194 protein-coding genes, 2 pseudogenes and 1 other annotated feature (2 of these 197 cut by a window edge) are annotated in these 230,686 nt (G+C 47.7%); of the genes and pseudogenes, 130 read left to right on the plus strand and 66 right to left on the minus strand.

Annotated elements, in window-relative coordinates; translation table 11 throughout:
- Nucleotides 1-822: the 3' end of a helix-turn-helix domain-containing protein gene (locus AAIH57_RS16015; protein ID WP_430022344.1), read on the plus strand. It extends 1,248 nt beyond the left edge of the window; the window shows 822 of its 2,070 coding nt (coding positions 1,249-2,070); its start codon lies beyond the left edge, outside the window; the stop codon is at nucleotides 820-822.
- Between the two features lie 257 nt (nucleotides 823-1,079).
- Nucleotides 1,080-2,240, plus strand: a complete 1,161-nt coding sequence (locus AAIH57_RS16020; RefSeq protein WP_175397599.1) for an MFS transporter — start codon at nucleotides 1,080-1,082, stop codon at nucleotides 2,238-2,240.
- 16 nt (nucleotides 2,241-2,256) lie between these two features.
- Here the strand turns inward: AAIH57_RS16020 and AAIH57_RS16025 are convergent, their stop codons facing one another.
- The gene (locus AAIH57_RS16025) at nucleotides 2,257-2,697 is read right to left on the minus strand and encodes an Lrp/AsnC family transcriptional regulator (RefSeq protein WP_175397290.1); all 441 of its coding nucleotides are present in this window, start codon (nucleotides 2,695-2,697) and stop codon (nucleotides 2,257-2,259) included.
- A 184-nt stretch (nucleotides 2,698-2,881) separates the two neighbouring features.
- Between AAIH57_RS16025 and AAIH57_RS16030 the strand changes: the two genes are divergently transcribed.
- From AAIH57_RS16030 to AAIH57_RS16060, 7 genes are all read left to right on the plus strand, one after another.
- Nucleotides 2,882-4,042, plus strand: a complete 1,161-nt coding sequence (locus tag AAIH57_RS16030) for a serine hydrolase domain-containing protein (protein WP_430022345.1) — start codon at nucleotides 2,882-2,884, stop codon at nucleotides 4,040-4,042.
- Nucleotides 4,043-4,393: 351 nt separating this feature from the next.
- On the plus strand, nucleotides 4,394-4,657 hold the full coding sequence (locus AAIH57_RS16035) for a hypothetical protein (protein ID WP_430022346.1): 264 nt from the start codon (nucleotides 4,394-4,396) through the stop codon (nucleotides 4,655-4,657).
- Nucleotides 4,658-4,704: 47 nt separating this feature from the next.
- Nucleotides 4,705-5,523, plus strand: coding sequence for a purine-nucleoside phosphorylase (locus tag AAIH57_RS16040; protein ID WP_430022347.1), 819 nt, complete (start codon nucleotides 4,705-4,707; stop codon nucleotides 5,521-5,523).
- A gap of 195 nt (nucleotides 5,524-5,718) precedes the next feature.
- Complete coding sequence (locus AAIH57_RS16045) at nucleotides 5,719-6,048, plus strand: GRAM domain-containing protein (protein WP_175397294.1); 330 nt, start codon at nucleotides 5,719-5,721, stop codon at nucleotides 6,046-6,048.
- A 70-nt stretch (nucleotides 6,049-6,118) separates the two neighbouring features.
- On the plus strand, nucleotides 6,119-6,562 hold the full coding sequence (locus tag AAIH57_RS16050) for a GNAT family N-acetyltransferase (RefSeq protein ID WP_430022348.1): 444 nt from the start codon (nucleotides 6,119-6,121) through the stop codon (nucleotides 6,560-6,562).
- 163 nt (nucleotides 6,563-6,725) lie between these two features.
- On the plus strand, nucleotides 6,726-7,943 hold the full coding sequence (locus tag AAIH57_RS16055; protein WP_430022349.1) for an MFS transporter: 1,218 nt from the start codon (nucleotides 6,726-6,728) through the stop codon (nucleotides 7,941-7,943).
- A 2-nt stretch (nucleotides 7,944-7,945) separates the two neighbouring features.
- Entirely contained in the window at nucleotides 7,946-9,268 is a 1,323-nt protein-coding gene (locus AAIH57_RS16060; RefSeq protein WP_430022350.1) for an LLM class flavin-dependent oxidoreductase, read from the plus strand.
- Between the two features lie 691 nt (nucleotides 9,269-9,959).
- Here the strand turns inward: AAIH57_RS16060 and AAIH57_RS16065 are convergent.
- From AAIH57_RS16065 to AAIH57_RS16095, 7 genes are all read right to left on the minus strand, one after another.
- A complete protein-coding gene (locus AAIH57_RS16065) occupies nucleotides 9,960-10,916 on the minus strand; it encodes a hypothetical protein (RefSeq protein ID WP_430022351.1) in 957 nt (318 codons plus the stop codon).
- 474 nt (nucleotides 10,917-11,390) lie between these two features.
- Nucleotides 11,391-11,828, minus strand: coding sequence for a hypothetical protein (locus AAIH57_RS16070; RefSeq protein WP_430022352.1), 438 nt, complete (start codon nucleotides 11,826-11,828; stop codon nucleotides 11,391-11,393).
- On the minus strand, nucleotides 11,812-12,285 hold the full coding sequence (locus tag AAIH57_RS16075) for a MerR family transcriptional regulator (protein WP_430022353.1): 474 nt from the start codon (nucleotides 12,283-12,285) through the stop codon (nucleotides 11,812-11,814). Before AAIH57_RS16075 ends, AAIH57_RS16070 begins: the two co-directional genes overlap by 17 nt.
- A 369-nt stretch (nucleotides 12,286-12,654) precedes the next feature.
- Entirely contained in the window at nucleotides 12,655-12,831 is a 177-nt protein-coding gene (locus AAIH57_RS16080) for a hypothetical protein (protein WP_430022354.1), read from the minus strand.
- Between the two features lie 38 nt (nucleotides 12,832-12,869).
- Nucleotides 12,870-13,187, minus strand: a complete 318-nt coding sequence (locus AAIH57_RS16085) for a phosphotransferase (RefSeq protein ID WP_430022355.1) — start codon at nucleotides 13,185-13,187, stop codon at nucleotides 12,870-12,872.
- Nucleotides 13,184-13,618 (minus strand): phosphotransferase enzyme family protein, encoded by a 435-nt coding sequence (locus AAIH57_RS16090; RefSeq protein ID WP_430022356.1) that lies wholly within the window; start codon nucleotides 13,616-13,618, stop codon nucleotides 13,184-13,186. The genes AAIH57_RS16085 and AAIH57_RS16090 overlap by 4 nt, the downstream gene beginning before the upstream one ends.
- Before the next feature lie 54 nt (nucleotides 13,619-13,672).
- Complete coding sequence (locus AAIH57_RS16095; protein ID WP_430022357.1) at nucleotides 13,673-14,377, minus strand: DUF6199 family natural product biosynthesis protein; 705 nt, start codon at nucleotides 14,375-14,377, stop codon at nucleotides 13,673-13,675.
- Nucleotides 14,378-14,584: 207 nt separating this feature from the next.
- Between AAIH57_RS16095 and AAIH57_RS16100 the strand changes: the two genes are divergently transcribed.
- Both AAIH57_RS16100 and AAIH57_RS16105 read left to right on the plus strand, forming a co-directional pair.
- Nucleotides 14,585-15,412 (plus strand): sugar phosphate isomerase/epimerase family protein, encoded by an 828-nt coding sequence (locus AAIH57_RS16100; RefSeq protein WP_430022358.1) that lies wholly within the window; start codon nucleotides 14,585-14,587, stop codon nucleotides 15,410-15,412.
- Between the two features lie 156 nt (nucleotides 15,413-15,568).
- Entirely contained in the window at nucleotides 15,569-16,102 is a 534-nt protein-coding gene (locus tag AAIH57_RS16105) for a hypothetical protein (protein WP_430022359.1), read from the plus strand.
- Nucleotides 16,103-16,191: 89 nt separating this feature from the next.
- Here AAIH57_RS16105 and AAIH57_RS16110 read toward each other — a convergent pair whose 3' ends face one another.
- Nucleotides 16,192-17,070 (minus strand): SDR family NAD(P)-dependent oxidoreductase, encoded by an 879-nt coding sequence (locus AAIH57_RS16110; protein WP_430022360.1) that lies wholly within the window; start codon nucleotides 17,068-17,070, stop codon nucleotides 16,192-16,194.
- 134 nt (nucleotides 17,071-17,204) lie between these two features.
- Here AAIH57_RS16110 and AAIH57_RS16115 point away from each other — a divergent pair, with 134 nt between their 5' ends.
- Together AAIH57_RS16115 and AAIH57_RS16120 are read left to right on the plus strand one after the other, a co-directional pair.
- On the plus strand, nucleotides 17,205-17,663 hold the full coding sequence (locus AAIH57_RS16115) for a MarR family winged helix-turn-helix transcriptional regulator (RefSeq protein WP_430022361.1): 459 nt from the start codon (nucleotides 17,205-17,207) through the stop codon (nucleotides 17,661-17,663).
- A 545-nt stretch (nucleotides 17,664-18,208) separates the two neighbouring features.
- A complete protein-coding gene (locus tag AAIH57_RS16120; RefSeq protein WP_430022362.1) occupies nucleotides 18,209-21,745 on the plus strand; it encodes an S-layer homology domain-containing protein in 3,537 nt (1,178 codons plus the stop codon).
- Between the two features lie 338 nt (nucleotides 21,746-22,083).
- Here the strand turns inward: AAIH57_RS16120 and AAIH57_RS16125 are convergent, their stop codons facing one another.
- From AAIH57_RS16125 to AAIH57_RS16140, 4 genes are all read right to left on the minus strand, one after another.
- Complete coding sequence (locus tag AAIH57_RS16125; protein WP_430022363.1) at nucleotides 22,084-22,743, minus strand: DUF554 domain-containing protein; 660 nt, start codon at nucleotides 22,741-22,743, stop codon at nucleotides 22,084-22,086.
- Between the two features lie 16 nt (nucleotides 22,744-22,759).
- On the minus strand, nucleotides 22,760-24,082 hold the full coding sequence (locus AAIH57_RS16130) for an amidohydrolase family protein (RefSeq protein WP_430022364.1): 1,323 nt from the start codon (nucleotides 24,080-24,082) through the stop codon (nucleotides 22,760-22,762).
- A gap of 158 nt (nucleotides 24,083-24,240) precedes the next feature.
- Entirely contained in the window at nucleotides 24,241-24,855 is a 615-nt protein-coding gene (locus tag AAIH57_RS16135) for a TetR/AcrR family transcriptional regulator (protein WP_430022365.1), read from the minus strand.
- Nucleotides 24,856-24,978: 123 nt separating this feature from the next.
- Nucleotides 24,979-25,323 carry a hypothetical protein gene (locus AAIH57_RS16140; RefSeq protein WP_175397307.1) on the minus strand — a complete coding sequence of 115 codons (345 nt, stop codon included), beginning with the start codon at nucleotides 25,321-25,323 and terminating at the stop codon, nucleotides 24,979-24,981.
- Nucleotides 25,324-25,513: 190 nt separating this feature from the next.
- On the opposite strand from AAIH57_RS16140, the gene AAIH57_RS16145 reads away from it, so the two are divergent.
- The 3 genes from AAIH57_RS16145 (at nucleotide 25,514) to AAIH57_RS16155 (ending at nucleotide 28,747) form a co-directional block, all read left to right on the plus strand.
- The gene (locus AAIH57_RS16145) at nucleotides 25,514-26,548 is read left to right on the plus strand and encodes an ROK family protein (protein ID WP_430022366.1); all 1,035 of its coding nucleotides are present in this window, start codon (nucleotides 25,514-25,516) and stop codon (nucleotides 26,546-26,548) included.
- 146 nt (nucleotides 26,549-26,694) lie between these two features.
- A complete protein-coding gene (locus AAIH57_RS16150; RefSeq protein WP_430022707.1) occupies nucleotides 26,695-27,903 on the plus strand; it encodes an MFS transporter in 1,209 nt (402 codons plus the stop codon).
- 229 nt (nucleotides 27,904-28,132) lie between these two features.
- Complete coding sequence (locus AAIH57_RS16155; RefSeq protein ID WP_430022367.1) at nucleotides 28,133-28,747, plus strand: TetR/AcrR family transcriptional regulator; 615 nt, start codon at nucleotides 28,133-28,135, stop codon at nucleotides 28,745-28,747.
- 308 nt (nucleotides 28,748-29,055) lie between these two features.
- Here AAIH57_RS16155 and AAIH57_RS16160 read toward each other — a convergent pair whose 3' ends face one another.
- Complete coding sequence (locus AAIH57_RS16160; RefSeq protein ID WP_175397310.1) at nucleotides 29,056-29,997, minus strand: alpha/beta hydrolase family protein; 942 nt, start codon at nucleotides 29,995-29,997, stop codon at nucleotides 29,056-29,058.
- 202 nt (nucleotides 29,998-30,199) lie between these two features.
- A complete protein-coding gene (locus tag AAIH57_RS16165) occupies nucleotides 30,200-31,120 on the minus strand; it encodes an alpha/beta hydrolase family protein (protein WP_430022708.1) in 921 nt (306 codons plus the stop codon).
- A 273-nt stretch (nucleotides 31,121-31,393) separates the two neighbouring features.
- Between AAIH57_RS16165 and AAIH57_RS16170 the strand changes: the two genes are divergently transcribed.
- The 5 genes from AAIH57_RS16170 to AAIH57_RS16190 all read left to right on the plus strand — a co-directional run bounded on the left by AAIH57_RS16170 (nucleotide 31,394) and on the right by AAIH57_RS16190 (nucleotide 37,264).
- A complete protein-coding gene (locus AAIH57_RS16170) occupies nucleotides 31,394-31,972 on the plus strand; it encodes a hypothetical protein (RefSeq protein WP_430022368.1) in 579 nt (192 codons plus the stop codon).
- A 401-nt stretch (nucleotides 31,973-32,373) separates the two neighbouring features.
- Nucleotides 32,374-35,544 (plus strand): N-acetyltransferase family protein, encoded by a 3,171-nt coding sequence (locus AAIH57_RS16175; RefSeq protein ID WP_430022369.1) that lies wholly within the window; start codon nucleotides 32,374-32,376, stop codon nucleotides 35,542-35,544.
- Nucleotides 35,531-36,409 (plus strand): amidohydrolase family protein, encoded by an 879-nt coding sequence (locus AAIH57_RS16180; protein ID WP_430022370.1) that lies wholly within the window; start codon nucleotides 35,531-35,533, stop codon nucleotides 36,407-36,409. The genes AAIH57_RS16175 and AAIH57_RS16180 overlap by 14 nt, the downstream gene beginning before the upstream one ends.
- A 256-nt stretch (nucleotides 36,410-36,665) precedes the next feature.
- Entirely contained in the window at nucleotides 36,666-36,932 is a 267-nt protein-coding gene (locus AAIH57_RS16185; protein WP_246310988.1) for an AbrB/MazE/SpoVT family DNA-binding domain-containing protein, read from the plus strand.
- Nucleotides 36,929-37,264 (plus strand): type II toxin-antitoxin system PemK/MazF family toxin, encoded by a 336-nt coding sequence (locus tag AAIH57_RS16190; protein ID WP_430022371.1) that lies wholly within the window; start codon nucleotides 36,929-36,931, stop codon nucleotides 37,262-37,264. Before AAIH57_RS16185 ends, AAIH57_RS16190 begins: the two co-directional genes overlap by 4 nt.
- Nucleotides 37,265-37,434: 170 nt before the next feature.
- On the opposite strand, the gene AAIH57_RS16195 is transcribed toward AAIH57_RS16190, so the two are convergent.
- Nucleotides 37,435-37,869: a hypothetical protein gene (locus tag AAIH57_RS16195; RefSeq protein ID WP_430022372.1), complete on the minus strand. Its 435-nt coding sequence runs from the start codon at nucleotides 37,867-37,869 to the stop codon at nucleotides 37,435-37,437.
- Between the two features lie 31 nt (nucleotides 37,870-37,900).
- Complete coding sequence (locus tag AAIH57_RS16200) at nucleotides 37,901-38,317, minus strand: hypothetical protein (RefSeq protein WP_430022373.1); 417 nt, start codon at nucleotides 38,315-38,317, stop codon at nucleotides 37,901-37,903.
- Between the two features lie 363 nt (nucleotides 38,318-38,680).
- Here AAIH57_RS16200 and AAIH57_RS16205 point away from each other — a divergent pair, with 363 nt between their 5' ends.
- Complete coding sequence (locus tag AAIH57_RS16205; protein WP_430022374.1) at nucleotides 38,681-40,711, plus strand: methyl-accepting chemotaxis protein; 2,031 nt, start codon at nucleotides 38,681-38,683, stop codon at nucleotides 40,709-40,711.
- Between the two features lie 149 nt (nucleotides 40,712-40,860).
- On the opposite strand, the gene solA is transcribed toward AAIH57_RS16205, so the two are convergent.
- Nucleotides 40,861-42,018 carry an N-methyl-L-tryptophan oxidase gene (gene solA / locus AAIH57_RS16210; protein WP_312884330.1) on the minus strand — a complete coding sequence of 386 codons (1,158 nt, stop codon included), beginning with the start codon at nucleotides 42,016-42,018 and terminating at the stop codon, nucleotides 40,861-40,863.
- A gap of 219 nt (nucleotides 42,019-42,237) precedes the next feature.
- The gene (locus AAIH57_RS16215; RefSeq protein ID WP_312884322.1) at nucleotides 42,238-42,612 is read right to left on the minus strand and encodes an iron-sulfur cluster biosynthesis family protein; all 375 of its coding nucleotides are present in this window, start codon (nucleotides 42,610-42,612) and stop codon (nucleotides 42,238-42,240) included.
- 500 nt (nucleotides 42,613-43,112) lie between these two features.
- Here AAIH57_RS16215 and AAIH57_RS16220 point away from each other — a divergent pair, with 500 nt between their 5' ends.
- The 12 genes from AAIH57_RS16220 (at nucleotide 43,113) to AAIH57_RS16275 (ending at nucleotide 56,850) form a co-directional block, all read left to right on the plus strand.
- Entirely contained in the window at nucleotides 43,113-44,141 is a 1,029-nt protein-coding gene (locus tag AAIH57_RS16220; protein WP_175397324.1) for a LacI family DNA-binding transcriptional regulator, read from the plus strand.
- Nucleotides 44,142-44,322: 181 nt separating this feature from the next.
- A complete protein-coding gene (locus AAIH57_RS16225; RefSeq protein ID WP_175397325.1) occupies nucleotides 44,323-45,594 on the plus strand; it encodes an ABC transporter substrate-binding protein in 1,272 nt (423 codons plus the stop codon).
- A gap of 83 nt (nucleotides 45,595-45,677) precedes the next feature.
- Nucleotides 45,678-46,565 carry a carbohydrate ABC transporter permease gene (locus AAIH57_RS16230; RefSeq protein ID WP_095289650.1) on the plus strand — a complete coding sequence of 296 codons (888 nt, stop codon included), beginning with the start codon at nucleotides 45,678-45,680 and terminating at the stop codon, nucleotides 46,563-46,565.
- On the plus strand, nucleotides 46,558-47,403 hold the full coding sequence (locus tag AAIH57_RS16235) for a carbohydrate ABC transporter permease (protein ID WP_175397326.1): 846 nt from the start codon (nucleotides 46,558-46,560) through the stop codon (nucleotides 47,401-47,403). The genes AAIH57_RS16230 and AAIH57_RS16235 overlap by 8 nt, the downstream gene beginning before the upstream one ends.
- Nucleotides 47,404-47,460: 57 nt before the next feature.
- Entirely contained in the window at nucleotides 47,461-48,987 is a 1,527-nt protein-coding gene (locus AAIH57_RS16240) for a glycoside hydrolase family 30 protein (protein WP_430022375.1), read from the plus strand.
- 89 nt (nucleotides 48,988-49,076) lie between these two features.
- A complete protein-coding gene (locus AAIH57_RS16245; protein WP_430022376.1) occupies nucleotides 49,077-52,070 on the plus strand; it encodes a beta-galactosidase in 2,994 nt (997 codons plus the stop codon).
- A 200-nt stretch (nucleotides 52,071-52,270) separates the two neighbouring features.
- Nucleotides 52,271-52,828 (plus strand): GNAT family N-acetyltransferase, encoded by a 558-nt coding sequence (locus AAIH57_RS16250; RefSeq protein WP_175397328.1) that lies wholly within the window; start codon nucleotides 52,271-52,273, stop codon nucleotides 52,826-52,828.
- A 205-nt stretch (nucleotides 52,829-53,033) separates the two neighbouring features.
- Nucleotides 53,034-53,348 carry a hypothetical protein gene (locus AAIH57_RS16255; RefSeq protein ID WP_430022377.1) on the plus strand — a complete coding sequence of 105 codons (315 nt, stop codon included), beginning with the start codon at nucleotides 53,034-53,036 and terminating at the stop codon, nucleotides 53,346-53,348.
- 104 nt (nucleotides 53,349-53,452) lie between these two features.
- The gene (locus AAIH57_RS16260; protein WP_430022378.1) at nucleotides 53,453-54,208 is read left to right on the plus strand and encodes an exodeoxyribonuclease III; all 756 of its coding nucleotides are present in this window, start codon (nucleotides 53,453-53,455) and stop codon (nucleotides 54,206-54,208) included.
- Between the two features lie 287 nt (nucleotides 54,209-54,495).
- Nucleotides 54,496-55,479, plus strand: coding sequence for an alpha/beta fold hydrolase (locus tag AAIH57_RS16265; RefSeq protein ID WP_430022379.1), 984 nt, complete (start codon nucleotides 54,496-54,498; stop codon nucleotides 55,477-55,479).
- Between the two features lie 44 nt (nucleotides 55,480-55,523).
- Nucleotides 55,524-55,703: a hypothetical protein gene (locus tag AAIH57_RS16270; protein WP_430022380.1), complete on the plus strand. Its 180-nt coding sequence runs from the start codon at nucleotides 55,524-55,526 to the stop codon at nucleotides 55,701-55,703.
- A gap of 169 nt (nucleotides 55,704-55,872) precedes the next feature.
- Nucleotides 55,873-56,850, plus strand: coding sequence for a diaminopimelate dehydrogenase (locus AAIH57_RS16275; RefSeq protein ID WP_175397333.1), 978 nt, complete (start codon nucleotides 55,873-55,875; stop codon nucleotides 56,848-56,850).
- 113 nt (nucleotides 56,851-56,963) lie between these two features.
- Here the strand turns inward: AAIH57_RS16275 and AAIH57_RS16280 are convergent, their stop codons facing one another.
- Nucleotides 56,964-57,788 carry a pentapeptide repeat-containing protein gene (locus tag AAIH57_RS16280; protein WP_430022709.1) on the minus strand — a complete coding sequence of 275 codons (825 nt, stop codon included), beginning with the start codon at nucleotides 57,786-57,788 and terminating at the stop codon, nucleotides 56,964-56,966.
- Between the two features lie 351 nt (nucleotides 57,789-58,139).
- Between AAIH57_RS16280 and AAIH57_RS16285 the strand changes: the two genes are divergently transcribed.
- Complete coding sequence (locus tag AAIH57_RS16285) at nucleotides 58,140-58,679, plus strand: NADPH-dependent FMN reductase (protein WP_175397334.1); 540 nt, start codon at nucleotides 58,140-58,142, stop codon at nucleotides 58,677-58,679.
- A gap of 229 nt (nucleotides 58,680-58,908) precedes the next feature.
- Here the strand turns inward: AAIH57_RS16285 and gdhA are convergent, their stop codons facing one another.
- A complete protein-coding gene (gene gdhA / locus AAIH57_RS16290) occupies nucleotides 58,909-60,285 on the minus strand; it encodes an NADP-specific glutamate dehydrogenase (RefSeq protein WP_175397335.1) in 1,377 nt (458 codons plus the stop codon).
- 386 nt (nucleotides 60,286-60,671) lie between these two features.
- Between gdhA and AAIH57_RS16295 the strand changes: the two genes are divergently transcribed.
- Genes AAIH57_RS16295 through AAIH57_RS16305 form a run of 3 tightly spaced genes read left to right on the plus strand, consistent with a single transcriptional unit; the run spans nucleotide 60,672 to nucleotide 62,850 of the window.
- Nucleotides 60,672-61,145, plus strand: a complete 474-nt coding sequence (locus tag AAIH57_RS16295; RefSeq protein WP_430022381.1) for a GreA/GreB family elongation factor — start codon at nucleotides 60,672-60,674, stop codon at nucleotides 61,143-61,145.
- Nucleotides 61,135-61,641 (plus strand): cation:proton antiporter regulatory subunit, encoded by a 507-nt coding sequence (locus AAIH57_RS16300; RefSeq protein ID WP_430022382.1) that lies wholly within the window; start codon nucleotides 61,135-61,137, stop codon nucleotides 61,639-61,641. The genes AAIH57_RS16295 and AAIH57_RS16300 overlap by 11 nt, the downstream gene beginning before the upstream one ends.
- A gap of 3 nt (nucleotides 61,642-61,644) precedes the next feature.
- Nucleotides 61,645-62,850: a cation:proton antiporter gene (locus AAIH57_RS16305; RefSeq protein ID WP_175397338.1), complete on the plus strand. Its 1,206-nt coding sequence runs from the start codon at nucleotides 61,645-61,647 to the stop codon at nucleotides 62,848-62,850.
- A gap of 77 nt (nucleotides 62,851-62,927) precedes the next feature.
- On the opposite strand, the gene AAIH57_RS16310 is transcribed toward AAIH57_RS16305, so the two are convergent.
- Nucleotides 62,928-63,806, minus strand: a complete 879-nt coding sequence (locus AAIH57_RS16310) for a PhzF family phenazine biosynthesis protein (RefSeq protein WP_430022383.1) — start codon at nucleotides 63,804-63,806, stop codon at nucleotides 62,928-62,930.
- A gap of 191 nt (nucleotides 63,807-63,997) precedes the next feature.
- On the opposite strand from AAIH57_RS16310, the gene AAIH57_RS16315 reads away from it, so the two are divergent.
- Both AAIH57_RS16315 and AAIH57_RS16320 read left to right on the plus strand, forming a co-directional pair.
- Nucleotides 63,998-64,924, plus strand: coding sequence for an NADP-dependent oxidoreductase (locus tag AAIH57_RS16315; RefSeq protein ID WP_175397340.1), 927 nt, complete (start codon nucleotides 63,998-64,000; stop codon nucleotides 64,922-64,924).
- A gap of 183 nt (nucleotides 64,925-65,107) precedes the next feature.
- Nucleotides 65,108-65,845: a cyclase family protein gene (locus AAIH57_RS16320; protein ID WP_430022384.1), complete on the plus strand. Its 738-nt coding sequence runs from the start codon at nucleotides 65,108-65,110 to the stop codon at nucleotides 65,843-65,845.
- A gap of 134 nt (nucleotides 65,846-65,979) precedes the next feature.
- Here the strand turns inward: AAIH57_RS16320 and AAIH57_RS16325 are convergent, their stop codons facing one another.
- On the minus strand, nucleotides 65,980-66,180 hold the full coding sequence (locus AAIH57_RS16325; RefSeq protein ID WP_175397342.1) for a hypothetical protein: 201 nt from the start codon (nucleotides 66,178-66,180) through the stop codon (nucleotides 65,980-65,982).
- A gap of 186 nt (nucleotides 66,181-66,366) precedes the next feature.
- Here AAIH57_RS16325 and AAIH57_RS16330 point away from each other — a divergent pair, with 186 nt between their 5' ends.
- Entirely contained in the window at nucleotides 66,367-66,849 is a 483-nt protein-coding gene (locus AAIH57_RS16330) for a hypothetical protein (protein ID WP_430022385.1), read from the plus strand.
- Between the two features lie 97 nt (nucleotides 66,850-66,946).
- Here the strand turns inward: AAIH57_RS16330 and AAIH57_RS16335 are convergent, their stop codons facing one another.
- The 3 genes from AAIH57_RS16335 to AAIH57_RS16345 are packed head-to-tail and all read right to left on the minus strand — an operon-like array spanning nucleotide 66,947 to nucleotide 71,796.
- Complete coding sequence (locus AAIH57_RS16335) at nucleotides 66,947-68,773, minus strand: ABC transporter substrate-binding protein (protein ID WP_430022386.1); 1,827 nt, start codon at nucleotides 68,771-68,773, stop codon at nucleotides 66,947-66,949.
- Nucleotides 68,774-68,826: 53 nt separating this feature from the next.
- Nucleotides 68,827-70,341 carry an ABC transporter permease gene (locus tag AAIH57_RS16340; RefSeq protein ID WP_175397345.1) on the minus strand — a complete coding sequence of 505 codons (1,515 nt, stop codon included), beginning with the start codon at nucleotides 70,339-70,341 and terminating at the stop codon, nucleotides 68,827-68,829.
- 12 nt (nucleotides 70,342-70,353) lie between these two features.
- On the minus strand, nucleotides 70,354-71,796 hold the full coding sequence (locus AAIH57_RS16345) for an ABC transporter permease subunit (protein ID WP_430022387.1): 1,443 nt from the start codon (nucleotides 71,794-71,796) through the stop codon (nucleotides 70,354-70,356).
- 147 nt (nucleotides 71,797-71,943) lie between these two features.
- On the opposite strand from AAIH57_RS16345, the gene AAIH57_RS16350 reads away from it, so the two are divergent.
- Nucleotides 71,944-73,689 (plus strand): dipeptide ABC transporter ATP-binding protein, encoded by a 1,746-nt coding sequence (locus AAIH57_RS16350; protein WP_430022388.1) that lies wholly within the window; start codon nucleotides 71,944-71,946, stop codon nucleotides 73,687-73,689.
- A 117-nt stretch (nucleotides 73,690-73,806) separates the two neighbouring features.
- Here AAIH57_RS16350 and AAIH57_RS16355 read toward each other — a convergent pair whose 3' ends face one another.
- The 3 genes from AAIH57_RS16355 to AAIH57_RS16365 form a co-directional block, all read right to left on the minus strand.
- Entirely contained in the window at nucleotides 73,807-74,589 is a 783-nt protein-coding gene (locus tag AAIH57_RS16355) for a hypothetical protein (protein WP_175397348.1), read from the minus strand.
- A 112-nt stretch (nucleotides 74,590-74,701) separates the two neighbouring features.
- Nucleotides 74,702-75,463: a LuxR C-terminal-related transcriptional regulator gene (locus tag AAIH57_RS16360; protein WP_175397349.1), complete on the minus strand. Its 762-nt coding sequence runs from the start codon at nucleotides 75,461-75,463 to the stop codon at nucleotides 74,702-74,704.
- Between the two features lie 18 nt (nucleotides 75,464-75,481).
- The gene (locus tag AAIH57_RS16365) at nucleotides 75,482-76,546 is read right to left on the minus strand and encodes a suppressor of fused domain protein (protein ID WP_430022389.1); all 1,065 of its coding nucleotides are present in this window, start codon (nucleotides 76,544-76,546) and stop codon (nucleotides 75,482-75,484) included.
- A gap of 147 nt (nucleotides 76,547-76,693) precedes the next feature.
- On the opposite strand from AAIH57_RS16365, the gene AAIH57_RS16370 reads away from it, so the two are divergent.
- The 5 genes from AAIH57_RS16370 to AAIH57_RS16390 all read left to right on the plus strand — a co-directional run bounded on the left by AAIH57_RS16370 (nucleotide 76,694) and on the right by AAIH57_RS16390 (nucleotide 83,413).
- Entirely contained in the window at nucleotides 76,694-76,987 is a 294-nt protein-coding gene (locus AAIH57_RS16370) for a hypothetical protein (RefSeq protein ID WP_430022390.1), read from the plus strand.
- 350 nt (nucleotides 76,988-77,337) lie between these two features.
- A complete protein-coding gene (locus AAIH57_RS16375; RefSeq protein ID WP_430022391.1) occupies nucleotides 77,338-78,795 on the plus strand; it encodes a glycoside hydrolase family 1 protein in 1,458 nt (485 codons plus the stop codon).
- A 75-nt stretch (nucleotides 78,796-78,870) separates the two neighbouring features.
- A complete protein-coding gene (locus tag AAIH57_RS16380) occupies nucleotides 78,871-80,295 on the plus strand; it encodes a glycoside hydrolase family 1 protein (protein ID WP_430022392.1) in 1,425 nt (474 codons plus the stop codon).
- A gap of 232 nt (nucleotides 80,296-80,527) precedes the next feature.
- Complete coding sequence (gene licT / locus AAIH57_RS16385) at nucleotides 80,528-81,379, plus strand: BglG family transcription antiterminator LicT (protein WP_175397353.1); 852 nt, start codon at nucleotides 80,528-80,530, stop codon at nucleotides 81,377-81,379.
- A 129-nt stretch (nucleotides 81,380-81,508) separates the two neighbouring features.
- Nucleotides 81,509-83,413 carry a beta-glucoside-specific PTS transporter subunit IIABC gene (locus AAIH57_RS16390; protein WP_430022393.1) on the plus strand — a complete coding sequence of 635 codons (1,905 nt, stop codon included), beginning with the start codon at nucleotides 81,509-81,511 and terminating at the stop codon, nucleotides 83,411-83,413.
- 120 nt (nucleotides 83,414-83,533) lie between these two features.
- On the opposite strand, the gene AAIH57_RS16395 is transcribed toward AAIH57_RS16390, so the two are convergent.
- The gene (locus tag AAIH57_RS16395; protein WP_430022394.1) at nucleotides 83,534-84,415 is read right to left on the minus strand and encodes a LysR family transcriptional regulator; all 882 of its coding nucleotides are present in this window, start codon (nucleotides 84,413-84,415) and stop codon (nucleotides 83,534-83,536) included.
- Between the two features lie 188 nt (nucleotides 84,416-84,603).
- Between AAIH57_RS16395 and AAIH57_RS16400 the strand changes: the two genes are divergently transcribed.
- Together AAIH57_RS16400 and AAIH57_RS16405 are read left to right on the plus strand one after the other, a co-directional pair.
- Complete coding sequence (locus AAIH57_RS16400) at nucleotides 84,604-85,188, plus strand: ankyrin repeat domain-containing protein (protein WP_430022710.1); 585 nt, start codon at nucleotides 84,604-84,606, stop codon at nucleotides 85,186-85,188.
- Nucleotides 85,189-85,237: 49 nt separating this feature from the next.
- Nucleotides 85,238-86,593, plus strand: coding sequence for a uracil/xanthine transporter (locus tag AAIH57_RS16405; protein ID WP_430022395.1), 1,356 nt, complete (start codon nucleotides 85,238-85,240; stop codon nucleotides 86,591-86,593).
- Here the strand turns inward: AAIH57_RS16405 and AAIH57_RS16410 are convergent.
- Together AAIH57_RS16410 and AAIH57_RS16415 are read right to left on the minus strand one after the other, a co-directional pair.
- Nucleotides 86,580-86,957 carry a PilZ domain-containing protein gene (locus tag AAIH57_RS16410; protein ID WP_175397356.1) on the minus strand — a complete coding sequence of 126 codons (378 nt, stop codon included), beginning with the start codon at nucleotides 86,955-86,957 and terminating at the stop codon, nucleotides 86,580-86,582. The genes AAIH57_RS16405 and AAIH57_RS16410 overlap by 14 nt on opposite strands.
- Before the next feature lie 106 nt (nucleotides 86,958-87,063).
- Nucleotides 87,064-87,528 (minus strand): hypothetical protein, encoded by a 465-nt coding sequence (locus AAIH57_RS16415; RefSeq protein WP_430022396.1) that lies wholly within the window; start codon nucleotides 87,526-87,528, stop codon nucleotides 87,064-87,066.
- Between the two features lie 151 nt (nucleotides 87,529-87,679).
- On the opposite strand from AAIH57_RS16415, the gene AAIH57_RS16420 reads away from it, so the two are divergent.
- From AAIH57_RS16420 to AAIH57_RS16455, 8 genes are all read left to right on the plus strand, one after another.
- Nucleotides 87,680-89,263, plus strand: a complete 1,584-nt coding sequence (locus AAIH57_RS16420) for a HEAT repeat domain-containing protein (protein WP_430022397.1) — start codon at nucleotides 87,680-87,682, stop codon at nucleotides 89,261-89,263.
- Between the two features lie 29 nt (nucleotides 89,264-89,292).
- Entirely contained in the window at nucleotides 89,293-89,757 is a 465-nt protein-coding gene (locus tag AAIH57_RS16425) for a DUF6386 family protein (protein WP_175397360.1), read from the plus strand.
- 72 nt (nucleotides 89,758-89,829) lie between these two features.
- Nucleotides 89,830-90,510 carry a hypothetical protein gene (locus tag AAIH57_RS16430; RefSeq protein ID WP_430022398.1) on the plus strand — a complete coding sequence of 227 codons (681 nt, stop codon included), beginning with the start codon at nucleotides 89,830-89,832 and terminating at the stop codon, nucleotides 90,508-90,510.
- Nucleotides 90,511-90,536: 26 nt separating this feature from the next.
- Nucleotides 90,537-91,157, plus strand: a complete 621-nt coding sequence (locus AAIH57_RS16435) for an SMI1/KNR4 family protein (protein ID WP_430022399.1) — start codon at nucleotides 90,537-90,539, stop codon at nucleotides 91,155-91,157.
- A gap of 10 nt (nucleotides 91,158-91,167) precedes the next feature.
- Complete coding sequence (locus AAIH57_RS16440; protein WP_430022400.1) at nucleotides 91,168-91,701, plus strand: DUF5412 family protein; 534 nt, start codon at nucleotides 91,168-91,170, stop codon at nucleotides 91,699-91,701.
- Nucleotides 91,702-91,938: 237 nt separating this feature from the next.
- Nucleotides 91,939-92,487: an RNA polymerase sigma factor gene (locus tag AAIH57_RS16445; RefSeq protein ID WP_430022401.1), complete on the plus strand. Its 549-nt coding sequence runs from the start codon at nucleotides 91,939-91,941 to the stop codon at nucleotides 92,485-92,487.
- Nucleotides 92,477-93,619 (plus strand): DUF4179 domain-containing protein, encoded by a 1,143-nt coding sequence (locus tag AAIH57_RS16450; RefSeq protein WP_430022402.1) that lies wholly within the window; start codon nucleotides 92,477-92,479, stop codon nucleotides 93,617-93,619. The genes AAIH57_RS16445 and AAIH57_RS16450 overlap by 11 nt, the downstream gene beginning before the upstream one ends.
- Before the next feature lie 311 nt (nucleotides 93,620-93,930).
- On the plus strand, nucleotides 93,931-95,463 hold the full coding sequence (locus tag AAIH57_RS16455; protein WP_430022403.1) for a methyl-accepting chemotaxis protein: 1,533 nt from the start codon (nucleotides 93,931-93,933) through the stop codon (nucleotides 95,461-95,463).
- A gap of 291 nt (nucleotides 95,464-95,754) precedes the next feature.
- Here AAIH57_RS16455 and AAIH57_RS16460 read toward each other — a convergent pair whose 3' ends face one another.
- The 3 genes from AAIH57_RS16460 to AAIH57_RS16470 all read right to left on the minus strand — a co-directional run bounded on the left by AAIH57_RS16460 (nucleotide 95,755) and on the right by AAIH57_RS16470 (nucleotide 98,859).
- On the minus strand, nucleotides 95,755-96,621 hold the full coding sequence (locus tag AAIH57_RS16460; protein ID WP_430022404.1) for a DUF4850 domain-containing protein: 867 nt from the start codon (nucleotides 96,619-96,621) through the stop codon (nucleotides 95,755-95,757).
- Between the two features lie 13 nt (nucleotides 96,622-96,634).
- Nucleotides 96,635-97,000, minus strand: a complete 366-nt coding sequence (locus AAIH57_RS16465) for a VOC family protein (RefSeq protein ID WP_430022405.1) — start codon at nucleotides 96,998-97,000, stop codon at nucleotides 96,635-96,637.
- A gap of 206 nt (nucleotides 97,001-97,206) precedes the next feature.
- Nucleotides 97,207-98,859, minus strand: coding sequence for an alkaline phosphatase (locus AAIH57_RS16470; protein WP_430022406.1), 1,653 nt, complete (start codon nucleotides 98,857-98,859; stop codon nucleotides 97,207-97,209).
- Nucleotides 98,860-99,085: 226 nt separating this feature from the next.
- On the opposite strand from AAIH57_RS16470, the gene AAIH57_RS16475 reads away from it, so the two are divergent.
- Both AAIH57_RS16475 and AAIH57_RS16480 read left to right on the plus strand, forming a co-directional pair.
- Nucleotides 99,086-99,508, plus strand: coding sequence for an AbgT family transporter (locus tag AAIH57_RS16475; protein ID WP_430022407.1), 423 nt, complete (start codon nucleotides 99,086-99,088; stop codon nucleotides 99,506-99,508).
- Between the two features lie 48 nt (nucleotides 99,509-99,556).
- Complete coding sequence (locus AAIH57_RS16480; RefSeq protein ID WP_430022408.1) at nucleotides 99,557-100,816, plus strand: amidohydrolase; 1,260 nt, start codon at nucleotides 99,557-99,559, stop codon at nucleotides 100,814-100,816.
- A gap of 142 nt (nucleotides 100,817-100,958) precedes the next feature.
- On the opposite strand, the gene AAIH57_RS16485 is transcribed toward AAIH57_RS16480, so the two are convergent.
- Complete coding sequence (locus AAIH57_RS16485; protein ID WP_430022409.1) at nucleotides 100,959-102,545, minus strand: choice-of-anchor I domain-containing protein; 1,587 nt, start codon at nucleotides 102,543-102,545, stop codon at nucleotides 100,959-100,961.
- Between the two features lie 219 nt (nucleotides 102,546-102,764).
- Nucleotides 102,765-103,547 carry an SDR family NAD(P)-dependent oxidoreductase gene (locus tag AAIH57_RS16490; protein ID WP_430022410.1) on the minus strand — a complete coding sequence of 261 codons (783 nt, stop codon included), beginning with the start codon at nucleotides 103,545-103,547 and terminating at the stop codon, nucleotides 102,765-102,767.
- 146 nt (nucleotides 103,548-103,693) lie between these two features.
- On the opposite strand from AAIH57_RS16490, the gene AAIH57_RS16495 reads away from it, so the two are divergent.
- Entirely contained in the window at nucleotides 103,694-104,587 is an 894-nt protein-coding gene (locus AAIH57_RS16495) for a LysR family transcriptional regulator (protein WP_430022411.1), read from the plus strand.
- Between the two features lie 204 nt (nucleotides 104,588-104,791).
- Entirely contained in the window at nucleotides 104,792-105,235 is a 444-nt protein-coding gene (locus AAIH57_RS16500; RefSeq protein ID WP_430022412.1) for an Hsp20/alpha crystallin family protein, read from the plus strand.
- Nucleotides 105,236-105,351: 116 nt separating this feature from the next.
- Here the strand turns inward: AAIH57_RS16500 and AAIH57_RS16505 are convergent, their stop codons facing one another.
- Together AAIH57_RS16505 and AAIH57_RS16510 are read right to left on the minus strand one after the other, a co-directional pair.
- The gene (locus AAIH57_RS16505; RefSeq protein WP_175397372.1) at nucleotides 105,352-105,912 is read right to left on the minus strand and encodes a DUF1697 domain-containing protein; all 561 of its coding nucleotides are present in this window, start codon (nucleotides 105,910-105,912) and stop codon (nucleotides 105,352-105,354) included.
- 104 nt (nucleotides 105,913-106,016) lie between these two features.
- Nucleotides 106,017-106,667, minus strand: coding sequence for a hypothetical protein (locus tag AAIH57_RS16510; protein WP_175397373.1), 651 nt, complete (start codon nucleotides 106,665-106,667; stop codon nucleotides 106,017-106,019).
- 161 nt (nucleotides 106,668-106,828) lie between these two features.
- Between AAIH57_RS16510 and AAIH57_RS16515 the strand changes: the two are divergent.
- A pseudogene (locus AAIH57_RS16515) lies at nucleotides 106,829-107,025 on the plus strand (nucleoside hydrolase-like domain-containing protein); the annotation flags it as partial.
- Nucleotides 107,026-107,123: 98 nt separating this feature from the next.
- Here AAIH57_RS16515 and AAIH57_RS16520 read toward each other — a convergent pair.
- Nucleotides 107,124-108,611 carry a DUF5123 domain-containing protein gene (locus AAIH57_RS16520; RefSeq protein ID WP_430022413.1) on the minus strand — a complete coding sequence of 496 codons (1,488 nt, stop codon included), beginning with the start codon at nucleotides 108,609-108,611 and terminating at the stop codon, nucleotides 107,124-107,126.
- 226 nt (nucleotides 108,612-108,837) lie between these two features.
- On the opposite strand from AAIH57_RS16520, the gene AAIH57_RS16525 reads away from it, so the two are divergent.
- Complete coding sequence (locus AAIH57_RS16525; protein ID WP_430022414.1) at nucleotides 108,838-109,023, plus strand: hypothetical protein; 186 nt, start codon at nucleotides 108,838-108,840, stop codon at nucleotides 109,021-109,023.
- On the plus strand, nucleotides 108,992-109,648 hold the full coding sequence (locus tag AAIH57_RS16530; RefSeq protein WP_430022415.1) for a DUF2625 family protein: 657 nt from the start codon (nucleotides 108,992-108,994) through the stop codon (nucleotides 109,646-109,648). The genes AAIH57_RS16525 and AAIH57_RS16530 overlap by 32 nt, the downstream gene beginning before the upstream one ends.
- 130 nt (nucleotides 109,649-109,778) lie before the next feature.
- Here the strand turns inward: AAIH57_RS16530 and AAIH57_RS16535 are convergent, their stop codons facing one another.
- Together AAIH57_RS16535 and AAIH57_RS16540 are read right to left on the minus strand one after the other, a co-directional pair.
- The gene (locus AAIH57_RS16535; RefSeq protein ID WP_430022416.1) at nucleotides 109,779-111,119 is read right to left on the minus strand and encodes an MFS transporter; all 1,341 of its coding nucleotides are present in this window, start codon (nucleotides 111,117-111,119) and stop codon (nucleotides 109,779-109,781) included.
- Between the two features lie 248 nt (nucleotides 111,120-111,367).
- Complete coding sequence (locus AAIH57_RS16540) at nucleotides 111,368-114,019, minus strand: cation-translocating P-type ATPase (RefSeq protein ID WP_175397377.1); 2,652 nt, start codon at nucleotides 114,017-114,019, stop codon at nucleotides 111,368-111,370.
- Nucleotides 114,020-114,391: 372 nt separating this feature from the next.
- On the opposite strand from AAIH57_RS16540, the gene hcp reads away from it, so the two are divergent.
- From hcp to AAIH57_RS16555, 3 genes are all read left to right on the plus strand, one after another.
- A complete protein-coding gene (hcp, locus tag AAIH57_RS16545; RefSeq protein WP_430022417.1) occupies nucleotides 114,392-115,684 on the plus strand; it encodes a hydroxylamine reductase in 1,293 nt (430 codons plus the stop codon).
- Between the two features lie 221 nt (nucleotides 115,685-115,905).
- Nucleotides 115,906-117,297, plus strand: coding sequence for a PTS transporter subunit EIIC (locus AAIH57_RS16550; protein ID WP_430022418.1), 1,392 nt, complete (start codon nucleotides 115,906-115,908; stop codon nucleotides 117,295-117,297).
- 337 nt (nucleotides 117,298-117,634) lie between these two features.
- Nucleotides 117,635-118,375, plus strand: coding sequence for a collagen-like protein (locus AAIH57_RS16555; protein ID WP_430022419.1), 741 nt, complete (start codon nucleotides 117,635-117,637; stop codon nucleotides 118,373-118,375).
- Between the two features lie 588 nt (nucleotides 118,376-118,963).
- Here the strand turns inward: AAIH57_RS16555 and AAIH57_RS16560 are convergent.
- Nucleotides 118,964-119,713, minus strand: coding sequence for an isoprenyl transferase (locus AAIH57_RS16560; protein ID WP_430022420.1), 750 nt, complete (start codon nucleotides 119,711-119,713; stop codon nucleotides 118,964-118,966).
- 441 nt (nucleotides 119,714-120,154) lie between these two features.
- Here AAIH57_RS16560 and AAIH57_RS16565 point away from each other — a divergent pair, with 441 nt between their 5' ends.
- Entirely contained in the window at nucleotides 120,155-120,925 is a 771-nt protein-coding gene (locus AAIH57_RS16565; protein WP_175397382.1) for an SDR family NAD(P)-dependent oxidoreductase, read from the plus strand.
- Between the two features lie 67 nt (nucleotides 120,926-120,992).
- Here AAIH57_RS16565 and AAIH57_RS16570 read toward each other — a convergent pair whose 3' ends face one another.
- Nucleotides 120,993-121,637 carry a TetR/AcrR family transcriptional regulator gene (locus tag AAIH57_RS16570; protein ID WP_175397383.1) on the minus strand — a complete coding sequence of 215 codons (645 nt, stop codon included), beginning with the start codon at nucleotides 121,635-121,637 and terminating at the stop codon, nucleotides 120,993-120,995.
- Between the two features lie 163 nt (nucleotides 121,638-121,800).
- Between AAIH57_RS16570 and AAIH57_RS16575 the strand changes: the two genes are divergently transcribed.
- From AAIH57_RS16575 to AAIH57_RS16585, 3 genes are all read left to right on the plus strand, one after another.
- Complete coding sequence (locus AAIH57_RS16575) at nucleotides 121,801-122,343, plus strand: CueP family metal-binding protein (protein WP_175397384.1); 543 nt, start codon at nucleotides 121,801-121,803, stop codon at nucleotides 122,341-122,343.
- 196 nt (nucleotides 122,344-122,539) lie between these two features.
- On the plus strand, nucleotides 122,540-123,556 hold the full coding sequence (locus AAIH57_RS16580) for an ABC transporter substrate-binding protein (protein ID WP_175397385.1): 1,017 nt from the start codon (nucleotides 122,540-122,542) through the stop codon (nucleotides 123,554-123,556).
- On the plus strand, nucleotides 123,553-125,601 hold the full coding sequence (locus tag AAIH57_RS16585; protein ID WP_430022421.1) for an iron ABC transporter permease: 2,049 nt from the start codon (nucleotides 123,553-123,555) through the stop codon (nucleotides 125,599-125,601). Before AAIH57_RS16580 ends, AAIH57_RS16585 begins: the two co-directional genes overlap by 4 nt.
- Nucleotides 125,602-125,678: 77 nt before the next feature.
- On the opposite strand, the gene AAIH57_RS16590 is transcribed toward AAIH57_RS16585, so the two are convergent.
- Nucleotides 125,679-129,134: an S-layer homology domain-containing protein gene (locus AAIH57_RS16590; RefSeq protein ID WP_430022422.1), complete on the minus strand. Its 3,456-nt coding sequence runs from the start codon at nucleotides 129,132-129,134 to the stop codon at nucleotides 125,679-125,681.
- A 163-nt stretch (nucleotides 129,135-129,297) separates the two neighbouring features.
- On the opposite strand from AAIH57_RS16590, the gene AAIH57_RS16595 reads away from it, so the two are divergent.
- Entirely contained in the window at nucleotides 129,298-131,391 is a 2,094-nt protein-coding gene (locus AAIH57_RS16595; RefSeq protein ID WP_430022423.1) for a bacterio-opsin activator, read from the plus strand.
- Between the two features lie 154 nt (nucleotides 131,392-131,545).
- Here the strand turns inward: AAIH57_RS16595 and AAIH57_RS16600 are convergent, their stop codons facing one another.
- Nucleotides 131,546-132,718, minus strand: a complete 1,173-nt coding sequence (locus tag AAIH57_RS16600) for an aminotransferase class I/II-fold pyridoxal phosphate-dependent enzyme (RefSeq protein WP_430022424.1) — start codon at nucleotides 132,716-132,718, stop codon at nucleotides 131,546-131,548.
- Between the two features lie 165 nt (nucleotides 132,719-132,883).
- Between AAIH57_RS16600 and AAIH57_RS16605 the strand changes: the two genes are divergently transcribed.
- Nucleotides 132,884-133,909, plus strand: a complete 1,026-nt coding sequence (locus AAIH57_RS16605; RefSeq protein WP_430022425.1) for a hypothetical protein — start codon at nucleotides 132,884-132,886, stop codon at nucleotides 133,907-133,909.
- A 79-nt stretch (nucleotides 133,910-133,988) separates the two neighbouring features.
- On the opposite strand, the gene AAIH57_RS16610 is transcribed toward AAIH57_RS16605, so the two are convergent.
- On the minus strand, nucleotides 133,989-136,277 hold the full coding sequence (locus AAIH57_RS16610; RefSeq protein WP_430022426.1) for a helix-turn-helix transcriptional regulator: 2,289 nt from the start codon (nucleotides 136,275-136,277) through the stop codon (nucleotides 133,989-133,991).
- A gap of 337 nt (nucleotides 136,278-136,614) precedes the next feature.
- Between AAIH57_RS16610 and AAIH57_RS16615 the strand changes: the two genes are divergently transcribed.
- From AAIH57_RS16615 to AAIH57_RS16645, 7 genes are all read left to right on the plus strand, one after another.
- Nucleotides 136,615-137,511 (plus strand): ABC transporter permease, encoded by an 897-nt coding sequence (locus AAIH57_RS16615; RefSeq protein WP_246311009.1) that lies wholly within the window; start codon nucleotides 136,615-136,617, stop codon nucleotides 137,509-137,511.
- Between the two features lie 13 nt (nucleotides 137,512-137,524).
- The gene (locus AAIH57_RS16620) at nucleotides 137,525-138,394 is read left to right on the plus strand and encodes a carbohydrate ABC transporter permease (protein WP_260871059.1); all 870 of its coding nucleotides are present in this window, start codon (nucleotides 137,525-137,527) and stop codon (nucleotides 138,392-138,394) included.
- Nucleotides 138,395-138,447: 53 nt separating this feature from the next.
- On the plus strand, nucleotides 138,448-140,007 hold the full coding sequence (locus AAIH57_RS16625) for an extracellular solute-binding protein (RefSeq protein ID WP_430022427.1): 1,560 nt from the start codon (nucleotides 138,448-138,450) through the stop codon (nucleotides 140,005-140,007).
- Nucleotides 140,008-140,070: 63 nt separating this feature from the next.
- Complete coding sequence (locus tag AAIH57_RS16630) at nucleotides 140,071-142,380, plus strand: Ig-like domain-containing protein (protein ID WP_430022428.1); 2,310 nt, start codon at nucleotides 140,071-140,073, stop codon at nucleotides 142,378-142,380.
- The gene (locus tag AAIH57_RS16635) at nucleotides 142,377-143,168 is read left to right on the plus strand and encodes a glucosamine-6-phosphate deaminase (RefSeq protein ID WP_430022429.1); all 792 of its coding nucleotides are present in this window, start codon (nucleotides 142,377-142,379) and stop codon (nucleotides 143,166-143,168) included. The genes AAIH57_RS16630 and AAIH57_RS16635 overlap by 4 nt, the downstream gene beginning before the upstream one ends.
- On the plus strand, nucleotides 143,165-144,328 hold the full coding sequence (locus AAIH57_RS16640; protein WP_430022430.1) for an N-acetylglucosamine-6-phosphate deacetylase: 1,164 nt from the start codon (nucleotides 143,165-143,167) through the stop codon (nucleotides 144,326-144,328). The genes AAIH57_RS16635 and AAIH57_RS16640 overlap by 4 nt, the downstream gene beginning before the upstream one ends.
- 10 nt (nucleotides 144,329-144,338) lie before the next feature.
- Entirely contained in the window at nucleotides 144,339-147,779 is a 3,441-nt protein-coding gene (locus AAIH57_RS16645) for a glycoside hydrolase family 3 N-terminal domain-containing protein (RefSeq protein ID WP_430022431.1), read from the plus strand.
- Between the two features lie 218 nt (nucleotides 147,780-147,997).
- On the opposite strand, the gene AAIH57_RS16650 is transcribed toward AAIH57_RS16645, so the two are convergent.
- Both AAIH57_RS16650 and AAIH57_RS16655 read right to left on the minus strand, forming a co-directional pair.
- Complete coding sequence (locus AAIH57_RS16650) at nucleotides 147,998-148,717, minus strand: SDR family NAD(P)-dependent oxidoreductase (RefSeq protein WP_430022432.1); 720 nt, start codon at nucleotides 148,715-148,717, stop codon at nucleotides 147,998-148,000.
- A gap of 48 nt (nucleotides 148,718-148,765) precedes the next feature.
- The gene (locus AAIH57_RS16655; protein WP_430022433.1) at nucleotides 148,766-149,128 is read right to left on the minus strand and encodes a winged helix-turn-helix transcriptional regulator; all 363 of its coding nucleotides are present in this window, start codon (nucleotides 149,126-149,128) and stop codon (nucleotides 148,766-148,768) included.
- Nucleotides 149,129-149,328: 200 nt separating this feature from the next.
- Here AAIH57_RS16655 and AAIH57_RS16660 point away from each other — a divergent pair, with 200 nt between their 5' ends.
- Nucleotides 149,329-149,883, plus strand: coding sequence for an NAD(P)H-dependent oxidoreductase (locus tag AAIH57_RS16660; protein ID WP_430022434.1), 555 nt, complete (start codon nucleotides 149,329-149,331; stop codon nucleotides 149,881-149,883).
- Between the two features lie 22 nt (nucleotides 149,884-149,905).
- Here AAIH57_RS16660 and AAIH57_RS16665 read toward each other — a convergent pair whose 3' ends face one another.
- Nucleotides 149,906-150,259, minus strand: coding sequence for a DoxX family protein (locus AAIH57_RS16665; RefSeq protein ID WP_175397399.1), 354 nt, complete (start codon nucleotides 150,257-150,259; stop codon nucleotides 149,906-149,908).
- 141 nt (nucleotides 150,260-150,400) lie between these two features.
- On the opposite strand from AAIH57_RS16665, the gene AAIH57_RS16670 reads away from it, so the two are divergent.
- Nucleotides 150,401-150,775 (plus strand): winged helix-turn-helix transcriptional regulator, encoded by a 375-nt coding sequence (locus tag AAIH57_RS16670; protein ID WP_175397400.1) that lies wholly within the window; start codon nucleotides 150,401-150,403, stop codon nucleotides 150,773-150,775.
- 85 nt (nucleotides 150,776-150,860) lie between these two features.
- Here the strand turns inward: AAIH57_RS16670 and AAIH57_RS16675 are convergent, their stop codons facing one another.
- Together AAIH57_RS16675 and AAIH57_RS16680 are read right to left on the minus strand one after the other, a co-directional pair.
- Nucleotides 150,861-151,700, minus strand: a complete 840-nt coding sequence (locus AAIH57_RS16675) for a sulfurtransferase (protein ID WP_430022435.1) — start codon at nucleotides 151,698-151,700, stop codon at nucleotides 150,861-150,863.
- Between the two features lie 100 nt (nucleotides 151,701-151,800).
- Nucleotides 151,801-152,745: a DMT family transporter gene (locus AAIH57_RS16680; RefSeq protein WP_430022436.1), complete on the minus strand. Its 945-nt coding sequence runs from the start codon at nucleotides 152,743-152,745 to the stop codon at nucleotides 151,801-151,803.
- A 222-nt stretch (nucleotides 152,746-152,967) separates the two neighbouring features.
- Between AAIH57_RS16680 and AAIH57_RS16685 the strand changes: the two genes are divergently transcribed.
- From AAIH57_RS16685 to AAIH57_RS16695, 3 genes are all read left to right on the plus strand, one after another.
- Nucleotides 152,968-153,870: a polysaccharide deacetylase family protein gene (locus tag AAIH57_RS16685; RefSeq protein WP_430022437.1), complete on the plus strand. Its 903-nt coding sequence runs from the start codon at nucleotides 152,968-152,970 to the stop codon at nucleotides 153,868-153,870.
- Nucleotides 153,871-153,909: 39 nt separating this feature from the next.
- The gene (locus AAIH57_RS16690) at nucleotides 153,910-154,563 is read left to right on the plus strand and encodes a YkyA family protein (protein ID WP_430022438.1); all 654 of its coding nucleotides are present in this window, start codon (nucleotides 153,910-153,912) and stop codon (nucleotides 154,561-154,563) included.
- A gap of 132 nt (nucleotides 154,564-154,695) precedes the next feature.
- A complete protein-coding gene (locus AAIH57_RS16695) occupies nucleotides 154,696-155,598 on the plus strand; it encodes a hypothetical protein (RefSeq protein ID WP_430022439.1) in 903 nt (300 codons plus the stop codon).
- 99 nt (nucleotides 155,599-155,697) lie between these two features.
- Here the strand turns inward: AAIH57_RS16695 and AAIH57_RS16700 are convergent, their stop codons facing one another.
- Complete coding sequence (locus AAIH57_RS16700) at nucleotides 155,698-156,870, minus strand: mannitol-1-phosphate 5-dehydrogenase (RefSeq protein WP_430022440.1); 1,173 nt, start codon at nucleotides 156,868-156,870, stop codon at nucleotides 155,698-155,700.
- 46 nt (nucleotides 156,871-156,916) lie between these two features.
- The gene (locus tag AAIH57_RS16705; RefSeq protein ID WP_175397406.1) at nucleotides 156,917-157,585 is read right to left on the minus strand and encodes an HAD family hydrolase; all 669 of its coding nucleotides are present in this window, start codon (nucleotides 157,583-157,585) and stop codon (nucleotides 156,917-156,919) included.
- A 518-nt stretch (nucleotides 157,586-158,103) separates the two neighbouring features.
- Here AAIH57_RS16705 and AAIH57_RS16710 point away from each other — a divergent pair.
- From AAIH57_RS16710 to AAIH57_RS16735, 6 genes are all read left to right on the plus strand, one after another.
- Complete coding sequence (locus AAIH57_RS16710) at nucleotides 158,104-159,036, plus strand: ADP-ribosylglycohydrolase family protein (protein ID WP_430022441.1); 933 nt, start codon at nucleotides 158,104-158,106, stop codon at nucleotides 159,034-159,036.
- A gap of 66 nt (nucleotides 159,037-159,102) precedes the next feature.
- Complete coding sequence (locus tag AAIH57_RS16715) at nucleotides 159,103-160,338, plus strand: MFS transporter (protein WP_175397408.1); 1,236 nt, start codon at nucleotides 159,103-159,105, stop codon at nucleotides 160,336-160,338.
- A gap of 343 nt (nucleotides 160,339-160,681) precedes the next feature.
- Nucleotides 160,682-160,894: a hypothetical protein gene (locus AAIH57_RS16720; protein WP_175397409.1), complete on the plus strand. Its 213-nt coding sequence runs from the start codon at nucleotides 160,682-160,684 to the stop codon at nucleotides 160,892-160,894.
- 119 nt (nucleotides 160,895-161,013) lie between these two features.
- On the plus strand, nucleotides 161,014-161,910 hold the full coding sequence (locus AAIH57_RS16725; RefSeq protein ID WP_430022442.1) for an RCC1 domain-containing protein: 897 nt from the start codon (nucleotides 161,014-161,016) through the stop codon (nucleotides 161,908-161,910).
- 549 nt (nucleotides 161,911-162,459) lie between these two features.
- Entirely contained in the window at nucleotides 162,460-165,759 is a 3,300-nt protein-coding gene (locus AAIH57_RS16730) for a hypothetical protein (RefSeq protein WP_430022443.1), read from the plus strand.
- Between the two features lie 31 nt (nucleotides 165,760-165,790).
- Nucleotides 165,791-170,551, plus strand: coding sequence for an RHS repeat-associated core domain-containing protein (locus AAIH57_RS16735; protein WP_430022444.1), 4,761 nt, complete (start codon nucleotides 165,791-165,793; stop codon nucleotides 170,549-170,551).
- A gap of 384 nt (nucleotides 170,552-170,935) precedes the next feature.
- Here AAIH57_RS16735 and AAIH57_RS16740 read toward each other — a convergent pair.
- Nucleotides 170,936-171,140 (minus strand): annotated as a pseudogene (locus tag AAIH57_RS16740) (integrase core domain-containing protein); the annotation flags it as partial.
- A 2,279-nt stretch (nucleotides 171,141-173,419) separates the two neighbouring features.
- Here AAIH57_RS16740 and AAIH57_RS16745 point away from each other — a divergent pair.
- Both AAIH57_RS16745 and AAIH57_RS16750 read left to right on the plus strand, forming a co-directional pair.
- Nucleotides 173,420-174,523 carry a polymorphic toxin type 47 domain-containing protein gene (locus AAIH57_RS16745; RefSeq protein ID WP_430022711.1) on the plus strand — a complete coding sequence of 368 codons (1,104 nt, stop codon included), beginning with the start codon at nucleotides 173,420-173,422 and terminating at the stop codon, nucleotides 174,521-174,523.
- A gap of 16 nt (nucleotides 174,524-174,539) precedes the next feature.
- Nucleotides 174,540-174,995 carry a DUF6756 family protein gene (locus AAIH57_RS16750; RefSeq protein ID WP_430022445.1) on the plus strand — a complete coding sequence of 152 codons (456 nt, stop codon included), beginning with the start codon at nucleotides 174,540-174,542 and terminating at the stop codon, nucleotides 174,993-174,995.
- Between the two features lie 302 nt (nucleotides 174,996-175,297).
- Here the strand turns inward: AAIH57_RS16750 and AAIH57_RS16755 are convergent, their stop codons facing one another.
- A complete protein-coding gene (locus tag AAIH57_RS16755; protein ID WP_430022446.1) occupies nucleotides 175,298-177,568 on the minus strand; it encodes an Ig-like domain repeat protein in 2,271 nt (756 codons plus the stop codon).
- A gap of 183 nt (nucleotides 177,569-177,751) precedes the next feature.
- Between AAIH57_RS16755 and AAIH57_RS16760 the strand changes: the two genes are divergently transcribed.
- From AAIH57_RS16760 to AAIH57_RS16775, 4 genes are all read left to right on the plus strand, one after another.
- Nucleotides 177,752-177,931 carry a hypothetical protein gene (locus AAIH57_RS16760; protein WP_175397417.1) on the plus strand — a complete coding sequence of 60 codons (180 nt, stop codon included), beginning with the start codon at nucleotides 177,752-177,754 and terminating at the stop codon, nucleotides 177,929-177,931.
- A gap of 203 nt (nucleotides 177,932-178,134) precedes the next feature.
- Nucleotides 178,135-178,833, plus strand: coding sequence for an RNA polymerase sporulation sigma factor SigK (gene sigK, locus AAIH57_RS16765; protein WP_095289757.1), 699 nt, complete (start codon nucleotides 178,135-178,137; stop codon nucleotides 178,831-178,833).
- Nucleotides 178,834-178,995: 162 nt separating this feature from the next.
- Nucleotides 178,996-180,357 carry an amino acid permease gene (locus tag AAIH57_RS16770; protein WP_430022447.1) on the plus strand — a complete coding sequence of 454 codons (1,362 nt, stop codon included), beginning with the start codon at nucleotides 178,996-178,998 and terminating at the stop codon, nucleotides 180,355-180,357.
- 279 nt (nucleotides 180,358-180,636) lie between these two features.
- Nucleotides 180,637-181,230 carry a GNAT family N-acetyltransferase gene (locus AAIH57_RS16775; RefSeq protein WP_430022448.1) on the plus strand — a complete coding sequence of 198 codons (594 nt, stop codon included), beginning with the start codon at nucleotides 180,637-180,639 and terminating at the stop codon, nucleotides 181,228-181,230.
- Between the two features lie 145 nt (nucleotides 181,231-181,375).
- Here AAIH57_RS16775 and AAIH57_RS16780 read toward each other — a convergent pair whose 3' ends face one another.
- Nucleotides 181,376-182,212: an alpha/beta fold hydrolase gene (locus AAIH57_RS16780; RefSeq protein WP_430022449.1), complete on the minus strand. Its 837-nt coding sequence runs from the start codon at nucleotides 182,210-182,212 to the stop codon at nucleotides 181,376-181,378.
- A gap of 53 nt (nucleotides 182,213-182,265) precedes the next feature.
- Nucleotides 182,266-182,688: a MarR family winged helix-turn-helix transcriptional regulator gene (locus AAIH57_RS16785; RefSeq protein WP_430022450.1), complete on the minus strand. Its 423-nt coding sequence runs from the start codon at nucleotides 182,686-182,688 to the stop codon at nucleotides 182,266-182,268.
- Between the two features lie 263 nt (nucleotides 182,689-182,951).
- On the opposite strand from AAIH57_RS16785, the gene AAIH57_RS16790 reads away from it, so the two are divergent.
- From AAIH57_RS16790 to AAIH57_RS16825, 8 genes are all read left to right on the plus strand, one after another.
- Nucleotides 182,952-183,440 carry a HEAT repeat domain-containing protein gene (locus tag AAIH57_RS16790; RefSeq protein WP_430022451.1) on the plus strand — a complete coding sequence of 163 codons (489 nt, stop codon included), beginning with the start codon at nucleotides 182,952-182,954 and terminating at the stop codon, nucleotides 183,438-183,440.
- A 104-nt stretch (nucleotides 183,441-183,544) separates the two neighbouring features.
- Complete coding sequence (gene rnhA / locus AAIH57_RS16795) at nucleotides 183,545-184,207, plus strand: ribonuclease H (RefSeq protein ID WP_430022452.1); 663 nt, start codon at nucleotides 183,545-183,547, stop codon at nucleotides 184,205-184,207.
- A 201-nt stretch (nucleotides 184,208-184,408) separates the two neighbouring features.
- On the plus strand, nucleotides 184,409-185,281 hold the full coding sequence (locus AAIH57_RS16800) for an alpha/beta fold hydrolase (RefSeq protein WP_430022453.1): 873 nt from the start codon (nucleotides 184,409-184,411) through the stop codon (nucleotides 185,279-185,281).
- Nucleotides 185,282-185,516: 235 nt separating this feature from the next.
- Nucleotides 185,517-186,506, plus strand: coding sequence for a serine/threonine protein kinase (locus AAIH57_RS16805; RefSeq protein ID WP_175397424.1), 990 nt, complete (start codon nucleotides 185,517-185,519; stop codon nucleotides 186,504-186,506).
- Between the two features lie 522 nt (nucleotides 186,507-187,028).
- On the plus strand, nucleotides 187,029-192,698 hold the full coding sequence (locus AAIH57_RS16810; RefSeq protein ID WP_430022454.1) for a S8 family serine peptidase: 5,670 nt from the start codon (nucleotides 187,029-187,031) through the stop codon (nucleotides 192,696-192,698).
- 180 nt (nucleotides 192,699-192,878) lie between these two features.
- Nucleotides 192,879-194,120 (plus strand): helix-turn-helix domain-containing protein, encoded by a 1,242-nt coding sequence (locus tag AAIH57_RS16815; RefSeq protein WP_430022455.1) that lies wholly within the window; start codon nucleotides 192,879-192,881, stop codon nucleotides 194,118-194,120.
- A 131-nt stretch (nucleotides 194,121-194,251) separates the two neighbouring features.
- Entirely contained in the window at nucleotides 194,252-194,692 is a 441-nt protein-coding gene (gene imm48 / locus AAIH57_RS16820) for an Imm48 family immunity protein (protein WP_175397426.1), read from the plus strand.
- A gap of 32 nt (nucleotides 194,693-194,724) precedes the next feature.
- Entirely contained in the window at nucleotides 194,725-195,261 is a 537-nt protein-coding gene (locus tag AAIH57_RS16825; protein WP_430022456.1) for an RNA 2'-phosphotransferase, read from the plus strand.
- Between the two features lie 228 nt (nucleotides 195,262-195,489).
- On the opposite strand, the gene AAIH57_RS16830 is transcribed toward AAIH57_RS16825, so the two are convergent.
- Nucleotides 195,490-196,347 (minus strand): SDR family oxidoreductase, encoded by an 858-nt coding sequence (locus tag AAIH57_RS16830; RefSeq protein ID WP_430022457.1) that lies wholly within the window; start codon nucleotides 196,345-196,347, stop codon nucleotides 195,490-195,492.
- A 114-nt stretch (nucleotides 196,348-196,461) separates the two neighbouring features.
- On the minus strand, nucleotides 196,462-196,887 hold the full coding sequence (locus tag AAIH57_RS16835; RefSeq protein ID WP_430022458.1) for an Rrf2 family transcriptional regulator: 426 nt from the start codon (nucleotides 196,885-196,887) through the stop codon (nucleotides 196,462-196,464).
- Nucleotides 196,888-197,287: 400 nt separating this feature from the next.
- On the opposite strand from AAIH57_RS16835, the gene AAIH57_RS16840 reads away from it, so the two are divergent.
- From AAIH57_RS16840 to AAIH57_RS16855, 4 genes are read left to right on the plus strand one after another with little or no spacing between them, the layout of a single operon-like run.
- A complete protein-coding gene (locus AAIH57_RS16840) occupies nucleotides 197,288-199,621 on the plus strand; it encodes an ABC transporter permease (protein ID WP_430022459.1) in 2,334 nt (777 codons plus the stop codon).
- 12 nt (nucleotides 199,622-199,633) lie between these two features.
- Nucleotides 199,634-200,401 (plus strand): ABC transporter ATP-binding protein, encoded by a 768-nt coding sequence (locus AAIH57_RS16845; protein ID WP_430022460.1) that lies wholly within the window; start codon nucleotides 199,634-199,636, stop codon nucleotides 200,399-200,401.
- A 60-nt stretch (nucleotides 200,402-200,461) separates the two neighbouring features.
- Entirely contained in the window at nucleotides 200,462-201,097 is a 636-nt protein-coding gene (locus tag AAIH57_RS16850; RefSeq protein WP_430022461.1) for a TetR/AcrR family transcriptional regulator, read from the plus strand.
- 21 nt (nucleotides 201,098-201,118) lie between these two features.
- A complete protein-coding gene (locus AAIH57_RS16855; protein WP_430022462.1) occupies nucleotides 201,119-202,444 on the plus strand; it encodes an MFS transporter in 1,326 nt (441 codons plus the stop codon).
- Between the two features lie 237 nt (nucleotides 202,445-202,681).
- Here the strand turns inward: AAIH57_RS16855 and AAIH57_RS16860 are convergent, their stop codons facing one another.
- The 4 genes from AAIH57_RS16860 to nirB all read right to left on the minus strand — a co-directional run bounded on the left by AAIH57_RS16860 (nucleotide 202,682) and on the right by nirB (nucleotide 207,251).
- Nucleotides 202,682-203,311 carry a YfbR-like 5'-deoxynucleotidase gene (locus AAIH57_RS16860; RefSeq protein WP_175397434.1) on the minus strand — a complete coding sequence of 210 codons (630 nt, stop codon included), beginning with the start codon at nucleotides 203,309-203,311 and terminating at the stop codon, nucleotides 202,682-202,684.
- A gap of 272 nt (nucleotides 203,312-203,583) precedes the next feature.
- A complete protein-coding gene (locus tag AAIH57_RS16865) occupies nucleotides 203,584-204,366 on the minus strand; it encodes a formate/nitrite transporter family protein (RefSeq protein WP_175397435.1) in 783 nt (260 codons plus the stop codon).
- A gap of 52 nt (nucleotides 204,367-204,418) precedes the next feature.
- Nucleotides 204,419-204,745 (minus strand): nitrite reductase small subunit NirD, encoded by a 327-nt coding sequence (gene nirD / locus AAIH57_RS16870; RefSeq protein WP_175397436.1) that lies wholly within the window; start codon nucleotides 204,743-204,745, stop codon nucleotides 204,419-204,421.
- Between the two features lie 76 nt (nucleotides 204,746-204,821).
- Nucleotides 204,822-207,251: a nitrite reductase large subunit NirB gene (gene nirB, locus AAIH57_RS16875; RefSeq protein ID WP_430022463.1), complete on the minus strand. Its 2,430-nt coding sequence runs from the start codon at nucleotides 207,249-207,251 to the stop codon at nucleotides 204,822-204,824.
- A 310-nt stretch (nucleotides 207,252-207,561) separates the two neighbouring features.
- Between nirB and AAIH57_RS16880 the strand changes: the two genes are divergently transcribed.
- On the plus strand, nucleotides 207,562-208,269 hold the full coding sequence (locus tag AAIH57_RS16880; RefSeq protein WP_175397438.1) for a metal-dependent hydrolase: 708 nt from the start codon (nucleotides 207,562-207,564) through the stop codon (nucleotides 208,267-208,269).
- A 545-nt stretch (nucleotides 208,270-208,814) separates the two neighbouring features.
- Here AAIH57_RS16880 and AAIH57_RS16885 read toward each other — a convergent pair.
- Nucleotides 208,815-209,888 carry a M42 family metallopeptidase gene (locus tag AAIH57_RS16885; RefSeq protein WP_175397439.1) on the minus strand — a complete coding sequence of 358 codons (1,074 nt, stop codon included), beginning with the start codon at nucleotides 209,886-209,888 and terminating at the stop codon, nucleotides 208,815-208,817.
- A gap of 669 nt (nucleotides 209,889-210,557) precedes the next feature.
- Between AAIH57_RS16885 and spoVAC the strand changes: the two genes are divergently transcribed.
- The 17 genes from spoVAC to leuS all read left to right on the plus strand — a co-directional run bounded on the left by spoVAC (nucleotide 210,558) and on the right by leuS (nucleotide 227,352).
- Nucleotides 210,558-211,016: a stage V sporulation protein AC gene (gene spoVAC, locus AAIH57_RS16890; RefSeq protein WP_376768974.1), complete on the plus strand. Its 459-nt coding sequence runs from the start codon at nucleotides 210,558-210,560 to the stop codon at nucleotides 211,014-211,016.
- Entirely contained in the window at nucleotides 211,013-212,029 is a 1,017-nt protein-coding gene (gene spoVAD / locus AAIH57_RS16895) for a stage V sporulation protein AD (RefSeq protein ID WP_175397441.1), read from the plus strand. The genes spoVAC and spoVAD overlap by 4 nt, the downstream gene beginning before the upstream one ends.
- A gap of 3 nt (nucleotides 212,030-212,032) precedes the next feature.
- The gene (gene spoVAE / locus AAIH57_RS16900; RefSeq protein ID WP_175397442.1) at nucleotides 212,033-212,383 is read left to right on the plus strand and encodes a stage V sporulation protein AE; all 351 of its coding nucleotides are present in this window, start codon (nucleotides 212,033-212,035) and stop codon (nucleotides 212,381-212,383) included.
- A gap of 207 nt (nucleotides 212,384-212,590) precedes the next feature.
- The gene (locus AAIH57_RS16905; RefSeq protein WP_175397443.1) at nucleotides 212,591-213,547 is read left to right on the plus strand and encodes an AAA family ATPase; all 957 of its coding nucleotides are present in this window, start codon (nucleotides 212,591-212,593) and stop codon (nucleotides 213,545-213,547) included.
- 3 nt (nucleotides 213,548-213,550) lie between these two features.
- Nucleotides 213,551-214,798: a DUF58 domain-containing protein gene (locus tag AAIH57_RS16910; RefSeq protein ID WP_430022464.1), complete on the plus strand. Its 1,248-nt coding sequence runs from the start codon at nucleotides 213,551-213,553 to the stop codon at nucleotides 214,796-214,798.
- Entirely contained in the window at nucleotides 214,795-217,008 is a 2,214-nt protein-coding gene (locus AAIH57_RS16915) for a transglutaminase TgpA family protein (protein WP_430022465.1), read from the plus strand. The genes AAIH57_RS16910 and AAIH57_RS16915 overlap by 4 nt, the downstream gene beginning before the upstream one ends.
- 109 nt (nucleotides 217,009-217,117) lie before the next feature.
- Complete coding sequence (locus AAIH57_RS16920) at nucleotides 217,118-217,645, plus strand: YqeG family HAD IIIA-type phosphatase (RefSeq protein ID WP_175397446.1); 528 nt, start codon at nucleotides 217,118-217,120, stop codon at nucleotides 217,643-217,645.
- On the plus strand, nucleotides 217,642-218,769 hold the full coding sequence (yqeH, locus tag AAIH57_RS16925; protein WP_430022466.1) for a ribosome biogenesis GTPase YqeH: 1,128 nt from the start codon (nucleotides 217,642-217,644) through the stop codon (nucleotides 218,767-218,769). Before AAIH57_RS16920 ends, yqeH begins: the two co-directional genes overlap by 4 nt.
- Before the next feature lie 42 nt (nucleotides 218,770-218,811).
- Nucleotides 218,812-219,681 (plus strand): shikimate dehydrogenase, encoded by an 870-nt coding sequence (gene aroE, locus AAIH57_RS16930; protein WP_430022467.1) that lies wholly within the window; start codon nucleotides 218,812-218,814, stop codon nucleotides 219,679-219,681.
- 84 nt (nucleotides 219,682-219,765) lie between these two features.
- Nucleotides 219,766-220,056, plus strand: a complete 291-nt coding sequence (gene yhbY / locus AAIH57_RS16935; protein WP_175397449.1) for a ribosome assembly RNA-binding protein YhbY — start codon at nucleotides 219,766-219,768, stop codon at nucleotides 220,054-220,056.
- Between the two features lie 12 nt (nucleotides 220,057-220,068).
- Entirely contained in the window at nucleotides 220,069-220,659 is a 591-nt protein-coding gene (locus AAIH57_RS16940) for a nicotinate-nucleotide adenylyltransferase (protein ID WP_430022468.1), read from the plus strand.
- On the plus strand, nucleotides 220,643-221,209 hold the full coding sequence (gene yqeK / locus AAIH57_RS16945; RefSeq protein WP_175397451.1) for a bis(5'-nucleosyl)-tetraphosphatase (symmetrical) YqeK: 567 nt from the start codon (nucleotides 220,643-220,645) through the stop codon (nucleotides 221,207-221,209). Before AAIH57_RS16940 ends, yqeK begins: the two co-directional genes overlap by 17 nt.
- Nucleotides 221,210-221,226: 17 nt before the next feature.
- Nucleotides 221,227-221,574 carry a ribosome silencing factor gene (gene rsfS / locus AAIH57_RS16950; protein ID WP_175397452.1) on the plus strand — a complete coding sequence of 116 codons (348 nt, stop codon included), beginning with the start codon at nucleotides 221,227-221,229 and terminating at the stop codon, nucleotides 221,572-221,574.
- On the plus strand, nucleotides 221,571-222,476 hold the full coding sequence (locus AAIH57_RS16955) for a CvfB family protein (protein WP_175397453.1): 906 nt from the start codon (nucleotides 221,571-221,573) through the stop codon (nucleotides 222,474-222,476). Before rsfS ends, AAIH57_RS16955 begins: the two co-directional genes overlap by 4 nt.
- 112 nt (nucleotides 222,477-222,588) lie before the next feature.
- On the plus strand, nucleotides 222,589-223,359 hold the full coding sequence (locus AAIH57_RS16960; RefSeq protein ID WP_175397454.1) for a class I SAM-dependent DNA methyltransferase: 771 nt from the start codon (nucleotides 222,589-222,591) through the stop codon (nucleotides 223,357-223,359).
- Between the two features lie 167 nt (nucleotides 223,360-223,526).
- On the plus strand, nucleotides 223,527-224,477 hold the full coding sequence (locus AAIH57_RS16965) for a phosphotransferase family protein (protein ID WP_430022471.1): 951 nt from the start codon (nucleotides 223,527-223,529) through the stop codon (nucleotides 224,475-224,477).
- A gap of 94 nt (nucleotides 224,478-224,571) precedes the next feature.
- Nucleotides 224,572-224,835 (plus strand) — a binding site (T-box leader).
- A 72-nt stretch (nucleotides 224,836-224,907) separates the two neighbouring features.
- Nucleotides 224,908-227,352 (plus strand): leucine--tRNA ligase, encoded by a 2,445-nt coding sequence (gene leuS / locus AAIH57_RS16970; RefSeq protein ID WP_430022472.1) that lies wholly within the window; start codon nucleotides 224,908-224,910, stop codon nucleotides 227,350-227,352.
- Here the strand turns inward: leuS and comER are convergent.
- On the minus strand, nucleotides 227,333-228,178 hold the full coding sequence (gene comER / locus AAIH57_RS16975; protein ID WP_175397457.1) for a late competence protein ComER: 846 nt from the start codon (nucleotides 228,176-228,178) through the stop codon (nucleotides 227,333-227,335). The genes leuS and comER overlap by 20 nt on opposite strands.
- 186 nt (nucleotides 228,179-228,364) lie before the next feature.
- Between comER and AAIH57_RS16980 the strand changes: the two genes are divergently transcribed.
- From AAIH57_RS16980 to AAIH57_RS16990, 3 genes are all read left to right on the plus strand, one after another.
- Nucleotides 228,365-228,946 carry a ComEA family DNA-binding protein gene (locus AAIH57_RS16980; RefSeq protein ID WP_430022473.1) on the plus strand — a complete coding sequence of 194 codons (582 nt, stop codon included), beginning with the start codon at nucleotides 228,365-228,367 and terminating at the stop codon, nucleotides 228,944-228,946.
- A 112-nt stretch (nucleotides 228,947-229,058) separates the two neighbouring features.
- Nucleotides 229,059-229,580 (plus strand): deoxycytidylate deaminase, encoded by a 522-nt coding sequence (locus tag AAIH57_RS16985; protein WP_175397458.1) that lies wholly within the window; start codon nucleotides 229,059-229,061, stop codon nucleotides 229,578-229,580.
- 165 nt (nucleotides 229,581-229,745) lie between these two features.
- Nucleotides 229,746-230,686: the beginning of a ComEC/Rec2 family competence protein gene (locus AAIH57_RS16990; RefSeq protein WP_430022474.1), read on the plus strand. The gene runs 1,876 nt beyond the window's last position; only the first 941 of its 2,817 coding nucleotides appear in the window; its start codon is at nucleotides 229,746-229,748; its stop codon lies off the right edge, out of view.

The following is a 230,686-nucleotide window of genomic DNA, read 5'->3' on the forward strand; positions in this document are numbered from 1 at the left end:
ATTCTTGCTCTGGAATTGATGCGCAAGCAGTCCCTTGCCGAATTTTATTTCAAAAAAACACAGCAATACTTCAACGACCTGAGGCTCAGTCAAGATTCGGAGGATTATTGGCAGAAGTCCGGAGAGATCGGAATCGGTCCTTCAACCTCAATCGTAGTGGGACTGCTGGAGTTCGCGGAACGGGTCAATCCGTCGACGCTTAGCGCGTTGTCGGTTCAATTGGTAGCGTATCTGAGAGAGAAAATGCCAACAGGAACCCTGCCCATTGCGTTCGGCAATGAAAGGCGAATAACGGTACTGCTTATGCTGAACGAGTCACACAAGCCTGGCAAACTGGAACAACAGTTCAGCGCATTGCTGCCCGAGTGGGAAAGTCGTAATCATGTGAAATTACTGGGGGGATTAAGCTCAGTACGCTCTGGAGTCGATGCCATTAATACGGGGTACCAGGAAGCGGACAAGGCGATTGCATACCAGAAGACAAGGGGCGAACAGGGAACGATCCGCTATACGGACATTGGAGTAAACCGTTTGTTCATCCGTCAGCCGGCCGAGGATCTGAATGCGTTTATGGCAGAGGTATTTGAGCCGCTGAGGCCTGCCAAAGGACAGACCGGAGGACTCGAGGAAACACTAATGACGTATATGGCTTGCGGAGGTTCTGCGGTCCAGGCTGCGGCAGCACTTCATATTCACATCAACACATTGTATCAGCGCATCCGTAAAATTGAAGAGATTCTGGGCATGTCCCTGAGTAATCAGGAGCACCTGCTCCATCTGCAGTTGGCCTGTTATCTACGACAGACGTATCGTTCATCGTAGAGCGCTATCCAAGATCTTCGATTTCCTCCCGCCCTCTTAAACCATCCAGCGTTTGATGAATACTGATTAATAGCGTTTACATTAAAATTCGAAGTGAAACACCGAAATAAAATGGATTATCATCCTAAAACGATCGATTTGCCGTTGATTAAGTATGCCAAATGTGGACCCGATTTTATAAGCTTATTGTTGTAGCCCAAAGGCTTTTGGACTACACAAATAAAGGATAAAGGAGAGTCTTCGTGAACGCGAACACAATGGCAAAAGAACGTCTTCCCTGGTCGGGTCTGCTGGCTTTGGCTATGGCTGGATTTATATGCATTCTTACCGAAAGTCTACCGGCGGGGCTGCTGCCGCAAATAGCAAAAGATCTGGAGATCAGGGAAGGTTTGGCTGGACAACTCGTCACATTATATGCAGTGGGATCTCTTCTGGCAGCGATCCCCTTGACGACAGCTACACGTGGATGGAGACGCAGGCCACTGCTGTTATTATGCATCTTCGGCTTTCTGATTTTTAACACGATTACGGCCGTATCTTCGGTATATGTACTGACCCTCATTGCCCGCTTCATGGCCGGGGTATCTGCTGGAGTGTTGTGGGGAATGACCGCAGGTTACGCACGCCGGATGGTTTCAAGCTCGTTAAAGGGAAAAGCGATGGCTGTCGCCATGGTGGGCACACCTTTGGCGCTTTCACTAGGCGTTCCCTTGGGTACCTTTTTGGGCAATTACGCAGGGTGGCGCCTTATCTTTGGGACAGTCTCATTATTAACGGTTGCACTTGTATTTTGGGTGCTATGGAAAGTACCTGATTATAAGGGGGAGCCTGCTCGCCATCAGCTTGGGCTTCATCGAATTTTTGTTATGCCGGGGATCCGTTCCATATTGTTTGTTGTTCTCGCCTGGGTACTCGCTCATAACATTCTATACACGTATATTTCACCTTATCTGGGCGAGACCGTATTGTCCGAACGGGTGGATCTGGTTCTTCTGATCTTCGGACTTACCTCAGTGATCGGTATATGGATTATTGGGCTGCTGATTGATCGTTACATGAGGTTATTGATTCTGATCAGTCTAGTTATATTCGCATTGGCCTCAATGGCAATGGGGGTCTTTATCCATCAACCGACTGTAATCATTATGGGGGTAGTCGCCTGGGGGCTTACATTTGGAGGGGCGGCTACGTTACTGCAGACTGCAATTGCGCAAGCTGGGGGCAAGAGTGCCGATATCGCCCAATCCATGCTGGTGACAGCATGGAATCTGGGAATCGGGGGAGGAGGGGTCGTTGGAGCCGTCCTTTTGGACCGGGTAGGAGCTCGTTCTCTGCCGATTTCCTTGATCCTGTTGATCGTTATGGCCTTGATTGTTGCCTGGTCTGCCAGAAAACATGGTTTTCCCAAGACGGGCTAAGAACGGAACCTGCTATTTATACCACATTCGTTCCTTCAATGAGATTTTTGGTTGCGATAGGTGATGATATGGCGATGAGGGTGGTGTAGGTACCGAATTGATCGCATCGGTCTCCAAACGCTTCGAGATCAGCAATCGAATCCGTCATGATCTTTAACAGGTAGTTATGCTCTCCGCTCACGCGATGACATTCAACTACTTCCGGTGACGAGCGGCAGAAATCTAGAAAGGCATGACAATCCCGTGTGCGAAAAAGAAGATAGGACGTGCTCGCCTTCCCTATTTTCTGTGGAGAAATGATGGTGCGGTACTCCTCAATTACACCGCATTCTTCCAATCGCTTCACGCGTTCCGTTACGGCGGGTTGAGATAAACCTACCAGCTTGCCGAGTTCCGTCATGGATAATCTTGCCTGGTTTTGCAGATGAAAGAGGATATTGTTATCGATTTGGTCCATGAGATGGCCCCCTTTTAAATTTTAGGAATTTCTGTATAAACACCTTTATATTCATTGTGTATTAATATTCATAACTTAATTGTCTTATGTAATACGGGTGAGATCATTTATATAATAAACGCACATACTTTAAATAATCAAGCGGTAGCATATGGAGAGGAAGAGTGAAATGGGAGACAGAGGTATGAAGTTTAATGCTGTATCTGTGGATGAAGTGATTCACCGTACGTTGGCAGAAAAAAGAATCGTGGGTTCTGTTGTTCAGATTGCCTGGAAAGGGGAGCTGGTCTATAACAGTGCTGCTGGCCTTGCTGATCGCGAGCAGAACATACGAATGCAAGAAAACGCACTGTTCAGGTATGCTTCTGTAACCAAGCCGATTGTATCTACCGCTGCCATGATATTGATATCCCAAGGAAAATTAAAGCTTGATGATCTGGTAGCCAAGTGGCTGCCTGAATTTCTTCCCAAACAGCCGAATGGGGAAGTGGCCTCGATGACGGTTCATCATCTGATGACACACACGGCAGGTTTGACGTATCGTTTTTTTCAGGAAAAAGGGGGGACGTACGAACTTGCCGGAGTATCGGATGGAATGGATATCGCTGGCATTACGCTGGAGGAAAATCTGTTGAGGATTGCTTCTGCTCCACTGTTGTATGAGCCCGGGAAGATGTGGAGATATTCGATTGCAACCGATGTGCTCGGTGCAGTCATTGAGAAAGTGACCGGGATGACACTGCGAGAGGCAGTACTACGGCTCGTAACTCATCCACTGGGCATGAAGGACACTGATTTTGTTGCTGTGGATCCGGAGAGAATGACTGCTGCCTATGCGGACAATTCCAACAGTTCTGGGCAACCTCGCCGCTTGGGTGAAGAGGAACATGTTCCTTTTATTGAAGGAACGGCGGGCTTCCGTCTTGCACCTGAAAGAGTTTTCGATCCATCGGCCTATTTCTCAGGTGGCGCGGGGATGATTGGAAGTGCAGGAGACTTTCTTCTTTTGCTTGAAACGCTGCGTCAAGGTGGAGGCTCCCTTCTTCCCGAAGCGCTGGTCACCGATATGACGACCAATCAGATTGGCGATCTTGCCATGCCTTATTGGCCGGGCAGAGGATTTGGCCTGGGATTCACGTTGCTGAAAGATCCGGTAGAGGCGGGTACTTCGGAATCTGCTGGAACGTGGCGTATGGGAGGAACCTATGGTCACTCGTGGTTTGTTGATCCGGCAGAAGAGCTGAGCGTTGTTGCGTTCACGAATACGGCTCTGGAGGGCATGTCGGGCAGGTTTACAACTGAACTGTGCGAGGCTGTCTATGAGGGGATTGGGCGAAAGAGATAACTTACATTATGGATTAAAATGGGAAAATATGATAGGGTGGAGCTGTAGGATAAGTGAGTCTGAATTTGATCCGGAAATGAGATGAGAAGATGGACCGCATACGGAATTACCTGTTTGTTTTTGCAGGCAATTTTGCAGCTGCCTATATGATCTTTCCTGAAAGAACTACTGGCAAATCCGTGCTGTTTGCTATACTGATGCTGTTGCTAATCGTCGGGATGGATTTCCTAAAAGGTAAAAGGGGCCATTCGTTGGAGCGGCAGTGAGGCAGCTTGCCATTACATGTTGGTGTGAGATACCTTGTCCGTTTTCAATGAATGAAACCGATTCTCGACAGAGGATCGGTTTTTTGTGTTAATGTTGAAGCATGGCGATGTGGATGTACAGCTCGTTCCTGATCCTTCCATCGGATTCGTTCATGAATCTGAGTACGCTTATGGAAGTATGTTGAAAAGGTTGACGATGATGAGAACCACGGTTTTGACGGGCTTTTGCAACCATATTTCCGGGTGCTGCAATCTGGGCTTAAACCTTAACCGGATCGAGCGGAAGCTGTCCAGAGGAGCTGCGTTTCCGGCTCCCATTTACATCATGTCCATTGTTCATTACACTTGAGATATAGTAATTGTATACCCAATACAGCTCATCAGGAGGAACCATTTATGCAGCAATCCGAACATATTCAGGAAGCCAGAGATTACATATTAAGCCGAATCAACACCAAACCTGCCGTAGGCATGATCCTAGGATCGGGGCTGGGAGCACTCGCGGACGAGATTGAAAATGCTACCGTTATTCCTTATACGGACATTCCGTATTTCGCTCAATCCGAGGCCATTGGTCATGCAAACGAGCTGGTTATTGGAGAACTGATGGGCAAAACGGTTGTAGCCATGAAGGGACGTCTTCATTATTATGAAGGTTTTACACTGGATGAGGTGACTTTCCCGGTTCGGATCATGAAGGCGCTTGGTGTCGAACAATTAATCATCACGAATGCCTGCGGGGCGATCAACACAAGCTTTGAACCAGGTCAGCTGATGCTTATTACCGATCATATTAATCTGGTAGGCAACAATCCGCTGATGGGACCGAATAACGCTGAACTCGGTGTTCGTTTCCCGGACGTGTCACAGGTATACAACCGCGAATTGCGCAGCATTGCCCTAAAGGTTGCAGAAGAGCAGAGTGTTAGCCTGCAGCAAGGTGTGTATGCATGGTGGAGTGGTCCGGCGTATGAAACCCCGGCGGAGATTCGCATGATTCGTACCATGGGTGCGGATGCTGTGGGCATGTCCACAGTACCTGAAGCGATTGTAGCGATTCATGGCGGCATGAAGGTACTGGGCATTTCCTGTCTGACGAACATGGCTTGTGGCATTTTGGATCAGCCGCTTAGTCATGATGAAGTGATTGAAGTAGCTGCCAAAGTGAAAACAACCTTCATCGGGCTGGTCAAAGGCATTCTGCAAGAGATGTAGTGGTGGGGCTTCTCCTTTTCAAATAGCACTAACGGAACAAGCATTGTCCATGACGGAATATATCCGGGGGACAGTGCTTTTTTTGGAGTGTAATCATGTGCAGAATTATTCCTAAATGGGTAGAAACGACCTATAATAAGAGAGATTCAAGTGCATGAAATCACCAATAGATAGGCTGAAAAGGAGATGACAGCGATGGAAGAGCTGGGTCCAACAGAATACGTCATTTTTGAACGGATTAATGCGAACTGGTTAAGGGGATTTGAAGGCGTAGGAGGGAAGCTGTTCCTTACCAATGAACGATTGATTTTTATTCCACATGGTCTGAATATTCAGACAGACTGGCTTCAACTTGAGATCTGGGGAATGACCAAGATTGAGAAACGAATGACGTGGGGGTTAATACCTAACGGCATTACAATTACGATGGAGGATGGACTTGTCTTCAAATTTGTCGTTTGGAACCGTTCAAAGATTATCCGGGAGATTATACGTGCCAAGAGAATGGATAATGAAATGATGTAGCCAAGGTTGAGCAGGAATACATACATGAAGAAATAAGTGATTGATTCATTTAAACGGAGGTAGTGCCCCGATGAACCGACTAACGATGCGTCAAGCTGTGCAGGCAGATCAGGAGCGATTGGCGGATTTGCGTGCCCTGGTTCTGTATGATGATCTAACCAGATTGGGAAGGTATGACGAGGTGAGGGTTCGGGAGCGTTTCCGGAATACATTTGACCCGGTCTATACGTGGATTATTGAGCTGGAGGGTTCGTCAGTCGGATGTGTGGCACTGAAGCCTAGGTCAGAGGGTGTTTTGCTGGAACATTTCTACATCCATCCGGATATTCAGGGCAGGAAGCTCGGGACCGAAGTATTACAGATGCTGCTGGAGCAGGAGGAAGTCAGAGGCAAACGTGTAACTTTAAATGTACTGCAGGGAAGCCGGGCGCAGCGTTTATATGAACGTTTCGGGTTTGTTGTAGATCGTGAAGATGAGGTAGATGTGTTCATGTCTGTCCAGGTGCCGCAATAATCAGATGCTCCGGTTTCGACTTTTCACTTAATTGACTGGCCCATTCATTTAAATCTTGAATGGGTCTATTGAACATTTCTATTATACTTTCCTGCAGCAGTATCCTAATATGGATAATAACCTACTTATTTTATAGGAATTATATACTATGGAGAATGCCGAGATGCCGCATTGGAAGCGTAATCTGTATATTCTGTGGTTGGGGCTATTTTTCAATCATATGGCGTACACCTTGTCCGTGCCGTTCTTTCCTCTGTTTCTGCAAAATAATCTCGGAATTCAAAGCGGACTGGAGGTCTGGTCCGGTGTCTCGATCTCGATCAGCTTTCTGATCAGCGGACTATGCGCACCCTTCTGGGGATCGCTGGCTGACCAATACGGCAGCAAACTGATGCTGATCCGATCAGGTGTGGGGCTGGCCATCGCCCATGCCGCCAACTATTTTGTTCATGATCCTTACACGTTTATTGCGGTACGGGTCTTCCAGGGACTCATGGCTGGATTCAACCCCGCATCCATCACATTGGTGGGCACGAACACGCCGGAGAAGCATGTCGGTTATGCGCTCGGCGTCATCTCCACATCGACTGCTGCAGGTGGTATCCTCGGACCTCTTGCTGGAGGAGTACTGAGCCATTGGATCGGGCTGCGTGGATGTTTCATAGCTTCCGGAATTATTACGCTGCTCTCGGCCCTGCTGGTCCTTGGAGTAAAAGAATCGCGCAAATCCCGTACGGTGGCTTCCACCAGCATCTTGGGTGATTTGAAGAGAGCGGCTTCCACCCCCGGATTAATGCGGATCTATGGTTTGATTCTACTCGTCTCGACGTCCGTGCTCATTATCGAACCTGTGCTGACGCTATATGTCGTTCAGATCGGCGGAGATGTAAGCCATGCAGCACTTAGTGCAGGTATCGTATTCTCGGCCATCGGGGTAGCAACGGTCATTATGGGACCGAGATGGGGGAAGATTGGCGGCAGGATCGGGTACGAGAAAACGTTGTTTATCGGGCTGATCGGTGGCGGGATTGGCAGTCTTTTGCAGCTGACCGCGTATAATCTCGTTTATTTTGGAAGTCTGCGATTTGTCTATGGTCTGTTCTTTGCCGCAGTCTACCCGGCGCTCAATGCATTAATTATCAAATATGCCGACCATGAGTTTCGGGGAAGGGCAGTTAGTCTGAGTCAGACTGCGAGTCAATTCGGCATTGTACTCGGTCCTTTGATCGGGGGTTTTCTTGGCGGATGGACCGGAATTCCTTTTATTTTTCTACTGACAGGGATTGTACTTCTTGGGGCTGCCTGGGTGGTAAGGGCTAGTGATATGAAGCAAACGAATAAAAGTGATCGGATTACCCACGAAAATATAGGGAGGACATGAACATGACGAAACGTCGATTGAAGTTGGGAGCCAATCTGAACGGAGTTGGGAACAGCATCTCCTTCTGGCGTCACCCGGACATTCCGATTAATGCCAGCGTGAACCTTGATTTTTACAAAAAACAGGCGCGTATAGCGGAGGAAGGCAAGTTCGATCTGCTGTTTATCGCCGACGGCCTCTTTATTAACGAGAAATCCAATCCTCATTTTCTGAATCGTTTCGAGCCTCTAACCCTTCTGTCTGCACTCGCGGGTGCAACATCAAACATCGGGCTGGTCGCAACGCTGTCGACTTCGTACAGCGAACCGTTCACGGTGGCGAGGCAATTTGCTTCATTGGACCATATCAGCGGAGGACGGACGGGATGGAATGTAGTCACTTCACCTCTGGAAGGATCGGCACTTAACTTCGGCAAAGGAGAGCACCCGAACCACGCGCTGCGCTACGAAATTGCTGAAGAACATCTGAATGTGGTCAGAGGCCTGTGGGATTCCTGGGAGGATGATGCCTTTGTCGGAGACAAGGAGAACGGCGTCTTCTTCGATCCTTCTAAGCTGCATACGCTGAATCATAAGGGTGATCATTTCTCGGTACAGGGACCGCTCAATGTAGCTCGCTCGAAGCAGGGATATCCGGTCATTTTCCAGGCAGGTTCGTCCGAATCCGGCAAGGACTTGGCAGCGAGGTCGGCAGATGCCGTATACACGGGGCATGAGACGTTGGAGGAAGCAAGGGAGTTTTACCGGGATGTCAAGGCAAGAGCGGTCGCATACGGGCGTCAGGCAGAAGAACTTCTGATCTTCCCGGGCATCGGTCCCATCGTGGGCAGAACGCAGGAGGAGGCTGAGCAAAAGTATCAGGAAATTGCCGAACTGGTCAGCATAGACCACGCACTGAATTATTTGGGACGTTATTTCGACCATTTTGATTTCTCCCCATTCCCGCTGGATGAGCCTTTCCCTGAGATTGGTGATCTGGGCAGCAACAGCTTCCGCAGTACAACGGACAAGATCAAGCTGCAGGCACGGGAAGAGGGGCTTAGCCTCCGTCAAGTTGCGCTAAGAGCGTCAACGCCACGAACATCGTTCATCGGTACACCGGAACAGATTGCGGACCAGATTCAGGAGTGGTTCGAAAAAGAAGCCGCAGACGGATTCAACATCCGCACGGTTGTGCCGAATGGACTGGCAGATTTCGTGGATTTGGTTGTCCCGGTTCTGCAAGAACGAGGGCTGTTCCGGACCGAATATGAACATGAGACGCTTCGGGAGAATCTGGGGCTTGAAATCCCGCGCAATCGGTATACGTTGGAAAGTGTGAAATAATCTACACTGACAGGGATTTAGGTTTAATGCTTATCGTGAATCACCTGTTAAGGCAGGGTAAAAAAAGAGGCGGTAAAATAACTTTATTTTTGGGTCCATTAGTTCTCCTTAGTTATAAAGATTAAATTATGGCCAAACTCGCTGTTGCCTAAATTTAACAAAATGAATGCCCGGTGACACGAGAAAGCCCCACTTTCAATATTTTCCCATTCCATAGCAATCATACTAATCCAACTTTTTACAGTCAACCAAAAAAGGTTGATCTATTGCGTTAACCTGCCCTTTAGTTGAACAAAAGCAGCCGATCACATGGATCAGCTGCTTTCTTGGTATTATTGAGCTATCGTGCTCAGTTAGCTTAATAGTGTTGGGTATTCAAGACAGACTGAATTTATTAAGTCTTCTAAGGAACCAATCCTCTGTTCAACTGAATCTACATGATAAAACGTACATGTCTTTCCGATCTCATTGAGTTCATTTGTTAATGGGTATAAATAAATCTTCTTTCCTGCCCCTCAGTTCAGCATAAATGCCTTGAGGAATGCTTGGTACTGCGTATCTCCCGTCCTTGACCAACTGTGCAATGACTTAGCTTAACGCCAATCAGTATATCTGTACAAAATCCATTACTTTGTACAGATGTAAAAGGAGCTACCGCGGCAGCTCCCTCATTCTAGTTAGCGTATACGCCTCAAATCGATATGTCGCGCAGAGCGCGCCGGCGGTCATGCAGCACTAGCAGGATGATCATCCCCATCATCACACCCAAGACGATGCCGGCCTCTGTGGTCAAAATTCGTGCCAGCGGGTACTCCGGGGAGTACTGTGAATCGGGGCGAATGGCGGAAAAGAGGTTATAAGAGAACAGCATTCCCGACGAAATCCATACCGCCGCCATGGGGGGGAGGAATCTCCGAGTCCCACGGCGGGAGGTCATCACCATCAGACCCCACGCCCCCGCGATGGCCCACACGCCAGTACTCAAAGTCAGGAGGTGCCACCATACATCACGGTGATTCAGCATGGCCTGGTCGATGCCGAGGGTGCCACCCGCCGCCCAGAACACCTTGATAACGCCGAGCAGGATACAGCCGGCAGCGACGAGCCTAGCCGAGGAAACTTGCAGTTGTCGGGTGTGTCCCGGCAGCTCCGCGTAGTCGATCGGTCCGCCCATCGCCTCGGGCCACCGCGCCTTGGCGTAACCTGCCAAGGCAAGTGGCAGGCAAATGCCGACCCCGGCCAGCGAGATCATGACGAAGATCTGCTCGTATGCCCAGAAGTCGGCGGCGCCAGCCTCCTTATCCCGGGTCATGGCGGCCGGTCCGAGCACTGGTGCCAACAACAGCATGGGTATGAGCAGACCGGTGCCCATCCATACGGGAAGAGCAATCAGCCACGCTGGCAGCCGCTCACCCCACGGCCTGCAGAACGCCATCGCCAGCAGGATACCCACCGCAGCGATCACCGCGGTTGCTGCGTTGATCGCTCGCCAACTGGAGTCGCCCATTTGCTCGGTTGGAAGAAAGAGACCAAAAGTCCAGACAATTTTTATAAGCAGATATGGCGTCACCGCTATGGCGGCGCCATAGCCGCAGATTCTACGCATCTTCCCTAATCGTGAGGCCGGCGGCTCTGTCATTACTTTCATGTCGTCATCACCTGCTTTCTTGTAACTTCGTCAATTGTAAAACCAGCATGAAAATACATCTATGCGGATCGAGTTGCTAATCAATAACGAAGCCTTAATTACTTCTACTCATCTTTTTCTGCATCCTGTAGTGCATCATTTTGTTCTCTAGTTTCATAATATCTTATGAGCTCAGAAGAGACATCTGATATTGGATGGAGAAGTCTCTAGACTTTAGTCCGGTTTTAACAATTTATCCATGCGTATTTCACGTGTACAGGTATTAGATAAGGTTTTATTATACATTAAACTGCGTTCCGCTATTTGGATAATGTTACCGACAGTTATGATTATACTAAACTGCCAGTTAGCTTAACAAAGAAAGGGAGCAGCTGACGCAGCAAAATACTCCATGTTTGTTAAACTATCGTCTCCCGTTAGCCTAATGATTACTATGTTGTTGAACATAGTAAAGCTTCATTGATTCACTCCCACCTATTTGACTGGTGGATACTGACCCATGGTCTCTTTTTTCTTCATTCTTATGCCGAGTATGATGAAGGCGATATAAATTACGATAGCAATTGAATCGATTAACGTATCCGTAAGTGCCGAAACGTCATGAAATGCCGTTATGCCAAGAATGACCATCAATCGAACGATCAGAAGTGACACGATCGTCCATGCGGCAGACCAGATCTTCGATCGCTCGCTTTGGAATGACATGAAAATGAATACGATGCCGAAGACCAGATTTTCCGCCGTGATGATATGCCAGACATACGTGAATACTGTCCGGGTATCCATAGCTATCGCACTCACGTGGAGTGTGGGCAGCACAGCGGATTGCCCGTTCCATGCGTGCGTAACGGCAAACAGTATCGCAAGAATGCCTGCAATAAAATAGTAAAAATTCCTAACTTTGATGTCCATGACATCCCTCCTCGAATATTTCCGTCTCCTTCTTTCGAATAGTCTGGTAAATCTCGTGAACGATCTCTGCCAGTCGCTGGTCTCTTTCATGATTAAAGTCCCTTAGCGTTTCGGATGCTACGTCGAGCAGTTGACTAACCTTTTGTAGATGGGCAATCTTCTTGCGTGTCTCTACATTCTTTTCATCGAGGAACGCAGCAACCTCCTGGCAATAAGCAGGGTCTACATTCTCCATCCTGTGGAACCCAAATTTCCCCTTGATTTCGTCAAGAGAAAAGTCTGCATACTGCATGATTTGAATATTCATTAAATCGATGAGGTCGTTCTTCGAATACCTGCGGTACTGATTTTCCTCCCGGAACGGCGATACGATGCCAATCCGATCATAATACCGAAGCGTATCCTTCGGGATCCCAAGCATCCGCGAAACCTCTTGTATAGAATAAATTTTTTCCATGAATTCAAATTAACATTTGAGTTCCCTCCAATGTCAAGTCATTTTTTATCTCGGTATCCGTTGTTCTTACATGGTTGTAGTGAAATTAACCTGCTTACAAAAAATAGAGGAATAATTAGTCCTACTCCACCAATTAACCCGGAAAAATAATTAATGTTCTTATTCACGTTCAATACCTCCTTAACACTCTATTAAATTGTATTCATTGATCCCAAGAATATATTACTGACTGAGGTTCAGTTGCAGTGCAATGTACCTTTAAATCAACACAACAAAAAACAGCAGCCGCTTACTTATTGACGGCTACTGTCGTGTTGTTTTGAACTATCGTTTCCCGTTAGCTTAATGAGTATCTTTCATCTTAGTGGTTCAAAGCTCATCGATCAACGAGATACAGTTAGTAATCCTCATTTTACTATCTTGCAACAAATTGCGGATCCAGTCATCTGCTTTGCTTAATTCCCAGCTTTGATGCATACCGACAACCACAAGGATTTCGCGAAGTCTAAGGAAGAGTTTCATCACATCCTTCCAGTTGTCTGGCATTCTTCGGCCATCCTCTGTATAGCCTAGCTCGAAATGTTTTATAAAAAGATCATACTGGACCTTTCGTTCGAATTTCGAATCTTCACCGAATACATATAGCAAGTATACAGCTGTATAGCAATATCCTCGACATACCAACTGTACTGGCACTCGTCGAAGTCAAAGAGAGTTATTCCCCCATCTTCATCGATCGTGAAGTTTCCCACATTAATATCTCCGTGGATCAAACCAAAATTATCTGCATTAACAGGCAGACTCGCCAATTGTACTTTAAGTTCATCAAGCGCAATAAGGATTGGTTGAAGTTCTGACGGTAAATAATCCTTGGCTCGTAAGAGGTATTCATTTGACTTCAAGTGTGCCTTTTGACAATCGTAGGGTTGTAAAGCTTCGCTAATTCATGAAGTCGGCCCGTAATACGACCACACTCTTCATAATGTATAGAATTGCCCAGACATTCTGGATATCCGATTTTACGGCCTGGTGCATGTTTAAAAGAGGTTACGTAAAAATTTATTTTATTTCCTTGAATTAGTTCGCAATACTCTCCATTAATTGAAGAAATCGGTTCTGATACTGCTATACCACTCTCTGAAAGATAATGAATCCAATCTATTTCTGCTACAAGTCCTTCCGATGTGCGAAGAGTACTCGGAGTGAAACGAAGAATATATTTTAATTCATCGCGACTATAGGAATAGATAAAGTTTTGAAAACCTCCAATGTAAGTGAGTTCCTCTTGGCTGACCCCATAACGCGCGGCGCCTTCTGCAGCATGTTCGTCCAAGAAATGACGTTAACTTCAACGTTGTTACCGCTCTTTTATGCCATTATGCATGGTTCAGAATGCTTTAAAGGCGACCCCGATCGCTCCGACCATGACTACAATCCCGCCAATCTTGGTCATGAAGTAATAAAAGTCACTAGGTTCGGGATCGTTTACCCAAATCCAACGAAGGGAGAGTAGAAAGAGGATATCCTGAAATTTCCGATAGTAGAAGCTGCACCATCCAAATATCAAACCGGCCAACGCGAGAAAAAGGTAGACAGGCTCACCTTGGGTGTAATGATATAACGGGTATGCAGCTGTTACGATTGTATCGGGTGAATATCGTTCTTCGCCCTCACTAATCACTCGTTGGTTATTAACGTAAAAGGAGACTGAGTTCACGATATTGCCCTGTTCATCGAAACTCAATAACAGTCCCGACTGATCCTTAACTTCATATTTGCGTTCGTTTGGATATGACACGCTATACGTTGGAATTGGTGTCGAACTGAGTTCCGTAATGATGTATTTCTGATCACTGATGGATACAGTGCGCTTTTGCTGCTCCACTTGCACCTGAATCGAATCAGCCGTTCCACTCCGGTATATCATCTGGTTTCCTTGCTTGTGATCGAATGAGTACTTATTATTGTCTGCATAGAATATGTGTTCTGTAAAATAAGGCTTGGATAGAAAGCCAATGATCACAGAAACTACCAAAAGGCATGAAAAGAAAATAAGGGTGGGGGACTGAATTTTTTTGAGCCATGTCGTCATGGTATCAACCTCCTTTCCACTTTTTTCTATTACGCTAATTCCGGGAAAGGGTTGCGGTTAAGGGTTTGTGCCATAAAAGAATGGAACTTACTGGTTTCTTTTTTTGAATCGGCTGTTATTATGAATTTATACCCTGAAATTGAGTTTGAGAGGGCGCAGCAGTGGTTGCAATATGCATTATTAGACGAGTCACAGGAGGAGATTGGGATGATTAGAGGATTAACGAAGGCAGGTTTGGGGAAGATCGAGTCTGATGAACAATATATTACGGATGCGGCCAAGTATGGATTCCAGTCTGTAGATTTGAATCCGCTCTCATTGGTTCAACAATACGGCAAGGAGCAAGCCGCACACCTATTGGAAAGCAATGATATCATCATCGGTTCAGCGGATTTCACGGTGGACTGGCGGAACTCAGAAGAGCAATTTCGTGAAGGACTCAAATCCCTGGTGGAAATGGCAGAAGCCTCTGCTTCGCTGAATTGTTTCAACTGCTGCACCTATGTTTTACCCTCGACGGATCAGCCTGCAGCATCATTCATGGCGGCGGCTACCAGACGATTGAGACTCTGCGCAGATATCTTGGGTGCTTACGGTATACGGCTCGGACTGGAGTTTGTTGGCTGCCATCATTTGCGGACTCAGTGGAAAAATCCGTTTATTTGGAGTGTGGAGGATACCTTGGACTGGATTGAGACCATTCATGCCCCCAATGTAGGCTTGTTGGTGGATTCCTATCATTGGCATACGCTCGGTTTACGGACCGAAGAGGTGCTGCAGTTGAAAAAGGAACAGATTGTTCACGTTCATATCAATGATGCATATAATCTGCCGATTGAAGAATTGCTTGATAATGAGCGTTTATATCCTGGCGAGGGAGTCATCGATCTGAGTGGTTTCCTGAAAAACCTGAAGGCCATTGGTTACACAGGTGTTGTAGCTCAGGAAGTCCTGGCGCCTGCACCGACCCTTAATTCAAGTGAGCTATTCGCCAAGTCAAAAGAGGGCTTTGATAGCGTGTTTGCGACGATATAACAGATAATAAAGAGTGGAAATATGAAAGAAGCTGGCGGGTGCACATTATGCTGTGTCAATGAACTCGCCGGCCCTTTTATTCTAGCTTTCAGTCCATAGAAATTAGAAATTAAAGTGAGTTATACAAGTATCCACAACAGACAAGGAGTACATAAAATGAAGTTTTTGTTTGAGTTGATGTTATCTATGTTAATGCTTACGAATGGTTCAAGTGGTGATCCTCTTACCAGAGAGGATATCCAGAGCTATCTCAAAACTCATCATCTGCAATATGCTGATGCAAAAATCGTAAATGACCGTTCTGCGCTCTTGGTTGATGTAAAGGGTGAACATGCCAAAGCATCGGTACTTACCAAATCAGCGGATAATAAGCTTGTAATGCAACCCAACGAGTATGTATGGGAAGAAGACGTAGAAGGCATATCCGTAGAAAGGGTGGGTCGATATTTATGTGTTGTCATTCACGACAAAGCACGGAGTCATGATATGGATTTCGTTAACATTGTCTATGTAGATGATAATGGGGATGAGCGAAAGGATCGTTATTATTTTAATGGAAAGCAAGCCATTATTATTCCAATGCCAACCCGAAAAGAATCCGTTGTCGTTGCTATTTACGGGAATGATGGCTTTATCCATGACATGGTTAAACGCTTCCCTGAGATCGTGTTACAGCAAAATCATCTATAGTGTTAATTCCAAAAATAACGGATAGGTAATTATCAAGGTAGAGAAAGGGAAGGGGCTGATCAGCCCCTTTCCATTAGCAGTAGTCACTTTTAATCAAGTAAGCCCCGTTCTTTCATCAATTGCTGAGTCACCTTCCACAGCTTGTTTTGCATTCCGGCATCTCCGCCAGGATATACAGGAGTGATCGCCGCTCCGCTGCCCACATTGAAATAGCCTCCCGAAACCTCACCAAATGTCGGTTCCACTGCCAAACGAGTCATGATGTCCGCTCCCCGGCGTGGGTCGCCAATGTGCAGAAACGTTAAAATGCGCTCAAGCACACTCGCAAACCATAGCTCCCGTCCGAGACCTGTAACATTGAAGCCTGGGTTTAAGGCATTTACACAAATTCCGGTTCCTTCCCATTGTCTGGCTAGTTCAGCAGTAAACATAATATTAAGCAGTTTGGTTTTGCCATAGATTGGAGAGGAACCGCGTGCAGTAAAGGGAGTGGTATCCGTCAAGTCATTTGGCAGCACAAGTTTGCCATGATTTCGCGAAGCTTCAGATGCAACATTAACGACACGGGCATGATCTGCCTGAATGAGAGAAGATTTCAATGTTTGCGTTAGCAGCCAAGGGGCCAAATAGTTCACGGCAATCATCTCGGCAAACCCTTCGGAAGTGACTCTCTGTTCAAAAGCATGAAGTCCCGCATTATTCAAAAGTACATCGATACGCGGATAAGCGGATGCAAGCTCAAGCCCGATACGTTTTACATCGCTCAGTAAGGACAAGTCTCCGAAGAAAAAGTTGACCTTGGCGGAAGGAACGATTTCCTTAATTTTCTTTCGGGTGGCTTCGGCACGTTCTTCGCTTCGGGCTGTGAGTACAAGGTGAGCCCCGCGCTTCGCAAGTTCCATGGCAGCAAGCTGCCCCAATCCGCTTGTTGCTCCGGTGATCACAATTATAGGATGTGTTGTTTTCATAGTTAAGCTCCTTTTGACACGATCTGGGTCGGTAGATATAATTGATATAAATCAACTATATAGATTAATTGATATTTGTCAACTATATATCCGGAAGCCTGCTTTGATGTATTGAGGAGAGGGGAACGACAATAATGACCGAAAATTCATTTCGAACCCAAGACAGAGAAACGCTGGAGCTGGGACTTGGTGAGCAGATTCATGCCCTGATTAGTGCTTCGCATGCGCTCAATGTCCGATCTGCCGAGCGTTTTGATGCGACCCTGCAGCCTGCTGCTTTTCATCTGGTACGGTGGCTGTACTCTTATGGCCCTACAAGCGCCGCAGCTTTGGCAGAAGCAACTGCGATGGACCGCAGCTCGGTAAGCCGTTTAATTAAACAACTTGAAAAGTCGGGATATGTGAGCAAGGAGCCGGATCCCAATGATCGGCGCGGCGTTTTGCTGTCTCTGACGGAGCTCGGTCAGCAATCGACGGTGAGTGCACTGAAGGAAAAGGAGTCTGTTTTTTATGACCGTATATCCAGATGGGATGATAAGGAGCTGGAGCGTTTCACCAGTATGCTTCGGCAGTTTAACGGGTTAGAAGGATAATGATAGGTTCTGTGGTGGGATTACTTTTCTATATCATTGATTATTCTTGATTTCACATTCCGTTCACTATCGCTTCACAAAAGTAAACATGTAAAGGCAAGGTCAAAATGACGACCGAGCTCATTGTACCCGCGGAGTCTAGGCGCAGAGCGCTAATGAATTCGGGGGTGCTCTTTTTCATGACCCGGTCAAGGCTAGCCTGATATGTTTACAAACTCCTTCAATTTCTCCCCTTCAACACATCTATTTCGCTGTATTCTTTTCCTGCCATCCACAGCAGTGGTGGAACTTTCCTGAATGGTGAACAATCTCTGAATTTTGCATCACCCACTAACGGGTGCTTCAACCTAGATTTTTCACCCCGTTAACTGAGCAATGTAGAGCATGACCCTGGTAGAGAAAGGAAGAGAAACGATCAACGGAATATGAAGAAATGTAGGGATATGTAAAATTTTCTATAGGCGCTTTCAACGCGTTGACCCTGCTCTCAAAGTCTCTTATATTTACTCCCGGCACAACAACACAGAACGGGTGGAGGGATCAGGTTGTTCAACAAAAAAGGAAAGAAAATGCTAGCTATGCTTACGCTGATACCGCTGGCTACAGGGATGGTCATGGGAGCTTTTCCTGCGGCTGTTACCTATGCAGATCCGGGAGATAACTCGCCGATCAACAGCACGGCAAGGGGTTCATGGCAAACGGGGGATTTGCATGTACATACTTTTGAGTCGGATGACGCACAGAATTCGCTGGAGACCGTCCTCGATGCGGGCCTAACGCAATATGGGCTGGACTGGATCGCGCTCACGGATCATTTGCGCTTATCCAAGCGGGATCACAACGGAAACGAAATTCAGGGCGGGCCCATTCCGATGTCCTTGGGGATGAATGAATATCAGGTACCACAGATCAAGGCGCTTCAGGAGCAAGGCAAATATGCAGGCAAGACGATCTTCTCCGGCTTTGAATGGGACATGCCGACACATGAACACGTTGGGGTGGGGATTCTCACAGATGAACCGAACTCAACCGAAGCATTGGAAGCTGCAAAAGAATTTGAATATCGTTTTACCAATCGTGATGCGAATCTGTTTGATCCAGCGGACGTCGCAGCCTGGAATGAGACTGGCGGACGTGCCTACACGACGCATCAGGATGCGCTCACTGCCATTGAATGGCTGAAAACCAACTATCCCACGACGAGTTATGCGATGATCAACCATCCTTCGCGTGGCAAAAACAAATATACGATTGCGGACTTCCGCGAGTTCAACGATCTGGCCCCACAAGTGGTATTTGGTATTGAAGGCATGCTGGGTAACCAGATGGAACCGGATCGCGGGGGATATAACACAAGCTACAACGTGTCTAATCCGACTGCAGATGATGGATACAAGTACCGTACATACGGCGGTGTGGACTACATGGTTGCCAAAGTGGGCGGACTGTGGGACGCACTGCTGGGAGAAGGACGCCACTTCTGGAACTATGGTAACTCGGATTACCATTTCAAGACGATTGGCACGAATTCCAGTGGTTACTTCCCGGGCGAATATGCCAAGACCTACTCCTGGGTTGAGGGCAGCGGAATGCAGGCGGTGCTGGATGGCCTTCGTTCCGGAAAATCATTTTCCGTGTTCGGCGATCTGATTAACGCACTGGATTTCACTGCAACCGGAGCGGGTGCTCAGGCTGAAATGGGTGGAGATCTCAATGTGACGCAAGGCGACGAAGTGGAGCTGAAAATCCGGTTCAAGAGCCCAGCGGGCAATAACTATGAAACACCAATCAACAGCGGTACTTCTGCTGGACAGGTGCCCGTGGTAGATCACGTCGACCTGATCGCAGGGGATGTGACAGGCAAGGCCGAGAAGGGAACAGCCGCCTATAACAAGGATACCAACGACTCCACCAGAGTGCTGGCTACCTTCACATCTGATGATTGGACGACAGATGCCGAAGGCTACAATGTCATCACGTACAAGATCAAAGCGACGGATCAAGATCAGTATTTCCGCCTGCGCGGGACGAACCTCGGTATGAATGTTCCGGGCGAGACGGTGAATGGTGAACCACAGCTTGATCCGAAGAACACGACAGCTGACGCAGAAACGCGTTTCAACGAAATTAATGACAGCAACTACCGGGATCTATGGTTCTACTCCAATCCGATCTTCGTGAGTGCGACACCTTACAGTGATGTACAGGCGGTAACCGATACGCTCCAAGCGATTGATCTGGGGGACCTGAACGCGGTCACTTCCGACCTCACCCTTCCTGTTGAAGGGAAACATGGTGCGACGATCAGCTGGTCCAGCTCCAAACCGGAACTGATCAATAATCAAGGCAAACTGCTGGCACAGCCGGATAACAATGAACGATTGGAACTGACGGCAACGGTACAACGCGGCAGCGAAATTCAAACGAAAATGTTCACCGTCATCGTAGAGGGCAGCAATAATCAGGTTCTGGTGCTGAAAAGCAATATGACCACCACGGACGGCCAGCCGTATCATACGGATACCTGGACGAATCAGTCCGTAAATGTTAGTGTAACCAGCGCGGTATATGCACCGGCCACTTCGGCGACCATTGAGCTGTCCCGTGATGGAGGCCAGACGTATGAACCCTATACAGAGAATACGCCTTTGGAGGTAACCGAGCCTGGAGAACACAGCCTGTTATTCCGAGCTACGGACGACCTGAGCGGGGAGTACACTCTACCCGTGGTTGTAAAGATAGACCGTGAAATTCCTGTCATTACGCTGCAAGGCAGCAGCCAGATGACACTGAATGTGGGAGACAACTACAACGAACCTGGAGCACAGGCATCCGACAATGTAGGCATCAGTGGTTCCGTGCAGATCGATGGCACAGTGAATACACAAGCGGCGGGAATCTATACCCTTCGTTATAACGTAAAAGATATCGCTGGCAATGCAGCAGAGGAGGTTACACGTACCATTACGGTACAAGCCAGTTCGAGCAATGGCGGTGGTGGATCAGGTGGCGGCAATGGGGGCAGCTCCGGTGGAAATACAGGCGGAAGTACGCCAAGCGTACCGACAACCCCTACCGTTCCAACAACACCAACCACTCCAGAAACAGGATCGGACTCATCCACTGAAGTGAAGGTAGAGGTAGAGGTGGAAGCGAATCAGCCTGTACAAACGGGTATTACAAACGTGGTGGAATTCAGCGTACCGGCTGGAGCCATTGGGGTAAAAGCTACCTTGCAGTTGTCCGTGGTTACTCAGGACAAACTGCAAAATGCAGCTTCGCTGAAGATACTGGGCCAAGCGGTACAAATTAGCCGCACAGGTGGACGGACACTGAACAATCCGGCTGAGTTGAGCCTGAATTATGATCCGGCAGATCTGACAAGTGGAACTAAGCCGGCCATCTACTATTACAATGAAGCCCGTCAGAGCTGGGTATTTGTCGGCGGGGAGACGAATGCTGCAGGAACCATAACGGCGAATGTGAATCACCTGGGTACCTTTGTTGTGTCCAGCTACACACCAGCGAACCTGATGGATCTGAATGGACACTGGGCATCCGATTATGCGGATCGTCTGATTGGCATGAATGTCATCCAAGGTTATGCCGATGGAACATTCCAACCGTCCAAGGAGATTACAAGAGCAGAGTTTGTTACATTGCTCAGCAAAGCGTTGGCACTTAAAACGGAAGCGTCCAATACTTCGTTTGCCGATGAGGAAACTGTACCCGCCTGGGCGAAGTCCGAGATTGCAGCAGCTGTGCAAGCCGGAATCGTGACCGGTTACGGGGACCATACATTCAAGCCGGATCGCACCATTACCCGTGCCGAGATGGCCGTGATGATGGCGAAGGCGCTGAAGTTGAGCGATGTGCAAGCAGGAACGAATGGAGAGGCTGTCAAACCAAGCTTCACCGATGCTGCACAAACTCCGGTTTGGGCGCAGGATGCTATGAATACAGCAGTTCAAGCCAATATTGTGAGCGGATATACGGACAATACGGTTCGTGCGGGGAATATGACGACCCGTGCGGAAGCAGCGGCGATGATTTACAAATTGCTGCTCGCGATGTACGTGTAAAGAATGCCAAATTAAAATGAAGGAGTACCACTTTCGTGGTACTCCTTCATTTTTTCTGTATTTTTAAAAGTAAAATCAAAATATAAACAAGCAGGGTGAGTATCAGGGCGGAACCCAAATACAGACCAACAGTACCTATGGCAATGAATATGTAAGTCACAATTAAACAAGCTACATACAATAAAAAAATCTTTAGTAGTTTTATTCAGATCTCCTCCTATATACAGTAAAAGACTTATCCAAATAGGATAAGCCTCTTAGCTGCTTCTGTCTACCAAATTTTACAAGTATAATTGTTTACTTCAGATCGTTGATCAACACTTGTTTTCCTTCTTACTCTATAACACAAATAGGGGGATAAATAGGGCCGGAAGTAAATTCAAAACTTTAATCTCCGTAATCTTCAGGACGTTCAACCCGGTGCAGAGCGCGAGAATACCGCCAATCAGGGTAATTTCGTTAATGATATTTGCGGTCATGTATACGGATATGAAATCAGCCGAGAAGAAGACCAGGGCTTCAATGACAAATAGAATGAACGCTGAATACATAATGCCAAAGCCAAAGGAGGAAGCCAGAATCAATGCCGTAATGCCCGAGAAAATGGTGTTGATTTGCAAGAACGTGTTATCTCCCTGCAGCGCACTTTGCAGCGGTCCCAGAATCGGTATCGACCCTAAGCATAACAAAGAGATCGCGACGGTTAATCCTTCATTCAGGCCGTTGGATGAGAAGCGGGTCATGATCTTGGACAGCATCTGATCGAAATTAATCAGTTGACCGATAATCCCGCCTACCGTAAGAAAGATAACAAACATGACCTGATACTGGCTGGTGGAGATGCTGTCCATGGTTGTACTGATGCCGATGATGACTGCACTTATCCCGATGATCTGATACAGGATGGCCTTATATCCGTCATTCACAAATTTTTTGGAAATAGCTCCAATGGTACTTCCGAATATAATGGAAAAGCAATTGACTAATATTCCTAACATGATTTCACTCCTGAATTCACCAAACCGAGTTTAGAACATCGTCTACTTCTTGTATGCTCGTCACAGATGGTGTTTGAATTAGATTTCCTTTGACCATGACCATGCGTACATCGGATAGTGCTTCAATGTTTTCCAATGGACTCTGGTCCAGCACGATCAGATCTGCCTGTTTTCCGATATCGACCGTACCTGTAACGTCCTCGATGCCCAAGATCTTCGCGTTGGTTCGGGTCACCATATCAATCAGCTGCTTGTTGTTAAGGCTGGTCTGTTTGATGTAGTAGTCCATCTCTCTCCACATGTCATAGTGAGTCACGTACGACATGGCGGCATCGGTACCAAGACCGATGGTAATGTCGTTCTCGATGGCCTGCTTCGCACCTTTTAACATGGATGTATACACGAGTCTGGAGTTTTCTTTCACGGTTGCGCTCACCTTCGTTACGCTGGTATCGAGTAAAGCAGAGGGATAAGCAGCTAGAAAGGTAGGAATAAGTGCAGTATAGCCATTCAGGGCACTTGGATTGTTTTTGAACAGGCTGATAATCTCGTCGTCCATCTCGGAGCCGTGCTCAATCGTATCGACGCCGCCTTTTAACGCGACTCTGACACCTTCCGTACTTTCCACGTGAGCTGCCACGCGCAATCCGATCTTATGGGCTTCATCGCAGATCGCTGCAACTTCCTCCACCGTCATCTGCAAACGGCCAGCTTCGCCGACCATTTTCGCATCTGTTACACCGCCAGTCACGCAGATTTTGATGAGATCCACGCCGTTCTTCACATTGATGCGTACATTTTTGCGTGCTTCCCAAGGGGAGTCTCCGACCAGAGCTAAAAAAGGAGCGCCATGTCCTCCCGTTACGCTTAGGAAAAATCCAGAGACAAGCAGATTGGGACCAACGAATTCACCGTTATTAATCTCATCCCGCAACTTGACATCGGTATAGAAGAATTCGCCGACACTGCGCATCGTGGTTACGCCCGCGTGGAGTGCGGTCAGCGCATTGCGTTTCATTCGTTTTTTCAAAACGTTTTTGCCAAATTTCGTGTTCAGGATCCGATCATATGCGAACTGCAGCATGCCTTCGCTGACAGAGAGACTGAATGGCTTACCATCCGCAAAGAGATGAACGTGGGCGTTGATCAGTCCTGGCATCACGTATTTGCCCGAGAGATCAATGACCTCATAGTGGTTCGGGATGGTCAGTTCGCTCGATTTTCCAATAGCCTGAATCTGTCCTTGTTCATTGACCAGAAGGGTCATGTTTTTCTCCATATTTCGTTGCTGGTCTCCATTAATGATGTGGCCGTTTACTAATGCGTAACCTGTTTTCATATCGTTTTTCCTCCTTTGGTATGTAACAAACGTTAATAATGAATAATCAATTCATTTTTGGGTCAAAAAAATAGGATTCGTATCTTAGACTTTTTTTGCGTGCGGACCAAGTTTGTTTTGACCTGATCTGCACGCTGTGCCGGCTATGCATACAACCATTATTCGCTCAAACTCTTCATGCCGTACAATCGGTATACATACAATGCTTCGAATATCTGCTTGCGGCTGTCCTCACTCATGTCCCGTTTCAATAAATCGAGGTTCATATCGATCACATTGTGAGCAAGGATATCGAGCAAGACCAGGTTTTCTTCCATTCCAATCTCGTAATGTTTGTACTGCTTTTTGAGATAGGCCTTCTTGGTTTCAATCATGATCTCGACGAGCTCGTTTTTGGCGTTGGTGTAGATCGTTCCTTTGTTCTTTTCGAAAATGATGATGATCTGGTTCCGGTATTTACGTAATACGTCGACCTGTTCCTGTAACAGCGCTGATTTCCTTTCGCTATCCGTTTCCGTCTCAAACAAGTTCTGGTTATCAAAATGGATCGTCTCGACCAGCACTTTTTTCAGGTAATCCACCAGATCGGGCGGCACAACCGCGTAGAACAGATCCTTTTTGTTTTTAAAATACGTATAGATATTGCCTACGGAAATATTGATTTCATTCGCGATGTCGCTCATCTTGGCATCCACAAAGCCCTTTTCATAGAACACCTTCAGCGCTGCGTATTCAATTTCTTTCCTGACTTCGTCTTTCTTGGCTTGCACCATTGAGAACGACTCCTTAATAGTGAATGAGTGATTCGGTATTAGGTTATTCCTATTTGAAGGGTTTGTCAACAGGGAGAAGAAGAATTTTAAGTGTAAGTTAGTTTTGGCAGTTGGTTTGAAAAGTCACATACGCCAAGGAATCTGCGGAATTTTGTATCGAAAAAAAGTGTTTCCATCTTTTTCAACATAAATCCATGGTGGCTGTACTGGTGTACCCGTTGCTTTGTACAGAACTTCACCATCATCACTTGATGCATATTTCTCAAGATGTTGATTATCTTCAAAACTCACTGTTCCTTGGTAAGATAATCTCTTGCCTTGTATTTCTATATCAGGTGCATTTGATATAATCCTACTCGTTGTATTAATCAATCCAATTCTCCCTGAGGACCATATGACTAATTCACTGAGCAATAATAAGCCAACCAAGATGACAATGCTTACAATAAGTAGCCGCTTTTTTCTCATAATCCATAATCTCCTTCGACAATCTAACAATATAATATGATGCAATAACCCTTGTAGCAATATATTGTCCCCTGCTTCCAATTTAGCATTGACTTTCCCTAGGAATCCCCCTAAACTTCAATTATTAAAATACTTTTAAAAACATTTAGCGAATTGTTCTAAACCAACGAAAGGAGGCGTACATCTCAAAATGCTACCTACATCACACAACACACAACAGGTGAAGCGAATTAATGTGGAGCTGGTGAAGAACACGCTTAGATCAACGGGCGTGGGAACGAAGTCTTCCATTGCGAACCTGACGAAACTCAGTGTTGCTACCTGTGGCACGATCCTGAACGAGCTGCTCCAAACGGGAGAGATCATTGATCTGGGACCGGATGAATCAAGCGGGGGAAGACCTGCAAGTCGATATCAATTCAATGCGGACTATGCCAGCGTGCTTTGTCTGATTATCCGAACAGAGGGCGGCGTTCACTCGATCACGCATCTTCAGGCCAATCTCAATGGCGAGATGAAGGATGAACAGACGCTCATTTTGGATGAGATTACCGTAGCGACTGTGGAGGGTTTGGTTGCAGCCTTGATTGAGCAGTACAACAATGTTCAGGCGATTGGGATCGGGATACCGGGTGTGGCACACAACGGAGTTATTGGCATTTGCGATGTGCCGGGACTGGCAGGTCAGCCGCTGGGACCGAAGCTCAAGGAGCGATTCGATGATGTTGAAGTCATCATTGATAACGACATGAATTTGACGGTGTACGGATTGTACAACGAGCAGCATTTTGAGGAAGAGAAGAACTTTGCGGTGGTCACTTTTCCGAAAAATCATTTTCCCGGGGCGGGTTTCATCATTGACGGCCACCCTTTGAAAGGGAATACACATTTTAGCGGTGAAGTGTCTTACCTGCCTTTTGGTGTGTCATCGGAAGAACAGCTTCGGCTGCTTCAAACTCCAGAGGGACTGCATCAGCTTGTAGTCAAAACGCTGGTATCCATCATTGTCATTATTAACCCGGCAGCAATCGTCATTACAGGGGATACGATGGACTCTGGTATGCAAAATGATCTGATGCAGGGCTGCCTGAAAACCATACCACAGGAGCACATGCCGAAGCTCATCATTCAGAATGACACACGGCGCGAATATGTTACCGGCTTGGTTGCTGTCACGTTGGAGAGCTTGACCTACCGTATCCAGTTAATCGAGAAAAAGTGGTAAAGACAGAAGTAAAGCTAGTCCATTTACACGTAAGAGCACTCGGAAGATCGTACTGCAATCGTAGTAGTAAAGTGTAATATTCCTTTCTGAAATCATTGGAGGTACTTATTTTGGATCAGCAAGCAAGTAAGAAAAAGTTCAATAAGATGTATGCCATGCAGCTGGCGACGATCTTTATTGGTTTTATCGTGTTTGGCATATCGGAAAACATTAAAGGGCCGGCGATTCCGCGCATTCAATTCGACTTCAATCTGGACGAGAAGCAGCTCGGGACGTTGTTGTCCCTGAACGCATTGGGGTACCTGATCGCCTGTTCGTTCACCGCTATCCTTGTCCGCAAATGGGGCATCAAGGCGGTTAGCGTTATCTCTTTTGCCTCGATGATTCTCTCAGGTGTGTTCATCTATTTATCCCATACATATCCACTCTTTGCTTCATCGTACTTCTTCATGTACATCGGCAACGGCATGTTGGAGATCGCGCTAGCGATTCTGGGAGCACGGATTTTTGTGAAAAATACAGGCATGATGATGAATCTGTCGCATTTCTTCTATGGTCTGAGTTCCACGGTAGCTCCGCTGCTGGCAACGGGCGTCATGTCACTGACGGTGTTTGGGCATGAACTGGACTGGCGCGGCATGTATCTGGTCATGTTGTCCCTCTGCCTGCTGCCGATCATTGCGGCGCTGCGCAGCACGTTTCCGGGGGATGATCTTCCCCATGAAGACCGGGTTTCCCTGAAGATGCTGACACGTGATCCGGCCATCTGGATGATGGTGCTGATACTTTCTTTTGGCGTGGTATCTGAACTGGCCGTGGGCGGCTGGCTTGTAAACTTCCTGGAGAAAGCTTATACATGGGACACGGTTAAGGCATCGGGGATGCTGTCTGCATTCTTCCTCAGCTTCTCGCTGGGACGTCTGCTGCTCGGTCCACTTACGGACCGGATCGGTTTCGTACTTTCATTGATTGTGTTTTCGGCGTTCTCTGGTGTATGTACGTTCGCGGCAATCGCAGGTGGTGAGGGGCTGGCTTTCCTGTTTGCCGTGTCGGGTGCGGGTATTGCAATGATCTATCCAACGGTGATGGCGTTTATTGCGAAAAGGTATCCAAATGGCAGTGACACGGCCATTACGTTTGCCGTTACTCTGATGGGGATTGGCAGCGTCATCGGCAACTATGCCATTGGCTGGGTCATTGAAGTGTTCAAGAATGCATATGGTGCGACAACTCAGCTGGGGCTGCTGCGCGGGCTGCAGGCGGGGTATGGATTTATCGGCTTATGCGCAGTGATCTGTGCGGCGTCGGGCGTGGTGTTGTTTGTATATTTGAAGCGGAAGCAGGAACTGATTTAGGCATTGATTGAATAGGGTGTTAGATTGATTGGGAATCCTCGTTCATATAGGACGAGGACTCTTTTCTCTGATTCTTGTAAACATGTTAAAAATCAATCCGTCTCACAAAGGTTTATAATCGGAAGATATGGTTGAGCCTTATTGGTGTTAATAGTATAATTCGGATAATTGGTAAGGGATGAATTCCGTGAGTGTAATTTGAGGATAAATGGATGGGGGGAACTAATGGATGAATGACAAGACGGAAAACCCCAGTGATGGCTTGAAAACTCGTGACCACACAGATCGACCTGTGCGCGCCGACGCACAGCGTAACATTAATGCTTTACTCCAGTCCGCGATGACCGTGTTCGCGGCCTCGGGAGTGGACGCTCCAGTGCGGGAGATTGCAGAGAAAGCCGGTGTCGGAGTTGGCACCGTATATCGTCATTTTCCACAGCGCTCGGATCTGATCGAGGCCGTATTCCGGCAGGAAGTCGATGCCTGTGCAGATGCGGCGGCTGAGCTGTCAACGCAGTACGAACCCGGTGAGGCACTGGCGCGATGGATGCAGCGATACGTGGACTTCATCGCAGCCAAGCGTGGACTTGCGGCGGCGCTGCATTCGGGCAACCCGGCATTTGAGACCCTGCCGGCTTACTTTGATAAGCGGCTGAATCCTGCACTTCGAACCTTGCTTGAAACTGCTGCCGCTGCTGGTGAGGTACGTGCGGATGTTGAACCGGATGACTTGCTCAGAGCAGTAGCAAGTCTATCTGCTGCGGGACATAAAGACAACCCCATGCAGGCTCGGCAGATGGTTGCTCTGCTCGTAGACGGACTGCGCTATCGTGCGACTCTGTAAACGAGTGCCTACTGCTGATATTTAAGGCTTCATTGCTATCAGCCATCTGCCAAGTAAAGATAAAGCTTGCGCATTGTGCCCATGCATCGAGCTTCTTTCCAGGCTCGTGGTCATTGTACGGATTGCACAGAAAGCAGAAAAATGGCAGCAGGAACGGGGCAAGTTCCTGCTGCCATAACAAGATATATACGATTGAACAGGGGAGCCATGGAGATGGCTCCTTTTTCTTTTTTTCGGAGGAATATGTTGAGCATGAGTGATATCCCCGCGGCAAGTTGATGCGATCCTTCAGTCAATCAGTCAGTTTCTTATTTGGTTTCGATACGACCCAGTGGGTTATCTTCTCTTGCCAAAGCCATACATGCTGAATCCCATGCGGAATCTTCCGGATAGAGTTCAGTACGGAGATAAGCCCAGGTGAGTTTCTGAATCGCAGCTACCCGTTCAGGATTCTCATCCGTCGTCTCGGCGACATCGTAGCCGGACACTCCACCGAGTCCATGCTCTGCACCGAACAGTGTGAGCAGAGATTTGGGTCCCGGGGAAAGGAAATACGGATCAGTGTGCCAATCTGCGCCCATAACCGTCAGATGACGGGAGTTGTCCTTGTCCCCAGCAACAACTAGTGCAGGTGTTTTCATTTTAGAAAAATCGGTAGTGGAGAAGAAGGAATAATTCTCGATCGTAAATGCACTGAGTGCATCGCCGCCTCTGCCGGGTGCTGCAAGTAGTACGCCCGCCTTGATCCGGGGCTCGGCCAAGTTCACTTCTGTTCCGTCATAAGGATCGGTGAGCCGCGCTCCCAGCAGCAGGCTTATGGTATGCCCGCCCATGGAGTGGCCAGCTGCCGCGACTCTGCTCCGGTCGAGGCGCCCGAGAAGCTGCGGAACAGCGGACTCGATTATGTCTAGATGATCAAGGATATGCGTCATATCCTGAGCCCGGGATCGCCAGTATAGCGGCGCCTCGGGGTGACCCGAACCGAGGTTCAGCGTTCTCGAACTCAGGTGGGTCGGCTGGATGACGACGAATCCATGTGCTGCCCAGAAATTGGCGAGTGGTGCATATCCGTTCAGTGAGGAGAGATGATTGGATGGACCATGCCCATGCGAGAGAAGAATGATCGGAAGTTCGCTTCCGGTCGCCGGTGCGGTTACCCGCATTTGCAGGTCTACAGCACGACCGGGAACTGAAAGGACTACCGGACTGAACGAAAGGGTTGGAGCAGGCGAGCTAATGTTAATTTCCATACGCGTGGTATCTCCTTTTATACAATTATTTGTGTTCAAGACTGCTATCACATACTTCAAGCTATACTCGTAAGCATTCCGAAACGACTATCGTCCCGGTTTGAACTATTTCGTCCGATCTACAAAATAATCGTCAATAAGTTGTTAAAAGATGCTTGATTGAGCTTTGTTATTTTTTCAAATTGATGCGATCACCAATTCCTTATTTGGACTCGATACGTCCGAGCGGACTGTCGCTCTTTGCCAGAGCTGAACATGCTGCTACCCAGCTGGAATCATCAATACCAAATGCATTGCATAGGTAAGCCAGTGTAAGCTGCTGGATTAAGGCAACTCGTTCAGGACTCTCGTCTGTTGTCTCCGCAACTCTGTAGCCGGAAATGCCGCCGAGCGAGTGCTCTGCCCCGAAGAGGGTGAGCAGGCTCTTGCTGCCTGGACTCAGGAAGTACGGGTCGGTGAACCAGTCTGGCCCCCGAGTAGTCAGTGGGGATTGGTCATGGTCTCCCGCGATCACTAGGGTTGGTGTGCTCATGTCCGCGAAGCTTGGGTTCATGAAGGGAAAGTGCTCAGCCGCGAACGGACTAAGGTCAGCTCCGCCCTTTCCAGTCGTAGCAAGCAACACGCCCGCCTTGATCCGCGAGTCGGACATGTTCTCTCCCGGTTCACCATGGGCATCGAGGACTCGTGCGCCGAGCAGCATCCCTACCGTCTGGCCGCCGAAGGAGTGTCCGGCTGCAGCGATACGGCTTCGATCAAGGCGTCCACTGAGCCCGGGAACGGACGCTTCAATGAGATCCAGTTGGTCGAGGATGCGCTTCAAGTCCTCGACTCGAAAACGCCAGATCAGTGGTGTACGGGGGTCGTCAGGAGGAAGGTTCAACGTCCTAGAGTCGAGATGGGTAGGTTGAATGACCACGAAGCCTTGAGCAGCCCAGAAGTCGACCAACGGACCGTAGCCATCCAATGACCAGCCAAAGCCGTGGGAAAATATAATAATAGGCAAGTCGCGACCAATTACCGGTGCAGACACTCTCACTTGCAAATCCTCACCACGGCCCGGGGCTGATAGCACTACCGGTTTCACCGAGAAGACGGGGGTGGGTGTATTAGTCTTGATTTCCATCATTATAATAATCTCCTTTTTTGCATCAATTTGTGACCTGCGCCGCCTTGTTATGTTAAAGGACGGAGTTAAACGGAACCACGTTCCGATTATATACGGAACATTGTTCCGTTTGCAACAACTATTTCAATTAAACATCCGTTTAGATTGAAATGTCAGGCCAAATCTATATCCAGATGACTATAATCAGTCGTGTTTTTTGGATTCAAGTGAAACATTCGGGAGAAAACAATCATTTAGTATATATATGGTTTTAAAGGGAGGTCAGAGAGGATGTACAACAAACCATTTATGTTCGTGGTGTTGATCATTGCCCTCATAGCAGGGGGGAGTTACATCATTGCAGATCAAACGATTGTAAATACGATTACGATTGATGCGGATCATCAAATCTTTAATAGCTATCAGGAACTATCCGAGGATGCTGATCTTATTGTGGAGGTTACGGCGACAGATGAGTCTGTCCATATCAATAAAGAAGAGAGTGAATCCGAAACGAGATATACGGTTACCCGTGTAGAAATCAATCAAGTTCTTGGGAATAAAGGTCACCAGGAATTAAAGGACTACATTCATGTCTTGGAGCCAACATATATTGTCAGAAACAAAGGAATTTACACAGGAGTCACCAGGTATACCTATGGGGATTACACGCCAATGCAGGCAGGATACCGATATGTTTTATTCCTGTCCTGGGACGAAAAACACAACGGTTATTGGATTACGTCTTTGGAGCAGGGCAAGTTCAATGTGGATCAGAAGGATTCAGCAGAGCGTGCTCCAGCGGAAAAAATTCTACAGGTGAAAGCGTTGAAGGAGGATGTGTTTGAACATTTAGGTTATTCAGACTAGGAAGGGTGGAGACGTGAGAACCCTCAGAAACATTTTAATTCTATGTGCCATATTGATTATCGCTTGCATTGCATGGTACGGCAATGATCGAAAGGATATGCGTGCGTTGGAAAAGGGCTTACGAACCCACCTGATCACGGATTTAGGGGTAGATGAGCTGTGTATCGTCAGTATTGAAGCCCGGTGCAGTAAAATGCCCCAATACCCAGGTCGTCCAATTCAAAGACACGCCGCAGAAAAAAGAAATATTTTTGATTATCTGAAAATGTTTCCATTTATAGTATGATAAGACTATCGATAGCTTCAGCAAACGGGGACTCTATCATCTTTGCGCTGTCGAACAAGCCCATTTCGTATGAGCAAGAAGACAATTCTATACATAAAGCAAAGGGGATAGAGACATGACAGTAACCTCAAATCTAGAACAAATCCGCATTATCGAATATGACCAATCCTATGCTGCCGCACTCGCTGATATGTGGAACCGCAGCAATGAAAGCTGGGGAGGCGGCACGAACCAGAGAACGGAAGATACCGTGCGCCGGGAGATGGAGAGTTCGTCCAATCTTCATGTGTTTCTTGCCGTTCATGAGAATGAGGTAATCGGCTTCTGCAGTTTCGCCCACTACCGCCATGACGAGAATGCCCTGTATGTACCGTTGTTGAATGTGCGCCCTGATTATCATGGTTACAAAGTCGGACGCAATCTGATCCTGAACGCCGTTCGCAAAACCGTGGAAGCGGGGTGGCCCCGTCTGGATCTGTTCACCTGGGCAGGCAACACGAAGGCTGTGCCGATGTACAAGAAATGCGGATTCTTCTGGGAGAAAAAAGATGACACTGTGCACCTGATGAATTTCATCCCCACCATCTTGCAGACCGAAGCGCTCGCTCCTTATTTTGCGGAGCTGGATTGGTACGCAGACAGCACGCGTGAACTCGCCATTGAGCCGGATGGCCGGCGGGAGCGTGGTTTCGATTTCTTTGACTACACTTGGAAAAAGGGAGATATCTCCTTGCGCGCCGAGTTCGAGAAGTCGGGTCGCGGGCTCAGCGCTCTCGAAACACCGGATTACGAAATCTTCACAGAGATCGACGATCATGACCTGGTCTTCGGCTCCACATACAAGGTTCGCTATCGGATCAAGAACCGTTCAGCGTCCGAGCTGAAGTTCGAGATCAAGGGACGGAATAACAAAAATATTCGTTTTGCTCTGAACGCTGCTGAAGCAGTTGCACCGGGAGAGACGATCATCGTGGAGGGCGAGTTCCAACTTGATCCCGTTACAGAGGAACAGAACCAGATGAAAACCCATCCTGTTGTCGCCAGCACATGGCTAATCGGTGGCAGGAAAGCCGAGTTCCGTATGGGCGTCGCCCCGAAATTCCCGGCCAAGATCAACGCGGCGTTGCCCGTGAAGGAGCTCTATACAAGTATTTCGGCCGAGCTGTATCTGAACGTGGAAAATAATTATGATTCCGAAGCGGAGTTCGTTTTTGACCTGCCGGAGGATGAATTCCTGGAGTGGGCAGAACGTTCGGTACGCTTCACCGTTCCTGCCAAAGGCAAAACATCTGTACCGGTGTCCTTCACCTTGCGTTCGTATGGTCTCTATTCGCAAGAAGTAAAGGTAACGGCGGTTCCGGCAGGCCAAGAGGCAGTATCATTCACAACCAAGTTGTCTGTTCTGATGAAGGGAACTCATGGAAGATATGGTGGAGAAAATGGAGAGCAGTGGGTGGCCGTGAACGGCGCATTCTCCCTCCATATGAGCAGGCAAGATAATACGATGTGGATCGAATATCCTGGATCACGTCACACGTTCTGGTGGACTTACCCGAAGCTGGGAAAGCCTTTTGCAGAAGAGTTATCCAAGAAAAAGGCGAAAGATGTGAACATCTATCCCGAAGGGGAACGTCAGGTTCTCGAAGCACTGTACGATTCGGAGGACTTCCCTGGTTTGCAGATCAAGTCCGTCGTCAAGCTGTCTGCAAATGGGATCGCAGAATTCTACCACGAAATTGGCAATACTCACAGTACAGAGCTGGAAGAGAACATGTTTTTGATGACCAACTTCGGTTTCTATGGGAGCAGGCTTATTCTTCCGTACCAAGGCCGTTATGTGGACATGGGAGATGATTACGCCGGTGACCCGAACCATTGGGATAGCGCACAGATCACGGAGAACTGGTTGTTCTGCAAGGAAGCGTATGGTGCATGCGGTATCTGCTGGGACCCTTCCCTGAAGCTGCTTCGTCCGGAATACACGCTGGGGTTGGAACATGATCTAGGCCGAATTCCGGCAGGAGCCGTCGTACGGACGAAGGCTACCGTATTTGCGTTGAACACCTTTGCCAAGTGGCAGGATTTCCGCTCTTTTGCCCGTAAACAGCGCGATCCGGTTGTGCCTGTTCTGGATGACCATCTTGAGCTGGTACTGGGCGGCGGTAATCCGTTTGTCTCGGGCACACTGCAAGCGGAACTGAACGAACGGAAGATGGTTCCACTCGCCGGAAACCTGGAACTGTACGTGCAGAATGGTGGTGCGCCGGAGTATTTAGCTGCTGATATGGCATTAAACCGCGAGCAGGATCTTCGCTCCGCACTGTTGGAGTTCTCCCCTGAGGAGAAGATTGCGACAGAAATATGTGAATTCGGCTGGAAGGTTCGGGCCGTTTATCGCGGAGAGGATCGCGTTCAGGAACGGACCGCCCTCTGGTTTCCACAAACGGGATCAGCCGTCGATCGGGTGATTGAAGAAGGACCAGCAGGCCCGGTATACACGGTGAGTAATGGGGTTCTCTCGATGGCAGCTGCACCTGGCTTCGGAAGTATCGTGCATTCCCTGAAGTACCAGGGCGAGGAATGGCTGGATAGTTCATATCCGGAAGCTGCTCCGCGTTCCTGGTGGAATCCATGGTACGGTGGACTTGGTGTGGGTATCCCTGGTATGAACGGTTTCAGCCGTCAGCTGGAGCAGAGAAGTGCGGCTTGGACGGAGCGGAGGGATCAGTACGGTAACATTTGGAGAGGAATTCGGATCACGACGTCCATTGAGAAGCATGAAGCGAATCGGGGAATCACCGTTCATCAGCATTACCTCATGCTGCCCGGCGTTCCTGTTCTCTGTTCGCTGCACTCAGTGACCAACAAGAGCGGCTTGGCGCTAACGGATTATTTGCTAACAGAGGAGAAGTTCTTAAAGACTTCGCTTGTTTTTGAAGAGGGCTGGCTGGATCACCCCGAGCAAGGGCATTTTCCTCTCGGGAAAGTGGATGCGGGTCTTCATTTGAATGGGCTCTTGCGGGTGGGAGCGGCTTCGCGTAAGAACATGCTGTACGCTGTAGATGGTTATCCCAATCAGAGCGCTTGGACATTTGCGAACAACCAGGTGCTCGGCCTAAATGTGAGTGAGCATCTGTCCATTCCCAATGGGGAAACAGTCTGGACGAAGCCGACCTATCTGATCTTGGGGCAGCTCACTCTGCATCCAGAGGATATGCGCAGCCTTCTACGACTAACCTTTGCGGCCTCTAACGACGATAAGGAGGCTTCCTATGCCAATCATTGATATTCACATTCATCTGTCGGACATCGACAGTTTCCATCGAACGGCGATCGATCTGTCGAAAGTGGACTACACTGCCGCTGGCCTCAAGGCGGAGTTTGATAAGAACGATGTCATTCTTGGTATTGGAATGGGGGTTACGGAGCAGACGAAGGGCGTGTTCCCGGATTCCAGTTCTCCCAATCCGATGGGCCTCAATTTGGAAGCAGCGGTGCCGCCATTCCTTATGGAATGTGTTGGTATCAACCCGAATCAGCTTGGCGGTGAACACGCTCAGGACGAACTTGACCGAATTGAAGCACGGTTGCAAGCTCCCGAGGTAGCCGGCATCAAGCTGTACGCAGGATACTACCATTACTACGTCCATGATAAGATCTATACTCCAATCTATGAGCTGGCAGCCAAGTACAATGTGCCCGTCGTCATTCATACAGGGGATACGTACTCAATGAATGGATTGCTGAAGTATGCACATCCGCTAACCGTGGATGAATTAGCCTTTCAACAGCGTGGGGTGAACTTCATGATCTGTCATTTGGGTGATCCCTGGGTGATGGATGCCGCCGAAGTGGTGGCAAAGAATCCTAATGTATACGCGGATTTGTCCGGCCTTGTGGTCGGTGATCGGCCGCATTTTGAACGGTTCATGAATGAGCCACTGTTCATGGATCATTTCCGCCGGGCCTTGGTGTATTCCGATCACTACGAGAAAATGCTGTTCGGAACCGACTGGCCGCTCGCGCCGATTGATCTGTATGCAGAATTTATCCGCAGACTCGTGCCGGAGCAGCATCATGAGAAGGTGTTTTATGAGAATGCCTTTGAATTGTTCCCGCGCATAGGGCAGCGGATTGCAGAGCTGGGTTAAGGAAAAGCTGACCGCCATGATGGTGGTACCCACTCCCATGACCTGTCCGGTAAGCTTCTGCCACTTGTGTTGGCAGGAGCTTTTTTTATCCGGGGAAACACTGAATTGAGCTACGTAACGATAGGCTGTACACTTCTCATTTTACAGATGAATACCATGTATCCTTCCATCATCTTATGTATATCATATGGATATACAATTACTGAAGGGTGAGATATAATTGGAGCATCTATCAAATGAAAGGCGTGGGATTGCGATGACAACAGCCACACTGAGTAAATGGGGAAATAGCAGTGCAATTCGTATTCCGAACCAATTGCTTAAACGCCTTAATCTGGAGGAAGGTACGGAAATCGAAATTTTGGTGACAGAAGATAATGAATTATTGTTGCGTCCAAAAACAAAGCCTACAGAATCCAACGAGGAGCTGCGTACCCATCTAAAGACGCTGCTCTCTAAAGTGAAACAGGATACGAGACATGAAGAGATCGACTTTGGCACAGAAGGGAAAGAGTTGCTGTGATCATTCCCAAGCGAGGAGATTTGATATGGCTTGATTTTGATCCCCAAGCGGGTCATGAACAGGCCGGGAGGCGACCAGCTGTTGTTTTATCCGAACATGAGTTTAATGAAGTAACGGGGTTTGCCGCTGTATGCCCCATAACTAGCCAGGCCAAGGACTATCCTTTTGAAGTAGCTCTACCAGAAGAACAGCCATTTACGGGTGTTGTTTTGACGGATCAGTTAAAGAGTCTGGATGTACGGCAGCGGCGTATCCACATTGCAGGGCATGTCGAACCGGACTCCGAATTCATGAAATCCGTTCTACGCAATGTTCGTTCAATCCTGGCATAATAGAAACTCATAAACAGAACACCCCTAAATCCACGTCGAACTGAGACATGGATTTTTTTGCTTACAATTTGTATACTCCTGCTGAGCTAGCTTTTGATAGACTTCTTTAAAATCATCTCCCTCTTACTTAGTAACAAAATCAATCAATATATAGAAGAAGAGCCTGACGATTAGGTCAGGCTCTTCTTGGCAACATACTTTGTGGCTGTAACATCTGAATCCTGTCGTTTCAAGAATTTTTTGCTTGGGCGATGCAGTAACACAACTAATAAAGCATAAAGTTGAATAAGTGCGGCTATTAGTCCCTCATTTAATACACCCATAAATAAAGCAATACTCAGGAACGTAACAGTGGATTTGAACTTTCGTTGGGTGATGGAAAAGACAGCAAGTAAACTGGGAATCACCCAAAACATTATTCTGGCGGTTAGTTCGGCAGAGACGTCACCAAGATCGCTTCCTGTAATCGGAGGATCAAGATAGGCTTCTGGATTTCGACTGAAAATAGAAACAAATACGATAAAGGTGATTATGTAGAAAATGATTTTGCAGCTCAACAAGATTCGAACTCCATTCAGCAATGCGGGTAACTTTGGTTTTAACATTCTATTCACAGACTCCATTCTACAACTAAATCTATACTTGCAGATCCCTCTTCGAGTACTGCCGCACATGAGCTTCCTGCTTGAGATACATCTTGCTCGGTTTGTGGAGCAGAAGGACCAGCAGCATAAACAGATGCAGCAGCACCAGGAAATTTTGGAGGAACGCAGCAGTAAACAAGAAGGTAAGGCTCATAAAGGTGATCGTCAGTTTATATCTCCGTTTAGCAATGAATACCATGGTCAGGATCGGTGGTCCCAGAATCAGCAGGGTACGGATGCCAGCATTCGTGAAATATGCGACCTGATCGGATAGTGGAAACGCGGCGTAATCATCGCCATGCAGCAGGATATCGTAGATTAAAAAGCCCATGGCAATCCCGATATAGATCGTCTGCACCCCCAATAAGGCGCGGATGACGTTTAATAATGTGGGCATTTTTGTATTCAATTCCTGTTCTCTCCCTAATAAATATGTATTTCTTTGATTATACGTAAGTGATGTCATAATTTGTATTAAACCAAAGTCTATATTTATCAATCGGTTGTCGCCCCCTTTGTCCTAGAAAGCATCTGGGAAAAAGCTACAGAGGAACTGCACGAATGTGAAAGGAAGCAAGGCACCATCCCCCCTGCCTGGGAGGTTTTAATGGTATACGTGTGCCCAGGCTCAAAATATTCTAAGCCAATGCTGTTTCCACTGAACAATTCAGAGATAAATTCCGATATAAAGAAAATACATAAAATTGGACTACATCATGATGAGAATGGAAGGTGTAATGGTTTGAAGTTATTCGGTAAGGTGAAGGGGAGCATGGCGAACATGTCTTTCAGGGTCAGATTGCCCCTGATGATCAGTTTGCTGGTATGTGTGGTGCTGGTGGCAACGGCAGTCTTGTGTTACAGAGTGGCAGAGAGTATCACGCTAGATAAAAGCAAGGACGAAATTAAGGCGACTTCCGACCGGATCGGTGCGGGATTGTTCACCTCGCTAACGTTGGAAGAACAGTCCACGTTCCTGATTACAACACATCGTACATTCCAGGACCTGTTGGAGATTCGAAATAGCGAAGGACAGAGTGATGATGAGTTTTTTACGGAAAATAGTGAGCTGATCGACAAAGCCAATGGCATATTGGCAGATAGTCTCGCAGGGATGGAAGGTAACAGCAATATTATTTTGCTGGACAAGGAAGGGACAATTGTTTCCGCGAACGATCCGTCGGCTCTCAAAGGGGAACGTGCAGATCGTGATTATTTCAAAAAGGCCATTCAAGGCCAAAATGTAATCAGCGACGGGATTATTTCGAAAACGCTCGGGACGTTGGGTACGGCGTTCGCCATGCCAATTTACAATGATAATAACCAAGTGGAAGGCGTGCTGGTGTCTACCGCAACCACGTCGTTCTTCGTTAACCAGCTGCAAGACATTGAGATTAATGAAGAGGGTAACGTCATCATTTTGGATCGTATAGGTACGGTCATGTTTAATTCATCCGATGAGAAGATGGCAGGCCAAAAGATGGAGTCCGGGGAATATCAGACATTGATCGATTTGCCTCCAAGCGAACAGCTGCAGCAGGGGGAAATCAGCTCGGAAGAAAAAGTGGTATTCTATTCGAAAATCCCACGCTCTGATTGGACCATAATTGTGGAGGATACATACGAGGATGTGCGCAAGCCGCTCGTATCCATGGCAACGAAAATGTATATCGTGCTGTTCAGTGCCATAGCGATTTCCATTGCAGCCGGAATTCTGATCTCACTTCTGGTAACGAGACCGATTACCAGACTGACTGGACTGTTCAGACAGCTCGCAGGCGGAGACCTGACTGTTCGGGCAGAAGGCAAATACAGCGGGGAGTTCAAGGAACTGGCTGACAGCTTCAACACGATGGCGGGAGCCAACAGACAGCTGATCTCCAGCATGAACAGCTCCATTCATACGTTGAATACAAGCACAACCGAGCTGGATCAATCCACGCAGCAGACTTCCGCATCCATTGCAGATACAACAACGACGGCAATGGAAATTTCGCGGGCGATGGAATCACAGGCGAGCGATACGGAATCCATCGTGGATAAATTCATGAATGTGGGAAGCAAAATTGCCAGCGTGAACGAGAAGTCGCAGGCGGTGAAACGTAAGGCGGATGAGATTACCGATGCATTCGAAAACAATCATGAGGTTGTCGATAAGCTCATAGCCGTGAACAATCAGAACGAGATCGAAGTCGGCAATATTTCAAAAATTACAGTGCAGCTTGCCGAGAGTTCCTCCGGCATTCATCAGATTACGGGTACGATTGCCGAAATTGCGAACCAGACGAAGCTGCTTGCACTCAATGCGTCCATTGAGGCTGCACGAGCGGGAGATCAGGGACGCGGCTTCGCCGTAGTTGCTTCGGAGATCCGCAAACTGGCAGAACAGACGACGGCACAATCGGAGGACATCAAACGAATTGTGATGCAGACGATCGAACATGTCGAGCAGAACAACCGCAGCGTACAAGCCATTGAGGCCATAGCGGAGCAGCATAAGAGCAGTGTGGACCAAACCAAGGAAACCTTCACTTTTGTTACGCAAAATATGCATGAGATCATGGACCAGATACAGGCCATAGCCTCCGAGATCGAATCCATTGAGCGGGACAAGGATGATGTCCTTGGGGCTGCGCAGAACTTGTCTGCTTCCGGTGAAGAAGTCTCAGCTTCGGTTGAGGAAGTGACTGCAACGATGCAGGAGCAAGCAGGCATGACGGAACATTTGGCAGAGATGGTGCAAACGATTGATGCTTTGACCAAACGGCTTGCTGAGGAAGCATTAAGGTTTAAAACGAATTAACAAATGATGTAAGCAAATGATGTAACCATCTGGCGCATTAAGTAGGCATCATAATGGTCATGTGCTTTAACTAAACGGTGTAAATGAAGAAGACGTGCAAGGGACCCCAATCGGTAATGATTGATGATGTCCCTGCACGTCTTTTAAATTTAGGGTGTTGAGGAGATGCCCGTCTTGGCGAATCGGGACAGGGCAAACCTCGAGATATCCTGGTCCGTATGTCCTGTCTGTACCAGATCGGACAGTATTTTGCCAATCGCACTAGCAAATTTGAAGCCGTGACCCGAAAATCCGCCTGCCAGCCAAACATGCTCATGCAGCGGGTGACGATCAATAATAAAGTCCTCATCAGGCGTCATTTCGTATTTGCATACGCTGCCACGTTTTAGCTTGCCGGCCGCCAGCGGCATCCGTTGCTCAAGCAATCTTCGAATATCACCCTCGTCTGTTTCTTCCGTACCGAATGGAGCCAGTGCGTTACTTGGTGTCCATTCTTGTCCAGTATCATGACGGCCAATCTTCACTCCGGCCCCACCAATGCTGGGAAATCCGTAATAAACACCTTCTGGTCCGGACAGCGTGAAACCAGGAAATTGTTCCTCGGCGAACAATGCTTCCGGTGCTTCAAACCACCCTACTGTTTTGCGTACGGCACGGATCGGGAGGTCCACGAACGGTTTCAACGTCTGAAACCAGGCACCTGGGCTGAGTATCAGCTGATTTGCGTGATATGTATCACCAGCAGACGTTTTTACCGCTACGGAATGTGGGCCACATTCGACATGCTCCACAAGAGTATGCGTTAACAGGGTGGCACCCTGTTGTTCTGCGGCTTGCCGATAAGCCAGAATGCAGCGTTCACTGAACAGATAACCAGCGTCCGGTTCATACATGCCCTCGTAATGTTCGGGTATGGTAATCCCTGGCCAGCGCTTCATAACTTCTCTTGCACGCATGACTTCATATGGCACACCCGCTGCATCTGCATGAGTCAACCGGTCGCGAAACGAATGGAAGTCTGGATCAACCATGTTGATGACCCCTGAACGAACAAGCAGATTACTTCCAGTGATATCCTCCAGCTCCTGCCATAAATTCTGGGCAAGAAGCGCCATGGTTATGTAATCAGGTCCCCCACTGTATACATGGCGAATCAATCGGGACTCTCCATGATGGCTGCCTTCGGTATGTGGGGGATCAAAGGCATCGATTAGCAGTGTTTTTAACCCGCTCCGTGCGAGATAATAACCTGCACTCATCCCCATGGAGCCCGCTCCAACGATAATAACGTCATAAGATTGTGTGATAAGAGCTCCTCCTCTTGTGAATCTTCAGGCTTGAATAGCTTACATGATAATGTAGACTTGAAAACCAGTTTGGTCAAGCGTGAACTTAGAGATGAAGGCATCACGATAAAAGGAAATTCGGAGTGATAAGATAATATTCCGTAACTTTCATAACAAAAGCCGGTCACTCCACCCTGGAGTACCGGCTTTTGCATATGTGTTTAGGCGTAGTAAAATAAATCAGCGGACGAACCAGCTGAGCGGCTCTGGTGAAGCGTTTGCCGTATCCCGAAGATCATGGACCTTGACATTGCTGCCATAGATCATGGAATCACTGCTCAGACGATAGGAAGGGAAGCTGTTTTCCGATTGCAGTCGCAGGTTGGATTCGAAGTAAATCTGCTGCTGTTTGTTGATGAGAAAAGGAAGCGTACCGGATTCAATCGGAATGTCGTCACTATCCGGTTCGTTAACGATCAGGAGGACCGCAGTGCCGTCGCATCCGCATCCATCGGTGTCATAAAACAGCTTTAAATAGCCTGGCCGATCTCCCAGCATCGCGTTAAGTCTTGATTCTGCCAGCGGGCTGACCTGAATGATCATAACGTCGTTCACACTCCTCTAATCACCTTATGAATTCGCTTACAATCTAATATATGGGCGAGTGGTGTAAAATAGAAGGGGAATCGACGCTAAAATAAAGGAAAATATCCGCTGATCCGGCAGGCCCTAGAGGCCGGGCCGGGGACGGTTGTCTTTTGTGGACATACGCACTGGGATACGCCCCTTGTGCAGCTGAAGAACGGCACACAGATCGTAAATGCCGACAGCAAGCTGTTTATTTTGACACGCTATATAAGTTGAACTAAACAATTACACAATAACGGAGAGGACAGAACCAATCTGTAGAAGCGGAGCGTTCGCCTTTATCCCCGGATTTTCCCCTTATATATAGGGAATCAGAAAAATCTGGGGATAACAGCGATCGAAGATGGTTCTGACTGCACAGTGATCCAGTGTAAAATGATTCGCTCACCTGAATGAAACCCATTTCATCGCCCATCCTTATCTGGTATGATAAGCAGGAAAATTAGAGACAAAGGAAGGTTCCTTTTATGACACCGATCACCATTTATGACATTGCCAAAGAAGCGAACGTATCTGTAGCGACCGTCTCCCGGGTGCTCAACGATACGGCACCCGTACGGGCAAGCACGAGAGAGAAGATCATGTCGATTATTGAAAAGCATCAATTCCAGCCCAATGCGCAGGCGCGCAGTCTAATCAAGAAAGAGACGGGCACGATTGCCATCATCCTTCCCGACATTACCAATCCGTTCTTCCCGGAAGTGTTCTGGGGTGCCGAGAATGAGGCACGCGGATTGGGGTACACGTTCTTTCTGTGCAATACGGCGGGAGACTACAACCGGGAGTCCGAGTACCTGTCCATTTTGCGAGAAAAACGGGTGGACGGCATTATATTTCTCGGGGGAAGAATCAACATGCAGCACTGTCCGGATGACATGGCCCAGGAATTGATCGATATGGGCAAACGCATGCCGATTGTACTGGTCAATGGCAATATTCCCAAAGGAGGTTTCCACCGGGTCTACACGGATGAAGCGGCAGGGGCTGTACTCGCTGCGGAGCATCTGCTGGAACTGGGACATCGGGATATCGCTTTTGTGGGCGGATTGAGAGAACTGTCCACAACGATGGTCAAGGTCAAGGCTGTGCAGAAAAAACTGCGGGAGCATGGGCTTGAAATTCCGAAGGACCGCCAGCTGCTCGGCAGTTTCTCCATCGATGACGGCAAACGGGAGATGACCAAGCTGCTGGAGCAGGACAACCCTCCGACAGGAGTGATCTGCGTGAACGATTATACGGCCATTGGTGCCATTAAGGCGACGATTGAGCATGGCTTGTCGATTCCGGAGGATATTTCCATCGTTGGATTCGATGATACGCCGCTGGCCAGTGCTGTTATTCCGGAACTGACGACTGTGTCCCAGAACACGTATCAGCTCGGCAAGCTGGCGGTGGATAAGCTGCATGAGCTGATTAATCAGGGACAGGTGAAGAAGCAGACCGTATTGCAACCGGAGCTGATCATCCGTCAGAGCACAGGGCCAGCGAAGCAATAAAGGGACGGACATCTGGAAAAGAAAGCGTTGACATTCCCTCGGAAGGTGAAATATAATGAGTCCGTAAATGAAACCCCTTTCATGAAGTGGAACGGGTTTTAGTTTTAAGCTTTATGAAACCCATTTCATGAAACGGGTTTCAGTGTGGTCATCCATTCATTATTTCGAGGGGGCGTACCGTATGAGAAGAAGTTTAAAGGTCATTTCGTTAGTGATGTTGGTTATGGTCGTGGTTCTGACAGCTTGCAGCAGCGGAGACAGCGGTGATTCCGCCGGCGGTGCCGGAGGCAAGGTTGATCTGAGCATGACGATCTGGGGCTCGGAGGATGAGAAGAAGATTTACCAGGAGAGACTCGACATTGTGAAACAGACATATCCCGATATTAACGTGAAGCTTAACGTGGTTGCCGGAGATTATGACCAGAAGGTACAGACCATGATCGCTGGGGGCACAGCACCCGACATCATGATGATTGCCGAGAACTATCAGGCGTACGCCTCTAAAAATCAGATCATTCCGCTGGATGAAATGATCCAGGCGAACAATGTAAATATGTCAGAGCGTTACTCCGATGACATCGCCAACCTCATGAAGTACGACGGCAAGCAGTTCGGTATGCCGGACCGCGCAGGTGCGATGGTACTCTTTTATAACAAGGATCTGTTCGACAAGGCTGGTGTGGAATACCCAACCAAGGATTGGACTCAGGAAGACCTGCTCGAAGCAGCCAAAAAGCTGACGGTGAAGGAGAACGGCAAGACGGTTCAATGGGGGTACTACCCGGGAAGCTGGTGGCCGCAATGGATGCAGCTGATCTACCAGAATGGCGGCTCGCTGTTTGACGAGAGTGGCAAGCCAACCTTCAATACTGAACCGGTACGTAATGCACTGCAGTTCATGAATGACCTGATCTTCACGCACGGTGCAGGTCCAACGCCAACAGAGATTGCCGACATGGGCAATATCGGTGCAGACCCACTGTTCGCTCAAGGCAAAATCGCGATGGAGACCACAGGGTTCTGGAACATCGGCTCACTTGCCAAGGTGGAAGGCATCAACTGGGATATCTCTCCGGTATGGGGTGAGACGAACGCGTTCTTTAACGGCTTCACCATTACGAATGCGTCCAAACACAAGGAGGAAGCGTTTAAGATCATTGAAGCACTGACGACGCCTGAGGCACAGATGCCGATGATCAAGGCGGGACAGGATGCACCGGCTACGAAGGCGGGACTGTCCAGCGATGAATTCCTGAATGCGGAATACGGTGGCAAGAAGATCAACATGGCTGCTTTCAGCGAATCGACCATTTATGCCGAACCGTTCAACCCGCAATGGAACGAAATGATGAAACTGATCAACGATAAGCTGGGTGTCTACTTCAACAACAAGGCTTCACTGGATGATACGGTAACCGAAATTCAGAGTGGACTGGAACGACTCTACAAATAGCATGGACAGCGGGACAGATGGAGCGCAGCACATAAACCTGTGCGAATCTCCATCTGCTCTCTACGTCATGGGGAGGGCTTAACGTGAGAAAAAAAGACGGGAAATGGTTTTATCTCTTCATCTCGCCTTGGCTGATTGGTTTCCTGGGACTTACCCTGGGTCCGATCCTGTTTTCCATCTATATGAGCTTCACCAATTGGGATCTGTTCCAGACCCCGGAATTTATCGGTATCGACAACTACAAAACGCTGCTCACCGATGATCCGCTGTTCTGGAAGTCCGTGGGCAATACGTTCTTCTACGCATTAATATCCATTCCGCTGGGAATGTCGATTTCCCTCTGGATTGCCTATTATCTGAACAAAAAAATCAAAGGCATTACCTTTTTCCGCATCTTGTTCTATCTGCCGTCGGTTGTGCCGGTCGTAGCAAGCTCGCTGCTTTTTATTCATTTGCTCGCACCGACCGAAGGGTTGATTAACAAGGCTCTGTCGATCTTCGGCATTCCGGGTCCTGCCTGGCTGCTCGATCCCAACTGGGTCAAACCTGCATTGATTCTTATGTCCCTCTGGGGCGTTGGGGGTGGCGTGGTACTGCTGCTGGCTGGTATGAAAGGCATTCCCCAGGAGCTGTACGAGGCTGCTGCCATTGACGGGGCGAAGAGCACGCAGTCATTCTTCCATATTACTTTCCCGATGCTCACGCCCGTCATTTTCTTCAACCTGGTCACCGGGATGATCGGAGCGCTGCAGACGTTTGCGCAGGTGTTCATTGTTACAGCAGGCGGACCTGACAATGCGAGCCAGATGGTCGTTCCCTACCTGTTCCAGAATGCTTTCCAGTTCTACAAAATGGGCTACGCCTCAGCCATAGCCTGGGTGCTGTTCATTATCATCATGGCGCTCACCCTGGTCGTGTTTCGTTCATCGGCACTATGGGTGCACTACGAGGAGGGAAAAGCCAATGAGTAATCCATCCACTGCGGAAAAAACGATATCCTACATTTTTCTGATTCTGGTCGGGGTGCTGCTTGCTTCGCCCTTCCTGTACATGATCTCGATCGCGCTGGCGAGTGACGCTACCACTGTGAAGTCAGCCTTTACTTTCGTGCCCATGGAGTTTCAATGGTCGAACTTCTACACGATCTTCACCAACAACAATCTGGGTACTTATCTGAAAAATTCAATCATTATTACCGTGTTCACCATCGTGGGATCGGTATTGTCGGCTTCCATCGTTTCTTACGGCTTCGCACGTATTAAGGCCAAAGGCAGCCGGTTTCTATTTATCGTCCTGCTGAGCACGATGATGATTCCAGGTGAGGTAACGATGGTGCCGCAGTTCATCATCTTCCGTCATCTGGACTGGATCAACACATTTTATCCACTTATCGTACCGAGCTTCTTTGCGGGAGCGTTCAACGTATTCCTGATCCGTCAGTTCGTGATGAGTATCCCGAAATCACTGGATGAAGCAGCGATGATCGACGGCATGGGACATCCGGGAATCTACTGGAAGATCATCATGCCGCTGACGTATCCCATTTTGGCGGCCATCGCTATATTCTCGTTTTCCTATAACTGGGGGAACTTCATGGGACCACTCATTTACATCAATGATCCGGAGAAAATGCCGCTTGCGCTCGGTGTTCAGCTCCTGACCACGGTAGGTGGTGGACAGATGCCGCCATGGAACCTGGTCATGATTGCCTCCCTGTTCCTGACCATCCCGATGGTTCTGGTCTATCTGTTTGGACAGCGTTATGTCTATGAAGCCAACATTAGCGGAGGCAGCAGCGGAATCAAGTAACGAGTGGTGGTCGTACAGTGATTGAACCGATCGTGAATCAGGGTGGATGTCATCAACGTGCATGGAGAAAGGGTTGAATCAGCCATGGCGGATAACAAACGACGCAGCAGCCGCAAACGGAGCTATATCCTGATGGGTGTGGCCCTGATTGCGCTGCTTGCGGGAGGAGGAATGATCATGAATCATTTTGCTAATGAACAGTCCAGGCCGCTTGCATTTGAGGGTGAGCCGGTACGTTTGCAGCTGGAACAGTCCTATGACCATTTTGAAGGATGGGGCACGTCGCTTGCGTGGTGGGCCAATGATTTGGGTGGTTGGAAGGATCAGGCGAAGGTTGATGAAGTCATGGACCTGGTCTTTGATGCGGAAAAAGGGCTGGGACTGAATATCGTTCGCTACAATATCGGCGGAGAGGAAAACCCGGAGATGAAGGCACTTCGCCCCGGCGGAGATGTTCCCGGTTTCCAGCCTGAACCCGGCGAGTGGGACTGGGAGGCGGACGCAGGGCAGCGGGCTGTACTGCAGGGATCGCTGGAACGCGGAGTGAACATTGCTGAAGCGTTCTCCAACTCTCCACCCTATTGGATGACGATCAGCGGATCGGTCACGGGTGCCGTAGATGGGGGGAATAATCTGCGTGAGGATCAGTATGATGCCTTTGCCGATTATTTGACCGAAGTGGTAAAGCATTACCGGGATGAGTGGGGCATTACGTTCCGGACGCTTGATCCGCTCAATGAACCTTCCTCGGACTGGTGGAAGAAAGGAAACATGCAGGAAGGCAGCCACTTCACTAATGACAAGCAGGCCGAGATCATTAAGAAGGTGGCTGCATCGCTGAAGAGCAAGGGATTGGATGGCACGGTCATTAGTGCTGCGGACGACAACAGCATTGACGAGACGGTGCACAATTTCAGCATCTATGATCAGGATACGCTGGATGTGATCGCCCAGATCAATACGCACTCTTATAATGGAAGCAAAATGGAGGAGCTGCGCACACTGGCTGAGCGGCATGGCAAGAAACTGTGGATGTCCGAGTATGGTACAGGAGGCAGTGAGCCGCACAATCATGAGGACATGACATCGGTACAGGAGCTGGCCGAGCGCATCATGTTTGATCTGAAAATCATGCAGCCTTCGGCCTGGGTCTACTGGCAGGCGGTTGAAGATGAAGGCGCGAATAACAACTGGGGCTTCATTCACGCCAATTTTAACGGGGAAGAAAAGTATGAGATGACCAAACAGTATTACGGCATGGCCCAGTTCACCAAGTTCATTCGTCCAGGCGCGAAGATGATTCCGACCGATGATGGCCGCACGCTGGCCGCCTATGACGCAGAGCGTCAGAGACTGGTGCTTGTCATCCGCAATGAGCTGTCTGGCGGGAAAAAGGCATTTGAGCTGCAGTCTTTTGATTACGCGAATTCATCCACGACACAGGTCTACCAAACCTCACCGGACCGAAATATGGAACAGCTTGATGACGTTCCGGTGTATGCCAATGGATTGGAAGTGTCTGTAGCAGACAATTCCGTAACAACGCTTGTCCTGGAAGGCGTAACGTTACAAGTGAACGAATAAATAGAAGAACAATCGTAGATAGATGCAGTTTGTTAGAACGCGAGCATACGACATATGAACTCAAACACAAAAGAAGGAGGGGAAACGTTTTGACAGAGAAACCATCCCTTTTGCTTCATGAGCAGGAGAAGAATACAGAGCCTGGGGCTGAGAACAAGATTTATTCAGAGCTGAGCTACGATGAGCGCAGCTTCATGTGGAATGGACAGCGTGTATTTCTGAACAGTGCAACGATTCATTACTTCCGGATGCCGAGGGAAGAGTGGCGGAAGGTACTGATTAAGGCCAAGCTGGCCGGCATGAACTGTATCGATACCTACTTTGCCTGGAACGTGCATGAACCTGAGGAAGGACAATGGGTACTTGATGGAGATCGCGATTGCGGAGCCTTCCTGGATCTGTGTGCAGAACTGGGCATGTGGGTCATCGCACGTCCCGGCCCGTTCATCTGTGCGGAATGGGATTTTGGCGGATTCCCTTACTGGCTGGAAACAAAGCCGAATATAAAATTCCGTGAAAACAACGAAACCTATCTGCACTATGTGGATCTGTATTTTGACCGGATCGTACCGATCATTCGCGAGCGCCAGATTTCCGCCGGAGGCAGCGTTATTCTCGTCCAGGTCGAGAACGAATACGGGTATCTAATGAATGACGCCGCAGCAAGCGATCATATGAATGTGCTTAGGGATGGGCTTCTGCGCCGCGGGATCGACGTTCCGCTTATCACCTGTGTAGGCGGGGCAGAGGGCACGATTGAAGGGGCCAACTTCTGGTCAGGCGCTGACGGTCATTATGCGAAGCTGCGTGCGAAACAGCCGGATACGCCGAAGATGGTTACGGAATTCTGGACCGGATGGTTTGAGAACTGGGGCGGGCCATCTGCCATTCAGAAAACAGCGCCATTGATGGAAAAGCGACTGATGGAAATTCTCCGTGCAGGGTATACAGGAATCAGCCATTACATGTTTTACGGCGGCACCAATTTCGGTGGATATGGTGGAAGGACCGTGGGCAGCAGCGATATTTTCATGGTCACTTCCTATGACTATGATGCGCCGCTGAACGAATACGGGCGTGTAACACCCAAGTATGCCGTAACCAAGAAGTGGTCTTATTTCGTGAATACTTTCGGAGCGTTTCTAATGGAGAGCGAAGAGGTTCCCGAAGCAGGGATTAACGTACACCTTCCGCAAGGTGTTTCCTTAAGAGGCAGGCGTGCTGGTAACCAGAATATCTGGTTCTTGGAGAGTTTTCGAGAGGAACGTGAGACGCTGCCCATTACGCTGGAAGAAGGACGGACGCTTCCTGTTGTCTTGAACCCGGGTCAGATTGTCCCGGTTTTCCACCGGGTCCGGATCGCGGACGATGTCTTTTTGACCAGTGGTGCACTGATTACAGGCAATGAGATCGTGAATGGAGAACGGACGTTATTCATTGTAGGAGACACGGGCCAGCGTTCGGTTGTTGAACTGGAGGCACCCTCACTTCGAGTCATAAGCAGCAGCATGCAGCTGCTTCTTGATCATGATCCGGTAAGCGATGTTCGGCGTCTTGATCTGTTCCATTTCCGGGAACCAGGAACGGTTCGTCTGGAGGCGGGCGGCGTTCCTCTCCGCATCATTGTGCTGGACAGTAAAGCGATGGACCGCACCTGGAGAATCGAAGGTACGAATCCGGAGCAGCTGCGTTATGCCATTGGGTTGGATGAGGTTGTCCTTCTGCCATCCGGTCAGGTCAGGGGCATGATCTCCGATATGGATCGCACAATTCTACTCCTTGGTGGCTGGACCGACGGGGAACAGTCGCTGACTGGACGTGATCTTATTGATTGGGATGCAGTGGCTGAGTTCAGCGGCGCGGGGGATGCAGGTGATCACAAGTCGGTGACAGGAACTCACCAGCTTCAGCTGACCATGCCCCCAATGCCTCCGAAGTTATCCGATTCCCCGGACGTATCGCGTGTGACGTTGGAAGCGGAAGGGCGATCGCCAAGCGGACAGCCGGAACACTTTGCGCAATATGGACAGGATTACGGATATCTGCTCTATGAATGCGACTTCCACAGTGATGCGGGCGGTTCGAGCCATCTCATTCTGCCGGGTCTTCAGGATACGGCCAGAATATATGTAAATGGTGTGGAACAGGCACTGGTGAGGCAGGTTGGTGCAGCTGGCGTCAATGTGAGGACTGCCGAAGGAACGAACAGACTGCAGATCCTGGTCCAGCATATGGGCCGACTGAATTTCTCACCTTTTCTGGGAGAGAGCAAAGGATTAGCTGGACCGGTGTACCTTGGCGGTTCGGTTCAGGATATCCGGCGAGACTGGCAAGCAGCTGCTGGGATGGTTCATCTGGATGAGGTGAATGATCTCGAAGGAAACCCGTTACTGAGCAGGAGCTTTACACTGGATGGCATGGACCGTGCCATTCTGGTTGGAGCAGTGAGCAAAGGACTGCGAATTAATGGCATCGATGTACCCATGGGAGGATACCAGGACTGGTTTTCGTTCCATACGGTGGATTTATCACCTTATGTGAAATCGGGCGAGGTCAATACACTGGAGATGACTTATAGCCAAGCCCCATTGAATCGTCTTGAGCTTATCTTGTATCGAAATGAAGATGAACTGTCCAATTGGCGCATGGCAGGCAGCGAAGCTATACTTCCACAGCAGTGGGGAACACTGACACCCGATCCATCGAACAAATCAGGTAATCCCGAGGCCAATTCGCTTTTTGCCCGCCATGGTGGCAATGGTACTGCCAATCCTATGGTTGATCGTTCATCCGGTCAGCCTGTGTGGTACCGCTGGCGTTTCTCCCGTCCCATTGTTTCGGAATTTTACGAAGTGAATCTGATGCTTCGCCTTACCGGGATGAGCAAGGGAACGCTCCATCTGAATGGGCATCATCTGGGACGCTATTGGCAGATCGGCCCGCAGGAGGATTACAAAATCCCTGTTTCCTGGCTGCAGGAAGAGAATGAACTGCTCGTATTTGATGAGGAAGGTTGCGCGCCTGATCGGATTCGACTTTTGTATGACGAGCCGTCCCGTTATCCATGGTTTGTGATCGGATAGAATGGCCAGCAATTATAGATAGGTACAGTTAAACGTGTTCAGCAAGACTCCTTTCGGATTAGTACGGTGATTGCTTTTTATCATCTGCTATGCAAGAAAGGAGTCTTTTTATAGAATATTTTGGTACAATGACATGGAAGACACCTGCCTATACGCTTGAAGATAAGTTTCATGACAGTCCAGCATAAAGGAGACGATCCATGAGTACCCCGTTTGCATTTGACGAATTCCCTATACTTAAGACCGAGCGTTTTAACCTGCGAGAAGCGGCAGAACAGGATGCTCCCGATATTTTGGCATTGTACTCCGATAAAACGGTTGTTGAGTTTATGCCATTTACGCCTTTTGAGACTGTAGATGATGCGATGGATGAGATGCGTTGGTATGCGAAGATTTTCAGAGAGCAGTCCGGTTTGCGATGGATGATTGAAGATGTGGGGTCCGGTAAGGTTGTTGGTACCTGTGGGTTCCTCAATAGAGAAGATATACATAACCGAGCAGAGATTGGATACGACCTGCATCCCGATTACTGGGGTAAGGGGGTCATGACCGAGGTCGCCCATGCCGTGCTGCATTTTGGCTTCGTGAACATGCAATTGAACAAAATCGAAGCGAAAGTGGAACCGCTGAATGAGGCTTCGATCCGTTTGCTGCACAAGCTGGGTTTTCAACAGGAAGGGCTGCTGCGGCAGCATGAGTTTGAAAAAGGAAGATACATCGATCTTGCTCTGTTCTCCAAGTTAAAAAGCGATCTATAGGCATTCTGTCCCCTTAAGGATTCCAAAAGGCGATAGGCCGCGGTTCCTGCGGCCGAATGAAGACCGGACCCTGTTCCGGTCTGCCGATATTGATGAGCAGGGCAATCAGGTTTGCCTCAAGGGGATAAATCGTGCGATTCTGTGAAAATTTGATTTACTAGACGAAGTAAATGAGAATGGTTATCAAATGAAGGCAGGAGAATCGATGATTTCCCAAAACTTTAACAAGGAGCGCCTGGTTGGTTCCGAACATCCGCTTGATCGTCTGACCTTAAAATTACGGGATATTGAGAAGATCAAATCCACTACCGGATGGGTTCTTCCCCAGCAGCATACTTCCTCTTATATATTGGTCATTCAGGCTCATATGCTGGACCATACACGTGCAGCGTGCAGAATGATCCTGGCAAAGGGGTATCCCGTTGATCGTTTGACCTACGTGGAAGAAGACGGCGGAACACATGACATGCTATTCTTTGCCAAACATTTTCCCGAAGCGCTACAGTGGCTGTTTACCTAGTTGGCCACTTGTTCTGAACGCATTTAAGCATCATTTCCAGGCCATCCGCCTTGTCCTCCTGAATTGGCCCATGCTATATTGGTGAGATGTGAGGAGATGAGGATATGAAGCTGGTGTCCTGGAATGTGAATGGGTTAAGGGCATGTGTGACCAAAGGATTCATGGATTATTATCAGGAAAGTCAGGCCGATATTTTCTGTGTGCAGGAGACCAAACTGCAGGCAGGCCAGATTGAGATGGATCTCGGGGAAGATGTGTATCAATACTGGAACTATGCCATAAAAAAGGGATATTCCGGCACAGCCGTATTTACCCGGATCAAGCCGTTATCCGTCCGTTACGGGATGGAGGAAGACAGCGAACCGGAAGGCCGGATGATTACGCTTGAATTTGACCGCTTTTATCTGGTGAATGTATATACGCCCAATGCGAAGCGGGATCTGACTCGTCTTCCGTATCGACTGGAGTGGGAAGACCGCTTCCTGAAGTATATATTGCAGCTTGAGCAGACCAAGCCGGTCATCGTTTGTGGTGACCTGAACGTGGCCCATCAGGAGATTGATCTGAAGAATCCGAAGCCTAATATGGGCAACTCGGGATTTACGCTGGAAGAGCGCGGAAAGATGACCGAGCTGCTGGCTGCAGGATATGTGGACAGTTTCCGGCATCTGTACCCGGATCGCACAGACATATACAGCTGGTGGTCTTATATGCCCAAGGTACGAGAGCGGAATGTGGGCTGGCGCATTGATTATTTTCTCGTGTCCAACCAGCTGGCACCGCAAGTCGAAGATGCGCATATCGACTGCCATGTGATGGGCAGTGATCACTGCCCAGTCGGCCTGACGCTGCAACTGTAACTGGGGCAGAATAGCCTGAATCTAGATGAAGAGGAGAACCGCAAGTTTCCGGTATCGGAGATTGGCGGTTTTTTTTGTATGCTTGGGGCTGTCTGTCTCCTCTAAAAGGTGCAGACAGCCCCTTCTCCGTCGCGGGGTAGGGGTAGTGAACTGGACTTTGGTTGGGGGAAGAACTGGACTCTGGATTGTTCCGGTTACTACAGAACTTGGGTAGGATTGAAGAATACATATAGGATCGTTTAGCGCGACTTAGAAGATGAGATTAGCGTGTAAGGGGTAGAGAAACGATGAATAAGGGTTTACGGAGAGGGCTGAAAGTATTGGGCGGGCTGATGCTGGCGACGGGCTTGCTGCTGCTTACAGGTACGGCTTATGAGGCATATCAGTCTACACAGGATATGAGGTCATATACGCCGCCTGGCAAGCTGTATGAGGTGAGTGGACGCAATATGCATCTCTACACGGCAGGAAAGGGAACATCAACGGTTGTATTGGCATCAGGATGGGGAACGCCAAATCCATATGTGGATTTCAGTCCACTGTATGACAAGCTGAAATCCGACGTAAAGATTGCAGTGTATGACCGATTCGGTTATGGATACAGCGACTATACGGAGCGTCCGCGCGATATCGATACGATTGTGGAAGAAGTTCATGAATTGCTGCGCAAATCCGGTCAGCGCCCGCCTTACATTATGGTGGGTCACTCTCTGGGATCGCTGGAGACGATTCGGTTTGCACAGATGTATCCGGATGAAGTGGCAGGCATGGTCATGATCGATGGAGGCAGTCCTGAATATTACAGTACGGCGGAGATGGATACGCCGGAATGGTATTTTGATTCAGCAAGGTTCCTGGTGAAAACAGGTATTGCGCGTACTTTGCTGCATTCGGATCGAATGATGGCAACGCTGGTCATTGACCCGGAGCTGGTTGCTGAACCGATGAAAAAAGCCGCCACCATCTCCACGCTGAAGCATGCATACAATGACAACGTGATGGATGAGATTCGTCGTTCCAAGATCAACGCAGCCCGCGTGCTGGCGAACAAACAGGAGTTTTCTTTCCCGCTGACCATCCTGACGGCCGGTTCCGATCAACCCAGTGAGGGAAGCCGGGCATGGGAGGCAGACCAAGCAGATTTTGCCTCATGGTCCAAACAGGGAAACCAGCAAATTGTCCCTCATGCCCAGCATTATATTCATAACAGCCAACCGGATGTCGTAGCGGGTGCCATTCTGAAGATGGCTATGGCACCTGGCAGCCAATGAAAAACAGGACACCGGAAACATACGGCGAACAGGAGGCAGGATGGATGAGAAAATTGGGAATCGTAACGAAGTTCACTTCCTTGCTCCTGGCGAGCTGTCTACTCTCTTTCTTGATTTTAACCCTATCCTTCTTGTGCTTCACGTCCAGGGTGGATGCAGCACCTGTTACGCTTTTTGCTGAACAGTCGGATTATATAAAACATGCGCTCCATTCATTTTTCTAGATCGGAAATAGGGATGAATGGCTCTTGCCTTGCATGAAAGCAGCCGATAGCTGCTATTCTTGCGAGGTATTTTTAGTTTCGACTGGAAACCTAACAGGTTAACATGGTATGTTATATCTTTATAATAGAGTAGTAGGCAACTATAGAAGAAGACAGGAGAGGATCGAACATGGTTAAAGTTGGTATCGTAGGTTACGGAAATCTGGGTAAAGGCGTGGAGAAAGCCATTGTGCAAAACCCGGATATGGAGCTTGTTGCTGTATTTACACGGCGTAATCCGGAGCAGATGGTTGCAGAAGGTACAGAAGCTCGTTTTGAGCACATCTCTGCTGCCGAGCAATACATAGGCAAGATTGATGTCATGATTCTGTGCGGTGGTTCGGCAACGGATCTTCCGGAGCAGACACCTGCCATTGCCAAGTTGTTCAATACGGTGGACAGCTTCGATACACATGCCAAAATCCCTGAATTCTACGCGGAAGTTAACGCTGCGGCAGAGCAAGGTGGTCATGTAAGTGTCATCTCCACAGGTTGGGACCCAGGCTTGTTCTCCATGAACCGGCTGCTCGCCCAATCCATCCTGCCAGAGGGTAAAGAGTACACATTCTGGGGTAAAGGGGTCAGCCAAGGCCACTCCGACGCGATCCGCCGCGTTCCGGGCGTGAAAGCAGGTGTTCAGTACACCGTACCTGTAGAAGAAGTCATCAACCGAATTCGTGCAGGAGAGACACCGGAATTGTCCACACGCGAGAAGCATCTGCGTCAATGTTTTGTGGTGGCTGAAGAAGGTGCCAATCAGGATGAAATTCGTGAAACGATTGTATCCATGCCGAACTATTTTGCAGATTACGATACAACAGTAACATTCATTACCGAAGAGCAGCTCAAGTCGGAACATGAAGGTATGCCGCACGGTGGATTTGTTATTCGCAGCGGTGTTACGGGTACAGGGCAAAAGCAAATCGTGGAGTTTGGTCTGAAGCTCGACAGTAACCCTGAATTTACAGCAAGCGTACTGGTAGCATATGCGCGAGCTGCACAGCGTTTGAGCCTGGAAGGACATAAGGGTGCCAAGACGGTATTTGATATCCCACTCGGTCACCTGTCCCCGAAATCCGCTGAGGAACTTCGCCGCGATCTTCTGTAATATCTAAACGATAATCAATCATTTATCGTAATGAAAATAAGCAGCCCGTCCTTCGTTAACGAGGGACGGGCTGCTTGCTGTGCATTCCTGCATGGATGCAGCTTGATTTTTTCTTACGACCAGTGCTCAGGGACGTTAAGATGAGCGGGCAGTTTCGTACGCGCATTGCCCTTGGCTGCATTAAGCTGGGATTGCGTCAGAAAAATACTTCCGGTCAGATCTGCTCCGCCCAGATCCGCATCACGCAAGTCGGCACCGATCAGATCGGCAAATCTTAAGTCGGCATTGCGCAGGTCACAAGCAATCATTAACGCGCCTCGAAAGCTGGCTCCCCGAAGGTCGGCTCCTCTCAGATTGGCTCCCAGGAAGTCTCTTCCTTTCAGTTTCTTGGTCTTGGACTTTCCTTGTTCATGATTCTTGGATGGCGCATGCGCACGAACCATTTCACTGGCCTGTAAAAGCAGTTCGTTCACGACCGCCCGATGAGCGGGAATATCCAGACACAAGATGGCGGAGGGCTCCAGATCAGTAAGGCGCTCCGTCTCCTGATATAAGCCACGGAGAGCCTCGTGAAGAGAAGTGGCCTCCGGACGCATGAGCATTTCGTTCATATAACTGAGCAGCTCATGAAGTTGTCTCATGACAGGCAGACAATCGAACATTTCGGATGCAGTTTCCGGATGATCCCGCCAATCTCTGCCTGCATAGGTCACTTGGGACAATTTCTGCCCTGCACCAAAGCAATCATAAACGGTGCAGCCTTTAAAGCCCTTTTGCCGGAGCTGTGTATGAATGCCGCAGCGATTGTCTGGACGCAGGTTGGGACAGGGGGTGCCACTGGATTTGTCAAAAGCGAAGTCGGATGATTTGCCATAGGGCAAGGCAACACAGCACAGGCCAAAACATTGCTCACAGTCTGTGTATAGATGTGGGCTCATCGTGCTGCTCAAGGGGTGGTTAGACAATGTGTACACTTCCTTTAATAAATGAAAAAACTGGCTATAGAATGTTAGTATCACTTTACCATTACACAAGAATTTGATCAATTCCTATAAAGAGTCATAAGGAGGGCTAAATAGGCAGCATAAATAGGAACTGGCATTGATAAGATAGATAGAGATAAAAAAATATATGCAAACTTTATGTAAGTTACTTGACTAAATAAATTAAATCACTTATCATCAATACTAAGCTAATCAACTAAACGGATGCAGGATGGTGTGAATATGGGATTTATGGATAAGTTATTTGGAAAAACTAGCAACAACACACAAGAGGAGGAAACAATCATGTCGAAATTGAACATTGGGATTATTCTTGGGAGCACACGTGAAGGGCGGTTAAGTCCGCAGGTCGGAGAATGGGTGAAACAGATTGCAGATGCGCGTGGAGATGCCAACTACGAAATCGTGGATATCGCTGATTACAAGCTGCCGTTATTGGGCGAAGCCGATGCAGCAGAACAGGCTGCTGCCTGGAACACGAAGCTGGCAAGCCTGGACGGGTTCGTGTTTATCGTGCAGGAATATAATCACAGCATCTCGGCATCGCTGAAGAATGCATTGGACTATGCCCGGGAGGCATGGAACGATAAAGCTGCAGGGATTGTCAGCTATGGCTCGGTAGGCGGTGCACGTGCTGCAGAACATCTGCGCGGCATTCTCGGAGAACTGTCGGTTGCGGACGTGCGTGTCCATCCGGCATTGTCGTTGTTTACGGATTTTGATAACGGAACGTTCAAACCGGCTGATCTGCATTTGACCAATCTGAACGGCATGTTGGATCAAGTGTTGTCCTGGAGCGGAGCGCTCAAAACTGTTCGTTCATAAGCCATATTGTCTTTAGATAGCCGCCGCCATTTAGGCGGCTTTTTTGCATTAGTAAGAACAAGATCACATTGTATCCACATGTCCTGTTGAACTTTAATACGTCTCGCTTCAGTTAAAAGAAAAATGAACAAAGGACAGCTCTCCTCATGGAGAACTGCCCTTCATCAATAAAGTTAAGATTCATTATGATGTACACATTCTTCGAGTAGAATGGCCCAATTTCTTGAACTTAGACTACGCCTTGAGCGAGCATGGCATCGGCAACTTTCAGGAAACCTGCAATGTTGGCTCCCGCCACGAGATTGCCTGTACAGCCGTATTGATCCGCTGCCTCTACACAGCTTGTGTAGATGTTCCGCATGATCTCATGCAGCTTCGTGTCCACTTCTTCAAATGACCAGGACAGCCGCATGCTGTTCTGGGACATTTCAAGGGCGGATACCGCTACTCCACCTGCGTTGGCCGCTTTTGCCGGACCGAACAGAACGCCTTCTTTTAAGAAAAGCTCAATTGCAGCAAGTGTGGAAGGCATGTTGGCTCCTTCACCGATGGCTTTGACTCCGTTTTGCACGAGCAGCGCTGCAGACTGTTCATCAATCTCATTTTGCGTTGCACAAGGCAGCGCGATATCACATGGGATGGACCAAATGCCGGCACAGCCCTCCGTATACACCGCATGCGGGTGTTCTTTGACATACTCGCTGATCCGCAGACGATCCACTTCTTTTAATCGTTTTACGGTTTCCAGGTTGATTCCTTCCGCGTCATATATGTATCCTCCCGAGTCACTGCAAGCGACGACCTTGGCTCCAAGCTCCTGAGCTTTTTGAATGGCGTAGATCGATACATTGCCTGAACCGGAGACAACAACCGTGCTGTCCTGGAAGCTCAAGCCTTTGGATTTCAGCATCTCGTTCACGAAGTACACACAGCCGAATCCGGTGGCTTCCTTGCGTGCCAGACTTCCGCCGTACAGCAGGCCTTTACCGGTCAATACAGCTGCATCATGTCCGCTGCTAATGCGTTTATACTGTCCGAACATGTAACCGATTTCCCTCGCGCCTACACCAATATCGCCTGCAGGTACATCGGTATCTGAACCGATGTATTTATACAGCTCAGTCATGAAGCTCTGCGTGAAACGCATCACTTCGAGATCGGATTTCCCTTTGGGATCGAAGTCGGAACCGCCTTTACCGCCGCCGATCGGCAGTCCGGTCAACGCATTTTTAAAAATTTGCTCGAAGCCCAGGAACTTCACGATCCCCGAATAAACGGAAGGATGGAAGCGAAGTCCGCCCTTGTAAGGGCCGATGGCACTGTTGAATTGTACGCGGAATCCACGGTTCACCTGAACCTTGCCTTGGTCATCCACCCAAGGTACACGGAACGTAATGACACGTTCTGGCTCAACCAGCTGTTCGAGCAAGCTGTTGTTCATATATTTGGGATGAGCTTCAATGACAGGAATGAGTGAGTCCAGAATCTCTTTTACAGCCTGATGGAATTCATGTTCTTGCGGATTTCTGGCGATAACCGATTCATAAACGGAATGAACATATTCTGCAGCAGTGACTTGAGTTGATTCTTGAGTTATAGTGGACACTTTTTCGATGCACTCCTTTATTGTGTTAAAGTCTGTCGATGGGTATTTGCATAAATTGCATAAAAGTTTGTAGTTAAATATACAGGAAAGAAAATAAAAATACGAGATGAAAACCCATAAAATGTTTTTTATGACGTTATTAAAATGTTCTATAGACCTACCATACAGTGTAAAGATTTATTTTAATAATTGGATAATATAACTAATATGGAATTTAAAACGGGAAGTTAGATGAATACACTGGATTAAAAAATTAGTTTTGGTAAGATGGTATGAAGGCCCCGTTTTTCGGGGTTTTTATCTAATGAAGGAGGAAAATAGGATGATGAACAGAAACATGCGAATCAACGTGGAGAACAAAGCATGTATAGGAGGTGAGATCTATTATGAACCATAGGTCATCCCTTCACAATTGCAGAGAAATGTTGGTGAAACAGCTGATTACATTGGGTGAAGAGAAAAGGACATTTCTCGACGCCTATTTCGACGTGCGTGAACCCGAACGAATGCAGATGGACAAATTATTGTCCGTATACACCGAGTATCTTCAAAAGCTGCTACTTGGACCCGATGAACTTCTCCATTCGGTCGTCCTGATCGGGAGCGAGATTCGCTTCGATTATATTGATTTTCATACGTCCGATACATTTATGATTGTCATGCCTGACGACGCAGATCCGGATACCGGGCGAATCTCCTTTCTCTCACCTGTAGGACGCCAATTATTGCTCGCCAGCAAGGGGGAAGTGAGGTCGGTTACGATACCGGCGGGTTCCATGAGGGTACGCATAACGGAAATTGAATGGAAAAGTACGTCCTTAAACGGGATGTCTCCAGGCGGTGTGGATCATGCACTTTAAAGAGACGGATTTACCGGGAATTGGACGCAAGTATTGGCTGCATACCCGCAGCGGCGAGCATTTGGTCATTGTGATTCATAATGATGAGCGGCGTGACCTGTTTCATATGGAATCCGGAGATGTACCCGATGAACTGGGAGATATGGTGTCTCTTGTGACCCTTGATGATGAAGAGGCTCGGGCGGTAGCTGCCATCGTGGGTGGCATGACATACAAACCCAAGTTCCAGGATGAACGGGAAGTCATGCTTGAAGGCCTGCTTATCGAATGGCTGCGAATAGAACCTCATTCCAAGAGCATTGGAAAGACAATTGGGGATTTGGATATCCGTCTAGCGACAGGGGCTGTCATTCTGGCGGTGGTGGAGAAGAACAGGGAAAAGCAGTTTAATCCTGGCCCGAATTATGCTTTTGCCGTAGGGTCTACCATTGTTGTTGCAGGTGAGCGTGACCAGATTAGACAATTAAAACGGTTGTTGTCCGATGGACGGCTCTAGCCTATGGATATGCTCATATTCGAAGTGGGAATTGCTGTTGCGCTAATTACACTTACGGGACTAATATCTGCACGATTACGATTCTCGGTCATTCCCTTCTATATTCTGATCGGAATGGCTGTTGGACCGCATGCACCACAGATCGGCATTGTGGATTTGCGTTTTATCGAAAGCTCGGCATTTATTGAATTTATGGGCAGGCTCGGCATTTTATTTCTTCTATTCTATCTGGGACTTGAATTTTCGGTCTCCCGGTTGCTGAAGTCCGGCAAAGCCATTCTGACCGGAGGCATATTCTATGTTGGACTCAATTTTGCATCCGGTCTGCTGCTTGGCTGGTTTATGGAACTGCCGTTAAAAGAGACGCTGGTGGTGTGCGGCATCATGACCAGTTCTTCTACAGCAATTGTGGCCAAAGTACTCGTTGACCTGAAGCGCACGGCGAATCCCGAAACAGAGATTATTATGGGCATGATCATGTTTGACGACCTGTTCATTGCCATTCATATTTCGATCCTGACGGGGCTCGTTCTTAGCGGGGCGACTTCATTCCTCAGCGTACTGCTGGTATCCTTGTCTGCCATGCTGTTTATTGTGCTGTTTCTGATCATAGGCCGGAAAAGCATCAAGTATATTGACAAGGCATTGAACATCAAATCATCCGAACTGTTTCTGCTTACGGTGATGACGCTGCTCTTTTTGGTAGCTGGTTTTTCGGAAACGCTGCATGTTGCCGAGGCCATCGGTGCATTAATGATGGGACTGGTACTGGGGGAATCGAGACACGCGAGCCGAATTGAGCATCAAGTGATGCCGTTCAAGGATTTTTTTGGTGCCATTTTCTTTTTCAGCTTTGGGCTGACCATTGAGCCCTCTACCCTTGGGGGTGCAGTGGGTATGACGATCATAGCGGTCATCCTGACCATCGCCAGCAATTATGGCGCGGGCATGATTGCAGGCAGAATGTCCGGAATGACGCCCAAGGCTTCACTCAAGGTGGGATTTACTTTGGTTTCGCGAGGGGAGTTCTCCATCATAATGGCGAACATTGGCAAGGCAGGGGGACTGATGGTTTCCATCCAGTCATTTGCCGTGCTCTACGTGTTGATTCTGGCGGTGCTGGGTCCCATTCTGACGAAGGAAGCGCCGTGGATATATGGGCAATATGAGCGTCTGAGGAATCGATTACGAAGGAAAGAGACGGGTTAGATCAGAATTTAATAGCAGCGTCACACCACGTAGAGAAATTCATCTCTCAGGTGTGGCGCTTTTTTGTTTCTTTTGCTCTAGGAAAGATGAATTTGAATATTCTCTATATGCACGGCCACACCACCGATCTGAACCTGGGTGATCTCGTTGGAATTGCCGAGCGATATTCTGCCCTGTATTTTAGAAGGTCGGTTCATCGTGTACCCTTGTTTGATCGTAAACGTCTGATCATGTGGAGCTGGAAGCTGTTCATACTTATGCAGGTAACACAGCAATGCCCCATTGGATGTACCCGTTGCGCTCTCTTCCGGGATGTCGTACAGAGGGGCAAAGTTCCGACATTCTGCCAAAGCTGCATTGTCCTGCGCTCCAATCGCAAACACGTGGTAGCCTACCACTTGATGAGCTTTACTGATGTCGGCAATAGCCCGAAGGTCAGGGTTAATGACTGCCAAAACATCAGGATGCCTAACCGGAATTAATATATCGCGCAGCCCGGTAGACACGATCTGAACAGGCAGTTCAGGGTGTAGATCCTGCAACGGAATCTGCAGGGAGTCTGCGATGTCCTGCCGGTTAACCAGCTCTCCGAACTGGGGAAGCGTCTGGGACAGATAGACCTCACCGCTTTTCTCAACGGTTACTTCAAGAATTCCTGCCAGTGTATCAAGCGTATATATACCCACGTCGACCATCTGCTCCGCCTTCATCAGATAGAATAGCGCCACCGTCGCATGTCCACATAAGTCAACTTCATGGTTTGGGGTAAAGAAACGTACTTTGTAATCGGCAAAATCCGAGGGCATAACGAATGCTGTTTCGGAAAATCCGACTTGTCTGGCAATCTCCTGCATCTGCACTGCGGACAAATGCTCTGCTTGTAGAACGACCCCAGCGGGGTTACCTCCCTCTGCTATATCAGAAAATGCATGTAAGGTAATGACCTCAATTTCCATTTTGTTTTCCCTCGCTTGTCAGTTAGTTCATGAAGAATGAGAATGTTCCTAATTATACCATGCTTAATAGCCAAATTGATGGAACGACGAAGACGGTAAGCAATTGTTGATCCGAGGTCAAGTGAACGTCTGCACAGGGTAATAGAGAAGAAGAGCACAACGATAAACCAATGGAAAGGCTGGGATTTTGAATGAAAGCTATTGTTATTGAACAGTTTGGTGGAGCGGAACAATTGAAGGAAAAGGAAGTGCCCAAGCCGGCATGTGGAACGAATCAGGTGATCATCCACATTCATGCTACATCGGTGAACCCGGTTGACTTCAAAGTCAGACAAGGGCATATGGAAAAGGCAGCTAACTCCTTTCCCTTGATATTGGGCGGAGATGCTGCGGGTATTGTGGCAGAGGTCGGTTCCAATGTCACGCAGTTCAGGGAGGGAGACCGCGTATTTGCCCGTCCCCGCAGCTTCGGAACATATGCGGAATATGTGGCAGTAGATGCTGACATTGTATCCCGCATTCCGGACAATCTGAGCTATGAGGAGGCAGCAGCCATACCACTTGCGGGCATGACAGCCTGGCAGGCACTTATTGATCATGCGCATCTTGCCAAGGGGCAAAAGGTATTGATTCACGCTGGAGCCGGTGGGGTGGGGACTTACGCGGTGCAGATTGCCAAATACATTGGTGCTGAAGTGGCAGCCACGGCGAGCGAGTCGAATGAAGAACTGCTTCGCTCCCTGGGCGTGGATCATTTTATCAATTATAAAAAGGAAGACTTCAAGGAAGTGCTCTCCGGGTATGATGTGGTGCTGGACACAATGGGCGGCGATATTCAGCGCAGCAGCTTCAAGGTATTGAAGCCTGGCGGGCATCTGGTATCCCTGGTGGAACAGCCGGATGAGAATCTCGCGAAGGAAGCAGGGGTAACCGCCAACGTATTCATGATGGAACCGAAAGGGGAGCAGTTGGACCAACTTGCGAAGCTCGCCTCAGAGGGGAAACTCAAACCTGTAATTGATGAGACTTATGATTTAAGCGAACAAGGACTCCGGGAAGCGCATGAAAAGAGCGAAACGCATCATACACGCGGGAAGCTCGTCATCCGTGCACAATAAGGTGTTAACACGCAAATAACAGTTATATTATAGTAAAATTCGGAGTCTGAAATGATGGCCATCTTCCGTTCGGGAAGGTGGCTGTTTCATTGTTGGTGGCGAGGACAGTACTGCATTCCCATATGTAGGGGATTAAGATATAATAGTAGAAATTTATTCCATTCTGCGTATGAGGTGATCCAGTTGTCCAATGAACTCATTCAAGCCATTCAACTGTTAAAAGAGAAAAAATGGGTTGACCTGACCCATACCTTTGGGCCGGAGTCTCCGCACTTCTCTGCTTTTGATGCAGCCCAGTTTGATACGTTGTTTAATCATGATCAAGGTTTCTTTGCTCAGAGCTTCAAATTCCCCGGTCAATATGGCACGCATCTGGATGCGCCGATTCACTTTGTCCGTGACACGCGTTACTTGGATGAACTGGGGCTGAAGGAACTTGTGCTGCCGCTTGTGGTCATTGACCAGTCTGCTGCTGTGGCGAGCAATCCGGATTTTACGCTGGATGTCGAACATATTCTGGCATTTGAGAAGGAACATGGGGTTATTGAAGAAGGCAGCTTCGTGGCACTTCGTACAGATTGGAGCAAACGCTGGCCCAGTCATGAAAAATTCGACAACAAGGATGCGGAAGGCAACAGCCATGCACCCGGATGGTCGGTTAGTGCACTGATGTTTTTGTTTGAGGAGCGCAAAATCAAGGCCATTGGCCATGAAACCTTCGATACCGATTCGGCGGTTGACTATCAAAAAAATGGCGCACTTCTGGCAGAATATTATGTTCTTGCTCAGGATACATATCAGGTAGAACTGTTGACCAATCTGGACCAGGTGCCAGCAAAAGGGGCTATTATTTTCAATATTGTACCCAAGGCTGAAAAGGCTTCCGGATTTCCGGTAAGGTCCTTTGCCATCTTGCCCTGAATCGGTAGATTCCAGGTGAGTTGAGTCAAGTTCTATTAAAGTAAATGACTATTAAACATCAGACACTATTGTTCAAGAGTAGCTTTCTCGTATGTAAACGCAAGGGAGGCATGTTCTGCCTCCTTTTTTATATCTTACTTTTGATCCGGGTGGGGATCCTGATTGAATCTTTGTGAGATTTTCTTCTCTGCTTTCTTGCGCCGAATCCAGCGCTTAAGTATGTTCTGTTGCTTTCTTTCTTCTAGTGTTTCTTTCATGCCTTGAATCATGAATTCGGATCTTCGTCTGTCATCCCGACTAATCTCGCGTAATTCCTTGATAAATTTGTCGTCCATATCTGCCTCTCGCTCATTCAGGATAACTCCATTATACCGAACGTACGTTCCATTATCAAGTTTTACCAGGATCCATTTTACCCGGGGCGGATTTTGTGAAAAAGAGCACAGGCTCAGTCTCCTTCATATGTGAAAATGGAATAGAAAAATTCAGTGATATCGGTACACTTGTCTGGAGGGTGAGGTATGGAAGCAGGTGAAGAGCGAATCAGGCGTGAACTGGGTCTGGGCAGGTTATCATGGGTACTCATTATATTGCAAGGATTTTTAGGCATTGGTGCGATCGTTGGAGGGGGAGCCCTTATTATCGATCCATCAGGAAGTCTCCTCAATATGCCAAATTCGTTGTTGGAGCATTCCCCGTTTGGCAATTTTTTGCTCCCGGGAATCATACTATTGTTAGTTCTTGGTGTAATGCCGATCGTGATTGCTATTTCGCTTATTGTTCCCTTTCATTGGGGAATTGGGGGAAAACTTAACCTCTATCCGGATCGATATTGGGCATGGACGTTCTCTTTGTATACGGGGTTCGCACTTCATATCTGGATTATGGTTCAGGTGTACTGGATACAGAATGTGACAGTCATTCATCTGATCTATTTTGCATGGGGCGTCGTAATTCAGGTCGTTACTCTGCTGCCTAGAGTGCAGCGAAGATATTCCAAGTAGACCATCCAACACTATTATATAATCTTCATCATATGAAACGAACGGCTGCTGACAGGACTATGGAGTGATCCTGTCAGCAGCCGTTTTGGGTTTCATTTTACTTGGATGCGTTGTAATTGCTTAAGAACTCTTTTACTTTCGCCGGATCAGACTTCAATTCATTGCCGGTCTGAACGAGCGGACTTACCGTTGAGTAGGCTTTGAGTTTGTTGTTCTTATAGAACTGCAAAATTTCATCCTGATTGATGGAGTACAGCACCGCTTTTCTCAGGTCACTGCTCTTCGCCACATCTCTATTCTTGGTGTTAAATAGCAGATAGGAAACGGCGTTGCTCGGAATACTTTGCAGCTTCAGCTTGCTGTCACTTTCAATGATGTCATATTTCGTTTCAGGTACCCCGTAATACAAATGAATTTCACTGCTGCGAAGGGCAGACAGCGCACTGTCGGCATCCGCGATAAAGCGCACGTTTACCTGTGAAATTTTCGGTGCATATTCGGAGCCTTTGCGGTATCCGGGATTTTGATAGAATACGCCCTCGTAGTCATTTTTGTAAGCCAGAATGTACGGACCGCTTGCATACAGTGTGTTGTTGTACGAAGCACCTTCTGTCACCGTGTTCTGGTCACCGTAAGGAATATCTTTGTTTACGTCAAAAGAAGCCACGTCATAAGTGTTGATGCTCTCTACCTGTTTTTTGGATACAATCCCGGCAGACTGGTGAGCCAGATAGTTCAGAACCTGAGGGAAAGGCTCCGTTGTGGTCAGTTTTACGACCTGATATTTCCCTGCACTGTTGTCCGCTTTGGTTTTATCGGAGACCAGTTCGGTAATTTTGGAATCGAGTCCTTGCTCCAGTGCATCTTTGATGGTTCCGTTACCGCCGGATGTCTGGATGGATTCCAGAGCACTCAGGTCGGTTACCAGCTCGGCCTCTTTGATATGCTCGTGCAGGCTGTATGTCCGGTGATCCGGTACGGAGTCTTTATTTTTGGCACGATCCAGAGAGAAGATGACATCATCAGCACCAACGCGCTCACCGGTATCTACTGCTTTTTTGTTTTCGATTTTCGCGAAATTGATGTCGTCTCTAAGAATGAAATAATACTCCGAATTTCCTTCGGCAATGCCGAAATTATGGGAAAGTGATCCTTCGGCTGTCAGCTGATCATCATCAGTGAGGTTCACCAGACGAACATACATGTTGGTGTTCAACTGGTTGATCGAACCGTCGTTTCCTTTGATCGGGTCAAGGGAAGTCAGTACAGACGCGCTTTGAGTCAAAATCAGCGGATCTTTTGTATTTTTGGACTTGTCCTTGAATTCAATCGGTTCCCAAGCCATGGCGCGGGATTTGGACAGGCGTACCGTATCCGGGTTCAGGATGTCCTGATTTACCGCCTGACTCTTCAGGGAAATGTACAATGGAGCAATGTAGGCTTGATCCGTTACCAGGCGATCCTCCAATTGTTTGTACGTATCCTTGTATTCTTCGGGCGTTTGGGTAGCTGCCTGGTCAATGAGTTTGTCGATTTCCTCATCCGCCAGAATGCTGTAGTCACCACCCGTTTTGAAAAGGGAACGAACGGCATAGTCCGGGTTACCGGTGACTGTTGTCCAGCTGGAGAGAGCAATATCATAGTTGCCCGCATCCTGCTGGGATTTGTAGCTGCCGTAATCCGGCTGCAAATTCAGCTTCACATTGAATCCGTTTTTGGTGAGCTGATCGCGGATAATGTTAACGTCATTTTCGGAAGAGCTCTGGGCGAGCAATTCAATGTCAACTGGAGCTTGATTCTGAGCGTTCTCTGCTGGTGAAGTCGGGGCCGTATCCGATTGGGATTCGGACTTGGTCTTCACGCTGCAACCGGAGATCACGATGACGAGAATGAGCAGCAATGAGATCAATGAACGTTTTTTCATGGTATTACCTCCTGATAAGTTTAAGTCGAATGAATGAGTGGAATCTGTACAAATTAAGCCTTTTCCAGTTTCGGATCGAGTGCGTCGCGCAGACCGTCACCGAGAAAGTTGAATGACAGAACAAGCAGGATAATTGCCAGACCTGGATAAATGGCCAGATAAGAGTGCGTTTCCAGATACGTGCTGCCCAGTTTGAGAATGTTGCCCCATTCCGGGATATGTGGTTCAACACCGAGTCCCAGGTAGCTCAGGCTGCTGGTGGCAATGACCGCCCCACCGATGGTAAGCGTGGATTTGATGATCATTGGAGCAAGCGAATTGGGAATGATGTGTTTGAAGATGATGGAACGGTTGTTATAACCCAGTGCGCGCGCAGCCTCCACGAATTCAAAAGTAGAGACATACAGGACGCTGGCTCTCATGGTCCGTGCATAGGTCGGAATGGAGCCCAGACTTAGTGCCAGAATCAGATTGACCGTATTGGCACCAAACGCAGCAATAATCGCAATGGCCAGCAAAATGCCTGGAATGGCATAGAGGACATCGAGCAGCCGCATGATGATATTATCCGTGTGTCTTCCATAGAATCCGGAGAAGGCCCCAAGAACCCCACCGATGATCACGGGAATAATGGTCGACAGGCAGCCTACGATCAGCGAGATGCGGGCACCAAATACGATTCTGGAGAACAGGCATCGCCCGAAATCATCCGTTCCCAAGGGATAAGCCAGAGATGGCGGCTGAAGCAGGGCGGAATAGTTGTTTTCAACCGCCATGCTGTAATCAAAGGTGAAGAAGCTGCAGATCGAGATGGAAAACAGGAAGATGATAAAAAACATACCGGACATCGCTGTTACGTTGGGAGCCAATCGGTCCCACAGGTCGTTCCAGAAGTTTGATTTTTGCTTCCCTTGTCTCCGGTAGCGTCCGATGATGGAAATGCCGAGCAGCAGTGCAAATACGTTTCCTGTGACCGAAGTCAGGATCAGTAGGATGCTGACACCCATCATCCAGCGCGGAATGATCGAAGCTGCAGTATATTGAGCAACAATGATCAATACGACCAGGTCAATGACCAGAATCAATAGCAGTGCTGCCATGGCTGGAAAAAAAGTATCGGAAACGTAAGGTTTAAACATATTGAGTGCCGAAACGCCAATAACGAACAGCTGCGTCAGCAGCATATACACCGCAAAGGTATACTCCACCTGTTTTGCTTTCTTGATCAGGTGGAACGCTGCTGTGACGATAAATATGTTCCCCGAGCAGATGGCCAGCAATTGAATCCAGGCCACTCTGCGGGTTGATGCTGAAACATGTCCGTGCCTGATCAAGTCTTTACGGATGAGCAGCATCAGGACGCTCTGAATAATGGTGAAAAATAGGTAGATGAACAGTGCAGTCAGCAGAAAGGGTCTGAACTCCTGACGGCCCAGATCATAGCTGTTGAACAGCAGCAATACCGTCAATAAGAGAGAGGTGACCCAAGCGAAACTGGCTTGGCTGTATTCTGATGAAGACTTAAGCCGGAAACGCGCTTCTTGTGTTAAGGAACCCGATTTTGTCATAATGCACCTGCTTTAATATTGTTTCATCTTGGAACGTACTCTCGGATCGATAAAGGCATACAACAGATCAACAATGACGTTAATGATGGAAATGGTAATCGCTGTATACACTACTCCGCCCATGATACTCGGAATATCAGGAATAAACTGCTTATCTACAATGTAACTGCCGAGTCCACTAATATTGAACACTTTCTCCGTTACGGCCGCTCCGCCGAGCATACCCCCGAATTGCAGTCCAACTACCGTTACGATGGGAATCAAGGCATTGCGTACCGCGTGTTTCAGCAGAACCTTTCGTTCGCTCAATCCTTTGGCGCGAGCCGTCATCACGTAATCCTCATGAATGACCTCCAATGTGGAAGAACGGGTCATCCGTGCCACGGCTGCTGTTAATCCCGTTCCCAGAACAATGGTTGGCATGATGATGGACAGCCAGTTCTGAGGATTAAATGTCGCGGGAAGCCACTGCATTTTGATCGAAAAGTTCAGGATGAAAATCAGTCCCTGCCAGAAGTTCGGAATCGACAATCCGATCAGGGCGATGAACATGAACGTGTAATCAAACAGCGAATTGGGCTTGATCGCCGAGATGATCCCGATCGGAAGTGCGATGACAAGGGCGAGCAGCAGGGAGATGACAGCCAGCGTTAATGTAATCGGAAACTTTCTGGCAATGGTCGCTGTCACATCTTCATTTCCCGAAAAAGACTTACCCAGGTCAAACAGTGCAATTCCCTTAATATTGTTCCATAGCTGAACGAGATAGGGCTGATCCAGGCCGTATACATGATTAAAGGCTGCAATCTGCTCCTGTGTTGCCGTCTCTCCGAGAATGTTCGCTGCCGGGTTGAACGGGGACAGGTATAAGATGGTGAATACCAGTGTAGCTACGCCGAGAATGACGAAAACTGTCATCAGTATTCTTTCGAATATGTACTTTAAATATGGATTGCCATAGACCAGCAGAATGATATACATCAGACAGCCCGGAATAATAGACAGGGTGAAAAACCAGGGTTTGTCTAATAGTGAATGGAACGTATCGGCCATGGTCAGGCGCTGTTCTCCTTGTTCCTGCAGCCTTCGTGACGTCCGTTCATTCAATTCTTTCCGGTAGGTCTCTTCCAGCCATTCCTCTGCCTGACGCTTGAATTCAATTTCACTGACCTGCTGCTGAAAGAAGCGATGTTTGCGCCTCAGCTGTTCTTCTACTATTGCTCGAAGCTTATCCCGGTAAGAAGAGGCAAGCATCTCCTGTTCTACCGCTCGCTCAGCGGATTGCCAGCCATCCTTTTGCCGTCTGGATTGCCACACGAGAAGCACAACCAGGTTGATCGGCAGCCCCAGAATAAACAGAACATATCGATAGGAGGGATGAAGCAGCATTTTGCCATAAATAAAACTTACATACGGTACAAGTCGTGACGTTTTGCTGCCTGCTGCAAGATTCAAACCAAGCAAACCTCCTTTCATTCAGGTTTAAATTGCATTATTCCGATGGATATAGTATATATTATTTAGGGTCTAGTTAATTGTCAAGGTATGGAATTGTATACATATACAGATGCGCCGTAAATATGGATGAAAGCAGGTGTTTACATGCAGCCTTTGCTAAAAGTAAGTGATTTGTCCGTTTCTTTTCATTCCGGAGAGAGTGAATTTCAGGCGGTGCGGGACGTCAGTTTTGAAGTTCGAAAAGGGGAGACGCTGGGTATTGTTGGAGAGTCAGGGAGCGGCAAAAGCGTAACTGCCCGTTCCATAATGAGGCTGCTTGCTTCCCCTCCATCTCAAATGAAGAAGGGCGAAATCCTGTTTCGTGGGGTCAATCTGGCGAATAAAACGCAAAAAGAGATGGAAAGCATTCGCGGCCGTGACATTGGCATGATCTTTCAGGATCCCATGAGCTCTCTTAATCCGACCATTAAAGTTGGAAAACAAATCTCGGAAAGCCTGATCAAGCATCAAAAGCTGTCCCGCAGGGAAGCGAAGAAGCAGGCCATTGCCATGCTCGAACTGGTCGGCATATCGCAGAGCGAGGCACGTTATAATCAGTATCCGCACGAGTTCTCGGGAGGCATGCGTCAAAGGGTCATGATTGCCATTGCGCTCGCTTGTCGTCCTGAGCTTCTTATTGCGGATGAACCAACGACTGCTCTGGACGTGACCATTCAAGCCCAGATTCTGAATCTGATGAAAGATATGCAGGAACAGCTGGGGACTTCCATTATCCTGATTACACATGACCTGGGGGTCGTTGCCGGGATGTGTGACCGTGTTGTTGTCATGAAAGAAGGACAGATTGTGGAATCCGGGACAACAGCCGAGATCTTTGCGAATCCGAAACACGAATATACATCCAGACTATTGAACGCCTTGCCGCGATTGGATGAGAAGAAGAAACCCAAGCCGGTTTCATTGGTCCCTAGGGATCTGCAGGACGATCAGCCCCTGCTTGAGGTGAAATCCTTGCGGCAGCATTTTAATCTCGGTAAAGGCAATACACTGAAGGCAGTGAATGATATCAGTTTTTATATCCGTCAAGGCGAGACACTGGGAGTCGTAGGAGAGTCTGGAAGCGGAAAATCCACGACAGGGCGTGCCATTTTGAGACTGCATGAGCCTACAGGTGGGGATGTTTTATTCAAAGGTGTACCGCTGAATCGTCTGTCTGCCTCGGAAATGAAAACGATGAGACGGCATATGCAGATCATCTTCCAGGACCCCTATGCTTCGTTGAATCCGAAATTGAGAATTATGGACATTATCGGTGAAGCTCTTGATATTCACCAGCTGACCAAGAGTGCAGCGGAAAGAGAGAAGCGTGTGGAAGAACTGCTGGAGATGGTGGGTCTAGATCCATCACATGCCTTACGATACCCTCATGAGTTCTCCGGTGGTCAGAGACAAAGGATCGGCATTGCCCGGGCACTGGCTGTGGAACCTGAGTTCATTGTGTGCGATGAGCCGCTGTCTGCACTCGATGTGTCCATTCAGGCACAGATTGTACAGCTGCTTGAGGAATTGCAGCAGCGCCTTGGTCTGACCTATCTGTTTATTGCACACGACTTGTCCATGGTCAAACATATCAGTGATCGTGTCGCTGTGATGTACAACGGCAAAATTGTGGAGCTCGCTGAAAGTGAAGAGCTGTATTCCAATCCTCAGCATGCCTATACGAAGTCGCTTCTCTCGGCAATTCCGGTTCCTGATCCGGCTGTGGAAGCGAAGAAAAAACGGATTGTTTCAGAAGAAAGCGGCAGGGAGCAGCTTGCGGATCGTTACAATCTGGAGCAGTCCAAGTGGGTCGAGGTTACGGAAGGGCACTGGGTGGCTGTTTCGGGTTAGAGTCGAATAACAGTACTGAATCATACTGGTATAAAAAAGAACCCCGGCAATGATCTCTGCAAGATCAACTGCTCGGGGTTCAATCATGTGAAGTGCTCATTTACTTAAACGAACTGCTTATTTAAATTGTACGGATTTCTTGATGTTGTCGATTTCGGCTTTGCTTGCATCATCCAAATAAGTGAAGATGAAGTTGAATGCATAACCGTCAATAATGGTGCTGTAGTAATCTTGCGTGATGGTTGTTCCGTCACCAGCATCCATCGTGATTTGCATAACATCCATCTCTTTTCCGCCGATGGTTTCGGTTGTGATTTCTTTATAATCATAAGGGAACTGGCTGTCGACCATGAATTTCTTGGTTGCTTCCAGATAGTCTTTACCTGTACGAATACCTTGCAGCAGGCTGACTTTTTCAGCAATGGCCATAGCGGAAGGACCAACTTCCTGACCACCCAGCGGCAATTCGGAAGCCATCAACAGGTTCAATGTTTTGGCTTGGGACAGTTCAAGCTGTTTTTTCTTCGTATCGTCGTCGCCGGCAATGGCATCAGAAGAAGCACTTGTCAGCTCGTTCATTCCTTCTGCATCCTGGAACTCCCATTCTTCAGGGAATTTCAAGGATACGCCGAAGTAGTCATTCGTGTAGGAACCTTTTTCGGTTGTACCCAGTTCAACATTTTGGGAATTATCTTCTTCATCCGCTGCTGGTTCTGTAGACGCTTCCGTGTTTTCTTTATCCTCAGTCTTCGTTGCATCCGTGTCCGCAGCGGCAGCCGTTTCTGTCTTGGTGGTGTCTTCCGTTTGTGCGTTGTTATCTGCCTTGTCACCGCAAGCGGCTGCAACCAGCATAACCATGATTAACATTGCAAATAGTGATGTTCTTTTTGTGATAGACATAAAACCCTCCTGAAATAAATGTGTGTGTGTTCTCTCTCTGTAATGTTGCGTACAATAAAATTGTAGCACAAGCGTTCTTCTTTACCACCTATAGGAAACTATAGGGGTTCCTCTATAAATAAGACAATCGGCTCGCAATTGAAACAGCTTCTGTACTTGATTGCACACCTAATTTGTTGAAGATCACTTTTTTGTGATGATTTACAGTACATTCTTTGATTTTTAGCTTCAAAGCAATGGCCTTGACGGTTAACCCTTTTGAGATCATCTCAAGGATGGTTAACTGGCGCTCGGTGAACTCCACGGATGGTTTCTGAGAAGGAGCTGCGCACATCAGGCTCTGGTAGCTGTTCTGCATATGGGCAGGAATAAGCTTGGCGATGGCAATCAATTCGCTCTGCATGTCTGCGTTAATAGTGGACACATCCAGATAGCCTGAATGGTGAAGTCCAACAGACAAGGGCGTGGCGTAACAGTGCCATTGTTGAAAAAGCGGGCTCTCATGCTGCTCTGGCGGCAGCAATACCGGTTCATTCTTTTCCATCGTTGCCGATATGGCATTGACTCCGCAGCTCTGCGCAGTGAAAACCATGCCTGGACGGATCGGTGACAGCTTCACTTCATCCTCCAGATCAAGGCTGTAATCCATGGCAAGCAGCACGCCATCCGCGTCCGTGAGCAGAAACAGATAGGTGCTGGATAGATTCTCCCGGATGTCCGAGAGACTCCGCTGGAAGGCGCTGATCAGAAAATGATTGATTTTGCGCAATCTTTCCAGGCTGGTTCTGGAGATGTATTTAATATGTGCGATGCTGGGTTTAGGTGTCCTGATGTCGGACCAATGTTCCAGCAAGGCAGATGTACTGACAGACATGGTGTTACCTCCTTACGATTAACCTATCGTTTCTACGACTTGACCTTCCTGGTCAGTAATTTCGGTTCGGACAATCCGGAAAAGCATGCCGCGAAGTGATGGAATCTCGAACGTCATTTCCGAAGGTTTCAGATTTGCTGCAAGTTCGTTGACCGCCTCCGCATTCACTGTTACGGTAACTTGATTTTCTTCTTCATGAAAAGAGGGGGTTTCACCGGCCTCGAAGGTGACGTTTACACCTGAACCGATGAGTGATAACGGAGCACCTTTTGCAATACGGCTGCGCAGTATTTTTCCGATCAAAACAGCCTGCTTGGCTCCAAACTGAAGTTCGGCTGGAACGTTTTTTTGCAGCATTCTTTTGCGAGAGGGCGTCCAAGCCAGTTGTTGTATGAATAAAAATGCCGTACTGGACCCTTCAAGCTCAATTCCACGCTGTACCGCCTGTGCCACCGAAGGAATATCCACATAGGAATTACGCATGAGATCCGTAACATATTTGGGCATAAATGCTTCGCATGCACGAAGGAATCCACGTGTGTTCCACGTCTGCATCATTTCCATTTCCCGACCGGTAACACCAACCATTTGAATGAAATCCACTGTGCCATTAGGAGTGGACAGCTGTTCCAGGTCCGGATCTTCCATGAAGGAAAGGGCAGTTAGCAGCGTATCTGAGCCCAGACAGATCGGTCCATTGGCATCCAAGTAGTCACCTGCGCGAAATACGTTTCCACTATTAAAGACATAACGCCCCATATTCTGTAACAAGTTAAGGGCCCATGCGGGCGGTTCGGTTTCATCTTCTGTTCGGGTCAGACGAAATGTCAGTTCGAATCCATATCCGCTGTGCGCCGGATCATTGGTTTCTTTGTCATATAGCTCGGAAAAACCGTACGTAACAAAGTGCCAGTGAGGCGTTGGGTGTTCCACTTTATAGGCACTGATTCCATCCAGAGGGTCAGGTCCTCCGAGTGCATAAGGGATGGCCGTGCCATAATGTTTAGGTTCCTGTTCCCCGTAAAGTTCACTAAATGCTGTATCAATTGCATCCCAGCCGGCTGTGCTTGCTTCATCAGTCATAATGGGTTCCTCCTTCACTATCCAATCTCCCAAAAAACATTTAAAATTAAGTTTACCTTTCTCAGGTATCGTTTCAAGCGGCTTTAGGCTGAATTATGTCAGATAGGACTTCGGGGTATTAAACCGCATTTCAGGGAGGTAATTTACATGAGTATGAAAGATATCTTTCTTGCCGAATTCAAGCAGGAGAGTTGGGACTCATTTGTTGTGAGCTTTGCAGATCGCTTGCTGCAGAATGATCCGAAACTGGTGGAAAGTGCGAGGCAGCAGGGAATTCCGGCAGACATAAGCCACGTGCTTCTATGCGAAATGGGGGAGTGTGCACTGGACCGGATGAGCAAAGAGGTGCCAGCTTTAGGCGACCAAAGTCCTGCAAGCTTTCTGGGTCTCGCAGATGGTGGAAATGCATTAAGGGCAGCCATTATGCGTATGCCGCGTTGAAGTTCTTCTATATATAATAAGCCTGTTGCATACTAAAGTTGATTTTGAAAAACAGATATGTTACGCTTACATCACTGAGGAAAACAACAGAATAATCAATACATCGTTTGATGGATTGTTACTGCGAAGACAGGCAAAACCTAAACTGATGGTGAAATGAAAGCTCCTTTTTTGGGCGCTATTTTACCTTGAGTTTAGGTTTTTCTTGTTTTCTGGCCTGTTTTGGGTCAATGGATCAGGAACAACCTCAACGAGATTTACTGATTATCGTGTGGGTTTGCTCGAAACAGGACATTCTATCTTTCTGACTTGTCATTACCAAATAAATTGTTGAAAAGAGGTTGTTGTTCATGACCACAGCAAAAAAAGGATTCCCCGAAAACTTCCTGTGGGGTGGCGCTACAGCGGCCAACCAATTGGAAGGTGCATTCGATAAGGACGGCAAAGGACTCTCCACAGCAGATATGATTGCGCATGTTCCAAAAGAGAAGCGTACAGGCGGGCATGCCATGGAAATTTCCTCATCCCGAATCGAAGAAATTCTGTCAGGCAAAATCGAAGAGCGTTTCCCTAAACGTTTCGGTATTGATTTCTACCATCGTTTCAAGGAAGATATCGCCTTGTTTGCCGAAATGGGCTTCAAAGTATTCCGTTTGTCCATTCACTGGGCTCGTATTTTCCCGAACGGTTACGATCAGGAGCCGAACGAAGCAGGTCTGAAATTCTATGACGAAGTCTTCGACGAACTGTTGAAATACGGCATTGAGCCGCTGGTTACCTTGTCTCACTACGAGACTCCGCTCGGTCTGACACAGAAATACAATGGCTGGGCTGGCCGTGAAGTCATTCAGCACTATGTGAGATATGCAGAGACGGTATTCAACCGTTATAAAAACAAAGTGAAATACTGGCTGACTTTCAATGAAATCAACGTAATGCTGTTCAGCCCGTACACTGGCGGCGGCATTCTGATCGATAAAGTGGACAACCAACTGCAAACGACCTATCAAGCATTGCATCACCAATTTGTAGCAAGTGCCATGGTAACGAAGCTTGCGCATGAGATTATTCCTGGTTCCCAAGTGGGCTGTATGCTCGCCCGCATGGAGACGTATCCGGCGACTTGTAACCCGGTAGATGTTCGTCTGGCTCAACACGAGAATCAGATTAACCTCTTCTTCACAGACATGCATGCTCGTGGTAAATACCCGAACTACATGGGCCGTTATTTCGAAGAGAATAACGTTGTAATTCACAAGGAGCCAGGTGATGACGAAATCCTGCTCAACAACACCGTGGATTTCATCTCCTTCAGTTACTACATGTCTGTGACCAAATCAGCTTCTGCTGACCTGGAAGAAACAACAGGGAACCTGACTGGCGGCGTGAAAAACCCTTATCTCGAAGCCTCCGACTGGGGTTGGGAGATCGACCCAATCGGATTGCGCGTAACGCTGAACAACTTCTGGGATCGTTATCAAAAACCACTTTTCATCGTTGAAAATGGACTTGGAGCCTATGACAAGGTAGAGGAAGATGGTTCGATCCATGACTCCTACCGTGTGGATTACCTGAAAAAACACATTGAGCAAATGAAGGAAGCCATCAAGGATGGTGTGGATCTGATCGGATTCACGGCTTGGGGTCCAATTGACCTCGTGAGCATGTCCACTTCCGAAATGTCCAAACGTTATGGCTTCATCTATGTGGATCTGGATGACGAAGGTAACGGAACGCTTGAACGTTCGAAGAAAGATTCATTTGACTGGTACAAAAACGTAATTGCAAGCAATGGTGAGCAGCTGTAATTCGGGCCTGATTCGGATAGCACGATCGCTTTTGACAAAGAATGAAAAGATGACGATAAGAGAGGAATGATTGAGATGACAACACCATTTCCGAAGGACTTTCTGTGGGGCGGCGCTGTAGCTGCCAACCAGCTTGAAGGAGCTTATAATACAGATGGTAAGGGCTTGTCTGTTCAAGATGTAATGCCGCACGGGATTACAACGCCGAGAACGGAAGGACCGACTGAAGATAATCTGAAACTGATTGGTATCGATTTCTACAACCGTTACAAAGAGGACGTTAAACTGTTTGCCGAAATGGGCTTTAAAGTGTTCCGTACTTCTATTGCCTGGTCACGGATCTTCCCTAAAGGGGACGAGCTTGAGCCGAACGAGAAAGGTCTGCAATTCTATGATGATCTGTTCGATGAGTGCCACAAATACGGGATTGAACCACTTGTAACGATCTCTCACTATGAGACACCGCTGCATCTGTCCAAAACGTATGACGGCTGGGTTAACCGTAAAATGATCGAGTTCTACGAGCGTTATGTAACGGTCCTGTTTAATCGCTTCAAAGGTAAAGTGAAATACTGGTTGACCTTTAATGAAATCAACTCCATTTTGGAGGAGCCATTCATGAGCGGCGGGATCTACACGCCGAAAGACCAGTTGTCCAAGCAGGATCTGTATCAGGCAATTCACCATGAGCTGGTAGCAAGCGCACTCGCTGTCAAACTGGGTCATGAAATTATGCCGGAAGCCAAAATCGGCTGTATGGTTCTGAGCATGCCTACGTATCCGCTGACTCCTAATCCGGATGATGTGGTTGCAGCGATGCATGCAGAACAGCGCAATGATATTTTTGCCGATATTCACGCACGTGGTTATTATCCAAAATACATTAATCGTTATTTCAAAGCGAACAATATCAATATCAAGTTTGAAGACGGCGATGCAGAAATTCTGAAGCATACGGTAGACTTTATCTCGTTCAGTTACTATGTAAGTCTCTGTGAGACAGCTGATCCGGAGAAACGCGTTGAAGGCAAAGGGAACCTGTTTGCAGGGGTACAAAACCCTTACCTGAAAGCGAGCGAATGGGGCTGGCAGATTGACCCGCAAGGTCTGCGTGTAACGCTGAATAAATACTGGGATCGATATCAAAAACCGTTGTTTATCGTCGAGAACGGACTTGGTGCTGTGGATGAGTTGATCACAGATGAGAACGGCAACAAAACGGTGAACGACGATTACCGTATTCAATATCTGAATGATCACCTGGTGCAGGTTGGTGAAGCGCTTGAAGATGGTGTCGAAGTTATGGGATACACTTCATGGGGCTGTATCGATCTGGTTAGCGCATCAACTGCAGAGATGAAGAAACGCTACGGGTTTATCTACGTGGATCGCAACAACGACGGAACTGGTTCTCTGGAACGGTATAAGAAAAAATCATTCCATTGGTACAAAGAAGTCATTAGTACAAATGGTGCAAGTTTGAAGGGTGTTAACGAATAATAGTGGTTCAAAAGGCATGGTTGACAAGCATATTCTCGTGTCGTAATTAGTCACATTAACCGCTTTCACAAAAACATTGTCATATGGATGATTATATGGTAAGATGGGCCTAAGGCTAATGAATAACTGGATTGTTACTGTTCAATCAGGCAAAACCAGAAGCAGGGCATATTTCGTGACCTGCTTTGGTTTTGCCTTTTACTACTTTGACGGTGCAAGGTGATGTGAAGAAATGAAAATTGAGAAGGTGCTGAACAACAACGTAGTTACCGTGATTGATCCGGGTGGGAACGAACTGGTCGTCATGGGACGAGGAATTGCCTTCAAAAAGCATGCTGGTGAATCGATAGACGAAAGTCTCATCGAAAAAATATTCTCATTGGAAAGTAAGGAAGTATCGCAGAAACTGAAAACGCTTCTGTCCGATATTCCAGTTGAATATGTTGAATGCTCGGATGAAATTATCCGTTATGCGGAGACGGTGTTAGGTGAGAAGTTGCATGAGAGCATCTATATTTCCCTAACGGATCATATTCATTTTGCCATTGATCGACATCGTCAAGGATTGCAAATCCGTAACGCATTGTTTTGGGAAATCAAGCGCATGTACCGTAAGGAATATGCTATTGGGCTCAAAGCACTTCAGATTATTGAAGAAACACTGGGAGTACTGCTGCCCGAAGACGAATGCGCATTCATTGCGATGCACCTGGTTAACGCTCAGATGAACGGTGAGATGCGAGAAACCATCAGCATTACGAATATTGTTAAGGATATACTCAACATTGTAAGGCGCAGTTTTGTTATTGAGCTGGATGAGGATTCGCTGAGCTATTATCGATTCTTAACCCATCTGAAGTTCTTTGCTCAACGTGTGCTGCAAGGTACAGCCATTGAAGACAAGGAAGAAGATAATCCGCTTCATGACCTGGTGAGTAAGCAATACCCTGAAGCGTATGCTTGTGCAGTCAAAATTAATGATTACACTCGGAAGATTTATAATCGGGTTTTATCCAAGGAAGAAATACTGTATCTAACGATTCACATTGAACGTGTTGTCAGAAATGAACAACCAATTGAATAAATTTGGGATTGTTACTGCTAAAAAGGCAAAACCTAAACGTTGAATAATGATAAGCTGAAACTGCTTTGTCATTATTCAGTGTTTAGGTTTTTTTTTAACCTTCATTACACTTTAAAGGAGCAAAACACAATGGATAAACAACAATTGTCCAAAGATATTTTGAAGCTGGTCGGTGGGGAAGAGAACATTGATCAAGTCACACACTGTATGACAAGACTCCGATTCAACCTTAATGACAACGGAAAAGCGGACAAAGCAACATTGAAAAATACACCGGGCGTTATGGGTGTCATGGAGAATGGTGGTCAATTCCAGGTCATTATCGGAAACGATGTGCCTGTTGTGTATAACGCGCTTGTGGGCAACATGTCCAAAGCTCCTACATCTGAGTCGGCAGGAGCTTCTACTGGAGAGAAGAAAAAGAGAAATCCGATAAGTGCCCTGTTTGACTTTATCTCAGGTATATTTACCCCAATTCTGCCTGCGATTACTGGCGCGGGGATGATTAAAGGAATTATCGCTATTCTGGTTGCTGTGGGATGGATGTCCGATACCAGCTCCACGTATATTATTTTGTCCGCTATTGGTGACGGCGCATTTTACTTCCTGCCAATCATTTTGGCGATTAGTGCTTCCCGCAAGCTGGGCAGCAACATGTATATTGGCGCAGCATTAGCTGCTGGTATCATGCATCCAACGATTACAGCACTGCTGGAACCAGGCAACAGCTCGTTTGCTGGTATTCCAGTCGTAGCAGCAACATATTCTTCTACGGTTATTCCAATCGTAATTGCAATATGGATTTCATCGTATGTAGAGAAAGCAGTTGACCGTGTAACACATGCTTCTTTGAAGCTGTTGGTGGTACCAACCGTAACATTGTTGATTATGGTTCCGTTGACGCTGATTGCAATCGGACCTCTGGGTTCCATTATTGGTAACGGATTGTCAGGTGGTATTTCATGGTTGTTTGACAATGTATCTATTCTGGCAAGTATCTTGATTGGTGGTACAATGTCACTGTTGATCATTACAGGTATGCACTATGCATTGCTGCCAATTATTGTTGCATCGATGACATCACTTGGATATGACTTTATTATTCCATTAATGTTTGCGGCTAACTGGGCACAAGCGGGTAGCGCATTCGGTGTAGCATTGAGAGCAAAAAACGGACAAACGAAGTCCCTTGGATACTCTACCGGTTTAACAGCAGTTATGGGGATTACTGAACCTGCCATGTACGGGATTAACATGAAATTCAAAAAGCCGTTTATCGCAGCCCTCCTAGGGGGAGCTATCGGCGGTGCGTTTATGGGAATCTTCCAGGTTAAAGCCTTTGTAATGACAGGTCTGGTGGGTCTGCCAAGCATTGCAGCCTATATCAGTCCATCTATCAGTACATTGATCTATGCGATTGTCGGTGGTGCGCTTGCGCTCGTGGCAGCAGCAGTGATTACGTATATCCTTGGATTCCAGGAAGAAGCAGCACCAAAAGCAGCTGAAGCTCCGGCTCAACCGGCTGCTGAAGTAAACAACACTGCACCTGCAGCAATTGAAACAGAAGAGGCAAAAGCACAAGATCAAGAAGTGTTCAGCCCGATTACAGGCGAAGTAAGACCACTGAGCGAAGTACCGGACCCAGCATTTGCAGAAGAAATTATGGGTAAAGGATTTGCGATTCAGCCGACCGAGGGTCGTGTCGTTTCTCCGATCAACGGAACCGTATTCTCCTTGTCCAAGAGTGGACATGCCATTGGTCTGGTTAGTGACAACGGCGCAGAGATGCTGATTCATATCGGTATTGATACCGTGAAGCTGAAAGGCCAATTCTTCTCACCTAAAGTTCAGGCAGGAGCGAAAGTTGCTGTTGGTGATGTGCTGATGGAATTCGACCGCTTGGAAATTGAAAAGGCCGGTTACACAACCATTACGCCAGTCATTATCACAAACATGCATCAGTATGAGTCAATCGTATCTGCAGGTCGTACTTCGATTAAAGAGCAAGAGCTGCTCTACACGGCAAAAGTCTAAACATATGAAAAGCAGCAGTGTTTCCGGAAGCACCGGAAACACTGCTGCTTTTTTGTTGTACACCACTGCAATGTCCCCGGTTACTTTTCTGTAGTTCAAGTCGGGGTTCTGTTGGTGCTCCTATGGAAGCATCTCCCTTACCAATTGCACGAATTGCTGGGCAGGCTTGGACAGGTACCGATGATGAAGCCAGACAAGTGCTGAACCGACGGTGGAGTTGGGGTCCAGGATCCGATATACATGGAATGATTGTTCGTGATGAAGCTGCAGTACCGTGCGCGGCACGATGGAACTCGCGAATCCGAGCCGGACCAGCTCAAGCAGCATGGCAACATCCGAGCATTCACCCATAATCGAAGGTTTCACCTGATGTTCACGGAACTTTTCGAGAATCAGTTCAAACATCCCGAGCCCTTCTGTACTGGGGAGCAAGAGAGGAATGTCTGCCAGCTGATTAAAATAAGTGCCGGTATCGACCGCAGTATTCAGCGGCACGGAAGAAATGTAGAAGAGCGGCTCTTGCGGCAGATGCAGCACTTCATAATGTTCAGTCTTCACGGGCATGCGAACGCAGGCCAGTTCAATGAGTCCGTCATCCAGCAGACGGCATAATTGAGAGGATTCATTCTGCTGAATCTTATAGGTTACCTGCGGATGGCTTGTCCGAAACTGCTGGAGTGCTTGCGGGATCAGACTGTCGGATATGGTATTTATGCCTAGAGACAGCTTTCCCCGGATACCGTAACGGAAGCTTTGCATTTCCATGATGGCTTCTTCCATATATTTGGTCAAAGTGACAGCATAGTCATAGAAGTTTCGACCCGCTTGGGTCAGTTCCATCATGCGCCCTTTGCGTTCAAATAGCGATACGCCAAGCTCTTCTTCCATCAGTTTCAACTGCTGGCTGAGTGGAGGTTGGGCCATGTGCAGCCTTCGGGCAGCAGCTGTAATTTGTTTTTCCTCGGCAATGGCAATAAAGTAGCGACATTGTTTGATATCCACGTGTTTTCACCCTCGTTGCAAAAGTATATGTATTTCGTATAGTAAGCCAACAAAACATGTATTTTTAATATACTATCATCCTATGTTAACATACATTAGATTTGCACACCTAGTTAACAAGATTCGATCTCTAAAATGAACTGTGCTCATGACAAAGACGATGAATTGGAGGATGAAGCACGTTGGCGTTGGCTAAAAGGATACATGCCGCTGCTGAAGCTGGGCATACAGATGAAGTTATTCGGTTTATTACACAAGGCGCCGGATTGAATGAACGGGATGAGCTTGGGCGGACACCATTGATGGCTGCGTTGCATGGCAATAAGGTGCAGACCGTACGCATGTTGATCGATGCCGGAGCCGATATTAACCTTCAGGATGGGCGGTTGGATAACCCGTTGTTGTACGCGAGTGCCGAGGGCCTCAGAGAGATTGTTGAGTTAGCCATTGCAGCGGGGGCAGATACAAAATTAACGAATCGTTTTGGCGGAACAGCACTTATTCCTGCTGCGGATCGGGGTCATGTAGACATTGTGGAGCTCCTGCTGACAAGAACCGATGTGGACGTGAATCATATCAACAATCTGGGCTGGACAGCGCTGCTGGAGGCCGTCATTTTGGGGGACGGCGGTGCCAGACATCAGCAGATCGTGGCATTGCTGTTGCAGTATGGTGCTGATGCCGAGATTCCCGATCGGGATGGAATTACACCGCTTATGCATGCCAGACGAAATCGATATATCGAAATGGAACGGCTGCTATCGAAGGATTGAATGAAGGTGGTCCATTCCATATGAAAGCGCGAAAGGAAATAAACTATTCATGAACAGACAGCAAGAGCATTTTATATCAAAATATATGAGCCAAACATCCTCGCTTGTTTTGGCAGGTATTCAGTGGTTCTTCTTCCTGTTTACCAATACTGTAGTGGTGCCCTTATCCATCGGACATAATTTTCAGCTGTCTCCGGATGCTATCGCAGCATCGATGCAGCACGCATTTCTACTTACCGGAGCCGTGTGCATTCTGCAGGCTGTCTTTGGACACCGCTATGCAGTTATGGACGGTCCTTCGGGTCTGTGGTGGGGATTAACCCTCAGCCTAACCGTTTCGGCATCTTCTGCCGGTATGAGTTTGGAGCGAATCGGGGGAGGGCTTGCTACCGGTTTCCTGTTAGCCGGTTTCACCATGATGGTCCTTGGCAGATTAGGTGCAGCCCATGTATTGCAGAAGCTGTTTACACCCATGGTCAAGAGTGCGATGCTGTTTCTCATGACGATCCAGCTGACCATGAATTTCTTCAAGGGTATGGTGGGCTATACCGAATTTGGTACATTCAACCTGCCTGTAGCCGCCTTATCGGTTGCAATTGCGTTTCTGGTCGCCTTGATCCAGCTGAAGGGCAGGGGCAAACTGGGCAATTACTCCATTCTCATTGGCATAGTGTCAGGATGGATTGCCTACAGTTTTGTGTTTCCAGGTCAACACGCAGGGCTATCGAGTGATTCTGGGAGGAGTTTGTTTTCGCTGTTTCCATGGGGGGCACCGACGTGGGAGCCGGGGATTGTCATTACGGCGTTCTTTGTCGGATTGGTCAATATGACGAATTCAATCACAACATTAAGCACGGTGGAAAAAATATACGGAACACAGACGACAGACCAACAATATAAACGCTCCTATATGCTGACAGGATTGTTTAGCATGCTCTCTGCATGTGTGGGCGTGCTGCCATTTGGTCTATTTGCATCGTCAATCGGTTTTCTGGAAAGTACACGTATTTTGAAACGTGCTGCTTTTATTATTGGGGCAAGCATGTTATGTATTTTGGGGCTAACCTCTTCAGTCACTGCCTTTTTTGCGCAAATACCGCCAAATGTAGGCAGTGCCGTATTGTTTGTAGCCTACTTGCAAATGTTCGGAACAGCACTCAGAACCATTGAAGGGACAACGTTTAATTCCAAAACGATATACCGCGTAGCTCTGCCTGTTCTAACCGGGGTTGCCGTAATGAACATCCCTGCCGAAGCTTTTCAGGCATTGCCCATTTACCTCATTCCCATAATTAGCAATGGACTCGTGATCGGTGTTCTTGTCTCACTGATTCTGGAAAGAAGCGTGAACTGGTCCAAAATGGAGAATGCCTCCACCGCGAATAAAGCTGCTACTTCACCATGATCTTTCCCTGTCCGGCAAGCATGCGCATCTCTCTGGACAGGCGATCGTGATTGCCATCCGGAATCTCAAGCTGCACGCCGTAATGCCATGTTTCGTTCTCCTCTATGCCCCAGCGCAGTGTTCCTTCCAGATATAAGGGATCTTCAAAAAGAAGCAGATTCATTCCGATCCGGATTTCATTGGACTCGACATGCAGGCTTAGCGGAAACGAAAGCTGGCAGCCAGAGCGGCTGATATCAATCAATTCGGCCTGAATGGGTTTGTGTGGTGCAGATACACCGTTAATGCTGATGATGTAAATTTCAAACGTGATGGGTTCCTTCAATGTATAACGAAAGGGTTCTCTTCTAAGGTTGATTGACATAGTTTCCTCCACAAAGTTCAAAAAATTCATGTTATGGTTATATCGTCAATTTGCACCCGAAAATGAAGAGATACAGCCTGTTTACGTGGAGGAAACCGTCATAACCTCAGGTAAATGTGAACCCAATGCTTGCACTGGCAGACCGGGGATCATAGCTGGAATAGATCGCTCCCCATGGAAAGCTGTATTCCATGTAGGGATAGGGTTTGGAGCGTACAATTTGCGGTGTACCAGAAATCTGCTGCTTCAGCCATTCATCATGGGCCGCTTTGCGCTTCATCTCACCTGCCTCGGTCCAGTCATCCCATGAAGACGGAAATTCGCTGCCGTCCAGTGCCAGACTGGCATGAACTAGTCGGGACTGATAGAAACACAAGGCGAGGTAATATGTTTTGCCACCCGAAGAAGCGACTGATTTGAATCTGTACCACGTATATCCCGTAGTGAGCGTTTGAACTTCTGTGCTTTTCTCCTTATAAAAAAGACTTGTCTTCAATTCCTCCTCCGTGAGACCGGAATACAATTTTAGACTATCGTCAACCTGAATGACGCCGCTTTCCCATCCATCCATATTACAATCCCTCACTCATTGCATTTTTTCACAAGTATAGCATAAACAGATATAGCCCATGGGTTCCTTTAACCCCGCTTCCCGGCTTGATATAATGGTTGGATATGGTTCTGATTCCTTACCTGGATCAGATGGGAAGGAGCGGGTGAACGTGCGTCAATTGTCTTCTGAATTAAATGGAAAACTCAATCAGCTGGGAACAGGAACTGTTCAGGAAACGGTGCAGCAACTTCGTCAGATTGGCCAGTCTGGAGTCTATGCCGCGATTCCGGTCATGTTACGAATGATGGATCATGAGTGTGCCGACATTCGTCGGGCAGCAGAGCAGGCGGTTACCCGTTTGCTTGCGGTATGTCCCGTATCCGAATTGGTTTGGCTGAATGAACATGTGCGGGAATGGCGTCCATCTCCTGTGGATCGGAAGCGAGTAGTGGAACGTGAGATGCATACGATGGATCAGGCCAGTACAATCCGTTTATCCATGTTGACGATGCACTGGAGCGGATACATAAGAGAGGCAGCAGTTAAAAGGATGATTCGGGAAGGCGAGTCCTATAGCTTTGCTTATTTGCTGCTTCGGTTGAATGATTGGGTGCCCGAAATTCGCAATCTGGCCAGAGCTGCACTCGAACGAAAACAGACGCCAGAATATGCCAAGCTGTGGATGGAACATATCATACTTGTGGAGCGACTTCGGATCTGTGGCCGGGATTCATTCGAGTCTTTCATTGAATCCGTGCATCACCTGCTGCGACAGAAGGAATGCCGATATGTCCTTCATACGGCACGGGTATCCCCGGAGCCCGGCATCCGCCGATTGGCTTTTCGTATCTCGATGGAAGCAGAAGGAACGGATACGGAGATGCTTATGGAGCAGGCGCTGCGTGATGAGGATCCTTCCATACGGCGCTGGGCAGCACAGCGAGTGGATCGCATGTTGTCCGGTCAGAAGCTGAGAGAGGTCCTTCTTCGCATGCAGATGGACAGTGTGCCTTCGATCCGCCGGGAAAGTCTGGATGTGCTTGCCACGATGTATCCCGCAGATGCGAGGGAGATTATAATGGACCGGCTTCTGGATTCGAACCTGTCTGTACGAGATACAGCACGGAGGCATGCCAAACCTTGGATGAAGGTGAATTATGCGGAGTGGTATCTTGACGCGATATGGAGCGAAGGGCAAGACCATCTTGCTGCTGCCCTTGCCGGTCTTGGCGAGACGGGGGAAAAGGCAGACGCTGAGGTCCTGTTTGAATATGCTCAGCATCCATCCGTTGCAGTACGGAAAGCAGTTATACGCGGGTTGATGCGGCTGGACGCTATATCCTATGGAAATTATTTTATATGTTCGCTAAGGAGCCCTCAACCAGGCATCTCCCGGGAAGCCTGCAGGGCACTCATGCGCCATCCATATCTCATTAAGCCTGATGAAGCCGCTGTTCTATTGTCGGGAGCCGATGTCTTGCCTCATGTTATTCGAAATGTGCTGCGCATCATCTCTGCCATGGGCAGATGGACTCAACTCGGATTGCTGCTGCAACAGCTCCCAACAGCCAAGCAGGAATGGGTGAAACGCACAATCCAGCGCCAATTGCACAACTGGGCCCAATTCCCGAATCGCAGCTACGGGGGCAGAATGTCCACGGCTGAACGGGAACGTCTTCATACGCAGCTGTCGTTATGCAGGCAGGAATTGGACAGCGATCTGCTGCAGCGCTTGGAGTGGCTGATACAATAAATGATTACAATCAGAGAGGAAGATGAAGGATGCGTGGGACATTTCAATTTGATACGGATACGGCAACGCTGTGTCTGTATGATCTGGCTTCGTTAAAACACCGTGTGGAAGAACCGTCGGACTGGTGGTCCCTTCCGGAAGATGAACTGGCTGAGGTGAACGCAGGTCATTGTCTCTTTTTCAATCTGGGAGCGGATGGATTGTATGAGGTAACGTGGAGTGTGGATATCTCGGACACAGCTAACGAAGTGCAAGAAACACAAGGAGTGCAAGTGTTTTATCTGCAAGTTCCCTCCGGCAATGTATTTCTGGGAGCGGCCGAGGACGTCAGTGGCGGAGATCTGGAGCCGGATGAGTCATGCGATGGGATAACCTTGCCGCTGCAGCCCGGAAACTATGCGTGCTTGGTCTCTAGAGAAGGCAATCACATTTCGATGTCTATAAAACCAAGTGCCCAGGGCCATAACATACTGGATAGTCTGATCCGTGTTTAGAATGTTTTTATGAATGGTACAGGAATGGGTAAGTCCTAAAGAACAGTAGACAGTATATCGGGAGGGTTTCACATGCTGAATTGGAATTTCACGTCGATAACGAATTCAGATACACTGCATCAACACATGCGCGTGCTTGCTGCATTGGATATCATCATGTCAGAGGAAGAATGGCTCCGCGTACACCGTTATGAAGCCGAGCTGCAGCCTGGTGTGGCATGGGGGAGCATCGATAATGGTGCAGGTGATCACCTGCATGTGTTGTTTACCAGCTACGGTACGTTAATCAAGGGATTCGACCATGAATCACCCTTAAGTCCACATGCCCGAGAAGATGGAGAAGTCTACCCAGGCATGTATGACGAAGTGCCAGAAGCATTATTGACTATTTTGCGGGATCATGGGGAAGCGTTGGAATTGGAGGATGTTACCTTTTGTGTTTGGCAGGAAGGAAACGATCCACAATGGAAAGCTGGAAGCTGGATTCAGCAAGCGTTAAAGGAGGAAGGCGAAGACGACGCCACAGGCGGTGCCGATTTTTTGCTGGGCTATATTGAGGAAACGCCAGAGGCATTTGCTGATTGGGCAGAAGGATATTATGACACACAGGAATTGTCCTTGTCTGCGTTAACTGAAGTATATGAGGGGAAACCAGTGACAGCCAGTCTAATCAGGGAGCTATGCCCCGCGCGCGATATAGAAGCAGCGCTGGATGAGTTGCATCAACGTGGATACGTTGTGGAACGAAGTTAACAGAGCAGCGAAGGAGACGAGCGGTTATGTATGAACAGCAGCTGAAACGCCTACGCGAGAAGTTGAAAATTCTTCAAAGCCTGGACCCGGAGATGGACTTATTTGGCGCAGAGAACCATAAATATGAGATGGATCCCGTATGGACAACGGAAAAGATCATAGCGTTCGAACAGAAATGGAAGATTAGGCTGCCCGAGGATTATCGCGCTTTCCTGCTGCATATTGGATCGGGTGGCGCAGGTCCATATTACGGGCTGGAGAGGCCGGACGACGGGGTGTATGCCGTGATTGGATATGATGATGAGCTGAATGCTATCTCGGATGCTTTTCAATTTGCCGAAGCTTGGAACTGGGACTATGACTGGTACGATGAGAGCAAGGAAGAAGAGGAGTGGGATGCGCTGGACCATGAATATCTCGATCCGAAATGGTCGGCAGGCCTGCTGCGTATTAGTGATTTTGGCTGCGGCATTTCCATGAATCTGGTCTTGAACGGACCATGCAGTGGAGAAATTTGGACCGATGATCGGGCGAATCGAAATGGGATTTATCCGGATCACTACTGGGGGAATACGGACCGGCTGCGTTTTCTGGAGTGGTATGAACTGTGGCTGGATCATTCCATCGGTGAATTGCATGAAGAATAGGGGATTCTTGATGGTGAAAAAAATGAGCTGGATTGCATTGTTGTTCGTGCTCATTTTATACTTCATTTCGTTTTACTCTTTATATTCCCATATGAATAATCAATGGTTAATCGTTCCGCCTACCTATGTGATGCTCGTTTGTTCTATTTTAGTGCTAGCTCTAGCTATACTTGGTTTTAAAGATCAGTCGGACAAGTTTGCGAATCTAAGGAGCTGGATCTCGACGATTCTCTCTTCAGTCCTGATTTTCCTGCTTATTGTCGTTGTATCATTTACCACCATGTTTTCCGGATCAAAAGAATTACTTACGATTACTCATTCGCCAGATCAGCACTATACATTAAAATTTTATAAAACGGATGCTGGTGCAATGGGGACATTTGGTGTTGTAGGTGAATTACAGGGGCCGCTTTGGTTTAAAAAAGTTGTTTACTCGGAGCGAAAGGTAGATCAAGTCGACTTGGAATGGAGTAATAACCACACCATTTTAATTAATGATCACAGAGTGAATTTACAGCAAGGGGAAATCTGGAGCTTACAGTAATTTTTAATTGGGATAATAGAGAGGCTTATATGGATTGATGAAGATGATCTCTGTATTGAACAGGGGTCATTCTTTTTATACTTAGACTCAAAATATTTCCAGAGAGCCTTGAGTCTTCTTCAGAGTGTTTACTTTGTTTCGCAATTGGAGCTTTTTGATATGCAAGAAAATAATAAAAACCGTTTGGTGCATTCACCCGTCTTAAACCACAGAAAGAGAGAGAAGGAGGGATGCGGGGTGGAGACCAAAGCAGAGATGAAGAAGATCATGTTCGTGCAAACCGAAGACGAGACAGTGTTTGTTCAGTCCATCATGGAGCATCAGGATACCCTGATTTCCATTGCCTACAGTTATCTGCGTAACCGTCATGATGCTCTGGAAGCCGTGCAGGAAATGACATGCCGGGCCTGGACGAAGCGTCGGACGTTGAAAAATGAGAAGGCGTTTAAGTCATGGATCATTCGGATTCTGATCTATGTCTGTATTGACGAACAGAGACGCCGCAAGCGAACCGCGCCGCTGTCTAATGATGGTTGGGAGGAAGCTTTTGCGAATGCTGCGGTTGCTGGCCTGGATGATAACCGAATTGCCATGTGGTCGCTTTTGAAGAAAATAAAACCGAAGTATCGTCATGTATTACTGCTGAAGTATTATAACGACATGACGCTGAGCGACATAGCCTCGATCCTCGGAAAACCCGAAGGAACCATTAAAACCTGGCAGCACAAGGGGCTGGAGCAGTTACGGAAATTGATGAAGAACAGGGGGGATTGGCATGGAAACTAGTCCGGAGGAAAAGGCACTTCTTGCAGACGCATATCAGGTCGAACTGGAGAAACAACAACTGAATCCGGCAGATACGGCATTTGCCATCCAGCGAGGGCTTGCGATAGCAAGAGCGAGGCGAACGACAAGTGGTGTCCAGATCAAATGGCTTACTGCTGTGCTTATAACGGCAATGGCTGCAGGATGGTTTCTGCTCGGGCCATACCGAGGGGGCTTTGCCCCACAGACTACAGCCGTTGAACCCATTCAGGATTGGGGAGTTCTGGAGCCATTCCGGGACTTAGCTGCAAAGGACGTTGATGGGGAAACTCTTGTTTCAGCTATAAATAATGGCTATTTTCAACTCGTGGACCGTACGGTGAAATCCGGAATATATCAATTTACTGTCAATGCAGTGATGGCAGATGAAAACAGATTAATCGTTTTGTATACGGCAAAAACAGATGACTCTCAGGAGATCTATTCGGTCGTTAATACGAAAATGACAAATGCGCTGACCGGTAAGTTAATAGATAATGGAAATTCAGGGGGCTTGCATACCTCGAATGATAACCACACCATTTATGGTCGAAGCACCATAGAGCTTACACAAAAGCAGCCCTTGCCTGAACAAGTCATGATTAATCTACAGATTTCATCCGTTGTTCCGAACCAGGGGACTGATTCAGATGCAGTCAAAAAGGAACGCAAGTATCAATTTTCAAAAAAAATGAACATCACTTTCAATCTGGACTCCAAATTCTCGGTTCCACATACGGAAGTCTTAGAACTGAATAAGCTATTCACAGTTGGCGGCTATGAGGTTTTGTTATCCGAAGTAGTGTTATCACCTCTTGTGACTCGTGCCAGATTCATCTATGAACCTGAAAAAGAGATTGATTACGAAACCAGACTTTTGATCTCTGATGCAGTGAACCCTATTAAAATTGTGTCTTCAACCAAGGATGGAAAGCAGACAGAGTTATCCTTGGTAGGAGGGAATGGAACGGAAGACGGCATGATCTACTCCTTCAGCAGCAATCTGCTGGACGATCCGCAATCGCTTGTAATGAAGCTGCGTGGTGAACCTGGCAAAGTGTACGATGACCTTCAAGAAGCAGAGCGCAATATGATCAAGTTGAAAATTAAATAGGATTGGTTAGTAGACACCCTGATTCACTTGAATTAACCTGGCCTGCATGTACGTGAAAGCGTATAAGCAGGCTTTTCTCGTTTGTCAATATGATATGGAAGCATATTATTTTATCGTTGCATATAAATTTTAAATTTAGAATACCGATATACATAATGTGGCGATTATTTCATGTTTATGAAGTTAATTTGTACTATGCTACGGCGCGAGGTATTTGCGGATTGCGTATATGCAGGACCATAGACCAATGGAATGTAGTACAGAGTTGCCCTACAAAAACCACATTTACCTAGATAAAGGACGGGGAACGGATGAGTCGGTACGATGAGATTATTTGGAAAAGGAACAAGCTAATCAATATTATTTTGTGGATTATAGTTGTTATTGGTCTGAGCATGCTCTTTCTGCTTCCTAAGCTGCTTGTTTCCAATGGACTAGCCATTTTGTTTGCGGGTTGGGTTACATATGCTAATGTGAAACGAAAACACATTCATTTAATTCCTTGGCTGGTCACACTGATCATTACAATATGTGGGGTCTACGTTGGTTGGGGGGCTGTCAATTTCTCGCTAAGTTTGGTCTTAACTGCAATATTGCTGCTGTATCCGAACAAGAAGTTTTTTATGATTGGATTTTTCATATCACTCGCAAATAGTGTCCTTCAATTATTTGTCATAAATACAGAAAATACGATTGATTTTATTGGAAACATTGTTAACGTGGGCATGTTTGCCCTTACCGGAGCGATCCTGATGATGGTCTCCCATTTGAATCAAAGACTCTTCCGTGAAAGCGAAGTACGCTGGCAAGAGGTGGAGAGCTCCAAAGAGAGAGTGGAAACCATGCTGGAACGGGTCAAAGAATCTGTGGAGGGCTTGTCCCGTTACACGGATCAACTGAAGCAAAAAGTGGAGGCAACTGGTTCCATTACTCATGAGGTGACGCTCGGATTCAGTGAAGTGGCCAAAGGCGTTGAGTTCCAGGCAACCAGTGTAGCCGAAATCTCGGAGTCTCTCTCCTTGTCGGATCATCATATCCGCGATGTCGCTTCGTATTCTTCCCAGATGAAAGAGCTGTCTGCTAGTATGGCGACCAGTACGGAAACGGGCAGTGCCCAGATGGACCATCTGAATATACAGATGCGGGAGCTCTATGAGACGATCAATACAACAGCTGGTGATATGAGAAAGTTCAACGAGGAAAGTGAGTCCATGTCCCTGATGCTGAACAGTATTTCGGACATTGCCAACCAGACCAACCTGCTTGCACTCAATGCTGCGATCGAGGCCGCTCGTGCAGGAGAACATGGTCGTGGGTTTGCAGTGGTATCGGAGGAAGTTCGCAAGCTGGCCGAGCATTCAGGTCAATCGGCAAGTGACATAGCTACCATTTTGACCCGGTTAAAAGGACAGACACAGGCGCTGACGGATCGCTTCGAGCGTATTCGCCTCGCTCTTCAAGAAGGAAGAGACAGCGTGCAGACGGCAGAAGTCGTGTTCCGTACCATTAATAACAATTCCCAGGAAGTGCTGAATCAGGCAACGGATATTGAGAGCAGTTCAGCAACGATGAAGGAATCCTCTACAAGAGTGGTGAATGAGGTTTCCGAGATTTCAAGTGTGACCCAGCAATCCAGTGCAGCTGCTGAAGAGATTCTTGCCAGTATGGAGGAGCAGCGCAGCCTGACTCAGAAGATGGTGGACAGCTTCGGCGAGCTGGAGCAGTTGATCTTGAACCTGAATGAGCTGGTGTCAGATCATCAGGCTTCCTCTGTTACCAGCGAAGAAAAGGTAGCTGATCGTCCTTCACCAGGTAGCGTGCCGATGGATACACTCTCGGCTTAGTGTCCAGGAGACCTTTAAAGGAAATGCTAAAAGCCCGTCCGTGCATGTTCATCGTCCTGGCCGGGCTTTTTTTGATCGCCTGTGCTATAACTTGAACACGAGGTATATCTCCTTTACAGTGTATTGTAGTGTATGAAGTACTTGGAGGAGGAGAATCAATGAACTGGCTGGAGATAAGCAAGTCCAAAGCCTGAAACAAGGCCTGTGCAGCAGTGAACATTGCGAGCATGTTCTGGACGCAACTAGAGATTTTTTTATATAGGCTAAAAAATGGTGATTCTAGACATGCACCTAGTCTGTCTCAATATTTATCGGTCCATGTTGGGACTGAAAAAAACGCAGAGAGGACTGAATTGTCTCGTCTTCAATGGAGGAAACTTGAGTAAGATTGAATTCCAACAGCCTGAATAAATAACCATTGCTGTCTTCTGCGTAATAGGCGACACCTTCCTGATGGAATCCGTCCTTCGATGCCGTCACATACAATGCTGTTCGGTGGTCATCCCCCTCCGATCCGACATCATTCCATTCGTCAAAAGCGATAGGCTTATAGACTGAGAAACCCTGTTCATCTGCCCAGTTGGCCTGATCGGGGAAATAGGTTCCAATGTTGTTTATAGCACAGCCCTGGCAGGCCCAGGCATTATCTGAATAATGCAGGGTCTCTTCTGTATCATCTGGATTCGTCAGCGTGAGCCCATATGAACCGTTCGCACCCACGGTTCCGGAAGCTTTCCAGCCAGCTGGTGCTAATAACAGGTAACCGCCTGGTATGTCTGGTCGATACACCAGTACTGCTTGCAGCTTGTCTTTCAGATCCGGTGAGAGTTCGTAACTTATCTCCGGGATTCGAGGAGGAGCAGATCTGATATAGCTTCTATCGCTGTCAATGCTGAGCTGTACTTCCGACAATTGCAGAGGCAATTTAATCTTACTGCCATCCATTCCTGGGAAAACGATGGTTTCCCCCGTCGATTGAACAGGTGCTGAATCCTGTGGAATACCTCCTTGCGCAGGTGCAGGAGCATAACTATTTCCCCAGGTGTTAAACCCCACATAAATTCCACATGTAAAAAGGGACGCGGCAGCGATTGCAGCGAACCATACTACTCTGCGACGGGGCTTGGCAGATAGGCGATGTTTCACATTTTTTTTCATTTCTTCCGCCGGATCATCCATGCTCGGCGAGCTGTATCTCGAAGCCGTCCGGGTCGGCAATGTAAATGAAGCGCAGGTGAGGATTGGGCTGGATGGGGCCGCGTACAATAGGAATATCCAGCGCCGCCAGCCGTTCCATGGCTTCCTCCAGCGAGCTTACCTCATAGCCGATGGACACGCCAGCTTCTTTTTTAAGAATGGATTCGTTGCCCTCAATTAATTCCAGCATGGTTTCTTTTTCAGTGCCTAGCATGGCGATCTGCCGTCCACGGCTTTCGAATTGACGCTGAATTGGAAGCCCGAGCATACCGTGGTAGAACCCGAGTGAGGCTTTCAAATCGCGTACCCGAAGCGTGATCCAATTTAGTTTGATCAACATGGGTGAATCTCTCCTTTATTTATCTCCTATTATCAATGTCACGTTCATTATACGATAAGCGGGGACTGGAACCCACTCCTTGTAAAAAAACAACAAAATAGCTGCCGAAACATTCGGCAGCCAAATGGTTAAACCCTTGGTAAAGTTCTGTAAAAGTTCCTGCGCTCTCGTATTATGGCGCTTTTGGTTACAGGCGGACTGTCGAATTACTGGATCAAATCCACTGCACCTTGTGGTACAAAGGCTTCGACGCCGTTATATACGATTACGCCTTCCAGCTCAGTCTTTTTTCCGTTAACCAATGCGATATTTTTATAGATATGCAGTTCGAGCTTCGTGCTGCCTTTCGTTACTAGAATCTTCGGATTTTTGTTGTCTTTCAGATCCAGCTTGTAAGTTGCTCCTTTGGCTGTAAATGCTTGTTTGGCAGGAACAAATAATTGTTTGCTCACGCTGTCCAGATCCAGGTCCAGTACGCGTGCCATGTATTTAGCCACATCCGTGTTGTCGATCACTCCGAATGGACGGTCATTGTTCGGAGCATACGTATACAGCACCACATCTCCGCCTGTATGACCACCCGTCGTCCAGCCGATGCCCGCACGTTTGCTGATCATTGGCCCGATCGCGTAGTTAAGGCTGCCTGGCTCGGCTGCTTTGATTGTAGCGATCTCTTCGGAAGTCAGATCAGAAATGCCATAGTATTGTTTCATGACTGCTTTGATGTTGGTGCGTTTGGCATTCAGCTTCGCTTCCACGCCTTCACCTGTCAGCTTGGCCTTTTTCAACGGTCCGATAAATGTGGATAACGGTTCTTTGTCATAGGTTCCAGTTGTTGCATTATTACCAATGGTAAGTCCGCCGTTACCATGGTCAGTCACAGCCACAACAGCGGTCTCTCCATCTGCTTTGGCGAAATCCATCGCTGCTTTTACAGCATCATCAAATGCCAGTACGTCACTGATAATTCCAATCGGATCGTTGGCATGAGCCGCCCAGTCCACTTTGCTGCCTTCTACCATCAGGAAGAAGCCGTCTTCATCTTTGGACAGGACTTCAATGGCTTTGGATGTCATTTCAGCAAGGCTTGGCTGTTTCGCGGGATCGCGATCCATGTCATAGGACATGCCCGCAGGTGCGAACATTCCCCAGAGCTTGCCGGAGTCCGAAGCTTTCATTGCAGCCGGTGTTGTTACGTAATCGTAACCCAGTGCCTTGATGGAAGAGACCAGATTCTCGCCGTCTTGGCGGCCCGCTGGCTCCAGGTAACGGCTTCCCCCGCCCAAAACAACGTCCATACCGTTATATACTTGCTGTTTGCTGAGTGCATCGTAATTTTTGCGGTCCGGATAGTGAGCGGAGAAGTCGGCCGGTGTAGCATGCATGATTTCGGAGGTAGCGATAATGCCGGTTGCCTTACCTGCCAGTTTGGATGCTTCCAGAACGGAAGCGATCGGTTTTTTTTCATCTCCAGGAGCGATGGCCTTTTGTCCAGGCATGGTTGCCTTATCCGGCAGTACGCCAACATATCCTGTATGTGATTTATAACCTGTAGCAAAAGCCGTTCCGGCAGGAGCCGAGTCCGCAATCGGCGCATCCGCGGAGTGTGTGCGAACCATACCGCTGGCCATGGAATCCAAAGTCAGGGAAGACCCTTTGTACCAGCGAGCAAGTGCAGTCGCATCGTTAGCCATGCCGTCCGGGATCAGGATAATGACATTTTTGATCGGTGATGCTGATGCAGATGTGGCGGTGTCTTCCACAGCCCACACAGCACTGCTTCCTCCTAGCGTAGCTGTAACAACTGTCGTAACCGCAAGCATCATTTTGGCTGCACGGGCATTGAACCGGTTTAACATGAATGCATCCTCCTAGAAAATATGTATAGTTTGGTATCCAAGATCCAGTGTATACAACAATTGCTAAACGAGCGTAAGGAATGGATTAACTAAATGTAAAATTTACGATTAAATTTCATAAGCAATCAGGGAAAATCATAAGTCTTTAGATCCAATATTTCTGTATCTGATAAAGACTGACAATGGTTGTGTGATAAAGAGGTATACAGCAGAACTTCAGTTCGGTATGATTTTTGTATTCATTACGGATCTGCTTGAAAAAACAGGCATTAACGGCATTCCGGTTGTAATCGGACTGATCTTCCTGTCTGCGCTCCTTACGATGTTTATTGCGAGTGGATCTGCGATGTGGTCCATTCTCGCTCCGGTGTTTATTCCGATGATGATGCTGCTTGGATTCCATCCGGCATTCACCCAGGTCATTTTCCGGGTATCCGATTCAGTGATTATTCCACTTGCTCCGGTTTCACCGTTCGTGCCGTTGTTCGTTGGATTTTTGCAGGAGTACCGTAAGGATGCGAAGCTCGGAACGTATTATTCATTGATTTTGCCATATTCGATTGCGTTCTTCTCGGTCTGGGTGGTCATGGTCATTCTCTGGTATGTTTTCAACCTGCCGCTTGGCCCGGGAGTTCATCCAAGATTGTAAGGATAGAGAGAGCAGGAAACTGAAAGAGTCGAGAGAGGAGTAAAGAATATGATCGACATTATTGCGCTTCGCAGAGAGCTGCATCAATATCCCGAACTGGGATTCACTGAATTTCGCACCTCCACCAAAGTTGTACAGATGTTAACGGCGTTAGGTTACCGTGTCACGTATGGAAAAGATGCCATTGATGACATGTCCCGGCGGGGACTTCCCCAACCGGAAGTGCTGGAGGATGCCTACCAGCGAGCGATCCGCGAGGGGGCAGATCCGGCTATAGTGGAGCACATGCGTGGTGGATTTACGGCTGTTGTAGCCGAGCTGGAAGGAATTCAGGAAGGACCGACAACTGCATTTCGCTTCGATATGGATGCCCTGCCGATTCGTGAAAGTGAGATGAACAAGCATACACCACAAGCCGGGGATTTCCGCTCAACCCATGAAGGAATCATGCATGCGTGTGCACATGATGGGCATACCAGTATCGGTCTTGCGCTGGCAGAACGGTTAAGCGACCGACAGTTTGCGGGGAAAGTGCGGCTGCTGTTCCAGCCTGCCGAAGAGGGAGTGCGCGGTGCATATGCCATGGTGGAAAAAGGCATGCTTGAACAGGTAGACCGCCTGTTCTGTATGCATCTGGGTACCGATGTGCCGTCCGGTCATGTCAAAGGGGCATCCGCCGGTTTCCTGGCAACGACCAAGCTGGAAGCACACTTTACGGGAGTATCCTCGCATGCGGGAGCTTCCCCTGAGGAAGGCCGAAATGCGCTGCTTGGTGCTGCAACAGCCATGCTCAATATTCATGCGCTGCCTCGGTTCAGTACAGCCGATACTCGGATTAATGTTGGAATCCTGGAAGGCGGGACCGGCGCGAACATCATCGCTGAACACGCTCGAATGGTGATCGAGACGCGTTCCACCAAGGAAGAAACGAATCTTGAACTGGAGCGACGGGTACGTCAGATCCTCGAACACAGTGCAGCCATGCATGAATTAAGTGTTATGATTGAGATTGTAGGTGGAGCCATTCCCATCCGTTGTGATATGGAACTTGCGGCACTTGCCGTGAAGCAGGCAGAGGGAATTTCCGGAATTCGGCATGCAGAAGCAATTTCGGACGGGGCTGCCCTGGGCAGCGAAGATGCCAGCTATATGATCAAACGTGTACAGGAGCAGGGCGGTCTCGCTACGTACATGATTGTTGGCAGCGATCTGCCCGCACCCCATCACCATCCGGAATTCGATATTGATGAAGCAGTCCTCGCTCCGGCGGTAGAATGGCTGGAGCGATTGGCTCGTAACGTTCAATGACGAATAACATGTGGGGGGCATGATGATTCCTCATAATAAACGCAGATAGCAAGAAAAGGACAAGAGAGCAGCGATGCTCTCTTGTCCTTTTTAAGTTCATGTTATTCCAGTTCCATGTGCAGTTGCCTGCAGAGAACCTGAATTACTTTTTCTCAAAAAAGCTAAGTGTTCCCGTGCTCTCATCCGCACTTACAAATACGCTGCGTTCGTTAACCCGGTGAATGCCTTCCGGTGACTCACCAGCTGTCGGAATCAAGCCCAGATAGGCCGGATTTACCGGGTCAGCAAGATCGAAGAACAGAATGGCGTCGGCCCGTTCGGAAGCCACGGCAGCATAGGTTGTACCATCCACGGTGGATACCGTCAGATTCTCGACTTCACTGCCTTTGTTGGGACTGCGATCATCCGGGTACAAACCTGCCTCGGCGGTCGCTTCGTCAATGAGGTTTTGGCTGTCATACACACGCTTGCCCTGCAGATCCCAGACTGCGATATTGCGTCCGCCTGCTTTAATACCATTGTCGAATTCATCTTTGCCCAAGTCGCCTTCATTGGCAGTCAGCAGGTACTTGCCATCCGCAGAGAAAGCAATACCATCTGGTTCATAGCGAGCTGCCAGGCTTTCGGTGAACTGAACGATCCCGTCATCTTTCAGATCGGCTTGATGTGAAGTCGTACCAAGGGAGAACATGGAGCTGATCTGCTTTGTTTCCAGATCGATGATGGCAATGACGTTGTTCTCCTGTAATGTAACAGCCGCTGTTTTGCTGTCCGGGCTAATAGCGACATACTCCGGCTGCGGATCATGCGGATAGCTTGCTCCGTTCACATCTTCCAGGGATACAGGGAGGCTGGTTACCTCTCCTTCAAGTACGTTTCCGCCGGCAAAAGAGACAATCATGATGCTGCCTGGACGTTTTGCATTGGGGTAATCAATCTCATCCGCAGCTTTGTTAAGCTCCTCATCCTCAATGGCAATCACAGCGTGTAATCCATCCGGGGACAATGCGATGGAGTCTGGTCCAATGCCAAGTTCGTAGGTCTTCACTGTTTTATAGGTGGTAAGGTCAACAATCGCCAGCAAGCCCTTGTTCGCTTCCGTATCTGTATCACCTGTACGAATAACGGCAAGGCCGTATTTGCCATCCTTGGATACGGTTACGCTGGTAACCTCCGCTTTGGCAGAGAGGTCATGGAAGCTAACGGTTTTCAGAACGTTAACGTCATTCAGGTCGGCAATATCCAGAATGGAAATGCTGCCATTGTCAGCTTCGGTTACGAGCAAACGCTGGCCGTCCGGAGTGGAAGCAGCAATTTCAGCTTTGCCACTTGGCATCTGGAAAGCCGCTGTCTGTTCAAAACCGGTTTTATTTTGGGTCAGAATCACTTGATCCGTAATCAACTTCGATGTTTGTGGAGAAACATAAGTTGTTCCTTTGGTGACATAACTTTTGCTGTCCAGTGGAGTTTGCACACCGTTAATGGTAGCTGTGGCTTTTCCCACCGGAAGTTGCACCCGGATCTCTCCCAACTGGATGTCCGCACTTCGGGTGCTGCTATCCCATGTAATGGTTCCCTGCATATTTTGGATGGCTGTTCGCAGTACGATATGATCATTCGCAGATTCCGTAGTGCTGGCCGCATTGACCATCGATGTATAGCTGGTTGCCCCTGCGCCAAGTATGGCAGTCATGGACAAAACGGCGAGCCATTGATTTCTCTTTTTCACAGTTCCAGATCCCCTTTACCGTTTCATGGTTGATGTATGTACAATTGTTTCAGTATAGGGCTGAATTGTTAAGCTGAAGTAAGCGAAGTAGGGCGTTTGTGTAAAACATGTGGGTCATCCAAGCTCCAATGCAAAAAAAAAAGCCTATGGCAGAGATATGCTCTGTCAATAGGCTATGCTGTGTAATGGTTCCGTAGCAATACGGAACGTTACTCTGGATTAGAACCAACGGCTCAGGTCCGGATAACCGGTGGTTGCCCAAGCCCCATCCACGATCAGGCTGGAACCGGACACATATCCTGCATCCTCACTTGCGAGGAACAGGGCAGGTCCCGTCATTTCTTCCGGCTGTGCCGCGCGCTTCATTGGAATCCGCTCCATATAGGCTTCTTTGATATCTGCATTGGAGAGCAGTTCGGCAGTTAGCGGGGTATCGATGAGGCCGGGAAGAATGGCATTCACGCGGATACCGTTACGAGCCATTTCAAGTGCTCCGTTCTTGGTGAGCATTTCGACGCCAGCTTTGGCAGAGGCATAGGCCGATCCGGCATACATGGGTACCTGAGAGTTGAGGGAAGCCACGTTTACAATGGCTCCGCCACCATGTTTAGCTATCTCAATGGCTTCATGTTTCATGCTCAGGAAGACACCTTTCATACACAAATCCACGGTAAAGTTCCAATCTTTCTCGGAGAGTTCAGTGATTACGCCTGCACGTGAGGCTCCTGCCACATTAAAGGCCAGATCGAGTTTTCCGAATTGTTTGACTGCCGCACCGACCATTTCTTCCACATCATTTTCAACGGTCACATTGGCTTTAACGCCGATAAAACGTTCCCCGAGTTCGCCCTGGATGATTTCCAGACGCTCCATATTCAAATCAGCGGCAAGTACAGAAGCCCCTTCTTGGACAAGTCGTCTCGCAATGGCATAACCGATACCGGATGCTGCACCTGTAACAATCGCCACTTTACCTGCAAATCGATTTTCAAATGTATTCATATGTAACACTCCTTCGTCTTATAAGAATAATGGTTTCGCTTACATTCATCTTCAATTCAAAGTATACTTAATTTTATGGTTCATGTATATTTAAGAAAAATACACTTGGCTTAAATTAAATTAATGTAAGAGGGTAGAGGTTTTCTATGAATCTGGAACAAATGATGTATGTGCTTGAAGTTGAAAAGACAAAATCAATCACAATCGCTGCTTTGGCCTTGTCGGTTACGCAATCCACCATCAGTCAGGCGATAACTCGTCTGGAGCATGAGCTGGGCATGCAGTTATTCAGCCGTTCCCGTAATGGTGCATATCTTCTGGAACACGCCAAGCCCATTTTGGACAAAATGAGATCTGTCGTGGATACGGTGCAAACCATCAAGGAGGATGCCCAGTATATCGGGGAATCGATCCATGGAGAGCTGCGATTGTCTGCCATACCTGGAGGAGTCCCGGGCATTATACCTACCATCGCGAGTATGAAAAAACGGTATCCGGATCTGAAATTTGAGCTATCCGAAAGTGCTGCGCGCAATATTATCAAAGATGTACGTCACAAACAAGTTGATCTCGGTCTAATCGCCTTGTACAGAGATGATATGGAGCAGCATCTGGAAGGACTCCGCTTTGTTCCGATTGATGAAGGGGTTATGCGTGCATGTGTAAATCATACCAATCGCTTGGCAGGCAGGAAATCGATCACGATGCGTGAGTTGAAAAATGAGACACTTGTGTTATTTAATGATGAACTTGTGGACCTGTTTGTGGGAGAACTCTCACAGGCGGTGGGAGAGGTGGATGTATTGTTTCGAACGAATAATTCCGAAGTTGTTAATGCGGCTCTGGCCCAATTAGATGCTGTGACGATTGGTCATGAATACTCGTTCACACACGACAGAAGTGTTCTGCACCATGACTTCTCCATCCTTGAGATTGAAGGTGTGCAGCGTGTCATTTCCATTGGTTGGGTTATGAGGGAGAGTAAATCTTCCAATCTCATTATCAGGCGTTTTTTGGATCGTTTTCAATATGAAGGGTAACATACACAACAATAGTCAGTAAAAGTCAGAAGGTCAAAAAAGGTCAAAATAAAAGAAAATAGGATCTATTTTGGAACAACAAGTTCTCGTGAGAAAAAATCGTCTGTTTTCAGCTTTTACGCATTTTGAGCATTTTCAACAAGGGGAATATAATAATTCATGTAAGGCAGCAACAAATCAATCACATATAAGGAGATGATGTTTATGTTTGATCTGATCCCGTTTCGTAAACGAAATGAAGACTTGTTCGGACACATGCTGAAATCCTTCAATGATATGGTTGACAGTTCATGGGTTTCTCCCTTTGGAACCGGCAGCCAGCCATTCCGGACGGATATCCGTGAGGAGGACGACAAGTACTTGATCGAGGCCGAGCTTCCAGGCATCGCCAAGCAGGATATCGATATTCAGGTTCAGGGCAATGAATTGATCATCCGTGCCAAACGCAATGAATTCCATGAACAGAAGGATGATTCCAATCGAATTATTCGGCAGGAGCGCCGATCAGGTGCATTCCTTCGACGTTTCTATGTGGAACAGATTGATGAGGAGCACATCAAGGCCAGATTGGAAGACGGCGTGCTGAAGCTTGAAATTCCAAAACGCCCAGGAGATGATCATACCCGCAGACATATTCAGATTGACTAATCATTGCAAGTACAGTCTTAAATAGATTTCCCTCACGGCAGCCAGCATGGAGCAGACATCCGGCCGATATTTCCTCCATGCCATCCCATGGGGGATTTATTACATATTGGATTCTTTTATGATCTCTCTGCCGCAGCCTGCATGAGTTTATAGATCTGACGGGTCGTATTGACGTTTCTAACCGTCATATATTTGTAGATGGAGGAGCCCACGAGTTTGTTCATTCCGCTTTTGGTGGCATCTTCTCTGCTGACCGAATATAAAATGGCTCCTGTAACGTAAATCAATGTACCGACTTCGGGTTTGAGGGGCAGCTTGTCCAGAACCGAGACGTCGTTCACCTCATCCCAGAGAAACATGACATCACTCTTTGCCTGCTCATCATTGGTCCATTCCTCTGGCAGGGCCTGAAGCACGGTCTGCATTTCATCCATATTGCGCACCACAACCCGGATCTGCAATCCGAAGTCTGCGGCAATGGCTTGTTCGAGCATCTGGGATATCTCAACATTGGCATTGGGACGTTCCTGATGGTCGGCAAATATGATGTTGCCCGAATTAATGTAAGTCACAACATCCAGCATGCCAGCTTGTTCGAACGTTTCTTTTAACTGCTTCATATTAATTTTATTGTTCCCGCCTACATTAATGCCCCGAAGCAAAGCAACATAAATCATGATCGTCCCCCCGTTTACAAAAAGTAAATTATATTTAGAATGTTACACATCGATCCAATTTCCATACCGATCTCCCGATCATTAATATTCTATATTTCAGCAGTTTAACGAAGGGATAAATACTCGAATAAATGTTTCATATGCACCTCGCCCAGCAGATTATTCAATAAAGGTTCGACATGCTCCACATATTCGGGCTTGGTTTCATAGGTTTCCTCATCCTTTACTTCTCCGCCATAAGTGCGAGCTGCTTCAATCAGGATGGCGAGTGCAGTGAACAAGTCGGACAACGAATCCGCGATACACTTGGGTTCTCCACCTTCAAAGGCAGCATAGACGGGTGAGTTCGGTGCGCTCGTATCCACGATCAATGGATCATCATTGAAATTCGCAATAACAACATGACTTGTTATCCAGGAGGGAGATTCCTCATATGGCTCATGCATGCCGATCCAGCGGTAGCCCTGCTGCTGGCGGTGCAGGTGTTCAGGTGCAACAAAGGATAACAGGGCAGCATCGCCAATTTCCACAGCCGCATTTTTCATTTTGAGTGTCCCTTCAGCATTTGCATCTCTCATCTCATAATGGGTGTACAAATACAGAAGCTCAGGTGAGAGTGGTATCCGCTTGTCCACTTCGGGTGGGTAAGGTTGTTGGCGAGGGCGCAGATCATGTTGTTTGAAAAGTCCGTAAGCTTCATTGTACAAATCCTGCTGTTCAACAAACCGCTCTAAGGCAGCGTTCAGTTTATGCATGGGTTTAATTCCTCCAGAAGGTGTGAATGTCATGCCTATGTATGTGATCCAGTTATCCTAAGAATTATAATATATCAAAATGGGAAAAGCTTACACCCTGTTGTTGACTTACTTCAGGCATACCGAAAAAAATAAAATTAAATGTGTTTACATCCTTTCATGAACATGCTAAATACGACTTTATCTCCGAGGGGGATTCCCCGTGCTTCTTCTACCTGATTGATAACTGCGGAGTATGGAAGACCCTTCCTTCGGCGGCTGGGGTGGACGATTCGGTGCCGTGAATGACAAGCTGTTTAGAAATAATGTGCTGGATTACGATCCTTATACGAAACGATATGAGGCCGAGTATTCCTTAAGGTATTGCTCATAGAAAGTTAAATAGCCTGTGCAGTTAAGCACAGACTCTTATTTTCTAGGATGTAAGGTTGGTTGTCTCATATGAACTCTTTAATGTTATCGGGGTGCAAGGTGGCCATATCCTTCTGCGGGCGATCCGGGCTGGAGGTTGAAGTCTTCGCCGGGCTCATCCATAAAGGCCGGGTTCACATACTGTGATTGAGCGTCATTACCAGAGTCCTTGATGTAGGCTGAGAAGCCGGAGTATCCTTTGTTTTTCCAGACCCACAGGGCATCTTCCTCTGAGATCGGGGTGTAGTACACATTTTGGTCAATTACATTCCCTGAATTGCTATTGTATTCATTGTAGATCAGGACGCCGGAGCTGCCGGATACAACAATATTGTGTTTAAACGTATTGTTCTTCGTCATGGCCTGCATGTATAGCTGACCATTGCCTGCATCCAGGGTGTCATTCTGAAATAGGGTATTATACATAATCGTACTATTTTCAGTAGATCCTCGTTCTTCGTCATATCCTCCCATAGCAATGCCTGTCAGCCTGTTATGATAGACTAGGTTATCCTGCAGTATAATGCTGCTTGTTGAACGTCCCGCATGTTCAGATGCGATTTCTATCCCTATATCATTGCGGTAGACCCGGTTCTGTTCAATGACATGATCTGTACCTCCATCTACATAGATGCCCCCAGCCGAATGACTGCCGTTCGGGAGGCTGGTTCCATAGGAAGGATTAAGATTGGAAGAAATGTCATAGACCTCGTTTCCCCGTACGATTCCATTGCGGGCCTGATCATAAGTGTCGTCCTCAGAAGTACCTTCATACCCAATCAGATCGATGCCGATGTTGTCCGTATCATGGATTGTATTATCCAGTATGGAGAAGGTATCGACATTCCCGTTTACAGCGAGTGACTCGCTTGAACCCAGCACGAGATCATACAATTCATTATCCTGGATCAGGATATCCCGCAATGCTGCGGGATGTTCGGTGCCATAAACGGCAATGCCATGGGCATCCCTGCCGGTTAAATGGGGTTCTTCCAGCTGCACATTGTTCGCGATAGCGTGTACGGTGTTACCCGCGATTTGAATGTGTTCTCCTGCCCCATGCACGTAGATTCCTGTGGGTACCTGGTCTCCAATGGTAGTGGTGAAGTTGCGGATTTCGAAATGTTGGATCGTGACATAGCTGGCATTCTCAACTTCGATCAATCCTTCAATTCCACTTACGGACAGACCTGTACCATCGATAATAGCTTTTTCTCCGGGGTAGCTGGAAAAGACGGTAGGCTTATCGGCAGAATGGCCGTTCCGGGTGATTTTGAGTTTCTGGTGATATACACCCTCCCGTAAATAAACGGTACTTCCTGGTGTAACTTGATCTGCAGCATGCTGCATTGTTTTCCAGGGGGAGTGGATGGTCCCGCTGTTCGTATCGTCACCCTCGGGTGATATGTAATAGACTTCCTGATGATCAGATATCTCAGTCGAAACAGGACTTGAAATGGATGAAGCCTGACCCTGGCAACCCGCTGCCAGCAGCGTCAGAGCCAGAAAACAAAATAAGACTGAACGAAGCAAAGTGTTTCCTCCTTATGAATAGCTGTGAAGTTTTGATTATAACAGATTTGAATGGTGAAATAAGCCATGATATGCTCATAGAAAGGTAGAATTCGCACGTGCTATGGAGGGATACCCCGAGACGGGGAGTACCCGATTCTTGTCGCTCACTCCGGAAATCTGGGATATGAGGATTGCGCACATGTGGCAGGTTCGTTGCTTGAATTATGCAGGGGAACGGATGAGATTGAGTTGTAGTTTGATGGGGGACGAAACAGATATCAGCACGGATCTGGACAGCGGGAACGGTGAAGTGGTGAAGGGTTACGGTGGCCTAAATGGACAAACAAAAGAGATGATAGGGATGGATGATGGATCCATATCCCGAAAGGAGAAGGACTTTGCATACATTATCTGCAGAAGAATTAGTTGATCGGGAGAATCACGCTTGGGAGGAATTAAAGGAGCTGTTGGACAGCGGACAAAATACATACGTGTATGCTCCTGCACAGCGGAAGGATGCGGAAGATACGCTTTATCGCCTTCAAGTGAGTACGCGATCCTATTTGGGAGCCGTCGCCTATGAGACAGAAGGCATCATTCTGGATCATGGATGGATTACGCTGCTGGGTTCAGGCGGTGAGAGCGTATTTGGGAGTCTAACCAGCTGGAATGGTGTGAGTGACAAGCCTTGCGTACAGGCTTTGGAGGGCATGATGGTGGTTGCCTACGATGTGGCAGGCGGATTTTTTGCACTGGATACAGGCAAGTTTGGTCGCACTGGAGAGGTATACTATTTTGCACCGGATACACTGGAATGGGAATCGACGGAGCTTGCTTATTCGGGGTTTATGAACTGGCTGGCGAATGGCGATCTGGAGCAGTTTTATCAGACCTTTCGCTGGAACGGATGGCAGGATGAGCTGACGCAGATTCAAAGAGGACAAGTATTGGCCTATTACCCACCCCTTTGGACGCAAGAAGGCGGAGGGGAGAGCAGCAGCAAGGCCCCTATCGCGGTAGAGGAAGCCTGGAAGGCTGCACTGGATGGAAGGTAGTATGAGACGCGAATGCCATGACTTGAATTAGACTGGGAAATTGAACTATTTAAGCCGACAAACAGCCTGCACCGTGTGCAGGCTGTTTATGTTTTCTTTTTAGTTTAATTGATGATTCGGAAGCGCAGCATTACTTAGCCGCACTACCATGTACAGCCCCGGAATGGGAAGTTTTGCTATGCCAAACCACGATAACAAGCGAAACCAGACAAATCAGGAGCAGACATCCATATACAACATGATAGGCTTCTTCTACCGGGACGCCCGGAATACTGTGTAACAGCAGTCCACAGACGGCTACGGACATCGAACCGCCGAAGAACTGAATCAACTGAAGCATGCCCATCCCCGATCCGATCTGCGCTTTGGGAAGGATGCGTGACGTTTCGTTATTCAGTGAAGCTATGGAGGCTGAAAGTGCAGGTGAGAAAAAGAGATAGCCAGCGGTAATGATCAGAGCAGACTGACTCAGTCCCAGCATAAACAGCGTGAGTACACCTGCAAGCAGCACATGTCCAATCATCAGAAAACGCATATTGCCGTAACGGTCAATCCAGCGCCCCACGAAACGGGTGCAGAAGGCCGCGACAATGGCTCCCGGGGCTATGAGCAAACCAATCGTGAGCGAAGAGCGTCCGAACAGATCGGCCAGAACAAGCGGCATCAGGAACAGATTGCCCAGATTGACCACCAGAACACAGAAGCCGATAACAATTAACCGGGTATACCCCGGCGTTCGGAACACTTCCGGATTGACAAATGGAAGGCTCGCTTTGCGGATATACAAGATATGCACCACAAGAGATAGGACACCGATGGCGAACCAGATCCAGGACTGCTGGGTAATTGCGACCAGAAGTGTGATTGCATTAATAACCGTCAACACTGCACCGATCATATCGAAGGTGTTGTCTGGATTGGCCGTTTCACGCGGGAGAAAATAGAGCAATACAGGCAGGGCAAACAGAACCAGCACCGTAATCGCAAAAAGTCCATTCCATCCCCAGTATTCGCTGATGACTCCGCCGACAATAGGGCCTAGACCAAAAGCCATGGCACTCCCTGAAGAAATCAGGGCAATGGCGGCTCCGCGCCGTTCCAGCGGGATGTAACGGCTGGCGATGACAAGACCCAGTCCGGCCATAACCCCGGCACCTGCAGATTGCAAAATGCGTGTCAGCAGCAGGATCGCAAAGCTATGCGCAAATAATCCGAGTAACGAAGACAAGCCCAGAATCAGCAGTCCAATCGTCAGCAGTTTGCGCACCGGGACCCGATCGGATAGTCGGCTGAATATTACGGTCGACAAGGCGTACCCGATCGAATAACTTGAGATGACCCAGGAGCCCAGATCAGATGTAATGTGGAGATCGTTAATAATGACGGGCAGGGATACATTAAACATGGTGGTGTTCATTACAACAATGAACAGACAGCATGTCCAGAGAGGCATTACAATTTTATCTTTCACGTTACCATTCCTGTCTATGGATTCAGTTGAGCTATAATGAAAATCAATAAACCATTTTACGCTCAATCTGTATATATGGCAATAATGTCATAAAATTTGATCGATCTCTGAATCGAAAAGAATAATGACGATTGTCCTGTTACAGACCAATACTTATAGCAAAAGGCACCCGTGTTAGGGGCGCCTTGTTGAGCATTTTGCATAAATCCAAACAGCAACTTCCAATCACCAATATATGAATCTTCTTCTTACGATGCAGTGACCGTTTTGCCGCGGTTGCGAATCCATTTGATGACGTCCATCAGAATGACGGCGAGGAGAGCAAGTCCTCCTGCAATCAGGAATTCGTTCCAGCCAAACGTATCCGGAATGGCGAAGATCCCACGCACACCCGGAATCAATGTGATTCCGTAGAGACAGAGACAAACCAGGATCGAGCCAAGAACCAATTTATTGGTGGTGAATCCTACCTGGAAAATGGTCTGAGTGTTGGAACGCGCTGCAAAGGTTTGCAGACTCCGTGCCAGAATCAGGGTCGTAAAGGCCATCGCTACACTCATTTCCTCAGAGATGCCAAGCCCGATATATTGAGACACAATAACTGCCGCACCAATCAGTACACCACGTGTAATGACGGCTTGAAGGGTACCCCCGGCAAAGATCCCTTCATTGATATCACGCGGTTTGCGCCGCATAACATCCGGTTCAGCTTTTTCTGTTCCTAGTGCAATGGCAGGCAGGGAGTCATTGACCAAGTTGATGAAGAGCAGCTGTAATGCCGTAAACGGATTAACCCAACCGATGACGAGTGCAAACAAAATGGCGATAATTGCCCCGAGGTTACCGGCAAACAGGTATGCTATGGCTTTTTTGATATTATCAAATACCATACGGCCCACACTGACTGCGTTAACGATGGATACAAAGTTATCATCCGTCAGAATCATGGCTGCCGCATCTTTGGCGACGTCTGTTCCGCTGCCCATCGCTACACCGATGTCGGCCTGCTTCAGTGCAGGAGCGTCATTGACGCCGTCTCCGGTCATGGCTGCAATTTTACCCTTGCGCTGCCATGCGCGCACGATTCGGATTTTATTTTCAGGGGATACCCGGGCATATACCGAGATGTGTTCGAGCTGTCGATCTAGCTCTTCATCCGACATTTTATCCAGCTCGGCGCCGGTAATGGCCAGGTCATCAGGTCCGGCAAGTCCAATATCCCGTCCAATTGCCTGGGCTGTTGTTTTGTGATCCCCTGTGATCATGATCGTGCGAATGCCGGCCTTCATGGACTCTTCAATGGAGCCGTATACAGCTTCACGCGGCGGATCGATCATGGCTGTCAGTCCAACGAGGATCAAATCATATTCGTCCTCGGGTGTGACCTGTTTTTTGTCATCAAACCTTTTGTAAGCATACGCCAGTACGCGGAAGGCCCGCTTGGAAAAGGCTTCGTTTTTCTCTTCAAATTGTGTACGAATTTCAGGTGTAAGCGGCTGAACCTCTCCGTTCATGAACACATGAGTACACCTGCTAAATAACACATCCGGGCCACCTTTGGTCAGCAAAGCTGTCTGTCCCTCAAACGTATGCACCGTACTCATCAGTTTCCGATCTGAGTCAAAAGGAAGCTCCGCTTCCCGCGGGAACTGGTCCCGGATTTCGTTATAGTCCTTGTTCACACGGTTACTGAAGGCAATGAGAGCGACCTCGGTGGGATCACCCAGTTCCTTGCCTTCCTGATTAATATTCGAATCATTGCAGAGCACTGCAATATGTAACAAACGTCGTTCCTCTTCAGACCACTGATCGGGGTCGTCGGGGAATTCCTCTTTGGTGCCATGGGGGATATAATAATCCACAACCGTCATCTTGTTTTGAGTAAGAGTCCCTGTTTTGTCTGTGCAGATAATGCTGGCAGAACCGAGTGCCTCCACGGCAGGCAAACGGCGTATAATGGCATGCTGCTTGGCCATTTTATTCGTTCCCAGTGACAGCACAATCGTCACAATGGAGGAGAGGGCTTCAGGAATGGCGGCGACCGCGACAGCAACGGCAAACATCAGAGCATTGATGATCGAAGGACCCAAGTTGTCGGTGCCTTCCGTTAACCAGACGCGTCCTGCCTCAATGGCAAAAATAAGAATGGACAGACCCAGGATGAAGAAGCCCAGTTTTTTGCTGAAGGCTTCCAATTTGCGCTGCAGCGGAGTTTCTTTGGCTTCTGCATTTTCAATCAGTTCGGCGATTTTGCCTATTTCGGTTTTTAACGCGGTGCCGGTAATTACTAGAGTGCCCCGCCCATATACAACCAGTGAGCCGCTGAAGGCCATATTGCGCCGGTCACCGATGGGAGCTTCCTCCGGAATGGCATCCGCATGTTTTTCCGCTGCTTCGGATTCCCCGGTGAGCATGCCTTCATTGATTCTCAGGCTTCCGGATTCCAAAATGCGACCGTCTGCCGGCACGTAATCCCCCGCATCCAATAAAACGATATCGCCGGGAACAAGCTCCCTGGCCGGAATGGTCTTTTTCTCGCCATCACGGATCACTTTGGCTTCAGGCGCAGACATCTGCCTTAGGGCGTCGAGTGAGCTTTCCGCTTTTTTGGTTTGTACGACACTGATCACGGCATTCAACAGGATGACCAAAAAGATGATTAGTGATTCAATCAGATGTCCTAGTACAACCTGTACACCTGCTGCAATGAGCAGCACGATGACCATGGGATCTTTAAAGTTTTCGAGAAACAGCTTCCAAACAGGTGTTGCATTTTTTCCTTTTAACTCGTTATATCCTTCTGTCTCAAGTCTTTTTGCAGCTTCGGAGGCAGTGAGTCCCTTCGCAGAACTATCCAACTCTTGAAGTGTCTCCTCTGCACTGTGTCTATAGTGTTGCAATTGACCAGCTCCTTGATTAAATGGATTTCTTCTGTGTATTACCCTTACGGGCAAAATATAGAATCGTTTCATATCCATATTTTTGTTGTTCACAGTATTTTTCATAAGGAGCTTAGATATGCCTCATTTTTAATTTTATTATTTTTAGTAATGCACAGAAATAATACGCATCACTGAAATGTTTATGGACTACGCCAGCGAGTCTGACACATCAGATTGTTCTGAAGTGAAGATTAGAGGTTCATATGGTTTGTGAATTTTAAAATAAAATGTGAAATGATAGAACTGTGTCCGTCATCACACTTGGTCTCCCGAGGGTTTGTTACGCTATTACCAGCGAATCATTCAGAAACAGGTGTGGGAGGAATGGATATGTTTTGTTATCAGTGTGAACAGACACCAAGTGGCGGGTGTACCGTTGTCGGGGTCTGTGGTAAAAATGAAACCGTGGCCAGTCTGCAGGATACCATGATTTTTGCGTTAAAAGGCATAGCCGCTTATGCGACACATGCACGGCAGCTTGGATATCATGATCCGGAAGTGGATCGAATTACACATGAAGCCCTGTACATGACATTGACCAATTCCAATTTTAATGTTCAGGAACATCTGGATATGGCTATGCAAGTGGGAAACGCTGCGATCCGAATCATGGATGTGCTGGACCGGGCACACACGGAGAGATTTGGTATTCCAGAGCCCATCACCGTCACACAGAACCAGATTGAGGGACAATGCATTGTAGTGACTGGACACAATTTGTATGCACTGGAAGAGCTGCTTAGCCAGACAGAAGGGAAGGGCATCAATGTGTATACTCATTCCGAGATGCTGCCTGCTCATGGTTATCCGGCACTCAAGAAATATGCTCATCTGAAAGGTAATATCGGTAAAGCCTGGTACGATCAGCGCCGATTGTTTGAACAATTCCCTGGTGCCATTCTAGCGACCACAAACTGTGTTATGCCCATCAAAGGTACATATGCCGACCGATTCTTCTCGTACGAAGTGGCCGGACTGGAGGGTGTAGCCAAAATTATGGACGATGATTTCTCGCCCCTCATTGAACGTGCATTGTCGTTGCCTGCGGCTGATGTACAGTCTGAGCAGGTATTAACGACCGGATACCACCATGAGACTGTCATTGGACTGGCGCCAGAGATTATACAGGCTGTGAAAGACGGACATATCCGTCGTTTCTTCGTCATTGCAGGCTGTGATGCACCGGGCAAAGGCGGAAACTACTATCGCGAACTGGCGACTTCCCTGCCTAACGATACAGTGATTTTAACTACATCCTGCGGCAAGTTCCGCTTCAATGATGTGGACTATGGTACGGTCGGAGACACAGGTATCCCACGTTATATCGATCTAGGCCAGTGCAACAACTCTGGTTCGACCGTAAAAATTGCACTGGCTCTCGCTGACGCTTTTGGATGTACGGTGAATGAGCTGCCTGTCAGCATTGTGTTGTCGTGGTTTGAGCAGAAAGCTGTAGCCATCCTGCTTGGGCTGTTCAGCCTGGGCATTCAGGACATTCGTATCGGACCCAAACCGCCAGAGTTTATATCATCTGGTGTATTGGATGTATTAGTGGATTTGTTCGGACTGAAGTTGATTACAACTGCAGAGGAAGACATGAATGCCATGCTGGCATTGTCATAAGGGATTGTAAGGAGAATTATATAAGAGGATATGGGGAGCCGGCGGAAGCGGGCTCTTTGCTGTATCATGAGAAGTTTAGGTCCATATACCTTGCCTAATTCGTAATGAAATGAAAGGAAAATTAGTTTGAATATCCTATTGAAGTTTGTTCATGGAAATGGGTATATAGATAAGGGCACATTTTAAAACTCGGGTTACCGCAGCATAAGGAGAAGGTACATATGATGGACAGGAAAATGAAAGAGATCTTAAAACTCGCAGGTGGAAAGGAAAACATAAAGCAGGTCACGCAGGAAGACCAAGTGACGAGAATGATCTTGGAAGATAGCAGAAAAGTGGATATGTCGGTTCCTGCTGCCACTGATCTTGATGCAACAATTCGTATAACAGGTGGAGAATGTTTCTTGACCCTTAGAGATGATTCCTCCGATTATTATCGTCTGTTAAGGGACATGGGCACAGGAGAGATATCACATGATCACCCACAACGGGAAACAAAGCGTACATACCAAAAGTCATTGTCAATCTTACATTTCATATCTGAGGTGTTCAAACCGTTAATGCCTGCCATTCTGGGAGCCGCAGTCTTGAAGATCGTGCTGGCCTTCATTGCTTTGATTAACATTTACAACTCTTCGGACCTCTCATCATTGCTGCAGAGTCAGACGTATATGATATTCAAATCCATTGGAGACAGTGCTTTTTATCTGCTGCCGATCCTGGTAGCTGTGAGTACGGCGTATCGGTTAAAGAGCAATATGTATGTTGCTGCCGCCATCGGCGGATTGATGTTTCACCCGCAAATAAGCTATATCCTGTCGGGTGAAGAGGAAGTTCAATTTATGGGTGTACCAATGGTTTCGCAGGCTGCCTTTTTCTCTGCGACCCTCTGGATAATTATGACGATCTTGGCGGCGTCCTATGTAGAAAGAGTCGTTGAACGAATCAGCCCTAAGGGGCTGAAGGGAATTTTTGCTCCAGCGTTAACGTTCGGAATCTTCGTTCCATTGGTTCTGATGGTGCTTGGTCCAATTGGTGCATGGATTGACAAGCGGATGCCGGTTGCCGTCAATTCCTTGCTTGGTGATGCGCCGGTTGTAGCTGTGATGCTGCTTGGAGCAGTATTTGCATTAATGCTGCTTGCCGGATTACATTATTGGCTCTTTCCCCTGATCCTTAATGAATTAATGGTTAACGGGTTCTCCGTTATTATTCCTGCTATGCTTGTTGCCTACATAGCTCAGGCAGGGGCGGCACTGGCTGCCGGGCTGCGCAGCAGAGAGCCCGAGTTCAGAAAACTGGCTTTTTGGGCAGCAGGAACTGCCCTTTTGGGCGTGCCGGAGCCTGCAATCTATGCCGTCAATATGAGAAGGAGGGCTTCTTTTTACGCAGCACTGATTGGTGGCGCTATAGGCGGCCTGTATTTCGGGATTTTGTCTGTAAAATCATTCGCCTTAAGCGAATCGGCAAGTCTTCTGGAAATCCCGTCCTTCATGGAAGACGGCACACTGAATGTACTGCATACCTGTATAGGTTTGCTCCTGGCCTTCTGTGCTTCTGGGCTGCTTGCATATTGGAAGGCAGGCAGGGCAACGAAAAGCAAACAAGTATAAAAAACGATAGCCCGCACCATATGGTGCGGGCTATCTCTGCGTTCTTGATCCGGATTTTTAATCCCAAAGTAGTATTTGAAGAATGACTAAAAAGCCAGGGAGTTGGACATAGAACAGCGGAAGGATGAGATGTCTAGCAGAAGTTTAATATGGATATCTTTCTCATAATGGGCACTATGATTTTCTGAAATATAGTTAGTTGTCTATGCCTCCAGTGATTGTTACACATAGTATGTGGAGAAATATCACGGAGGTGAGTTGATTGATAAATCGTCATGGGAAACAAATTTGTAGACGTAAATTTAAAAAACATTTGCATTGTGGTGTTAAGGTAAAAGTGGTAAAGGTTAAACCTAAAGTTATTGTTAATGCACCGCAAGGTGCTCCAGGGATTCCTGGCCCACTAGGACCGATAGGTCCCAAAGGGGCGACAGGAGCTCAAGGGATACCGGGGCCGATCGGACCGCAAGGAATTCCTGGTATACAAGGTCCAGTTGGTCCTGCTGGCCCTGCAGGTGCAGTAGGCCCTGCTGGCCCCGCAGGTGCAGTAGGCCCTGTTGGCCCTGTTGGCCCTGCAGGTGCAGTAGGCCCTGTTGGCCCTGTTGGCCCTGCAGGTGCAGTAGGCCCAGCCGGTCCAGCTGGAGCAACAGGGCCTGCCGGTCCAGCAGGGGCTGGAATATCCGATTTCCTTAGTGTTTTTCGGGCAGATCCCGGCACAGGTACTGACACAGTTCCAGGAAACGCACCAATAACTTTAACCGGGGTTTTGTCTAATGTTGGAGGTGCATTTACCTTCGTGCCGCCATCCTCAACGATAACAATCAATGAAACAGGAAGTTACTTTATCTCTTTTTCAATTCATAATCAGGGCAATGCTGATTTCAACCTTACAGTGAATGGAACCCCCATTACACCAGTGCCATTCACCGGTAATGGAGGAGGACCCATATCTGCAGAAGTTATTATTACGGTGACAACCGTTCCAACGACGATCCAGCTGGTAAATGCGAATGCAACTCCTGTACAGTTGCATAACAATTTAAATACCACTGTGACAATTCTAAAACTGACTCCTTAATTCCATTCTCAATATAGTTTATGTCATTATAAAATAAAAGTTTATGTCTTTTATCCAGTCAATAAGTCTATTTATTCCGAATGGTAGTCTGAATTATTGGGGGCTGGAGAGCAGCGGGACGATGAAACTAAAGGACTTCGCCGCTGCTCTCTCCGTTTCCGAAGCCAAGCTCCCAAAGTCTGGGTAAGAGAATCAGGGTGCTTGTAGCAACATGGGGAATTGAACTTGAACCAAGAAGGACAAGAACAGGACAAGCCTCAATAAACTCGGAGCAGAAATGCCCGGAAGGGGTCAGCTGGGATAATAATCTCAAGAACAGATGAGTATCCCACGATTGCTTTTACAGGTGAGAAAGATACCATAGGATATGGTAAAGAGTTTGGAAATGTGACCGTGGATACTGCTGGATAGCTGCATAGGTATAAGCAGAATGCTTGAGAGCCTCGGATTGGACGTTGAAATGATCAGAGGAGAGGGCATAGACCACACCCAAGCGAAGCAGCCGACTACCTTTCTCTCCTTAATCAAGCCATGGCTAATGGCTCGTCTGAGTTCATGATCGAATACATTTCTCTAGGTGTACTTGTCCTAAGCGTCTAATGCTCGCAGCTTGCGTTGTTGATAGTCATGGATAGCTGCATATAACAGTTGCTCGTTGAAGTCCGGCCACATCACATCCGTAAACCACAACTCAGCGTAGGCAGCCTGCCATAACAAAAAGTTGCTTAAACGTTTCTCTCCACTTGTTCGGATCAGCAAATCGGGGGCAGGATTGTGGCCTGTGTATAGAAACTTTTCAAATTCTGCTTCCGAGATCTTCGAGACATCATTGTGTTCTTCCACACACAGTTTGATGGCTTGAACAATATCGCTTTTTCCACCATAGTTCATGGCGAAGTAGACGGTCATTCCGCTATTGGCTTGGGTTAGATCAACCACTTTACGCATGGCTTCCTGTGTATCAAGGGGGAACTTGGATATATCGCCAATGAATGCGACCTTGATATTATTTTGATTCAATTCGAGAACGGTAGCATCCTCTACAAATTCAATGACCAGATTAATGATATAGTCAACTTCCTCTTTGGGTCTTTTCCAATTTTCCGTTGAAAATGCATAAAGGGTGAGAGAGGCGATTCCGTTCCGGTGGCACATGCTGATCGTTTCACGCATCGTCTGCATTCCCGCATAATGCCCGGCACTTCGGGGGAGTCCTCGTCTCGTAGCCCAGCGCCCATTTCCATCCATCATAATCGCAATATGTTTAGGGAGGTAACCGTTCCAGTCTATGGTTTTCCTGATATCATGGTCTTCCTTATGTACACGGAGCCATTTCAATGTATATTCCTCCTACATGATCCGCTTGGCGAACAGGTTCAGTCTGGCTGGATGTAATAAATCGGATGTTCACTACGGTTTCCAGAATTTATAATGATTATATAGGAATGGATTGGAAGTTTAAACGAAAATCGTTAGAAAGGAATATGCCTGTATGCCCACATGGACTGGTCTTTTTGAAGAAAGAACACATTCGCTAGTCCTGTACCCGCGCCCTTCAGACCAATATTCGTAGATTGGATGTCAAAACAACATATCTCGTCCATATTGTGGATTATCATCTAGGAAGTAAACAGATCCCTATCTATCTATTGGTTATCCCACAAAAGCCTGCCCATTTGCTGATTGAAAGAGCTTTCATTTCATCCGTATACTAAAGGGGTCTACTAGTTGGATGCCTTCATTAGGCGTTCATCTTCAAATAGGAAAGGATGATATGAAATGGGCAGATTAACTGGAAAAGTTGCAATTATAACAGGTGCGGCGAGCGGCATGGGATTGGCAGGGGCTCAATTGTTTGCCAGAGAAGGGGCTAAGGTTGTCGCTACTGATGTGGCTATTGAAGCTCTGGAAGAGCAGGTGCAGCACATCGTGGCAAGTGGCGGAGAAGCCATCGCGCTTAAGCTTGATGTGTCGAGTCCCGAGTCGTGGAACGCGGTTGTGAAAGAAACAGTAGCGAAATACGGAAAAATAGATATTTTGGTCAACAATGCCGGAATTCATATAGCGAAGGGGATTTTGGAGGCCGAGCTGGAAGATTGGGAGAAGGTCATGTCCATAAATGGCACAGGGGTATGGCTAGGTATGAAAGCCGTTATTCCTTACATGCAAAAGAATGGACAAGGCTCTATTGTTAATACATCATCCATCGCTGCCATTATTGGCGGAATTGCAGACGCGCAGGGCGCAGCCTATAGTGCTTCCAAAGGCTCCGTACGTTCACTGACCAAACATGGTGCACAGTGGTTTGCGAAAGACAACATCCGGGTTAACTCTGTACATCCAGGTGCTGTATTTACTGGCATGGTGGAAAAAGCAGGCATCAAGTCACAAGTGGAGATGGGTGAGCATTACAAAAATCTCGCGCCTTTGCCTCCGCATGCCGGAGAATCCATGGACATCGCGAATGCCTATCTGTTCCTGGCTTCAGATGAATCGAAATTTATTACAGGCGTTGAGCTCCCCGTCGATGGGGGCTGGATTAGCAACTAGACTACATGATAATATGGCAGCTATTCGGAGGTACCACTCTCATGTTGAATGAGAGCTGGTACCTTTTTTATATGGGCAAGCCTGGTTTATGATCATGGGCCAGGGCCAGATTCGAGCGGTAAACCTCATTCGAGCGATTCATACGAGTAAATTCCAATAGCTGCTCAGCCATGTAAGTGGAACTGTATTTGAAATTGCTCTGTACCCAGCCCGTAATAAGACCCAGAACGGCATTAGCCTGATAGCAGGCAAGGAGTTCCTTGTCGATCCTGGGATCTGGAGATATATCCGTTAAGTCCTGCAGATACAGGGTAATGAGCGTTTCATAGAGAGTGTCCCGAAATCCCATAGGCATATGGGAATGAATAAGCAAGGTATAAAAGCTGGAATTGACAAGAACATGGTCGAAGATTTTGATGGCCGAAGCGTTCAAATCCTTGATCTCAAAATCATGGTAATGCTCATAAGGAGCCCGGTAGGCGGCGATCAGGTCATTGATCACATCGGTCAAAATCTCACGCAGCAAGTCTTCTTTGTATACATAATGTTTGTAAAATGTACTGCGATTCAAATCGGCAGATTTGACAATATCGGTAATGGTAATGCTATCCAGCGGTTTGCGTGACATCCATTCCAGCAAGGAACCCTTTAGCGCCTGTTTGGATTTGTAAATTCTTCGATCTGTGTCTGATTCGGAAGCAGATTTATGCATTACACACCCTCCTTTGCTTATCAATAATATTTCTAATATGAAGCTGATTTTTTTTGCTACAAGACAAATATGTGAAAATCTGGTGACTTTAATGGTGTATATAGCCCACGGCGTGGCATTCTCCATTATAATAAACCAAAACGGACGAGGAGATGAACTCCAGTTGAGAAAAGGGATACTTATTGCTGCCTTATTTATTATAGTGGTTGGCTTAGGAATATATCTGATTGCTGACAATGTGCTAACCAAAGAAGCAGGTTCTCCTGGATCAACCAATGTCAAGGAGCTTGTATACGATATCAGTACGGGCAAAGTCGAGACAAAATCGGCCTCGATTAATGCTACCCAGTTGGTTGTAACCGGTAAGGATGATCAAACGACAACCTATAATCTGCCTGATGAGGAGTTCTTTCTTTCCATCGCACCGTATGTGGAGCAGACTCATCCCTGTGCCATCCATAGCTTGACCGGTTGTCAGGGCGAGATGAAGAACGAGGAGTTCCAGGTCACGCTCCATGATTCCGAAGGCAATACCTATATGAAGGATGAACCGATGAAGACCGGAAAGAACGGGTTTATGGACCTGTGGGTACCGAGGAACCGCACATACCTGATTCGGGTCGTACATGATGGGAAGGTCGCTGAATCTCAGCTTTCGACCTATGAACAGGATAATACGTGCATTACCACGATGGAACTGAAATAGCTGTTTCAAGAAGAGTCCAGGGCAGAACCTGGGCTCTTTTTTTGGTTCACCCAGATGGATACCCAAGGACATAACTAAATGCCAACGCATTATCGCTTTTTAATTGACAAAATGTGATTTCTGTCGCATAATCCAAAAAGGTGATAATGATAATTATTATCAGATCAATACATACAAACAGGGGAGATTACAGTACATGAAAAAAAGCTTGAACGGACTTCTATTATTGTTGGTTTTTGCTCTTACATTAGCAGGATGCGGTTCTGCAAGCACTACTTCGAACGGAGCATCTTCGGATGCAGGTGAAGGTACAGCCTCTGACAGCTCACAAACAGAAGCAGCAGCTGGTCCTGTAACGGTTAAGCACAAACGCGGGGAGCTTACGCTGGACAAGCCGGCAGAGCGTGTTGTTACATTGGAATGGACATATACCGAAGATGTGGTTGCACTGGGCGTTCAACCAGTAGGTAATGCAGACAATGCCAACTATAAAGTCTATGTAACATCCGAAGCAGGTTTGGATGACAGCGTAACGGATATCGGAACACGGAGTGAGCCGAATCTGGAAGCTATTGCTGCCTTGAAGCCTGACCTCATCATCGCTAATGCGGATAACAATAATGCGGTCTATGATCAACTTAATGCGATTGCACCAACGATGGAATTCGATCCTTACGATGGCGACGGCTATAATTATGACAAGATGACTGAGATTTTTAATAACATCGCGATTGCCCTTGGCAAAGAGGACAAGGCAAAGCAAGTATTGGATGAACTTGATCAGCATTATGTAGAAGCGAAAGAAAAACTGGCAGCTGCCGGTAAAGAAGATTTCCACTTTGCTCTGACACAAGCATTCACGTATCAAAATGCGGCCAGCCTGCGCATGTTTACCGATAACTCCGTCGTTATTGGCACACTGGACAAGATCGGCCTGGTTAACGATTGGCAGCCGGAAAAGCTGGAAGGATACGGTTTCTCCACAGTGGGGATTGAATCCTTATCCGATGTACAGGACAGCAACTTCATTTATATTACACAGCCGGACGATGACGTTTTTGGCACAGCCATGAAAGATAACTCGGTTTGGAACGGATTGAATTTTGTAAAGGAAAACCGCATATATCAACTGGATAGCACAACATGGACATTTGGTGGACCGATTTCCTCCAAAGTGTTGGTTGATGGGGTTGTAGAGGCGATTACCAAATGAGTTCGATTCAGGGAACTAGGCCAGCTATGAACTGGCGCACAATAAGCATATATGGGGGCGGTTTATCCGCTCTCATCGTGCTTTTTTTTGTAAGCCTTTGTTATGGTGAGGCAGCCATACCATTGCACACCGTTTGGGATGCACTAACGGGAAGACAGGATATATTAGAGCACAATATGATCTGGGATCTGCGAATGCCACGTACGGTGATCGGTATTATTGCAGGAGGTGCACTGGCTGTTGCTGGAGCACTGCTGCAAACGATTACCCGTAATCCACTGGCTGCGTCAGACACGCTGGGCATTAATGCAGGAGCCTATTTTATCGTGGTGCTGGGAGCCATTCTCTTTCCGGGCTTGCTGAGTCAATCTCCTTTTTTATTTGCTGCTCTGGGTGGTTTGCTGGCTGCATTCGCAGCTTATTTCATGGGCGGCGGACGGAAATCAAGCCCGGTTCGACTGGCATTGTCGGGTATGATTATATCAATGGTGCTTGGTTCCTTTACAAGCGCACTGCATATTTTCTTCTCCATGGAGACGCAGGGACTGTTTCTATGGGGTTCCGGAACACTCGTCCAGAATGACTGGAGCGGTGTCGCTTATGCTTGGCCTTGGGTGGTCGGCATAACCATTCTGGCGTTAATTTTGTCCAGACAGTGGGATATGCTGGAGCTGGATGAATCAACGGCGTCCTCATTGGGGCAAAAGGTTGGACTCGCTCGTGCCGGTGGTTTGATCATCGCGGTATTGCTGGCAGCAGTGATCGTCAGTGTCATCGGGCCAATCGGTTTCGTGGGTCTGGTAGCACCCCATCTGGTCCGGTTGAGTGGAGTACGTTCCAACCGATTGCTGTTACCTGGTGTTTTTATCTGGGGAGCGGCTCTCCTGGTTGGTGCAGATGTACTCGCCAAGATGGTACATAACTCCAGCATGGAGCTGCCGACAGGGGCCGTAATGGCAATTATAGGTGCGCCGTGGCTGATCTGGCTTGTTCTCACGCGCATGAAGGCAGCGAACGGGGGCATGTCATCTTCAATGAGCACGGGAGAACCTTCGCGTCGCTTTGCATTTGGCCCAATGGCAGTATTATTTTCGGTTATAACCGTAGCACTAATTTTGCTTAGTACAATGTTTGGTGGTATGCGAATTCCACTGGCTGATCTGCTGCCGAGTCTATTCCGTTCGGATGGGCTGTTCTCCGGGATCGTTCAGCTTCGAATTCCGCGTACGCTTGTTGCTGCAGGCGCAGGCGCAGCACTGGCGATCAGTGGTGTTCTTATTCAGATGGCAGTACGGAATCCACTGGCCGATGCTTCAATTGTCGGTGTGTCCTCTGGCGCAGGACTTGGAGCAATGATGGTCATCATTTTGTGGCCAGGTCTTCCAATTTATCTGCTGCCGATAGCGGCAATCATCGGAGCAGCCGTTGCTGCAATAATTGTATTCTCCCTTTCGTGGAAGAAAGGGCTAAACCCTTCTGCGGTAGTGTTGCTGGGGATCGCGATGTCCGCTATCGCTGGCGCAGGTATTCAGATTCTGATTGTCCGTGGTGCGGTTTACGGCAGCAGCGGATATATTTGGCTGACCGGAAGTACCTATGCCCGTACCTGGGAACAGGTGAAGACTATCGGCATATTCTTAGTTATTCTGGTTCCGGTGGCCTGGTGGTTGGCTCGCCGATTCGAACTGTTGGTATTCGACGACAATAGTGCCTCAGGACTTGGACTGGGTGTACGCCGTACAAGATTGCTGGCCATGACCACAGGTGTCCTACTTGCAGCGGGTGCTGTCGCTTGCGTCGGGACCGTCGGGTTTATCGGCCTGATTGCACCACATATGGTTCGGCTGCTAACGGGACATAAGTTAAGACGATCGATGTTTTTGTCCGCACTCGCCGGTGCAGTTATGCTGGTGCTGGCTGATACGATCGGCAGAACGGTCATGGCACCGACAGAGATTCCATCAGGAATACTTATTGCACTCATTGGAACACCATACTTCCTTTATTTAATGTACCGCTCTAACTGGCGCAGAACGATGAAGTAAAAACGAATTTCAGTCGCGAAATACGATTGAAAGCAGCAAAAAAGCCCGCTGATGCAGCGGGCTTTTTTGGTGTTTATTTATTGATCGCTTGGATAGGAGTCAATAAACTTCAAATATTGCAGCATTCGGTTCAATACACTCGCCGCCTGAGCTCGGGTCGCCATATCTTTAGGAGAAAACATGTGGGCTGGAGTACCTTCCATCAAGCCGGCTTCCTTTAAAATGGACACAGGTCCGGAAGCCCACTCTGAGAGAGTTGCTTGATCGGCTAGCCCAGCCAGTGTATCAATGTTCGGCTGAGACGTGATCCCTGCAAACTCCAATGCACGCGCGATGACTGCGGCCATCTGTTCACGGGTAATCGATGCATCCGGTCTAAACAATCCATCACTAAAACCGTTGATTAAACCTGCAGCCTGTGCAGTGCCTACGGCTCCAGCATACCATTGCTCTGATGTGATATCGGTAAATACGGATGCTGTCTGTTGCTCAGGCAACCCCATGGAACGGACAAGCAATGCCGTGAATTCGGCACGTGTAACCTGTTTCTCTGACGCAAAAGTTTCATTGTTTACACCCTCGACAATGAATTTGTTCGCAAGCCTTTCGACGTCTGACCGTGCCCAGTGATCCTTCAAGTCCGCAAAGACATGATTTGAAGAGAGAACTGCAAATGTGCTGTTATGAGGTGTAGCAATGATTGCTCGAACCTGCTGGGCGTCATTTGTAAACAGGGAAGGAGCAAAGTGCATCTGATGCCCTGTATCAATCCACACGGCTGTTGTTTTATCGGGATCAACCTGCCAAGGAAGTTGAAGGGTCCGTTTGCTATATCCGTTATTGAAGCCCTCTACCTGCTTCCCATCGATGTAAAGGATGAAATCCATGGGGCTGCCTATAAGTTCAAAGCCCTGCTCTGTCGCGGCAGTAATCAGAGTGCTGACCGTGCCGGGAGAGGATTTTCCAATCCCTAGAGTAACCGTCATGTCATCAGCCAGTGAGGGTAACGTAAGGAGGGGCAGCTCATAGCTTCCGCCATTGACTTCAAAGGTTACGCTAGATCCTGCTTCCTTCTGCAGCATACTTCGCAGTAATTCTCCCGGCAGTTCAAGGAAAACGACAGGTAATTCCGTATCGAAGCGAATCAGCATTCCTGACCTTGCACTGTCGAATGCTTGCACAAGAAGAGCCGCATCAGGCTGGAGTCGAATCGCGGCCTGACCGTCAGGAGCGGTCTCTGTCAAAGCTTTTACCTGCATATCCAGTCCGTTAACTTCCAGCTTGGCTGCAGTTGAATTTGCGACTGGCGCCGGAGTACTTGAGGAAGCGGATGTTGATCCAGATCCTGAAGATGGTGATGATGGAAGAGGGACGGGTGACGGTTCAGGCTCAGGCTGCTGGACTGCAATGGGATTTAACGTAATCTTGCCCGTATCCACGGTCTGCTCTGCCAGTACGTCTACGCTATGTTCTGCGGCTTCATAGCCCTCTGCGCTTATGATGAGAGTTCGGGTACCGACAGGAACCTGATCCAGCTTAAAACGTCCCTGACTGTCTGTTAGTACACGAATACTATCCCCAGAAACGGAGGCACCCTCCAGTGGTGTCATTGCTGTACCATATACAGAGCCAGTAACGGTTCCCACCTGGGAAAATACAGTGATGGTTGCCGTTGCCGTAAGGGAGCCATCTTCGGATGTAACCGTAATAATAGCCGTACCTTCAGCCACAGGCTGAACCACCCCGTCCTCGTCAACGGTGGCGATAGACTCATCGCTGGTGCTCCAGTAGAGTGTCTGGTTGGTCGCGTCTTTCGGATCAAAGACAGCGATCAATTTAGCCGAAGATCCACCTGAGTTCAGATCCAGTCTGGATGGCTCCAGATGAATACCACTGACAGGGACGAACTGGCGAATATGCTTTTGCTCCAGCACGAAGCGCTGCCACGCCTGAATGCGATAGTCTCCCTTATTTTCATCGTCTGTCACTTCAAAAAGGATCACAACCTGCCCTGGACTTGCGGCAGGAATATCGGTACCGGAAATATAGGGTACTGCATCCTCGGGCAACGCATCCCCAACCAATGGAGGATTAGTTCCCTTAGGGTTTAACACGTAGGCAAAGGTATGACCTTCTTGTATAGGAGCTACTGTAATGCTTGTTGCTCCTACTTCCAGTCCGGGCTGAACCGATACATCCGCAATTCCTGGAGCCTTCGTTACAACGACAAGCTGCATAGAGCGTTCAATTGTGGCTGTTCCGCCATCCGACAGCGAGAAGTTTACGGTGTACGTGCCAGATTGTGTCGGTGTCCCTTCCAGCTCACCGGAAGGGCTTAAGCTTAATCCTTGGGGAAGTCCGGAGGCAGTCCAGGTAAGTCCTGCACGCGCTCCGTCATAGCCCGCCAGAGCGGTAGAATAGGATTCATTCCGAACCGCCTGCGGCAGTTCGGTTGTCAGGATTTTGGGGCGCAGATAAGGATAACCGTTGTTGATCGCAGGATGAATGTTCCAGGTATCTGTAAAATCCCATCCTGTATAAGTAGCCTGCTGCTTCATTTCTCCTGTTGTTTTCCCATAGATCTCTACTGTGCTCTGATATGGATCACTTGCTCCCACACTCATACCCGTTGTCATTGTGTCGTAGTATGTATCCGTTATGTTTGTTTTGTACACATATCCACCGATCGCACCCCATCCAGAGTAAGATCTGGGATTCAGCGTAGAGATTTCGCCAGTCGAATAAGTATTTTTAACTACATTCCGTTGATCTGACGTGCTTAACTGATAACCTACAATTCCTCCAGCATACACATGGGAGAGGGGAAAGTTTTCGACAGGATCGTTACTTAGATTTCCGGTAAAGTAAGATTCGCTGATGCTACTCGTACTCAGGGAACCTACAAGTCCACCTCCATGTAAGTTGTAAGATTCGCTTATACTGATGGAAGCAGCAGAGGAAGAATGAGACAGAAGTGCATTGTTCAGTACTCCTACGATGCCGCCTCCAATGCTGACATCATTAGAGAACTGCCCGCTTATAATGGTTCCTTCGGTATAAACATAATCAATGCTTCCTCCGGATTGGTGGCCAACAAGTCCACCTGTATAGGTGCCCCCTTTTATATTTACCTTCAGGTTAATATTTTGAATGTGACCCTTGGCCTCCCCCAAGAAGCCGTTCAATAGTCGGGTGTCGTCGTCTATGGCCAAGCCTGTGATCCAATGACCCTGTCCGTCCAATGTCCCACTGAACGGCGCGTAATCGTTGCCGCCAAAAGGAATCCAGTTTATCCCCGACAGGTCGATATCCGCGGCCAGGCGAATGTTTTCCGTCAGATAAAGTTCCTGATTTTGGTTGATATATACGAGCTGCTCTCTGGTAGATACCTGGACCCAGCCGTTCTCAACAGGAGGGATGTCAGTTGGCCCGTCATGTTTTCCTTCTGCATTCACAGAGGTGTACACTCCCATATGTCCCGCAATTATGATGATGGCAAGCAGGATTTTCATCACGGTTAAGCTTTTCTTCATTAAATTTCACTTCCCCTTTAGTATCCAGTAATAAAATTTAGTTGTAACCGACAAGAATTGTAGAATCGTGACAATCTGTGTCAATCAAAAACTAGTATAATATATTTAAAGTAACATGCTGTCTCGTTATTGTCTCAAAATTGAAACGGAAAGTAGTGTCTGCATGAATCCAAAATCAGAGAACAAAAATCTGCCTGCGCCATACATTGTCGGTTTTGCTCAGGAATTGCAGATGTTGACCAATTGGCTTGCTTCGTTTAATGTCGAATCGCAAATTTTTTCGATTTCGGGAATTGGAGGTATTGGCAAGACGACACTGCTCACGGAGATGGCGGCAGAGGCCAGGCGATGTTCAACAGTTACGTTGTGGTTGGACGGACAAATCTGCCTACAGACTCCAGGTGCTTTCCTGTCTCATGTGGAGATGAGTTTGGAGACGGAGTATGGCCGAACACGTCCGGCAGATACCCCACTTCTTGCACATGTTGTTGCAGAGTTGACCCATCAACGCACCGTAGTGGTAATCGATAATTGTGAAAAGATAGATCGGATTGATAGCTGGCTGTTATCCAGGCTGCTTCCCCTGCTTGCAGCAAGCGAATTCTTGCTTATTGTGGCTTCCCGGGCAGGGCTGCCCGTTCAGTGGAATACAAATCCTTTATGGGTCAATCGCATTCATTCATTTTCTCTGGAGCTTCTTACCCGTCAGGAAGTTCACGAATATGTTCAATCAAGCGGTTTGCCACTTCAAGTACAGAAGGATATCGTACATAAAATAGATGGGCACCCACTGCTGCTTGCGCTGACAGTGGATATGCTGCGCCGTAAGGGGAGGGAGCGAGAGGAGTACGAGCATCAGCTTCCCCGCATTTTGAGCGCAGAGATACTCAAGGAAGCGACCTCTCCCTATATGTACGAGGCTTTGCAGATGCTGTCGCTGTTTCCGGCAGCGGATCAGACGATGTTGAATCAGTTGTTGGATCATCCTCTTAGTGCAGTAGATTACATGGCATTGAGTACGTTATCCTGTGTCCGCCCAGGAGCCGGAGGTCTTTTTCTGCACCAACTGGTGTCCCGGATGTTAAGGGAGGATTACAAGACGCGCGATCCCGGCCATTATCAGTTGATGCGTTCACGGGCACTGGAATTGCTTGCGGAGCGATACCCTTCCGTCAACAAGCTGCTGCAAATGCAGATTGCGGCTCACACGTTGGAGCTGTACCGTGAACAATTGCCTACCGCCCATTCTTATGCGGATTTCTCAATTGCACGTCAGCGGGAACAGGAACAGCAGATGGTGTTTGAGTCTGATGACCTTCCTTACCTGCAACGATTTCTCGCAGCATCACTATCACGTTCGGATTGGCAATCGGAGCTTATCGAGAACGGACAGTATTCCTCATTATTGGATGATATCGCCAAGCATGTGCCAGAGGGCATACGGGTTATACGGAATGCAGACAGGGTGCCTTTGGCATTCTGTGCTGGACTTTGGCTGCATGCCAAAACGGTGTCTATATTGGAGCAATATGCCCCTAATGAAATGAAAATGTTGGGTGAGGCAATCCACTTGGCACGCAGTCTCCCCCCTGAAGCAGCTGATACGATATGCATACTGCTAGCTGCGGTAGACGTAGAACAGGCTTCTTATCGCCCTGAGGAACTAGGTGGCATGCTGTTTCAATCCTGGCTAATTGATGCGATGAACGGGCTTCGTTCAATAATCCCCACTGCGGACAGACAGCTAAACACACTACTGCCTCATTTGGGATTTGAAGAGCTGACGATGACAGCTCAACCTAATGCTTGGGATGATATGCACATATGGGAACTGGATTTCAGGCAGGCGTCCTTTGAGGTCTGGGTTCGGCGTATTCTTCGACAAAAAGTCCAGACTTCAGGCTTCATCGCTCAGGAGGTACCTCGTGTCTTGTCCTGGAATGAAGTCAGACAAATGCTTCAACATATATATGATGATACGCTTCTTGAAGAGATGGCTACCTTAAAAGCAATGGGATGCGGAGGAGTAATGGTACGGGAGTTGGTTGTGAGTATCCTTTATGCTGATCAGCCAACCGATCCGCTTACTGCACTGGGGCAACGCATACTTAGAGAAAGCTACTTGCATAATAACTATCGCAAGACCGAGTTGGCAGAAGCTTTACATATGAGCCGTGCAACGTTCTACCGGCATTTGCGGCAGGCTTACAAACAATTGGGCCATGTGATTATGCAGAGATGGATGGAACTGAAATGAAAGGAAGGCTGCAGCCATTTTCAGATGATGCCGAACGGTTCAACTCGGTTCCTTCATACCTAATCCAGTGGATGAATTTTAACTATTATATCCAACTAAAAAACGCGAGCATGCTCCTAATCCAATCGGTTGCAGCTCGCGTTATTCACTTATCCTAGATTGCGATGAGAATCCCACTGTCTCCAACTGACGTCACTGCTCGGTGAAGATGCTCATTATCCTGCACCAGTGCAAGTCTGACATATCCTTCACCTGAAGGACCAAATGCACTTCCAGGCGTAACGATGACGCCCGCCCGGCTAACCAGATCCATGGCAAATTGCTCGGAACTGTCATAATGAGCGGGAATCCGTGTCCAGATAAACATCGTGGCATCAGGCTTCGTTATATCCCATCCGAGTCTGCTGAATCCTTCGCACAGAATGTCCCGCCGTTCCTCATAGATTGCCCGCACCCGTTCAACATCACTCTGATCACCTGTAATGGCAGCAATTGCTGCCTTCTGAATCGGGAGAAACATGCCGTAATCCATGTTGGATTTCAGCTTTTTCAACATGGATACGATCGCTGCGTTGCCCATGCAAAATCCGATTCGAGCCCCGGCGAGCCCGTAGGTTTTGGACAGCGAGTTGAATTCTACACCGACATCCATGGCACCAGGGAAGGCAAGAAAACTTCCGCATGATTTCCCGTCGAACACGAGCTCGCTGTACGCATTGTCATGGAGGACGATGATGTCATGTTTTTTGGCAAACGCGATCAGGTCCAGGTAGAACTGCTCCGGTGCCATTGCTGTTGTTGGATTGTTGGGATAGGAGACCAGCATGAATTTGGCTCTCTGCGCTATGTCCTCGGGTATCTCTTCCAGCTGAATGACATAATGATGTTCTTCCTTTTGAGGCATGTAATACAGCTCTGCTCCCGCCAGAAGCGGCCCGTCCGCGAAAACCGGATAACAGGGATCCGGAACAAGGACAAGATCGCCTTCATCCACGATGGATAATGAGATATGTGCCAGACCCTCCTGTGAGCCAAGCAGGGAGCATACTTCGGTTTTGGGGTCCAGATCGACATTGTACCTGCGTTGATACCACTCACTGACAGCCTTCAGCAGCTCACTCTGGTCATTGATGGCATACGTATAATTCTGTACATCTGCTGCAGCCTCACATAAAGCCTGAATAATATGTTGCGCTGGCGGGGTGTTGGGTGCGCCTACGCTAAGATCGATGACGCCCAATCCCTGTTCCAGACGTTGTCTCTTAATTTCAGATAATCGGGTAAATATGCCTTCATTAAAATGGTTCATTCGTTTGGCAAATTGCATGCTGCGTATCCTCCAGTCTGTTCAAACGCTTATATCTATAATAGATGGGCGAGCAGCAAATGAGAAGAGACGCTTACGAACTCTGTTTATGTAGGGTAAATCGCACTTCTCATGCCGGTCTTCTTCATTTACAATTACAGGAAAACCAGATGGAGGGGATCCGAGATGAGTGAACCTTGGACTGCATCGATGGGCGGCGTTCCCTGGAACGCGGAGAAAATGGACAATGCGGTGAAGCAGCTGCGGAATCGGGCTACCGTTTCGTTTGTAGTCGGAGCAGATGGAATGGACGATGTAGTGGACTTGGACGAGCGGGTGTTTTCCAAACGACCTGATCTGATCCTGAAGATTACGAATGTGGAGGAGAAGGGACGTTACACGGAAGAGTTTTTGAAGATGCTTGCGGGATTGAAATATGTTAGGGCTCTGGAATTGGATCTGAAACAGAAACAGGATTTGAATGTACTTGGTGCGCTGCAAGGAATGGAATTTCTGAATATACGGGCAGCCAAAACGCAATGTCTGGAGTTCATCCGGAACTACAAACAGCTGCAGTACCTCTCTCTTAGCGGGAAATTTGATGATTTGGCTCCGATTGAGGACTGTATTCGGCTGAGTACATTGGTGTTAAACTGCAACATCGAGACGCTGAACTTTGTTGTGGATCTGCCGTTCATCGAATACCTGGCCATCGATAATTGCGCATTAAATGGACCACTGGATGTGCTCGCTGACTCAAACATCCGCATGCTGAGATTGTCGTCTGTACGGAACCTGACCGATATTGATGAGCTGAGCGCATTACAGCGTTTGGATTTTCTGCACCTGTCACTGCCCAAAGTCGAGCGTCTGTGTGACTTTTCAAGTATGCATAACCTGCGTCAGCTGGAATTGGATTTTATGAAATCATTACAGGAGATCGACAACCTGTGGACTGCGGAGCAGCTAGAGATGTTGGAACTGAAGGAGATACATACAAGGATTAAGGCGGAAGACTTTTCGGGTTTATTAAAAATGGATTCTTTGAAGCAGATTGATTTCCGCTTTATTGATCACAGCAAAGGCCGTATTGCTGCCATGTACAGACAAATGACTGATGCGGGGAAAGGGCATCTTCTCTATGAAAATATTCCTGAAGAACACCGGATCCCCTCCATGGCTCATGTGCATCTGTCCAAATTTCTGATGTAGAAAAATAATGAACAAGCCCGCTGTCCGAGCGGGCTTTTTGTGTATTGAGCACCATCCAGCTTCTCTTTCTAGCGCTTGATTAGCCATGACCGGAGGAGAAGAACGGGTCATCACCCGCATGACGCTTGCGATACTCTCCGGGGGTCAGCCCGTATCGACGCTTGAACATACGGATGAACGAGTTCGCATTTTGATAACCGACCTGCATGGCGATGTCCTGAATCCGCAGTTCCACATTCACAAGCAGTTCCTTGGCCCGTTCAACCCGCAGATTATTCAGATACTCGCTGAAGTTGATGTTGGTTTTTTCCTTAAAAATACTGGAGAGATACCCCGGGGTTAAATTCAACTTGTCGGCAACGATATTCAAATTAATATCTTCCCCATAGTGATGGTCCAAATAGTCCAGCACAAAGCTGATGACCGGATCGCGCGTTTCCGACTGACTGCGGACTGCCGCAAGTACTGGTTGAACGAGCTCCCGGAGCCATTGCCTGTACTGCTGCACGGAATGAAAACCCGCAAATGGCTCACCCAGTGGAGAAGGATGAAGCTCAGACCCCATGGAACTCAAATTCAGCTTCATCACGGTTTTGCCGATTTGTTCCACTGCGCCAAGAGCAAAGGTGCGGAAGTCCTCTGCAGCCGCATCCTTGTGCTGCAGCTGTTCCAGCTGGCGATCCACCCAAGCGAAAACGGCCTCCTCATTACCTGATTGCAGCAGATTGTGCAGCTCTTCCCCATAGGTTACCTTCACATGGAAGGCATTGGAGGAGGAAGCGCGCGGCTCTACAATAATCTGCGTTTCCCCATTCAGTCTCCGCTCTTTCAACAGGATGGACAGATTGCTGTACGCATCGGTAAACGGGATTTCTCCGGAATATACTGGACTCACTGCGATGGTCAGGTAGAGGGATTCTTCGGTAGCGAGCAATTCCTTCAGTGTATCCAGCGCCTGTAGTATACCGCTCTGCGGACCCGGATCGAACATCAGCAGTAACAGCTGATCCTGCTCGGGCTGAAGGGCAACACTGTTGTTTTGGCTGCTGCTGAACAGGCTCTGGATCAGCTTCCATAATAATAGGGTATGCTGCCCGAATTCATCTGACAGGGATTTGAAGCCAACCTTAAACAAAATGGAGACATAGGGCTGCTCGGGTTGCCGAACATCCTCAAGCTCCGCCAGGTAGGAGCTGAGCGGGATATTTTTCACTTTATGGGTATAAGCATACTGGCGTACAAGAGAGTTCTTTTGCGCAAGGTCGCTTTGAATATAGCGGTTATTCTCCAAAATAGAGCTCAAACGGTCACCGATCATGGCGAATTCCTTTACACTGCTCAACTTGTCTGGCCCGCTGCCGGAATCTCGGTCAAGAGCGGCAATGAGGCGCTGAAGCGGCTGATTTAATCGCAGGCTGAAAAACAGGGACGAGAGCACGCTGATCAGTACAGCGGCTCCGAGCAGGAGCGCCAGCAGCAGCTGCATGCCGCGCATTTCCGCGCCAATGACCGCGGCCTGGGTTACCTGGACATAGGTAAACCCGGTTTGCTTGCCTTTTTCATAGAAGTAATACTGATCCCCAACGCGTTCATGTCTGCTTCCCTCTGCAGGAAGCGGAGGATTATGCATTTCCTCTTCTGACGTAGAGAACAACAGACGCCCCTCATTGTCCAGAATGTAGAACGGATTATTACCGGCATCACCATAGGTGTCCTGCATGCGCTGCGGATTCAGCATAACGATGCCGTACACGTCCTCGTAAGGAATGGCTTTCATCATGACCGGCAGCAGTTGTCCGAGGGAGCGGGAAGAATGAACGGTGTTTTCCGTAAAAGCTGCCGCAGGCATTACTTTGAGGAACTGGTTGTTCATGGTTTGAGTTTTCCAGTAGTCCGGTGGATATTCCTTACTGTAATAATATTTACCGAACATATCGCTGGCACTGCTGAGACCTTCCTTCTCCAGTACATAGTCTTCTTGCTTGAAATAGAGGATGAAATTATCGATATGCAAAAATGGATTGGCATACAGGGTGGAGAGGTCCGATTTGACCTCTGTGGGAACATCGTAACGGCGATTCTCCTTAATGTGGCTCAAAATGCCCAGATTGGCTGTCCAGGTGTCCGATTGAGTGAGGGCCAGAATCATGTTCTGGGTCAGCCGAAAGTGGTTCTCATATCCTTCGACGGTCTGTGCAAGGCCCAATTCATTTTGTCTGACCATCTCCTGGTAAACTTTGTTGCTCAAGTACAGATGGGAGAACAAATTAAATGAAGCCAAAATCAGGATGACACTGAGAAAGCTCAGCATTAGCTTGGCAAACAGGCCATTCAGCGCAAATTTGCTTGTAAGCAGTCCCTTCATCATGACATTCCCCCTTGGATACAGCCGAAAATCGTTTGGTCTAATCCTATCATAGCGGCATAAAGCTGACACAAACAATATGCACTTTTACTGATTTATACGCGGATATCTGGAAAATAGGAGTAAAGGCGAAAAGTTATATAACATGTAGATAGCGCTTTCCTAGGATTAATCGTTATAATTCGGAGACAAACCCGGGAACTTCAGGGGAAGTTATCTGACATTCAAGTCGATTTGCAATCATCTCTAATAAAGAGGGGGCATGCTGATGGCTGATGCTGGCTTAATGCAAGACAAACTGCGAAAAAAAGTGAACCATCCACCTCGGCGGAAGGCGCGGATGGTCCGAATCTGGAACAAGAACAAGGCGCTATGGCTGCTCTTCCTGCCATGCCTCCTGTATTATTTGATCTTCCGCTATGCTCCGATGTTTGGGCTGGTCATTACCTTCAAGGATTACAATCTGTTCAAAGGAATTTGGGCCAGTGATTGGGTGGGATTCAAATATTACCGGATGTTTCTGGAGAATCCTGATTTTTGGCCCTTGATGAAGAATACGTTTCTGTTGGGACTGTATAAGCTGGTGTTCGGCTTCCCGGCCCCGATCCTGCTCGCGATTCTGCTGAATGAGGTGCGCAGGGCCGCATTTAAGCGTTTTGTGCAGACGGTCAGTTATCTGCCGCATTTCATCTCGAATGTGATTGTGGCAAGTATGGTAATTATGTTTCTGTCTCCGACCGGAGGACTGATTAACAATCTGCTGGCAGGGATCGGCATCGACCCCATCAATTTTATGAATGAGCCAGGATTGTTTCGTGGCATCTATGTTCTGTCGGAAATCTGGCAGCATATCGGCTGGGAGACCATTATTTATCTGGCTGCACTGACGACCATCGACCCGCAGCTGTATGAGGCCGCTGATATGGACGGAGCAAGCCGATTACGCAAAATCTGGCATGTCACACTGCCCGGTATATCACCCGCCATCGTCATTACGCTGATTCTGAATATTGGCAAAGTGCTGGAGATTGGTTTCGAGAAGGTCTTTCTGATGCAGAATCCGGCAATCTACGATACGGCGGATATTATTAGCACATATGTCTACAGGGTGGGCATGGTACAGGGGAACTTCAGCTATGGTGCGTCCATTGATTTGTTCATGGGAGTCATCAGTCTGATTTTCATTTATACGGCCAACTGGCTCAGCCGCCGATTAAGCGAGACCAGTTTATGGTAGAAAGAGGTGTGGCGTGAAATCATTCCAATTTTCCTGGTTTAACGTTGTGGCATCCCTGATCCTGCTGCTGGTTGTGGTGGTCACACTCTATCCGTTTCTTCATATGCTGGCGGTCTCCCTCAGCAGCAACGTAAACGTCATCCAAAACAATATTTCTTTCTGGCCCAAGGGCTTCAATCTGAGCATGTATAAACTGGTGCTGGGAGATCCGCAGATCTGGACGGCTTACCGGAATACGATCCTTTACACCGTGCTTGGCACACTGATCTCGCTGGTGGTCACCTCGACGGGAGCCTACGCGTTGTCCAGAAAAGACATGGCGCTGCGCAATAGCTTCACCGTGCTGATTGTCATTACGATGTTCTTCAGCGGGGGGATGATTCCGACCTTCCTGGTGGTCCGTTCCCTGAATCTGGTGGACACCATCTGGGGAATGGTTCTTCCAGGGGCGGTCAGCACTTGGAACCTGATTCTGATGCGCACGTTTTTCTCGGGCATCCCCAAAGAGCTGGAGGAATCCGGCCGTATGGACGGCCTGAATGATATCGGCATCTTCATTCGGATTGTCGTTCCGCTGTCCAAGGCGTCCTTCGCCACCATAGCCTTGTTCTATGCCGTGGGTATGTGGAATAACTTTATTTTCCCGCTGCTCTATCTAAGGTCTCCCGATTTGTTCCCGCTGCAGGTACTGCTGCGTAATCTGGTGCTTGCCGGCACGGCGAGCTCAGGCGATGTCACGTCAATTGGTGGAGATAACCTGGTGGTGGAAGAATCACTCAAATATGCGACCATCATGGTCTCAACCCTGCCGATTCTGGTCATCTATCCGTTTGTACAGAAGTATTTCGTTAAGGGAGCCATGGTTGGAGCGGTCAAAGGCTAGATTTGGCAAAACAAAGCAATTCAATGAAAATTCGGATTAAGGGAGAGAAGCTTATGGGCAAATGGAAATCGGTAATACTTCCCCTGCTGGTTACAGTAACGATGATAGCGGGGTGCAGTGGAGGCGGCAGCGGTTCCGGCACGCAGACGGATGCTCAAGGGGGCAAGGGCGTAACGGATAACTCCAAGGGAACGGGAAAGACTTTTACGGCGCTGCTGGATAACAATCCCACGTTTCCTTATTCCAAGAGCTGGCCCGTTTGGGGCTGGTTGAAGGAGAAGACCGGCGTCACGCTTGAAGTACAGACGCCCTCCGGCAAGCTGGATGAGAGCCTGAACCTGGCGATTGCCTCCAAATCACTGCCTGATCTGATGTACATGCCGAATCGCAAGGAATCGAACAAGTTTGGACAGCAGGGTGCGCTGGTGGACTTGATGGAGCATATGGACAACATGCCGAACTTACAGGAATGGATGAAACAATACCCCGAGGAAGCGAAGGCTGCCCTCTCCGCCGACGGCAAGATGTATATGTTCCCCAATCAAGGCTTTGGTGAGACAAACCGCATGATCTGGATGTATCGCAAGGACGTTTTCGATAAGGAAGGAATTCAGGTTCCAAATACCTACGAAGAGCTTCATGCGGCCCTGAAGAAGCTGAAGGAGAAATATCCGGACAGTTACCCACTCTCCATCCGCTACGGGCAGATCCCGGATGAGATGAATGCGAATATGACGGTGAACTACGGAACCGGTGAGGGTGCCTACTATGATTTTGACCAGAAAGAATGGCGCTATGGACCGACCGAAGACAACTATAAAACGATGGTGGGAATGTGGAAAAGCTTCTATGACGAAGGCTTGGTTCCGCCCGACTTCTTATCGCTGCAAACAAAGCAGTGGCAGGATATGGTCTCTACAGGCAAATCATTCGTGACCATCGATTATATCAGCCGGATTGATTTCTTTAACAATGCCATGCAGCAGGAGAACCCTGAGTACGACATGCAGTTCATGGCACCTCCGGCCGGAATTTCCGGCGGCAAACAGCTGAATCCGTATTTTCATTATATGGAAGGCGGGTTGACGGTAGCTTCCACCTCCAAGAACATTGACGATGTCGTGAAGTACATGGACTTTTTCTATTCCGAGGAAGGGCGTACGCTCAGCAGTTGGGGCATAGAGGGCGAGACCTACGTAAAGGAAGGAGATGCGATCAAGTTCAAGCCGGAGTATAACGATGTCATTGAAATGCGCAAGCAGACGGGACTTCAGACCAGCGGCACCTATACCTGGATTGATTTTAATGCCCATTTGTCGCTGTTCTCGGATGCCCTGAAGCACGCTTATGAAGAAGCAGTGAAGTATGATCCTTCCTCCATGCAGCCAAGACCTGCGTTTACAGAGGCAGAAAATGAAATCATATCCATTACCGGGCAGGCCATCAAAAAACACCGTGATGAGAGCTTTGCCAAATTCGTGACTGGCTCCCGAAGTCTGGCTGATTGGGAGAAATATGTAGAGGAGATTAACAATCTTGGCGTAGATCAGCTGCTGAGCACCTACAAGGAAGCATATGACCGCGTTCTGAATATTCAGTTGAGCGCAAAATAGAGCGAATATACGGCACAGCAATCCTAGACCATTAGTACAGAATGGCAAAAGGAGGCTTCGCTTATGAAAAAGCAGCATCTGCGTGTGTACTCCGGATTCAGGTTAGCCATGGTTCTGTTGATATGTATGGTATCGATTGGGATACCCTTTCCTGGTAAGGCGGGAGCAGCCGGTTCAATCTCGCTGGACGCACCTGGGGGTGGATATGTGTCGGACGGAGGAATGGTAGAGATCGGGGGCAGTTATACCGACCTGTACGATATTCGGCTGTATGTGAACGGAACGTCTCAATACGAGGTGCTGATGAATGATCCGGACGGGGATGACAGCGGCACCTGGTCTTATATGCTGGATACTTCGGGATATAACGGGACTGTGGAATTGGTGGTTCGTGGGCTGGATACGACCTCTCGCTACGGGGTATGGGGTGTGCCTGCCATCCTTACAGTGGATAACCCGGCAGGTGCTGTCCCTGATGTAACGATTATAAGTCCATCTGAAGGTGTGTCGCTTAGCGGTCAGGTGGAGGTTTCGGTCCAGGCCAGCTCCCCAATCCCAATCACGCTGGTCGAGATACGGGTGAACCGCGGGCCTTGGGAGGAGGCTGTTCAGCAAGGTTCTGCGTATGTATACACCTGGGACACGGCGGGACTTGGCGATCGGACGGCCAGCTTGGAGGCCAGAGCGACCAATGCACCCCAGCGGTACGGCTATAGCTCAACGGTGTATGCACAGGTTGGAAACGGGACGCATGAACCAGCCCTGCCTTTGCCTGATCAGGACCGGGCCATGTGGATCTGGGAACCGGAAAGCTACAAGCTGCTTCTAAACCCTGGCTCACGGCAGGTGCTGGAATCTTTCATTACGGATACGCAGACATTCGGTCAAGAGCCGGTTCAGACGCTGTATCTCGCAGTGGGCAAATATGCGGGGTACAACGCACTGGAAGAGCAGGAGGCGGAGCTGCGCTCGTTCATAAGCTGGGCTCACAGCAAAAATGTGCAGGTGCATGCATTAATTGCCGGAGGCACCTCTCCGGCCTACATGGGCGCTTACGAGAAGTATCATGGTCATGCAGTGAGGGAAATGGAACAGGTTATCAATTACAATCTAGCAGCTGCAGATCCGGAGAAGTTCGACGGCATCAATGTGGATATTGAGCCGTACATTTCCCCCGATTTTAGAGATCCAAGCCGATTCTTGCAAAAGGAATACCTGGATGTTTTACAAAAGATGATTGATCGCCGGAATATTGCGGGTATCCGGCTGCCGTTCGGCCCGGCTGTGCCCAAGTGGTATGACACTTCGGAGCAAGGGGCTAATATTATCTGGAACGGTTCCAGCAAGTGGCTGAGCGAGCATGTTCAGGATATCTCCGACTATATCTCCATCATGGATTACCGGGATACAGCAGATGGCTCTGCCGGCATAATTTCCGGGGCTGCCGGAGAATTGGCTTACGCCGATCAGATCGGCAAGCCGAATTCCGTGGTAATTGGTGTGGAAACACTGGATATTGCGAGTAGCGGCGATCCGGAGACGATCACTTTTTGGGAGGAAGGCCGCAGTCATATGGAAGCCGAGCTGGATAAGGTATACACAGCTTACGGGCAGAGCAGTGCTTTCGGCGGCATTGCTGTCCATCACTATGATTCCTATCGGGCCCTGCCTTCTTACTGGGGACCGGGCGGTGTATTTTGGACAGCTTCGGATGATCAGGAGGCCCCTTCTGCCCTTGCAGGAGTGCCGTTCGTTGAGGCGACTGATTATCAGACTGTACAACTGAAATATGGAATAGCTTCAGATAACATGGAAGTGGAGCGCTATGTCATTTATCGGAGTACCATTCAGGGTTTCACACCTGCCGCTTCGGAAGTGGTAGGACTCGCTCGTGGCCTGAATTACCAAGACAAGGGACTGCTCCCGGATACAACGTACTATTATCGGATTGGGGCCCGTGATTTGCAGGGCAACATCGGACCACTTACCGATGAAGTGTCGGCGACCACTGGAAGTACTATATTGAAGCCTATGATTGTCTCGGACATGAATCTGGTTTACAGCGGTTCAGGAGTAACCGTCAACATGAAGGTTAGAGATTACGCTACGGGCAAGGTACTGGCGGGGGCGAAAGTGGAGGGAAGATTCACTTATGCTGCGGGACGTTACACCAGCGGGATCACCGGACCGGACGGAAGTGTAACGCTGGCCTCGGAGACGGTGATGCCGGGAAGGCAGGTTGGTTTTGAACCACGAAGAATCCGTTATAACGGTTATTATTATGCATACGGTCATGATTTGCCGCATGCGACTTTGCTGATGCAGAATGCGGGACATGAAGAATCGGGCGGGCAGCCGTCTGAAGGAGGATGAGAAGCATTAACGTAAATGGCATGATAAAGCCGTTGGAGTCGCGAGTTGTAGAGCGCATGTCTGTACAGGTTTATGAAAATCGAGATCAGATGGGGGCAGCTGCAGCTGCTGCGGTTGGAGCTGAGTTAAGACAGCTGCTTCAGGATTCAGGGCGCCGGGTCCGCATGATATTCGCTGCGGCACCTTCGCAGAATGAATTGTATGAGGGACTTGTGATGGAGCAAGGTATCGACTGGTCGCGCGTGTGTGCCTTTCATATGGATGAATACATTGGTCTACCGGATACGGCCCCCCAGCGGTTCGGACGATATTTGACAGAACGGCTGTTCAGCCGGGTCCAGCCTGGGCGGGTGGAGCTGATCGACGGATTGGGCGATGTGGAGCAGGAGTGCGAGAGATATGGAGAGCTGTTGCGTGCGGCTCCTATTGATATTGTCTGTCTCGGGATCGGAGAAAATGGTCATATTGCCTTCAATGATCCGCCTGTAGCCGATTTCGAAGATCCGCTGCTTGTGAAAGCAGTGAAGCTGGATGATGCCTGCCGCCGTCAGCAGGTAAACGATGGCTGCTTTGCCCGGCTGGATGACGTGCCTGAAGAGGCGTTGACCCTGACTGTACCGGCGTTGATGGCAGGTAGCAAACTGTTCGGGATCGTGCCAGGGGCGTCCAAGCGGAGTGCGCTTGCAGCAGCTTTACATGATCCGGTCAGTACGGCATGCCCAGCTACCATCCTGCGTACACATCCCGGAATTACGATGTTTACGGACCGGGAAGCCTTCGGCCTGTGACCGCGCCGATTGTTGGGAGACACTACCGGACGGGGCTGCCCATTGAGGTGGGATTCAGAGGAGAGTGCATTGCTTCCGTTACCGAGCTTGACGTGAAGCCTTCCACGGAACATCTTCCCTGGCTTGCTCCCGGTTTGGTCGATTTGCAGGTAAACGGCGGCTGGGGGCTCGATCTGAATACAGCTCCGCTGAATCCCGATACGGTATTGAAGCTGACGCGGATGCTGCAAAAACAGGGAGTTACAAGCTATTGTCCGACGTTGATTACTAACAGTTCCGACCGGCTGGCTGAGGCAGCTTCCGCTATTGCGGAAGCTGTTCGGCTGAACCCGGATGCGAGCGGGGGGATTGCTGGTATTCATCTGGAAGGCCCATTTCTCTCACCGGAGGATGGCCCGCGCGGCGCGCATCCGCGGCAATACATTGTTCCCCCGGATTGGGAGACCTTCTGCCGCTGGCAGGAAGCGGCAGAAGGATTGATTCGCATCATTACTCTCTCCCCGGAGTGGCCGAATGCGACTACATTTATCGCCCGGTGCTGCGAATCCGGCATCCTTGTCTCGATTGGTCATACGGCAGCAACGCCCGAGCAGATCAGGGAAGCGGTCGCTGCAGGAGCCGTTATGTCCACGCATCTGGGCAATGGCACGCATCTGACACTTCCGCGCCATCCCAACTATCTGTGGGAACAGCTCGCAGCAGATGAACTATATGGCTGTATGATCGCGGACGGCCATCATCTCCCGCCGTCCGTGTTGTCGGTAATTCTCCGAATGAAGAGAAATCGTGCTGTTCTGGTTAGCGATGCTGTCTCACTGAGCGGCATGCCACCAGGTTCCTATCAACTGCACATTGGCGGAGATGTAGTGCTAACCGCGGAAGGTCGGCTGCACCTTGCCGGACAGCCGCAGCTGCTGGCAGGCTCGGCGATGATGCTGCCGGAACAGGTAGGCTATCTCGTGGAAGCGAGACTGGTCGGCCTCGCCGATGCCTGGGATTGCGCTTCAGTGAATCCTGCCGGGCTGCTTGGGCTTGAACAGGCAGCAGGGCTTAAGGCGGGAGCACCTGCGGATCTGGTTAGTTTCACCATGAACGGTGGGAAGTTGAGTATGATGCAATGCTGGAAGAATGGCCGGTTGAGTCCACGGAGCAACGAATAGGAGGAGAGCGATGCAGAGCTTGATACCACAACCGAAGCAGATTGCAGCGATTGAGGGAGGCCCCTTGCGACTGGATGGCGAGGCAAGACTGAGTCTTTACATGGAGCAGGATGAATCGAGACTCGAAATCCATTGCCGCCGCGCATTTCCCGGGATGGAATATACATGCTCAAGGATAGATAAAGGTTATTGGCTTATTGTAGAACGTCTCTCAGGGAAGGAAACCCAGCAGGGAGACCACGAGGTCCATGGCGCCCATGAAGTAGATGAAGTACATGAAGTCTTGAGAGGACAAAAGAAGAGCCAGGTCATCTCTAATTTCAGTTCATTTACCGAAGAAGACGAGGCAGACCTGGGATTAGCAGGACGCCCACAGGGGTACAGGTTGAAGGTTTCAGCCATAAGGGCGGAGGTCTGCGCCCAGGATGCCGAGGGTTTGTTTTACGGATTGCAGACTTTGGTACAACTGTGTGGATCGGATGGAGACATCCCGGCGGTGTCCATAACCGATTGGCCGGATACGGCTGTGCGGGCAATGAATTTGGATTTGCGCCAGACGTTCTCGAAGCCGGAACTGCTGACAGCATACTTGGCGGAATTTGCCCGTTATAAGACAAACGCGGTTCTGATTGAATATGAGGATAAATTTCCGTTCCAGGCGTACCCCGAGTTCGCACATTCGAAGCATGCGTTAAGTCGTTCGCAGCTGGAAGAACTGAAGCGTAACGCCCATGAGCACTTTATAGAGATTATTCCGCTTCAGCAGAGCTTCGGACATCTGGAATATGTACTTCGCCACAAAGCTTGGCGGCATCTCCGCGAGACAGAGCAGTCCACCGGGGAAATCTGCCCGTCACATCCAGAATCGTTTGGGCTGATTACCAAGCTGCTCGCAGAGATGATCGATGCGCATCCGGACTCGCGCTATATCCATCTCGGCTGTGACGAGGTCTACAGCTTATGCGAATGCGAACGCTGCAAAGTCGAGTTTGGAGGTGTGCGGGAACGAGCCTTTATCGCCTTTTTGAACGGTCTGATTGCATTTACGGCAGAGCGGGGGAAACAGCCGATTTTCTGGCATGACATGCTGGATAAATGTCCGCCAGAGGAACTGGCCAAACTGGATCAGCGGAGTGCGGCCATGATCTGGATCTACAACGGGCGTAATATCGAAGCAGAGGTTACTTCCCATGCAGATAAATTCAGGTCGCTGGGGATTGATGTCATGGGAGCTCCAGCCGTCCGCAGCTTTGACTGGGCGGAGCATCAGAATTATCCGGTGCTGTCCAACCGGACGGACAACTTGATTCAGTGGGCAGAGACGGCAGGCAAGCTGGATCTGGACTGCATCGTTGCCACCAACTGGACGGGGCCATTCAGCCTCGGTGTGCCCTATGGTATTTTCGAAACCACTTGGTACCCCATGCTGCTGCATGCGGATCTGGCTTGGAACCGCAAGGCGGATGCCTCAACCTTCATCGACCGATTCCTGGAACGCTTCCATGGCATTGATCCGGTTACCGGGCATAATCGGCTCGGCAATTATCGACTGGAGGATTATTACGAGGTGATCTGGAAGCTCCTGGACGAGGTGCGCGAGCATAAGGAAGAAGCGGAACTGATTGCGATTATGCATGATTTTGAGGTGGCGACAGATCGTTCGCGGGCGATTCACAAATACGCCTACCGCTGGGAGCTGTATACTGGAGACGATGCGGAGTGGCGCTCACTCCAAAATAATTACACGAGAAACCGCCGTGGACGCGAGAAGGTTCTTCCCCGCATGAGAGCTGCGCTGGAGCATTACCAGCCGTCAGATATGGCAGAGCATTTTGTGAAATCGCGGTTCTACCTGCATGATTATCTGGAGCGTACACTCTATCATGAGTTGGGGCTGGATGAGACCTATGCGGAATCTGAACCGAAGACGATGAGTCTGGAAGATAAAATAGCCATGATGTGTGTGATTGGTACGCCATCTATCTGCGCCGAGCCGGAATTTCGGGGGAGAATGGCGCAGCAGCGGTTTGGCGGAATAGGCATCTTTCCCCACAATGTCGAGAGTGAGCAGCAGACGCTTGCGCTACTCACAGAGGTACAGAACATAGCCGGAGATCATGGAGGCCCGCTGCCTTATTACGTTTCGGTAGATGAAGAGGGAGGCACCCTTTCCAAATTCAAAACCTTCTTCCCCTATATCCCGGGAAACCGGGCAGTTGGATTAAGTGAAGAGCCGGAAACCGCCTATTTACTCGGTAAATTCATCGGCAGTCAGCTGCATTCTCTCGGTATTCCGATGAACTGGGCACCTGTACTGGATGTGAACACGAATATAGATAATCCGGTCGTGGGTGTTCGCTCCTTCGGAGAGGACCCGCAGCTAGTAGCCCAATTCGGTCGCTCCTACATTCAGGGGATGCATGAAGCAGGTGTGGCCGTGACGGCAAAGCACTTTCCAGGTCACGGGCAAGTGAGCGGAGATTCTCATATCGTTCTGCCAGAATGTGATCTAACGCTTGAGCAGTTAATGGAAGGTCCATTGCTCCCCTTTGTGGAAGCAATTGAAGCTGGAGCGGATTCAATCATGATGGGGCATCTGGTGTTTCCAAACATCCCGGAATCCGGTGGACTTCCAGCTTCACTCAGTCCGTATTTTGCCTCGGAACTGCTGCGGAACAAGCTGGGATTTGAAGGCGTAATCTGCACCGATGATATTGAAATGGGAGCAATCCGTAATCATTTCAATCCGGATGAAGTAGGCGTACTGGCTGTTCAGGCGGGGAACGATATGATCCTGATGTGTCATACGCCAGAGTATCAAAGCAGGGTGATCGCGGGTATTCTGGCCGCCGTACAGGATGGGCGCATCAACGAGGCACGGATCGACGAGTCTGTTCTGCGTATCAAGCAACTATACGGTAAATTCCAACAGTACCAAGCGGCGGCCCAGCCCATTCCCAGAGAGCAGTGGGAGAAGCAGGCACTGAAGTTGGCTCGTATGACCGTGAAAATTAGTCGGGACCCGAAAGGCCTGCTTCCGCTGAACTCTTCACTGAAATATTTGCTCATTCTGCCGCAGCAGGAGCAGCTGACCAAGGCTGATAACAGCGGTGCAGCCGAGATCAAGCTGGCATCCTTGTTGAAGAATGCAGGCATGGCAGTGGAGATGCGCTGCTGCGCAATGAAGCCTGATGCGGAGGAGATTGCATCATTGGTGCAGCAGGCTGCTACTGCGGATGTCGTTATCCAGGGTACCCTCAATGCCCATCTGTTCACAGGTCAGCTGGCGCTTGCCGAGGCACTGGCTGCGGTTAAGCCATTGATGAATCTGGTGCTGCGCAATCCCTATGATGACAAAGCACTGCCACAGACAGCTGGAAGCATACTGCTGTGTTCGACCTCTGATTATTCATTGCGTGCGCTGGTGGAACGGATGACAGCTTCGAAGTGACTTGTCAGCACCGGACTCGAACTGTATACAGGGGTGGTGAAACGCAGCTAAGAGATTAAATGTCGTATACCGTTGCCCACCTTCATCCTTGGAAGTGATTTAACACATTATTCCGTAGTAAAAAGGTGAAAGCCCGCATAATAGCGGGCTTTTGATATCAAAGCAATCTATTTTCCCTTGATATATGAGGGTTCTTCATAATTGGAGCGGAACTCCAATTATGCGTTTAAATCTGTTATTGCAGGAATATTAATTTCTTTTACGCAGGCTGCTTTGGACAGACTGACAATGCATTTTACGATGGAAACCATATCCTGAAGGGGGATGCGTGTGCCATTATATTCAGCAAGTGCACGTTCGCTGCCCTCATCATAAGGAATATCAGCTGCAAGCTCTCCGGGGTTGATGCATGTAACGGCAATGCCATCGTGTCGCGTATGCTCCCTCAAGGCCTCCGTAATTCCTCGAATGGCAAATTTGGAAGCTACAAATGAAACCTGAGTGTTATTCGAATTATTCAGACCCGCAGTCGAGCCGATCAGAATGATTTTGCCGGCTGTTGATTGCCGGAGATGGGGCAGTAGGGCCTGAATGCATACAATAGCCGACGTTATATTTACATGAATCAGATTAGAGATATCAGCAGGAGTGTCCTGATCAAACGTGTAATGATCCTCAAACCCTTCCTTTTCCCAAATGCCTACATTGTAAATGAGAACATCCAGTGTTTCGTTCTGAAGCGCGTCACTGACCACTTGGGCCGCATGGAGATCAGACAGATCTGCCTGTATCCATATGCGTTCTACGCCATCGCTCAGGTTCAAACTGTCAGGTCGGCTGCGAGACACTACCCAGACTTTATCGCCCTGCTCAGGCAGCCCCCTGACAAACGCATCACCTAATCCTTTACTAGCACCAAATATGAGATAGTTTTTCAATTTAACTGCTCCTTCTTTTCAAAGTGTCAAGTCCATGGGTATATCAGCTCAAAAAGCGGGTTCTTTATTTTCCAATAGTACAATGTCTTCTCCCTGCTGCTGCCTTAATGCTATATTCTCCCGTCCCCATCCACACATCACATCCACAATCCTGTTGGCAGTAACTCCATATTCCGTAAGGCTGTATTCGACTTTTGGCGGCATCTGTTGATACACATGTCTTCTGACAAGGCCGTCCTTCTCAAGCTCACGTAATTGCTGAATCAGGACCTTTTGCGAAATGCCGTTAATACTGCGTTGTAACTCACCTGTCCTTTTCACGCCTGACATTAATAGACATATGATTAGCGCCTTCCATTTGCCGCCAATGATTTCGAGTGTTGCTTCAATCCCCAGATTATATTGTTTCATGACAGTTCACCTCGTTCTAGCTGCATCCTGATGATGCGGTATAACTGTTTATTTTCTCACAATATTGTTGATGACGTCCATACACACTTTGAGGTAACCATCTTACTTCATTGTGTGTATTTTCTTTTATTCAGGCTTATATGATAATGACCATATTCGAAAAAGAAGTCTGACCCTGAACCACGAAAGGAATGTTAAAAATGAAAACACTCGTCATTCTGGCACATCCAAATATTGAGGTTTCAAGAGTGAATCAGCGCTGGAGAGAGGAACTGCTGCAACACTCGAGCGATATTACAATCCATGAGATTTATAGAGCGTATCCTGATTGGAACATTGATGTTTCCAGAGAACAGAAGCTTTTGGAAGCATATGATCATATCATCCTGCAGTTTCCGTTATATTGGTACAGCTATCCGCCTTTGCTCAAAAAGTGGTTTGATGATGTTTTTACTTACGGATGGGCGTATGGATCATCAGGCAATAAACTGCACGGGAAAAAGCTGGGCTTAGCCTTGTCCATTGGTGATAAAAAAGAAAATTACACGACGGAAGGCTCTGTCTCCTTTAGTGTAGATGAAGTGATTGCGCCTTTCAAAGCCAGCATCAATCATGTGGGCGCGATAGCATTGCTGTATTTTGCAGTCTTCGGTGCATCATTCCAGGCAACAGATGAAGAGATAAACCAAAGTGCAAAAGAATATATCAGGTATATCTATGAGCACCAGAATGAAGTTGGAAACCTGTCTAATTAAAAACATATATAGAAGGTAAGTCTTACAGTCTTCCAATTGCCACAATCAACGCCAGAACTACAAAAAAGATATTTACGCCGATCTCACGATACTCTGTTCGCCGAATATGAAACAGCATCCCGGACAGTGCGACCGCAGCCAAAGCGATTGCGGCGATCGGCGTAAGCACTGGAGCCATGTTCAGCGCCCACGGCAAAACAAGGCCCAGCGCTCCAAGTAGCTCCGCGATTCCGATCCAAACAACTAGACTTTTCGGCACATCATTTACCCAGGCCCATGTCTTTTTTGATGACTCGATACCAACGGTTTTCATCCATCCCGAATATACGAAGCCTGCCGCCAATATGATTTGTACGATCCATAACGTCACATTCATCTTTTCTTTTTCCCTCACTTGTTCTATTTTGATGTCTGCCTCTATACTAAAGTGAGAAAGCTCAATCAGGAAGTAGGCACTTAAACCTAACCAGGTAACCAAAAGTAAACCTTTGGCATAACCAGAAAGTGAGGAATAAGAATGACGGTGTATTGCAAATTCGGAACGGCGCTGGACATTCTCACGGGCAAATGGAAATCATTGATTCTTCTTCGCCTGCTGAACAACGGTACAATGCGGTTCAGTGAATTACAAAAAGCCATTCCGGATATTTCGAAAAAGATGCTGGCCCAGCAGTTGAAAGAATTGGAGTATCACGATATTGTGCATCGCGAAGTGTATGCAGAAATTCCGCCAAAGGTCGAATACTCGATTACGGAGTATGGACAACTCATGAAGCCCGTGCTCCAGACCATGAGCGACTGGGGAGTCGGACATATGCAGCATATGCAGAAGCTGTACGGTGAAGAAGATGAAGCAGAGGCAAACCCATCCAGCCTTCGGAAAATCGAATAAACGTTTCGGAATGAAACGCACGCTAAAAAAGCCCACAAAGATTGCGGGCTTTACTTTTTCTAAGTATACAAATAAAAACGAACGCTTAATCTTCTTCCCCTGTCGCCACCGGATTCTCCTCATAACTAATCCAATCGCTCCAGCTTCCGGCATACAACTTCACATTCGTGTATCCTGCTTCTTCCAGTGCAATCACGTTCGGGCAGGCTGATACGCCGGAGCCGCAGTACACGATAATAGGCTCATCCTTCGCCAGCTTCCCGAAACGTTCTTCCAATGAACTTACGCCAGACCAACGGCCCTCGGCATTCAGTACGTCCTTCCAAAAATAATTGGTTGCCCCCGGAATATGTCCGGCCTTGGCATCAATGGGCTCCTCCAGTCCGGCATAGCGGCGGGCATCCCGGGAGTCAATCAGCACGGCTGAGCTGTTCGCTGAAGCGTGCTGTGCATCCTGCACGCTGGCGAGCATGTGCGGCTGCACATTCGCTTCGAACGTGGAAGGAATCCGCACAGGCACATCCACTGTTACCGGGAACTTAGCGTTTTGCCAAGCGGAGAAGCCCTCGTCCATCACATACATCTGTTCATGGCCCAGATAACGAAGCAGCCACCATAACCGTGAAGCATTCATGCCCCCTTGGTCATCGTAGGCAACAATACGTGCATTTGAACCGATGCCTGCTTTCGAAAGACGGCTTGCCAGCTCCGCTGGATCAGGAAGCGGGTGACGTCCGCCATGAGCAGACACGGGAGCAGACAGATCCTGTTCCAGATCGAGATAAACGGCGCCTGGAATATGTCCGGCCTCGTAAGCTTGTCTTCCTGCATCCGGTTGACCGAGCAGGAATCTGCAGTCGGCTATGACCACATCCGGTTCGTACATTCTGGCGAGCAGCCAGCGCATGGATACAATGTTTTTCATGAAAATACACCGCCTTATGAAGAGTATTGGGTTCCGATTGAAGTCTGTAGTATCAGACTCCAATCGTTCTTTTGCCATGCTCATTTGTTGATGATACAAGTTACACCGCCGTAGGTTCGGCAGGTCCTTTTCCACCTACAGGAGCGTCAGCGGGAATGGGCCCAGGTTTGGTTTTGCCATAGCGAATGAAGATCCATACCCCAAAAATAATGACAACGCCGGCAATCATCTGCATCGCGCTGAGTGATTCACCAAGCAGCATCCAGGCCAGCAGTGAGGAGAATACAGGTTCACCGAGCACGCCCATGGATACGGTTGTGGCATTCATATACTGAAGCAGCCAGTTAAAGAGATAGTGTCCAAAGATCGTCGGCACGATGGCGAGCAGCAGGAAAATTCCCCACTCCGACGCTGCATAACCCCCGAACGGATGCCCCATGGCCAAATTATATACCGCCAGCGTACAGGCAGCGACGAAAAATACCCAGAAGTTATAAGAGAAGGCACTTAGTCCAGAGCGCAAAAATTGTCCAAGCAGCATATGGATCGCTACTGCAATCGTTCCGAGCAAAGAGAGTAGATCACCTTGCAATGCCGTTCCGGCCAATTGGAAGTCTCCAGCCCCAATGGCAATGGAACCAAGCAGGGCGATGCCCATGCCGATAATCATCATGCGGTTAATCTTTGCTTTGAACAGCCAGACGGAACCGGCAAGTATCAATATGGGTTCAAGTGCGAGAATGACCGTGGAACTGGCGACGCTCGTAAGCCTGAGCGATCCCATCCACAGCAGGAAATGCAGGGCCAGCATCACACCGGATGCGAGCAGCAATCCCCATTGTCTGAAGTTTAAGCGCATCATCTCATGCCGGTATTTCCAGACAAATGGAAGCATCAGCAGATTGGTAAGAAACAGGCGGTACATGGCGATGACAGCCACATCTGCACTGGACCAACGCACGAAAATGGAAGAAAACGAAATGGCAATGATGCCGACAACGAACAGAAGTTCAATGGATCTGCCGGCACGAAACAAGCTTGTCATGAATGTAGCTCCTTCTTGAAGTCAAATGGCATAAATCAATTCATTATACAGGAGAATGCAGCCGTAGGAAAAGCGAAGAAAGGAAAATAGATAAGCAGATTGTAACCGGGCTTGTAACTATTCTGTCATTCACCAAGACCGCTTTTCTATTAATCTTCTATATAGAGACATGAAACGATATAATATACCAATAATCGGGAAATTAAGGAAGTGGCACTGGAAGTGAGAGTACAACAACAGGCAGCAGGAGAGAATGGCAGCATTGCGAGCAGAACAAGCCGAACGAAGACGCACAGACGAAGACGGATCCGGTATGGAAGATTGAGTGCGGCCTTGATGCTGCTTGCACTGATCGTTACCGGTTTAACATATGCATTCATTGGAATGACCCACTGGATTAAGGGCTATGCAGCACCGCCTCCGGTAGCTGCCATTGAGCAGCCAACCAAGCTGGGCATGATCGAAATGACCCCGGGTGGGAAGGAAGAGCCTGCACGGTTTCAGGGACAGGTTCGCAAGCTGGCATACATAACGTTTGATGATGGACCAAGTGAGTATACGGAACAACTGCTGGATATTTTGAAAGAACATGAGGCCAAGGCAACCTTTTTCATGATCGGACGTCAGTTGAATCAGCATAAGTCAGCGGTAGAGCGACTGGTCCAAGAGGGCAGCTACCCTGGACTGCACAGCATGACACATAACTATAACAAATTGTACAAAAGCGGCAGCTCGGCGAATTTTGTGAAGGAGTTCAAAAAGGAACAGAAGATGGTTCAGGATCTGATTGGCTTTACGCCGCATCTGATTCGTGCTCCCTACGGCAGCAGTCCGCAGATCGGAGAATCCTTTAGAGGCGATATTGCCGCAGCAGGTTTCAAAATGTGGGATTGGACGACCGATTCTCTCGATTGGAATCTCCCGGGTCAGCCGGACAAGATTGTGGCGCGTGTCAGCAACAGTGTTCACCGGGACAAGGAAGTGATCCTGATGCATGAACGGGAGCAGACGGTACAGGCCTTGCCGCGCATTTTGAAATTGCTTGAAGATCGGGGTTATGAATTCGAGGTCTATGACCCGAATGCGCATTGGATAGCCAACTTTAGCGGAGATACCCGCTTGTAATTAGAGAAGATAATCAGATGCAAGAGAGGAGACGGTCCAGTGCGTACGTGGAAAAGGTCAGCTCTGGTGGCCGTCAGCCTGGTGCTGACGGTGCTCGCCAGTGCGTGTGGCCAGCCGCAGGAACCAGCGGCGAATCAGGTGAATCAATTGATTCTGAGTGACCAGGAGATGGCTCAAAGTCTGAAGGAACTTGCCCTTCATGAACGGGAGGATATGGAGCTATACACATCGATTTTGAGTAAAGGAAAAAACAAAAACAGTAACATTGAGTCGCTGCTGGATGAGGCTGAAGACCATATTGCCGAGCGGAGAAAACTGCTGACGCAGGCGGAAATCTTATTGAAACAGACGCAAGAGAAGATGCCTGCCGTGCGGGACTCGTTGGAACGCTTGTCTTTTGAAAAAGAAGAGACGCTGGCTCAGGCTCAAACCGTCCTGGACCAGTATGAGGCAAGAGCCCAGACATTTGAGGATTTTGTATCCTCCTATCAGCAAAGTCTGGATGCCGATGAACAGCTTTATTCTTTAATGAGAGGCAGTGTGGAACCGAATCTGGTCAAAATCAAGCGCGCAATCCGGGAACGTAATACTCAATATGTGCATCTCGCCGAGTTAAGGAAGCAATTCAATAAACAGACACAAGCGTTCAACGGAGCCAATGCCAAGCTCGTTCAAATGGAGCAAGCAAGTTAATGGATTTGCTAGATTTGAAGTAGGTCCATTCATCTATATGATTGAGCTGGCGGTCAGCCGTGTAAGTACTAGTAAGTAATCTGAAGCAACATGGACAAGCATCATTGCGTATAAGCTAACGGAGGTGTTCATATGCGAAATACAATGAATATTAGTGCATCATTACTGGTACTACTGATGGGATTCTCGCTCGTGGCCTGTGGTAACAGCAGTCCTGCAGCGCAGCCGCCCACCAATAATACAGGTGAACAGTCACCTGCACCGGAACAGAGGCCGGAAGACAGTGCGGCCATCGAAGCAGAAGGCATTCTGACAGGCTGGGCGGACCCGCACACGGTAGAGATCCATGTCGAAGAGGTTCCCATGGCTTTCCAGGTTGAAGAGGATGTACAGAAATCCTTCGACGACATTGATGATGAAGATTCGGTACAATTCAAATATGTAGAGAGAACCATTGAAGGCGACAGCACAACCAAGCAGCTGGTGCTTACGGAAATTACCAAGATCGAAGCCGATGATACGAACGGTTCGAATGCAGGCGGCAACGTTACATCAGATCGTCCCCAAACGACAGAGCTGGAAGTAACCGTGGAAGGCATGACGGAGAATCGTGCAGCCACACTTGCCCAAGGTAAGGGCTACTCCCTTTATGTGTTCGAACCCATGGCATTTGATGCAGAAGACAACGAATTAACGATGAAGATTGATCCCGACTACAACGTGGAAATCGAAAAGCTTCCTTCAGATTTCAATCTCGATGCGCTGAAGATGGATGCCAAGGAAGAGTTAACCGAAACGGGAGAGGTTAAGGAACTGAGCAAGGAAGAGCTGAGCAGCGGCCCGATGAAGGATGCAGGACTATTCATGATGGCTCAAAACGATAAAAAGACGCAGTATTTCATTGTAAAAGAACTGGATGGCAATGGCTTCATTTTCCACGTTGATGCACCTGTCGGTGAACCGTCCGAGGGATTTCTGCCCATGGCGTATGTATCCCTTAATTCCATCATGAATGAAGAGAATACCGCAAAATAATATGAAAGAGCCGGAAGGAACGAAGCATGGGCATAGGTTCCTCCCGGTTTTTTGCCGTGTCTATTGAGTTTGCAGGATCTGCCGTTTACCTGAGATGGTTCAGGTTAAAATGGTCGATTCCTTGTGCCCTTTGAGTTCCTCGTATCGGGCGACGACATGCTGATGGACCAGGTGTTCGTGGGGAATTCCCATGTGTTCACGAATGAAGGCGGAGGCGCCATCTTCACGAATCATGTGTTGGAGCTTCATGGCTTCCTCGTCCTGCTCATAATCGAAGAGCATCGCGGCCGCCATAGCGGAAGTAAGGTGGGGAATTTCAATTCCGTATTCGCTGGCCTGCATCGCAGGGCGAACAAGCCGGTCATAAGGCGATAGCTTGCGAAGGGGTGAGCGTCCGACCCGGGTGACCTGATCCGTCAGGTTGGGGTTGGCAAAGCGTTCGAGAATGGTGTCCATATATTTCCTGTGTTTATGGGGGTTAAAACCATGTTTCTTCATGAGCATGGCTCCCGTTTCCTCCATGACATGCCTGACCTCGGCACGAAGTGTTGAGTTGCTCATCACCTGCCTTATCGTCTTGAATCCATGGAGATATCCGAAGTAAGCAGCCACACAATGGCCGGTATTTACGGTGAACATCTTGCGCTCAATGTAAGGCTCAAGGGAGTCCACGTAGTGTACGCCCTCAATCTCCTTGAAGCCATCCAGCAGTGCCGGGCGATGCACAACCCATTCGTAAAAAGGCTCAACCGTAACCTGCAGCGGGTCCTTGTGGTCTTGAACCGGTACAATCCGGTCTACTGCTGCATTGGGGAACGAGACATAACGTTCTGCTTTGGTGCGGGTCTGTTCATCCAGAAACGGATATACCCGTTTCTTCAGGCGAGTACTGCCTCCAATGGCATTCTCGCAAGCGATGATATGAAGAGGTGTGTGATTGTTATTTTTCATGCGTAAATAAATGCCCTTCGCAATGGGTTCGGCAATATCTTCGAGTGCAGATACCCCAACCGCCGTAGTAATCAGATCAGCCGCTGCAATCTGCTCAGCCACAAGTTCCTGTTCGCCGACATGAATGGCGGTGACGTTACTGACAATGGTTGTATCCTGAGCTGCATTAGCGAGCGTAATGGGATATTCTTGCCTCTTTTGCAGCATGGAGATTTTATTCGGGTTACGTGCGACAAAGCAGACTTCATAATCGGAAGCGGACAACATATGACCGATAAAACCGCGGCCTATATTGCCCGCCCCAAAATGTACAGCTTTCATGTGTGAACTCCCCCTTTAAAGTTGAATTGCGAAATTCGTTTAGACCTTAGACGGTGGTGACGAGTGGTTTCGAAATCAAATCGTTAAATTCGAGGTCGGTCAGGCATGACAGCCGTTGGTGAGGCATATCGAAATCCAGTGTGCCGGTAATGGTATTCGAGATGACCACACAGTGAATACCAGCCGCAGCAGCTGCACGCGCGCCGTTAGGTGAATCCTCAATTGCTACGGCTTCGTCTGCAGTTACTCCAAGGGCTTCCAGTGCTTGATTGTATAATTCCGGGTCAGGCTTCACATTGGCCACATCGTCAGCTGTGCGAATCACTTCGAAGTAATCCTTCAGTTTCAGTTGTTCCAGATGTTGTTCGACCCAGTCCCGTTTGGAGCTTGAGGCAACGGCCAATTTTAAACCGGCTTGACGTGCCGCATCAAGGTAGTTCTTGATACCTGGTCTTACCTGCTCCTTGTTCATCAGTGCTGCATGCTGCAGCTGAACCGATTCCCTGAACGCTTCCCGATCGATCGGAAGATTCAAATCTGTGATGAGGTACTCATAGGGATTAAATGTTTTCAGACTGGTACCGATGCATTGCGAATACATCTCCAGGGTTAAGTCTACGCCGTGTTCCTTGTAGGCATCACGAAAAGCAACATACCATGCTGTCTCCGTATCAATAATCGTTCCGTCGAAATCAAAAACCAGTGCCTTAATCATAAATTTGTTCCTCCTGTTTCAGAATTTGTGTTGGGATAAAACTGAAAAATTCGCATATTCCCATTTGCTTCATTTGTATTGCGGCAGTTTAGTTTACACAAGTGCTCGATATAAATGATTTAATTGGAAAAAATATGCGTTGAAGCTAATAAAACCGTAACATAGGACAAACTTAAGGGTCAAGCGCGTCATGATTGTTTACATTGAAAATTTGCACCTGGATGATGTGTTTTCAGAAAACAGAGAACAGGGTAAACCGTTATGACTTATACATGTAAGCGGTGTACTGAAAAAACAGTTTTCCCCGTATCGAAAAAATAAACTTTTTTTTGCGATATAGGGAAACTCTGACCAATCAACAGTTTTCGACACTTTTATAATAGAAGAAAGGCAATCGAAAATTCGGAAGCGATGAAGAAATAAATTGCTCATGGTTTAAAATTCTTTACGACAGAACAGGCCATGTGGGAGAATGGAAGGAGTTTATTGAAAGTTTGGATGCAGAGGAGGGACCGAAGATGCTGCAAAAGGATCGCTTCGATGGATGTTTAATCGGGCTTGCGGCAGGAGATGCGCTGGGAACGACTGTGGAATTCAGCAGTCCGGGCACCTTCGAGCCTGTAACGGATATTGTGGGAGGCGGCGTGTTCGGCCTGGCTCCCGGACAGTGGACGGATGATACGTCAATGGCTCTATGTCTGGCCGAAAGTTTAGTTAGAAAAGATACCTTCGATCCAGCGGATCAGATGCGCAGGTACACGAACTGGTATCAGGTCGGCTATATGAGCAGTACCGGGACGTGCTTTGATATCGGCGGAGCCACGCGAAATGCACTGGAACGGTTCAGGGTGACCGAAGAGCCTTACAGCGGATCAACCGATCCGATGACGGCAGGCAACGGCTCAATCATGCGGCTTGCACCTGTCGCCATGGTTTATGCGAATCATCCGCAGGATGCAGTGCATCATGCAAAGCTGAGCTCCCGCACAACACATGCAGCGATGGAAAGTGTAGAGGCTTGCGAGGTGCTGGCGGCTATACTGGTTGCAGGACTGCGTGGAGCGGACAAGCATACCATGCTGCTGCCCGAGACATGTCGTCAGTGGAGGAATGAGCCTTCGTTTTCTCCAGCGATTGAAGAAGTCGTGCGGGGATCTTATCGGCATAAGGAACCGCCTGAAATTCAGGGAAGCGGTTATGTCGTCCGTTCTCTTGAAGCGGCATTATGGGCGTTCCATAAGTCTTCCACATTTGAAGAAGGTGCGCTGCTGGCCGTCAACCTCGGGGATGATGCAGATACAACTGGTGCCGTGTACGGGCAGATAGCAGGTGCTTTTTACGGACAGAGTGGTATTCCTGCTCATTGGCGCAAGAAGCTTGCGATGCTAGAAACGTTCGAGGCATTAAACGAGGCGATGTGGCTGAAGGCAGCAGCAGGAATGTCATCATAGAGAATGAAGTAAGCAAAAGGAATAACAAAAGAGACAGAAGATGGAGACAGGAGAAGAGAACATCATATGAACAACACAGAACGACGTGCTTCGAAATCGGGTAAAGGAGGGGCGTTTCCGTTATCTCTTCTGTGCCTGACAGTAGGAGCATTTGCCATTGGCATGACTGAATTTATCATTATGGGATTGCTGCCGAATGTGGCTGCTGATCTGCATGTGAGCATTCCGCAGGCAGGACAACTAATTACGGGCTATGCACTGGGTGTCGCTGTTGGCGCGCCCATTCTGACCGTGTTTACCCATAAAATACCGCAGAAAAAACTGCTGGTATTGCTGATGTGCATTTTTATCATAGGTAACGCATTGTCCGTCATTGCACCAACGTATGGTTTGCTGATTTCGGCACGCATTCTGACGGCATTTGCACATGGTACGTTTCTCGGTGTAGGGTCACTTATGGCCACTCGTCTTGTGGCACCCGAGAGAAGGGCAGGCGCGGTATCCGTTGTACTTGCAGGCCTTACGATTGCCAACATTATTGGGGTACCTTTTGGTACATTTATTGGTCAACAGCTCGGATGGAGATCTTCGTTTGGAGCGATTACCATTCTGGGCATCATCTCATTGATCGGCATCATCCGTTTTATTCCGGTTATTTCGCAAGGTGAGCCGGCGAACCTCGGACAGCAATTCCGTAATCTGGTTCGTCCACAAGTATTATTAATACTGCTCATTGGAGCCATGGGCTGTGGAAGCCTGTTCGCAGTTTTCACTTATATTACACCGATGCTGGTGGATATCAGCGGTTTTGCGGAGCAGAGTGTAACATGGATTCTGGTGCTGTTCGGCGTTGGTGTCACGCTGGGCAACATGCTGGGCGGCCGACTGGCCGATTGGAAGCTGATGCCTTCCCTGATGGTGAACTTCGCCGTACTGGCTGTGCTCCTGGCCTTACTCACCTTGACGCTGGAGAATCCTTATTTGGCAGTCATTACGATCTTTTGCTGGGGTGTCGCTGCGTTTGGCATCATGCCTGGTCTGCAGATTCGGATCATGAATATGACTCGCGAAGCACCGCTGCTCGCGACAACATCGAGCCACTCTGCATTTAATCTGGGGAATGCAGGCGGAGCCTATCTCGGCGGACTTGCCATTACCCATACGGGACTTATTTCAGTACCGCTGTACGCAGCAGCGATTGCTGCATTGGGCTTGCTCGGACTCTTTATAAGTCTGGCGATGGAACGCAAACAGCGTCTGCCAGAGATCCCGGACGTGGTGGAGACTGCGCCGCTCAGCTGAATATAAGTAGGTTGATGCAGCCTCCATTCCGCAAGAAGTTGTGGGGTGGAGGCTTTAGTTTTAATGTGGAGTTATAATAATTAGATTGATAAGGGTATCTAATAGTTTGGGAGTACAATGTATACATAAAGAAGGGAGTTTTCAAGTCGAGAAAGCGGATATCCCAAAAGAAACTACATATCCCTTCCACCAATCGTAGTGAAAGATTATACTGTGTATTTTAATGAAGAGATACTTGAACGAATGGCAAAAATTAGAGTACAGGCAACGATAAGTTATACGGATTGAAATAGGTAGCGTATATATTTGACTGTTTCCACTCGGTATGGAAAGGATAGTAATTGTGAGAAAAATAATTAATTTTATTCTTGTCTTGCTGATCATTTGGGTAGCGCTACTTTATCCTTTTCGTTTGGCTTGGTTTGAAGGTGTACTTCAAATTCCTGAAGATCTTCATGATGTTTTTTTACTTTTCTTGTTCTTTGGATATCTTATTTGTTCATCTGGTATGGGGCTGCTTCTTGGCAAGATGTGTTTTAAACGAAAAGAAGAATAGTTACAGGCAAGCAAGGACTAATATTAGTGTGTTCTGGAGTCATATGCGGCACTAGCGATCTAAACGACCACGATAAGGACTTAAAAGAACAGATCTTGTTTTCAGGGAGGAGGCAAAGCATGGATTATGGTTCACCGAAAGAAGCGATGTTAAAGGTGAGACGGTGGCCTAAAAATACAATAGCGGCCGGGCGTCGCCATACCGTTGGGCTTACATCTGACGGCGTAGTGATGGCTGTGGGTGATAATAAAATGGGCCAATGTGATGTAAACGGCTGGCAGGATATGATATCTGTTGCGGCTGGTAATGTTCATATGGCGACGAACACGGGTAATGCTCATACCATCGGACTTAAATCCGACGGCACGGTGGCGGCTATAGGTTGGAATAAGGACAACCAATGCGAGGTAAACGACTGGCGCGAAATTGTAGCGGTTGAGGCGGGTTGGCGTCGTACGATTGGTCTCCAATCAGATGGTACAGTGGTAGCAGTGGGCAGGAATAATGAAGATCAATGCAATGTTAGTGGCTGGAAAGATATTGTGGCAGTAACAGCAGGTGACTGGCATACGATCGGTCTTCAATTGGACGGCACGGTGGTGGCTGTGGGTAATAATCGGTATCGCCAACGCGAAGTAAGCGATTGGTGCAATATTGTAGCAGTCGCTGCGGGTTATCTCCATACCATCGGCCTTAAATCTGACGGTACGGTGATGTCTGTGGGTTTAAATAAACATAATCAATGCGAAGTAAGCGGTTGGGGTGGTATTGTGTCTATAGCCGCAGGTAGTAATCATACCATTGGCCTTAAATCGGATGGCACGGTGGAGGCTGTAGGCTGGAACAAGTATGGCCAGTGTAATGTAAGTGATTGGCGCGATATTGTGGCGATAGCGGCAGGTTGTGCCCATACCGTAGGTCTTCAATCAGACGGCACACTGGTTGCTGTGGGTGATAATGAATATGGACAATGCGATGTAACCAGCTGGCGCGGCATCCAACTGCCCGGAAATTAGTTTTCTAAAATGTACAGCACTTAGGTTATGGGAGCACAATAAATAGAGAAGAAAATCAACTAGAAACACCTTCTACTGACAAGGAAATAAATAATGAATTCTTCATATACTTTTTTCGTTCTTGTGATTTTTCTATTCTTCTTGCTAATCTAATACGTAATTTTTATACACAATGCAAAGTTGCTTAAATTTGTAGAGGAATGAGTTAGAAATTTAGAGCAATATCATAATTACTCATTAGAAGTCGCCATTATGGCGGCTCTTTTTGTTTCTATGGATGTAAAGTTCTGACCTGCGTCTAAAACTGAGAGCGAGGTAACTACAATCCTTTCTTACGATCAAATTTGTCTGAATTGTCCTTTTTTGAAAAAATGGGTATCATTTAATTCTTGTTATCTGAAATTTAAAAGGAAAATAGTCCCTAAAAGTAAGGACTATCCTACTATATCCTAAAATAAGGAAAATGCCGATAATCATTTATTAGACTCCATTTATATCACTCTTAAGGTATCAAATGGATAAAACCCTTAAAGGAGGAAGACAACTTTCATGAGTTTGAGAAAAAGTTTTATCGTTTTTCTGGTCGTTTGGTTCGTGATGGGAACTATGCTTCCGACAAGCGGATATGCGCTAGCGGATCAAGCGGATTCCATAATATCGACCGAAAGTAGCGCGGAGAATGTCGATGTTTTGATGGAGGATTTAGCTTTACCAGACGCTGAAAATCTGGATGTTTTTGATCCGGACATTCACGAAGAACCAGAGGGTGTGGATGAAGATATCGAAGATCTAGAAGATACACCAACGGTAACTGAAGATACGTATGGTGAGGGTTTCTTTACGACTCAAGCCATGGCATTAGCTGAAGAGCAAGTTATCGTGATGTCTCCTGGTGATTCCTATAGCTTCACGAATACTGGAACTCGCACTCGGTCCTTGAGCACAGATGCGGCCACATCGAGAAGCAGTTCTTATGACTATGTCGTATATAGAGCAGATGGAAGTATTTCAACAGATAACTTGAATTCGACGAGCAGCTTATCCGTAGGAGCAGGGTATACCGCTGTTGTGACTTCAAGTGGGAGCAATGCTTTTACAGCAACTATACCGGCTGATTTCACCTATAGTATATCCGCCAATCCTGCTTTAAACAAAGTGACTTTGTCTAAAGGCGAGAGCTATCGGTTCGTTAATGAAGGTACACAGTCGAGAGCCATAAGCGCGGACACGTCTACTGCTCAAGACCGAAGATATGACTATGCCATTTATCATGAAGATGGAAGTCTGGGTAGTTCAAATTTTGAATCAACCGGTAAACCTTACATAGGGGCAGGATACGAGCTCATCATTACAGGTGCCGGATCACAACCGGTTACCGTCGGACTCCCTTACGAAGTCTACAGTGGCGAGTGGAGCGATGAACCTGCGTATACCCGAGTGACGCTGAGTCAAGGCGAAAGTTACCAATTCACCAATATCAGCGAAAAATCCGATGCGCTCCAAAGCGATGGGTCCACCAAAGATAAGCATGACTACGTCGTTTATCTTCCGAATGGGACGGAAAGTTCCACCGGGACCAATACATCGACTAAGCCTACGGTAGCTGCGGGGAGAACCGCTGTAGTGACCTTGGTGACAGCAACACCCGTAACGTATGGTGTACCGTATCGGACATTTGATGTTCAAAAGGCTGGTGGCGATGCCATTACTCGAGTTACCGTATATCCCGGAGAATCCGTGATTTTTCGAAATAATGGTTCCTTAGCTAATCCGATTAAGAACAATGCGAGCAGTTCAAACGGAGCCCTTTTTGATTATGTTCTGTACACAGCAGAAGACGTCGTTCATTCGGACGGCTTCAACAAAAATACAAATCCGATCATTCGTTCTCAGGGTTATGCAGTTGTGACCGTAGTCGGACAGGTCCCCATTGAGTTTAGCTACACGGATGATTTCTCGGTCGAAGACAGCATGGAACCTGCGTACCATCGGGTAACACTGAACCAGGGAGAAAGCGTGACTTTCTGGAATAACACTACCGACCGGGAGTATCTCGACAGTGATGCGTCCACCAGCCAAGGGCGGATATTTGATTACGTAACCTATTATCCGGACGGCACAGAACGAAGTACAAGAAAAGCGACGGCGGTTGAACCTGTTGTTTTTTACGGGAACAAAGCTGTAGTTACGAATGTATCCGCTCAACCGGTAACCATTGGTGCCATTTACACCATTTTTGATGTGGAGGATCGACCGAATGAAGCGCTAAGCAAGATTACCGTGTCACCGGGCCAATCGGTCAAATTCCATAATGGGGGTTCACTTAGCAACCCGATCCGGAGTAACGCCAAGTCGGTAGGTTCTCTATATGATGTCGTGGTGTATAAAGCAGACGGCAGAGCACATAGTGACAAATTCAATAACAATGGTAGTCTCGCTACAATTCCAGCCGGTGGTGAAGCCATCGTTACAGTAGTGGGAAGTACACCTGTACTATTCGAATACACGGATGATTTCTCGGTAGTGGATAGCCAGGAACCGGCTTATCTACGTGTGACTTTGAATAAAGGGGAGAGTTACGCCTTCACCAATACGAGCTCGGATTCGGAAAGGCTCCGAAACGATGCTTCCAGCAGCGCAGGGCGAGTGTATGATTACACGATTTACAACGTAGATGGAACTCAGTCCAGTAGTAGAACAGCAACTGCGATTGAACCGACGATCTTGGGTGGCAAGAAAGTTGTCGTTACGAATGTCTCTAATCAATCCATAACATTTGGTGGAATTTACCGCGTTTTCCGCGGACAAGACGATGAAGTGCCTTCACCAGCATCGGAAATCACCATTAACCAAGGGCAGAGCGCAATCTTTACAAATCCGGGTTCGGAACCTGCTGAACTTCAACGGATCGCAGGAGAAACTTCCGTTGTGGATTATGTAGTCTACGATAAAACCAATACATCATTGTCTTTTGTGGAAGGTATGAGTCATGCAACATGGGAGATTCCAGCGGGTGCAACGCTTGTCGTCACCGTAGTATCTTCGGAGCCGGTAACAATTCAATATGCCGCTCCGGTGATGGCCAGTTCCAGTCAGGAGCCTGCACTGATCAAGCGGGATTTGGCGCCAAATAACGTGGTGTTGTTCTCGAACACATCATCCTATGCATCCGTGCTCCTTACATCTGTAGATGGAGGAGTGGCCTATGATTACGTTATTCGGGATCAGAACCAAGTGGTTATTAGGGAAGGTAAAAATGCGGCAGGAGGACAACTCGTACCTGGACATGCTGACATTCAGGTGCATAATGTGGGACCCCAGACGCTGCACTTTGCAGGTGCTTATCGCCAGTTTGCGGTCAAGGAAGTGAATGTGGAGTTCTTGACCTTGAATGAGGGTGTAGATACGGCGCTGCCAACCGTTCAGCAAGGTAATGTGTACTATCGTTTTACCCCATATGGTACTGGTAAGTATCGGATTGCAATTAAAGAGTCAGGAGACTTTTCGATCGAGCCTCTACTGGAATTATATGCAGATAAGGAACTGAGCAGTCCAATAGCAGCTTCAGTGGAACAAGAGCAGGTGTACGGTGAACAGTATACCGTGCTGGAGTGGGAGCTTCAGGGTGGACAGACCTACTATCTGAAGCTAAGCGAAAAGGATGGAAAACCAGTTCAAGGTGCCATCAAGGCAGCTCAAATGTACATTCGTAATGATAGCTCTTATGAATATGGCTATGGCAATCAATTGCTTAAAGTCGTGCTATTTACGGGAGATCAGATTGTATTTGAGTATGATCGCAATGGAAACCTGACGAAACGTACGAAAAAGATTTACCCCTTTAATTAATAATTGTCTAAATCTAGGTTGAGGTGATGGAGTGTTTAAGAAAATAACAATCATTTGGTTATGTACGGTATTGATACTTAGTGGACTTGGTTCTTTTGGTTATAGTGGACAAGCGGCGGCGGCAGAAGGAAAGGATTCCATTCCTTCTGTCACCTACATTACAATCCATAGTTTAAAAGAGCAATTTGGGATTGAAGAAGACTGGATTAAACAGAAGCTAGATCAAGGGTACTCACTATATCAACTGTACAAGGCTTTGCAAACAGATCGCACAGGCGGCGAGGCTGCAGAGAAATGGCTAGAAACGCAAGAGACAAGTGAACCGATTCAAATGGAGGGGCTAAGCCCTTCCGAGTCATTGCAAGAAAACACATTTTCAATTAACGCCATTGAAGAGGATGTTCCAGGTACCGGAACAACCGTGGATGAAACGGGGCTAAACCATGTCGATATCCGGGACGATGCATCCCTGTACATGACGTCTTATGGAGCGGAATCGATCTCTACTGCTACAGGGGAGATGATGGTTAGTAGCACAGACCTCTCTCTACCAGGACTGATTCCGTTTGATCTGACACGTGTCTATGACAGTGCTAGAGCAAGTGGACAGCTCGGCGTTCAATACGACGAAACGACACAAACATACTCCAATGTAGTCACGCCACGTAAGGAAGAACTCCATACGGGGTTGGGACAAGGCTGGCGCTGGGATATTCCCTACATGGAAACTCGCGGGGATGAACGGTTTATCCTTATTCCAGGTGTAGGTTATTATCGCCTAAACGCTAATCTTGAACTGGAAGGTTACGTATGGAATGATTTAACCGTGAAGCAAGATACGACTGTGACTGTGGATGGTCAGTCCAGCAGTTACCGTTTGTCGATCCGGAATGGCTACGATTATTTGTTTAACGGAACCGGAGAGTTACTGCAAATTACAGATGGTTACCGGAATACGGTGGATTTTCAATATACAACATTGGATGGAAACCAAGTCATCTCCCGGATTCAAAATAGCGAAGGTCAGGCACTGACTTTTGCTTATGACGACTTGAAGGTTACCGTACAGCTTGCCGGAACGGACCGGAAAGTAACGTATACACAGCGGGAAGATGAGGGCATTCGCATTTTGCGAGAGTTTACCGATGCACTGGATCGGACAACGACGTATACGTATTACTATCCGGAATCCAAATTCAATTTCCTGCCTGAGCTTGAAAGTAATCAGAATGCGCATGGTGTAATGCATACTGCTTTGTTGTCGCGTATTACAAGTCCTTCTTCTGCCATTACGGATTATGCATACATTCCAGCGATTAAGCAAATGGGAGAAGCTTCTTCCTATTTCGTCTTTAAAGTCAGAGAGCGCAAGAGCCATTTCAGTACGACCGATGGCGAAGGTACGTTGGACCAAATCAACTTTGAGTATTCTGGAGAAGATCTGGACTCTTATGGCCAACCAGCCACATGGACAACGAAAATTAAGGCTACACATACCGTGGATACGTGGACGTTCTCCAAAACATTTAGCGCCGCCAACGAACCTGATCTAGTTTATGCAGACCAGCATACACTAACTGGAGATGATGTAACCTATTCTACGGAGCTTCAGTACGATAGCCAAACCAAACGGAATCTCCCGACCCAAACGACAGAATGGGTAAGCAAAGGGGAAAGCTCGCGTGAGAAGCTGATCACGACCAACACATATGATGCCAATGGAATATTGACTTCGGAAAAACTAAGTACTGGACAAGAATCGACCTATGTATATGAAACGGGTAAACCCCCTTACAACTGGGTCAAGCCTGTACGTTCCACCACGAAGATTAACAGTATGTTGGAGAGATATACAGAAACAATGTACAACAATCAAGGCTCTATACTAAAATCCACAACTAAAAATGGATATGGCGGACAAGTCCTTTCTGATTCTGAACTAAAGCTTGATGATAAAGGGCGTGTTATCAGTAAAACTGATAAAGGCGGGTATCTGGCTAAAGACCGTGTAGAGATACTAGCTTACGATTCTAATTTAGGGAATTTAGTGAAAACTAAGTCATTGACAGTGCATGATTCCGCTGGAAAAGCTGCAGCCCTTGTAGAGTCTTATAGCTATACCCCAGCGGGAGACCTTGACACGATAACAAATGCTGCCGGAGAACAGGAAACGTATCAGTACGATAAATCTGGAAGGCTTCTTCAGATCACGTATGCTGATGGCACTCATTCAACCACGGTATACGAAGATACAAAAAACCTAATTCAAAGCACTTCGCCAGATGGTATCAAGACTACCGAGCGGTACAATCCCATGGGACTGCTTGTGGAAGAGCAAACGGGCGACGCCATATACAAGTATGCCTATGACTATGAAGGCAATATCACGGCTACTGAGGATGCCGAGGGGAATGTCACCAAATTCGTGAACAATGCGTTTGGACAGGTGATCGAGACACAGTATCCGGACGGGACAACCGAGTTGACAATGTTTGACCCAGCTGGGCAAACACTCACTCATGAGGACGCTGCTGGCAACCAGACTCGGGAAAAGCAAGACCTGCTGGGACGGACCATAATGACGGAGGAATATCGTGACGGTACATTCGTTGCTTTGCAACAATCCGAATATGACCTTGAAGGAAATGTGACCGCATCTATTGATGGTAACGGTCAACGGACCACTTACACCTATGATGCCCTGGGTCAAATCGCGACAGCAACAACACCAAAGCAAGAAACAAGTCGTTACTTTTACAGTTATACGGGTGAATTAAATCAAGTTGTATCACCAAATGGGCAAACCATTACTAAAGAATATGATGAACTAGGACGTCTGATTAAGCAGTCTCACCCTAGTCCTGCGGGATATACTACAACCTACTACTATGATAAAAAAAACAATCTGATTAAGAAGCAGGATAGACTAGGAAAAATAATAGAATATACGTATAACAGTGACGACATGCTTACGACCATGAAAGCATCGGACACATCAGTATCCTATACGTATGACGAAATCGGTCGGAGAACATCAATGGCCGATGATCATGGTAAGACGATATACAGTTATCGAACAACAGATGGTATGTTAAATGGACTAACATTTCCGGATGGAACACAAATCGATTACGAAAATAACAATCAGCAACGTTTAGGGTATATATTAACCGATACACAAGGTGAATCTTTACGTATTCAAGGTGAAGTGGATGCCATGAGCCGTGTCGCGTCCATTGATATTACGTCAGGTTCAGGAGCATCGACAACTTCCCCAGTAGATTTACTGACGTTTACTTACAGTGCGAACAGCATGCTGGAGAAGATGTCTTTTGGTAAAGGACTCAGTACAACCTATCAATATGATGGATATGACCTCTCTGGAGTTAACATAACTCAAGGAGGAACATCGGTACACCAATTCAAATATGAATATGATGCTAATAAAAACATCATTTCCCGTACACAGAATGAAAAAGCAGATCAATTCACATATGACGAATTAGATCGGATTCAAACGGAAACGGGAACACAGGAAGAAACCTACACCTATGATAGCAACGGTAATCGTTTTAGCACAAGTAGTGGTAAAGTATACGGATTAAAGGATGCAGATTACACTTATGATAGTCAAAATCGTCTCGTAAAAGCATCGGGTGAGACCAAATCCGTGACGTATAGCTATAACGGAGATGGTCTTCTATATGAACGAACCGAAGGCGATACCAAGACAAGGTACTATTATAATGAAGAAGCACAACTAATGGCCGAAGCGATCGTTTCTTCATCTGGCAAACTGGAGATGAAGTATGTCTACATCTATGATCTGAATGGTCAACTATGGGCCCGTCAGGATAAAGAAACAGGCCAGCTGCAATATTATCAATTGAACGGTCATGGTGATGTTGTTGGACTGGTGAGTTCAGAAGGTAAGACATTAAACAGCTACACTTATGATGTATGGGGTGGGCCTTTAATAACGGATGAAACAGTGCCGAATGTTCTGCGATACGCGGGTGAATACTGGGATGATACCGTAGGTCTTCAGTATTTGAGAGCACGTTGGTATGACCCTGGAATGGCTCGTTTTATAGGTGAGGATACGTATGAGGGAGAACTCAATGATCCGCTGAGTTTAAACTTATATACTTATGTTATAAATAATCCCTTAAAGTATGTGGATCCGAGTGGCCATAAAGAAGAAATGGGCGCTGGCGGAGGTGGTGGAGGCGGAGGTGGTATAACACCTTTAACCAGAGTTCCGACAGGACGTGGAGGTGGTACATCATCAAAACCATCGACATCTAGTAATAAGACCAATAATGCAAATAATAAAAAACCAACAACCAAAACCCCTCCTAGTAGTGCAAGCTCTGCGGATGCCTTGAGGGAAGAAACAAGAGGAATACGTACTAGCAATAATCAGACTTCTAAAATCCCTAAGCTAGTTTTCAAAAGAATTAACGTTCGTAATGGCAAAGCGGATGTAAAAGGTTCTGGTCTAAATTATGCGCTCGGTAAGCACGGAGGATCTGGCCCAGCTAATAAATCTCAATTTTCTATTTCTCGTGATCAAATAAAAAAATTACTACAAACGAAAAAGGTAGTAAACTCACCCGTAACGATTTCTCCAACATCTGGAGATTTTGTTCGTCAAGTTAATGTTGGATACCGAGTGGGAAACTTACCGGTTAACCGGGGTGGATCGTCTACAAATAAATTAACAGTTATTACCGACAAAAAAGGTAATCTTGTCAATACATTCCCAGGTGGGTTAGGATTCGGAGAGTGATCGTATTTTTAGAATTATATTGGAATCAATTGATGGTACACTTATAGATGAGGTTTCCGAGAAAAATAATGTGAATTATTTACAGAGAGAAGAACATGATTTTGAAATTTTAGGTGAACTTTCGGTATATAGTTACGACGTATTCTCATCCAAAGAAATGGACGAACTAGTACTAGAACTTCAAAGATTGAAAATGATGCTCCAAAATATTAACGAAATAAATCATGTTAATGAAATAATATTATTATCGAATAAATGTAAAATGACCCCTGGTAGCAGATTAATCTTCACCCCTTTTTAAGTTGTATCAAATATAAAACTTAAGTGTGGTCTCTAGGGACTGCACTCCTTTTGTGAGACAGATTCAAAACGCCTTGCAGCAATTTAAGCAACCAGTCTTCGGAAATCCATCGGAGACTGGTTATTTTGTTTCGTTTAAATTGGATCGAGTTATAGTGAGTGATGTAGTTTCGAACGTTCTGAAGGGCGATGGCCGTTGTTGTAGACATCAGATATTTGAAGGTAGAAGGTTTCAGGCTTTTAGTGTGGAATGAAACGACTCTATGGAGGCATTATCAGCTGGCGTTCCTTAACGGGACCAGGCCTCTGCTTCTGTTTGATCTGACACGTGTCTATGACAGTGATAGAGCAAGTGGACAGCTCGGCATTCAAGACGACGAAACGACACAAACGTACTTCAATGTAGTCACGCCACGTAAGGAAGAACTCAATACGGGTTGGGACAAGGCTGGCGCTGGGATATATCTTACATGGAAACTCGCGGGGATGAACGGTTTATCCTTATTCCAGGTGCAGACTATCACATACGATACAAACGGCATGGTGACATCTGAGAAACAAAGCACCGGACATGAATCAACTTATTCGTACGAAACAGGGAAGACACCTTACCATTGGACCAAACCGGTGCGGATCACCACTAAGGTGAACAGCACGTTGGAGCAGTACACGGAAATAACATATAACAATCAAGGGGACATGTTACGGACTACTACCAAAAATGGATATGGTGGACAATTGCTCTCAGATTCAGAAGTAAAGCTGGATGAAAAAGATCGAGTCATCGGTACAACTGACAAAGGCGGTACATTGGCCAAAGACCGTACAGCGACATTCAGCTACCAACCGAATGCAGGGTATTTGTTGGAATCGACATCGATGACCGTGCATGATGCTGCTGGTAAGGCAGAATCTCTTGTGGAGACGTACAGCTACACGTCTGCCAGTGAACTGGAGACAACGACGAATGCTGCCGGAGAACAGGAAACGAATCAATACGACAAGTCAGGGCGTCTGGTTCGAATAACGTATGCCGATGGTACACAATCGACGATTGCATATGATGACACCAATAACATCATGACAAGCACTTCGCCAGACGGCATGGTGACTTCCGAGCGTTACAATCCATTAGGTTTGCTCGTGGAAGAGCAAACGGCGGACGCAACATACAAATATGCCTATGATAGCGAAGGAAACGTGACGAGGTATGTGGTCGATGCGTTTGGGCAAATGACAGAGACCCAATATCCGGATGGAACCAGAAACACAACAACAATTGATCCTGTTGGACAAACCGTAACGGTTCAGGATGCTTCCGGGTACCAGACTCGTGAGAAAATGGATTTGCTGGGACGCACGACAGCAGTAGAAGAATATCGGGACGGTACATTTGCTCCGTTGCAACAAAGAGAATATGACTTGATTGGCAACGTGACTGCATCCATTGATGGTAATGGGGAGCGGACGACATATACGTACGATGCGCTCGGACAAATGGCAACAGCAACCACGCCCAAGGAAGAAACCAGCCGATATTTTTACAGCTACCAGGGCCAGGTGACTCAAGTTGTTTCTGCCAACGGCCAAACGGTGACCAAACAATATGATGAATTGGGTCGGATCATCAAGCAGACCCCACCGAAGCTGGATGGTTCTGCGACTACCTTCTACTATGATAAAAAGAGTAATTTGATCAAAAAGCAGGATCGGCTCGGAAAGATCACCGAGTATACGTATAACAGCGACAACATGCTTACAGGGTTCAAAGGACCGGATACCTCTGTATCGTATACGTACGACGAGATGGGTCGTAGAACTTCGATGACGGACGATCACGGCAAAACGACCTATTCATACCGTGAAACGGATGGTATGCTCAGTGGGCTGGCCTTCCCGGATGGAACCCAGCTGGAATATGAAAACAATACCCAGCAGCGGTTGGGATATACCTTGTCCGATGCCAAAGGGCAATCCTTGCGGGTACACGGTGAGCTGGACACGATGAACCGGGTCACTTCCATGGATATCACCTCCGGAACAGGGGGCGCTTCAGCGCTCGCAGCATCGGCCCAGACGCCTGTGGATCGAATGACCTTTAGTTATGCGTCGAACAGTTTGCTGGAAAACGTATCGTTTGGGAATGGGCTGAGCACAAGCTATCAGTTCGATGGTTATGATCTATTAGGAGTCACCGTTTCCCAAGGAACGAGCGCCATTCATCAGTTCGACTATGAATATGATGGAGATAAAAACATCACGTCCCGTACTCAAAATGGGACAAGTGATCAGTTTACGTATGATGAACTTAATCGCATCCAAACGGAATCGGGTTCGCAACAGGAAACATATACGTATGATTCGAATGGCAACCGGTACAGTACGGGGAGTGGTAAGGTATACGGACTGAAAGATGCAGAATATACGTATGACAGCCAGAATCGCTTGGTTAAAGCGACCGGGGAAGGCAAAACAGTAACCTATAGCTACAACGGGGATGGTTTGCTGTATGAGCGCACCGAAGGTGACCAAACGACTCGTTATTACTACGATGAAGAAGCCAAACTGATGGCGGAAGCCGAAGTGACGTCCGGAAAAGCTGAACTAACCTATGTCTATATCTATGACCTGTATGGGAAACTGTGGGCACGTCAGGACAAGAAAACTGGAAAATTGGAATACTACCAATTCAATGGTCATGGCGATGTAGTCGGACTTGTGGATGATGCTGGCCAAGTATTGAACGAGTATACGTATGACATCTGGGGTGGACCACTCACAACAGAAGAAACGGTTCAAAATGTTCTTCGTTATGCAGGAGAGTATTGGGATGAGACGGTAGGGCTCCAATATTTGCGGGCTCGTTGGTACGACCCGGGTATGGCACGATTCATCGGCGAGGATACGTACGAAGGTGAATTGAACGATCCATTGAGCTTGAATTTGTACTCATACGTTCAGAACAATCCATTGAAGTATGTAGATCCAAGTGGCAATATGGCAGAGCCTTACTATGCTCAAGAACTCAGACATATGCTGAAGGATGCTAAAGCGAAAGGTTATAAAATAAATACTTCAAATTATAATTTGTATAAAAATACAATTCGAGATCGTTACAGCTTTAACTCTTTTCTAGATAAGAATCGGTTTAATTACTTGTATGATATGGCAATGGGTAGAAGTGCGTATACTAAGTCTGCAGGTAATATTGGCTGGGCGAGAGAACAGTTAGTAAAAGCGTTGATTAAAGGAAAAGAAGCAGAATATGTTGCAGCGCTTGCAATGGGACTTGTTCCAGGTGCGGTTGGTAAGACGAAAGCTCCTGCATTGAGATATACCCTAAAATCACAAGATTTAGATTGGAGAGGTGCGGGAAAGTCCTGGAGGGATGCGGTTGACTTAGCGTTTAGAAAAACAGGTGTTGATAGAAGTGAATTTACAGCAACTAAATGGGCAAAAGATGCGAATGGAAAATCATTCCCGGTGGAATGGCGTTCAAAAAATGGGTCAGAAGTTAGTATCGACTATTCGCATTATGGAGTGGACAGAAACGGAAACTGGGCTTCCGGCCCTGACGCGCCACATGTTGGTTGGCAAACCCCAGGTAAAAAGAACACAGTAGGACATATAATACTTGATACTGTACCATTTGGAAGGCCGCCAAATAAATAATTCAATGGGAGGACATATGTGGGACATTAAAGAACAAATATTGACTGCTTCAAGCAAACTAGACATTGAATTAAATATTTTACCCAAAGAAGAAGCAGAAGACATCAAGCAGAGCATTATGAATAAATACTTGGAAGAAGGTAAGTCACGTAATTTTCCACTTTTTGAAAGATTACATGATTATGTGGGGATTGACGTTCCAGATTCTTGGATGTGGATAACCAATTTCATAAAAAAAACTCCAGTAATTTTATTCTTCAATCCGGAGGATGAAAAAGATTATTACAGATTAAACAGTGGAGAGGATGTTGTTTCAATTATTGACGAAATATTCAATGTCGAGTTTTATGTAACAAACCTTGATACGGAATATTTATTAGGGTATAACCACTCACAATGTTTGGTCGCTTCTGGAGCAGCGTCGTCCTGGCTAGAGAACTATGAGGGATATAAAGCAAGATATAATAAGTAAATCACAAAGAAGATTTTGACGGGAAAACTCCCTTCAAGATCTTCTTCTTGTATACCCTACCAGTGCTCCAAATGAATCCGATGGCTATGATGACAAAATGAACTTCGAAGCAAAAGACTAGTGATGAAACTAGTTCAATAGTAAAAGCTTTAAGAATTATTTTGAAATTTTCTCTCGAACTTTTGGAATGAATCCCGTTGGCCAAAATTGAGTTATCGAAAAAACCGCTAACGATATTATTCGCTAGCGGTTAAGAAAATTTAAGCATTATCATTAAGGAAATGATGTCTTAACAGGAGTCCTTACTTCAAATTTTCCAATGACTCTTTGATGGCTGGACTTAAACGGTAAGTCTTCAAAATGGTTTCAATTGCTTCTGCGCGCGTTGCTCCGCCGTTCGGGTCAAATGAACGCTCATTTTTACCTTCGAAGATTCCCAGAGCAGCAGCTTTTCGGATTGCATCTGCACCGAATGCCCCATTCAAATCAGCAAATTGTACATGGGATGTATCAATGTTCAGGATAAGTGAATTCAATACACGTGTGATGATTAGAGCCATTTCCTGACGGGAAATGGTTTTTTCCGGACGAATCGAACCGTCCTCGTATCCGTTTAATACGCCAACAGCTACAAGTCTCTTGAGGTCATTGGTAGACCAGCGATTGTTAATATCACGGTATGCTGCGAAATCCTCTTCATTCAAGTTGACTTCACGTGATGCCATATCCACAAACGCACGATTGATCATGGCTGCAAATTCTGCACGGGTAATCTGTTCATCAGGCTCGAACCCGCCAGTAGGGTAACCTTTGATTACGCCCAGCTGGGTCAATTTTTCGATAGACGGAATCGCCCAATGGTGTTGAACATCACCAAACTGTAAGGTTACGAAGTCATCCCCTTTGCTGAGGATCTCAGCGATTCTGGATTGAACACCGGCAATTACGTTGCTATCTGCGTTCACCACCCGGCTTCTGAAAATATCGTTGGGATCCTGGTAATCCTCGGACTTTTCTGGCGTGTTTGGCTGCTGCGTTGTTGTTTCTGGTACATCTGTTTCTTCTGGTTTAGGGTTAACAGGAGCGGTTGGAGTCGAACCTGAACCTGAACTCGAACCAGTCGTTGGACTGGAAGGCGTTGTACTGCTGTCGCCGCTTGGTACTGAGGGTGGATTGGAAGGTGTTGTACTACCACCGCTTCCTTGTACAACTTGCACCATCACCTCAGAAGTACTATCAGCTGTACTGTGTCTGGCATCACCGAAATATTTAGCCGTGATCGGGTGATCTCCAACACTTAGATCACTTGTTGTGAAATAGGCTTTTGCCACACCATTCGCAACACCGTCCGGCCACATGGCAAGTGTAGCCAATTCCGTGTCGCCATCCATAAGGATTACGGATCCTGCAATATCACGGGATATTTGCGGTTTTGTTTCTGTTCTTACGTAAAAGGTTACCGCGTTTCCATACTTGGATGGGTTCAGATAACTGGTAACCTTCGTCACCGTCGGGTGTTCTGTTGCAGAAGCTGCTTCAGCTGTTATCATTTGGGTTAGTGGAGTTGAAGTGCTGCCCTTGAATGTATGGTTCCCATTGTACTCCGCGGTAATCTGATGATCTCCAGCGCTTAAGCTTCTTACGGAATAAAATGCGAGATCCGGTTTGGTTACATCCGTTCCGACCTCAGCTGTACCCAGTACGATATCCCCATCCTTGAATGTAACCGTGCCTGTCGGCATGTCGTACGTATCATTATAGTTTCTGCTGACTCTCGCCATAAACGCAATGGGCTCTCCTTCTGAGGCCGGGTTACGTGTGCTTTCAATCGTAACGGTCGTATTAAACAGGTTTTCACTACTCTCCGGAGGGATTGTGCCTCCTCCATTTGATGGTGTAGGGGTTGGCACTGGCGTATTTGTCCCATTACCTTCTGCCACTTGGAGCACTATATATGAGACGCTATCAGCGATACCGAATCTGGTATCACCATAATATTTAGCAGTAATGTGGTGATCTCCAGCGCTTAGATCGCTTATTGTATATGATGTTCTTGCATGACCGTTGGAAACCCCTTTAGGAAACATCGGAAGCACAGCTAGTTCCTTGTCGCCGTCCATAAGGATGACGGTTCCAGCGATATCCTGGTAATATTGCGGGTTTGTTTTGGTGCTAATGTCAAGCGTAAACGGTTCCCCAGACCGGGGAGGATAGAGGTAAGTAACCTCCGTGACCGTCGGATGTTCCGAAGGAGGTGTCACCGTAGTGGATACCGTTTGTATAATTGGACTGGAAGTACTGCCGCTGAATGTGCTGTTGCCACTATACTCGGCTGTGATCTCATGTTCTCCAGCATCAAGACTTCTTACCGAAATCAGTGCTCTGCTAGGTATGGAATCATTCACTACACTTGCAGTGCCAATTACGGTGTCCCCGTCCTTAATTGTTACCGTACCTGTTGGGTCCTCCTGAACAGTAGAAGAGCGATCCCTAAAGACCGAGGCTACAAACGTTACAGGATCGGTTTCTGAGGCTGGGCTGCGCGTGCTTTGAATCGTAATGGAGGTAGTCAAAAATTGTCGAAAGTTTAATGTGTTTGTAGAAAAATCAACTAACTCCCTTTATTCAACATAGTTCATCGCCAGGTGTCTCTTTAAGAGGGATGTTCATATATCCACAGCTGGGATCGGATTAGACTTATATGCAATAGCTTAATAATTAATAAATATCATTTTTCCCAAAGAGAAGGTGACCGTTTGTACTACTATAAAGGCGCATTCAGAGGCGCGGATAATTTTATCTATTTCAAAAGCGATGTTCCATTAGCCGAGAGTGATGTCGTTATATTGGGAGAGAAAAAATATTTTATCGAGAGCATACAGAAAGAATTCCTGCTCCTTCAAAAGGTTGGGTCCATTGTTGATGTAAGTACGTGATACTCATGGCAAAAAATAGACTACACAATCGCAGCATTAAGCATAGGTATTCCCCTAAAATAAAGATCCACTAAATCATCGCGGTAACATCCCCTTTTTCTAGTGTACGTGCACTTCTGGGCCCCCGCCTACATACAATAGATCGACCCTGTTCCTTCACGTGCTCAGGCCAGATCGTTGTAAAACTGCAGGAGGTGTCATCTGTGCCCGGATTGTTTACCGCAATTGCCCTGTTCATCAAAGAGTTAACGCTGCTCGTCTCGTATGTCAAAAATAATGCGTTTCCCCAGCCGCTGGCTGAGGACGAAGAAGCCAAACACCTGCGCCTCATGGCTGAAGGCAACGCCCACTCCCGCAATTTGCTCATTGAACACAATCTGCGCCTTGTTGCGCATATCGTCAAGAAGTTCGACAATACGGGGGAAGACCTGGAAGATCTGATTTCGATCGGAACCATTGGTTTAATCAAGGCCATCGAAAGTTTTCAGCAAGGCAAAGGAACCAAACTCGCCACATTTGCGGCCCGCTGTATAGAGAATGAAATTCTGATGCACCTTCGTTCCCTGAAGAAAACACGCAAAGACGTCTCCCTTCATGATCCCATCGGAACGGACAAAGAGGGAAATGAAATTACACTTATCGATATCCTTGGAACCGAAGCGGATGATGTCGTAGACAAGGTGCAGCTTAAGATTGAAAAAAGCAAAATTTACCGCAATCTCGACATCCTCGATGATCGGGAGAAGGAAGTTGTCATTGGACGATTCGGCCTGGAGGCAGGCGGGGAAGAACGGACTCAACGCGAAATTGCCAAGGAACTCGGCATCTCCCGTTCGTATGTATCACGGATTGAGAAACGGGCGTTAATGAAGCTGTATCATGAGTTCTATAAGCAAAAATAATCGTTGACCAGAACAGAGGGCGCCTTTTAGAAGAGGTGGCCTCTTTGGCATAAAAAAACATAAATGAAGGGATAGGTATTCTGGTCACTTTATTATATGATGGGTTGTATACAAGTTTCAGCAACGTAGAGAGCATGTGCAGAAAGAGAGTGGTGGTTTACCATGCAGGAAGAGACATTAACACGAGGATTAAAGAACAGGCATGTCCAGCTTATGGCGATTGGAGGTGCGATTGGGACAGGCCTCTTTCTAGGAGCGGGCAAGACGATTCAACTGACAGGACCGTCGATACTGTTGGCGTATATCATCACAGGTGCGGTTTTGTTTTTGATCATGCGTGCATTGGGGGAACTGTTGTTAAGCAACCTGCAGTATCACTCCTTTGTGGATTTCGTGCGTGATTACCTGGGAAATATGGCGGCGTTTATTACAGGCTGGACCTACTGGTTCTGCTGGATTTCCATCGCTATGGCGGACATTACCGCTGTCGGCATGTATACGCAGTTCTGGTTTCCGAATGTACCGCAATGGATGCCTGGTTTAATTGCATTGGTCATTTTATTAATCATGAATCTGGCAACGGTGAAGCTGTTTGGTGAAATGGAGTTTTGGTTCGCTTTAATTAAAGTACTCGCCATTCTGGCCCTTATTGTTGTCGGTTTATATATGATATTTAAAGGTTTTACTACAGATCAGGGGACCGCAAGCTTTACCAATCTGTGGAGTCATGGGGGATGGTTCCCGAATGGCATGCATGGATTCATCATTTCGTTCCAGATGGTGGTGTTCGCTTTTGTAGGTATGGAACTGGTCGGACTGACAGCGGGGGAAACAGAGAACCCGGAGAAGGTCATTCCCAAAGCCATTAACCAGATTCCCATCCGTGTGCTGCTCTTTTATGTTGGTGCACTGCTGATTATTATGAGCATCTACCCATGGAACGCGATAGTACCGAGTGAAAGTCCCTTTGTGCAGGTGTTTGCAGCCGTAGGTATTGCGACAGCCGCCGGCATTGTGAATTTCGTGGTGCTGACATCCGCAGCTTCGGCGTGCAACAGTGCCATTTTCAGTACAAGCCGTATGGTCTTCTCCATGGCCAAGGATCGGAATGCACCGGAGTCGCTTGCCCGCCTGAATGGCCGAAAGGTGCCTTCCAATGCGCTGTTTTTCTCCACACTGGTCATCCTGGTTGCGATTATTCTGAATTATGTGATGCCTGAGGGCGTATTTACACTGATTACAAGTGTTTCGACCGTGTGCTTTATCTTTGTCTGGGGGATCATGGTGATCTGTCACCTGAAATACCGCCGTACCCAGCCGGAACTCGCTAGTCGGAGTCGGTTCAAACTGCCGCTCTATCCATTTTCGAACTATCTGATTTTGGCTTTTCTGGCGTTTGTACTCGTTGTTCTGGCACTGGCCGAAGATACACGAGTGGCGCTGTTTGTCACGCCGGTGTGGTTTATCCTCATGGCGGGGATCTATCTGTTCAAAAAAAGAAGTGCAACCACAACGCAAGGTTAACGCGCTAATGGTTTAAATGCGGATGAGATACCTTATACTCAGAAAAAAGTAACAAAACAAACGAAAACCGTCCATCATTGATGGGCGGTTTTGATGTTTTAAAGTGACCATTTCTCATCTGAATGAAGTTATAACGTATTTCTAAATTGAATCGGATGCAGAAGCACTTCCGGCTGCCCTGTAAAAATGATTACGTTTTGCACCTCGAGGAGTCTATACTCACAGCTCATTTATCTATAGTATGTTTTATATAAAACCAGACGGAGGTGGACAGTTATCATGCAAGAAAAAGATGTTGTTCTGGAAGGGAAAAAGGTAACTCTTGTTCCGATGGAAAACAGCCACAAGGCGGAATTGATTCGTGTCTTATTCACTCCAGAAGTGTGGGAATTCACCTGGCGAACGATCCATACACCTGAAGAACTCGATCAAGTACTGACGCTTGCACTGGAGAATAAAAAGAATGGATCACAGATCCCCTTCACCATTATGGATCAAGCGACAGGAGCGATCATCGGAACTACCCGAATTGGCGATCTTGACATGGGTAACCGAAATGCAGAGATTGGATGGACCTGGCTTGCACCTGACTATTGGCGGACGGGAGTAAACACGGAGTGCAAATATCTTTTGCTGCAATATTGCTTTGAAGAACTGAATTTAATGCGGGTGCAGTTCTCCGTAAGCGGACAAAATGTTCGATCGCAACGAGCAATTGAACGAATCGGAGCCAAGAAGGAAGGCGTATTCCGTAAGCACAGAATAAAGGCAGACGGCTCGATTCATGATAATATTTTTTACAGCATCATAGACAATGAATGGACGGATGTAAAAGAGAAACTTTTGTGTTTATTATCCAAATCATATACATAATCACTAGTGCGGGATTTCCAATGATGATACGCATCCGTGATGAGGCTGCCCCCAGAATGAAGTGAAGTCCCGGAGAACGCTCTTGGGACGCGGTTACGGGAACAGCCTGCTATAATAATCAACCATTAATCGATTCTAGCCAAGGTTAACTGGAGAGCTCACTCTTTCTCCGTAACCACTCCAGAATAATCTCAACAGCTTCCATATATCGCTGACCCACAAGCAAACCGGTATGTGTCGTGTGCCACAGTCCGGCGTATTCCGCGTGAAGCTGCTTAGCGGTCAGCTTGCCTCGTAGCTCCTCTTCATCACTGGATACGGCCTTGATGACCAAACTGGGGCATGTAATGGACTCACCGTTAATGGATACACCCTCTCCAGCGCCGAAGGCCGCGGAGAATGTGCTAAATGCTTGCGACGATTCCATGGCCAAGTACTTGCGTTGAAAAGCAATGTCCTCTTCCGACTCATCTATGCTGGTCAGTTCATCGCGAACGGGTGCAGGAACGATGAGGCCAGGCGTTATTGGTTCCGCTTCATATGGCACGGTGCGAAGAACTTCCTGGCTTAGACTGGAATCGATCACGATCAACCCTCGCAGGGGAGAGCTTTCTGCAAGCTTTTGACTAAGAATGCCACCCATGCTGAATCCGATGAGGATAGGCGGCTCGCCGCACTCGGCGATGACTTCCTGAATATCCTCCAGGTAATCTTCGAAGGTCACCCGGGTCATGTCCTGCACTCTGCTCTTGTAGTGACTTCTCAGATTCATGACATAACAGGTCCAGCCTTCATGGATGAAATGAGGGATGTATTTGCTCCACATCCAGCTGCCTGTATAGGCACCGTGAACGAATAATAGTGGGGGCCTGTTTTCGCCTATCCCTTGAATGTCATCTCCCTTAAATATTTCCAGATATAAGTCCTGTTCCCCAATGTACTTTACGGTATGATCAGGCAGGGATTTGGTATAGTCTGTCATGTGTAAATCCTCCAAACATTTAGTTTTATATCAAACTATTTATCCAAAAAAATTTAGAAGTTGCTGTGAATTTTCATCAGTATCCGCAGCAGTTCCTCTTTCTCTGTTTCTGTGATATCCGCGTAAAAGGCATTCAGCAGGCTCTGGGAAATCTCCTCAAAAATGGGCTTTAGATCCTCGCCTTTAGGCGTTAGGGCAACATGAACTACACGGGTATCCTCGTGGCTCCTCTCCTTGATGACGTATCCCATACGGACCAGCTTGTCGACAAGCGCTGTGACGGTAGATTTGTCTTTGCCAATTTTTTTGGCGATCTCGGCCATGGTCATTTTAGGTCTGTGATACAGAGCATAGATAATATCGCCATGCGAAGTGGCAATATCCTGAACTCCATGCTTGGTCATCTCGGATACGATAAAACGGTTGGAACTCTCTTTAATTTTGGATATGAGTGATATAGCGTCTCTTGTTTTCATAACTCCAATATAGTTTGGTATCAAACTAAAGTCAAGGAGATTTCGAAACCATTGTGCGAAGGGATGACTCGATGTCCAGCATAAGACGCAGACAAGCAAATAATATAACTCTCATTATTCAAGTAAGTTGCATACCTGCTCACGTTGAGGAAAATAGTCCCAAAAACAAAAGGACCATTATACTACGTTCCAAATAAGGAAAATAACCGATGTTATTAAGGTAGTTCCTTTCTGCTAACAAACGAGGAGTGATACAGCTTACGATGCATACGAATATAAAACAAGAAATTCTTTCTCAAGAAGATACGGAAGAAGCTTTACAACGAATAACGCATATTGGTGAGAACAAGGATATCTCTAAAATTCATTTTCTGATCAAGCTTCTGGAAACTACAGAAAACAATGTACTACGAAACCAAACGGCCATCGCATTATCCGATCTTGGAGATGAGCGAGCGGTCGAGCCATTAATTCAAGCGATAATGGACCCCAGAACAGTGGGAAGCAGGGGGACGCTGTTATACGCTCTTGAAAACCTGGATTACATACTACATATAGAGCACATCATTCCATCTATTGGTGATACCAGTCTGGATGTATGCGCACAGTCATTCATGCTGTTGGAGCAATTAAAGGATAGGCTATCCGACGAACAAATACTTAGATGCCAACAAGTAATTGAGCACGAAATCAAACATAACGAAAGAAAGCTTCTGGTCGTAGCTTTAGACATGCTGCAGAGATGGAGGTAAGGCCGCGTCCGTGAACTGAACAATCCCTATCCAATGCTTTCATTCCCTCCTTCCTTTCGTTTACAATAGGGTATTGAATGCAGCAAACGAAGGAGCGGGTATTGATGGCGAAACAAAAATACTATGTCGTGTGGGCTGGCAAGCAGCCAGGCGTATACAGCACGTGGGCGGAATGCAAAGCGCAGACAGATCATTTTACCGGGGCAAAATATAAATCGTATGAAACCAAGGCCGCAGCCGAAGAGGCTTACCGTGCCGGATGGAAGGGAAACTGGGGGACAGGTGCAAGCGGATCAGTTAGTTCTTCCAAGACCAAGTCCGTCAGCAGCGGGAGAAGCGCAGGTATGGAAACTTCGGAAGAAGTGGACTACGACAGCATCTCCGTTGACGTAGGTACGCGCGGAAATCCGGGACCCGTGGAATATAAAGGGGTAGACACTCGCACAGGGGAAATTATTTTCTCCGTCGGACCGATCTCCAAAGGCACGAACAACCTGGGTGAATTTCTGGCTATTGTACATGCCTTGGCGCATCTCAAAAAAGAAGGCAGCAGCAAGACCGTGTATACCGACTCCGTAAATGCCATGAAATGGCTGAAGCAAAAAAAGGTATCCACCACACTGGCTCGGGATACCTCTACAGAAGAGATTTGGCTGATGATTGACCGTGCGGAGCAATGGCTGCGTACGAATACGTATAGCAACAAAGTGCTGAAATGGCAGACGAAACAGTGGGGCGAAATCAAGGCGGATTATGGGCGCAAATAAGCAAAGATCCTAAACGTGTGTTACATTATATGAAGTCTATTAGAAACGATATTTACAATTTCCAGTTTCCATTCTATAATCATCTGAATATGAGAAGTTACACATATGGAGGAGCCTGTCATCTGCAGGCCCTCTTTATCTTTTTGGTCGATCCCTTTATTGTAAAGTTATGGGGGAGAGTACACATTGCAGGAGGCAGACATGAGTTCCATTTATAGAAGTGAAGAAGGCAAGAGCAGTATTCTTGAGGATTATGAAGCCTATCTTGAGAATCTGGGCGAAGGCATTACACGGGAATACGTGGAGACTAGGTTTGGACAAACGCATGTATTGCTGACGGGTCCAGAGGACGGTAAGCCTTTATTTATTCTCCAGGGCGGAAACTGTGTGAATCCGATGACGTTGTCATGGTTCTCTTCCTTATTCAAGGATTACCGGATTATTGCTCCTGATACGATCGGTCACCCCGGTTACAGTGAAGAGACACGAATCTCGGCGAGGTTTGATAGTATGGCCTTGTGGGTTTCCGATTTGCTGGACCATTACAAGTTTGAAAAAAGTGCGTTTATCGGGCCTTCGTTTGGCGGTGGAATTATCCTTAGACTGGCTACGTACATTCCGGAGCGTATTGCATGTTCCGTCTTGGTATCGCCTGCTGGACTGGCTGTCGGTTCGAAATTTAAAACAGCTCAGGATATCGTTCTTCCACTTGTGAAATATCGGATGACTTCTTCTCCATCTTCTTTGCAAAAAATTACAGGCACCATGTCATGCAACTGCATGAAGGAAATGGATAAAAACATTATGGGCAAAATCTTCAAATACGTCAGCATGGAGCAGGATAATCCGAAGCTTACGGAGCGGGAAGAGCTGGTCAATTATACGTCGCCAACGCTGCTGCTGGTCGGAGAGAAAGATGTCTTTTTCCCTGGGGACAAGGTCATTGAACGAGCTCAGAAAATTATTCCGAATGTACAAGCCGTCAAATACGACACGGGTCATTTTCCGTCTCAAGACGTGCTCATTCAGATGAACGAGGAAATTCGCCAGTTTTTACAGAAGAACTACGAATAGGCTGCAGGGACGGGGCGGAGTGAAGTGTTTTTCCAGTTTAATAAAATAAACCGCCCCATCTGTCGATAACATATCATTAGAGGATTGTTTTAATGAATGTTCCCGCATGACTATGTTTCGAATTGCACCATTTGGTTTAAATATATTGTTGGCGATGAAACGCCTGCTGATTGGAACGGAATGGTGCAACATGCGGCAAGTCTTCCGATCAACAAGGTTGAAAAGAGGGTCTGTTATGAGAAAAGACAATTACAAAATGGCACTGCAGCGCAATGTCATTCTAAACGATACATATCAGGTAAGACAGGTACTCGCCAGCAGCGAGCTGGCTATTGTGTATGCAGGAAGAGACAAAAATACAGGGGCGAAGGTAGCGATTAAGGAATTTTTTCCACAACGGCTGGCTTCGCGTCAATCCGATAAGCGGGGAGTGTACTGCTCTTCGCGCGGCTTTGGCGGGCAATATCAGGAACTGCTTGCTGCCTTTTTGATGGAAGGTGAATTGTTGTCTGACCTCAGCCATCCCCATATCATTACATACATCGATCATTTTGAAGAGAATGATACAGGGTACCTGATTACGGAATACTGCAGCGGGATTACCTTGAATGAGTATTTGAACGAAAATGACCATGCACTGGATCCAGCATTTATTCAGGGTACTTTGCTTCCTCTGGTGGACACCCTGGACTACATTCATAAACAGGGGATTCTTCACCGGGATGTGAAACCTTCCAACATTATGATTATGGAGGACGGGACACCTATGCTGCTGGATTTCGGTTCCGCTGCTCGCTGGCCCACACAATCTGGAGATAAACAGGCAATCTTTACATCTGCGGGATATTCGCCGCTTGAATTTTATTCCGAGAAATCCAGTCAGGGACCGATGTCAGACATCTATAGCCTGTCAGCTCTCCTTCATTATTGGACATGCGGACAGCCCCCGATGGACGTGAAACAACGTCTGTTCCAGGATGAGTTACCATCCGTTCGCAGCCACAACACGTATGTAAATCCATGGCTGGCTCGTGTCATTCATTGGGGTCTGACTGTCCGCTCCGAGAAGCGCTGCGCTTCGCTTGCTTGGGTCAGAAGGTCTTTGCGCGTCCAAGCCTTGATGTGGAAAATACGCAAACCAGGCACGTTGGAATGGACATTGGCAGAGAATGAACATACTCAGGTTTATGATCTGGAACCGGGTAAAAAGCATGAGACGGCGTAAGCTTACGCCTCTTTTGCAACCCAATCTTCATGCTTAGACTAAAACGAAAGAACAAAATGAAGCCAGACCTCTTGTGAAAAGGGAGACCTGGCTTGTTTTTCACTATTAAAATTATTATGATGGAATAAATTGGATATATCAAGTCAAAGAAGCTCACATATATCATTCTGACAGGGATGGTGATGTGAGCTTTTTTACGCTTTTTTTCAGAAGTTTTATATTGAACGCAATAAGAAATTAGCATAAAAAGTAAATTCCCATTCAAAATACTCTTCATTTTCGAAAGTGTTTTTAGGTCTAGAGATACTTGTTTGCTAAAAGAAGTTGCAAATATTAGGGTGTCAGCCTGGGTTTGTAAAATAAAGTCTCTAAATTAGATAATTCGGTCTATATATAAGTAAATTTTTCCGAAGGTTATCAGAGTGACTCAATCTATTAACATACTCAATTACCCCAATTTACATTCCATACGCTGCGGAATACGATAATCCTAATCTAATAGGAAACTGCAGGAGGTATGAAATGAAACGAAAATCAGCCCGATTGTTATCCGGTTTTATAGCAGCAGGAGTCTTGTTATCTTCTATGTTTTCCATGCCTGCTTATGCAGCCCCTGCCTATGGCGCTCTCGAGAAGAGTGAAAGTGCTAAGTCCATTCTGCAATCTCTGACGAAGGAAGAAAGACAAGCTCTAAACCAGCTTCAGGTTATGGATGGAGAAATTATAGACGCCAAGGTGAATACGAAAAGTAGCGATTTGGTAAACGTGATTGTCCAATTCAAAAGCGAACCCGCTGCAGTTGCCTTAAAACGAGCTGCACTAAACAATGAGAAGATGTCAGAGCTTACGGCTACGAGCAAAGTAAAACAAAATCACCAGCAATTCAAGCAGCACATTAAGTCTCTGCAGCAGAAGAGAGGGCTATCTTATGATGCTGCCGCGATCCAAATCACTCAGGAGTATGAAACCGCACTAAATGGTGTTGCGCTAACCATCCCTGGCGTAGCCATAGACGATTTGATGAAATCCGGGGTAGTCAAAAAAGTGTGGGCTGATCAGGAAGTGGCTCTGGATCTACCAGAGACAGACACGCAAAGTGAATTTGTCGTGGGGGGTGGAATGCAGCCTCGAATGGCTGATAGTGTACCTTATCTCGGCATCGATAAACTTCATAAAGAGGGCATTACAGGTAAGGGAATTAAGGTCGGTGTACTGGACACAGGGATTGATTATAATCATCCGGATTTAACAGGGGCATATAAAGGGTATCGCGCTCATTCAGGTGAAGATCCAAAGCAAGTGGATCCGGCGACGGTTAAAGGTTGGGACTTTGTCGATAACGATGCTGACCCGATGGAGACGACTTATGAAGATTGGGAAAATTCCGGTTATAAGGAACAGGGTGTATTAGCAGAAGATTATTATACTTCCCATGGAACACACGTATCGGGAACCATCGCTGGTCAGGCCAAAAATGAAGTGGGGTACGCTGTAAAAGGTGTTGCTCCAGACGTAGACTTATATGTGTACCGTGTACTTGGACCTGGTGGAAGTGGTGAGATGAGTGGCATTATTGCCGGGATAGACAAGGCCATTGAAGATGAACTGGATGTGATCAATCTCTCTCTCGGAGCTGCAACGAATGATCCATTGGATCCAGCCTCCATTGCACTGAATAATGCTATGCTGCAGGGCGTGGTAAGTATGGTTGCGGCAGGTAACGATGGACCCAATGAAGGTACGTTAGGTACTCCTGGAGCCAGCGCGCTGGCCATTACGATTGGTGCATCCGATGTTCCGTTAACCCTTCCTACGGCTACCGTGACTATGGATGTGTACAGCGATCCAGGTGCGGGAGAGGCAGGCGGAAATACAGCTGAAACAGAAGCGCCTGCTGCAGAAGAAGAAGTGCCAGTGGGAGAAGACATGCATGCTACAGAAGAAGAAGCGCCACCAGCAGCAGACGAACCATCTGCAGCAGATGTAGAAGCATCGGCAACAGAAGAGGAGACACCAGTAGAAACTTCACCAGCAGCAGAAGATGCACCTGAAGCAGATGTAGAAGCACCACCAGCAGCAGAAGAAATACCTGCAGTAGAAGAAGAAGTACCAGCACCAGGAGAAGAAGCGCCTGATTCAACTTATACTGAGGAATTACCTCTGTTTGGTAAAGATTTTACTGACGATCTGACCACGCTTGAAGGCAAAACCTACGAACTTGTTTATGCAGGGCTTGGTAATGCTTTTGATTTTGAAGGTATTGATGTACAAGGCAAAGTGGCCCTAATCGCTCGGGGTGATATTGCACTCGATGCCAAGATCGTCAATGCAAGAAAGGCAGGCGCGGCAGCAGCAATCATTTATAATAATGTTGAAGGAACAATCCCCAATTATTTGGGTGAAATGAACGGGTATATTCCTACATTCCAAATGATGAGAGAGCTTGGAGAAAAACTAAAAGAGTTGAATGGCGTGACGGTCACCTTTGGCGCAGCAGGCCAAACCGTTACGGAAGGAAATAAACTGGCAGATTTCAGTTCCCGAGGTCCAGCCGCCGTGAATGATGATATTAAACCTGATCTCGTAGCCCCGGGCGTAGCTGTTTTTTCAACCTATCCTGTATTTGTGAATGATCATACGGGTGAGAATTATAATATTGCCTATGCACGAATTTCGGGTACTTCCATGGCAACGCCGCATATGGCGGGTATTGCTGCACTTATGCTCCAGGCACATGAAGAATATACACCTTTTGATGTGAAGACTGCTCTTATGAATACAGCTGTCGATTTGAATGGCAATTATTCCGTATATGAGGTAGGTGCAGGTCGTGTAGATCCTTACCGGGCAGCCCACACATCCGTATTTGCCAAAGTTCAGGATCAAACGATTCACTTTTCGAATGACGAATCCATCCTGATTGATGAAATTACAGGTTCCATCGTATTTGATAGTGCATATTTGGAAGAAAACGGCCAGGGAATCGTATCGGACAGCCGGACAGTTAAGATAGAGAATAAAGGGGACCGTGCCAAAACGTATAACACTTCCATGAAGCTGTTAAACGATATGAATTTAAATGTTCATGTTCCAGAATCCATTACTGTAAATGGTGGAAGTACGGAAGAGATGACTGTTTCAGTGGATATACCACAGAACACGCCGAGCGGCCGTTATGAAGGATATGTATATTTGGATACGGGAGATGCGGCGGATCATATTCAGATTCCATTCTCCATCCGTATTAGCGAAAAGGGCATCACTTCGGTGGAGATGATTCCTCCATCCGTTACAAACGATACCCCATTCCATCAGTTTCTGAACCGGATGACACTGAGTACCATTCTTTTGGGCAGTCCCATTGATTCTGTGGATGTATTGCTGAAGGATCGCGAAACCGGCGAGGACATCGGGTTTGTAGGTACCTTGAATTCGCAGTCCATGCTCCCGGGAGTGGAATATCTGATCCTGAATGTGTTTAGAGGTTATGCATTTCCGATTGAAAATGGGGAGATCTCCAGCATCGCACGATTTGTCCCTGAGGGCAGCTACACACTTGAATTCATTGGAACGGATTCGGACTCGAAGCAGTATTTATATGAAACTTTGGTAGTTGTGGACAATACAGCACCTGAGATTGATTTGGGTATAGAGTCTGGCGTATACGAACTCAATGATAGTATGCTGACGGAAAGGGAAGGTGGACAGGGCGTCTGGTATGATGGCACAGCTATCGATTCAACCGTCCAAACCTTTGTTGATAATGGGATCACCGCTTATGATCAATCTTCCAATCGTGTCATTTTCTATGAGAATGGCAGTCCCTTCTATTCCGGTGATTTGCCTGTTTCCAAAGAAGGAAACATATCATTTGGTATTACCAAAGAAGAATATGACAATGGTTACGAACTTCGACTCTTTGGATTGGATGTGGGTACAGCGGCAAATCCTGTTAAGGACCATCGCTATGGGTTTATATCTGAAGGCAAACCTTATGTGACCAGCAAATATGACAAAGACGAAGTGCGTAAAGGTGATACGATTACCCAGACCATTCAATTGAACAATGTGAGGAAGTTAAACGGTATTTCGTTTACCCTGGAATCGATGTATGACTATAAACAATTTAACCGGGTTGAGCCAACGCCTGAGCTGCAGGCATTATTGGTTGCCACAGGTGCTGAAGTGAAATTAAGTGATCCTGTAGTGGACCAAAGAGAAATCAGCTTTGAGGCATCCATCTCAGGTGGGTCCTTTGAAGGAATCACAGGGGATCTTGATTTGTTCCATGTTGTCTTTGATGTACCGAAGGATGAATTCTATTTTAAGAAAAGCGACGTACCATTTCTTGAAGTGAAATACACGACTGTTGGCATGAAAGAGAACGAAGAGAAATTGGCATTAACCGCGTTTAACACAGACAGCTATGAAGTAATCTCCAAATCTTCAAGAACATATGGTTTTGTACGTCCGGAAGCTTTTATGGTCGATGGAGAGTATCTGGATTTTGCAAATGACTATTCGGCAATGGGCATTGAAGTTTATGCCGAGACGGCTTCCGGTGAGAAATATGAGGGGACTGTGCAAAATTATGGTGAGTTCCTTATCGATGGGATTCCCGCAACAGGAGAAATGACGACCATCTACACACGAGTTCCGGGTCATTTACCTTCCAAGCTGGCAGTGGTTCTGAGCAAGACGATTGATGGCGAATATTATGGCATCAATCAAATGAATTCGTCTGACTTTACGTATGCTGGAGATATTAATGGGGATGGAGCCATCGATATCTATGACATGGAGCTTGTAACGAAACATTATCATACTTCGGATGAAATCGCTGATATTGACCAGGATGGTTATGTAGGAGACGCCGAAGTGAATTATATTACGAATAACTTTGGAATGACCGCTAACTATTCTACCAAGGAGCCTGTCTTGCAAATAGGGGACAAAGACTTAGGGTATTACCTCAATAAAATTCAGGAAATGAACAATGGTGGCTCTGGTAATAACGGTGGCGGTTCGGGAAATGGCGGTGGATCATCGACATCCCCTGCTCCTGCACCTGCGCCAATGCCACAACCAGAAACTGGTACAAATCAAGTCATCACGGAGAAGGATCTGAAGGCTGCAACAAACGGTACAGTGAATGTGGATATCACGGTTGGTAAGAAGATTGAGCTGCCTGTCAATGCTGGAGACTTGTTAGATACGAATTTACTCACACTTTCTCAGAAAGGTGTACTATCGCTCACCATTCCTTCTGGAGTATTGAAACAGCTGCAAACTAAAGGAGGCCCTGGTGCGGCTGATGGCAAAATCATACTGGATATAAAGAAAAAAGATGCGAAAGCTCCTGAGGCAAAACAAGGTCTTACGTGGACAACCGCAGGTGCTGCTTACGAAATTGAACTTTACCTGGAGGTGTTAAGTGAGAAGTTATCCTTATCCACATTCCCGGAAGATATTACGCTGGCACTCCATTACAACAAGGATCTGAACGGCAATCTTATTGGAATGTACAATGAACATTCATCTGCGAATAACTGGAACTATGTCGGTGGGGTTGTAGAACCACAACAGGGTACCGTCACATCCAAAGTGTCTCATTTGGGCACCTATGCACTGTTCGCTTACGATAAATCCTTCGTAGACGTGTCACCAACGCATTGGGCAAGTGAAGCAATCAAATCTCTTTCGGCGAAACATGTGCTGACAGGTAAAACAGAGACTACGTTTGATCCACAAGGTCAAACGACTCGTGCCGAATTCGCCGCCTTAGTCGTAAGAACCCTTGGTTTAGAGGCGAAAGGTAATGAATTACCATTTGGTGATGTAAGCAAGGATGCCTGGTATGTGGATAGCGTGGCTGCTGCATATCAAGCAGGTTTGGTTCAGGGAATAGCGAATGATAAGTTTGCTCCGACCCAAACCATTTCACGAGAAGAAATGGCAGTGCTCATGATGAGAGCATACGAATACCAAACCCAATCAAACCCTACCAAATCGGCTGATGCCGGTTATACGGATGAAGCAAACATTGCATCTTGGGCAAAAGAAGCTGTTGCCAAAGCTTCCGAACTCGGTGTAATGAAAGGTTCTGCGGATGGGGAATTTAAACCCAAAAATAATGCTACACGTGCCGAAACGGCCCAAACGGTTTACAATTTACTTTCGTTGTTGAAATAATAGTACAAGTATAAGAGGTTCCTCCAGCATTAGGGGGGACCTCTTATTTTGTCATGACTGCATCTTGTTGTTCTCCGAAGTTCTCTTCCCAAGTACGCCAGGGTCCAACATATAACTGGTAGTGTCCACATTCGATCCCTATAATTAGGAATAAAACGATGGACAAAAAGAGGTGTAGTGATGATTGAAGGGAAGATTATTAAATTTTACCGGGAGAAAAACAGACGAACTCAGGGAGAACTGGTGAAAGGGATCTGTTCAGTCACACATCTGAGCAAAATTGAACGGGGAATGACAGAGTACTCACAGGAAATTATGGACATGCTCTGTGACCGACTGCATATTGATATGACAAGGGAAGCAGCAAGATATCATCAAATGAACGATATTCTGGATTCATGGCAAGAGGCCATTATTATGCAGAGAACAGCTGAAGCTATTCGGCTAAAAGACAAGTTGGAAGAAGAACCGTTAAAAGGCATACCAGACCTGCGTCTATCCTATGACTTGCTGCAGATCCGATTTTACTTGTTTATGAATAATATCGATGAAGCAGAGAGACTTATAGCCGAAGTCGAGATTCCGGATGAATCGGAGCATTCGTACGAGCATTATTTTTATCACCATGTGATGGGGATTTACTACTTCCTTACAGGACATTATACCAAATCAATCCAGACATTAACTTCAATCAATCAGTCCAAATATACGAATCATGAATACTTTTATCATTTGTCGCTGGCATATCACTCGATATATTCGAATATTACGTCTTACTATTACGCTGAGAAGGCTATCCAGCATTTTCGGAAAACACTCAATATGGTGCGGATCATTGATACCGAAACCATTATGCTGGTTCAACTCAATTCACGCGAGTATCATGATTTTCCTGAGACGAAACGCAGATATGAGAATCTCATTCGGATTTGTGATGATTGTGGGCTTCCTGACCGAAAAGCAAAGCTGCTGAACAATCTTGGCTATGAATATAATCGGCGAAAGCAATATGAGGATGCTGCCCATTGGTATAGGCAAGCTCTTGCTATCATTCCTGAGAAGCAACCGTTGTACCTGATGGTACTCAATAATTACATAGAATCGAATAGACTGGGTAATCTCATTCCTGCAAACAAGCTATTGGATATGTCTCTGGATGCATTGCATAACTCTAAACTTGTTGAAGACGCAAGTTATATGGAACTGGAACTCCAGTGTGTCATTTTACAAGGGGAAGAGAACGCGTATTATGAAATGATAGAAAAGCGGATTCTTCCTTATTATCGTGAACTCGGTTCCCAGTATCTCGCCGAACGGTATGAAGAAATATTGTTTCAGTACTATATGAATCATGGTGAAAAGGATAAGGCACTTGGGCTCGCCAAAAATCGTTTTAAATCGCAAGCCACTTTACTTATATAAGGGTAATATTAGAGTAAAAGAAGAGTCGATATGTAGGTGATTTGAAACGAGCACTGTATCTCCGATACAATGTGGTCAGAGAGTCTGAGAGATTTGCATTCAAATATGGCTGAGAAATGGAGAACTACAATATGACTGATTTTATTAACGCGGATGATATTAATGACGTAATTCTGGCAGCGGCTGCCACAGAACTGGAGCAGATGGTGAGCAGAATTTGCGAACTGATTGGCACACCTTTGGAACAAACAACGGAGCTGGAGCGTCAGGTGATTGCGGCATTTGGTTTTGGCGCTGTATACGGTATTACCCATCGGGATCAGCTCGGAGAGTCGCAGGCTCATGCACTTAGCATCCGGATGCTGATTAAGCCGTTTAACTATAGTGAGCAGCAAGCGGTGGATTTTGCCGATGACCTGATTCGGGTGGCTTCGGACCGGGAGGCACATCCTGTCATGAACACGATTATTCATCGCGGCATTGATGGTCACCGCCAATTCAACCAGGAAGACGATGAAGGACTTGCCCGCAACATTCAGGAGATTTTGACTGCGGTACAACCGGAGAAATAGATGCGCGTTAGTGGATTGGGGAGATGATCGCAATGGATCTGATGAAATTAAGCAAAGAGCTCTCGTACGCTCTGCGACATGCCCCATGGGAGTACGAACTGGAGCTGGACGAAGAGGGCTGGGTAGAGATTCCGCAATTGCTCGTGGCGTTACATGAAAGTCCGCAGTGGAAGGAAGTTACGGAAGCCGATCTGGAGCAAATGATTCAGGCCTCGGATAAGAAGAGACACGAGATCCGTTCTGGTCGCATCCGGGCATTATATGGTCACTCAACTCCGCAAAAGATATCCAAAATACCTGCCGATCCACCGGAAATACTCTATCATGGCACGCCAGCACGTGCAGTGGCTTCGATTATGGAGCAGGGGTTGCTGCCGCGGCAGCGACAATATGTACATCTGTCCGCAGATATGGATACCGCCACTCAGGTGGGACGTAGACGTGATGATCAGCCTGTGATCCTGAAAATTAATGCCTCACAGGCAGCCAAAGACGGTATCCTCTTTTACCATGGGAACGAGAATATCTGGCTCGCCGATCACATTCCTGCTAGCTATATCCAGCATTGATCAATGTAACGGTCATGGAGACGGTACATACATTGAATTGCAGTCGTAATCGGACTGGTTTGGTGCATGGTGAGCCGATCAACTTCTATATCGTTGTATAGATCGTCGCTGCACCAAAAGGGACACATCCAACATTCGTTGATGTGTCCCTTTTTGATTTCCATAGTTTCCTCTTCTAAATTTATACACGGAGAGAACTCAGATCTGAACAGCTCCCGTACTCAAAACTTATTTGCCCAAAATCGCTTTAACACCCTCACTCAATGGTTGAGCTGGACGGCCGAGCAATTGTTCCAATGTATCACTTTCTACAGCGAGTGCGCCTTCACGAATAGCACTTTGCATATCGACCAGCATGGAGACAACAAAGTCAGGCAGACCTGCACCCTTCATGATGTCGGCGTAAGCAGCATCGTCCACGTTTTGCACGTTAATTTCCTGTCCGAGCACTTCCCCAACGATGGCCGCAAGTTCAGCTTGGGTACGAAGTTTACCAGACAATTCGTATACCGAATTCTCATGTCCCTCACCTGTAAGCACTGCAGCAGCAGCATGCGCATAATCACTGCGAGTAGCCCAGCCTACTTGACTTGCGTTGGTTGCATGCACCCATGGAGCACCTTGGGCAGCTGCTTGTACGCTGCCTGCTTCATTCTCCAGGTACCAGTTGTTGCGCAGGAAGGAATAAGGAATACCAGACTCGCGAATCGCCTTTTCTGTGGCGCGGTGTACTTCAGCCAAGGAAAGGGTGTTCTTATCTGCATTCACCACGCTGGTGTAAGCAATGAAGCCGACTCCTGCACTTTTGGCAGCATCCACGGCAGCTTGATGTTGGCGAATACGTGTTTCATTGTCGCCATCTGTGGAGATGAGCAGCAGACGATCCACGCCGGCAAAAGCTTTGGCAAGGGTATCCGGTTGATCAAAATCACCTTGACGGATGTCGACACCTTGAGCACGCAGTGCTTCTGCTTTCTCAGTGTTGCGTACACTTACTGCCAGATCCGCGGCAGATACTTTTTTTAATAAAGCTTCTACGACCAGTGAACCCAAGTGTCCTGTTGCGCCAGTAACCAAAATTTTCATGAGATGTTCCTCCAATGGTTTAAGTATTTTTGAAAAAAAGAACGGATGTATCCAGTTGGTTATAACAGGTGTGATTACAACCAAAGGGTTAAAAAAAGCTCACAAGAGCTTCTTTTATTCAGGGACATGAACCTGATCCATCATCTGCTGTATCGTTACGCGATTCAAGCGCTGTTCCATGGCTGTCTGAGCCTCAATAAGTTCGGCGCGCAAGGTACGTTCGATCGTGCTGCCCACCGGACAATTCGGGTTCGGATGTTTATGGAAATTAAATAACTCCCCATCCTGGGCCACTTCAAGTGCCCGATATACATCCAGCAGGGTAATGTCTGCCGGGTCCTTTAATAAGGAAGCGCCGCCGACGCCAGGTCTGACCTCGATCAAACGAGCCTGTTTCAGCTTGGACATGATCCTCCGGATGATGACGGGGTTCGTATTCACGCTAGAAGCAATAAAATCCCCAGTGCACTCATTGGGAGCAACAGCGATCAAGGACAGTGCATGAACCGCCATGGAAAAGCGACTGCTGATTTGTTTCATGGATAATCACCACCATTGTAACTATAATAGTTACAAATTAAGCTGTTGTCAAATCCCGTTTCTTTTCCTTCTGAAGGATAATATACAGAATGCTATAAATACTTTATAGCTGAACTTTTCAAATGATCATAAGGCAATTAAATAGAAAAATATGTTTTAATTGACAAATAAAAAGTAAGTTGTATAATCTGGCTAGATAAACCGTTGTGAGCAGCATTGCTATGGTTGGGAATAACCTTTAAGAAGGGAGCTGGGTCTGCTGTTTATCATATGAATATATATTTGATTTCCAAGTCTGTGGTATTAGTTCGTCTAACATCTTGGATTCAACTTTTTTTTTAGATCAGTTGTGACTCCAGGTGAGTAGGGCAACTGAAAATGAGAGGAGCCATGTTGGTTTATGCTGCTGCGAATGCTGAAAAATGATATCACGAGAAAGAAAGGGATCACGGCTGCATTATTTATTTTTGTACTGCTAGCTGCCTTGCTGGTGTCCTCGGGTTCCCGGATGATTATGGAACTAACGAGTTCCATTCAATATTTATTCTCTGAATCCAAGACACCACATTTTGTACAAATGCATGCCGGAGAACTGGATAAGGACAAAGTGAACTCATGGGCTGAGTCAAATCCCATGGCCCAGCAGCATCAGATAGTAGAGATGGTCAATATTGACGGCGCTCATCTGTTTTTCGGGGCAGAATCCGAGAAACGTAGTGTAATGGACATCGATTTTGTAACTCAGAATCAGGATTTCGACTACTTGCTGAATTTGAATAGTGAAATGGTACAGGTGAACGATGGTGAGATTGCTGTTCCTGTGTATTACATGCAGCAGAACAAGTTAAGCGTGGGAGACCAGGTACGAATTGATAATGGACAATTTAAACGTTCCTATACCATTGTTGATTTTGTCCGGGATGCCCAGATGAACCCATCCGTCGTTCACTCCAAACGTTTTATTGTGAGTTCAGGTAACCTGGAGGAATTGAAGCAGAGTATCGGGGAGATGGAATATCTCATTGAGTTTCGCTTGACGGATCCCGTACAGATCGGAGAATTCACCCAAGCCTACCAGAATGCAGGACTTCCCAATGCCGGTCCGGTCGTGACGTATGGACTGTTCCAGTTACTGAATGCCATGACTGACGGAGTCATAGCCGCGGTTATCATTTTGGTCAGTCTAGTGCTGATTCTGATTGCGATGCTCTGTATCCGGTTCACGATGCTGGCTACCATCGAAGAGGATTATCGTGAGATCAGTGTCATGAAAGCAATTGGTATTGCGGAGAAAGACATTAAGAAGCTGTATCTCATGAAGTATGTATTTATGGCCGGGTTGGCTTCCCTGCTCGGTTACGTTGCATCTCTGGGTGTGAACAGACTTTTCGTGTCGAATATCTTGTTGTACATGGGAAAGGCACCTGCAACCTTACTGCATTTTGCTGTACCATTACTCGCTGCCGGATTGATATTTGCCATGGTGGTTCTGTTCTGCCGGACGGTGCTGCGGCGGTTTCGTTCCATCTCTGCGGTGGAGGCACTGCGAACTGGTAGTTTGGGAGATACACAAATCATTCGCAATCGCCTCAGTCTGTCCCGTAATCGTTGGTCTTCCGTACCCGTCTTTCTTGGACTGAAGGAAGTCGTACAGCGAATCAAGATGTTCCGTTTGTTATTATTCGTCTTTGTTATCAGCTCGTTTATCATGATAGTACCGATCAATTTTCTCAACACCTTGCAGGCACCAAGCTTTATTTCCTATATGGGTGTAGGACAAAGCGATATACGCATCGACTTGCGGCACACTGACGATGTAGAACAGCGTTATAACAGCCTGATCACTCAGATCAAAAATGATGAAGCCATCCAAACGTATTCTCCACTCGTAACAAGCCAGTTCAAGGTTCGGAATGCGGAAGGTAGTTATGACAACCTGAGTGTGGAAACCGGGGATTTCAGCATTTTCCCATTGTCTTATGTCAGCGGTAATGCGCCGGCAACCGAAAACGAAATTGCACTATCGGATGCGAACAGCAGCGAGCTCGGGCTGAAGACAGGAGAACAGCTTACCTTGCTGGTAAATGGCAGGGACCAGGTGATGACGGTCAGTGGCATCTATCAGGACGTTACTAACGGAGGGAAAACGGCGAAAGCTCTGTTGCCATATAACAAGGATAGCGTTCTCTGGTATGTAGTCAGCCTTGATCTGAAAGATCGCAGTCAAATGGCTGCCAAAATTGCTGAATATGAGATGTCCTTCTCGCCAGCCAAAGTAACAGATCTGCAAGGATACCTGGATCAGACGCTTGGAGGAACCATTAAGCAATTGAAATTGGTTACGATGTTGGCTTTAGCCATCGGAGTATTTATTTCCATACTCATTACCTCATTGTTCCTTCAGATGCTCGTAGCGAAGGACAATAACGATATAGCTGTTTTAAGAAGTCTCGGTTTTGCCTTGTCCAAGATCAAACTGAAGTATGTCGTGATGTCACTTGTCATATTGATTGTCGGGGTTGCTGCCGGAACGATACTGTCCAACACACTCGGGCCGCTGCTCGTCAGCAGCATTATGTCAACATTTGGTGCTTCCAATATTTCTTTCGTTGTTGACCCAGTACAGGCGTATATTCTGTGTCCCTTATTGCTTGCAGGAGCCATCGTACTGACGGCGTGGATCAGCATCCAGTCCATCAAGGAAACTAGCATATCCAAAATGATCGCGGAATAGGGAGGATTAACGATGACAACCATACTTGAAGCTAGAGACGTGAATAAATCCGTAGCCATCGGCGAGAATGAAGAACATAGCATTCTAAAAGATATCAATCTCCAACTCCAAAAAGGAGAGTTCGTATCCATTATGGGTCCGTCCGGTTCAGGCAAGTCTACGTTGTTGTACAACATCAGCGGCATGGATCAGATCAGTGCGGGCAGTGTCTATTTCAATGGTAAAAAAATATCGGCATTTCAGGAGAGCGACCTGGCGAGTCTGCGCTTGACCAAGATGGGCTTCATTTTTCAGAACATTCATCTGCTCAAGAATCTAAATCTGCTCGACAACATTGTACTTTCCGCCTACCTCGCCAAGAACAGCAGCAGAGATTCAATTAATACTCGTGCACTGTCACTCATGAAAAAGATGGGAATTGACGGGCTGACTCAGCATAACATCACGCAAGCCTCGGGAGGACAGCTCCAGCGGATCGCCATTTGCCGCGCGCTTATCAATAATCCGGATATTCTGTTTGGAGATGAGCCCACAGGGGCGCTGAATTCCAAATCGACACACGAGATCATGGATATTCTCGGGGATATCAATGCTGCAGGTACTACCATTCTACTTGTTACGCATGATGTCAAAGTGGCTGCCAGATCGGAACGGATTCTGTTTATGATGGATGGTAAATTGGTTGCAGACAAAAATATCGGCAAGTATGTAAGAGAACGTCAGGATCTGAAGAACCGGGAAAGTCATCTCTCGCAATGGTTAACTGAAATGGGGTTCTAAGTTGGGAACTTCACGACTAAAATAGACCGACAGTCGGTCTAGTGAATCGGAGGACAGAATATGAGATTAATTAAAAATCCGGAAGAACGACAAAATGAAATACTGAATGCAGCCGAGATTCTGTTCGTAACAAAAGGTTATACCAAAGCGACGGTCATGGATATCCTACAGGCTTGCAACATTGCTAAGGGTACGTTTTATTATTATTTTCAGTCCAAGGAGGAAGTGATGAATGCCATCGTCATGCGTTACATTCTGAACGGGGAGTCCGCAGCAAGACGGATAGTGTCTGATCCAGAATTGAATGCCCATGATAAGATTTTTCGCATTATTACTGCGCAAAATCAGCCCGACGATAGAAAGCATGGACTGATTGAGCAATTGCACCATGTACAGAATGTGGAAATGCACCAAAAGAGCCTGGTGGAGACGGTCATTAGGTTAAGTCCGATCTTGGCTGAAGTAGTCGAGCAAGGTATTCAGGAAGGTGTCTTTAACACACCTAGCCCTAAGGAGTCGATCGAGTTTTTGCTGGTATCATCACAGTTTTTACTGGATCAGGGTATTTTTCAATGGGAGGAAGAAGAGCTTCGGAAGAAGGTTGAAACGTTCTCTCATATCATGGAACGTGTCCTGGGGGCAAAACAAGGAAGTTTCGCCTACTTTACCCGTCTGTATTTTCCACATCAAGCTTGAGATGAGAAAGGGGCGGCATTAATGGAACAGACTGTTCAAACATCATTCGGAAAGTTTCTGATCGTATGGTTCGGTCAGCTGATTTCCTTGATCGGGATTGGCCTTACGGCTTTCTCGCTGGGGGTATATGCCTTCGAGAAGACTAATACGGCAACAAGTGCTGCTCTGATTACCCTGTTTACATTTTTGCCTAGCATCCTGCTCAGGCCTATTGGAGGTATACTGGCTGACCGATTTGACCGCCGGACGATGATGATCATCGGTGATTTGGGTTCTGCAGCCGGTCTGATTTTTATCCTGGGGATCATGCTCACGGATGATATTCAGTTATGGCATATCTATGTGGGAGTGGCCTTTAGTTCCGTGTTTTCCGCGCTGCAAAGCCCCGCATACAAGGCCTCTGCCACCGACTTGCTGGATAAGGATCAATTCTCCAAAGGGAGCGGACTCGTGCAACTGGCTGAATCCTCCAAATTTTTGTTTTCACCGATTATTGCGGGAATCCTGCTAAGCATCACAACGATCGAAGTGATCCTAATCATTAATATCGCTACTTTCTTGATTGCCATTCTGGCCGTGCTGGTCATTCGGAAGAGCATGAAGGTAGAGCGGGAGAATAAAGAAGACACAAACTGGCTGACCGATATTCAGGAGGGGTGGAAGGAAGTTGTAACGAACAAGGGAGTGCTGCTGCTGGTCCTTATTATTTCCTTGGTGACCTTTTATCTGGGATTCCTGGAGACGTTGATTGGTCCAATGCTCTTGTCCTTTACGGATGCAAAGACACTTGGGATATTTCAGTCCGTTAGCGCCATTGGCATGCTGATTAGCAGTTTGTGCATTGGTATATTTACGATGACGAAGAAATACGCAACTGTGCTTGTTATGGGGTTAATCATGTGCGGATTGTCCTTTTCGCTTCTCGGGGTTTCGACCAACAAATATTTTATTATCTTCGCAGGCATTCTGTTTCTGTCATCACTGCCGTTTGTCAATATGAGCGCGGATGTGTTGGTACGTAATAATATCCCCAACGAGAAGCAGGGAAGAGTATGGGGGATTATTGGTATCCTGTCACAGCTCGGGTTCATCATCGCGTATAGTTTAGCCGGATTTCTGGCAGATCACGTGTTTAACCCGCTGATGCTGGAGGGTGGACCGCTGGCGTCTTCTGTTGGTCATATCATTGGAACTGGACCGGGAAGAGGGATTGGCTTTCTGTTCATCATTGCCGGTCTGTTTGTTATTCTGATCGCTATAATCACATCCCGGTTGAATATGATCAGATCACTAGAGCAACGTATCGACATTACTCAGCCGGATTCTACCGGGTTGGTACACGATTAATTCGAAACTAATTATTTGGCTGCAACTTCATTTAAATGGGGCGAAGCGCATGCTGTAACGCAAGGGGATATCAATATCAAGGCTATAGGTCAAGCCGTCGGATACAGCAATTTCCATTAATTCGCCCGTGTTTTAAATAGTAAAACAGGTTTATATCCAGCGAGTATCGGTAGCACCCACAGTAACGAAAAAAGCCATGTCCCCCGGATCAGGTGAACCAAGATGGTTCAGAATGGATTACTGGGACAAAGCTTCTTCAGTTATTTTGCGGATATCGAACGGGGAGCGAATGCCTTCCTCAATAATGTCGGGCAGAATGTTGTTCAGGAAATAGCGCACACAGTGGAGGTCAATATTTTTGATTTTGACCAGTGCATAGCGGTACATGACGATGAATTCTTTCTCTGTATTGCCACGCTGCAGTTCCGCGAAGGCTTCATATACCTGGTCCATTTTATCTGCGACCTCAAGGATTAGTCCTTCTACAGTGTCGTCTTTGCCTTCTCGCAGCTGCCTGCGGAAAATGTCCTTGAATTCTTCAGGGATATTTTCGTTGATAAAATGTTCTACCATGGCCTCTTCAACATGCAGCAGCATGGAACGCAGCTCCAATGAGTAATGTTTGACTGGCGTCTTGATGTCACCAATGAAGATTTCGCCATAATCATGGCTGCTGGTGATTTCGTATAGCTTTTTCCAGTCGATGCTTACTCCGTGCTGTTCTTCAATATCTGCCAGTGTCTTGGCATACTGGACCACTTTCCAGGAATGAGCAGACACACAGTGTTCTTCGAACTTGAACTTGCCCGGCGTCCGAATAATGCGTTCAAGATCGTTCAGCGACCTGAAGTACGTATGAATTCCCATCTAAGCAATCATCCTTTGTTGGTTTGGGTATGAACTGACTATACTTTAGTTATGTTAACCATGGATTAACGATGTATGCGGAAAAGGTAAAAATAAAGCTGTATAAGGGGCAGGACATTCGTATTCGAGTGGGCGAAATAGAAGGGTGATACTCTTCGAACAATCCAAAAACCATCATGTCTACTGAACTTATATTCAGCATAATCCATGATGGCCTTTGGTTTATTAATATTTTTGGTTATTCAAGATTTATGGGAAATCACGATATGATGTCAAGCTTTCTTCCTTACTGGTGAAATAAACCAATATGCCATGCCAACAAACAAGGCACCACCGATGATATTACCCAGTGTGACTGGAATCATATTGTGCAGCCAACCTGCCAGTGTGATCGTATCGGGGTGATTGGGCAGCAGCCAGGATAGCGATAAGAGCGTCATATTGGCGACACTGTGTTCATATCCGCTGGCGATAAACGCATATAGACACCACCAGATCAGGACCAGTTTGGCAATATCCTCTTTGGAACGGGCCGCCATCCAAATGGCCAGACAGACAAGCCAGTTACAGAGTATGCCGCGGAAAAACAGTTCGGTAACGGGTGCAGCCATCTTTTTGGCCGATACGGCAAACAGGATATGCTCCGGTCCAGCTGTTTTGAACAGACCACTGCCCACAATCAGCAGACAGAGCAGGATGGCGCCGATCAGGTTGCCGAGGAACACCAGCCCCCAGTTTTTGAGCGTATCACGGACAGTAGTCCGGCCCGCCAGTGTGCTCATGGTGAAAAACATGTTGTTGCCTGTGAACAATTCCGATCCTGCAAAAATGACGAGGGTAAGGGCCAGTCCAAAGGACATGCCCATCAGCATCATTTGCAATGGCGACTTGGCTGCAAGCAGCGGTGCGCCGATACTAAAGATCAGAATAATTCCCAGGCCCACGTAGGCGCCTGCCATTAAGGCTGCCACCATGTAACGCGGCAAGCTGGCATTCATCTGATCCCGTTTTTTTACGGCAGCTTCAATAATTCCTTCCACACCTGGTGTAAACATCACGGTCTCCTCCATTATTGTGCATCAATCTAGGTTTTACTTATGGAGCTGGCTACACAGCGATCCAGACCTGCCCGTTTTCGATCTTCACCGGAAACATTTCAACCTGCCCCTTATCGGGCGCCTGTACCTGACCTGTACATAAGTCAATTTTCCAGTCGTACAGCGGATCGTATAGATAGTGGCCGGATACAATTCCTTCGGCGAGCGGCCCGCCCTTAGGGTGGGGGGTATGGTTGTCGGCAGCGAATACGGTACCATCCGATGCGCGAAAGACAGCCAACTGCCGGCCTTCAATTTCTACCACCCGCCCAATCCGGGGAAGAAATTCATCAATTTCTCCCGCCGGAAAATAGGTGCCTGATTGTTTGGTTGTCATATGGACTGCTCCTTTTCTATGGCAGGTTCATCCTGCAGATTTCAATGATATTTGTCCTGTGAAGAAGTTTGCTTCCTTATGGACGAGCCGACACTTCAATACCCTGGAACAGTTTGGTTTGGCCTTCTTCATTTCGAAGTGCTTTTTTCCATGGGTCCTCTACATGGCCCAGGGCAAATTCAATGCGGTCCATCAATGCTTTGCGTTCCTCCAGATTATCAACCACTACTGAACGAATCTGCTCAAGACCGATACGTTCTACCCATTCCGAGGTGCGCTCCAGATAGTTTCCAGTCTCGCGGTAGTATTGGATAATTGCACCGCATAATTCGATGAGTTCTTCATCTGTTTTCACTTTGCATAAAGAGTCTGCAAGTCTCGCCTTAATCCCGCCGTTGCCGCCAACAAACAACTCCCAGCCTCCATCATTACCGACGATACCGATATCTTTCGTACATGATTCAGCACAGTTCCGCGGGCAGCCATTGACCGCCATTTTGAATTTGGCAGGCAGATCGAGACGTTCGAACTTGCGCTCAAGCAGGGCTCCCATTGCCATGGAGTCCTGGGTCCCGAAGCGGCAGAATTGGGAACCGACGCATGTTTTGACTGTTCGCAGCGATTTGGCGTATGCGTAACCTGAAGGCATATCCAGTTCGGCCCATACCTGCGGCAGATCCTCTTTTTTGACCCCGATCAGATCGAGGCGTTGACCGCCGGTAACCTTGACCGCTTTAACATCGTATTTGACCGAAATGTCTGCAATGCGCTTCAGTTCTTCCGGCGTGGTCACTCCGCCATACATGCGCGGTACCACCGTATAGGTGCCGTCTTTCTGGATATTGGCGTTCATGCGTTCATTGACAAAACGGGACTCTTTCTCGTCTTCATGCGTATCCGGTGCAATCATGCCGAGGTAGTAGTTAATCGCCGGGCGACATTTGGAACAGCCCTCTGGCTGGATCCAGCCCAGGACATTCATGACTTCCTTGGTTGTCTGCAATCCTTTTTGTTTGATTTCGGCCACAATTTCATCCCGGCTGAGCGAGGTGCATCCACAGATGCCCTGTTTGGCACCGCTTGTGAAGTTGTCTCCCAGTACGTATTGCAAAATTTGCTCTACCACCGGTTTACAGCCGCCGCATGAACGGGTTGCGCCTGTGCAGGCTTTGATCTCATCAACGCTGCTCAGTCCCTGATTCGTAATGGCATCGACAATGGCTCCTTTGGTTACACCATTGCATCCACACACAATTTCGTCCTCGGCCATCGTTTCAACAGAAGCGGCTTTTTTGTGGCCACCACAGCCCGTACCCATCAGCGAAGCATACAGGTCATTTGTCATTTCGGTTTTTTGTTTGATCAGCTTCTGCAATTCGGCAGAGTCGGTGACGTCACCAAAGAGCACAGCACCGACCATGACATTGTCTCGCAGCAGAATTTTTTTGTAAGTCCGTTTCCAGTCATCCTTATGGCTAATCACTGTATGATCCGGACTATCAAGAAACTCGCCTGTAGAGAAGACGTCCACACCTGAAATTTTTAATTTGGTAGATACGACAGAGCCTTCATACGGAGCAGTCTCTACACCGCAGATATGCTTGGCGAGAATCATGCCTTGTTCGAACAACGGAGCGACAAGGCCGTAACATACTCCACGGTGTTCGGTACATTCCCCGACGGAATATACGCCCTCCAGCGAGGTCTGCATGTAGTCATCGACGACGATGCCCCGGTTAACCTCCATGCCGCTTTCACGGGCTACAATCGTGTTGGGCTTAATGCCTACGGCCATAACCACAAAGTCTGCATCCAGTACGGTATCATCGGCAAAGCGGAGACCTTCTACACGTTCCCCGCCGATCAGTTCAGCCGTCTGCGCACCCATTTTGAAACGAATGCCCTGACGCTCCAGTTCTGCTTTTAACATGGCTGAAGCTTGAGGATCGAGTTGGCGTTCCATCAAGTCCTGCATGAGATGTACGACAGTGACGTCCATGCCGAGCTGCACCAGTCCTTTGGCTGCTTCTAGTCCGAGAAGTCCTCCGCCGATAACTGCCGCTTTTTTATATTGCTTGGCTGCTTCGAGCATCATATTGCAGTCGGCAATATCCCGGAATCCCACAACGCCTTCTTTGTCATGACCGGGAACCGGAAGAATGAAGGAGCTGGAACCCGTGGCAATAATGATTTTGTCGTATGGCACCCGTGTACCTTCGTTCGTGACAACTTCCCGGTTGTCTGCATCAATATGGGACACGGTTGTCCCGGTATGAAGCGTAATGCCATTGTCTTCATACCAGTGCAGATCATTAAGCACGATATCATCAATGGTTTTGCTGCCCTCCAGAACATAGGACAACATGATCCGGTTATAATTGGGATAGGGCTCAGTGCCGAAGACCGTAATGTCAAAGCCTGAAGTCAATTTCAAAATTTGTTCAACTGTACTGATGCCGGCCATACCGTTGCCGATCACGACAAGTTTTTCTCTTTTTCCGTTCATGTGTGTAAGCCTCCTTGGTTAGACACTGGACAATACCAACAATTGTAGTGGTTTATATTTGAATCATACCGTGGATTGCTGACACTTAATGTGATTTATTTCACTAAGAACGATATAAGTGTCACAAATAAAAAAGTGTGAGCCCCGTCACGGAAACCGTTTTTTATTTAAAGTATGGACTAGAGGAGACGTTAGGGTGGGGATTGAAATAAAATAAGAAATACGAACTATTGTTCTCTTTTTGTTTTCGTTGTAACATCGTGAGTGGGGTATGACGTTCCCTATTTCTTCGAAAGGAAGTTTTCGCATCATGATGGGAAGATCCCACCTGATTATTGGAACAGGCGTTTCGCTATCTGTGCTGCAATTAATGGGTATGCAAGTGACTGCTCCGGCAGTTACGGTTGCGCTGATTGGTTCGCTGCTGCCGGACATTGATGAACCGAATTCCTTATTGGTATCCAAGGCATTGCCGAATAGTTTGATCAGGCTGCTGCAAACCATTTTGCTGCCCACCGCTGTATTTGTGTACTTTTATGTACAGGCCAAGCCTTGGAATCTGCTGCTCGCCATTTTGGTTGGGCTGGTCTCTTTCCTGCCGTCCCGTTCACTTCGCAAAGTGTTGATGTTTGTTATTGGACTGGGGCTTGTATTCTATGGTCATGCATTCGCCCCATGGAACCTGATCGCGGGAAGTCTGCTCATGTTGTGTACAACGCTAACCCATCGAGGGCTAACCCATACTGTGTATGGAACGGCAGTGTGGGGAGGACTTCTATACAGTACAACGCATCAGCAGGGTCCGGAGATCTGGGTAGCTGGAGGAATAGCTTATGCCATGCATCTGCTTGCAGACTCGTTGACGAATCGCGGAATTCGTCCGTTTCCGCCACTCAAGTGGCGGATACGAGCAAATTTGATGAGTACGGGCACCAAGCACGGGGCTGTTGTAGAAAATGTGTGTATCGTACTGACCTTAATTTTGGCCTGGATAGCATTTTCACCGCTATTTCTGTAACGGAGCATGTGCTGCATATCAAAAACGCCAGTCCAGATTGAATGGACTGGCGTTTTAAATATATCCCTCTAAACCTAAAACTTAAATTTTTAATGATGCTTGCTGCATGTTGCATGTCCGGAACAATGGTTCAGCGACTGAACTGCAAGCCGAGATACTTAGGACGATGATGATGGAGAGTCGGTGAGTCCTTCAATATCCGAGGAGCCAAATACAAATAAAACAACAAGGATGACTACAATTAATAGCTCGGCAAATCCAGTTCCGTCAAAGTCAGACATCATTCAAACCTCATTTCATTCCGTTTAGGAATTCATTCTTTTTTGAAAAGCCCGCATAACATCATCGAGAGTCACATCGCCGATTTCGTCAAGAAATTGGACGAGTTTGTCTGCATTCGACGGCGTAATATTTCTAAGTGTTTTATATTGTCCAACCAATACAACGACACAAAAAGAGACACTCTAACCAAAGTCAGAATGTCTCATAGAGTAGAAGGAGGGTTCAGAGTAGAAACTATTCAACCTTGAACCTCGTTCCAACGTTTACGCGTTCTCAATAATGGTGTTCATTGTCGTGCGATCCAGACCCTTCACCAGTTTGACAAGCAGCGCTTTGGCAGCATCGTAGTCATCCGTGTGAATGATGGAAGAAGAGGTGTGAATGTAACGTGCACAAATGCCAATGACCGTTGATGGTACACCGATTCCGCTCAGGTGCACTTGTCCCGCATCGGTACCCCCAGGTGAGATGAAGTATTGCATCTTGATCTGGTTCGAAGAAGCCGTGTCCTGAACGTATTCCACCATCCCGCGATGGGTGAACATGCCAGGGTCAAAAATACGGAGCAAAGCGCCTTGTCCGATATGTCCAAAGGACTGTTTGTCACCTGTCATGTCATTGGCTGCGCTGCAATCCAGTGCGAAGAAGATGTCAGGTTCAATCAGATTGGCAGCGGTGCGTGCACCTCGAAGCCCCAATTCCTCTTGAACGGTCGCACCGCAATATAAGGTGTTGGGAAGCTTTTCCTTGTGGAGCGCTTCAACCAATTCAAGAGCAAGTCCAACCCCGTAACGGTTATCCCAGGCTTTTGCCATGATTTTCTTCGGATTAGCCATTGGCGTGAATTCGCAGATCGGCACAATTTGCATGCCTGGATGAATGCCCCATGATTCCGCTTCAGCACGGTTATCTGCACCAATATCCAGGTACATGTGATTGAGGTCAACCGGTTTGTTTCGTTGCGATTCATCCAGTAAGTGAGTAGGCGTAGAACCTACAACCCCCGTAATGCGGCGATCAGGAGTAATGATCTGCAGGCGCTGTGACAGAACGGCCTGGCTCCACCATCCGCCGAGCGGACGGAATTTAATCATTCCTGTTTCCGTGATGCCTGTTGTCATGAAACCGACTTCGTCAAAGTGTCCGGCAACCATCACTTTGGGACCCGATTCTTCACCGCGCAGTACACCAAATAGACTCCCCAGACGATCCTGAACAAATTCCTCTGTATAATTGGACAGCTGTTCCTTCATCCAGCCGCGAAGCTCGCGCTCGAATCCGGAAGCGGAAGGAAACTCTGTTAAGGTGCGAAACATCTCCATTGTTTTTTCATTCATGTGTCGACAACTCCTCTGCTCGTATGTATGACAGTCTCGACAGAACGGCTGCGGACTGTTGTCCCCTAAAATGCAGGACGAATTATTAACCACTGGTCACATTACAGTATGAACCTTGCGCACGTAATTGTCCATGTCTGTGTCACGTATCTAAGGCATTCCTGGGACAATAAAATGGGGACAGGCGAATAGATGGGCGATAATCCCACGCCTTTAGCAGTGATATTGAATACTCATACATTGAGGCTCTTTGTAATTCCCATCTATCGTGAACTTCTCATTCATTTGCCTGACGACAGGAAGGAGTTGGAACACCAGATGAAGCCACCTCATGAAGGCAATGAAGATATCCTTTTTATCGTCCTCTTTATTTTACTCGTGATCGTGCTTCTTTATTTATAAGAAAATGATGAACCTGGATATATCATGATTGAAAGCCCTCTGATCCGGCGTACTTGATTCTGCTGCAAAAATGCTGCTCTCCCCAACTGGAAACAAATGCTGCAATTCGCCGGATACATAACCTTCCCATCATTAACAAACAATGAACATAGGATTTAACTCGCTCCGGGCAGTATTAAGCTGCTCGACTGATTTTGATTTCAAAGGAGGTTCTGTATCTTGCCAGCTCAAACCAAAGGATCCGGTAATGGAAAAAAAGCATCATCCCTGTCCATTAATGAACAGGATTACAAGAAGGTTGCCAAAAAACATGAGCCAGCCCGTCCGATCCTGGCAAACTGCATTAAAGCTTTCTTTGTTGGAGGATTCATTTGCATCATTGGACAGGCTATCCAGGAGGCATTCAAAGCGGGGTTTGATATGACTTCCAAGGAAGCGGCCAGTCCTACAGTTGCGGTTATGATCCTGATCTCGGTCATTCTTACATGTCTTGGGGTCTACGATAAAATCGCTCAATGGGCTGGAGCTGGTACGGCAGTTCCGGTTACCGGGTTTGCCAACTCCATGTGCTCGGCAGCATTGGAGCACCGAGCGGAGGGACTTGTCCTGGGTGTCGGAGCCAACATGTTTAAACTTGCCGGTTCAGTTATTGTTTTTGGTGTCGTTGCTGCCTTTATTATAGGTATCATTTACGCCTTCCTGGGAGTCGGAGGTGGGCATCTATGAAGCTGATCGGACGTCAAACCTGGCAATTTGAAAACCAGCCACGAATTATCGGCAGAGCAGCAGTTGTGGGACCTGAGGAGGGAGAGGGACCGCTGTCAGCCGATTTCGACTACGTATACGACAATCTGGAGATTGGCGAGAAAACGTGGGAGAAAGGGGAGCGCAAGCTGCTTGAACAGGCTACGCAGCTGGCACTCGTTAATGCGAACATTACAAAGGAAGAGCTCCAGTTTTTTATCGGTGGTGACCTCCTGAACCAGATCATCAGCAGTTCATTTTCGGCTCGAAAACTGGGAGCACCCTACCTTGGTGTTTTTGGAGCCTGCTCCACATCCATGGAGAGCCTGGCATTAGCCTCCTTAATCGTTGACTCGGGTGCGGGTAATTATGTCCTCGCGGGTACGGTCAGCCATAACTGTACCGTGGAGAAGCAATTCCGCTATCCAACAGAGTATGGTTCCCAGAAGCCTCCATATGCCCAATACACGGTAACAGGGTCAGGATGCAGCGTGGTTTCCCGTACAGGGGACGGTCCTGTGGTTACCCGGGCAACGATTGGCCGAGTGATGGATCTCGGAATCAAGGACCCGTTCAATATGGGGGCAGCCATGGCTCCTGCCGCGGCAGATACCATTGTGTCTCATTTCCGGGATACCGGACTTGAACCAGGGTATTACGATCTCATCGTAACCGGAGATTTGGCCTCTGTTGGACTCCCGATTACGAAGGAACTGCTGCAAAAGGAAGGTATACCCATGGAACAAACGACGTTTAATGATTGCGGGCTCATGATTTACGACCGGGAGAAGCAGCCATACGTTGTAGCGGGCGGCAGCGGATGCGGTTGCTCTGCCACCGTAACTTACGGACATATTTTGAACCGGATGCAGAAAGGTGATCTGAAACGGGTCTTGATTGTTGCCACGGGCGCGCTGCTGTCACCGATATCCTACCAGCAGGGCGAGAGCATCCCATGTATTGCGCATGCGGTAGCCATTGAAAAGGAGGGATAAACGATGCAATTTTTGTGGGCTTTTATTGTAGGCGGCTTGATTTGTGTGGTGGGACAGTTGCTGATGGATGGCGTCAAGCTGACCCCGGCTCATACCATGAGTACACTGGTTGTGGCTGGTGCGGTTGCGGACGCATTGGGTTGGTATGATCCACTTGTCAAATTTGCGGGAGCAGGGGCTTCCATTCCCATTACCAGTTTCGGCAATTCACTGGTGCACGGGGCGTTGACCGAGCTTGAAAAAGACGGATGGATCGGGGTGATTACCGGTATCTTCGACTTGACCGCAGCGGGGATATCATCTGCGATTATCTTCTCCTTTCTCGCGGCACTGGTGGTTCGGCCGAAAGGCTGACAAAGCTTGGCAGAATCTTAAAGCTATATCGACTTAAATGGAGAGGCTCCGGATATTTAATATCCGGGGCTTTTTGTCGCACTCATGCGAGAATGGCGGCCAATCTGACGGCTGGAAACAAATTGTGATTCTCTGCGAGTGTACTCGGGCCCGTTGTTCATGTACAATAAAAGGAAATCTGTATGCTTTTTTAGGAGGTTAGACCACATGCCTGTGCGCAAAGAGTCGATCCAAATCATTTCAGCAGTTCGTTCTAATCTGGAATCTTGCATAATGGGGAAATCCTTTGAAATTCAACTTTTGCTAACAGCTTTGCTTGCAGGCGGACACGTTCTGATCGAAGACGTACCGGGAACAGGCAAAACGCAGTTGATCAAAGCATTATCGAAATCCATGCGCGGAGAATACCGCCGCATTCAATGTAATCCCGATATTCTGCCAAGTGATATCACCGGTGTATCCGTATTCCATCCGCGTGATGAACGCTTTTATTTCCGTCCGGGTCCAGTCATGACCAACATACTTCTAGCGGATGAGATCAACAGGGCAACAACGAAAACCCAGTCAGCCCTGCTGGAGGTAATGGAGGAGCGCAGTGTGACGGTAGATGGCGATACTTATGATCTGCCGCACCCGTTTATGCTCTGTGCTACCCAGAATCCAATCGATTTTGAAGGAACCTACACATTGCCGGAAGCACAACTTGACCGGTTTATGCTGAAAATAAGTCTGGGTTATCCGGATAAGGATATTGAGAAAACGCTGCTGAAGCAGCATCAATCGGGTCAGCCTGTGGACCGGCTTGAGTCCGTAACCCACATGGATCAAATTTCTGCGATTCAGCAGGAGATCAAGGAAGTGTTTATCGGCGATCCGGTGATGGACTATCTGCTTGATGTCGTTCGCATGACGCGTTCGCACCCGTCCGTGCTGCTGGGGGCAAGCCCGCGTGCAGCCATCTCATTCATGATGGCGGTGAAGGCGTTTGCCTTCTTGCAGGAACGTGATTATGTGCTCCCGGATGACGTGAAGACAATGGCGCCGTATGTCATCTCCCATCGGATTGTGCTGCGTCCTGAAGCGAGACTGGACAGCATGAGCTCTGAAGCCGTACTGAATTCTGTACTTCAGCAAGTTCGTGTACCCGTCTCCATGGGGCAATAATTCATGAAGCCGCTTTTGAGTAATGTCAGAAGAGGAATGCGCCACCCTCGCGTATGGAGCATCGCGGCGGTGTGGATTTGTTGTTTGGCTTACGTTCTGTTCCAGGGCGGGAAAACGTCCATCATGCTGCTATCGATGGTGACCTTGCTCTGTCTCTATCTTGCAATTGCCGGGTTCAGCGGGGTAAGACGTGCACGCGGTGTGCGTATTTTATCCTCAGGTCAGAATCATGAAGAACTTTTGCATGCCGGTGACCAGGTTCAAGTGAAGCTTCAACTGACCATTCCCGGGTTTTTGCCGCTGCCTTATGTAGTTGTGCGTGAAATATTGCACCGTCATAACGGGGAGTCCTGGTCTTTCAGGGAGAGCCTGATTCCCAACATGCGGGGAAATGGAGAGTTGTCTTTTCAGACCCCACCGCTGGAACGAGGCAAATATGTGTTTTCGGAAACGGAATGTGCAAGCGAGGATATCTTTGGACTGATCGAGCACCGCGGCACATTCAAGGCCAAAGGCGATTTTCGGGTGCTGCCCCGCACTGTGTTCATACCGTACTGGCAGTTATATGATCGTAAATCGCGACTATCTGGCCCACAAACCGCGCGGACGCGTTCCCGCAGGGAAACAACTCAAATCAACGGAGTGCGTGATTATGTATATGGAGACCGGCTGTCCCGGATTCACTGGAATGCTACAGCCAAGACGGGAACATGGAAATCCAAGGAGTTTGAACATGAATCGGTACCCAAAACCATTCTGGTGCTTGACGCATTGGCGGGCAGCTACGAGCAAGGGGAAGCGTTTGAACTGGCTGTTTCCACCGCGGCATCGCTTTTGGAGTATGGAACGAGGGAACGGATGGGCATGGGGCTGATGACATTATCTGACCAAACGAAACTGCTCCCTCCCAGCGAAAGCCTGCTTGAACGACAGAAGATGATGCACCATCTGGTGGACGTGCAGCACAATGGCCAGGATAAACGACTGCTTCCCGGCATTGAGAAGCTTGCGCGTCAGCTGCCACAGGGTGCTTATTTTGTAGTCATTTCTCCCCAAAAAGATGAAAAGGTACTGGAATTGCTGCGGTGGGCTGACACTCGGGGAATGACTCCGTGCCACATTATTATTGATACCAAGGAGTCCCGTCAGAGTGCTGAATGGTCAGCCATGCTGCGAGGAAAAGGCACAAGATCCTTTGTTGTTTCCCATCTGCAGGAACTTCCAACGGTTATGGGGGGAGGTTCTGCATGAGTACCAATGGAAAAGAACTACGAACGGGAAAAAGATCCTGGTATCACGCAGCGTCGCTGCTCTGGATCTTCCTGATTGCAATGCAGTGGATCTCGTTTACCCAAGAATCATGGTATACGGAGACGACATCACTGGTGTTGTGGACGCTGGCAGCGGTCAGTGTATTGGAAATCATTTTACCTTTTAAACCGATCTACCGCATGGCGATCAAGGCTATTGTACTTATATATATTTTGCATAAAACGCTCATTGATTACTCTGTCTATATGCCTTACGGGACATTCACCGATCGTGCGGAGCAGTTCCTGCTGCATTTGACGCCATACATCTGGTTCTCGCTGTGTGCATGGGTCATGCTTGAAGCTGCTCTTCGACTGGTGACCACAACCCGCCGTATCCTTGTCTTTCTGGGAGTTAACATTGTATCGATGGGGATTCTGGATTCCTTTACCCAAATTCCGTTATGGATTGAAGTGGCCTGGGTGATGTTTGCAGGGATGGGCTGGCTGGTTTGCCAGCATTTCCGCAATTTTCAACTGCACTATCCGCAGGGCTGGAAACGATTAATCCGGTATCCGTACAAAATATTGGCCAACATCGCCATCATCTTTTCTCTGATTATCGTAGCGAGTGTGAATATGCCGGAAGTTCCGCCTACATTGACTGACCCGTATACGGCATGGCGTAACTATACCGGAAGCTCTACGAGCCAGACAGGCGACGGCACGCTGGATATTCCAAGTTCCACAGAGTCGGGATACAGCCGTGAAGATAACCAGTTGGGCGGTGGATTCAATTTTGACTACACGCCTGTGATGTCGGTGACGACCAATGAGCGCAGTTACTGGCGCGGTGAAACCCGGGAAGAGTACACCGGGACAGGGTGGGATGACCGCAGACGGGTGTCCACAGAGTATGTAGAACTTGGACAAACCCTGGAGAATGAGGATGCGGGCAACGTGAATACCAAGGAAGTTACTCAAAAAGTAACCATGCTCAACGATAATGTGTATCCAATCCTCTTTGGTGCGTACTCGATATCCGAAGTGAGTTCAGTCAATGGCGAGAACGTATCTGGCCGGATGCTGTGGAATGCGAATCAGGCAGAACTGCATATCGTAACGGACCGGCAGCAGCCGCAATTTCCCAAAACGTATACGGTTGTCTCTGAAGCGCCCGTAATCGTTGAAGATGAGCTTCGTACAAAGACGTTTGATGATCTGTACGCGAGCATTCCCGCAGACGATATGTACCTGCAGATGCCATCCCGCTTCCCGGACCGGGTGACGGAGCTTGCAGCTGAAATTACAGCTTCGGCAAATACGCCGTATGAAAAAGTGGCATTACTGCAAAACTATTTACAACAAAACTTTAATTACACCAACAATCCCGATTTATCACGAAAAGTAAGCAGTGATTTTGTTGAAGGATTTTTGTTTGACATCCGCGAGGGCTATTGTGATTACTTTTCGACGGCACTGGTCATGATGGCACGTTCGGAGGGGATACCGGCTCGCTGGGTAAAGGGTTATGCACCAGGCCAAATGTCTCTCAATTCGGACATGCAGGCACCACGTCAACCTGGGGCCGAGATTGAGACCACTTATACAGTGACGAATGCAGATGCGCATTCCTGGGCCGAGGTCTACTTTGGCGAATATGGATGGATTCCGGTTGAAGCGACACCTGGCTTTGATATGCCGCTGCTGACAGAACAGCCTGATGTACAGCCGGTAGATGAACCTGATGAGCAGCCTGAAGAGGAACCAGTTGTTGAAGAAGAGCAGACACCGGCACCTCAAGAAGCTGCATCAAGCGTTCCTGCTTTTGTAATTTGGGCCGCTGTGGCTGTTCTTGGGTTATGGGTGGCCTACATGTTCTGGCGGAATCGTTTCTCGCTCCGTTTCTGGATCCTACGCCTGCGAACGGGTGGACCACTCACGCCTGAGCAGAAAGTTGTTGCAGAGACAGAGCGGTGGATTCGGTATGTGAAACGAAGAGGATTGAACCGAAGCGGAGATGAGACGCTGCGTGAGTCCGTTAACCGCTGGAGTCAGGCGAAACCGGCTGCTGCAGCAACGCTGCATGAACTGCTTGCGATGTTTGAACAGACGCGTTACAGCCCGGCCTCCGTTACTTCGGATGATTGGAAGGCAGTCTATGAGACAGCCTTGAAGCTGCGCAAGGAACTCAAAGCGGAACGGGCATAGTGGATGCCCGTCCCGTTTTTCCTTTTTTCCATACCATCAGGCACTGTATGCATTTTCAGGAAAGACGGATTTGTGATATAGTGTGTCGTATGAAACTGAGGTGACTTCTTTGTTTAAAATGTTAATGCCCAAGCTGCGAGTAGACACGGTTTTTGACATTAATCTGGAAGAGCTGTACGCTCAAGGCTACCGTGGAATAATAACTGATCTGGATAATACGCTTGTTGGTGCGAAAGCTCCTGATGCCACGCCTGAACTGATTGAATGGTTTGCGCGTGTGAAAAAGGCTGGTTTCAAGCTGATGATTGTATCCAATAACAATTTGAATCGTGTATCTTTGTTTGCGACGCCGCTGGATATCCAGTTTGTGCATAGTGCACGCAAACCATCGAATGCACCGTTTCGTAGAGCAATGAAAATGATGGAGCTAACTCCGGAAAAAACGATTGTGGTAGGCGACCAGATGCTTACGGATGTATATGGAGGTAATCGGCTGGGACTTTATACCGTGCTGGTACTGCCCATTTCCATCGGTGATGAAGGGTTTATGACCCGCTTCAATCGGCGCGTGGAACGGATTGCTCTAACCAGTTTGCGCAAGAAAGGCTTATGGCTCGAGGAGGAAAACAAGAAATGACAGAAACGCATAACGGCAACCTTGCCGTAAGATGCAGTGGATGCGGTGTGCATCTGCAAACGGAAAATCCGGATAAACCGGGATTTATCCCAGAGAAAGCGCTGGGGCGTGAACCGGTAATATGTCAGCGCTGCTTCCGGATCAAAAACTACAACGAGTCATCATCCGTCACGGTGGATCAGGACGAATTTTTGGCTCTTCTCAGCAAAATCGGGGATAAGGATGCACTTGTCATCCATATCGTTGATCTGTTTGACTTTGATGGCAGTATCATCTCCGGTCTGCAGCGTTTTGTAGGCAACAATCCGGTACTGCTCGCTGTCAACAAAACAGATCTGCTTCCCAAAGTAACCAACTGGAACAAGGTTCGTAACTGGGTACAGAAGCAGGCTAAAGAGCAAGGGCTGCGTACAGTGGATATCGTGCTCTGCAGTGCCAAGCAAAATCAGGGCTTCGACCGTCTGCTTGAGCTCGTTGGTACGTACCGTGAGGATCGCGATGTGTACGTGGTCGGTGGTACCAACGTGGGCAAATCCACGCTAATCAACCGTCTCATCCGTGACTATAGTGATCTGGAGCAGGAACTGACAACGTCCCGTTATCCGGGAACGACACTGGATATGGTCAACATCCCTTTGGATGACGGAAAATACATTATTGATACGCCCGGAATTGTTTACCCATGGCGTTTCAGTGAGATTGTATCACGCAAGGATCTGGCAGCAATCATGCCGGACAAGCCGCTGAAGCCGGCCGTGTATCAATTGAATGCAGGCCAGACGCTGTTCTTTGGCGCGATGGCCCGCTTTGACTTTATTGAAGGTGATCGCCAGTCCTTTACTTGTTATACCAGCAATGCCATTGATATTCACCGGACGAAGCTGGAACGTGCAGATGATCTTTACCGTGACCATGCCGGAGAACTGCTGTCCCCGCCAACCCGTGAGGATGCAGCAGATATGCCAGAATGGACAAGGCACGAGTTCCGGATCAAACGCGGCAGCCAGTCGGATGTGTTTATATCTGGTCTGGGTTGGATTAAGGTCAATGGTGAGAATGGGGCGCTTGTCGCTGTGCATGCACCGAAAGGCATTCGGGTACTGGTTCGTCCATCTTTGATCTAACTTTGACGGCAAAATGATTCTCAACTGATCGGAGGCGGACCTATGTCAGAACAGAAGAATGCCTATGCCTCACTCCCGATTCTGCTTGGGGTTATGGGTGATCCCATTGGACATTCCAAATCTCCTGCCATGCATAATGCGGCTCTTGAAGCAGCAGGCGTGAACGGATTGTATATGCCGCTCCATGTTCGCCCGGAGCAGCTGGAAGCAGCCGTTAAAGGCATTGTGGCTCTGGGTTATCGCGGTGTTAATGTAACGATACCGCACAAAGAAGAGGTTATGCAGTACCTCGATGTCATTGATGAGAGTGCACGGTTGATTGGTGCTGTGAATACGATCGTCAATGAGGGTGGTAAACTGACAGGGTACAACACGGATGGCATTGGTTATGTGCGTTCATTGAAAGAAGAAGCAGTTCCCGATCTCTCAGGGAAACAGATCGCAGTTCTCGGGGCAGGAGGCGCTGCAAGAGGCGTCATTTATGCACTGGCCCTGGAGAAGCCGGAACGAATTAGCATCCTGAACCGTACAGCAGAACGAGCGAGCATGCTTGCTTCCGATTTGAGAGGGCTTAAGATGGGTGACATCACAGGCAGCGGCATGGATGAAGCTGCAGCTGTGTTAGCCTCAGCCGATATCGTCATTAACACAACGGCAGCAGGCATGCATCCCCATGTGGACGATGTTCCTGTGAATCCCGAGCTGATTCGGGAAGGTACGGCTGTGAGTGATCTGATCTATAATCCACTGGAGACACGCTTGCTTCGTGAAGCCCGTATGCGTGGATGTGTTGTACATGGCGGTCTCGGCATGTTTGTGTATCAGGGCGCGGTCGCATTTGAGCACTGGCTTGGAATTCCTGCGCCAGTAGAGACCATGAGACGTGCTGTATTGGATAGTTTTATGAAATGAAAAATATAATTGAACGGTCAGGTCCAGACAGACGTTGAGTTCTGTTGCCGAGACCTGCCGAGCATAAGGAGTTATGGAGTATTCATGTTAAACGGTAAACAAAAGCGCTTCTTGCGCTCACAAGCACATCATCTGACCCCTGTGTTTCAGATCGGTAAAGGGGGCACAAATGAGCATCTGTTCCGTCATATCGAAGATGCGATCGAGAAGCGTGAATTGATGAAAGTGCAAGTGCTGAACAATTGTCTGGATGATAAAAATGAGATCGCTGAAGAAGTCGCTCGGGAAACCGGAAGCGAACTGGTGCAGATTATCGGCAGCACGATCATCCTGTACAAGGAATCACGCGACAACAAACAAATCGAACTTCCTTAGGCGGTGACACGGGTGAAGATTGGCATCATGGGCGGGACGTTTGATCCGATCCATATGGGGCATCTGCTCGCAGCCGAAGCTGCAAGAGATGCTCATGCACTTGACGAGATCTGGTTCATGCCGTCTCATGTTCCGCCGCATAAACGCGGAGCCGGAGCTTCGGGACAGCAGCGTCTTGATATGACGGAAGCCGCAGTGAAGGGTGTTGAGCAATATGAAGTGCTGGACATCGAAATGGAGCTCGGCGGGGTATCCTATACGATTGATACGATGAAGGAATTGTGGCGCCGTTATCCGGAGCATGAATTTTACTTCATCATCGGAGCGGACATGGTGAACTATCTTCCGAAGTGGGAACAGATTGAAGAACTGGCAGCTAAATTAACCTTTATCGGTGTGGGTCGGCCAGGGTTTCAGTTACATCTGGATGATCTCCCCGAGGAATTGCAGGACAGTGTTTTACTGGCGGAGATGCCCTTGGTGGATATATCATCCACAGCTGTTCGGAGAAGACTCGCGAAGGGACATTCGGTGCGGTTCATGATCCCTGATGCAGTTCATCAATATATTGTAAGGAGCGGTTTATATGGAACTAAGCCGTGAAGAATTGATTCAGGCCGTTTCAGGTCAGATGCCGGAGAAGCGCTGGAAGCACACGCTTGGCGTGATGGAAAAAGCAGTCCAGTTGGCGGATAAGTATGGTGCAGATCCGGTGAAAGCCGACCTGGCAGCCATTTTGCATGATGTCGCCAAATACTGGCCGGTATCCGAGATGGAAGCAGTCATCCGTGAGAACGGATTGAACGAAGAACTCTTGCAGCATGACAAGCAGCTCTGGCACTCTGAAGTAGGTGCCTTTATTGCACAGCGTGATTATGGTGTTGATGATCCGGAGATTATTAATGCGATCCGCTGGCATACTTCAGGCCGTGTAGGGATGAGTCTGCTGGATAAGGTGGTTTGTCTTGCTGACTACATCGAACCAGGAAGAGATTTCCCTGGGGTTGAGCACATTCGGGAACAAGCGGAGCGTAGTTTGGAGGAGGGGCTTATTGCAGGCTTTGACTCCACGATCAGCTTGCTGATCTCGCAGCGCCGGGTTATATATCCGCTGACCATGTTATCGCGGAACGATCTGATTGCACATTTATAAAATATGGAGGTTGGTTCATGACATTATCATCGAAAGAACTTATGAATATGGCGGTAACTGCCGCTGACGATAAAAAAGCATCCAACATTGTAGCACTGGATCTGGTTGGTATCTCGCTGGTAGCAGACTATTTTGTGATCTGTCACGGGAATTCCGATACACAGGTACAATCCATTGCAACGGAGATTCGCAAACAGGCGCATGCGGCTGGTGTGAACATCAAAGGTATCGAGGGCATGGATTCCGCACGTTGGGTCCTGATGGATATGGGCGACGTGGTTGTGCATATTTTCCATCGGGACGAGCGAGAGTATTACAACATTGAGCGCCTGTGGTCTGACGCCAAAGTGGTGGAAACGGTATGAGTTTGATTGCAGGAACGGTCGTCTCTTTGCCGGTTGACCGTGAAGTATCTCCGTTTGGCTATTTTTTGACGACGGGATCGGAAGATGTACTGCTCCATTATACGGAACTTACACGGGACGTTAAAATTGGAGAAACGCTGGAGGTCTTTTTGTTCTTTGATACAGAGGACCGTTTGGCAGCGACAATGAAAAAACCATATCTCACACTCGGTGAAATGGAACGGCTGGTCGTGGCCGATATTCATCCACGCCTCGGCTGTTTCCTCGAGATGGGACTTGGGCGGCAATTGCTGCTCCCGATCCGTGAATTGCCCGAACTGGAAGAGCTGCGTCCTCAAGTCGGCGATGAAGTTTTTGTGATTATGGAACATGACAAGCAAGGACGTCTTCGCGCCAAATTGGCCGGAGAACGCGAGCTTGCGCCGCTGTCGTTCCACGCTCCAACATCGTGGTTGAATGAATGGGTTGAAGCTACAGTGTACAAGCCGCTGCAGATGGGTACATTTGTGCTCGTTGAAGGTGGAGTGCTTGGCTTTGGTGCCATCGGCATGATCCATTCCTCCGAACGTAACCGGATGCTGCGCCTTGGCGAAAAAGTGAAATGTCGGGTAACGCTGGTTCGTGAAGACGGACGTGTCAATTTGGCAATGTCCCCTCGCAAAGAGGTTGGCCGTAACGAAGATGCAGACAAGCTGCTCGCGTTCATGAAAGAGCGCCCTACGGGCGGGATGCCTTATTCGGATGCAACTCCGCCGGATATTATCAAGCAGCGCTTTGGGATCAGCAAATCTGCTTTCAAGCGTGCCCTGGGCAAGCTAATGAAAGACGGACTGGTGACGCAGAAGGAAAACTGGACGTACTTGTCGGAGTCGGCTCCCAAAGATTCGAATGAAGGCAAATAGTCGTTAACGTCATATTAAATTGAGGAAGGGCAGGGCAAGGCTGGGTGAACTCCGGACGCCCCTGCTTTTTCTTTTGGAATCGGAAAATGAAATTGAAAGTGCGGTGCCTGACATGTCTTACCGTAAATTTGCTTATGTGTACGATGAATTAATGGAAGATATGCCTTATCCGGACTGGATAAGGTTTGCAAGAACAGCGTGGGAGCAGCATGGCATGCCTAAGAGTGTCGCCGAACTTGGGTGTGGAACGGGCTCAATTACGATTCCGCTGGTAAACTCGGGTTTTGAAGTGACGGGCATTGACCTGTCTGCAGATATGTTATCTGTTGCACGAAGCAAGATGGAAGGGACACCTCAGGGTCATCGATTGTATCGTGAAGGCAGTGTCCGCTGGGTTCAACAGGATATGCGGGACTGGAGGGTGCCGGAGCCAGTTGATTCGGTCATTTCCTTTTGTGACTGTATCAATTATCTGCTTGAAAAGGAAGATGTCGTACGTACGTTCCAGCGAACCTATGAGATGCTGAAGCCAGAGGGAACATTTCTGTTTGACGTGCATCATCCCGATACTCTGATTCGCTATGAAGAGGAGCAGCCTTTTGTGCTGGACGAACGCTCGGTATCGTATATTTGGACCTGTGACATGGATCGTGATCGGTGTGAGATTGAACATCATCTGAGTATCTTTTCCAGAGTGGATGATGGCAGCAAGGACATGTATCAGCGATTTGAAGAGGTTCATGTTCAGCGTGCATATGATCCGGATTGGATGAGACTGGAGCTGACGAAGGCTGGCTTCAGAGATGTCCGCGTATATGCTGATTTTGAGTGGAAAGAAGCTGGAAAAGGCGCACAGCGGCTGTTTTATGTTGCGGTGAAATAGGATTGCATATGGAAACTGCCCTTATGATGATAAGGGCGGTTTTTTTTCTTGATTTTCGTGATAAAAGGCATTGTCAGCAGGGCGGAAGGGAGCCATAATGGATAGATGGAAAACGCTTTCCCTTAGCTTGGTGGGTAGGAATTGTAATTTGATTTAGGCGGTGCACAATGGAAAGTACATATAAAACAAGGCTGACTTCTGAACAACTAAACGGAATTGCCAAACAGCATTTTAACACAGACATCAAAGATTATAAGGAAATGATTGATGGTTGGGCCAACCATGCCTATTTTATGACGCTAAGCAATGGCAAGGTGGTCGTGCTCAAAATAGCCCCTTCTGCGATAAATAAACCCATGCGCTGTGAACAGGATCTGATGATTGCCGAAGTGCAGGCACTTCGGCTCGTAGAGGAACTCAAAGATGTGCCCGTTCCCCGCGTCTTGGCGCATGATTCCACACGCAGTATTGCTCCGGCGGAGTATTTTATTATGGATTATATGCCAGGCACTCCCTACAACAAGGTCAAAGATCAGTATAATGCGGCAGAACAGGAAAGGATTGAACAGCAGCTTGGTGCTTTAAATCGCCGAATAAATGAGATCAAAGGTGAGAAATTTGGTTACTTTTCGGAGAAGAAACCGAAGTACACCACCTGGAAGGAAGCATTTCTGAGTCTGATGGATGACTTGCTCACTGATGGACAAGAGGCTGGCGTCCCCGTTGATTATGATGATCTTAAGGTATTAATTTTGGAGAAGTCCGATGTGCTGGATGATGTCAAGGAAGCTGTGCTCGTCCACTGGGATCTGTGGGATGGCAATGTTTTTGTGGAACAAGGGCGGATTACGGCCATTATTGATTTTGAGCGGTCACTCTGGGCAGATCCACTTATGGAGCACTACTTCAGTCATTTTAATTATACACCGGGATTTGTGAAGGGTTACGGGAGGGCTATAACAACCGATAGTGAACGAAAACGAAGAAGTTTATACGATCTGTATTTTGACCTCGTGCTCAGGATTGAATGCTCATACCGGCAGTATGATAATCAGGAACACATTCAGTGGACGATTAATAACTTGGAAGAAGGAATCGATCGATTTCGTTTATCCTGAGCGAATGCTGTTGAACAGTACCATTTATAGTCAACGCAGCGCGTAATATTGACTTTGGTCTTGCTTTTTTATATAATGTTCCCGATATTGTATACATATTTCGATGATAAGGAACAGTAGTGGGTCCTGTACATGACAGAGAGTCGGCGGTTGGTGCAAGCCGATTGACAGTATTTCACGAACTCGCCTTGGAGAAATGCGGTGATTACACCATCCTGTGTTTGAATGGCAGCATTCGTTCAGGAATGGAAATCCGCATCGGTTAACCGCCGTTACAGGTCCAAAGGGAGTGGATGACGAAGCACGTTCGTCCGCTAACTAGGGTGGTACCACGGGAATTCAACCTCTCGTCCCTAGCGCTGCAAACGCTACGGGATGCTGAGGTTTTTTTGTTGCAATAAATGTGAATAACCAAGAGGAGGAACAATAGATGAGTGAGAATCACCAGCCGAAGCACGGCTACCAGCCGCAGGTTATGGAGAAAAGTTGGCAGCAGTACTGGGACGAAAACAAAACGTTTAAAACGGGTGAGGATCCGGGTAAACCGAAGTTTTATGCATTGGATATGTTTCCTTATCCATCCGGTTCAGGTTTGCACGTAGGTCACCCGGAAGGTTATACGGCAACGGACATCGTTTCACGTTTCAAACGTATGCGCGGTTACAACGTGCTTCATCCAATGGGTTGGGATGCTTTTGGTCTGCCTGCAGAACAGCATGCATTGGACACGGGAGAGCATCCACGGGAGATCACTTTCCGGAACATCGACAACTTCCGTCGTCAAATTAAGTCCCTCGGTTTCTCGTATGACTGGGATCGTGAAATTAGCACAACAGACCCGGAATACTACAAATGGACGCAATGGATCTTCATTCAGCTGTACAAAAAAGGCTTGGCATACGTGGATGAAGTGCCAGTTAACTGGTGTGAAGCCCTAGGCACGGTACTGGCTAACGAAGAGGTTATCGACGGCAAGAGTGAGCGTGGTGGACATCCGGTTGTTCGCAAACCGATGCGCCAATGGGTTCTGAAAATTACGGAATATGCTGAACGCTTGCTGGAAGATCTGGAAGAGCTGGACTGGTCCGAAAGCATCAAGGATATGCAGCGTAACTGGATTGGTAAATCGACGGGTGCTGAAGTTGTATTCGCCATTGAGGGCAGTGAAGAAGTCATCAAGGTGTTTACAACACGTGCGGATACCCTGTTCGGTGCCAGCTTCGCCGTTCTTGCTCCTGAGCATGAATTGGTAGAGGCCATTACAACAGCGGAACAACGTGAAACCATTAAGGCTTACCAGGAGCAGGCTTCCCGCAAGAGTGATCTGGAACGCACAGATTTGGCCAAGGACAAAACGGGTGTATTCACTGGTGCCTACGCGATCAATCCGGTCAATGGTGCCAAACTGCCTATCTGGATTGCGGATTATGTTTTGGCAGGATACGGTACAGGAGCTGTTATGGCTGTTCCGGGTCATGATGGTCGTGACTGGGAATTTGCGAAGCAGTTTGGTCTGGACATCATTGAAGTTATTCAGGGTGGAGACGTGACACAAGAGGCGTATGCCGGAGACGGACCGCATGTGAATTCCGACTTCCTGAACGGACTGAATAATGAAGAGGCTATTGCAAAAATGATTGCCTGGCTGGAAGAGAACGGCAAGGGACAAGGGAAAACAACATACCGCCTGCGCGATTGGTTGTTCAGTCGTCAGCGTTACTGGGGAGAGCCGATTCCGATTCTGCACCTGGAAGACGGAACGATGAAAACCGTGCCAGAAGACCAACTTCCATTGCTGCTGCCGGATATCGACCAGATTAAACCTTCGGGTACGGGAGAATCACCACTGGCAAATGTAACGGATTGGGTAAATACGGTAGATCCTGAAACGGGAATGAAGGCACGCCGCGAGACCAATACGATGCCGCAATGGGCGGGCAGCTGCTGGTATTACCTGCGCTTCATCGATCCGCGCAACGATAAGGAATTGATCTCCCAGGAGAAACAGCAGCAATGGTTGCCGGTTGACCTCTATATCGGAGGAGCCGAGCATGCGGTTCTTCACCTGCTGTATGCTCGTTTCTGGCACAAAGTGCTGTATGATCTGGGCGTGGTTAGTACCAAAGAGCCGTTCCACAAGCTGGTGAACCAAGGCATGATTTTGGGAACCAACAATGAGAAAATGAGTAAGTCCCGTGGCAATGTCATTAACCCGGATGAAATTGTGAATGAATTCGGAGCGGATACATTGCGTCTGTATGAGATGTTCATGGGGCCTTTGGAAGCTACGAAACCGTGGAATGCGAACGGGGTTGAGGGCATGTACCGCTTCCTGTCACGTGTATGGCGTCTCTTCATTAACGAGGATACTGGGGCGATCAACGACAAGATCACTGTGGATGGCGGAACGGAAGAATTCAAACGCACCGCTCACAAAACGATCAAAAAGGTTACGGATGACCTGGAGCATCTGCGTTTCAACACAGCGATCAGCCAACTGATGATCTTCATCAACGATGCTTACAAAGCAGATACACTGCCGCGTGAAGCAATGGAAAACTTTGTACAGCTGCTGTCACCACTGGCACCACATATGGCGGAAGAACTGTGGAGCCGACTTGGACACGAGGGAGGAATCTCCTACGTGGCTTGGCCAGAATATGACGAGTCCATGACGGTGGATGCCGAAGTGGAGATCGTAGTCCAAGTAAACGGTAAAATCGTAACCCGTGCCACGATTGCGAAGGATCTGGATGCACAGGGGATGCAGGACTTTACGATGGAACTGGCGCCGGTTAAACAGGCTCTGGAAGGCAAGACCATTCGCAAGGTCATTGCCGTTCCAGGCAAACTGGTTAATATTGTTGCCGGTTAATCTCACCGGCTCTGAATAATTCATCGAGCTTTAACAAGTCTTCTTCATACTTGTCATGGGTCGTGTGAATAAGGCTGTCGAATACACCGTCCAGGCTGACCTTCATTAGGGCAAGTGCCTGTGCGGTAATGCCTCCGGGTACTGCAACGCGAGCCTGAAGTTCTTGGGGGGTATATCCTCCTTCCGTGAGCAGCTTGCCTGTTCCAAGGAGCATTTCACCTGCAAGGGCGCAGGCATCTGCGCGTTTGATCCCTGTAAGCTTGACGGCACTCTCGATCCATTGTTCCAAAAAGAAGGATATGAATGCAGGTCCGCAGCTGGAAAAGTCGGATGTAATCCGGGTGCAGGCTTCCTCCACCTGGTAAGGTTTGCTGAAATGACTGAGAAGCCCTTCCAGAACGGAGCGGTCTTCCGTGGTCATGCGCTCGCCGTGAATGCACAGGGATGCTCCGCTGCCGACCTGGTGCGTAACGCTGGGAATAACCTTGGAGACTTTGCAAGGAAGTGAAGATTCCAGATGGCGCAGCTGCACGGGACTGGTAATCGAGACGATCATATGATTGGGATTTACAACAGGCAGGATGTCGTCAATAACATGTTTGAATTCGAGCGGCTTCACGCACAAAAATATGATATTGCTTCGGATGACAGTTTCCCGATTGCTCTGCGATTCATGCAGGCCGGGATAACGGAGGGATAACTGACGTACTTTGGAAGGGGTCCGATTGCTTGCAGCGATCTGCCGGGGCTCCAATGCTCCGGATTGGATCAAGGCATAGATCAGCAGGCTTCCCATGCTGCCGGTTCCGATAAATCCAACCTTCATTGTTTCAGGCCTCCTTTCATGCTTTACGGTACTGGCGCAGTTCGTTCCTTCTAGTCTATGCATCAGGACTTGTATGACATGACATGAAAAAAGAAAAGCTTAATTTCACCAGCAACATTCAACGGTTCGGAAGCACCGCCCGTTTTCAGAATGAACTATTTTGAAGACAGGGAGAGGTGTGGAAGCATGAAATGGAAACAGGGAATAACCATTGCTGCTGCGGTGATTGGAAGTGTATTGATATTATGGTCGGGCAAAAGTGAACAGCCTCCTTCTGGCTGGGAACCCATGCAGCTCGGCACCGAGACGCCGACGATAGAGCAGGAACCTTCTGCTGTGCAGTCGGCTGTTTTGGGTGGTGGGGAAGCCAAAGCGGCGGCAGATACGGATGCAAAGAAGGGAACGGATGATGCTGTTTCTCAAGAGCACGAACAGGTGGATAAAGGGGTAGTTAAAGAGGTCGATTCGAGCAGCACCGTGGGCGGATCGGATGTTTCATTGGCAAAGACTTCTGCAGCGGAAGTTGTCCCGGAAAAAAACCAAACGGCTCAGCCTGTACAGGATGTGGATAACGGCAAGATCGATGTTAATACGGCACCAGCTTCCAAGCTTACAGAGCTTCCGGGCATTGGAGAGAAAAAGGCACAGGCCATCATCGATTATCGGAATGCCTATGGTCCATTTACCAAAGTCAGTGATCTGACAAAGGTCAAAGGAATCGGGATGAAGATGTTGGAGAAAATGGCTCCATATGTCCAGATCCGTTAACTAATTTAATAATGTGATGATTACAATAGAGTAAACAAAGGTTTTCTTACGTTAAGTAGCTGGATGAGTATTGCTACAGATAAACTTAAAACGAACGGGAGAGGAAACGATCATGAATACAGCAGACGTACGCAAAGACTGGGATACTTATTTCATGGATATCGCATATATGGTCTCAACCCGTTCCCGCTGTTCACGCCGCCATGTCGGAGCTGTGCTTGTTCAGGGCAAAAAATTGCTTGGGACAGCGTATAACGGAGCACCCATGGGTGTTCCCGACTGCTCGGAAGCCGGATGCATGATTTCCGAAGAATATGAGCTGGTTGTAACCGATGGCCAGGAGGAAATGGTCAAAAAGCAGCGCTGTATTCGTACGATTCATGCGGAGCAGAATTTGCTCTTGTTCACCGATCGGATTGATCGTGAAGGTTCATCCGTGTACGTCACGGACGAACCTTGCTGGACTTGCTCCAATATGCTTGCCAACAGCGGCATTACGGAGATTGTTTTTCATCGCCCGTATCCCAAGGATACAGGCAAAGTAACACGCATGATGGCCCAGAAGGGAATTACGTTTCGCAAGCTGGAGAATTACCAGCCGCCCCGTGAGACCATGATGACCATTAGTGATTAACAGATGATTACGCAGGATAAACGAATAAACGTTAAAATTAGGTAGGTTACTACGTTTTAAAGTCAATAGCAAGTGGATGTGGTGGGAAGAACCCCCGGTTTAGCTGTTTCAGCTGCCGGGGGTTCTTTGCGTTGGTTGCACTGGTGGCTTAAAGGGGGATGGAGAATGAAAGGCAGACCTTTATTCGTATTCACAGTCTGTTGGTTATGCGGCAGCGGTATGGCATGTGCTATGACAGGATGGACTCTCCTTTGGGGAATGGTCGGTGCACTCTCCTGTTTGCCGTTCCTGCTTCGGTGGATCGGCATGCGGGGCTGGGCCATCGTGGTATTTATTGTGGCATTAATCGGTGGAGCTGGGCACTGGGAGTGGAATGAAGCCCGGAATGTGAGCAATCTGCCCGAGATTACCAATATAGCTGCTGCAGATCTGGCTGGGTACTCAGCTACGCTTCATGGAATACTGGATTCGGATGTTCGAGTTGATGGTGATCGGGCAGATTTTCAAATACAGATGAACTCAATAGAGGCATCGTCAGATGCTCAATCTGGAACAGCGTCAGGGGTTCTACGAGTGGCCCAAACGAAAGAACGTCTGATGGTACATGTGCGTTTGGCTGAAGAAGAAGAGCAGCAAGTTGCGGCGGGATGGCGGCGGGGGGATGCAATCACGTTAACCGGTGTACTGACACTTCCGGGAGAAGCGAGGAATTTTGGTGGCTTTGACTATCGGAATTACTTGAAGACACAGTATATTCACTGGCTATTCAAAGTGAAAGGAGCCAGTTCGGTAACAACGGTTTCTCCTGAAGGGATAGGAAAGTTCAATATACTGCGGTGGAATGACCTGATCAGAAGTACATTGGGTTCTGCCGTAGACAGACTGTTTCCAGAACCTCACGCGGGTTACATGAAAGGTCTTATTATAGGAATGGCAAGCGATATCGACCCCGATACCTATGGTCAATTTTCACAATTGGGACTTACGCATATATTGGCCATCTCGGGCACCCATGTGGCGGTATATGTGGCTTCGCTGTTACTCCTTTTGTCGTGGCTGAGGTTAACCCGAGAGACATCACTCACCATTGTCCTATTGCTGATTCC

It is taken from the genome of Paenibacillus sp. MABNR03, assembly GCF_050455445.1.
In the GTDB taxonomy this organism is placed as follows: Bacteria; Bacillota; Bacilli; order Paenibacillales; family Paenibacillaceae; genus Paenibacillus; species Paenibacillus xylanilyticus.

Coding starts and splice junctions, on each gene's coding strand:
- AAIH57_RS16020 (WP_175397599.1), top strand. CDS start 1,080: ATGGCAAAAGAACGTCTTCCCTGGTCGGGTCTGCTGGCTTTGGCTATG.
- AAIH57_RS16025 (WP_175397290.1), bottom strand. CDS start 2,697: ATGGACCAAATCGATAACAATATCCTCTTTCATCTGCAAAACCAGGCA.
- AAIH57_RS16030 (WP_430022345.1), top strand. CDS start 2,882: ATGAAGTTTAATGCTGTATCTGTGGATGAAGTGATTCACCGTACGTTG.
- AAIH57_RS16040 (WP_430022347.1), top strand. CDS start 4,705: ATGCAGCAATCCGAACATATTCAGGAAGCCAGAGATTACATATTAAGC.
- AAIH57_RS16045 (WP_175397294.1), top strand. CDS start 5,719: ATGGAAGAGCTGGGTCCAACAGAATACGTCATTTTTGAACGGATTAAT.
- AAIH57_RS16050 (WP_430022348.1), top strand. CDS start 6,119: ATGAACCGACTAACGATGCGTCAAGCTGTGCAGGCAGATCAGGAGCGA.
- AAIH57_RS16055 (WP_430022349.1), top strand. CDS start 6,726: ATGCCGCATTGGAAGCGTAATCTGTATATTCTGTGGTTGGGGCTATTT.
- AAIH57_RS16060 (WP_430022350.1), top strand. CDS start 7,946: ATGACGAAACGTCGATTGAAGTTGGGAGCCAATCTGAACGGAGTTGGG.
- AAIH57_RS16065 (WP_430022351.1), bottom strand. CDS start 10,916: ATGAAAGTAATGACAGAGCCGCCGGCCTCACGATTAGGGAAGATGCGT.
- AAIH57_RS16070 (WP_430022352.1), bottom strand. CDS start 11,828: ATGGACATCAAAGTTAGGAATTTTTACTATTTTATTGCAGGCATTCTT.
- AAIH57_RS16075 (WP_430022353.1), bottom strand. CDS start 12,285: ATGGAAAAAATTTATTCTATACAAGAGGTTTCGCGGATGCTTGGGATC.
- AAIH57_RS16080 (WP_430022354.1), bottom strand. CDS start 12,831: ATGCCAGACAACTGGAAGGATGTGATGAAACTCTTCCTTAGACTTCGC.
- AAIH57_RS16095 (WP_430022357.1), bottom strand. CDS start 14,377: ATGACGACATGGCTCAAAAAAATTCAGTCCCCCACCCTTATTTTCTTT.
- AAIH57_RS16100 (WP_430022358.1), top strand. CDS start 14,585: ATGATTAGAGGATTAACGAAGGCAGGTTTGGGGAAGATCGAGTCTGAT.
- AAIH57_RS16105 (WP_430022359.1), top strand. CDS start 15,569: ATGAAGTTTTTGTTTGAGTTGATGTTATCTATGTTAATGCTTACGAAT.
- AAIH57_RS16110 (WP_430022360.1), bottom strand. CDS start 17,070: ATGAAAACAACACATCCTATAATTGTGATCACCGGAGCAACAAGCGGA.
- AAIH57_RS16115 (WP_430022361.1), top strand. CDS start 17,205: ATGACCGAAAATTCATTTCGAACCCAAGACAGAGAAACGCTGGAGCTG.
- AAIH57_RS16125 (WP_430022363.1), bottom strand. CDS start 22,743: ATGTTAGGAATATTAGTCAATTGCTTTTCCATTATATTCGGAAGTACC.
- AAIH57_RS16130 (WP_430022364.1), bottom strand. CDS start 24,082: ATGAAAACAGGTTACGCATTAGTAAACGGCCACATCATTAATGGAGAC.
- AAIH57_RS16135 (WP_430022365.1), bottom strand. CDS start 24,855: ATGGTGCAAGCCAAGAAAGACGAAGTCAGGAAAGAAATTGAATACGCA.
- AAIH57_RS16140 (WP_175397307.1), bottom strand. CDS start 25,323: ATGAGAAAAAAGCGGCTACTTATTGTAAGCATTGTCATCTTGGTTGGC.
- AAIH57_RS16145 (WP_430022366.1), top strand. CDS start 25,514: ATGCTACCTACATCACACAACACACAACAGGTGAAGCGAATTAATGTG.
- AAIH57_RS16150 (WP_430022707.1), top strand. CDS start 26,695: ATGTATGCCATGCAGCTGGCGACGATCTTTATTGGTTTTATCGTGTTT.
- AAIH57_RS16155 (WP_430022367.1), top strand. CDS start 28,133: ATGAATGACAAGACGGAAAACCCCAGTGATGGCTTGAAAACTCGTGAC.
- AAIH57_RS16160 (WP_175397310.1), bottom strand. CDS start 29,997: ATGGAAATTAACATTAGCTCGCCTGCTCCAACCCTTTCGTTCAGTCCG.
- AAIH57_RS16165 (WP_430022708.1), bottom strand. CDS start 31,120: ATGGAAATCAAGACTAATACACCCACCCCCGTCTTCTCGGTGAAACCG.
- AAIH57_RS16170 (WP_430022368.1), top strand. CDS start 31,394: ATGTACAACAAACCATTTATGTTCGTGGTGTTGATCATTGCCCTCATA.
- AAIH57_RS16175 (WP_430022369.1), top strand. CDS start 32,374: ATGACAGTAACCTCAAATCTAGAACAAATCCGCATTATCGAATATGAC.
- AAIH57_RS16180 (WP_430022370.1), top strand. CDS start 35,531: ATGCCAATCATTGATATTCACATTCATCTGTCGGACATCGACAGTTTC.
- AAIH57_RS16185 (WP_246310988.1), top strand. CDS start 36,666: ATGACAACAGCCACACTGAGTAAATGGGGAAATAGCAGTGCAATTCGT.
- AAIH57_RS16195 (WP_430022372.1), bottom strand. CDS start 37,869: ATGTTAAAACCAAAGTTACCCGCATTGCTGAATGGAGTTCGAATCTTG.
- AAIH57_RS16205 (WP_430022374.1), top strand. CDS start 38,681: ATGGCGAACATGTCTTTCAGGGTCAGATTGCCCCTGATGATCAGTTTG.
- AAIH57_RS16220 (WP_175397324.1), top strand. CDS start 43,113: ATGACACCGATCACCATTTATGACATTGCCAAAGAAGCGAACGTATCT.
- AAIH57_RS16225 (WP_175397325.1), top strand. CDS start 44,323: ATGAGAAGAAGTTTAAAGGTCATTTCGTTAGTGATGTTGGTTATGGTC.
- AAIH57_RS16235 (WP_175397326.1), top strand. CDS start 46,558: ATGAGTAATCCATCCACTGCGGAAAAAACGATATCCTACATTTTTCTG.
- AAIH57_RS16250 (WP_175397328.1), top strand. CDS start 52,271: ATGAGTACCCCGTTTGCATTTGACGAATTCCCTATACTTAAGACCGAG.
- AAIH57_RS16255 (WP_430022377.1), top strand. CDS start 53,034: ATGATTTCCCAAAACTTTAACAAGGAGCGCCTGGTTGGTTCCGAACAT.
- AAIH57_RS16260 (WP_430022378.1), top strand. CDS start 53,453: ATGAAGCTGGTGTCCTGGAATGTGAATGGGTTAAGGGCATGTGTGACC.
- AAIH57_RS16265 (WP_430022379.1), top strand. CDS start 54,496: ATGAATAAGGGTTTACGGAGAGGGCTGAAAGTATTGGGCGGGCTGATG.
- AAIH57_RS16270 (WP_430022380.1), top strand. CDS start 55,524: ATGAGAAAATTGGGAATCGTAACGAAGTTCACTTCCTTGCTCCTGGCG.
- AAIH57_RS16275 (WP_175397333.1), top strand. CDS start 55,873: ATGGTTAAAGTTGGTATCGTAGGTTACGGAAATCTGGGTAAAGGCGTG.
- AAIH57_RS16280 (WP_430022709.1), bottom strand. CDS start 57,788: ATGAGCCCACATCTATACACAGACTGTGAGCAATGTTTTGGCCTGTGC.
- AAIH57_RS16285 (WP_175397334.1), top strand. CDS start 58,140: ATGTCGAAATTGAACATTGGGATTATTCTTGGGAGCACACGTGAAGGG.
- AAIH57_RS16295 (WP_430022381.1), top strand. CDS start 60,672: ATGAACCATAGGTCATCCCTTCACAATTGCAGAGAAATGTTGGTGAAA.
- AAIH57_RS16300 (WP_430022382.1), top strand. CDS start 61,135: ATGCACTTTAAAGAGACGGATTTACCGGGAATTGGACGCAAGTATTGG.
- AAIH57_RS16305 (WP_175397338.1), top strand. CDS start 61,645: ATGGATATGCTCATATTCGAAGTGGGAATTGCTGTTGCGCTAATTACA.
- AAIH57_RS16310 (WP_430022383.1), bottom strand. CDS start 63,806: ATGGAAATTGAGGTCATTACCTTACATGCATTTTCTGATATAGCAGAG.
- AAIH57_RS16315 (WP_175397340.1), top strand. CDS start 63,998: ATGAAAGCTATTGTTATTGAACAGTTTGGTGGAGCGGAACAATTGAAG.
- AAIH57_RS16325 (WP_175397342.1), bottom strand. CDS start 66,180: ATGGACGACAAATTTATCAAGGAATTACGCGAGATTAGTCGGGATGAC.
- AAIH57_RS16330 (WP_430022385.1), top strand. CDS start 66,367: ATGGAAGCAGGTGAAGAGCGAATCAGGCGTGAACTGGGTCTGGGCAGG.
- AAIH57_RS16335 (WP_430022386.1), bottom strand. CDS start 68,773: ATGAAAAAACGTTCATTGATCTCATTGCTGCTCATTCTCGTCATCGTG.
- AAIH57_RS16340 (WP_175397345.1), bottom strand. CDS start 70,341: ATGACAAAATCGGGTTCCTTAACACAAGAAGCGCGTTTCCGGCTTAAG.
- AAIH57_RS16350 (WP_430022388.1), top strand. CDS start 71,944: ATGCAGCCTTTGCTAAAAGTAAGTGATTTGTCCGTTTCTTTTCATTCC.
- AAIH57_RS16355 (WP_175397348.1), bottom strand. CDS start 74,589: ATGTCTATCACAAAAAGAACATCACTATTTGCAATGTTAATCATGGTT.
- AAIH57_RS16360 (WP_175397349.1), bottom strand. CDS start 75,463: ATGTCTGTCAGTACATCTGCCTTGCTGGAACATTGGTCCGACATCAGG.
- AAIH57_RS16365 (WP_430022389.1), bottom strand. CDS start 76,546: ATGACTGATGAAGCAAGCACAGCCGGCTGGGATGCAATTGATACAGCA.
- AAIH57_RS16370 (WP_430022390.1), top strand. CDS start 76,694: ATGAGTATGAAAGATATCTTTCTTGCCGAATTCAAGCAGGAGAGTTGG.
- AAIH57_RS16375 (WP_430022391.1), top strand. CDS start 77,338: ATGACCACAGCAAAAAAAGGATTCCCCGAAAACTTCCTGTGGGGTGGC.
- AAIH57_RS16380 (WP_430022392.1), top strand. CDS start 78,871: ATGACAACACCATTTCCGAAGGACTTTCTGTGGGGCGGCGCTGTAGCT.
- licT (WP_175397353.1), top strand. CDS start 80,528: ATGAAAATTGAGAAGGTGCTGAACAACAACGTAGTTACCGTGATTGAT.
- AAIH57_RS16390 (WP_430022393.1), top strand. CDS start 81,509: ATGGATAAACAACAATTGTCCAAAGATATTTTGAAGCTGGTCGGTGGG.
- AAIH57_RS16405 (WP_430022395.1), top strand. CDS start 85,238: ATGAACAGACAGCAAGAGCATTTTATATCAAAATATATGAGCCAAACA.
- AAIH57_RS16410 (WP_175397356.1), bottom strand. CDS start 86,957: ATGTCAATCAACCTTAGAAGAGAACCCTTTCGTTATACATTGAAGGAA.
- AAIH57_RS16415 (WP_430022396.1), bottom strand. CDS start 87,528: ATGGATGGATGGGAAAGCGGCGTCATTCAGGTTGACGATAGTCTAAAA.
- AAIH57_RS16425 (WP_175397360.1), top strand. CDS start 89,293: ATGCGTGGGACATTTCAATTTGATACGGATACGGCAACGCTGTGTCTG.
- AAIH57_RS16430 (WP_430022398.1), top strand. CDS start 89,830: ATGCTGAATTGGAATTTCACGTCGATAACGAATTCAGATACACTGCAT.
- AAIH57_RS16435 (WP_430022399.1), top strand. CDS start 90,537: ATGTATGAACAGCAGCTGAAACGCCTACGCGAGAAGTTGAAAATTCTT.
- AAIH57_RS16440 (WP_430022400.1), top strand. CDS start 91,168: ATGGTGAAAAAAATGAGCTGGATTGCATTGTTGTTCGTGCTCATTTTA.
- AAIH57_RS16450 (WP_430022402.1), top strand. CDS start 92,477: ATGGAAACTAGTCCGGAGGAAAAGGCACTTCTTGCAGACGCATATCAG.
- AAIH57_RS16455 (WP_430022403.1), top strand. CDS start 93,931: ATGAGTCGGTACGATGAGATTATTTGGAAAAGGAACAAGCTAATCAAT.
- AAIH57_RS16460 (WP_430022404.1), bottom strand. CDS start 96,621: ATGAAAAAAAATGTGAAACATCGCCTATCTGCCAAGCCCCGTCGCAGA.
- AAIH57_RS16465 (WP_430022405.1), bottom strand. CDS start 97,000: ATGTTGATCAAACTAAATTGGATCACGCTTCGGGTACGCGATTTGAAA.
- AAIH57_RS16470 (WP_430022406.1), bottom strand. CDS start 98,859: ATGTTAAACCGGTTCAATGCCCGTGCAGCCAAAATGATGCTTGCGGTT.
- AAIH57_RS16475 (WP_430022407.1), top strand. CDS start 99,086: ATGATTTTTGTATTCATTACGGATCTGCTTGAAAAAACAGGCATTAAC.
- AAIH57_RS16480 (WP_430022408.1), top strand. CDS start 99,557: ATGATCGACATTATTGCGCTTCGCAGAGAGCTGCATCAATATCCCGAA.
- AAIH57_RS16490 (WP_430022410.1), bottom strand. CDS start 103,547: ATGAATACATTTGAAAATCGATTTGCAGGTAAAGTGGCGATTGTTACA.
- AAIH57_RS16495 (WP_430022411.1), top strand. CDS start 103,694: ATGAATCTGGAACAAATGATGTATGTGCTTGAAGTTGAAAAGACAAAA.
- AAIH57_RS16500 (WP_430022412.1), top strand. CDS start 104,792: ATGTTTGATCTGATCCCGTTTCGTAAACGAAATGAAGACTTGTTCGGA.
- AAIH57_RS16505 (WP_175397372.1), bottom strand. CDS start 105,912: ATGATTTATGTTGCTTTGCTTCGGGGCATTAATGTAGGCGGGAACAAT.
- AAIH57_RS16510 (WP_175397373.1), bottom strand. CDS start 106,667: ATGCATAAACTGAACGCTGCCTTAGAGCGGTTTGTTGAACAGCAGGAT.
- hcp (WP_430022417.1), top strand. CDS start 114,392: ATGTTTTGTTATCAGTGTGAACAGACACCAAGTGGCGGGTGTACCGTT.
- AAIH57_RS16550 (WP_430022418.1), top strand. CDS start 115,906: ATGATGGACAGGAAAATGAAAGAGATCTTAAAACTCGCAGGTGGAAAG.
- AAIH57_RS16565 (WP_175397382.1), top strand. CDS start 120,155: ATGGGCAGATTAACTGGAAAAGTTGCAATTATAACAGGTGCGGCGAGC.
- AAIH57_RS16570 (WP_175397383.1), bottom strand. CDS start 121,637: ATGCATAAATCTGCTTCCGAATCAGACACAGATCGAAGAATTTACAAA.
- AAIH57_RS16580 (WP_175397385.1), top strand. CDS start 122,540: ATGAAAAAAAGCTTGAACGGACTTCTATTATTGTTGGTTTTTGCTCTT.
- AAIH57_RS16585 (WP_430022421.1), top strand. CDS start 123,553: ATGAGTTCGATTCAGGGAACTAGGCCAGCTATGAACTGGCGCACAATA.
- AAIH57_RS16590 (WP_430022422.1), bottom strand. CDS start 129,134: ATGAAGAAAAGCTTAACCGTGATGAAAATCCTGCTTGCCATCATCATA.
- AAIH57_RS16595 (WP_430022423.1), top strand. CDS start 129,298: ATGAATCCAAAATCAGAGAACAAAAATCTGCCTGCGCCATACATTGTC.
- AAIH57_RS16600 (WP_430022424.1), bottom strand. CDS start 132,718: ATGCAATTTGCCAAACGAATGAACCATTTTAATGAAGGCATATTTACC.
- AAIH57_RS16605 (WP_430022425.1), top strand. CDS start 132,884: ATGAGTGAACCTTGGACTGCATCGATGGGCGGCGTTCCCTGGAACGCG.
- AAIH57_RS16610 (WP_430022426.1), bottom strand. CDS start 136,277: ATGATGAAGGGACTGCTTACAAGCAAATTTGCGCTGAATGGCCTGTTT.
- AAIH57_RS16615 (WP_246311009.1), top strand. CDS start 136,615: ATGGTCCGAATCTGGAACAAGAACAAGGCGCTATGGCTGCTCTTCCTG.
- AAIH57_RS16625 (WP_430022427.1), top strand. CDS start 138,448: ATGGGCAAATGGAAATCGGTAATACTTCCCCTGCTGGTTACAGTAACG.
- AAIH57_RS16630 (WP_430022428.1), top strand. CDS start 140,071: ATGAAAAAGCAGCATCTGCGTGTGTACTCCGGATTCAGGTTAGCCATG.
- AAIH57_RS16635 (WP_430022429.1), top strand. CDS start 142,377: ATGAGAAGCATTAACGTAAATGGCATGATAAAGCCGTTGGAGTCGCGA.
- AAIH57_RS16645 (WP_430022431.1), top strand. CDS start 144,339: ATGCAGAGCTTGATACCACAACCGAAGCAGATTGCAGCGATTGAGGGA.
- AAIH57_RS16655 (WP_430022433.1), bottom strand. CDS start 149,128: ATGAAACAATATAATCTGGGGATTGAAGCAACACTCGAAATCATTGGC.
- AAIH57_RS16660 (WP_430022434.1), top strand. CDS start 149,329: ATGAAAACACTCGTCATTCTGGCACATCCAAATATTGAGGTTTCAAGA.
- AAIH57_RS16665 (WP_175397399.1), bottom strand. CDS start 150,259: ATGAATGTGACGTTATGGATCGTACAAATCATATTGGCGGCAGGCTTC.
- AAIH57_RS16670 (WP_175397400.1), top strand. CDS start 150,401: ATGACGGTGTATTGCAAATTCGGAACGGCGCTGGACATTCTCACGGGC.
- AAIH57_RS16675 (WP_430022435.1), bottom strand. CDS start 151,700: ATGAAAAACATTGTATCCATGCGCTGGCTGCTCGCCAGAATGTACGAA.
- AAIH57_RS16680 (WP_430022436.1), bottom strand. CDS start 152,745: ATGACAAGCTTGTTTCGTGCCGGCAGATCCATTGAACTTCTGTTCGTT.
- AAIH57_RS16695 (WP_430022439.1), top strand. CDS start 154,696: ATGCGAAATACAATGAATATTAGTGCATCATTACTGGTACTACTGATG.
- AAIH57_RS16700 (WP_430022440.1), bottom strand. CDS start 156,870: ATGAAAGCTGTACATTTTGGGGCGGGCAATATAGGCCGCGGTTTTATC.
- AAIH57_RS16705 (WP_175397406.1), bottom strand. CDS start 157,585: ATGATTAAGGCACTGGTTTTTGATTTCGACGGAACGATTATTGATACG.
- AAIH57_RS16710 (WP_430022441.1), top strand. CDS start 158,104: ATGCTGCAAAAGGATCGCTTCGATGGATGTTTAATCGGGCTTGCGGCA.
- AAIH57_RS16715 (WP_175397408.1), top strand. CDS start 159,103: ATGAACAACACAGAACGACGTGCTTCGAAATCGGGTAAAGGAGGGGCG.
- AAIH57_RS16725 (WP_430022442.1), top strand. CDS start 161,014: ATGGATTATGGTTCACCGAAAGAAGCGATGTTAAAGGTGAGACGGTGG.
- AAIH57_RS16730 (WP_430022443.1), top strand. CDS start 162,460: ATGAGTTTGAGAAAAAGTTTTATCGTTTTTCTGGTCGTTTGGTTCGTG.
- AAIH57_RS16745 (WP_430022711.1), top strand. CDS start 173,420: ATGGCGGAAGCCGAAGTGACGTCCGGAAAAGCTGAACTAACCTATGTC.
- AAIH57_RS16750 (WP_430022445.1), top strand. CDS start 174,540: ATGTGGGACATTAAAGAACAAATATTGACTGCTTCAAGCAAACTAGAC.
- AAIH57_RS16770 (WP_430022447.1), top strand. CDS start 178,996: ATGCAGGAAGAGACATTAACACGAGGATTAAAGAACAGGCATGTCCAG.
- AAIH57_RS16775 (WP_430022448.1), top strand. CDS start 180,637: ATGCAAGAAAAAGATGTTGTTCTGGAAGGGAAAAAGGTAACTCTTGTT.
- AAIH57_RS16780 (WP_430022449.1), bottom strand. CDS start 182,212: ATGACAGACTATACCAAATCCCTGCCTGATCATACCGTAAAGTACATT.
- AAIH57_RS16785 (WP_430022450.1), bottom strand. CDS start 182,688: ATGAAAACAAGAGACGCTATATCACTCATATCCAAAATTAAAGAGAGT.
- AAIH57_RS16790 (WP_430022451.1), top strand. CDS start 182,952: ATGCATACGAATATAAAACAAGAAATTCTTTCTCAAGAAGATACGGAA.
- rnhA (WP_430022452.1), top strand. CDS start 183,545: ATGGCGAAACAAAAATACTATGTCGTGTGGGCTGGCAAGCAGCCAGGC.
- AAIH57_RS16800 (WP_430022453.1), top strand. CDS start 184,409: ATGAGTTCCATTTATAGAAGTGAAGAAGGCAAGAGCAGTATTCTTGAG.
- AAIH57_RS16805 (WP_175397424.1), top strand. CDS start 185,517: ATGAGAAAAGACAATTACAAAATGGCACTGCAGCGCAATGTCATTCTA.
- AAIH57_RS16810 (WP_430022454.1), top strand. CDS start 187,029: ATGAAACGAAAATCAGCCCGATTGTTATCCGGTTTTATAGCAGCAGGA.
- AAIH57_RS16815 (WP_430022455.1), top strand. CDS start 192,879: ATGATTGAAGGGAAGATTATTAAATTTTACCGGGAGAAAAACAGACGA.
- imm48 (WP_175397426.1), top strand. CDS start 194,252: ATGACTGATTTTATTAACGCGGATGATATTAATGACGTAATTCTGGCA.
- AAIH57_RS16825 (WP_430022456.1), top strand. CDS start 194,725: ATGGATCTGATGAAATTAAGCAAAGAGCTCTCGTACGCTCTGCGACAT.
- AAIH57_RS16830 (WP_430022457.1), bottom strand. CDS start 196,347: ATGAAAATTTTGGTTACTGGCGCAACAGGACACTTGGGTTCACTGGTC.
- AAIH57_RS16835 (WP_430022458.1), bottom strand. CDS start 196,887: ATGAAACAAATCAGCAGTCGCTTTTCCATGGCGGTTCATGCACTGTCC.
- AAIH57_RS16840 (WP_430022459.1), top strand. CDS start 197,288: ATGCTGCTGCGAATGCTGAAAAATGATATCACGAGAAAGAAAGGGATC.
- AAIH57_RS16845 (WP_430022460.1), top strand. CDS start 199,634: ATGACAACCATACTTGAAGCTAGAGACGTGAATAAATCCGTAGCCATC.
- AAIH57_RS16850 (WP_430022461.1), top strand. CDS start 200,462: ATGAGATTAATTAAAAATCCGGAAGAACGACAAAATGAAATACTGAAT.
- AAIH57_RS16855 (WP_430022462.1), top strand. CDS start 201,119: ATGGAACAGACTGTTCAAACATCATTCGGAAAGTTTCTGATCGTATGG.
- AAIH57_RS16860 (WP_175397434.1), bottom strand. CDS start 203,311: ATGGGAATTCATACGTACTTCAGGTCGCTGAACGATCTTGAACGCATT.
- AAIH57_RS16865 (WP_175397435.1), bottom strand. CDS start 204,366: ATGTTTACACCAGGTGTGGAAGGAATTATTGAAGCTGCCGTAAAAAAA.
- nirD (WP_175397436.1), bottom strand. CDS start 204,745: ATGACAACCAAACAATCAGGCACCTATTTTCCGGCGGGAGAAATTGAT.
- nirB (WP_430022463.1), bottom strand. CDS start 207,251: ATGAACGGAAAAAGAGAAAAACTTGTCGTGATCGGCAACGGTATGGCC.
- AAIH57_RS16880 (WP_175397438.1), top strand. CDS start 207,562: ATGATGGGAAGATCCCACCTGATTATTGGAACAGGCGTTTCGCTATCT.
- AAIH57_RS16885 (WP_175397439.1), bottom strand. CDS start 209,888: ATGAATGAAAAAACAATGGAGATGTTTCGCACCTTAACAGAGTTTCCT.
- spoVAD (WP_175397441.1), top strand. CDS start 211,013: ATGAAGCTGATCGGACGTCAAACCTGGCAATTTGAAAACCAGCCACGA.
- spoVAE (WP_175397442.1), top strand. CDS start 212,033: ATGCAATTTTTGTGGGCTTTTATTGTAGGCGGCTTGATTTGTGTGGTG.
- AAIH57_RS16905 (WP_175397443.1), top strand. CDS start 212,591: ATGCCTGTGCGCAAAGAGTCGATCCAAATCATTTCAGCAGTTCGTTCT.
- AAIH57_RS16910 (WP_430022464.1), top strand. CDS start 213,551: ATGAAGCCGCTTTTGAGTAATGTCAGAAGAGGAATGCGCCACCCTCGC.
- AAIH57_RS16915 (WP_430022465.1), top strand. CDS start 214,795: ATGAGTACCAATGGAAAAGAACTACGAACGGGAAAAAGATCCTGGTAT.
- yqeH (WP_430022466.1), top strand. CDS start 217,642: ATGACAGAAACGCATAACGGCAACCTTGCCGTAAGATGCAGTGGATGC.
- aroE (WP_430022467.1), top strand. CDS start 218,812: ATGTCAGAACAGAAGAATGCCTATGCCTCACTCCCGATTCTGCTTGGG.
- yhbY (WP_175397449.1), top strand. CDS start 219,766: ATGTTAAACGGTAAACAAAAGCGCTTCTTGCGCTCACAAGCACATCAT.
- yqeK (WP_175397451.1), top strand. CDS start 220,643: ATGGAACTAAGCCGTGAAGAATTGATTCAGGCCGTTTCAGGTCAGATG.
- rsfS (WP_175397452.1), top strand. CDS start 221,227: ATGACATTATCATCGAAAGAACTTATGAATATGGCGGTAACTGCCGCT.
- AAIH57_RS16955 (WP_175397453.1), top strand. CDS start 221,571: ATGAGTTTGATTGCAGGAACGGTCGTCTCTTTGCCGGTTGACCGTGAA.
- AAIH57_RS16960 (WP_175397454.1), top strand. CDS start 222,589: ATGTCTTACCGTAAATTTGCTTATGTGTACGATGAATTAATGGAAGAT.
- AAIH57_RS16965 (WP_430022471.1), top strand. CDS start 223,527: ATGGAAAGTACATATAAAACAAGGCTGACTTCTGAACAACTAAACGGA.
- leuS (WP_430022472.1), top strand. CDS start 224,908: ATGAGTGAGAATCACCAGCCGAAGCACGGCTACCAGCCGCAGGTTATG.
- comER (WP_175397457.1), bottom strand. CDS start 228,178: ATGAAGGTTGGATTTATCGGAACCGGCAGCATGGGAAGCCTGCTGATC.
- AAIH57_RS16980 (WP_430022473.1), top strand. CDS start 228,365: ATGAAATGGAAACAGGGAATAACCATTGCTGCTGCGGTGATTGGAAGT.
- AAIH57_RS16985 (WP_175397458.1), top strand. CDS start 229,059: ATGAATACAGCAGACGTACGCAAAGACTGGGATACTTATTTCATGGAT.